Raw genomic sequence first — 227,420 nt, 5'->3', positions numbered from 1 at the left:
GCGCGCGCTCCAGAAGGACGCGGCCGGTGCGGCGAAGGTGCGCTGGCAGATGAACGGCTTCAACCGCTCGCCCGGCGCCACCGCCCGCCCCCTGACGACCCGCAACCTCATGGGGCAGATCGACGGCACCAACAACCCCAAGCCCGCCGAGGCCGACTTCGACCGGCGGATCTTCGTCCCGGCGTCGGGTTCGCCCGCGTGGATGGCGAACGGGTCGTACGTCGTCGTCCGCCGGATCCGGATGCTGCTGGACGACTGGGAGAAGCAGTCGCGTACGGCCCAGGAGGCGGTGATCGGGCGCAAGAAGTCGACCGGAGCCCCGCTGTCCGGCGGGGACGAGACGACCGAGCCCGACCTGGAGAAGACGGACGCGCGCGGCGACCTCGTCGTCCCGATCAACGCGCACGCCCGTATCAGCCGCCCCGACCAGAACGGGGGTGCCGCGATGCTGCGCCGCCCGTTCTCCTTCCACGACGGCTTCGACGCGGACGGCGCCCCGGACGCCGGGCTGCTGTTCGTCTGCTGGCAGGCGGACCCGCTGCGCGGCTTCGTGCCCGTGCAGCGCAAGCTCGACCGCGGGGACGCCCTGTCCTCGTTCATCCGGCACGAGGCGAGCGGCCTGTTCGCCGTCCCCGGCGGGGCACGCGAGGGCGGATATGTGGGCCAGGAGTTGCTGGAGGGCTGACCGGCCGCATGCGTGAGCCGGGCCGCACAGGGCCCATTAGGGTGACCTCATGCCAGCCAGCTACGCGTATCTCGGACCTGAGGGCACCTTCACCGAAGTCGCCCTGCGCACGCTCCCCGAGGCGGCCACCCGGGAACTCGTTCCCATGCTGTCCGTGCCCGCGGCGCTCGACGCCGTCCGCGGCGGCGAGGCCGAGGCGGCGTTCGTACCGATCGAGAACTCCGTCGAGGGCGGCATCACCACGACCCTCGACGAGCTGGTCGCCGGCCGGCCGTTGATGATCTACCGCGAAGTGCTGCTCGACATCACGTTCGCGCTGCTCGTGCGTCCCGGTACCAAGCTCGACGGCATCAAGACGGTCACCGCGCACCCGGCCGCCCAGCCCCAGGTGCGCAACTGGATCAAGGCCCACCTGCCGGACGTGACCTGGGAGTCCTCGGCGTCGAACGCCGACGGGGCGCGCCTGGTGCGGGAGGGCCGCTACGACGCGGCCTTCGCGGGGGAGTTCGCCGCCGCGCGCTACGGCCTGGAGCCGCTGGTCACCGAGATCCACGACGCGGAGAACGCGCAGACCCGGTTCGTGCTGGTCGGCAGGCCCGCCCGGCCCGCGGCCCCGACCGGAGCGGACAAGACCTCGGTGGTCATCTGGCAGCGCGAGGACCACCCGGGCGCGCTGATGGAGCTGCTCCAGCAGTTCGCGATCCGCGGGGTCAACCTGATGCTGTTGCAGTCCCGGCCCACGGGCAAGGGCATCGGTGACTACTGCTTCGCGATCGACGCGGAGGGCCACATCTCGGACCGGCGGGTGGCCGAGGCGCTGATGGGCCTGAAGCGGGCCTGCCCGGAGGTGCGCTACCTCGGTTCGTACCCGCGCGCGGGTGTCGCCGTCGAGGACGTACGGCCGCTGCGGACGGGGACCTCCGACGGCGAGTTCGTGACGGCGTCCGACTGGCTGGCGCGCTGCCAGGACGGCCGGTTCTGACTCTTCCGCGGCGCTGTGCCTCTGGCGGTCCTGCGCGCCCGTGCACCCGGTCCGACCAGCGGATTTTCTTCGTCCACAAGAGTTATCCACAGCACGCCATCTCGACCTGGGGACAAGTCGACAGGAAGGTGTGACATGGTCGACAAATCGCCCTCCAGGCCCCAAGAGTGTCCACAGCCCCGCAGGTCACCCCTCGTCCACCCTTTTCCTTTGATCAACCCTTTGGAGTGAAGCATTTCCACCCGAAAGTGAGCATGGAGGCGGTTTGGAACGGGAATCCTTCGCGATGGATGCGGCTTTCGGAACGCGCCCTTCCGGTGTCCACACCCTTTTCTCACAGCCTGTGGATAACCGATCGGAACCGCGACTTCCTGTGGACAACAGGGAGTCAAGTTCCGCCCGGCGCAAGGGAGTCCGGTCAAGACATCACGCCCCACCTGTCCCTTTCGGGGAAAACGGGCGTTCCTCTTGACGTGCCCCCACAGGCGTCCGTCCTGATCTTTTTCGGCCAGGTTCCGCTTTTAATTCTCATTCCGGCAAATAGGGCATAAAGCTACGCAACGGATATCGGGTCGAGAGCCGGAACGCCGCACCGGTAGCCTGGAGGGGTGATTGACCTTCGCCTGCTCCGTGAGGACCCCGACCGTGTTCGCGCCTCCCAGCGCGCCCGTGGAGAGGACGTCGCGCTCGTCGACTCCGTCCTGTCCGCCGATGAGCGGCGCAGGTCGTCCGGGCTGCGCTTCGACGAACTGCGCTCCGAGCAGAAGTCGCTCGGCAAGCTGATGGGCAAGGCCACGCCCGAGGAGCGCGCCGAACTGCTCCAGAAGGCCGAGGGCCTCAAGCTCCGCGTGAAGGCCGCCGAGTCCGAGCAGCGCGAGGCGGAGGAGGAGACCCAGCGCCTCGCCCTCCAGCTGGGCAACGTCGTGCACCCCGACGTCCCGCGCGGCGGCGAGGAGGACTTCGTCGTCCTGGAGACGCACGGCACCATCCGCGACTTCGGCGCCGAGGGCTTCACGCCCAAGGACCACCTGGAGCTCGGCGAGGCGCTCGGCGCCATCGACGTCGAGCGCGGCGCGAAGGTCTCCGGCTCGCGCTTCTACTACCTGACGGGCATCGGCGCGCTCCTGGAGCTGGCGCTGGTGAACGCGGCGATCGCGCAGGCCACCGAGGCCGGCTTCACGCCGATGCTGACCCCGGCCCTGGTGCGCCCCCGCGCCATGGAGGGCACGGGCTTCCTCGGCCAGGCCGCGGAGAACGTGTACCACCTGGAGAAGGACGACTACTACCTCGTCGGCACCTCCGAGGTCGCCCTCGCCGGGTACCACATGGACGAGATCCTCGACGCGAGCCAGCTGCCGCTGCGCTACGCCGGCTTCTCGCCGTGCTTCCGGCGCGAGGCGGGCACGTACGGCAAGGACACCCGCGGCATCTTCCGCGTGCACCAGTTCGACAAGGTCGAGATGTTCTCCTACGTCGCCCCCGAGGACGCGGAGAACGAGCACCAGCGCCTGCTGGACTGGGAGAAGCAGTGGCTGACCGGCCTCGAACTGCCCTTCCAGGTGATCGACGTCGCCACCGGTGACCTCGGCTCCTCGGCCTCCCGCAAGTTCGACTGCGAGGCGTGGATCCCGACGCAGGGCAAGTACCGCGAGCTGACGTCCGCGTCGAACTGCGACGGCTTCCAGGCGCGCCGCCTGTCGATCCGGATGCGCGACAACCGCGACGGCAAGAAGGTCCTGCAGCCGCTCGCGACCCTGAACGGGACGCTGTGCGCGGTACCCCGCACGATCGTCGCCCTGCTGGAGAACCACCAGCTGCCCGACGGCTCCGTGCGCGTGCCCGAGATGCTGCGGCCGTACCTCGGGGGCCGTACCACGCTTGACCCCAAGTAACCGCAGCCTGGAGCCGAACACCAAGTGAGCCACCCCGCCCCCGCGTTCCCGTACAAGCTCGTCGCGACCGACCTCGACGGGACGCTGCTGCGCCCCGACGACACCGTCTCCGGGCGGACCCGTGACGCGCTCGCCGCGGCCACGGCCGCGGGGGCCGCGCACATCGTCGTGACCGGCCGGGCCGTGCCCTGGACCCGCCACATCCTCGAGGACCTCGGCTACGACGGTCTCGCGGTGTGCGGCCAGGGCGCGCAGGTCTACCACGCGGGGGAGCGGCGGCTGCTGACCTCGGTGACGCTCGACCGGCAGCTCGCCGGTCTGGCGCTCGCCAAGATCGAGGCGGAGATCGGCCCGCTGGCGCTGGCCGCGAGCCGGGACGGGCTGGACGGCGAGGTCATCGTCGGCCCCGGTTACCGCGAGGGCGGTGGTCTGCCCGCGACTCCGTTCACGGATGTCGCGGAGCTGTGGGCGGCCCCGCTCAACAAGGTGTACGTCCAGCATCCCGGCCTGAGCGACGACCAGTTGGCCGAGGTCGCGCAGAGCGTGGCCGGCGGCCTGGTCGGCGTCACGATGGCGGGCGAGGGCATCGTGGAACTGCTCCCGCTCGGCCTCTCCAAGGCCACCGGGCTCTCGCTCGCGGCCCGCCGCCTCGGGGTGAAGCCCGCCGAGACGATCGCCTTCGGCGACATGCCCAACGACATCCCGATGTTCGCCTGGGCCGCGCACGGCGTGGCGATGTCCAACGCCCACGAGAGCCTGAAGGCCGTGGCGGACGAGGTCACGGCGTCGAACGAGGACGACGGCATCGCCGTGGTGCTCGAACGCCTGCTGGGCTGAGCCCCGCCGGTGCCATGGGGACCCGGTCCTGCGGTGGGCGCCGCCATGTATGCGCCCGGGCAGTACGGACGTGCGGGGCTGCGGTGCGGAGGATGCGCGGATCGAACGCGCGCGGGGCGTGCACCCCGACGACGGCTTAGCAAGCCGCTGCCTTACCACTCGGCCAATCCTCCGGGTGGGCGGCCCGCGTGCCACTGAGGACACGCGCTCGAAGCGGCCGCCCCGGGCAAGGCCCCTGGGCGGGGCTCGACGGAGGGTGGTGGCTACTCCGGAGCCTGCCTCGGGCCGCCCTGCAGGGAGCTCGACGGACTACTGACAGACATCGTCGCGCTCCTCTCCCAGTGGACGGACACCGGCGGGTCGGCCGGTGCGGTGTGACAGCAACTACTGTGCCGTGGCGCCCGGTTCGCCGCCACCGAATTACTTCGGAGCCGCGACCGGCGCCACCGTGGGCGGCAGGGCCCGCGCCCCTCGGGGCCGCGTGCGCCCGCCCAGGACCGCTACTCCTCCCCCGCCAGCTTCAGGGACCGCAGCCGCTGCCCCGCGTACCAGGTCGCCACCACGGTCACGCCCACCAGCAGGATCGTCGCCAGCGGCAGCCCCACGTCCGAGGTGATGAGGTCGCCGCCGGCCACCTTGTGGGCGACCGCGAGCGACCACTGCTGCACGCTGAGGGTGCGGGCGCCCGACACCAGGGAGCCGAAGAGCGCCTCCCAGACGAGCGCGTAGACCAGGCCGAAGACGACCGCGTGCCGGGTCACCGTGCCGAGCAGCAGGAAGATCGCGGCGTACGCGATGGAGGCGACCAGCGCGGCGATCGTGTAGGCGACCGCGATCTGCTGCCCGTTCCCGTTCAGGATGAGGCCCGCGATCAGGGTCGGGACCGCCGAGAAGACCATCGTGACGGCGACCGCCACGATGAGCTTGGTGAAGATGATCGTGGGGCGCTTGACCGGCTTGGAGAGCAGATAGACCACGGAGCCGTCGTCGATCTCGGGGCCGATGGCGCCGGTGCCCGCGATGACGCCGATCAGCGGCACCATCGTGGCCAGCGCGAATCCGCCCAGGACGTCCGAGGCGGTCTGGTCGTCGGCTCCGGTGAGGCCGCGCACCAGCGCGGAGATCACCACGAGCAGGACGGGCAGCGCGAAGAGGATGAGGGCCCGGCGTCGGCCGAGCAGGGCCCGGTAGGTAAGCCGGGCGACAGTGGGGTCGTACATCAGGGCCTCCTACGCCGCGACGAGATACGAGAAGACGGACTCGAGGGATTCGTCGGACGGCGAGACCGTGAGCAGGCGGATGCCGTGCTCCCGCGCGACCTTCGGAAGCAGTGCCGTGAACCGGCCGAAGTCGACGGCCTGGATGCGCAGGGCGCCTTCCTTCAGGTCGACCTCGATGCCCGCGGTCGACGGGTCCGCGATCAGCGCGGCGGCCAGGGCCCGGTCGTCGCTGGAGCGGACGAGATAGCGGTGCGGGCGGTCGGTCATCAGCCGGCGGATCTTGCGGAAGTCACCGCTGGCCGCGTGCCGGCCGGCGACGATCACCTCGATGTGCGAGGCGAGTTGCTCGACTTCTTCGAGGATGTGCGAGGAGAAGAGCACGGTGCGCCCCTCGGCCCCCATACGCCGCAACAGGTCCATGAGCTGCATGCGCTGGCGCGGGTCCATGCCATTGAACGGCTCGTCCAGGAGCAGCACGGACGGGTCGTGGACGAGGGCGGACGCCATCTTCACGCGCTGCCGCATGCCCTTGGAGTACGTCGAGATCTTGCGGTCCTGCGCGTACTCCATCTCGACGGTGGCGAGCGCCTGGTCCGCCGCCTTCTTGCCGAGGCCGTGCAGTTCGGCGTTGGCGACGACGAACTCCCTGCCTGTGAGGAAGTCGTACATCGCCTCGCGCTCGGGGACGATCCCGATGTGCCGGTAGATCGTCTCGTTGCGCCAGATCGGCCGGCCGTCGAGGGTGACCGAGCCGTTCGAGGGGGCCAGGAAGCCGCCCATCATGTTGATCAGGGTGGACTTTCCCGCGCCGTTCGGACCGAGCAGGCCCGTCACGCCGGGGCCGATCGTCATCGTGACGTCGTTGACGGCCACGACGTTGCCGAACCAGCGCGAGACGTGGTCGATGTTGATGGCGGTCACATTCCGACCTTCCGGTAGCGGCGCATCAGCAGCCCGTAGGAGCCGGCGATGAGCCCGAGGACGACGAGCAGGTAGACCACGCCCTGGCCGGTGGAGGGGCCGTGGGTCCCCGGGAACGCGGACGTGGCGCCGAGGAAGGCGGACCCCACGCCGTCGATGAGGGTGATCGGCGAGAACAGGCCCAGCCAGGAGACCGCGCTGCCGTTGTCCTGGGTCTCGGCGATCGCCTGGACCGTGGAGACCGCTCCGTAGGAGATGGTCAGGACGGCGATCACGGCGGCGATGCCGAAGCCGCGGCGGGGGGTGACAGCGGAGACGACGAGCCCGATCCCGGCGAAGAGCAGCGACAGCAGCACCACGGAAACCAGTCCTTGGCCGAATCCCTTGGTCTGCTCGGTGAAGTCCAGCTTGGCGAGCAGAGAGCCTACGTACAGGACGAGGAGCGGGGCCGCTGTGAGGATGAACAGGGCCGACGCCATCGCGGCGTACTTCGCGGCCACATAGTCCACCCGCTCGATCGGGCGCGAGAAGTACAGCGGCACCGACTTGAAGCGCAGGTCCCGGGAGACGGCCTGCGGCGCCTGGGACGCCACGTACAGGCCGATCACCGCCTGGAGGATGATCGCGTAGCGCGTGTAGTCGACCGGCAGGTCCTTCGCCTTGGTGGCGACGGCGACCGCGACCATGATCAGCGCGGGGACGCACATCACCACGAAGAGCAGCATCGGCAGCACCTTGGACTTGGCGGAACGCCCGAGTCCGTAGGCGCCGCGCAGGCTCTGCGAGAACAGTGAGCGGCGCGCGTACGCCCGGCCCAGGCGAGGGCCGTCGTAGTGGCGGTAGCCGATGTTGTGGATCTGGGTGGACGCACGGTCCGTGGCCATGGGCTCAGTGGTCATCGCGCGAGCCTCCCGTCTGCTGTGCGGCGGCGGTGGCCGCCCAGGCGACGGCCCGCTCGGAGCTCTGCTCCCGCTGCGGCTCGTCCTGCTGGTCGGCGGGGCGGAAGACCTCCGCGATGTGGTGCCTGCGCTGCTCCATGCGGATCAGGCCCAGGCCTAGGTCCGCGACGACGTCGCGGACGATGTCGTACGTCTCCTCGCCTTGTGCGGTGAGGAGCACGGTGTGGCCGGCACCGGGCAGCTCGCCGCCGGTGGTGGTCTCGATGCCGCGCCGGGCGAAGGCCTCGCGCAGCGCGCTCGTCCCGTCGGGGTGCTCGTCGCTGTCGGTGACCTCGATCGCGAGCGTGGCGGTGCTCTGCGTGAAGTCGGTGGTCGAGCTGGAGCGCAGCAGCTTGCCGCCGTCGATGACGACGACGTGGTCGCAGGTGCGCTCCAACTCGCCGAGCAGGTGCGAGGTGACCAGGACCGAGATGCCGAAGTCCGCGTGGACGCGGCGGATCAGGTCGAGCATGTCGTCGCGGCCGACCGGGTCCAGACCGTTCGTCGGCTCGTCCAGGAAGACCAGCTGCGGGTCGTGGACGAGGGCCTGGGCCAGCTTGACCCGCTGCTTCATACCCGTCGAGTACCCGCCGATGGGGCGGTAGCGCTCCTCGTACAGGCCGACGTGGCGCAGCGTGTCGGCGGTGCGCTCGCGGGCGGCGGTGGGCGGCAGTCCCGACATGCGGGCCATGTGGACGACGAACTCGGTGGCCGAGACGTCGGGCGGCAGGCAGTCGTGCTCCGGCATGTACCCCACGCGCTCGCGGATCTCACCGCCCTTGGTCGCGACGTCGAGGCCGAGCACTTCGGCTCGGCCCTCGGACGCGGGGGACAGACCCAGCAGGATCTTGATCATGGTGGACTTGCCGGCACCATTGGCTCCGACGAGTCCGGTCACCCCGGGCCCGATCTCCATGGTCAGCCGGTCAAGCGCGGTCACCCGGGGGAACCGCTTGCTCAGGCTTTCGGTCGCGATCACAGTCACGGTTCGACCGTAGTGGCGCAGCACACACGAAATCGTCAGACCTCAGGGTCAACCTCTGATGAGACCTGAGTATTACGGGACCCTAAGGGTCCTCCCTGAGTAGCCCTCGACAGCCCGGACTTCGCGCAGGTCACCGCTGCTCACCCGGCACGGTGGTGCCGTTGTGCACATCGCCGGGGTTCTCCACAGTCTGCCGCGGACCCCTTGACGCCGCCGCCAGCCATTGTCACATTCATCAGTGTCAAGTTACGAGCGCGTACGGCGACGGTCCGGTCACGGACGGCCCTGGCACGGACGGACGGTGGCATGTCCCCAGCAGTGGTTCGGGAACTCTCCGCGGAGCTGCGGGGGTTCAGAGCGGTCCAGCGCCTCGCGTACGAGTGCGCGGAGGCGGTGGCCGCGCAGCTGAAGCCCGGTGTCACCGAGCGGGAAGCGGCGCGGATGCAGCGGCAGTGGCTGCGCGAGCGCGGCGTGCGGGACTGGTTCCACCTGCCCTTCGCCTGGTTCGGGGACCGCACGGCGTTCACGGGCTTCCGGATACCGTTGCAGTTCTTCCCCACGAACCGCGCGCTGGAGCCTGGGATGCCGTTCATCCTCGACATGGCCCCGGTCCTGGACGGCTGCACGGCGGACATCGGGTACTCCGGCTGCCTCGGCCTCAACCCGGTGCACGACAAGCTGCTCGCCGATCTGGAGGCACATCGCGCGCTGCTCCTGCGCGAGGTGCGCGAGCGCCGCCCGCTGCGCGAGATCTATGAGGACGTCGACCGGTTGATGGTCCGGCAGGGCTATGCGAACCGGCACCGCGCGTACCCCTTCGGCGTGATCGCTCACAAGGTCGACCGCGTCCGGCAGCGGCGGATCAATCCGACCCTCTTCGGCTTCGGCACCCAGTCGCTCAGGGGCCTCGCGAGCGACGCGCTGCGCGGGCACCGGGACGGCTGGTCGCCGCTGTGGTCGCCGTACCGGTTCTCCGACCATCCCCCGCAGCCCGGTCTGTGGGCGGTCGAGCCGCATCTCGGATTCCGCGGCACGGGCGCCAAGTTCGAGGAGATCCTCGTGGTGACGGACTCCAAGGACCCCGAGGAGCACGCTTTTTGGCTGGACGACGATCTGCCGCACGTGCGGCGCTGGGCGGAGGGCATCTGATGACGGACCTGATGGGCATCCACGGCGCGCGCGAGCGCTGGGTACGCACCGGCGGGATCGAGCTGTGCGTCGTCGAGGCGGGTGACGCGGCGCGGCCGACCGTCGTCCTCGTCCACGGCTACCCGGACTCCAAGGAGGTCTGGTCCGAGGTGGCCACGCGCCTCGCGGACCGCTTCCATGTCGTGCTGTACGACGTGCGCGGGCACGGCCGCTCCACGGCGCCGACCCCGCTGCGCGGCGGCTTCACCCTGGAGAAGCTGACCGACGACTTCATGGCCGTCGTCGACGCCGTGAGCCCGGACCGGCCCGTCCATCTGGTGGGCCACGACTGGGGGTCGGTGCAGTCCTGGGAGTTCGTCACGGTCAGCCGCACCGAGGGCCGCATCGCCTCCTTCACCTCGATGTCGGGGCCCTCGCTCGACCACTTCGGGCACTGGATCAAGCAGCGCGTGAAGCGGCCCACGCCCCGCAAGGTGGGCCAGCTGATCGGGCAGGGCGCCAAGTCCTGGTATGTGTACATGCTGCACACCCCGGTCCTGCCCGAGCTGGCCTGGCGCGGACCGCTCGGCAAGCGCTGGCCTGCGATCCTGGAGCGCACGGAGAAGGTCCCGGCCGGCGACTACCCCACCGCGTCGCTGCCCTCGGACGCCGCGCACGGTGCCTGGCTGTACCGGGACAACGTGCGGGCGAGGTTGCGCCGGCCGCGCGAGGACGCGTACGCGCACGCGCCCGTGCAGCTCATCACGCCGCTGGGAGACGCCTTCCTCTCCCCGCGCCTGTACGACCGGCTCGAACAGTGGGCGCCGCAGCTCACCCGCCGGACGCTGCCGGCCAAGCACTGGGTCCCGCGCACCCGGCCCGACCAGCTCACCGCCTGGATCGGTGAGTTCGTCACGGCCCACGAGGAGCAGGAGGCCGGGGTTCCGGCTCCGCGCAAGGCGGCCGACGGCCCGCACGCGGACCGGTTCGGCGGACAGCTCGTCCTGGTCACGGGCGCGGGCAGCGGCATCGGGCGGGCCACCGCGTTCGCCTTCGCCGAGGCGGGGGCGCGCGTGGTCGCCGTGGACCGGGACGCCGAGAGCGCGGCCCGCACCGCCGAGATGGCCCGGCTCATCGGGGCGCCCGAGGCCTGGGCCGAGACCGTGGACGTCGCGGACGAACAGGCCATGGAGAAGCTCGCGGCGAAGGTCGCCTCGGAGTACGGCGTGGTCGACGTGCTCGTGAACAACGCGGGAGTAGGCCTGTCCGGCTCGTTCCTCGACACGACGCCGGAGGACTGGAGAAAGGTCCTCGACGTCAACCTGTGGGGGGTCATCCATGGCTGCCGCCTGTTCGGCAGGCAGATGGCCGAGCGCGGGCAGGGCGGCCACATCGTCAACACGGCCTCCGCCGCCGCGTACCAGCCGTCGAAGGTCCTGCCGGCCTACTCCACCTCCAAGGCCGCCGTGCTCATGCTCAGCGAGTGCCTCCGCGCCGAGCTGGCCGGACAGGGCATCGGGGTCTCCGCGATCTGTCCCGGCCTGGTCAACACGAACATCACCGCGACGGCCCGGTTCGCCGGGGTGGACGCCGACGAGGAGAAGCGCCGCCAGAAGAAGTCCGCCCGCCTCTACGGTCTGCGCAACTACCCGCCGGAGAAGGTCGCCACGGCGATCCTGGACGCCGTCGCGCACGACAAGGCGGTCGTTCCGGTGACGCCGGAGGCCCGCGGGGCACGCCTCCTCTCCCGTTTCGCTCCCAGAGTCCTGCGGGCGGTCGCACGGGTGGAGCCGCCGCTGTAGCGGAGGGAGCAGCCGAGGTGAGGTCGGGCAGTACGGAGCGCCGCCGCCGCGGGGTGGGTCCCGGGGGGAGCGGGGCCACAGGCGGGGCCGGGCGCCGGCAGCGGCCGTACCATCCCTCGCAGGAGGGTTCGCTCCACCGGGCCGGCGGGTACCTGGTGACCCGGCCCGGGCTCGGTGCGGTCGGCAGCGGGGCCAAAGAGCGTGCGGACCGGGCGGTTCGCGTGGAGGACCACGTACGGCCGAGGGGCGTGAGGTGTGACGGAGCAGCAGTCGGTCGTCGAGTACCGGATCGAGGACCTGGCCCACCACAGCGGCGCCACGGTCCGCACGATCCGTGCCTACCAGGACCGCGGGCTGTTGCCGCGGCCCGAGCGCCGCGGCCGGGCCAATGTGTACACGGCCGCGCACCTGTCCCGGCTGCGCCGGATCGCCGATCTGCTCGACCGCGGGTACACCCTGGCCTCCATCAAGGAGCTTTTGGAGGCCTGGGACGCGGGCCGGGGCCTGGGCGGCGTCCTCGGCCTGGTCGCCGAGGTGGACGGGCCGTGGACGGACGAGCGGGCGGGACGCATCACGCGGGCGGAGCTCGACGAGCGGTTCGGCGGCCGGCCCGACGACGCCGCGGTGCGGGACGCGCTCGACCTCGGCGTACTGGAGCAGGTGCCCGGGAAGGACGACGAGTTCCTGGTCCCGAGCCCGCAAGAGCTGTCCGTAGCAGTGGAGTTGCATGCTGCCGGTGTGCCGCTCACCGCGATTTCGGGCCATCTGCGGGAGTTGAGGGGGCAGGTGGAGCATATTGCCGCCCGATTCCTGGAGTTCACGACCGAGCATGTGTTCGCGCGCTACTTGGGACCGCATCCGCCCACCGACACGGAAGCGGTCGAGGCCGCGTCGCTCGTCCGTCGGCTGCGTCCGCTCGCCCAGCAGTCGGTCGACGCGGAACTGGCGCGTGCCATGCGGTTGTTCGCGACTCAGCACCTGCATCGACACCTGGCGGAGGGACCGGCGGTACGACCCGCCGACGAACACCATCTGGTCGCCCTGCCGGCACGGACAATGCGGGCTGTCCAGGCCCTGGTCGGCTCGGAAGGCGCTGCGGAGTTCGTCGCGGCGGCTGCCGAACGGGAAGTGCAGGCACGGACTTTGGACGCATTGGTGTCAAAAGGTGCAAACACTGCCATAGTTGAATAACAGGGCCTTACCAGGCGCCAGTTGTCCACAGAATCGTCAAGTTGCCTGTGGATAACCACAGTTGGCTGTGGATCAAACCTGGGAGCTTGTTCTCACGGATGAAATCTGCGTGCACGTGAGGCGGCCCGCCGGGCACCCTGGCGCCATGAGCGAGCAGCGCACCGTCAAGGTGTCGAAGTACCTTTCGAAGCATCTGCGCCATCAACCGGAGCGCATCGGGCTGTCGCTCGACGAGGCCGGCTGGGTGGAGATCGACGAACTGCTGGCCGCGGCCGCCGCGCACGGGTTCCCGGTCAGCCGGGCCGAGCTGGACCGCGCGGTCGCGGAGAACGACAAGCGGCGCTTCGCCGTCGACGGCTCCCGCATCCGCGCCAACCAGGGCCACACGGTCCAGGTCGACCTGGGTCTTGCGGCGGAGCAGCCGCCCGCGTACCTGTACCACGGGACCGTGGGCCGCTTCCTCGACGCGATCCGCGCCGAGGGCCTGCGGCCCATGGACCGGCACGACGTGCACCTCTCCGCGGACCGGGAGACCGCGACCCGGGTCGGCGCCCGGCGCGGCCGGCCCGTCCTGCTGTCCGTCGACGCGGGGACGATGCACCGCGACGGCCACACGTTTCGCGTCAGCGCCAACGGAGTCTGGCTCACCGCCGCCGTCCCCGCGCGCTACCTGCGCTTCCCGGGCTGAGACGAGCCCGCGCCCCTGGCGCCCAGCCCCGGCCCCGGCCCCGGCCTCGTCCCCACGCCACCCCACCCCCGGCGGAGCCCTCCGCATACGCTCACTGGCATGAACGACACGGCCCGCACCCCCCAGTCCCCGTTCCGCCTGAGCACCGTGATCCTGCCCCACCGCCGCTGGCGCGAGGGCGCACGGGAGACCTGGCTGCGCGCCGAGGAGCTGGGCTTCCACACCGCGTACACGTACGACCACCTGTCCTGGCGCGTACCGTTCCGCGACGGCCCGTGGTTCGGCGCGCTCCCGACCCTGACCGCCGCGGCCGGTGTCACCGAGCGGATGCGCCTGGGCACCCTCGTCACGTCCCCGAACTTCCGGCACCCGGTCACCCTCGCCAAGGAGCTGATCACGCTCGACGACCTCTCGGACGGCCGGATCACGCTCGGCATCGGCGCGGGCGGCACCGGTTTCGACGCGAGCGCCCTGGCCCGGAGCGACCAGGAGGCATGGACGCCGCGCGAGCGGGCCGACCGGTTCGGCGAGTTCGTGCCCCTGTTGGACCGGCTGCTCACCGAGGACACGGTCTCGTACGACGGCACCTTCTACTCGGCGGGCGGCGCGCAGAACGTTCCCGGCTGCGTGCAGCGCCCCCGGCTGCCCTTCGCGGTGGCCGCAACCGGGCCCCGGGGCCTCAAGCTCGCCGCCCGCCACGGGCAGGCCTGGGTGACCACGGGCGACCCGAAACTGTACGAAAACGGCACCCCCGAGGAGTCGGTTCAAGCCATTCGCGGTCAGGTGCGGAAGCTGGCCGACGCGTGCGACGCCATCGGCCGTGACGTGTCCGAACTCGACAAGATCCTGCTCACCGGGTTCACCCCGGACCGCGGCGGGCCGCTGGAGTCCGTCGACGCCTTCGTGGATTTCGCGGGCACCCACCGTGAGCTGGGCTTCACCGAGCTCGTCGTGCACTGGCCGATCCCCGACACCGCCTTCGCTGCCGACCAGAAGGTCTTCGAGGCCATCGCGACGCAGGCCCTCGCGCAGCTCGGCTGATCGGCGGGTTGCGACAGGGCGGGCCGGGCGGGACGCGCGGACCGGTACCTACTCATCTGCGCGCCCCGCCGCACGCCCGTGCGCGCATATGCGCGACCATGGCCCGGTGACCTCATCGACTTCTGGGCCCCGGCCCCCGGCTCCCACCGCCCCCGCGCCCCGGCTGATCGCCACGGATCTCGACGGCACGCTGCTGCACGACGACAAAACCGTTTCCCCGCGCACGGTCGCCGCGCTGGCCGCCGCCGAGGAGGCCGGCATCGAGGTCTTCTTCGTGACCGGCCGCCCGGCCCGCTGGATGGACGTCGTCAGCGATCACCTGCACGGCCACGGCCTGGCCATCTGCGGCAACGGCGCCGCCGTCGTGGACCTGCACGGCGGCCCGGGCAACCACCGCTTCGTCACCATCCGGGAGCTGGCCGTCCCGGACGCGCTCGACGTCGTCCAGGTGCTGCGCGCCGCGGCCCCCGGCACGTCGTTCGCGGTCGAGCGGACCGGCGGCCTGCACCACGAGCCGACGTACCCGCCCCTCCACCTCGACCAGGGCGAATGCGTCGCCCCCGCCGAGAAGCTGCTGAGCGCGGACTTCGAGGGCGGCGCCGTCGCGGAGCAGCCCGTCCTCAAGCTCCTCGCCTACCACCCGGAGCTCGGCCCTGACGCTTTCCTGGCGCTGGCCCGCACCGCCGCCGGCGACCTGGCCTCCATCACGCGCTCCAGTCCGAGCGCCCTCCTGGAGATCAGCGGCCGGGCCGTCTCCAAGGCGAGCACCCTCGCCCTGTGCTGCGCCGAGCGCGGCATCTCCCCCGCTGAGGTCGTCGCCTTCGGGGACATGCCCAACGACATGGAGATGCTGACCTGGGCGGGCGCTTCCTACGCGATGGGCAACGCGCACCCCGACGTGCTGGCGGCGGCGACCGGCGTCACGGCCAGCAACAACGAGGACGGGGTGGCCCGCGTCATCGAGTCGATCCTGGCGGCCCGCTGACCGCAACCGCGCCCGGCGCCCGCCCGGCCACCCCGCGCCCGGTGCGGCTCTCACCCGGCCGAGCCGCGCCGCAGCGCGGCACCTCCCGGCCGCGCGCCGTGCCTCAGCGCAACACCTTCCGGCCGCCCGCGCCTAGTGCGCGGCCCGCCCCACCCGGACGCCCCGCTCCGCCAGCCACGGCACCGGATCCACCCCCGAGCCCAGATACGGCGTGAGCCGCACCTCGAAGTGGAGGTGCGGCCCCGTCGAGTTGCCGGTGGTGCCGGACTGCCCGACCCACTGCCCCGTCCGCACCTTCTCGCCCTGGTCGACGGTGACGGCCGCGAGATGGGCGTACTGCGTGTAGTAGCCGCTCCGGTGGCGCACGACGACCTCGATGCCGAAGGCGCCGCCGCAGGAGACGTGCACCACGCGTCCGGCGCCCGCGGCCCGCACGGGCGTGCCGATGCCGACGGCGAAGTCCTGCCCGGTGTGCCGGTGCGCCCACCGTTCGCCCTTGCTGTCGAAGCCCGCGGAGAGCGTGTAGGTCTGCACCGGGGCCACCCACGCGCGCGTGGTGCGCGTTCGTGGCTGGGCGAGGCGGACGGCACCGCGGCACTTCCCCGCCGCCACCGAGCGGTCGGCGTCGCCCTGCAACTTCCACTGCGCCTGTACGAGCTTGCTCGCGATGTTCCTCTTCAGCCGGGCGAGCCGCTTGTTGCGCGCCTCCAGGGCGTGCCATTGCGCCGTCGCCCTGCGCTGACCGTCGGCGAGCCTCCGCTCGGCGCGGCGGCTCTTGCCGACGGCGTTGTTGAGCGCCAGGTCGGCCTGCCACACGGCGTGCTGCCCGTGCAGCAGGTCCGCGGGCTCGTCCGCGAGCAGCATCTGCGCGGTCAGGGGGAGGTCCCCGCCGTTGCGGTACTGGGCACGCGCGATGCGGCCGAGGTCGTCGTGGAGCACGGCGATCTCGCGCCGCTCCCGCACGAGCAACCGCTCGGTCCTGCGCGCCGCGGCCCGCTGCGTCCGGGCGGCCCGGCGCCCCTCTTCGTAGCGCTGCGTCGCCACGGACGCCTCCTCGAAGAGGCGGGCCACGTCCTCACTGGTGCGAGGTCCCTCCGCGCCCTGGGAGAGCGTGGGCGGGCCGCACAGTGCCGCGAGAGCGCACAGCAGCGCCAGGACGACAAGGAGGCGGCGAGGTCGTGGGCGCATGTCCCGGATGGTTGCCCGCGGCGCGGCCGCCCTCCCAGGGGACTCGTGCGGCCGGGGGAACGCGTGCCCCGTACGGCGCAGGAACGTACCGCCGAGTCAGCTACCACCCGGCTCCCCGGCGCTCGCTCACCTAGTAGGGCGCCTGCCAGACCACCGTCGTGCCGCCCCCGTCGTCCCCGAGGCCGGGCCCGTACCAGCTGTCGCCGCCGAGCGACTCCGCGCGCCGCTTGAGGTTGCGCAGGCCGCTGCGCCGTCCGCCGTCGGGGATGCCGACCCCGTCGTCCGCGACCGTCAGCCGGACGCCCCGCCGGCCGTCCGGCAGAGTGACGGAGGCGTCCACGACGACGTCGATGCGCGAGGCGCCCGCGTGCCGGAACGCGTTCGACAGGGCTTCCCGCAGGGCCGCGATGAGGTTCTTGCCGGTGAGTTCGCCGACGGTCGCGTCGACGGCGCCGACGAAGCGGTGCGCGGGCTTGAAGCCGAGCGCCACGGCCGCCGTGTTGATCTCCCGCAGCACGCGCGTGCGCAGGCCCGACAGCGCCTCCGCGGGCCCTTGTTGCAGGGCGAAGATGGCCGTGCGGATCTCCTGGATGGTGACGTCCAACTCGTCGACGGCCTTGCCGACACCGTGCTGCACCTCGGGGACCTCGGAGCGGCGCTGCGCCGTCTCCAGCATCATTCCGGTGGCGAACAGGCGCTGGATCACCAGGTCGTGCAGGTCGCGGGCGATCCGGTCGCGGTCCTCGAAGACGGCGAGCCGCTCCCGGTCGCGCTGCGCCTCGGCCATCATCAGCGCGAGCGCGGCCTGCGAGGCGAACTGCGTGGCGAGCGTGCGCTCCGCTTCCGTGAACGGACGCTGCCCACGCGCGCGGGTCATCACCAGCGTCCCCAGCACGCGCCCGTCGCTCTGGAGGGGGAGCAGCATGGCCGGACCGTAGTCCCGCGCGAGACCGGTCATCACGCGCGGGTCACTGGCCGTGTCCTCCATGAAGACGACGTCACCGGCGAGCAGTTCGGCGACGATCGCGCTCTCCGGCGGGACGATCAGGCCGAGCGCCCCCGAGGGCTGGTCCGCGGCGACGGCGACGATCTCCAGGCCGCCCTCCTCGGCGGGCAGCAGCACGATGCCGGCGGCCGACTCCGAGAGCTTGCGGGCCTGTTCTGCGACGACCTGCAGCGCGTCGTCGGCGTCGCCGCCCGAGAGCAGCGCGGTGGTCACGGCCACGGACCCGTCGATCCAGCGCTCGCGCTGCCGGGCGGCCTCGTACAGGCGCGCGTTGCCGATCGCGATGCCCGCCTCCGTGGCCAGGACCCGGACCATGTTCAGGTCGTAGTCGTTGAACTCGCCGCCGCCGTGCTTCTCCGTCAGGTAGAGGTTGCCGAAGATCTCGCCCTGGACGCGGATGGGGACGCCGAGGAAGGTGCGCATCGGCGGATGGTGCGCGGGGAAGCCGCACGCGCGCGGGTCGTCCGCGAGGTTCGCCAGGCGCAGCGGTACGGGGTCGTGGATGAGCGCGCCGAGCAGCCCCCGGTGCCCGTCGGGCAGCCGCCCGATGCGCAGGGCGGTCTCCTCGTCCATGCCGTGCCAGACGAAGTCCGCGAGCCCGGCGCCGTCCTCGGCCACGACGCCGATCGCCGCGTACGCGGCGCCCGCCAGTTCGGCGGCGGTCTCGCAGATCCGGTCCAGTGTGGTGTGCAGTTCCAGGCCCGTCCCCACGGACCGCATCGCGTCCAGGAGCTGGGGGACCCGCGCGGTCAGCTCGGTGGAGAGCCCGTGCAGGCTGCGGGCGGCCTCGCCCGAGGTCGGAGCGGGGTCCGCGGTGGGCTCGGTGGGCTGCGAAGCGGCGGGTCCCCTGGGTGTGGCCATGCCTTTGAGCCTAGTTAGTCCCATTTACGGACGAAAGTCGGTGCTTGCGGCGGGGGCGCGCCGTGGTCACCGGCCCGCCCCCGCGCCGACCAGCAGCTCCGCCGCGCTCTCCCGGTCCCGCAGCTCCCGCAGCGGCCCGTCGACGGCGGTCAGCTCGGCATAGGAGCCGCGCTGGACGACCCGCCCCTGGTCGAGCACGATCACCTCGTCGACGGCGTCCAGACCGGCGAGCCGGTGGGTGATCAGCAGGGTCGTCCGTCCGCGCGTCGCGTCCAGCAGGTCCGCGGTGAGCGCGTCCGCCGTCTCCAGGTCGAGGTGCTCGGCGGGCTCGTCCAGGACCAGCACCGGGAAGTCGGCCAGCAGCGCCCGGGCCAGCGCGAGCCGCTGCCGCTGCCCGCCGGAGAGCCGCGCGGCGTGCTCGCCCACCAGGGTGTCGAGCCCGTCGGGCAGCGCGTTCGCCCACTCCAGGAGATGTACGCGGGCCAGCGCCGCCCGCAGTTCGTCCCCGGTGGCGTCCTTCTTGGCGAGCAGCAGGTTCTCGCGGACGCTGCTGTCGAAGAGGTGGGCGTCCTGCGCGCAGAGTCCGACGAGCTCGCGCACGGCGTCGCTCTCCAAAGCGTCCACGTCGACGCCGCCGAGCGTGTACGTGCCGGCCTCCGCGTCGAGGAAGCGCAGCAGCACCTGGGCCAGCGTCGTCTTGCCCGACCCGGAGGGGCCCACGACGGCGATCCTGCGGCCCCGCTCCAGGGTGAGCGCGGCCCCGTCGAGCGCGGGCCGCGGCTGCCCTGGGTACCGGGCGGTGAGGTCCCGTACGACGAGCGGGAAGGGGTCCTGCGGCGCCGGGGCGGGCCGCTCGGGCTCCCGTACGGGTTCGGGGGCGTCCAGGACCTCGTAGACGCGCTCGGCGCTCTTGTGGACGCGCTGGCGGTACTGGACGGCGAGCGGCAGCCCGAGCACCGCCTCGAAGGCGGCCAGCGGGGTCAGGACGACCACCGCCATCGTCACGCCGTCCAGCTGGCCCGCGCGGACGCCCTGCACGCCGGCGAGGGCGGCCGCGGCCACGGTCAGGCCGGTGATCAGGGCGGTGAGGCCGTTGCCGAGCGCGGTCGCGGTGGCCGCGCGCGAGGCGATCCGGGTGAGGACCGAGTCCGCGGCGCGCGCCTCCCCGGTCCGTCGCACGAGTGCGCCGGAGACGGTCAGTTCGGCCGTGCCGGTGAGCAGTTCGGCCGCCCGGACCGCGAGCAGTCCGCGCGCGGGCGCCAGCCGCCGCTCCGCGCGGCGGGCCACGGCCCCGGACAGCAGCGGCACGCCGACCCCGGCGAGCAGCAGGCCCACGGCGAGGGCGGCGCCGGCCGCGGGCAGCAGCCAGGCGGTGAAGGCCACGGAGGCGGCGCCCACGAGCGCCGCGACCGACGCGGGCAGCAGCCAGCGCAGCCAGTAGTCCTGGAGCGCGTCCACGTCGGCGACGAGCCGGGAGAGCAGGTCGCCGCGGCGCGTCGTGCGCAGCCCGGCGGGCGCGAGGCGCTCCAGGCGCCGGTAGACGGCGACCCGGGTGTCGGCCAGCATCCGCAGCACGGCGTCGTGCGACACGAGCCGCTCCGCGTACCGGAAGCAGGCCCGGCCGAGGCCGAACGCGCGCGTGGCCGTCACCGCGACCATCAGGTACAGCACCGGCGGCTGCTGCGAGGCCCGGGAGATCAGCCAGCCGCTGGTCCCCATCAGGCCCACCGAGCTGCCGAGGGCGAGGGCGCCGAGGAGCAACGCGAGCGCCAGCCGCGACCGGCGGGGGCGGGCCGCGGCGCGCAGCCGGGTGAGGACGTGGCGCCGGTCGGCGGACCGCTCGGGCCGGCTCGGCCGCTCGGCGGGCACGAGGTCGCTCTCGGCCTGCGCGGGGCTGCCCGGCGCGGCGGTGAGGTGCGGGCTCGGCTGTCGGCCGGTGTCCGGTGTCCGGAGCCGGACCACCCGGTCCGCGAGGGCCAGCAGGGCCGGGCGGTGCACGACCAGCAGCACGGTGCGGCCCACGGCCAGCCTGCGGACCGCCTCCACGACGCCCGCCTCGGTCGCGCCGTCCAGCGCGGCCGTCGGCTCGTCGAGAAGCACCACGGGCCGGTCCGCGAGGAACGCGCGGGCCAGCGCGAGGCGCTGCCGCTGCCCGGCCGACAGGCCCGCGCCGTCGTCGCCCAACTCGGTGCGGACACCGTCGGGCAGCGCCGCGACGAACTCCAGCGCCCCGGCCTCGCGCAGCGCGGCCAGGACCGCGGCGTCGTCGGCGTCGGGCCGGGCGAGCCGTACGTTGTCCGCGATGGTCCCGGCGTACAGCTGCGGGCGCTGCGGAACCCACGCCACGCGCGCGTGCCACTGCTCCCGCTCCACGGTGGCGAGGTCGACGCCCCCGACGAGGATGCGCCCGTCGCGGGGGCGGGCGAACCCGAGCAGGGCGTTCAGCAGCGTCGACTTGCCCGCGCCGCTGGGCCCGACCAGGGCCACGGTCTCGCCGGGCGCGACGCTGAAGGAGGCGTGGGAGACGGCGTCGTCGGTGCGCCCCTCGTAGCGGACGGACACGTCGTCGAAGACCACGCTCGTGGTGGCGGGGACCGGCCGCGTGCCGGCCGGCGGCAGGGGCGTCTCCAGGACGGCGAAGATCTCCTCGGCCGCGGCGAGCCCCTCGGCCGCCGCGTGGAACTGCGTCCCGACCTGGCGCAGCGGCAGATACGCCTCGGGCGCGAGGACCAGGATGACCAGTCCCACGTAGAGGTCCATGGAACCGTGCACGAGCCGCATGCCGACCGTGACGGCGACGAGGGCGACCGACAGCGTCGCGAGCAGTTCCAGGGCGAAGGACGACAGGAAGGCGACGCGCAGGGTCCGCATCGTCGCCGTGCGGTACTGCCCGGTGATCGTGCGGATGGATTCGGCCTGCGCCTTGGCGCGGCCGAACACCTTCAGCGTGGGCAGCCCGGCGACCACGTCGAGGAAGTGGCCCGACAGCCGGGACAGCAGCCGCCACTGGCGGTCCATCCGGGACTGCGTGGCCCAGCCGATGAGGATCATGAAGATCGGGATGAGCGGCAGGGTGCCGACGATGATCGCCGCCGACACCCAGTCCTCGGTGACGACGCGGGCGAGCACGGCCACCGGGACCACCACGGCGAGCCCCAACTGCGGCAGATAGCGCGAGAAGTAGTCGTCGAGCACGTCCACGCCGCGCGTGGCGAGCGTCACCAGCGACCCGGTCCGCCGGCCGCTCAGCCACTCCGGGCCGAGCCGGACGGCCCGCCCCAGCAGCCGCCTGCGCAGCTCCGACTTGACCGCCGCGCCGGCCCGGTGCGCCGCCAGTTCGGTCAGCCAGGAGACGAGACCCCGCCCGGCCGCGACGACCACCAGGAGCAGCAGAGGCGTGCGCAGCTGGGCCGCGTCGAAGCCGTGCTGGAATGCTCCCACCACCACTTCGGCGATGAGCATCGCCTGCGCGATGACCAGCCCGGCCCCGGCGGCGCCGAGGACGACCACGGCCAGCAGGAAGAGGCGGGTGGCCCGGGCGTACCGGAGCAGGCGCTGGTCGATCGGTTTCACGTGAAACACACCCTCACGTAGGCACGAAGGTCCGGGGACAGGCCCTCACGTAGGCACGAAGGTCCGGGGACAGGCCCTCACGTAGGCACGAAGGTCCGAGGACGGGGCAGGGTTCAGTGCGCGGCGTCGGCGATGTGCTTGGTGCCGATCCGCTTGCGGAACACCCAGTAGGTCCACGACTGGTAGAGCAGCACGAGCGGGGTCGCGATCGCCGCCAGCCACGTCATGATCTTCAGCGTGTAGGGGCTCGACGAGGCGTTGGTGACCGTCAGGCTCCAGGCCGGGTCGAGCGAGGACGGCATGACGTTCGGGAACATCGTCAGGAAGAGCATCGCGAAGACGGCGGCGATGGTGATGCCGGAGAGCGCGAAGGACCAGCCCTCCCGTCCCGCCTTGATGGCCCCGACCGCGCCGAACAGCGCGACCACCGCAACGATCAGCGCGATGAGCGACGTGCCGTCCCCCTTGCCCGCCTGGGTCCAGAGCAGGAAGACGAGCGCCAGGGCCGCGGTCACCAGGCCGAGCGTCAGGGCCAGCTTCCGTGCCCGCGCCCGGATGTCACCGAGCGTCTTGAGCGAGGCGAACACCGCGCCGTGGAAGGTGAACAGCGTCAGGGTGACCAGGCCGCCCAGGAGCGCGTAGGGGTTGAGCAGGTCCCCGAGGCTGCCGACGTACTCGAAGTCCTTGTCGATCTTCACCCCGCGCACGATGTTGCCGAAGGCCACGCCCCAGAGCACGGCCGGGACGAGCGAGGTCCAGAAGATCGCGTGCTCCCAGTTGGTCTGCCACCGCTCCTCGGGGCGCTTGGCGCGGTACTCGAAGGCGACCCCGCGCACGATCAGGCAGACCAGGATGACCAGCAGCGGCAGGTAGAAGCCGGAGAACATCGTCGCGTACCACTCGGGGAAGGCGGCGAAGGTCGCGCCGCCGGCCGTGAGCAGCCACACCTCGTTGCCGTCCCAGACGGGGCCGATCGTGTTGATCAGGACGCGTCGCTCGGTGCGGTCGCGCGCCAGCAGCTTGGTGAGGACGCCGATCCCGAAGTCGAAGCCCTCCAGGAAGAAGTAGCCGATCCAGAGGACCGCGATGAGGACGAACCAGACATCGTGGAGTTCCATGACTTGTGCGCTCCCTCGGCCTAGTAGGAGAAGGCCATCGGCTTGTCGGCGTCACGGTCGCCGCCGATCCTGGTGGGCGGGTTGAGGTCCTCGTCGGTGAGATCGGGCGGTCCGGCCTTGATGTACTTGACCAGCAGCTTGACCTCGATGACGGCGAGCACCGCGTACAGCAGGGTGAAGACGGTCATCGAAGTGATGACCTCGCCCTGCGAGACGCTGGGGGAGACCGCGTCGCGGGTCTGCAGGACGCCGTAGACGACCCACGGCTGCCGGCCCATCTCGGTGAAGATCCAGCCCCAGGAGTTGGCGATCAGCGGGAAGCCGATGGTCCACAGGGCGGCGATCCAGTAGAGCTTGGTGAACTTCGGGCTCAGCGCCTTGTTCTTGAAGAGCACCAGGTTCGGCACCTCGTCCTCACCGGTCCGCATGGCCTGCGGCAGCATGAACTTCTTGCGGGTGAGCCACAGACCGAGGAGTCCGAGGCCGAACGACGCCATCCCGAAGCCGATCATCCAGCGGAAGGCCCAGAAGGTGACGGGGATGATCGGCCGGTAGTCGCCGGGCCCGTACTTCTCCTGCTCGGCCTTGTTGGTGTCGTTGATGCCGGGGATGTGCGAGGTGAAGTTGTCGTCGGCGAGGAAGGACAGCACGCCGGGGACGGAGAACTCGACGCTGTTGTGGCCCTTGCTCACGTCTCCGTAGGCGAAGATCGAGAACGGTGCCGCGTCCTGGCCGTCCCACAGCGCCTCGGCCGCCGCCATCTTCATCGGCTGCTGCTTGAACATCACCTTGCCGAGCTGGTCGCCGCTGATCGCGGTGAGCATGCCGCCGATGACGAGGGTGACCAGACCGAGCCGGAGCGAGGTCCGCATGGTCGCGACGTTCTTCGGCTTCTTGCGCGCCAGGTGGAAGGCGGCGATGCCGACCATGAACGCGCCACCGGTCAGGAACGAGGCGGACAGCGTGTGGAACGCCTGGGTGAGCGCCGTGTTCTGCGTCAGCACCTGCCAGAAGTCGGTCAGCTCGGCCCGCCCGGACGCCTTGTCGTACCGGTAGCCGACCGGGTGCTGCATCCAGGAGTTGGCCGCCAGGATGAAGTACGCGGACAGGATCGTGCCGATGGACACCATCCAGATGCAGGCCAGGTGGATCTTCTTCGGCAGCTTGTCCCAGCCGAAGATCCACAGACCGATGAAGGTGGACTCGAAGAAGAACGCGATCAGCGCCTCGAAGGCCAGCGGCGCTCCGAAGATGTCGCCGACGAAGCGCGAGTAGTCGGACCAGTTCATGCCGAACTGGAACTCCTGCACGATCCCCGTCACGACGCCCATCGCGATGTTGATCAGGAAGAGCTTCCCCCAGAACTTGGTGGCCCTGAGGTACTTCTCCTTCTCGGTCCGCACCCAGGCGGTCTGCAGCCCGGCGGTCAGTGCCGCCAGGGAGATCGTCAGGGGCACGAAGAGGAAGTGGTAGACGGTGGTGATGCCGAACTGCCATCGCGCCAGGGTCTCCGGCGCCAGAGCCAGGTCCACTGCGTCATCTCCTTACATCACCGCGGCCACACGCCAGCGATTTGTCCCGTGAATCCCTCTCATATCCGGAGGAACCGGGATGCGCTTGTGAACGCGTTCACATTCACAAGCATTATGTCGTACCGGCTGTCGGAAACCGAAGCGGGGCCCCCTTACTGCGAGCAACGCCACAGTGAGCCGCCTGCGAGCCGCGTGCGCGAAGACAGAAGGGACGCAAGGCGGCCACTGCCGCCTCGCGTCCCTTTTCCCGCACGCGCCGCCTGTGGGCGCGGTTCACAGCTCCTTGCGGAACGCCTCCGCCGTCTGCAGGAAGACGTCGTTGGCCTCGGTCTCCCCGATCGTCGCCCGCATCCCCTCGCCGGCGAACGGGCGCACGACGACCCCGGCCCGCTCGCAGGCGGCCGCGAAGTCCGTCGTCCGCTCGCCGAGCCGCAGCCACACGAAGTTGGCCTGCGTCTCCGGCACGGTCCAGCCCTGGGCGCGCAGGGCCGCCAGGACCCGGTCCCGCTCGTTCACCAGGCAGCCGACGCGGCCCAGCAGCTCGTCCTCCGCCCGCAGCGAGGCCACTGCCGCGTCCTGCGCGAGCTGGCTGACGCCGAAGGGGACCGCCGTCTTGCGCAGGGCCGCCGCCACCGGCTCGTGCGCGATGGCGAACCCGACCCGCAGCCCCGCGAGCCCGTAGGCCTTGGAGAAGGTCCGCAGCACCGCCACGTTCGGCCGGTCCCGGTAGATCTCCACGCCGTCCGGCACCTCGGGGTCGCGGATGAACTCCCGGTACGCCTCGTCGAGCACCACCAGTACGTCGGACGGCACCCGGTCGAGGAACCGTTCCAGCTCGGGCCGGCGGATGGCGTTGCCCGTGGGGTTGTTGGGGTTGCACACGAAGATCAGCCGCGTCCGGTCGGTGATCGCGTCGGCCATTGCGTCGAGGTCGTGGTCCTCGTCCGGCGTCAGCGGCACCTTCACCGAGGTCGCGCCGCTGATCTGCGTGATGATCGGGTACGCCTCGAAGGACCGCCACGCGTAGATGACCTCGTCGCCCGGCCCGCTGGTCGCCTGGAGCAGCTGCTGGGCGACGCCGACCGACCCCGTGCCGGTGGCCAGGTGCGTGACCGGCACACCGAAGCGGTCGGCCAGCTCGGCCATCAGCCCGGTGCAGGCCATGTCCGGGTAGCGGTTGAACGTGCCGGCCGCGGCGATCGCCTGCTCCATGACCCCTGGCAGCGGGGGATAGGGGTTCTCGTTGGAGGAGAGCTTGTACGCCGCAGGGCCCCCGGCAGCCGCGGGCTTGCCCGGCTTGTAGGTGGGGATCCCCGCCAGCTCCGCACGCAGCTTGGGGTTGGTCTCGCTCACCGCAGTCCTCCTTGTGGCCACCGTTCCAATACTGCTCACCTTAAGAGGATTGAGCCGCCGTCCCAATGGGTCGGTCCTCCCCGCGCGCGAGCGGCCGCCGACGGCGTACCGGAACGGGGGGAGCGCTCGCGACCCTGGCGCGCGCCGGTGGCTCGCGCCGTGGCGCGCATCACCCGTGAAGGTGAGTTGAGACCTATCCGCAACCTCGCCGACGTGGCAGGCCCGTCCGTACCGATGCATGACGTAAGCCGATGAAAACCACTAACTCCCTTGCATTCACAGGGTGTTGAGGGGGAAACGCCTTGCAGAAACGTGCCTGTCAACGCGTGCATATGCGCCCCCGCCATGCAGCCGCATGAGCCCTACTATCGGCTCGCCATGACAGCAGCAGGGAAGCACCAGGTGAGCCGGGCGGAGACGACCCGCAGGGGCACCCGGCCGGGCCGGGCAGGCATCAGAGACGTTGCCGCCGCCGCCGGGGTCTCGATCACGACTGTCTCCGATGCGCTCAACGGCAAGGGCAGGCTCCCGGACGCCACCCGACGCCATGTCCGCGAGGTCGCCGACCGGTTGGGCTATCGCCCCTCCGCGGCCGCCCGCACCCTCCGTACCGGCAAGTCGGGCCTGATCGGCCTGACCGTGACGACCTACGGGGATGAACCTTTCACCTTCACCGAATTCGCGTACTTCGCGGAGATGGCGAGAGCCGCCACCTCCGCCGCGCTGGCCCGCGGCTACGCGCTCGTCATCCTGCCCGCCACCTCACGCCACGACGTGTGGTCGAACGTCGCGCTCGACGGCACCGTCGTCATCGACCCCTCCGACCACGACCCCGTCGTCAGCGAGCTGGTCCGCCAGGGCCTGCCCGTCGTCTCCGACGGACGCCCCGGGGGCACGCTGCCCGTGACCGCCTGGGTCGACAACGACCACGAGGCCGCCGTCCTCGGCATCCTCGACCACCTCGCCGAGGCCGGCGCCCGCCGCATCGGCCTGCTCACCGGCACCACCACGGACACCTACACCCACCTGTCCACCTCCGCCTACCTGCACTGGTGCGAGCGGATCGGGCAGGAGCCGGTCTACGAGTCCTATCCGGCGCACGACCCGTGCGCGGGCGCCGTCGCCGCCGACCGGCTGCTCGCCCGCCCCGACCGCCCCGACGCGGTCTACGGCCTGTTCGACCCGAACGGCACCGACCTGCTCGCCGCCGCCCGCCGCTACGGACTGCGCGTGCCGGAGGACCTGCTGCTGGTGTGCTGCAGCGAGTCGACGGTGTACGCCACCACGGAACCGCCGATCACGACCCTCTCGCTCAAACCGCGGCGGATCGGCACGGCCGTCGTCCACCTGCTCATCGACGCCATCGAGGGGGTCGACCCGGACCAGCCGGTCGAGCAGGTGATACCGACCGAACTGATCGTCCGTACCTCCTCGCAGCGCCGCCCGCAGCGCACCACGGTCAGCCCTCCCCGCTCCCCGCGGCAGGGCTGACCGCCCCTGCCCACCGCCCGCCGCCCTGCCGCCGCCCGCGCGGACGAGAGGAAAAGTCCACACCAATTCGGGAGAAAAGCGTGGTGAACAGCCACCCGTCACCGATTCACCACCCCTGGTGCATCACACAGCGCGAGCCGCATTCCTATGATGGGCGGACGACACCGCGGGCCGCTGCGACCAGGCAGTCCGATCCGGTGCACAGGCGGCGCAATGGTGGAGGGGTCGATGACTCAGGGGGCCGGTCAGGGACCCGCAGCGCGCACGGAGACGCTGCGCGACTTCCGCGTTCCCGCGTACGTCCATGACGTACCGGCGAACGTGATGGCGACCGAGCCGGGCCCCGACTCCCCCGAGCCGGCGCCGTTCCCCGACGGATACACGCCGACCGAGCGCGATCTGCCGGTCATCAGCCGGGGGGACACCGTGCCGGTCGAGACCGTCCAGCCGGGGCCGCGCCCGGACGAGGGGATGGGCCCGCTCTTCGTCGTCGGCGACGTGCACGGCTACCTGGACGAGCTGCTCGCCGCGCTGCACGCCAAGGGGCTGGTCGACGCGGAGGGCACCTGGGCGGCGGGCAACGCGCGCCTGTGGTTCCTCGGCGACTTCACCGACCGCGGCCCCGACGGGATCGGCGTCATCGACCTGGTGATGCGGCTGAGCGCCGAGGCGGCCGCGGCCGGCGGCTACTGCAAGGCACTCATGGGCAACCACGAGCTGCTGCTGCTCGGCGCGAAGCGGTTCGGCGACACCCCCGTCAACTCCGGCGCGGGTACCGCCACCTTCCAGGCGGCCTGGTTGCTCAACGGCGGCCAGAAAGCGGACATGGACCGCCTCCAGGACGTGCACCTGCAGTGGATGTCCCGGCTCGACGCGATCGAGATCGAGGACGACCACCTGCTCATGCACTCGGACACCACCGCCTACCTCGACTACGGCGACTCGATCGAGGCGGTCAACGACACGGTCCGCGAGACGCTCACGCGCAACGACGCGGACGAGTGCTGGGACCTGTTCCGCAAGTTCACCAAGCGCTTCGCGTTCCGGGACGGGGAGTCGGGCCCGGGCGCCGTACGCGAGCTGCTGGGCGCCTTCGGCGGCTCGCGCGTCGTGCACGGCCACAGCCCGATCCCCTACCTCCTCGGCGAGGTCGGCACCGAGGACGCCGACGGCGAGGACAGCAGGCCCGCCGTCGAGGGGCCGCATGTGTACGCGGGCGGTCTGGCCATCGCCATGGACGGCGGCGTGACCATGGCCGGAAAGCTGCTGGTCCAGCAACTCCCCATGGATATCTGACAGTTCGGCGGGCAGGCGCGAAGGACAAAGGGTCCGGCGGGCCGGGGGGCAATTTTCGGAAACCCCCTGTCACCGCGCGCCGTGACCGCTCTACCATCGGCCTATCCGTAGCAGGCTCCCCTCCGTTTCTGCCCGACGGCTCGTAACCATGCGGGCCACCAAGCCCTACGGAGCATCGGGGGATGCACATGAACAGCGCTCCGCATTTGCTGAACGAGGACCGCCCCGAGTTCGAGCGGATCCTCGATGAGGCGCTGCGTACCGCACCGAACCGGCCTGATCTCGCCGCCGTCGGCCAGCGGCTCAACCCCGAACAACTGCGCACCATGGCACTGAGCGCGGCCGCGGTCATCAGCACGGCGGCCGCCGCCGAGTACGAGCACTACACCACGGTCCGCGACGAGCTGCGCGCCTCGTCGGGCCGGGCCCGTCCGCCGAGCGAAGGAGGCACCTCCGGCACGGCCGAATCAGGCGGCGGCAACCCTCTGGGGTTCGCCGCCACGGTGGGCGAGGTCGCGGAGACCACGGGCCCCGGGGTCGCCGCGGTCGCCGTCGTGCTGGCCCCGGTCCTCGCCGGGACCGCGGCCGCGATCTTCCTGCTGGTCGGCTACATCCTGAAGATGCTCAGCCCGCCGCCGGACTTCGCCGACGCGCTGCTGTCGGCCGGCTGGGTCTTCGGCGCGCTCACGGCCGCGGGGATCCTCGTCGCCGCGGTCTGCCTGCTCCTGACGGCCCTGCGCAACGGATCGACCTCGCTGCCGGCCCATGCCCACAGCGAGGCCGACGAAGAGGTGGAGCGCGCCAGAGAAGCCTGGGGGACCGCCCTGCTCGAACGCGGCATCCTGCCGTTTCTGCGGGACGCCCAGGCGGGCCCGGCACCCGGTGGGGCGCTCGGCGGCCGGGGCGGCGGCAGCGCGTCCCGGATGCCGCAGCTCGGCTACAACCGGCCGGGATTCAGCAGCCCCGACGGGGGCGGCACCGCCACGGGCCAGCGCGCGGGCTTCTCCAGTCCGGACTTCACCAGCCCGGACTACGGCGGCCCGGAACACCGGCCCGACTGAGGTCGGGCCGGGGCAGGGGCCGTGACCGGGCTCGGGGCAGCAGCACCGAGCCCGTGGTCAGGGCTCCGGGCAGGTCAGTTGGCGAGGGGCAGATAGACGCGGTTGCCCGCCTCCGCGAACTCCTTCGACTTCTGTTCCATGCCCGCCTCGACCTCCGCCTTCGTGGTGCCGTGTTCGCGGCGGATGTCCTGCGAGATCTTCATCGAGCAGAACTTCGGACCGCACATCGAGCAGAAGTGCGCGGTCTTCGCCGGTTCGGCGGGCAGCGTCTCGTCGTGGAACTCCCGGGCCGTGTCCGGATCGAGGGCCAGGTTGAACTGGTCCTCCCAGCGGAATTCGAAGCGGGCGTCGGAGAGCGCGTCGTCCCAGTCCTGCGCGCCCGGGTGCCCCTTGGCGAGGTCCGCCGCGTGGGCCGCGATCTTGTACGTGATGACGCCGGTCTTCACGTCGTCGCGGTTGGGCAGCCCCAGGTGCTCCTTGGGCGTGACGTAGCAGAGCATGGCCGTGCCCCACCAGGCGATCATCGCGGCGCCGATCCCGGAGGTGATGTGGTCGTACGCGGGAGCGACGTCCGTGGTCAGCGGGCCCAGCGTGTAGAACGGGGCCTCCTCGCAGATCTCCTGCTGGAGGTCGATGTTCTCCTTGATCTTGTGCATCGGGACGTGGCCCGGGCCCTCGATCATGGTCTGGACGCCGTGCCGCTTGGCGATGCCGTTCAGCTCACCGAGCGTCCTGAGCTCGGCGAACTGCGCCGCGTCGTTGGCGTCCGCGATGGAGCCCGGACGCAGCCCGTCCCCCAGGGAGTACGTGACGTCGTACGCGGCGAGGATGTCGCAGAGCTCCTCGAAGTGCTCGTAGAGGAAGCTCTCCTTGTGGTGGGCGAGACACCAGGCGGCCATGATCGACCCGCCGCGCGAGACGATGCCGGTCTTGCGGTCGGCGGTCAGCGGGACGTACGGCAGCCGGACGCCGGCGTGGACCGTCATGTAGTCCACCCCCTGCTCGGCCTGTTCGATGACCGTGTCCTTGTAGATCTCCCAGGTCAGCTCCTCGGCCTTGCCGTCGACCTTCTCCAGTGCCTGGTAGAGCGGCACGGTGCCGATGGGGACGGGGGAGTTGCGCAGCACCCATTCGCGGGTGGTGTGGATGTTGCGGCCGGTGGAGAGGTCCATGACGGTGTCGGCGCCCCAGCGGGTCGCCCAGGTCATCTTCTCCACCTCCTCCTCGATGGACGAGGTGACCGCGGAGTTGCCGATGTTGGCGTTGACCTTCACCAGGAACCGCTTGCCGATGATCATCGGCTCGATCTCCGGGTGGTTCACATTGGCGGGCAGGACGGCGCGGCCCGCCGCGATCTCCTCCCGCACGACCTCCGGCTCGACGCTCTCCCGGATGGCCACGTACTCCATCTCCGGGGTGATCTCGCCCCGCCGCGCGTAGGCGAGTTGAGTCACGGGTTCGCCGGTCCGGCCGCGGCGCGGCTGGCGCGGGCGACCGGGGAAGACCGCGTCGAGGTTGCGCAGCCCGCCGCGCGGCGAGGTGTGCTTGATGCCGTCGTCCTCGGGGCGGGCGGGGCGCCCCGCGTACTCCTCGGTGTCGCCCCGGGCGATGATCCAGTTCTCCCGGAGGGGGGCGAGCCCCCGGCGGACGTCGGTGTCGACGGTCGGATCGGTGTACGGGCCGGAGGTGTCGTACAGCGTGACGGCCTGGCCGTTGGTGAGGTGCACCTGGCGGACCGGCACGTTGAGGTCGGGGCGCGAGCCCCGGATGTACCCCTTGTGCCAGCCGATGGACTGTCCGGCCTCCGGCTCCGAGCCGTTGGAGGCAGGCGTGCGTGCGTCCGTTGTGGTCATGAGACCTACTCCCTACGCCGGCATTACCCGGTAACAGGTTCGGCGGTCGACGCAGCGATGTTCGTCGGCGGCGCTCCACGCTGTTTCACGTGAAACGCGCTGGGACGAAGGTCAGCGCCCTCTCAGCCCGGTGCTCCGAGCTCCCGCGTGTGCAAAGGTGGCTCCACGCTAGCGCCCCTTCGGACGCGTTGAACAGAGGGCCCCTGCCGTTCTTGCGATGATCGGGCGGTGACCACCACCCAGCAGCCCCCGCCTCCGCCGCCCCGACCGCCGCACGGACCGGGCCCGTCGGGCCACGGCAACGGCGGTCACGGGCACGGTCATTCCCACAGCCACGGCCCTGCCGCGCCCGTCTCCCGGCACCTGCGCAAGGTCATCGCGGCCATCCTCGTGCCGTTCTCCGTCGCGGTCGTCGTCGGCCTCGCCGTCCTGTGGCCCGGGGGCGCCCCGGCGCACGAGCGCACGGGTGTCGGCTTCGACCGGCAGACGCAGCAGGCCACGGTCACCAAGGTCGACAAGGTCGCGTGCGCGTCGGTGAACGCCTCGGGGGAGACGCCCACCGGTGACACCTCCACGGCCGAGGGCTCGTCCGCCCAGCAACAGGCCACCGGTACCTGCGGCAAGGCGTCGATCCGGATCGACACCGGCAAGGACACGGGCCGCACGTTCACGGAGGTCGTCCAGCCGGACTCGCCGCGCCAACTGCACGGCGGCCAGCAGGTGATCGTGGCCTACGCACCGGACGCGCCGGAGAACCTCCAGTACTCGGTCACCGATGTGAACCGCAAGTTCCCGATGGCGCTGCTGGCCGGGATCTTCGCCGTCGTCGTGGTGGTCGTGGGCCGCCTGCGCGGAATCATGGCGTTGGTCGCGCTGGCGGTGAGCTTCCTGGTCCTGACGCTCTTCATCCTCCCGGCGATCCTCCAGGGCTCGAACCCGCTGGTGGTGGCGGTCGTCGGGGCGAGCGCGATCATGCTGATCGCGCTCTACATGTGCCACGGCCTGACGGCCCGGACCTCGGTCGCGGTCCTCGGTACCCTCGTATCGCTGCTGCTCATCGGCCTGTTGGGCTCGCTGTTCATCGGCTGGGCGGCGCTGACCGGCAACACGGACGACAACACCGGCCTGATCCACGGCCTGTATCCGCACATCGACATGAGCGGTCTGCTGCTCGCCGGCGTCATCATCGGCTCGCTCGGCGTCCTGGACGACGTGACGGTGACCCAGACGTCCGCGGTGTGGGAGCTGCACGAGGCCGACCCCACGATGGGCTGGCGCGGACTGTACCGGGCGGGGATCCGGATCGGCCGCGACCACATCGCGTCCGTCGTCAACACGCTGGTCCTCGCCTACGCGGGTGCGGCGCTGCCCCTGTTGCTGCTCTTCTCGATCGCGCAGAGCAGTGTGGTCGACGTGGCCAACAGTGAGCTGGTGGCCGAGGAGATCGTGCGGACGCTGGTCGGCTCGATCGGCCTGGTGGCCGCGGTGCCGGTGACCACCGCGCTGGCCGCCCTGGTGGTCAGCGCCGACCGGCCGGAGTCCCGGAAGCTCGCGCCCCCGGCTTCAGCTCGCGGCGGCCGGGGACGGCGGCGTAAACGCTGAGCGGCGCGGAGCGGCTCGGGTGCACCGCGCTGCTGAAGCGTTACGCCAACGGCCCCTGGTGACGGTGGGTGATCAGCCGGCGTTCTGCTCCTCGGCGAGGATCCGGTCGAGTGCCTCGTCGAGTTCGGCCTCGTAGTCGCTGAGGGCCTGCTCCTGACCGAGCGGGACCAGCTTGTCGGTGCGGTCGAGGAACGCGATGAGGGGCGCGACGCCCGCCCGGAACAGCGCGTGATCGCCGCCCACCTGGAGCCGGATGTGCACCTCGCCCGGCAGCTCGTCGGTGGCGCCGCCGCTCGCGCAGGCGACGGGAGAGATCCGGACATCGCCGTCACCGGTCGCGCCGTTGACCCCGTCGACGAGGAGCTCCCGGCCGAACGCCCAGGTCACGGGCGCGTCTCCGGGGAGATGGAAGGTGAGGCGCACCGCGTAGGGATCCCCGGGCTCGTAGCGAAGCTCGACCGGGATGCGGAACGAGAGTTCCTCGGAGACGAGGAAGCTCATCATGACCTCTGCCTGGACTGCTTGGACCGACTCGCGCATCGCCTACCCCGTCAACTTGCCGTCGATTGGCCAGGAATGACCTTCCTGACATTGCTCCGCATCTTGCTCAACGTACACGAGGGATCACAAGGAGTGAGTTTTCAGATGCTGATAGAGAAGGAGAGTGTCCCTACGAGCTTGCCGAGCTCCTCCTGCAACTGACGGGCAGCAGGTAGCAGTTTCTCGGCTTGATGGATAGGGAGAGAAATGGCCAAAGCGGCTGCGGTCGCCCCGATGGTGACCGGGAACGCGGCGCAGGCCGTGCCGAGCGCGTACTCCTGCCGCTCGACGACGGGTTCCATCCGCCCCACGGTGCGCAGCCTGCGCAGCAGAGCCCGGTCGTCACGCACCGAGTACGGGGTGAGGGACCGGGCCGGGTAGCGGTCGAGGTGATCGCGGCGGGCCTGCTCGTCGAGTTGGGAGAGCAGGCACTGGCCGATCGCGTGGGCGTGGCCCGTCTCGCGGAAGTCGGCCCACTCCGCGACGGCCGGGGCGGCCGGGGAGTCGGCGACGGCGATGATCTCGATCTCGCCGTCCCGGTAGATCGCGAAGTAGACCGGGACGCCGAGGACGTCCCGCCAGTGCCGCAGCGCGTCGGTGATCATGGTGCGCCGGCTCTGCCGCGCTCCGCTGCTGCTCAGCCGCTCGGCCGCGTCACCGAACACGAAGACGCCCCGCTCCTTGCGGAGGTATCCCTCGTGGGCGAGCGTGCGCAGCAGGTGGTACGCCGTCGGGAGGGCCACCCCGGCCTCCCGGGCCAGTTGCTTGGCGGGAGCGCCTTCTCCGTGCGCGGCGACCGCCTCCAACAGGCGCAGGGCCCGCTGGACGGAGCCGATGAGCGTCTGCGGGGCGGCAGGTGGGGGATCAGCCGTGGCCAAGGTGCACTCCCGCTGCGGTGGGGCCCCCGCGTACCCCCGGGCCCACGGGGGTGGAGCCGTCGGAAACCGGACTTTAACCCTTGGCCACCGCTTGGCGCGGGCCTCGAACGGAAACTTCCCCCGGTCGTGCGAACGGTCGCATCGCACAACCATCCGGGTCCGCCCCCGTGTCCGCGCCGCGCACGTCCGCTCCCGTGCCCGCGCCGCCGCTCACCAGTCGCTGCGCGAGGACGACCCCGCCATGAACCTCCGCACGACGTAGATGAGACCGCCCACGAGGGCGGCGAACACCAGCACCTTGAAGAGCAGACCGATCACGAAGCCGACGACGCTGGCGATCAGCCCGCCGAACACGACCAGGGCGATGACCGGCACCGCGACCCACTTCACCCACCACGGCATGCCCGCGAATATCTCTCGCACTGCCCTCGCTCCTTCGCTGTGAGCCCCGCACCGGGACTCTTCTGACGTCCTGCACTCGATGCTGACATGCCGGGAGGCCGTGCGGGGCGTCGCGATCCCTTGCCCTCCCCTGACCCGACCCTTAGGGAACCCCGGGGTCCAGGTCAGCTCTCCGGGGGAGAGAAGACCACCAGAACCCGCAGGTCCTCGCTGATGTGATGGAACTTGTGCGCGACGCCCGCCGGCACGTAGACCACGCTGCCGCGGCCGACCTGGGTGGTCTCCATCCCCACGGTGATCGAGGCGCGCCCGCTGACCACGAGGTAGACCTCGTCCTGCCCGTGCGGCTGCTGCGGGTCGTGCTCCCCCGCGTCCAGCGCGTACAACCCGACCGACATGTTCCGCTCGCGCAGGAACTGCAGGTACGCGCCGTCGTTGGCGACGCGCTCCGTCTCCAGTTCGTCCAGCCGGAATGCCTTCATCGACCTCGTCGCCTCGCCGTCCACACTTGTCGCCGGCCTTCACACCGGCCCCGTCTGCCACGATCAGACACATGATGAATTTCGTAGTCAAGACGCTCGCCAACGCGGGAGCCCTGGCCGTCGCGGTCTGGCTGCTCGACAAGATCACGCTGACCGGGGACAGCACCTGGAAGGAGGCCGGCACCCTCATCCTGGTGGCGCTGGTCTTCGGCCTGGTCAACTTCCTCGTGAAGCCGGTCGTGAAGGTCCTCACCTTCCCGCTCTTCATCCTCACGCTGGGCCTGATCACGCTGGTCGTGAACGCCCTGATGCTGCTGCTCACCTCGTGGCTCGCCGACAAGCTGGACCTGAGCTTCCACGTCGACGGCTTCTGGACGGCCGTCCTCGGCGGCCTCATCATCTCGGTCGTCTCCTGGGCGCTGAACGTCGTCCTGCCCGACAACGACTGAGCCCGCGCCATGACTCTCCGCGTCTGCTTCGTCTGCACCGGCAACATCTGCCGCTCGCCGATGGCCGAGCACGTCTTCCGCACCCGCGTCGAGGAGGCCGGCCTGTCCGGCGCCGTCGAGATCAGCAGCGCGGGCACCGACGGCTGGCACGTGGGTGAGGGCGCCGACCCCCGCACCGTCCACGTACTCCAGGAGGGCGGCTACCCCACCGCGCACACGGCCCGCCAGTTCCATCGCGACTGGTTCCGCCACCTCGATCTGGTCCTCGCCCTCGACGCGGGACACCTGCGCATCCTGCGCCGGCTGGCCCCGACACCGCAGGACGCGGCGAAGGTGCGCCTGCTGCGCTCCTACGATCCCGCGGCCGCCGCCGACGAACAGGACGTCCTGGACCCGTACTACGGCGATCCGGACGGCTTCGAGGAGTGCCTGCGCGTGGTCGAGGCGGCGAGCGACGGCCTGCTGGACGCCGTGCGGGGCAGGCTCGATGAACGGCCGCCCGCGCCGGACAATGCTTAGTACCGCGCTCCGTACGACGGACGGCCCGAGCCTCCCCCCTCGTGGCTCGGACCGTCCCGGTTCTGCGCGCGAAGAACCGCGCGCACAAGGCTAGTTGACTGTGTGTCAGTGTCCAATCACGGTAGCGACAGAGACTCATCGACTTATTTATAGTTGGCGGCGGATCCGGGCCCTGAGGGGAGGCGCGTCACGATGGACCTCGCTCTGCTGCGCACCTTTGTGACGGTCCACCGCGCCGGGTCATTCACCCGCGCCGCCGCCCTGCTCGGCCTCTCGCAGCCCGCCGTGACCTCGCAGATACGGACGCTGGAGCGGCAGTTGGGCCGCCCGCTGTTCCTGCGCCGGGCGCGGGGGGTGACCCCCACCACCATCGGCGACGAACTCGCGCACAAGGCGGCCCCGCACCTCGACGCCCTGGTCGAGATCGCCGAGGTCGGCCTCGACGAGGAGTCCGCCGTCCGTACCCTGCACCTCGCGGGCCCCCCGGAGTTCACCGCGGAGCGCGCCCTGCCCGCGCTCACCGCACTGACCAGGGACGACGGCCACAGCATCGCCCTGCGCGCCTCGTTCGGCACCGCCGAGGAATCCGTCGAGGGCCTGGCCGCCGGACACCATGATCTGGCCATCACCACGGCCCGTCCACGCGGCGGCCTGCTCACGGCGACTCCGCTCTGCGACGAGGAGCACGTGCTGGTCGCCGGGGCCCGCTGGGCCGCACGGATCGGCTCCGGCACTCTGCACCGGGACGCCGCTCCCTCGCTGGAGAAGTTCCCGATGGTCGAGGTCCATGAGTCCCTGCCACTGGTCTCCCGCTACTGGGCCGCGGTCTTCGACTCCCGCCCGGCCGTCTCCGGCACGGTCGTGGTGCCGGATCTGCGCGCGGTCCTGGCGTGCGTGATCAGCGGGGCGGGCCTCGCCGTCCTGCCCCGCTACCTGTGTGCCCCGGCTCTGGAACGCGGCGAGATCGTGGCGTTGCTGGACCCGCCGGTGCCTCCTCTGCGCACGTACTTCCTCGTCGTCCGCACCGGCACACTCGCCCTGCCGCACATCGCGCGGGCGCACGAGTGGCTGTTGCGCGCTGCCGTCGACTGGTCCTGAGAAAGGGACGGACCTGGCGCGGAATGTTTCACGTGGAACCGGCCGGGCCACATTTCTCCCATGACCGTCCGACCCGTGGTCAAGCGCACCGCACGTGCCGTGCTGCTCGATGGCAACGACCTCGTCCTGATCAAGCGGACCAAACCAGGCGTCGATCCGTACTGGCTGACGCCCGGGGGCGGCGTCGAGCCGGAGGACCCGACCGTCGTGGACGCCCTCCACCGCGAGGTGCACGAGGAGCTCGGGGCCAAGGTCACCGACGTGGTGCCCTGCTTCGTCGACACCGTCGAACACATCGGCGAGGACGCGACGACGACCGGCGTGAAGGTCCAGCACTTCTTCGTCTGCCGACTGGAGTCGATGGACCTCACCCAGCGCCACGGCCCCGAGATCGACGAACCGTGCGGCGAGTACGAGATCGTTCGGGTGCCGTTCACGCGCGTCGGCATCGCCTCGGTCCACCTGGTCCCGCTCTCGCTCCGTCACTATCTGGACGGCAACATCGAGGGGGTCCGGGCGATGCACGCGCCGGACCTGGGCTGACCGGCCTACGGCAACCCGCACGGGTGCCGCGGACCCGCCCGGAGGTCAGTCCGCGACGCCGGCCAGCTCCGGTCCGGATTCGGCCGGCTCGGCCGGCATCGTGGTCGCAGCGTCCATGCTGTGCCTCGTCGCGCCCGTCTCTGGTCGGTGACCTGATCCGCAGTCTCCTCGCCGCAGCGTGCCACCCGGCATTCCGCCGGTGAACGCAGAACGGGAAGTGCGGGTTCTCGATCTCCTCGCGCACATGGGCTTCGGGGGCCTACGTGCGTGCCTCCCCGCCCTGTGGTGGCGATGTTCGCCGGTGTCCGTACGCCGAGCCGAGTAGCCCGGGTTACTCCCGCTGTCAGACGCCCGCCGAGGCACTCGTAGGCATCGTGTTTCACGTGAAACTTCACCGCCGCCCGCGCCGGGCTCTCCTCGTCGTCCACGTGACCGCGTCGGCCTGCTGGCTGGGGCTCACGCTCGGGCTGCTCGCCCTGGCCGTCACGGCGACGACCACCGGGTCGGGCCCGGCCGTGGAAGCCTCCGCCCGGGCCATGAAGCTCTTCGCGGACTGGCTGGTGCTCCCCCTCGCCCTGCTGACCCTGCTGAGCGGCCTGCTGCTCTCGCTCGGCACTCCGTGGGGGCTGGCCCGGCACCGGTGGGTCTACGTCAAGTTCTGGCTCACGCTCGCCACCACCGCCGCGTCGGCCTTCGCTCTGCGGCCCGGCGTCGACGACGCGGTGGCGACGCTCTCCGCCGGCGGGACACCGGCCCGTCCGACCGATCTGCTGGCCGGCCCGATCGTCTCCCTGGCCTCGTACGTCTTCATGACGGTGATCTCGGTGCTCAAGCCCTGGGGCCTGACCCGGCGTGGCCGAAAGCATCGGGCCAGTGCACGCAAAGCGGTGGACGCCACCGGGCTCCGTCCGACAGCCTGACCTGCGTGTCGACACCTTCCCTCTCCGATCTGCCCATCCGCCGCCTCACGCGGCGTGACGTCCGCGTCTGCGCCGACCTCTCCGAGAACCGTGGCTGGCCACGCGAGGAGCACAAATGGGGTCTGCTGCTCGCGGCGGGCACCGGCTACGGCATCGACGACCCGGCCGGCGGGCTCGTCGCCGTCAGCGTCCTGACCGAGTACGGCCCCGCGGAGCGGCCCGAACTCGGCGCGATCGGCATGGTCCTGGTCGCCGAGCGGTACGCGCGCAGAGGAATCGGCCGACGCCTGATGCGGTACGTGGTCGAGCAGGCGGGCACCACGCCCCTGACGCTGCACGCGACGCCGTACGGGCAGCCGCTCTACGAGGAGCAGGGTTTCAAGATCGTCGGTCGGGCCGAGATGGTGCGGGGGCGGTTCGTCGCCGGGGGCTCGGCGCCCGCGGGGTCGACCCGTCCGGCCGCCGCCGAGGACCTGTCGGCGATCCTGCGCCTGGACGCCGAGGTGTTCGGCGCCGACCGCACGCACATCATCGCGCGCCTTCCCGCCTTCGCGGACCAGCTGCGCGTCGCCGAGGACGGCGGGCAGCTCGTCGGGTACGCGGCCGCCTGGCCCAACATGGACACCCACGTCATCGGCCCGCTGATCGCCCGTGACACCGAGACCGCGAAGTCCCTGGTCGCCGATCTCGCCGCCGGTACTGACCGGCCGCTGCGGACCGATGTCGACGTCCGCCACACCGCTCTGCTGACCTGGCTGAAGGAACGCGGTCTGGAGGGCATCGCCGAGAACGCGGTGATGAACTACGGCGCCGCGGAACTGCCCGGCGACTGGACGCGCCGCTTCGCACCGCTGACGGTCGCCGCGGGCTGAGAAGCGGCAGGGGCCCGCCCACGAGCGTCGCTGTGAGGCGACGTTCGGGGGCGGGCCCTTCGCTGGGTGCGGCGGACCGATCGGCCACCGTGGTCAGCAGCAGGCCGAGCCCGGTGCCACAGGTGCCGGGTTCGACCAGCGCTCCGCGGGTGCTGGGGCGTGATCAGTGATGGACGGGTTCGGCGTGCCGCTGCGCGGTGCCGGTGTCGATCACGCTCGGCCGGGAACCACGGCGCTCCAGGGCGGCCGAAACGACGGCCAGGACGAGGGCGCCGGCGGCGAGGAGCGCGCCGACCCAGTTCGGGGCGGTGTACCCGAGGCCCGCGGAGATCACCAAGCCGCCGAGCCAGGCGGAGAGGGCGTTGCCGAGGTTGAAGGCGCCGATGTTGACCGCCGAGGCGAGGGTGGGTGCCCCGGAGGCCTGGTCGAGGACGCGCTTCTGCAGCGGCGGCACCGTGGCGAAGCCGAGCGCGCCGATCAGCGCGACGGTGACCGCGGCGAGGATCTTGTGGTGCGCGGTGACGGTGAAGAGGCCGAGCACGAGCGCGAGGGCGCCCAGGGAGACGTACAGCAGGGGCATGAGCGCGCGGTCGGCGAGCCTTCCGCCGACGAGGTTGCCGGCGACCATGCCGAGACCGAAGAGGACCAGCAGCCAGGTCACCGACCCGTCGGCGAACCCGGCGACGTGCGTCATCATCGGCGCGATGTACGTGATGGCCGCGAAGACGCCGCCGAAACCGAGCACGGTCATCGCCATGGCGAGCAGGACCTGCACGTTCTTGAACGCTGCCACCTCGTGGCGGAGCTGGACCCCCTCGGGCTTGGGCAGGTCCGGTACGAGCTTGGCGATGCCGAAGAGTCCGACCACCCCGAGCGCCGCCACGATCGTGAAGGTGAAGCGCCAGCCGGCGGCCTGACCCACGAGCGTGCCCAGCGGTACGCCGACGACATTGGCCACGGTCAGGCCGGTGAACATCATGGCGATCGCCCCGGCCTTCTTCTGCGGGGCGACCAGTTCGGCCGCGACGACCGCGCCGATGCCGAAGAAGGCGCCGTGGGCGAGTGAGGCGATCACCCGGCCGATCAGCATCACGGCGAAGACCGGTGCGACGGCGGAGAGCAGGTTGCCCACGATGAACAGGCCCATGAGCAGCATCAGCATGCGTTTGCGGGAGATGCGGGTGCCCAGGACGGTCATGAGCGGGGCGCCGAACATGACACCGAGGGCGTAGCCGGTCACCAGGAATCCGGCTGTCGGGATGGAGACTCCGAAGTCACCCGCGACCTCGGGGAGCAGCCCCATGATCACGAACTCCGTGGTCCCGATACCGAAGGCCCCGATCGCGAGGGCGAGGAGCGCGAGAGGCATGGGGGGTTCACCTTCCAGGATGTTGCGGGTGCGCTTTACGAGACCTCACAATAATTGCAGACGCCGACTAATTGCAAGCGCGGGCAATCGCGGCCATCGACTACCCTGGTGTACAGCCGCGCCGGGACGGAGGATCCACGAGCCATGACCGCGACAGACCCCGCACTCACCGCCCTCTCCCAGGGCTGGTGCGCGCTCTCCCTGCTCCACGGAAAGATCGAGGCCCACATCGAGCGGGCCCTGCAGGCCGAGCACGACCTCAGCGTGCGCGAGTACTCCCTGCTCGACGTCCTCAGCCGACAGCACGACGGAGAGGGCGGCCACCTGCAGATGAAGCAGGTCGCCGACGCCGTCGTCCTCAGCCAGAGCGCCACCACCCGCCTGGTGACGCGCCTGGAGGACCGCGGGCTGCTGCTGCGCTACCTGTGCCCCACCGACCGGCGCGGCATCTACACGAACGTCTCGGAGGCGGGCCTCGAACTGCTCCGGGCGGCCCGCCCCACGAACGAGAAGGCCCTGCGCGAGGCCCTGGACACCGCGGCCGAGAACCCCGAGCTCACCCCGCTCGTCCGGGCGGTCGAAGCACTGCGCGTCCCCGCCTGAGCTCGCACGCCCCCCGGCCACCCGGGCCGAGCGGGCGGTCGGCCTAGGCTGCCGCCATGGAAGATCTTGAGATAAGGGCAGCCGCGGCCGAGGACGTCCCGGCGATCGTCGCCATGCTGGCCGACGACCCGCTGGGCGCCCGGCGCGAGTCCCTGGAAGACCTCGCGCCCTACCTCGCCGCCCACGCGCGGCTCTCCGCCGACCCGAACCAGCACCTCATGGTCGCGGTACGCGCGGGCCGCGTCATCGGCACTCTCCAGCTCACCGTGGTCCCGGGCCTCTCCCGCAAGGGGGCCACCCGCTCGATCATCGAGGGCGTCCGGGTCCACTCCGACGAGCGGGGCAGCGGGCTGGGCACGCGACTCATCGAGTGGGCTGTCGACGCATCGCGGCGCCAGGGATGCCAGTTGGTGCAGCTGACGTCCGACGCGTCCCGCACCGACGCCCACCGCTTCTACGAGCGGCTCGGCTTCGCGGCCTCGCATGTGGGATTCAAGCTGCAGCTGTGACGCGCCTGCCCCGTGGGGGAAGGGCTCGTTTCACGTGAAACGAGCCCTGCTGGGGGTGCTCTTCACCGCGGCACGTCCCGTCGGCCTTTCAACGCGGCACGCCCCGCCAGCCCTCCGGGTCCACTCCACCCGGTACGGGGGCGCCGGCCCCGTAGGGCTCCCGCGTGAAGACGAACGACCCGAGGTCCAGATGGCTCAGGGAGCCGTCCGGCCGCCGTACGGCCTGGAGCACCTCCCCCGCGTAGTACCCGTCGATGCCGGTCCAGGTGCCGTCGCCGTTCGGCCGGAACCGGGAGCGCCGTCCACCTCCGGCCGCCGGGCCCAGATCCACGCCGCCATCGGCCGACAGGCGCAGCGCCACTACCTGGGTGCCCCAGTACCAGGGGCCTGCCAGCTCCAAGGTGGCCGTGTCGACCTCCGCCAGCGGGCGCCACGGCGCGGGGATGCGCGGCTCGGCCGCCGCGACGATCCGCAGGAGGTCGGCGGCGACCGTGGGCGCCGGCACCCCTGAGGTGCAGTTGACGAGCGTGACCGCCGCCAGCCCGTCTTCCTCGCTCAGCCACAGCCCCGCCACGAACCCGGGCAGCGAACCGGTGTGCCCCACCAGCGTCCGCCCGTCCCTGCGCAGCACCTGCGTCCCCAGCCCGTACGACGCCTCCCAGTCGCCCGGCACGACCGGAGCGGCCGGCGTCCGCATCTCCCGTACGGACTCCGCGCTCAGCACGCGCTCGTCCCCCGTCGTCAGGAAGGCGGCGAAGGAGGCCAGGTCCCGGGCGGTGGACCACAGTTGCCCGGCCGGGGCCATCAGACCGAGATCCTCGCTGGGCTCCGGCAGCAGCACGTCGGCGTACGGGTGCACGGCCCAGCCTCCGGCGTGCGGAGCCTGAGGCGCGCAGCTGGTGCGGGTCAGGCCGAGCGGTTCGAGGACCTCGCGACGCAACGCCTCCTCCCACGGGACCCCGCGCACCGCCGCCACCAGCGAGCCCAGCAGCGTATAGCCGGGGTTGGAGTAGTGGTGGCGGCGCCCGACGGGGTGCCGGAAGGGCTGCTCGCCGAGGACCTCGGCGAGGGTCGGACGGAGTGCGGCGGACGACCGCTCCCACCACTCACCCGGCGTCTCGGCCGCCAGTCCGGAGGTGTGCGCGAGGAGTTCGGCGACCGTGACCTCCCCCGCGCCGGTCCCGGGCAGATGCTTCTCCAGCGGATCACCCAGATCGAGCAGGCCCTCGTCGCGCAGCCGCAGGATGAGCACGGCGGTGAAGGTCTTGGTGATCGAACCGATCCGGTACTGCACGTCCGCGTCCGGCCCGTGTCCCTCGACCGAGGAGCGCGAACCGGTCCACACCAGCTCTCCGTCCCGGGCGACGGCGGCGACGAGGGACGGGGCACGCCCGTCGCGCTGCGCGACGGCGATGCGGTGCAGAAGGGCGCGGCGAGTGGCAGGCAACAGCTCTGCGGGTGAGGTCATGCCCCTAGTCCATCGCGCGCCCCCGGTTCACGTCGAACCGATTCGGGCGAGGCGCCGCGGCGTCGGGGGATCAGGCGCTGAGCAGGTCGGTCGAGACCGCCCAGAGGCGCTCGGCGAGGGCGGGATCGAGTGCCCACTCCTTGACGCCGTGCGGATGGTGGGCGAGGTCGGCGTCGTTCGGCACGGTGTAGGCCTCCCGCGCATCGTCGAGGTAGTGACCTCCGGAGCGGGCGTACTCAGGGGCGACGGCCGCGACCATCGTGGTGGCGGCCCCCTGTTGGACCGTCTTGTACGTGAAGACTCCAGCGGCCTCGGCAGCATCGAGTGACCGCTTCTGCTGCGCGGTGAAGTTCCGCTGGAGGCCCGTGGCGACACCGCCGGGATTCACCGCGTTGGCGACGATGCCGTCGGACGACCACAGACGGGTCGCCTCGACGGCGAACAGGGAGTTCGCCGTCTTCGACTGGGCGTAGGCGATCTGCGGATCGTAGGGGCGTCGCTCGAACTGGAGGTCGTCGAAGTCGATACCGGCACGCATGTGCGCTGTCGAACTGACCGAGACGATCCTTGCACCGTCCCCCTCGGCGGCTCCGCGGGCCAAGGCGTCGTGCAGGCCTAGGGTGAGAGCGAGATGCCCCAGGTGGTTGGTGGCGAACTGCAGCTCCCAGCCCTCACGCGTCCGTTCGAGGCCGCCGGTCACCACGCCCGCGTTGTTGATCAGCAGGTGCAGCGGGCCGCTCCACGCGTCGACGAACGACGCCACGGCGGCCCTGTCGGCGAGGTCAAGCCGGGCGACCCGCGGGCGGATCCGTCCTGTCGAACTCTCGATCGCTGCGGCCACGGCGTCACCCGCGATCGTGTTCCGCACGGCGAGCGTCACCCGCGCTCCGGCCGCGGCCAGCACCCGAGCCGTCTCGATCCCGAGGCCGGAGGAGGCTCCCGTCACGATCGCCCGGACACCGGCGAGGTCGACGTCCCGCGCCACCTCGGCAGCCGTGGTGGCAGCGGTGAAGGACGCGGAAAGGGGCCCGTGCGCAGTCATGGCAGCGAGGCTATACAGGATTTACCAAACTTGTATAGCGCGTCTTCCACCCTCTACGCTCGCCCCATGAGCAGTCCTGAGGCCGGGCCCCTGGCACCGTCGACCACCGAGACCGACCGCCGGACCGCGGTCCTGGACTCCGCCCTGGCCACGTTCGCCCGCTTCGGTTACCGGAAGACCTCCATGGAGGAAGTGGCGCGGGCGGCACACATCTCCCGCCCGGGGCTCTACTTCCTCTTCTCCTCGAAGGAAGCCCTGTTCCGCGCGGCGGCCACGCAAGCCGTGGAACGCGACATCGCGGCGGTCGCACACGTCCTGGCCGAGGCCGACCGCCCGCTCCCGCAACGTCTCCTCGAAGCCTTCGACCGATGGGCAGGCCGCTACGTCGGCCCGCCGGCCCGCGACATCGCCGCGGTCGTCGAGGACAACCCCGACCTCATCGGCCGCATCGCACAGGCCGCTCCACAGCGGTTCGAGGAGCTGATCATGGATGCCATCGCCGTCGACGCAGGCCGGGCGAGGGCCGTCCGCGTCGCGCAGACGATGATCAGCACATCGATCGGCCTCAAGTACCAGGCCGAGACGCGGGAGTTCTACCTCGAACGCCTGAAAGTCGCCATCGACCTGCTGGTGCCCTGAGACCGCGCGCGCGACCGCTCAGGTCTGAGCCATGTCCACGAAGCGCGAGTAGTGGCCCTGGAACGCGACCGTGATGGTGGCGGTCGGGCCGTTACGGTGCTTGCCGACGATGATGTCCGCCTCGCCCGCGCGCGGGGACTCCTTCTCGTACGCGTCCTCGCGGTGGAGCAGGATGACCATGTCCGCGTCCTGCTCGATGGAACCGGACTCACGCAGGTCGGAGACCATCGGTTTCTTGTCCGTGCGCTGCTCGGGCCCACGGTTCAGCTGGGAGAGCGCGATCACCGGGACCTCGAGCTCCTTGGCCAGCAGCTTGAGGTTTCGGGACATGTCCGAGACTTCCTGCTGACGGCTCTCGGACCGCTTCGAACCGCCGGCCTGCATCAGCTGCAGATAGTCGATGATCACGAGCTTGATGTCGTTGCGCTGCTTGAGCCGACGGCACTTCGCGCGGATCTCCATCATCGACAGGTTCGGCGAGTCGTCGATGTAGAGCGGCGCGGCCGAGACCTCCGGCATGCGGCGCGCGAGCCGCGTCCAGTCCTCGTCCGTCATCGTGCCGGACCGCATGTGGTGCAGGGCCACGCGCGCCTCGGCCGAGAGCAGGCGCATCGCGATCTCGTTGCGCCCCATCTCCAGGGAGAAGATGACGCTGGGCAGGTTGTGCTTGATGGACGCCGCCCGCGCGAAGTCGAGCGCGAGCGTCGACTTACCCATGGCCGGGCGGGCCGCGATGACGATCATCTGGCCCGGGTGCAGGCCGTTGGTGAGCGAGTCGAAGTCCGTGAAACCGGTCGGCACACCGGTCATCTCACCGCTGCGCGACCCGATCGCCTCGATCTCGTCGAGGGCGCCCTCCATGATGTCGCCGAGCGGCAGGTAGTCCTCGCTCGTGCGCTGCTCGGTGACCGCGTAGATCTCGGCCTGCGCCTTGTTGACGATCTCGTCGACGTCGTCGTCGGCCGCGTATCCCATCTGCGTGATCCGCGTACCGGCCTCGACGAGGCGGCGCAGGACGGCACGCTCATGGACGATCTCCGCGTAGTACTCGGCGTTGGCCGCCGTCGGGACCGTCTGGACGAGGGTGTGCAGATACGATGCGCCACCGACCTTGTTGATCTCCCCGCGCTTGGTCAGCTCCGCGGCGATGGTGATCGGGTCGGCCGGCTCGCCCTTGGCGTAGACGTCCAGGACGGCCTGGAAGATCATCTCGTGGGCCGGCTTGTAGAAGTCGGCGCCCTTCAGGACCTCGACGACATCCGCGATCGCGTCTTTGGACAGAAGCATGCCGCCGAGGACCGACTGCTCGGCGCCCAGGTCCTGCGGTGGCACCCGCTCGAAGGTGGCCGGCCCGTCGTCCCAGGCTCCGCCCTCGCGCCCGCGCTCATGCTCGTCGCCCTGGCCGCGGCCCCCACCGCGGCTCTGCCGGGAAGAAGGCAGGCGGTCACTGGGACCGCTGTCGGCCCAGGGGTCGTCCAAGGGCTCGGAAATACTCACCGGGCCACCTCCTCCCGTCCGCCGAGCGGACCTCGCCGTGCCTCACATTCCTACGGCACGACACTGACAAAACAAGGAGCCCGATTCCGGTTCTGACGCGACGGTTTTCAGAGGTTTCCGGGGCCGGAGGACACGGTGGGCGCCGCCCCACGGTAGGCCCGTCGGCACCGTCAGCCAATCTGGTTATCCACAGGCACTGTGGACGACGGGCCTCACGCTGTGGAGAACTTGGGAAAACCTGTGCACGACCCGGTGGACAGCCCTGTGAACAAGCCCTCAGGAGTTTCCGCACAGCGCCACTGACCTGCATGTATCCCGTCCACCGGCTGTGCAGAAGAAAAACTTTCCCGGTCGGCCCAAGATCATCGAAAGACCGGTTCCACCCCGCGCGCGAGCCCGGCTCAAGTAAGGGTCTCAATGCCATTGCATCTCTTACCTGTGGAAGATTAGATTGGTGCCCATGACACAGGCTTCCGTGACACCCCGCGCCGCCCGGCGACGGCACGACCGAGAGATCGTCGCCCTCGCCGTTCCCGCCTTCGGCGCACTCGTCGCGGAACCCCTCTTCCTCATGGCCGACAGCGCCATCGTCGGCCACCTCGGCACGGCCCAGCTGGCCGGGCTCGCCATCGCCTCGGCCCTCCTCACGACCGCCGTCAGCGTCTTCGTCTTCCTCGCCTACGCGACCACGGCCGCCGTCGCGCGCCGCGTCGGATCGGGCGACCTGCGCGCCGCGATCCAGCAGGGCATGGACGGGGTCTGGCTCGCCCTCCTCCTGGGCGCCGCCGTCATCGCGGTCGTCCTGCCCACCGCCCCCGGACTGATCGACCTCTTCGGCGCCTCCGACACAGCCGCCCCCTACGCGGTCACCTACCTGCGCATCTCCGCGCTCGGCATCCCCGCCATGCTCGTGGTCCTCGCCGCCACCGGCATCCTGCGCGGCCTGCAGAACACCAAGACCCCGCTCTACGTCGCCATCGCCGGCTTCGTCGCCAACGCCGTGCTCAACGTCGGGCTGGTCTACGGCGCCGACCTCGGCATCGCCGGCTCCGCCTGGGGAACCGTCATCGCCCAGCTCGGCATGGCCGCGGTCTACCTGACCGTGGTCGTCCGGGGAGCCCGCCGCCACGGCGCCTCCCTGCGTCCGGACGCCGCGGGCATCCGCGCCTGCGCCCAGGCCGGAGCGCCCCTGCTGGTCCGGACGCTCTCGCTGCGCGCGATCCTGATGATCGCCACGGCCGTGGCGGCCCGGCTCGGTGACGCCGACGTCGCCGCCCACCAGATCATCCTGTCCCTGTGGAGCCTGCTCGCCTTCGCCCTCGACGCCATCGCCATCGCCGGCCAGGCCATCATCGGCCGGTACCTCGGCGCCGACGACGCCGATGGCGCACGCGACGTCTGCCGACGCATGGTGCAGTGGGGCATCGCCGCCGGGGTGGCCCTCGCGGTGCTGGTCCTCGCCGCCCGCCCGGTGTACGTCCCGCTGTTCACCAGCGACCGGACCGTCCAGGACGCGGCCCTGATCGCGTTGATCGTCGTGGCCGTCGCCCAGCCCGTCTGCGGCATCGTGTACGTGCTCGATGGCGTCCTGATGGGTGCGGGGGACGGGCCGTACCTGGCCTGGGCCATGCTGGCCACCCTGGCGATCTTCACCCCGGTGGCCCTGCTCGTGCCGACACTCGGCGGTGGCCTCGCCGCGCTGTGGGGAGCCATGACGCTCATGATGGCGGTCCGCATGGTCACGCTCTGGACGCGCTACCGGTCCGGCCGCTGGGCCGTCACAGGCGCCACGCGCTGAGCGGCCCCGTCCAGGACAGTTGTCCCGTCCGGAACAGTTGGGCGTGCCGTTTCACGTGAAACGGCGCCCCGAGCCGGCCCGACCACAAGCGTGTGGGGCCGCACCCCGAAGGGTGCGGCCCCACATCTGCTTCAGCTCTGCTCAGGGCAGGGCTCAGGCAGCGACGACCTCGACGTTGACCTTGGCGGCAACCTCGGGGTGCAGACGCACGGACGTCTCGTGGGCGCCCAGCGTCTTGATCGGCGAGCCCAGCTCGACCCGACGCTTGTCGATCTTCGGGCCACCGGCAGCCTCGATCGCCGAAGCGACGTCGGCCGGGGTGACGGAACCGAAGAGACGACCGGCGTCGCCGGAGCGGACGGCCAGACGGACGTTCACACCTTCGAGCTTGGCCTTGATCTCGTTGGCCTGCTCGATCGTGGCGATCTCGTGGATCTTGCGCGCACGACGGATCTGCGCGACGTCCTTCTCGCCACCCTTGGTCCAGCGGATCGCGAAGTTCCGCGGGATCAGGTAGTTACGGGCGTACCCGTCCTTGACGTCGACGACCTCGCCGGCGGCACCGAGGCCGGAGACCTCGTGGGTAAGGATGATCTTCATGTTTCGGTCACCCTTTCCTTATCGCGCGGTGGACGTGTAGGGCAGCAGCGCCATCTCACGGCTGTTCTTCACGGCCGTGGCGACGTCACGCTGGTGCTGCGTGCAGTTGCCGGTCACGCGGCGGGCACGGATCTTGCCGCGGTCGGAAATGAACTTCCGCAGCATGTTCGTGTCCTTGTAGTCCACGTACGTGACCTTGTCCTTGCAGAAAGCGCAGACCTTCTTCTTCGGCTTGCGCACAGGCGGCTTCGCCATGGTGTATCTCCTGTGTGATCAAGAAGTGGGGGTACGGCCCACCTTCGGCCCGAGGGCTAGAAGGGGGGCTCGTCCGAGTAGCCGCCGCCGGAGCCGCCGGAGCTTCCGCCCCAGCCGCCACCGCCGCCGCCCTGCTGCTGGCCGCCGCCGGCAGGAGCACTGGTCGCCCAGGGGTCGTCGGCGGGAGCACCGCCGCCACCCTGCTGCTGGCCGCCGCCGGAGCCACCGCCCCAGCCGCCGCCCTGCTGGCCGCCGCCACCGCCGCCGCCGTAACCGCCCTGGCCACCGCGGCCGCTGGTCTTGGTGACCTTGGCCGTGGCGCTGCGCAGGCTGGCGCCGACTTCCTCGACGTCCAGCTCGTAGACCGTGCGCTTGACGCCCTCACGGTCCTCGTAGGACCGCTGCTTCAGCCGGCCCTGCACGATGACGCGCATGCCTCGCTGGAGCGACTCCGCGACGTTCTCCGCCGCCTGACGCCAGACCGAGCAGGTCAGGAACAGGCTCTCGCCGTCCTTCCACTCATTGGTCTGCCGGTCGAAGGTGCGGGGAGTGGACGCGACACGGAACTTCGCGACCGCCGCACCGGAGGGGGTGAAGCGCAGCTCGGGATCGTCGACAAGATTGCCGACGACCGTGATGACGGTCTCGCCTGCCATGGGGTACCTCTCGGCGGGTTTGCTGCGGACTGCTTGCTGCTACTCGAAATCCCAGGACCGCTGAACTAGGAAGTTCAGTGGGTCTCGGGACGGAGGACCTTGGTCCGGAGGACCGACTCGTTCAGGTTCATCTGCCGGTCGAGCTCCTTGACGACCGCAGGCTCCGCCTGCAGGTCGATGACCGAGTAGATGCCCTCGGGCTTCTTCTTGATCTCGTACGAGAGACGACGACGGCCCCAGGTGTCGACCTTCTCGACCTTTCCGTTGCCCTCACGGACGACGGAGAGGAAGTTCTCGATCAGCGGGGAGACAGCACGCTCCTCGAGATCGGGGTCGAGGATGACCATCACCTCGTAGTGACGCATGTGGAACCCACCTCCTTTGGACTCAGCGGCCACGGTCGTTCCGTGGCAGGAGGGTTGTTATGCGTGAGCGACGGTATCGGCGACCACTGACAATCCGCCCTCTCGGAGGAGAGTCGAGCCGATCAGTGGGTACTGGTCCTTCGTAGGGACAAGTGCAGACACCGTTGCAGACGGTACAGACTACCCGCACCGCGGCTTCCGGTTGAAATCCGGCAGCAGAGGACCGCAACCTGTACACGTCGGGTGTGTATGGCGCTACGATGCGCCGCCTTCCGCAGGAGGTGCCCTCATGGCACAAGCAATGCGACCGAACAGCACCAGCGCAGGCTCTCTCTTCGCCACGGACGGGAAGTCCCATCCGGTCCCGGACACCTTGCTCTGGGTGACCGCGGTGCTCGGCATCCTCGCCCTCGTCACCTCGCTCTGGCACAACCTCCACCTGCTCAGCTCCTGGGCCGGCCTCATCGGCATCTTCACCGGCGCCTACGGCCAGTACGTCTCCGTGACGACCCGGGAGCGCTTCGCCCTGATCATGGGTCTCGGCGCGTCCGCGGTCGGCTTCTTCATCGGTATGGCCCATGGCGGCCTCTTCGGCGGCGTCATCGGCTGAGGTCAGCCCTCTCAAGGGGCTCGACCTCCCATACGGCCAGTCGGGGCGCTCACAGGGCGCAGTAGGCTTCGCGCGAGAGCCGGAGCCCCTGTACCCATGGGGACACACCAGCCCGAGGAGCGCCCCGAATGAGCCTGACCCTGAGGACCATCAGCCGTGAGCAGCATCTGGCATACCTCCAGAGCCTGCCCGCGGCTAGCCACATGCAGGTCCCGGCCTGGGCTGATGTGAAGGCCGAATGGCGCTCGGAGAACATGGGCTGGTTCGACGACCGCACCGGCGAGATGGTCGGCGCGGGCCTGGTCCTCTACCGCCAGCTCCCCAAGATCAAGCGGTATCTCGCGTACCTCCCCGAGGGACCGGTGATCAACTGGTTCGCGCCCAACCTCGACGACTGGCTCCGCCCGATGCTGGCGCACCTCAAGCAGCAGGGCGCCTTCTCCGTGAAGATGGGCCCGCCCGTCATCATCCGGCGCTGGGAAGCCACGTCGATCAAGAAGGGCATCCAGGACCCGGATGTGAAGCGCCTGCGCGACATCGAGGCGGACTTCATCGAGCCCCGCGCCTTCGAGGTCGCCGACAAGCTGCGCCGCATGGGCTGGCAGCAGGGCGAGGACGGCGGCGCCGGCTTCGGCGACGTGCAGCCGCGCTACGTCTTCCAGGTGCCGCTCGCCAACCGCTCGCTCGAAGAGGTCCACAAGAACTTCAACCAGCTGTGGCGCCGCAACATCAAGAAGGCCGAGAAGGCGGGCGTCGAGGTCGTCCAGGGCGGCTACCAGGACCTCGCCGAGTGGCAGCGGCTGTACGAGATCACGGCCGTGCGCGACCACTTCCGGCCCCGCCCGCTCTCCTACTTCCAGCGCATGTGGACGGCTCTCAACTCCGAGGACCCCAACCGCATGCGGCTGTACTTCGCGCGCCACAACGGGGTGAACCTCTCGGCGGCGACGATGCTCGTCGTCGGCGGACACGTCTGGTACTCCTACGGCGCCTCCGACAACATCGGGCGCGAGGTCCGGCCCTCGAACGCGATGCAGTGGCGGATGCTCCGCGACTCCTACGCGCTCGGCGCCACGGTCTACGACCTGCGCGGCATCAGCGACTCCCTCGACGAGACCGACCACCTCTTCGGCCTGATCCAGTTCAAGGTCGGTACGGGTGGCGAGGCCGCCGAGTACCTCGGTGAGTGGGACTTCCCGCTCAACAAGCTGCTGCACAAGGCGCTGGACATGTACATGTCCCGACGCTGACCGCGGGCCGGGCACGACGTCCCGCGCGACCCGTCCCGGCACACCCCGCGCCGCCTTCCCGGCGGACCCGGCACAATTCACGTAGCTCCAAAGACTCTTCATACCTCTGATACACCGCAGCCACGAGAAAGGTTCCGGGACCGGCCATGGCGCTCACGCTCTACGTCGACACCGCGCGCTGGCGGGCACACCACAAGCACGTGCTCGAGCAGTTTCCGGGGCTCGTGCCCGTTTGCAAGGGCAACGGATATGGCTTCGGCCACGAACGGCTCGCGGAGGAGGCCACCCGCCTCGGCTCCGACATCCTCGCCGTCGGAACCACGTACGAAGCCGCCCGGATCAAGGACTGGTTCAGCGGCGACCTGCTGGTCCTGACCCCGTTCCGGCGGGGCGAGGAACCGGTTCCGCTGCCCGACCGCGTCATCCGCTCCGTCTCCTCCGTCGACGGCGTGCACGGCCTCGTCGGCGCCCGCGTCGTCATCGAGGTCATGTCCTCGATGAAGCGGCACGGCGTGACCGAGCAGGACCTGCCGCAGCTCGCCCACGCCATCCAGGACGTGCGCCTGGAGGGCTTCGCGATCCACCTGCCGCTCGACCGCACCGACGGCTCGGACGCCGTCGAGGAGGTCATCGGCTGGATGGACCGGCTGCGCGCGGCCCGGTTGCCGCTGCACACCATGTTCGTCAGCCATCTCAAGGCCGAGGAGCTGGCGCGGCTGCAGCAGCAGTTCCCGCAGACCCGCTTCCGTGCGCGGATCGGCACGCGGCTGTGGCTGGGCGACCACGAGGCGACCGAGTACCGCGGCGCCGTCCTGGACGTCACGCGGGTCGCGAAGGGCGACCGGTTCGGCTACCGCCAGCAGAAGGCGGCCTCCGACGGCTGGCTCGTGGTCGTGGCGGGCGGCACGTCGCACGGCGTGGGCCTGGAGGCCCCGAAGGCGCTGCACGGCGTCATGCCCCGCGCCAAGGGCGTCGCCCGCGCCGGCCTCGCGACGGTGAACCGCAACCTCGCGCCGTACGTCTGGTCCGGCAAGCAGCGCTGGTTCGCCGAGCCGCCGCACATGCAGGTGTCGATCCTGTTCGTGCCGTCGGACGCCGCCGAGCCGAAGGTGGGCGAGGAGCTGGTGGCCCATCTGCGTCACACCACCACGCAGTTCGACCGGCTCGTGGACCGCTGAGCCGCCTTCCACTGAAGACGAACGACATCGGGGCCGGGCACCTAGGAGGTGCCCGGCCCCGATGTCGTTCCCTGCGTGCGGGGTGTTCGCTCAGAGCGAACGACCCGGATCCTTGCCCCAGTTCACCGGCGGCGCCTGGTCCGCGCCATGGTCCGCGTGCCGTGGCGGGTGGGCGGCGTACCCCAGGACGAAGGCGTCCTCCGCGCCGTCCAGGACGCCGCCCGACGGGTCGTCCCCACCCGAGCGGCGCACCACGTCCCGGTCCGGCAGCCAGATGTCGCGGATGACGACGGCACACAGGTAGAGCGTCCCCACCAAGTGGGCGGCGATCGCCAGTTGATAGCCGTCGGTCGGCAGCCCCTGGTGCTTGTCCCCGCTGGTCGTGTAGGCGAGGTACAGCCAGATCCCCAGGAAGTAGGCGACCTCGCAGGCCTGCCAGATCAGGAAGTCCCGCCACTTCGGCCGCGCCAGGGCGGCGAGCGGGATCAGCCACAGGACGTACTGCGGCGAGTACACCTTGTTGGTGAGGATGAACGCGGCCACGACCAGGAAGGCCAGCTGGGCGAAGCGCGGGCGGCGCGGCGCGGTCAGTGTGAGGGCCGCGACGCCGAGGCAGGCGAGCACCATCAGGAGCGTGGCCAGCGTGTTGACCACGTCGGTGTCGAGCGGTGTGTCCCGGTGCTGGGAGATGATCAGCCAGAAGGAGCCGAAGTCCACGCCGCGCTCCTGGCTGAACGTGTAGAACTTCGACCAGCCGTCGCGCGCGAGGAGCATGACCGGCACGTTCACCACGAGCCACGAGAGCGCCGCACCGGCGGTCGCGACGACGAAGGACCGCCACTTGCCGGCCCGCCAGCACAGCACGAACAGCGGCCCGAGCAGCAGGACGGGGTAGAGCTTGGCGGCGGTCGCGAGTCCGAGCAGGACACCGAAGGCGAGCGCGCGGCCCCGCGACCACATCAGCATCGCGGCCGCTGTGAGCGCCACAGCGAAGAGATCCCAGTTGATGGTGGCCGTCAGCGCGAAGGCGGGCGCCAGGGCCACCAGAAGGCCGTCCCAGGGCCTGCGGCGGTGCGTGCGGGCGACGCAGACGGCGATGACCGCGGCGCAGATCATCAGCATCCCGGCGTTGACCATCCAGTACACCTGTTCCTGGTGCTGGATGGTGCCGCTGCCCGGCGTCAGCCAGGAGGCGACCTCCATGAAGACGCCGGTGAGCACCGGGTACTCGAGGTACTCCATGTCGCCGGGGAGCTTGTCGAAGTACGGCACCAGGCCGTCGGCGAACCCACGCCCCTGGTAGAGGTGCGGAATGTCCGAGTAGCACGCGTGCGTGTACTGGGAGCTCGCTCCGTAGAACCACGATCCGTCGTAGCAGGGGAACTTCTGGATCATGCCGAGCGCGAACATGCCGAGCATCACCAGGGCGATGACGCGGACCGGCGTCCACCACGAGCGGCCGATCAGCGCCCGCCGTCCGACGGGGCCGCCGATGAGCTCGCTGCCGGCCGCGGCGACCTCGTCCTCCCGGGTCGGCCGGACCGGCTCCGGCTCCTGTCGGCTCACATACGTCGTCTCAGCACTGGGCATGCCGCACATCCTGCCGTACGCGGCTGAGAAGACGGCGAGGGCCGGGCACTGACGGCGAGGACCGCTCCATCCCGCCTTGGGCCCCACCACCCGCCCCAGCAACGACTGAGGGCCGTGCGCGGGTTCCCGTCCGGGATCCGCGCACAGCCCTCAGGGCCTAGGTTCGAAGGGTCTATCCCGTCCCTCCGAAGAGGCCGCCGCCGTTCTGCTGGCCTCTGGGGTTCCCTGGCCCTTCGGTGGCGCTCTCCGTCGGCGACGAGGTCACCCCACCGTCCGTACCGCCGGCGTCGTTGCCGCCATTGGTCGTGCCGCCGTCGTCCTCGCCGCAGTTCCACGCCCACTTGCTGCACGACTCGCTGGTCGTCGGCGTCGGGCTGGTGGACGGCGTCGTGGAGGGCTCGACCGTCTTCGTCTCGGTCGGGGACGGCTTCACGGTCGGGGTCGGCGTCGGAGTGGGCGTCGGCGTGCCGACGATCTGACCGATCTTCTCGGGATCGGGGAAGTCCTTGTGGTCGACGCCCTTCAGGGCGGCCGCCGTGTAGTCCTTCCAGATCTGCGCCGGGATGTCACCACCGTGGATGGAGGTGACGCCACCCGTGCCGTTCATGGACAGCAGCTTCTTGCCGTTGGACCGGGGGTCGGTACGGAAGAGCGTGACGGCCGTCGAGAGCTCCGGGGTGTACCCCACGAACCAGGCCGACTTGTTCTCGTCCGTCGTACCGGTCTTGCCGGCGACGGGGAAGCCGATGTCGGCCACCTTCTTGCCCGTACCGTTCTTCACCACGTTCTGCAGGACATCGGTGACGTTGTCCGCCACGGACGCCGGCATGGCCTCGCTCGACTTCGGCTTCTCGAAGCCCGGAAGCGCGCTGCCGTTCTTGTCGACGGCCTTGGTGACGGAGTACGGCTCATAGTGCGTGCCTGACGTGGCGAACGACCCGTAGGCGTCCGCCATACGGATGGCGGACGGCGTGGAGGTACCCAGGGAGAAGGAGGCGTTGTTCAGGTTGCCCTGGTCGAAGCTGGACTCCAGGATGCCGGTCTTCGCGGCAAGCTCGCGTGTCTTGTCCAGGCCCACGTCGATGCCGAGCTGGACGAACGGCGAGTTGACCGACTGCTCCATGGCCTTGCGCAGGGTGATGTCGCCCCACGCCCTGGTGCTCTCGTTCTTCTGCCGGAACGGCGTGCCGTCGGCCGCCCGGATGGGCTCGCCGTTGCGGTCCTTGATCACGACGAGGTCGTTGCCGTTGTACAGGCTCATCGGCGAGATCGGCTTCTCGTCCGACTTGTAGGTGCCGTACTGCATCGCGGAGGCCAGTACGAAGGGCTTCCAGGTGGAGCCGACCGGCACACCCGCGGTGTTGGCGTTGTTCGTGTAGTGGTCCTGGTCGTAGCCCGCGCCGCCGTACAGGGCCACGATGGCGCCAGTGTTCGGATCGACCGAGCCGGCACCGAACTGGACGTACTTGTCCTTCTCCCGGTGCTTGGGGTCGAGGAAGGTGTCCTCGGTCGCCTTCACTGCCTTCTGCATATCTTCGACCTTCTTCTTGTTGAAGGTCGTGTAGATCTTGTAGCCGCCCATCTCCAGGGCCTCGGGCGTGATGTGGCTCTTCTTGGTGACGTAGTCCTTGGCGATGTCCACCAGGTAGCCGGTCTGCCCGGAGAGCGCGGACTTCTGCTTCTTGGTCTGCGGGAAGCCCTTGAGGCTGCTGCGCTCGGCCTCGGTCATGTTCCCGACCTCGACCTCACGGTCGGCGATCCACTTCCAGCGCGACTCGGCACGCGCCTTGTTGGCGGCCGGCGTCGCGGCCTCGCCGATGCCCCCGTCGGGGTTGTAGAGGTTCGGGCCCTTGAGCATCGAGGCGAGGAAGATGCTCTGCTCGGGCGTCAGGTCGCGGGAATTGGTGTCGAAGTAGGCGCGCGCAGCCGCCTGGATGCCGTAGGCGTTGCGCCCGAAGTACGCGGTGTTGAGGTACCCCTTGAGGATGTCGTCCTTGTCGACCGTGGCGCCGACCTTCACCGAGATGAAGAGTTCCTTCGCCTTACGGGAGATCGACTGCGACTGGTCGTCCAGCATCGCGTTCTTCACGTACTGCTGGGTGATGGTCGAACCACCCTGCGTCTGGCCGCCGCGCGCCATGTTGAACATCGCGCGCGCGATGCCCATCGGGTCCACGCCGGAGTCGTCGTAGAACGAGGCGTTCTCCGCCGAGATGACCGCGTTGCGCATGGACTTCGGGATCTCGTCCAGCGGCACGATCTGGCGGTTCTGCTTACCGCCCGTCGCGGCCATCTGCGTGCCGTCGTCCCAGTAGAAGACGTTCGACTGGGCCTGCGCCGCCTGCGCCTCGATCGGCACGGAGACGACCAGCAGGCCGATGCCGAACGCGCCGATCCCGAGCAGCATGAAGCCGAAGCACGTACCGACGACCTGCTTCCAGGACGGCACGAACCGGGCGGCGCCGTACTTGCCCGCGCGCGGGTAGTCGATGAACCGCTTCTTCTGCGGGCGCCCCGCGCCCCGGCCCCTGCCGCGGCCCGGGCCCTCGGGACCGCCGCCACCGCGGCGGCCTCCTCCGCCGGCGCCACCGCGCCCAGCCCCGCCCCCCTCGGGGGCGCCCCGGCGACGGCCTCCAGTGCCGCGCTGGGCGGCCCGGCGGGCCTCCGCACGGCCTCCCCAGGGCCGGTCCTCGTCGGGGCTGCCGTACGAGCCCGAGGAACTCGGGGGATCGTAGGAACCGGAGGGCGACGCGGTGCTGCCGCGGGGCGCCGCACGGCGGCCCGGCGGTTCTGCTGACGCTCCGCGTCGGGCCGCGGCGCGCCCGCCGCCCTGCGGCTGCGGCGGTTTGCGACGGTGCTCGCTCATCGAACGACTACTCCTCGGGCAGGCGCGGCCACGCGCGCCTGGAAACGGCGTCTGGTTTCCGGTCCCCCCGGAGTACGGATGCGCCGCTCCCGGCACTCACCCGCACTGCACCTGGGACAACGACGCCCCCAGGCATCACATGGTTCCCGGTGGTCTGCATGGCGGACAGACTACGCACCGTCAAAACCCACCGAGGGTCGAAGTTCACCCCAAAACAGGCAAGTTGCTTCCTTTGAATCCTTGATGTGACGCCGTTCACCGTGATCCCCCTTGTCGCAATCGGAGGGTCGTTCTATCGTCGAGATGTATCGAGCCGATACATCAGCACGACATAAAGAGTCGATACATGGGACCGCGACAGTGAGGAGGCGACGATGAGCCGGCGCTCCGGCATCCTTGAGTTCGCCGTACTCGGCCTGCTCCGCGAGTCCCCGATGCACGGCTATGAGCTGCGCAAACGACTCAATACGTCACTGGGCGTCTTCCGCGCCTTCAGTTACGGGACGCTGTACCCCTGCCTCAAGACGCTGGTCGCGAGCGGCTGGTTGATCGAGGAACCGGGTGCGGGTCCCGCTGACGGGCCCGCGGCACTCACGGGGCGTCGCGCCAAGATCGTCTACCGGTTGACGGCAGAAGGTAAGGAGCACTTCGAGGAACTGCTCTCGCAGACCGGCCCCGACGCCTACGAGGACGAGCACTTCGCCGCGCGTTTCGCCTTTTTCGGGCAGACGTCACGCGACGTACGCATGCGCGTGCTCGAAGGCCGTCGCAGCCGGCTGGAGGAGCGACTCGAAAAGATGCGCCTCTCCTTCGCCCGCACCCGGGAGCGCCTGGACGACTACACGCTCGAGTTGCAGCGCCACGGCATGGAGTCCGTGGAGCGCGAGGTGCGCTGGCTGAACGAGCTGATCGAGAGCGAGCGCGCGGGCCGCGACCAGCGCCGGCCGGGCCCGGGGGACGCAGCTCAGCAAGACACATCTGGAGAGACGGGCGGCCTGCCCCGGCACCGGGACAGCACCCGGCCGGATCCGTCCGACGACACCGCCACGTGAAGTCCGCTCAGGACTTCACCAGTACACACAGGGAGCAACCGGAATGGGTTCGGTTCGCGTAGCCATCGTTGGCGTGGGCAACTGCGCCGCCTCGCTGGTGCAGGGCGTCGAGTTCTACAAGGACGCAGACCCGGAGACCAAGGTCCCCGGCCTCATGCACGTCCAGTTCGGCGAGTACCACGTCGGTGACGTCGAGTTCGTCGCCGCGTTCGACGTCGACGCGAAGAAGGTCGGCCTGGACCTCGCGGACGCCATCGGCGCCTCCGAGAACAACACCATCAAGATCTGCGACGTCCCGAACTCGGGCGTGCAGGTCCAGCGTGGCCACACGCTGGACGGTCTGGGCAAGTACTACCGCGAGACGATCGAGGAGTCCGACGAGGCCCCGGTCGACGTCGTCCAGATCCTCAAGGACAAGCAGGTCGACGTTCTCGTCTGCTACCTGCCCGTCGGTTCCGAGGACGCGGCGAAGTTCTACGCCCAGTGCGCCATCGACGCCAAGGTCGCCTTCGTCAACGCCCTTCCGGTCTTCATCGCCGGCACCAAGGAGTGGGCTGACAAGTTCACCGAGGCGGGCGTCCCGATCGTCGGCGACGACATTAAGTCGCAGGTCGGCGCGACCATCACGCACCGCGTGATGGCGAAGCTGTTCGAGGACCGCGGTGTCCGTCTCGAGCGCACCATGCAGCTCAACGTCGGCGGCAACATGGACTTCAAGAACATGCTCGAGCGGGACCGCCTCGAGTCGAAGAAGATCTCGAAGACGCAGGCCGTCACCTCGCAGATCCGCGACCGTGAGCTGGGCGAGAAGAACGTCCACATCGGCCCGTCCGACTACGTCGCGTGGCTCGACGACCGCAAGTGGGCCTACGTCCGCCTCGAGGGTCGCGCCTTCGGCGAGGTCCCGCTGAACCTGGAGTACAAGCTCGAGGTCTGGGACTCCCCGAACTCCGCGGGTGTCATCATCGACGCCCTGCGCGCCGCGAAGATCGCCAAGGACCGCGGCATCGGCGGCCCGATCCTCTCCGCCTCCTCGTACTTCATGAAGTCCCCGCCGGTGCAGTACTTCGACGACGAGGCCTACGAGAACGTCGAGAAGTTCATCAAGGGCGAGGTCGAGCGCTGACCTTCCTCCGGACGCGGTGTTTCACGTGAAACACCGCGTCACCTGAGGGCTGTCGAGGCCCCCGGACCGCACCCTCCGTGCGACCCGGGGGCCTTCCCCTATGTGAGGCTGTGCCCATGGCTGTCGTTGGTGACCTGCGCGTCCTGTTGCGCCTGCGCGACTTCCGGCGTCTCCTCGCGCTTCGCCTGCTCTCTCAGGGCGCGGACGGCGTCTACCAGGTCGCCCTGGCCACGTACGTCGTCTTCTCCCCCGAGAAGCAGACCTCGCCCGGCGCCATTGCCTCGGCGATGGCCGTCCTGCTGCTGCCCTACTCCCTCGTGGGCCCCTTCGCGGGCGTTCTCCTCGACCGCTGGCGCCGCCGCCAGGTCTTCCTCTACGGCAACCTGCTGCGGGTACTGCTGGCCTCCGCGACAGCCGCCCTCATGCTGAGTCACGCGCCGGACTGGCTGTTCTACGCCTCCGCCCTGTGCGTCACCGCGGTCAACCGCTTCGTCCTCGCCGGGCTCTCGGCCGCGCTGCCCCGCGTCGTCGACGCCGACCGCCTCGTGGTGGCCAATTCGCTCTCACCGACAGCGGGGACCCTCGCCGCGACGCTCGGCGGCGGGCTCGCCTTCGTCGTGCGCCTCGTCGGCCCGGACTCGGACGCGGCAGTCGTGCTGGCTGGCGCCGCCCTCTACCTCTGCGCCGCACTGGCCTCGCTCCGCCTCGGGACAGAGCTCCTCGGGCCGGATCCGGAACTGGTGCGGCCACGGCTCGGGACGGCGCTGTCAGGCACAGCACGGGACCTGCGCGACGGCGTACGCCATCTCGCCTCCCGGCGCCCCGCGGCGCGCGCACTGGCCGCGATCACGGTCATGCGGTTCTGCTACGGCGCCCTGCTCGTGATGGTCCTCATGCTGTGCCGGTACGCCTGGTCGTCCACGGAGTCCGAAGGGCTGGCGCTCCTCGGCCTCGCCCTGGGCATCTCAGGAGCGGGGTTCTTCGTCGCGGCGCTCGTGACCCCCACCGCCACAGGGCGGTTCGGAGCGGGCGGCTGGATCGCGGTCTGCGCCGGGCTGGCCGCCGTCCTGGAGCTCGCCCTGGGGCTTCCCTTCGAACCCGCCCCCACTTTGGTGGCTGCCTTCGTCCTGGGACTCACGACTCAAGGCGCGAAGATCGCCACCGACACGGTCGTGCAGTCCTCGGTCGACGACGGCTTTCGCGGACGGGTCTTCTCCGTCTATGACGTGCTCTTCAACATCTCGTTCGTCGGCGCGGCCGCAGTAGCCGCCCTGATGCTGCCGCCCGACGGGCGCTCGGTGCCCTTGGTGGCGCTCGTCGCGGGGCTCTACGGCGCCGTCGCCCTCATCACGGTCCGCTTCGACTCCCAGGTGAAGAACACCGTCTGACACGGACGCCGACGCACATGTTTCACGTGAAACATCGGCGCGCTCCAGGAAGGTTCATGACACGTCGGGGCTGTTTCACGTGAAACAGCCCCGACGTGTCACCCGGTGCCCGTCCTAGTCCTGCGGACGCTCCGCCCACCACTCCTTGAGCGCCGCAACGGCCGCTTCCTGCTCCATCGGCCCGTTCTCCAGGCGCAGCTCCAGCAGGAACTTGTACGCCTGGCCGATCGCGGGGCCCGGCCCGATACCCAGGATCTCCATGATCTGGTTGCCGTCGAGGTCCGGGCGGATCGAGTCCAGCTCCTCCTGCTCCTGCAGCCGGGCGACGCGCTCTTCGAGTCCGTCGTAGGCGCGGGACAGGGCATTCGCCTTGCGCTTGTTGCGTGTCGTGCAGTCGGACCTGGTCAGCTTGTGCAGCCGCTCCAGCAGGGGACCGGCATCCCGCACGTAGCGACGTACCGCGGAGTCCGTCCACTCACCGGTGCCGTACCCGTGGAAGCGCAGGTGCAGCTCGACGAGGCGCGAGACGTCCTTCACGAGCTCGTTGGAGTACTTGAGCGCTGTCATGCGCTTCTTCGTCATCTTGGCGCCGACCACCTCATGGTGGTGGAAGGAGACGCGCCCGTCCGGCTCGAAGCGGCGCGTCCGCGGCTTGCCGATATCGTGCAGCAGCGCGGCGAGGCGCAGCGTCAGGTCGGGACCGTCGGTCTCCAGGGCCATGGCCTGCTCGAGCACGATCAGCGAGTGGTCGTAGACGTCCTTGTGCCGGTGGTGCTCGTCCCGCTCGAGGCGCAGGGCGGGCAGTTCGGGCAGGACGTGGTCGGCCAGGCCCGTGTCGACCAAGAGGGTCAGGCCCTTGCGGGGGTGCGTGGAGAGGATCAGCTTGTTCAGCTCGTCCCGCACGCGCTCCGCCGAGACGATCTCGATCCGTCCGGCCATGGCCGTCATCGCGGCGACGACGCCGGGATCCACCTCGAAGTCGAGCTGCGCGGCGAAACGCGCGGCCCGCATCATGCGCAGCGGGTCGTCGGAGAAGGAGTCCTCGGGCGTGCCCGGTGTGCGCAGGACGCGCGCCGCCAGATCCTCGAGACCGCCGTGCGGGTCGATGAACTCCTTCTCCGGAAGGGCCACCGCCATCGCGTTCACGGTGAAGTCGCGCCGCACGAGGTCTTCCTCGATGGACTGCCCGTACGACACCTCGGGCTTGCGCGACGTGCCGTCGTACGCCTCGGACCGGTACGTCGTGACCTCGACCTGGAAACTCTGCTCGACGTCGCCGACGCGGGCGTCCTTCTGGCAGCCGACGGTGCCGAAGGCGATCCCGACCTCCCAGACCGCGTCGGCCCACGGTCGGACGATCTTCAGTACGTCCTCGGGCCGGGCGTCCGTCGTGAAGTCCAGGTCGTTGCCGAGCCGGCCGAGCAGTGCGTCCCGGACCGAGCCGCCGACCAGGGCGAGAGAGAACCCGGCCTCCTGGAATCGGCGGGCGAGGTCGTCTGCGACAGGCGAGACCCGCAGCAGCTCGCTGACCGCGAGGCGCTGCACCTGGCTCAGGGCACTGGGGGTGTCTTCATTGGCGTTCGGCACAACAGGACAGGGTACGTGCCGCGGAGCACCCGGACCGAACCGTTTCCCGGGGCCGTGGCACGGCCCACCGCGGCGGCCCCCTACCCTGGCTCCACGATCTTGTGGAGCGGACCGGGGCACTCAGCCACAGTGCGCCTCGTTACCATGCGTGGACACATCTGCGACCACTGACGACGACGAGGGACGGACGAGCGCGTGGCCGAGGCGGCAGACTTCCCAGGGATGAGTCCCTCTCCTGCCCGCCGTCTGCTGCGGCGCACCGGCGTACTGCTCGCCGCGGCGCCGCTCCTGACCGCGCTGCCCCTGCTGTCCGGTGCCGCCCCCGCGGCGGCCTCCGCTCCCACGACCGCCGCCGCGAAGGCGAGCGGCACGAGCACGGTCGACGTGGCCGTGAACCAGCTCTCGCCCACCGCGCCGACCGCGCAGGACACCCTCACGGTTCGCGGCACGGTCAAGAACAACGGCAAGCAGGCCGTCACCGGCGCGCATCTGGGCCTGCGGGTCGGCACCTCCTACGGGGCGCGCTCGTCGCTCGACGCCGCCGCGAAGAGCGGCACGGGCGGCTCCCCCGACGGCACGGAGGTCGCCAGCAAGTACGCCCGGAAGGTCGCGAAGCTGGCGCCCGGCGCCACGCAGGACTTCGCCCTGTCGGTGCCGGTCAAGGAGCTGCACCTCGGCGCCGACGGGGTCTACCAGATCAGCGTCGCCCTCATGGGCCAGACGGCCGCTCTGCCGTTCCAGCAGACGCTCGGCATCCAGCGGACCTTCCTGCCCTGGCAGCCCTCCGGCGGCGGCACCAAGACGCGGACGACGGCCTTGTGGCCGCTGATCTCCGACACCCACCTCACCGCCGAGACCGGCACGAACGAGCAGCAGACGCCCGTCTTCAACGACGACAGCCTCGCCAGGGAGATCGCCCCCGGCGGTCGCCTCCAGCAGATGCTGGCGCTCGGCGACGACCTCGACGTCACCTGGGTGATCGACCCGGACCTGCTCGCCTCCGTCGACGCGATGACGGAGACGTACAAGATCAAGGGCGCCGACGGGGAGTTCACGACCGGCAAGGACCAGGCGATCGCCAAGGAGTGGCTGGCCGACCTGCAGAAGGCCGTCGAGGACCGCAAGGTGGTCACCCTGCCGTTCGCCGATCCGGACCTGGCGTCCCTCGCGCACTCGGGCACCAAGATCACCGGCTCGCTCGGCCACCTCAAGGACGCCACGGACGCCGCCGTCTCCACGGTGGACACGATCCTGCACGTGAAGGCCGACACGTCCTACGCATGGCCCGCCGAAGGCGCGGTCGACCCGGACATCGTCCAGGTCGCCACCTCCGCGGGCGCCGACAAGATCATCGCGCGCAGCGACTCCTTCCGGGAGACCGGCGGCCTCACGTACACCCCGTCGGCCGCGCGGCCCATCGGCGGCGGCGCCACGGCCGTGGTCGCCGACGCCCGGCTGTCCACGGCGTTCCAGGGCGACATGACCCGCGCCGAGAACTCCACACTGGCCGTCCAGGAGTTCCTGGCCCAGAGCCTGATGCTCACCAGGCAGACGGACCGGCAGCGCAGCGTCGTGGTGGCCCCGCAGCGGATGCCCACCACGAGTCAGGCCCACGCGATGGCCAAGGCACTGCACGCGCTCCAGGACAGCACCTGGTCGCAGCCGCAGAGCCTGTCGGCCGCCACCACGGCCAAGCCCGATCCGGGCGCGACCACACGGGTCCCCAGGACCTACCCGAAGTCGCTGACCGGGCAGGAACTGTCGGACGCGGCGTTCCGGCAGATCCAGGGCACCCAGGACGACCTCGAGAACTTCAAGGTCGTCCTGACCGACCAGTCGCGCGTGGTGACGCCCTTCGGACGGGCGATGGACCGCGAGATGTCCACGTCCTGGCGGGGCAGGGCCGGCGCCTCCGCGTCGTTCCGCGACGGTGTCGCGGCGTACCTCTTCGACATCACCAATCAGGTCAAGCTGATCGACAAGTCCGGGATGCGGCTGTCGGGGCGCAGCGCGACCATCCCGGTGTCCGTGCAGAACAACCTGTGGCAGGACGTCGACCACCTCGTCCTGCGCCTCACGTCCGCCAACGGCACCCGCCTCAAGATCGGCGACGGCATCTCCGAGGACCAGGCGGTGAAGATCGCCAGTGGCCACAGCCAGTCAGTGAAGTTCACCACCACCGCCAAGGCCACCGGACCGATCACCGTCCACGCCCAGCTCTTCACCGAGGACGGCCGGCCCTACGGCGAAGAGATCGACTTCAAGGTGGACGCCACCGAGATCACGCCGACCGTGATGCTCGTCATCGGCGGCGGCGTCCTCCTGCTGGTCCTGGCCGGTTTCCGCATGTACACCCAGCGCAAGCGCGCCGCGGCCGCGCAGCAGCCTGCGGACGGCCCGCAGGACGCAGGAACCGCGGCAGCGCCGGACGAGTCACAGGATGCGAAGTCTCCCACCGCGCTCGCGGACGTTCCGGAGCAGCCGAGTGACCCGACGGCGGACACCGCTCCGGAAAGCGCGGCCCCGTCGGGCCCGGGTGAGAGAGTGGACCGTTGAGCGATGTCGTGGCCGGTGGGCCGGGGACGATGAGGTGGGGTATCCATGAACGCGCCGTACGACGGTGACCGTGGGCAGGGCTCGGGTGGCTCCGCCGCGGGCGACGGCCGCCCGTACGCCGACCCCCGCGGGGACGGCGGGCAGGTCCCGCCGCCGCAGCACGCCCCTGACGCCTATCCGCAGGACGCGTACCTCCAGGACGCGTACCAGCAGGACCCGTACCGGGCGCACGACCTCTCCGCCCAGGACCCGGTGACCGAGGCGCTCTACGACCGCGCCGCGCACCCGCCGCCGCCTCCGGGCACCTACCAGGCACCCGGCCCGCTGTACGCCCCGCCGCCGGCCGGCCAGTACCAGCCCGACCCCCGGGTGTGGGCACAGACGCCGGCACCGGAGCCCGAGGGGCCCTCCCAGTACCTGCCGTACGGGGACGACGCGCGGACGACGCAGTTCGTCGGCGTCGACGACCTGGTGACGCAGGCCGGTGAGGAGCGGCACGAGCCGGACGCCTTCGCGCACCTCTTCCGCGACCAGCAGCCGGGGTACGGCGGAGGCCGCGCTCCGGCACCGCAGTCCGGCTACGGCGCGAACGGGGCCCCCGCGCCCCAGTCCGGCTACGGCGGGGCCGGTGCTCCGGCGCCGCAGTCCGGCTACGGCGGGGCCGGTGCTCCGGCGCCGCAGTCCGGCTACGGCCAGGGCCACGCTCCGGCCGAGATGCCGGTCGACGACCCGACCCAGTTCCTCGGCCAGGCCCCGCTCCAGGCGCCCGCGCCCGCTCCCGTACCCGCCGCCGCCCCCAAGAAGAGCGGCCGCGCGTCGAGCCTCATGAAGTCGAGCGCCGTGATGGCGGCAGGCACGCTCGTCTCCCGACTCACCGGCTTCGTCCGCACCATGGTGATCACCGCGGCGCTCGGCGCCGGCCTCCTCGGCGACACCTGGACCGTCGCCTACACGCTGCCGACGATGATCTACATCCTGACCGTCGGCGGCGGCCTGAACTCGGTGTTCGTGCCGCAGCTGGTGCGTTCCATGAAGGAGGACGAGGACGGCGGCGAGGCGTACGCCAATCGCCTGCTCACCCTCGTGATGGTCGCCCTGGCGGTGATCGTCGCCGTCGTCGTGTTCGCCGCGCCGCTGCTGATCCAGCTGATGTCGAACACGGTCTCGGGGAACACGGCCGCCAACAGCGTCGGCGTCACCTTCGCCCGCTACTGCCTGCCCACGATCTTCTTCATGGGTGTGCACGTCGTCATGGGCCAGATCCTCAACGCCCGCGGCAAGTTCGGCGCGATGATGTGGACCCCGGTCCTGAACAACATCGTGATGATCTTCACGTTCGGCATGTTCATCTGGGTCTACGGGACCGCGGCCGAGTCCCACATGGGCGTGACGACGATCCCCGCGGACGGCGTCCGGCTCCTCGGCATCGGCACGCTCCTCGGTCTGACCGTGCAGGCGCTGGCGATGATCCCGTACCTGCGCGAGACCGGCTTCCGCTTCCGGCTCCGCTTCGACTGGAAGGGCCACGGCCTGGGCAAGGCCGTCAAGCTCGCCAAGTGGACGGTCCTGTTCGTGCTCGCGAACCAGGCCGGTGTCATCGTCGTCACCCAGCTCGCCACCGCGGCGGGCGAGGCCTCCCCGGTCAAGGGCACCGGCATCCTGGGCTACTCCAACGCCCAGCTGATCTGGGGGATGCCGCAGGCCATCATCACGGTCTCGGTCATGGCCGCGATGCTGCCGCGCATCTCGCGCTCGGCCCATGACGACGACCCGGGCGCCGTGCGCGACGACATCTCCGCCGGTCTGCGGACCTCGGCCGTGGCGATCGTCCCGGTGGCCTTCATGTTCGTGGCGCTCGGCGTCCCGATGTGCACCCTGCTCTTCGGCTCCAGCGGCATCGAGGCCGCCCAGTCCATGGGCTACATCCTCATGGCCTTCGGGCTCGGCCTCATCCCGTTCTCGGTGCAGTACGTGGTGCTGCGCGGCTTCTACGCGTACGAGGACACCCGGACCCCCTTCTACAACACGGTCATCGTCGCCGCCATAAACGCCGCCGCCTCGGGCCTGTGCTACGTGATCCTGCCCGCTCGCTGGGCGGTCGTCGGCATGGCCTTCTCGTACGGTCTCGCGTACGCCATCGGCGTCGGTGTCGCCTGGCGGCGGCTGCGCATGCGGCTCGGCGGCGACCTGGACGGCGCCAACGTGGTGCGTACGTACGCCCGGCTGTGCCTCGCGTCGGTGCCCGCTGCGATCATCGGCGGTGGAATCGGGTACGCGCTCATGATGGTGCTCGGCCACGGCGTGGTCGGTTCCATCGCGGCGCTGGTCGTCGGCGGTGCGGGGCTGCTGGGCTCCTTCTACGTGGCGGCCCGCAAGATGCGGATCGAGGAACTGAATTCGATGGTCGGTATGGTGCGCGGTCGACTTGGCCGCTGATCGGACCCCCGGCGCGCACAACCATCAGCGACCACCGCGTGTCGTGCATAGCGTCGGACTGTGGGCACAATTGGCTTTGGCGTCGGAGTGAGTGCAACGAATGGGGAGGCAGGAACGACGGTGGCGGAACGGAGCACGGCTGCCATCGACGTGGCCGACAACAGTGGTGACGATCCGCTGACCGCGAAGGCAGACAAAGCGGACAAGGCGGAGCAGGCCACGGGCGACACGGTGGCCGACCCCGGCGAGCGGGCCGCCACGACACGTGGGGAGACCGCGGACACGGCGGAGACGGGGACCCATGTGAGCCCGCGTACGTCCTCACCGCCCGAGTTGCACAGCGGTCACAAGCTCGCCAGGCGCTACCGCCTCGAAGAGTGCGTCACTCGTCTGGACGGTTTCAGCAGCTGGCGTGCGGTCGACGAGAAGCTCCGTCGTGCCGTCGGCGTGCATCTGCTGCCGGCGGACCACCCGCGCGCCCGCTCGGTCCTGGCCGCGGCCCGCTCGTCGGCCCTGCTCGGCGACCCGCGGTTCGTCCAGGTCCTGGACGCGGTCGAGGAGAACGACCTCGTCTACGTCGTGCACGAGTGGCTGCCCGACGCCACCGAGCTGACGGCGCTGCTCGCGCTCGGCTCCCTCGAAGCGCACGACGCGTACCAGATGGTCAGCCAGATCTCCTACGCGATGGCCGCCGCCCACCGCGAGGGCCTCGCGCACCTGCGGCTCACGCCCAGCGCCGTGCTGCGCACCTCCACCGGGCAGTGGCGCATCCGCGGCCTCGCCGTGAACGCGGCGCTGCGCGGCATCAGCTCCGATACCCCACAGCGCACGGACACCGAGGCGATCGGCGCGCTCCTGTACGCCTCGCTCACCCAGCGCTGGCCGTACGAGAGCGACGCTTACGGCCTGTCGGGGCTGCCCAAGGGCGTCGGCCTCATCGCACCCGACCAGGTGCGCGCCGGTGTCCACCGCGGCCTCGGGGAGCTGGCCATGCGCGCGCTCGCCAACGACGGGGCGACGGCGTCCCGCCAGGAGCCCCCGTGCACCACGCCGGAGGACCTGGTCAAGGCCATCGGCGAGATGCCCAGGATCCGCCCGCCGGAGCCCGCCTTCACCGCGCCGCCGGAGTACCAGCGGACCACGTACCAGCAGGGGTCGTACGGGCGGGTCGCCGCGCCCGGCGCCACGCAGCCCGTGCCGACGCCTCCGGCCCCGCTCCAGAGCCGCACCGGCAAGGTCCTCAAGTGGGCCGTCTCCGCCCTGCTGATCGCCGCTCTGGGTCTCGGCAGCTGGCAGCTCGCGGACGCGCTCATGGACCGCAACAAGCCCGACGGCACGGAGGAGACGCACACCACGGACGGTGACGGCGGCGGCAACGAGGACAAGAAGCCCGTCAAGCCGATCACCATCCAGGACGCCAAGGAGTACGTCGCCCAGGGCGACGCGCAGGCGCCGGAGAACGTCGCGCAGACCTACGACGAGGACAGCTCCACTTTCTGGCGGACCAAGTCGTTCCTGGACGGCCCGGAGATGGTCATAAAGCCGGGCGTCGGCATCGTGTACGACCTCGGCTCGGCCAAGGACGTCTCCGCCGCCTCGATAGGGCTCCGGTACGCCGGCGATCACACCACCGTCTCGCTCTACGCGGCGGACTCCCTCACGCCGGCCTCGGTGGACGGCCTGAAGCACATCGGGTCCAAGACGCGGACCACGACCGACGCGGCGAGCATCAAGGCCGACAAGCCGGTCAATACGCGCTATGTCCTCGTCTGGCTGACCGCGTTGCCGCATGCGGACAAGGATGGGTACAGCAACGCCGGTTACAAGCAGGGCGTCACGGATGTGAAGTTCACCGGCTGACGACGCACAGGGGAGGGGGTTCCACAGTGGACGACGCCTACGGCGAAGTGAGCGACCAGGACCTCCTCTCCCGGCACGTCGCGGGCGACAAGGACGCTTTCGGGGAGATCGTGCGGCGCCACCGGGACCGGCTGTGGGCCGTCGCCCTGAGAACGCTCGGAGACCGCGAGGAAGCCGCCGACGCGGTGCAGGACGCCCTGGTGTCCGCCTACCGGGCGGCCCACACCTTCCGCGGCCAGGCCGCCGTGACGACGTGGCTGCACCGCATCACCGTCAACGCCTGCCTGGACCGAGCCCGCAAGGCGGCCTCCCGCAAGACCTCGCCGGTGGACGACACCGAGCGCCTCGACCAGCTCCTGGAACCGCACGAGTCCGCCGCCGCCCCCGCTGAGCGCAACGACCTCCACCGCGAACTCCTCCAGGCCCTGGGGTCCCTGCCGACGGACCAGCAGGCCGCCCTCGTCCTCGTCGACATGCAGGGTTACCCCGTGGCGGAGGCGGCCCGAATACTCGACGTCCCCGTCGGCACCGTCAAGAGCCGCTGCGCACGCGGCAGAACGCGGCTCCTGCCGCTACTGACGCACCTGCGGACCGGGGACGACAGCCGAGGACGTGACGAGAACGGACCTTCCGCAAGGAACCGGAGACCGGGGACATCCGTCCCACCCGCAGCGGGGCCTCAGGACGAGGCAGGACCAAGTGACACGGCTGTCGTGAAGGGCGGAGGTGGACGAGCATGACGTCGACGACCGACACGGCAGAGCACCCGGAGGTCGCCGAGATCTCCGATCTTGCCGAGGGGCTGCTGCCCGCCTCCCGTACGACCGACCTCAGGCGACACCTCGACGGCTGCCCGCTGTGCGCCGATGTCTACGCCTCACTGGAGGAGATCCGCGGTCTGCTCGGCACGCTGCCGGACCCACCCCGCATGCCTGCGGACGTCGCCGGTCGCATCGACGCGGCCCTCGCCGCCGAAGCCCTCTTGGACAGCCTCGCCGTGCACCCGGACCCGACAGCCGCCCCCCGAGTGTCGGCAGATGACACCTCCGACGCCTCGGAAGAAGTCCGGCTAGCGGCCTCGCGGACAGCGCCCACGTCAGGCACGCGTGAAACAACCGACTCTGTTTCACGTGAAACATCGCCCGCTGACCCCACCGCCAATGAACCCGCCGTGCGCTCCGTGGAACGGCCATCGGGCCGTCCTCGCGGTGCCGTCGGCCCGGGCCGCAAGAACCGCAGCCCACGGCGACGCACGGGCGCGGCCTTCGGAGCCGTCCTGACCGCCGCGGCCCTCGGCGTCGGTGTCCTGCTCCTCCAGCAGGACGGAGACGACGCTCCGACCGCGCACCGGAACGGGGCCCGCGACACCTTCGCCGAGGGGTCCTTGGACACGAAGGTCTCCGAGCTGCTCGGTACCGGCCCCAGTGCATTCGCGTCTCCCTCTACGGAGAAGCCGTCCTTCGGCACACAGGACAGCGGCCCCAAGACGCCCCAGTCCGTCCCTCTGCCGAAGCGGGCCACCACCGTCCCGGCCTGCGTCCAGCTCGGGACGCACCGCAACGAGGATCCACTGGCGGCAGAGAAGGGCACCTACGACGGCAAGAGCGTCTACCTCGTCGTGCTGCCCCACAAGACGGACCCGGCACACCGCGTCACAGCGTTCATCGTGGACTCAGCCTGCACCCAGCAGGCCGCCTCCGCCACGGGCGAAGTGTTGTACACCCACGACTACGCCCGCGGCTGACGGGCACCCGAAGGCACTCGCGGCGTGCACCCGGACACGTCGGGAATGCGCGCCCCGTAGGATCCGTTGGGTGGGGTGAGAGTCCTGAGAAGAGGCTCCCCCGGCAGTACGCAGCAGTCCCGCAGAGACGAGGAATCAAGCCGTGAGCGACGTCCGTAACGTGATCATCATCGGCTCCGGGCCCGCCGGCTACACGGCGGCGCTCTACACCGCGCGCGCGTCGCTGAAGCCGCTGGTGTTCGAGGGGGCCGTCACCGCCGGTGGCGCGCTCATGAACACCACCGAGGTGGAGAACTTCCCCGGCTTCCAGGACGGCATCATGGGCCCCGAGCTCATGGACAACATGCGGGGTCAGGCCGAGCGCTTCGGCGCCGAGCTCGTCCCCGACGATGTCGTGGCCGTCGACCTGTCCGGTGAGATCAAGACCGTGACGGACACCGCGGGCATCGTGCACCGCGCGAAGGCCGTCATCGTCACCACCGGCTCGCAGCACCGCAAGCTCGGCCTGCCGAACGAGGACGCGCTGTCCGGCCGGGGCGTCTCCTGGTGTGCGACCTGCGACGGGTTCTTCTTCAAGGACCAGGACATCGCCGTGATCGGCGGCGGCGACACCGCGATGGAGGAGGCCACCTTCCTCTCGCGCTTCGCCAAGTCCGTGACGATCGTGCACCGCCGCGACACCCTCCGCGCCTCCAAGGCGATGCAGGAGCGCGCCTTCGCCGACCCGAAGATCAAGTTCATCTGGGACAGCGAGATCGCCGAGATCAAGGGCGACCCGAAGCTCGCCGGTCTGACGCTGCGCAACCTCAAGACGGGCGAGACGTCCGAGCTGCCGGTGACGGGCCTGTTCATCGCGATCGGCCACGACCCGCGCACGGAACTCTTCAAGGGTCAGCTCGACCTGGACGACGAGGGGTACCTGAAGGTGCAGGCTCCGTCGACGCGGACCAACCTGACCGGTGTCTTCGGTGCCGGCGACGTCGTGGACCACACCTACCGGCAGGCGATCACGGCGGCCGGGACCGGCTGCTCCGCGGCCCTCGACGCGGAGCGCTTCCTCGCCGCGCTGGCCGACGGCGAAGCGGCCGAGCCCGAGAAGACGCCGACCGTCAACGTCTGATCCTGAACCTCCCCCTCCCGCAACCCCCCAAGGAAATGAGGAGCCTGCTGTGGCCGGCAACCTGAAGAACGTGACGGACGCCTCCTTCGACGAGGACGTCCTGAAGAGCGACAAGCCCGTCCTGGTCGACTTCTGGGCTGCCTGGTGCGGCCCGTGCCGTCAGATCGCGCCGTCGCTCGAGGCCATCGCGGCCGAGTACGGCGACAAGATCGAGATCGTCAAGCTGAACATCGACGAGAACCCGGGCATCGCCGCCAAGTACGGCGTCATGTCGATCCCGACCCTGAACGTCTACCAGGGTGGCGAGGTCGCCAAGACCATCGTCGGCGCCAAGCCCAAGGCCGCCATCGTGCGCGACCTCGCGGACTTCATCGCCGAGTAAGGGCGCTATCGCCGTCCTCGGACGGCAGCGTCGTTTCACGTGAAACACGAAGGGCCGACCCCGGCTGGGGGTCGGCCCTTCGGCATGACCAGGCAGCGGCTTCGAAAGACCGGTGCGGAGGGGCCTAGAGCGGCCGCAGCGCCGGTTCCTTCTGCACGGCTCCCAGCAGCCGGTCCAACGCCATCTCCACATCCTCTTTCCAGGAGAGCGTCGTGCGCAGGTCCAGGCGCAGCCGCGGATACGCAGGATGGGGCCGGACCGTCTTGAAGCCGACCGCCAGCAGATGGTCGGCCGGGAGCAGGCAGGCCGGCTCTTTCCACTGGGCATCACCGAAGGCCTCGATCGCCTTGAAGCCGCGGCGCAGCAGATCCTTGGCGACGGTCTGCACGATGACCCGGCCGAGTCCCTGGCCCTGGTAGGCGGGCATGACCCAGGCGGTCATCAGCTGGACGGCGTCGGGGGAGACGGGGCTGGTGGGAAACGCCGTCGCCCGAGGGACGTACGCGGGCGGGGCGTAGAGCACGTAGCCGACCGGAACGTCATCGACGTAGATGACACGGCCGCAGGAACCCCACTCCAGGAGGACGGCGGAGATCCATGCCTCTTTCTCCAGCTCGGGCGTACCCGCTCTTACCGCGGCCTGACCGGTGACCGGGTCGAGCTCCCAGAAGACACACGACCGGCAGCGCTGGGGAAGGTCCGGAAGGTTGTCCAGCGTGAGCGGTACGAGCCGGCGCCCCATGTAGGCAGATCCTCGCTTCCTCCACCCGCGGCGGCGCGGGCGGCTGTCAGAGCGCCCCGTTCCCTGAGCAGGCTGCCGACGAAACCGCCGACCGCGCCGAGTCCGATACCTGCGGTCATCAGTCCGGTGCGACTCACCGATCGCATGGCCCCGCCTCCCCTTGCGGTGCTGTCAGGTGACTGCGCTCTTCCCGGTTCGCATCGTAACCACGATGCGATTGCCCCGATACCGTAGGAAAGCAAAGAGCGGGCCGTGTTCCGGTACACACCGGACACGGCCCGCTCCGCGCTCACGTGCGGCCGGTCAGTCCTGCTCGTCGCTCTCGTCGCTCTCGCCGGTCTCGGAGAGACCGTTCTGCAGAACCGGTCCTTCCCCGGGGGCGAGCGTGCCGAGGATCCGCTCCAGATCGTCCATCGAAGCGAACTCGACGACGATCTTGCCCTTCTTCTGCCCGAGGTCGACCTTGACCCTCGTCTCGAACCGGTCCGAGAGCCTCGTGGCGAGCACGTTCAGCGCCGGGGAGACGCGGCCTCCGGCCCTCGGCCCCTTCCCCCGGGCGGGGCTCGAGGGTCGCGAACCCATGAGGGTCACGATCTCTTCGACGGCCCGCACCGAGAGTCCCTCGGCCACGATGCGGTGGGCCAGCCGGTCCTGCTCCTCCGAGTCGTCGACGGAGAGCAGCGCCCGGGCATGTCCGGCGGAGAGCACCCCGGCCGCGACCCGACGCTGCACCGACGGGGACAGCTTCAGCAGGCGCAGGGTGTTGGAGACCTGCGGACGCGAGCGGCCGATGCGGTCGGCCAGCTGGTCGTGCGTGCAGTTGAAGTCCTTGAGCAGCTGGTCGTAGGCCGCGGCCTCCTCCAGCGGGTTCAGCTGCGCGCGGTGCAGGTTCTCCAGGAGCGCGTCGAGAAGAAGCTTCTCGTCGTCCGTGGCCCGCACGATGGCCGGGATCCGCTCCAGCCCCGCCTCACGACAGGCCCGCCAACGGCGCTCGCCCATGATGAGCTCGTAGCGTCCCGGCGCCACCTGCCGAACGACGACCGGCTGCAGCAGGCCGACTTCCTTGATGGACGTGATGAGCTCCGCGAGCGCGTCCTCGTCGAACACATCACGCGGCTGCCGCGGGTTGGGCGTGATGGAGTCGAGCGGCAGCTCAGCGAAGTACGCCCCGGCGGGAGCGTCGAAGCTCTCCACCGCGCTCTTGGCCGGCGCCTCGGTTTCCCGTGAAACCTGGGCGGGCGGCAGCGAGGCCACCTTGGCCGCCGCCACTCCGCGCTCCGCTGTCAGCGTCGGCATCGCGGAGGGAGAAGCCGAGGCTCCGCCTGCCGCGCTCGCCGGTGCCGACTTCTCCGGTGTGGGGGCAGCCGGGATCAGCGCGCCCAGCCCACGGCCCAGTCCCCTCCGTCGATCGCTCACTGAATACCCTCCGGCGTGCTCTGCTGGTCAAATGGTGTGCCCGCGTGTGCGTGCTGGGCGTCGTAGTGGATCCCGACCCCGCGCAGCGCCATCTCGCGTGCCGCTTCGAGGTAGGAGAGCGCACCGCTCGACCCTGGATCGTAGGTCAGCACCGTCTGCCCGTAGCTCGGCGCCTCCGAGATACGGACCGAGCGGGGGATGCTCGTCCGCAGGACCTCTTCGCCGAAGTGGCTACGGACCTCGTCGGCCACCTGGGAAGCCAGGCGCGTGCGGCCGTCGTACATCGTCAGCAGGATCGTCGAGACGTGCAGGTTCGGGTTGAGGTGCCCCCGCACGAGATCCACGTTGCGCAGCAGCTGACCGAGGCCCTCCAGCGCGTAGTACTCGCACTGGATCGGGATGAGCACCTCGGCCCCGGCGACGAGAGCGTTGACGGTCAGCAGACCGAGCGACGGCGGGCAGTCGATGAGGATGTAGTCCAGCGGCTGCTCGTAGGCCTGGATGGCTCGCTGAAGCCGGCTCTCGCGGGCGACCAGCGAGACCAGCTCGATCTCCGCACCGGCGAGATCGATGGTGGCCGGAGCGCAGAACAGGCCCTCGACATCGGTGACGGGCTGGACCACTTCGGAGAGTGGTCTGCTGTCGACCAGCACGTCGTAGATGGACGGCACGTCCGCGTGGTGGTCGATCCCCAGAGCCGTGGAGGCGTTGCCCTGTGGGTCGAGGTCGACCACCAGGACCCGCGCGCCGTGCAGCGCGAGCGAGGCGGCGAGGTTGACCGTCGTCGTCGTCTTGCCGACGCCGCCCTTCTGATTGGCCACCACCATGACGCGGGTCTGCTCGGGACGTGGCAGGCCTTCGCCTGCACGGCCCAGAGCTTCTACTGCCAGTTGGGCAGCACGACCGATGGGGGTGTCGTCCATCGGGGGCGGTGTTTCACGTGAAACATCCTCCCCCACCGACTCGGTGCGGGGACCGGGGACCGGATCGGTCATCGGTCCCGCGATGTTGGCGTCGGACCGCAAGGATTCACTCTCCTCGACTTCAGGCTCGCAATGAACAGAGCCTCCCATGCCGTCGGGGTCGAGAACCAGCGAGGCCCGGTCTTCTGTGGACGAATCCCCTTCTGTGGACAACTCCGTGCCCGAATCGAGGGATCCAAGGGGTCTACGGTCGCGGGGAGCGGCCGCTTCGCGGCCGCGACTGATGATGCCCTGCAGCAGTGAGCGACGTTTCACGTGAAACACGATGCACGGCCGTCGGGCGCACTCCCGGGCGACACCCCGTGATGCATACGTTTGACAGCTTTTGTGGAGTACTGCCGACCCGCGGAGCCGACCGGCAGTACGCGTCGGGACAACGGCCGATCAACGCCGCCGGCGGGTCCGCCCGGTCCGGGCCGCCTTGGCCCGCTTGGCGGCGAAGCGCACACCGCCCGGGCTCTCGCCCACCTCCACCCGCACCACCGTCGAGAGCGGATCGACCACGCCCTCGCCCACGTGCAGGACCGAGGTCTCCACCGCACCGAGCTTGCTCAGCGCGGCACCCGCGCCCTTGAGCTCTTCCTCGGCGGTGTCGCCCTTGAGGGCCAGCATCTCGCCGTACGGGCGCAGCAGGGGCACGCCCCATGCCGCGAGCCGGTCCAGCGGGGCCACCGCGCGCGCCGTGACGACGTGGACGGGGGTCAGCTTGCCGAGAACCTCCTCGGCGCGACCACGGACCACCGTCACATGGTTCAGCCCGAGCAGCTCGACCACCTCGGTCAGGAAGGTCGTACGGCGCAGCAGCGGCTCAAGGAGTGTGATCTTGAGGTCAGGGCGGACCAGGGCCAGCGGGATGCCCGGCAGCCCCGCACCCGAGCCGACGTCGCAGACGGTGACGCCCTCCGGGACCACTTCGGAGAGCACCGCGCAGTTGAGGATGTGCCGCTCCCACAGCCGCGGCACCTCGCGGGGGCCGATGAGACCGCGCTGCACCCCCGCGTCGGCGAGGAGCTCCGCGTACCGGACGGCGTCCGTGAAGCGCTCGCCGAATACCGTCCGGGCCTCCTCCGGAGCCGGGGGGAGTTCTGCTGCCTCCGTCACGGGGACCGTCCTTCCGTACCGCACTACCGCGCTGGGTGGCTGACTATCAGGCTGACAAAGACCGGCCCCGTCTGCGGACAGACGGGGCCGGGAAGCAACGTACCGATCAGGCAGGAAGCACGACGACGAAGCGCTGCGGCTCCTCGCCCTCGGACTCGCTGCGCAGGCCGGCGCTCTTGACGGCGTCGTGCACGACCTTGCGCTCGAAGGGCGTCATCGGCTTCATCTTGACCGGTTCACCGGTGTTCTTCACCTCGGCCGCGGCCTTGGCGCCCTGCTCGGTGAGCTCGGCACGCTTCTGGGCGCGGTACCCGCCGATGTCGAGCATCAGACGGCTGCGGTCGCCGGTCTCGCGGTGCACCGCGAGACGGGTCAGCTCCTGGAGGGCTTCCAGGACCTCTCCGTCGTGGCCGACCAGCTTCTGCAGGTCGCGGGCGCCGGCGTCACTGACGATGGAGACGGCGGCACGGTCGGCCTCGACGTCCATGTCGATGTCACCGTCGAGGTCGGCGATGTCCAGCAGACCCTCGAGGTAGTCCGCGGCGATCTCACCCTCCTGCTCGAGGCGGGTCAGGGTGTCGCCGGCCTCGGGAGCGGCGGAGGTGGTGCCTTCCGTCACGGGATGGGCTCCTTCTTGCGTCGAGGGTTACTTCTTGGACGAGGACTTGGAGCGCTGCTGGCCCTTGCGCTGGCCGGACTTGGCCTTGCTGCGGCCGTTCGCACCGGTGGCCGTCGAGCCGCCGGCGGGCTTGGCCCCGGTCTGCTTGGCCTGCGGAGCGGCGTCCTGCTTCTCCAGCGAGGGCTTCGCGGGCGAGGCGGGCTCGGCCTTGGTGCCGGGGGCGGCGGTGACACCCGTCTGCCGCTGCGACTTGGACTGCCGCTTGGGCTGCTGGCGCTTGGGCGTACCGGCGGGCGTGCCGTCCTCGTCCAGGACCTCCGTGGCGGCGGAGCTCTTCACCACGGTGCCGTCGGCCTGCGCGGCGAGCCCGGCCTTGCTCAGGCCGTTGATGAACTTGCGCTCCTGCTCGTTGCGGTCGCGGCCCTTGGCGACGATGCCCTTGACGATGTTGCGCTCACGCTTGGTGCGGGTGGCGCTGTGCGTGACGACGTGCTTCTGCAGGCCTTCGAGCATCTTGGCCTGGGCCTTGCTGCCCGGCGTGGGGTTCCTGCTGATGACGTACATCTGCTGGCCCATGGTCCACACGTTGGTGGTGAGCCAGTAGACGAGGACACCGACGGGGAAGTTGATACCCATGAACAGGAAGATCAGGGGGAAGACGTACATCAGCATCTTCTGCTGCTGCATGAACGGCGTCTTCACCGTGAGGTCGACGTTCCGGGTCATCAGCTGGCGCTGCGTGTAGAACTGCGACGCGGACATCAGCACGATCATGATCGCGGTGACGACGCGGACGTCGGTCAGCGAGGCGCCCATCTTGGCCAGCTCGCTGGCGCTGTCCGTGAACTTGGCGGCCAGCGGGGCACCGAAGATGTGCGCCTTCTGGGCGCTGTCCAGCAGCGACTGGTCGATGACGCCGATCTTCTTGTTGTCGGCGATGCCCGAGAGCGTGTGGTACAGCGCGAAGAAGAACGGCGACTGCACGAGGATGGGAAGGCACGAGGAGAGCGGGTTGGTACCCGTCTCCTTGTACAGCTTCATCATCTCTTCGGACTGGCGCTGCTTGTCGTTCTTGTAGCGCTCCTGAATCGCCTTCATCTGCGGCTGGAGCAGCTGCATGTTCCGGGTCGCCTTGATCTGCTTCACGAAGAGCGGGATCAGGCAGATCCGGATCAGCACCACCAGGGACACGATCGACAGACCCCAGGCCCATCCGGTGTCAGGGCCGAAGACGGCTCCGAAGACCTTGTGGAACTGGACGATGACCCAGGACACCGGGGTCGTGAGAAACGCGAAGACACCGGAAATCGCGTTGACGATATCGGAAATCATGTCCCTGATCAGGCTCCTTGGGCATTGGGCGAAGTCGCTGCGGACGGGCCGTCCTGGGCAGAGGGGCTGTCGCCCTCAGCGACGGGGGTCGCTTTCTTGTCCCCGCGCAAGGCGTCGCGGAGCATCTCGTGCCAGCGCGGACGCTTGCGTGGTGGAACGTGGTCGACACCGCCGGGCGACCAGGGGTTGCACCGAAGGATGCGCCAGGCGGTGAGGGCGGTTCCCTTGATCGCACCGTGCCGGTCGATGGCGGTGAAGCCGTAGTGGGAACACGACGGGTAGTACTTGCACACCGGACCGAGCAGCGGACTGAGGGTCCACTGGTAGATCTTGATCAAAGCGAGCAGTGGGTACTTCATCGCGCGCCCCCTCCCAGCAGCCGCTGTAGGGCGGCGTCCAGGTCTCGGGCCAGCTGTGCGTGGGAGGCGTCGCCCGCTCCGGGCAACGCGCGTACGACTACCAGGCTACCTGGGGGCAACAAGGCCATTCGGTCTCGCATGAGGTGGCGAAGTCTGCGCTTGACCGTGTTGCGTACAACGGCTACGCCCACGGCTTTGCTCACGACGAAACCCGCACGCGATGGGGGAACGCTCTCCCCCAGCGCGTGCGGGTCCGTGGAACCGCTGCGTAGATGGACGACGAGGAGCGGGCGGCCGGCCCGGCGTCCTCGGCGTACCGCGGTCGCGAAGTCCTCGCGCCGCCTCAGCCGATGCTCGGTAGGCAGCACGTCATGACCTGATTACGAGATCAGGCGGACAGGCTGGCGCGACCCTTGCCACGGCGGTTGGCGAGAATCGCACGACCGGCGCGGGTCCGCATGCGGAGGCGGAAACCGTGGGTCTTGGCGCGACGACGGTTGTTCGGCTGGAAGGTGCGCTTGCTCACTCGGGGGCTCCAGAAAATCGTGTGGTGGCGGGACATCGCCTGGCTGTCACCGTGCGCCCACGAGTAGCTCGCAATACGCCCGAGTGCACCGCTATACGGCTCTCGGAAGGAGAGACCGTGTTCTTGCCCATCGGAGGCAGGCGGCAGCAGCCATCGACAACTCGACCTGGTCACGGTACGCGCGGCTACGCCATTCGGTCAAACCGGCTTCACGCGCGAGACACTGTCCACAGGCTGGGGACAACAACTTGAACCGCAGCGGTCGCGCTGACTACCGTGGCTGAACTCCGATTCGTTCCCTTCTCACCGGCCCACCCGATTTTCCTCCGGAACCGGCTTCGAGCCTCCCACCCAACCCGTCCCAGGAATCACACGTTCGTGGGACCAGCGAGAGAGCGTGCCCTGTGGCTGACGTACCTGCCGATCTTGCCGCAGTGTGGCCACAAGTTCTGGAGAAACTCCTCGGTGAAGGTCGCGGGCAGGGCGTCGAGACGAAGGACGAGCACTGGATCCGGCGCAGCCAGCCCCTGGCCCTCGTCGCCGACACGGCCCTGCTCGCCGTCCCCAACGAGTTCGCGAAGGGTGTCCTCGAAGGCCGGCTGGCCCCGGTCGTCACCGAGACGCTGAGCCGCGAGTGCGGCCGCCCCATCCGGATCGCGATCGCCGTCGACGACTCCGTCGGCGAGGCGCCCGTCCCCTCCGCATCCCCGGCCGCCCAGCTGCGCTACGAGGACACCGAGCCGCCCCTCGCCCCCGGCCAGAGCCGCGACGGCTACGAGAGCCGGGACGCCTACGACGTTTACGAGCGGCGCGGCCCGGAGGAGCACGGCCAGGGTCCGCGGGGCGAGCAGCAGGTGCCGCGCGGCGACCAGCTCCCGGTCGCCCGGCCCGCCTACCCGGACTACCAGCGCCCCGAGCCCGGCGCCTGGCCCCGGCCGCAGCAGGACGAGTACGGATGGCAGCAGCCGCGCCTCGGTTTCCCCGAGCGGGACCCCTACGCGTCTCCGCCGCAGCAGCACGACTACCGGCAGCAGGAACGCCCCTCCTACGAGCAGCAGCCGTACGAGCCGGATCGCAGCCGCTACAACCAGCCGGAACGCTCCCCTTACGAGCAGAAGCAGGGGGAGCGCTCCTCTTATGAAGACCGCTCCTCCTACGAGGAACGGTCCCCCTACGAAGAGCGCTCCCCGTATGACGAGCGGCCCTCTTATGAAGAGCGCGGTTCGTACGACTCACCGCGGGAGCGCCAGCAGCGGCGGGACACCGGCGACGGACCGCGGGGCGGACGCCACGGCCAGGACGGCGGCCCTGCGGGGCCCGGTCCCGGCGGCCCGGGCGGCCGCGGAGTGCCCACCGGCGCTCCCGGGCCGCTGGCCGCTCAGCCCGCGCCCGCGACGGGCCCCGGCGAGCCCACCGCCCGCCTGAACCCCAAGTACCTCTTCGACACCTTCGTGATCGGCGCCTCGAACCGGTTCGCGCACGCGGCCGCGGTCGCCGTCGCCGAAGCGCCGGCCAAGGCGTACAACCCCCTCTTCATCTACGGGGAGTCGGGGCTCGGCAAGACGCACCTGCTGCACGCGATCGGGCACTACGCCCGCAGCCTCTACCCCGGCACGCGCGTGCGGTACGTGAGCTCCGAGGAGTTCACCAACGAGTTCATCAACTCCATCCGCGACGGCAAGGGCGACAGCTTCCGCAAGCGCTACCGCGAGATGGACATCCTTCTTGTCGACGACATCCAGTTCCTCGCGGACAAGGAGTCGACGCAGGAGGAGTTCTTCCACACCTTCAACACCCTGCACAACGCCAACAAGCAGATCGTGCTCTCCAGTGACCGGCCGCCCAAGCAGCTGGTGACGCTGGAGGACCGGCTCCGCAACCGCTTCGAGTGGGGTCTGATCACAGACGTCCAGCCGCCCGAGCTGGAGACCCGTATCGCGATCCTTCGTAAGAAGGCGGTGCAGGAGCAGCTGAACGCGCCGCCGGAGGTGCTCGAGTTCATCGCGTCCCGCATCTCGCGCAACATCCGCGAGCTGGAAGGGGCGTTGATCCGGGTCACGGCCTTCGCGTCGCTCAATCGGCAGCCGGTGGACCTGGGGCTCACGGAGATCGTCCTCAAGGACCTGATCCCCGGCGGCGAGGACGCGTCCCCGGAGATCACGGCGACGGCCATCATGGCGGCGACGGCCGACTACTTCGGGCTGACCGTGGAGGACCTCTGCGGCTCCTCCCGCAGCCGCGTCCTGGTGACGGCCCGCCAGATCGCCATGTACCTGTGCCGTGAGCTGACCGACCTGTCGCTGCCGAAGATCGGCGCTCAGTTCGGCGGCCGCGACCACACCACGGTGATGCACGCGGACCGCAAGATCCGGGCCCTGATGGCCGAGCGACGCTCGATCTACAACCAGGTAACCGAGCTCACCAACCGCATCAAGAACGGCTGACAGCCGGCCACCTCGTCCCTCCAGGGCGCTTCGGGATCGACTCCCGGGGCGCCCTTCTTCGTCCTCAGGGGCGCCCCGGGACGGCGCCGGTGTTCGATTCCGCGGCACGTTACGGGTGTTCTCCACAGATGTGCCGGGTTTTTTCGCTCCACAGCCTGGGGACCGGAAAGTTGTCCAGACTGCGTCCACAGGGCCACCCGCCCGTACGACAACACACCAGGTCAGACGGGTGTGGATTCGTGGACAGAAGATCTCCACAGGCTGTGGACAGACTTTTCCTCCACAGGCTGTGCGCAGCGTTGTCCACCGTCGACCCACAGGATGGCAGCTGTTGTGCACAGCGATCAGGTGCTTCTCCACACCGCTGTCCACTGTTCGGCAACCCGACGCGTCTCATCACCTCGGCGAGTGAAAGGCGTCACACCAAGGTGGTCGGTTGGCCTGTGGGGAACGGGGGTAAAGCTGGGGACGACGCTGGGGAGAAGTGGCCCCTGCCTGTGCATCGAATGTGCAGAACTTTTCGCCGTCCACAGAAGAGGGCGGTTGTCCACGGGCTCGGCCCACAGGCGCGGTGGACAAAAAACCGGCTCTGACCTGCGGATACGAGGTTATCCACGGTTTCCACAGCCCCTACTACTACTCCCAACTAGAGAGAGCTGGGAATCCGTTTCGAAGTGGGGGCTGTGCACAACTCGCTGTCGGCGCCTCGGCTGCCGCTCGGTGCGACTTGACCCCGACAGGCACCGACTGTCAGTGCGGTGCGTCAGACTGGTCCCCGGTGTTCTCCCCATCGGTGGGCCGAGCGACACCACGTCTGACGACGAGACCGATGACCACGCAGGGCGAGAGCAGCCAGCAACACGCAGGAGGCGGCTTACGGTGAAGATCCGGGTTGAACGCGACGTACTCGCGGAGGCAGTGGCCTGGGCGGCGCGCAGCCTCCCGGCGCGACCGCCAGCGCCTGTCCTCGCGGGCCTTCTCCTGAAGGCCGAGGAGGGCGCACTCAGCCTGTCGAGCTTCGACTACGAGGTCTCGGCACGCGTCTCTGTGGACGCGGAGATCGACGAAGAAGGCACGGTTCTCGTTTCCGGCCGCCTTCTTGCCGACATCTGCCGCGCTCTGCCGAACCGTCCGGTGGAGATCTCCACAGACGGTGTACGAGCCACCGTGGTCTGCGGCTCGTCGCGGTTCACACTCCACACCCTGCCTGTGGAGGAGTACCCGGCCCTGCCGCAGATGCCGACCGCCACGGGCACGGTCCCTGGCGAGGTCTTCGCCTCGGCCGCCCAGCAGGTGGCCATCGCCGCCGGCCGGGACGACACGCTGCCCGTCCTCACCGGTGTGCGCATCGAGATCGAGGGCGACACGGTGACGCTGGCCTCCACCGACCGGTACCGCTTCGCCGTCCGCGAGTTCCTGTGGAAGCCGGAGGACCCGGAGGCCTCCGCGGTCGCCCTGGTGCCCGCCAAGACGCTCCTGGACACCGCCAAGGCGCTCACGAGCGGTGACACGGTCACGCTGGCCCTGTCCGGCTCGGGTGCGGGCGAGGGCCTCATCGGCTTCGAGGGCGCCGGGCGCCGGACGACCACGCGTCTCCTCGAAGGCGACCTGCCGAAGTACCGCACGCTGTTCCCGACGGAGTTCAACTCCGTGGCCGTCATCGAGACCGCCCCCTTCGTGGAGGCCGTCAAGCGTGTGGCCCTGGTCGCCGAGCGCAACACCCCGGTGCGGCTCAGCTTCGAGCAGGGCGTGCTCATCCTGGAGGCCGGCTCCAGCGACGACGCACAGGCTGTGGAAAGGGTTGACGCGAACCTGGAGGGCGACGACATCTCCATCGCCTTCAACCCGACGTTCCTGCTGGACGGCCTGAGCGCGATCGACTCCCCGGTCGCCCAGCTGTCGTTCACGACGTCCACCAAGCCCGCGCTGCTCAGCGGCAGGCCGGCGGTGGACGCGGAGGCGGACGACGCCTACAAGTACCTGATCATGCCGGTGCGGCTGTCGGGCTGAGTCGGCGAGGGACCGGGCCGCCCGCACGTGGGGCGACCCGGGTCCACAGGGTGTGCGTGAGCTGCCCTCCGCCCGAAAGGCGTGGAGGGCGCCCCCCGGTTTAGGGTCGGAAACAGGTACGTACGTATGCACGGCGATGTGTCGTCACGTGCCCCCTCCACGCCCTGTCGCAACGTAAGGAACCACTGATGGAGCTCGGTCTCGTCGGCCTCGGCAAGATGGGCGGCAACATGCGCGAGCGCATCCGCCGCGCCGGCCACACCGTCATCGGCTACGACCGCGATCCGGACCTCGCGGATGTCCACAGCCTCGAAGAGCTTGTGGGCAGCCTCAAGGGCCCGCGCGTGGTGTGGGTGATGGTCCCCGCGGGCGCGGCGACCCAGTCCACCGTCGACGAGCTGAAGGAGCTGCTCTCCGAGGGCGACGTCGTCGTCGACGGCGGCAACTCCCGCTGGACGGACGACGAGAAGCACGCCGCCGAGCTGGGCGTGAAGGGCATCGGCTTCGTCGACTGCGGCGTCTCCGGTGGCGTCTGGGGCCTGGAGAACGGCTACGCGCTGATGTACGGCGGTTCGGCCGAGGACGTGGCGAAGGTCCAGCCGGTCTTCGACGCCCTGAAGCCCGAGGGCGACTTCGGCTCCGTGCACGCGGGCAAGGTCGGCGCCGGGCACTTCGCCAAGATGGTCCACAACGGCATCGAGTACGCCATGATGCAGGCCTACGCCGAGGGCTGGGAGCTGCTGGAGGCCGTGGACTCGGTGACGGACGTGCGCGAGGTCTTCCGGTCCTGGCAGGAGGGCACCGTCATCCGCTCGTGGCTGCTCGACCTCGCGGTCAACGCCCTCGACGAGGACGAGCACCTGCACGAGCTGCGCGGGTACGCCCAGGACTCCGGTGAGGGCCGCTGGACCGTGGAGGCGGCCATCGACAACGCCGTCCCGCTGCCGGCGATCACCGCGTCGCTCTTCGCGCGCTTCGCCTCCCGGCAGGACGACTCGCCGCAGATGAAGATGATCGCGGCGCTGCGCAACCAGTTCGGCGGCCACGCCGTCGAGAAGGCGTGACGCACCCGCGCCACGAGCCCGTACGCACTGATCCACTCGCTGATCCACAGCAGTAGGCGAAATCTGGGGGAGGTCGGCCCACGACCATGCACGTCACGCATCTGTCGCTGGCCGACTTCCGCTCGTACGCCCGCGCCGAGGTCGCTCTCGACCCGGGCGTCACCGCGTTCGTGGGCCCGAACGGCCAGGGCAAGACCAATCTCGTCGAGGCCGTCGGTTACCTCGCCACCCTGGGCAGCCACCGCGTCTCCTCGGACGCCCCGCTCGTGCGGATGGGCGCCGAGCGCGCCGTCGTGCGGGCCCAGGTGCGCCAGGGAGAGCGCCAGCAACTCGTCGAGCTGGAACTGAACCCCGGCAAGGCCAACCGCGCGCGCATCAACCGCTCCTCGCAGGTCAAGCCGCGTGACGTGCTGGGCATCGTACGGACCGTGCTGTTCGCCCCCGAGGACCTCGCGCTGATCAAGGGGGACCCCGGTGAACGCCGCCGCTTCCTCGACGAGCTGATCACCGCCCGGTCGCCGCGGATGGCCGGCGTCCGCTCCGACTACGACCGCGTCCTGAAGCAGCGCAACACCTTGCTGAAGTCGGCGGCGCTCGCCCGGCGGCACGGCGGCCGCTCCATGGACCTGTCCACGCTCGACGTATGGGACCAGCACCTCGCGCGCGCGGGTGCGGAGCTGCTCGCGCAGCGGCTCGACCTGATCGCCGCGCTGCAACCACTGGCCGACAAGGCGTACGAACAGCTGGCGCCCGGCGGCGGGCCGGTGGCGCTCGACTACAAGCCGTCCTCGCCGGAGATCGTCGGGCACGCGCGCGAGGAGCTGTACGAGCAGATCCTGGCCGCCCTGGAAGGCGCGCGGAAGCAGGAGATCGAGCGGGGGGTCACCTTGGTGGGCCCGCACCGCGACGAGATGCTGCTCAAGCTCGGGCAGCTGCCCGCCAAGGGGTACGCGAGCCACGGCGAGTCCTGGTCGTACGCGCTGGCCCTGCGCCTGGCCTCGTACGACCTGCTGAAGGCCGAGGGGAACGAGCCGGTGCTCGTCCTGGACGACGTCTTCGCCGAGCTGGACGTGCGCCGCAGGGAGCGGCTCGCGGAGCTCGTGGCGCCCGGCGAGCAGGTCCTGGTGACGGCGGCGGTCGACGACGACGTGCCGGGTGTGCTGACCGGCACGCGGTACGTCGTCTCCGAGGGGACGGTGGAGCGGCAGTGAGCGAGAACGTGCCGGGCGGCGAGAGCCCGGGGAGCAAAGGCCCCGGCGATCCGCGGGAACCGAAGGCGGCCCCCGAGCCTTCAGGTGTCGATCTCGCACGCGTCGCCCTCCGTGCGGCGAAAGAGGCCGCACGCGCGCGCGGTGCCGCGGCGCAGCAGAAGAAGCACGTCCGGCGCGGCGGTGGACTGCGGTCCGGGGCCCGCGCCGACGGCCGCGACCCGATGGGGCTCGGCCCGGCCATCAACCGGCTGATCACCGAGCGCGGCTGGGAGACGCCCGCCGCGGTCGGCGGTGTCATGGGTCGCTGGCCGGAGATCGTCGGCGAGGAGCTGGCCAGGCACTGTGTGCCGCAGAAGTACGACGAGGACGAGCGCGTCCTGGTCGTGCAGTGCGATTCGACGGCCTGGGCGACCCAGGTGCGGATGCTGGCCGCGCAGCTCGTCAAGCGCCTCAACGAGGACCTCGGGCACGGCACCGTCAGCCGGATCGACATCAGGAATCCCGGTGGTGGCCCCCGCCGCTACGGCCCCTTGCGCGCCCCCGGAAGCACAGGTCACGACGGCACCTTCGGGTGAGACCGCGGCCACGGTTGCGGGGGGTTGACACCTCGAAGCGCTGAGTGCCGCTGTGAGCCTCTTGGAGCCCCGCTCCGCATATGGGGAGTCGGCCGAGACCGGTTGAGGGCGGCACATGCGGACTCAGGTACCGCCAAACCCCCATCACTGTCGGCGCTACCGGTAGACTGGGAGCCAATCCCGCCCCACTTGTGGGACGCACCGAGCAACGCTGACAAGGGCTTACCGAACCAACACGCCGCAGCCGCACCGGCCACCAACCGGGAGCTTGGCTTGTGCTGTGCCAGAAAGGGCGCTTCGTGGCCGATTCCGGCAACCCCAACGAGAACAACCCGTCCACCGACGCAGGCGCGCACGCGCACGTAGGGGCAACAGAGGCCTCCTACGACGCCAGTGCGATCACCGTCCTCGAAGGGCTGGACGCGGTCCGCAAGCGACCCGGCATGTACATCGGCTCGACCGGTGAGCGTGGCCTGCACCACATGGTGCAGGAGGTTGTGGACAACTCCGTCGACGAGGCCCTGGCCGGCCACGCGGACACGATCGACGTCACGATCCTGCCCGACGGCGGCGTCCGCGTCATCGACAACGGCCGCGGCATCCCCGTGGGCATCATCCCGTCCGAGGGCAAGCCGGCCGTCGAGGTCGTGCTGACCGTCCTGCACGCGGGCGGCAAGTTCGGCGGCGGCGGTTACGCCGTCTCCGGCGGTCTGCACGGCGTGGGCGTCTCCGTGGTGAACGCGCTGTCCACCAAGGTCTCCGTGGACATCAGGACCGAGGGCCACCGCTGGACGCAGGAGTACAAGGCGGGTGTGCCGACCGCGCCGCTCGCCAAGCACGAGGCCACCGAGGAGACCGGCACCACGGTCACCTTCTGGGCCGACGGCGACATCTTCGAGACCACCGAGTACTCCTTCGAGACGCTCTCGCGGCGCTTCCAGGAGATGGCCTTCCTCAACAAGGGCCTGACGATCAAGCTCACGGACGAGCGCGACTCGGCCAAGGCCGTCGTCGGCGCCGACACCGCCGACGCCCCTGAAGAGGGCGAGGCGCGTTCGGTGACGTACCACTACGAAGGCGGCATCGTCGACTTCGTGAAGTACCTCAACTCCCGTAAGGGCGAGGTCGTCCACCCCACCGTGATCGACATCGAGGCGGAGGACAAGGAGAGGCTCCTTTCCGTCGAGGTCGCGATGCAGTGGAACACGAGTTACAGCGAGGGCGTCTACTCCTTCGCGAACACGATCCACACGCACGAGGGCGGTACCCACGAGGAAGGCTTCCGCGCGGCGCTCACCGGTCTCATCAACCGGTACGCGCGCGACAAGAAGCTGCTGCGCGAGAAGGACGACAACCTCACGGGTGACGACATCCGCGAGGGGCTGACGGCCATCCTGTCGGTCAAGCTGGGCGAGCCGCAGTTCGAGGGCCAGACCAAGACGAAGCTCGGCAACACCGAGGCGAAGACCTTCGTCCAGAAGGTCGTGCACGAGCACCTGACGGACTGGCTGGACCGGAACCCGGTCGAGGCCTCGGACATCATCCGCAAGTCCATTCAGGCGGCCACCGCGCGCGTGGCGGCCCGCAAGGCGCGCGACCTGACGCGCCGCAAGGGCCTGCTGGAGTCGGCGTCCCTGCCGGGCAAGCTCTCGGACTGCCAGTCGAACGACCCCACCAAATGCGAGATCTTCATCGTCGAGGGTGACTCCGCCGGCGGTTCGGCCAAGTCCGGCCGCAACCCGCAGTACCAGGCGATCCTCCCGATCCGAGGCAAGATCCTCAACGTCGAGAAGGCGCGGATCGACAAGATCCTGCAGAACCAGGAGATCCAGGCGCTGATCTCCGCCTTCGGTACCGGTGTCCACGAGGACTTCGACATCGAGAAGCTCCGCTACCACAAGATCATCTTGATGGCGGACGCCGACGTCGACGGCCAGCACATCAACACCCTGCTGCTGACGTTCCTCTTCCGCTTCATGCGGCCGCTCGTCGAGGCGGGTCACGTGTTCCTCTCCCGCCCGCCCCTGTACAAGATCAAGTGGGGCCGGGAGGACTTCGAGTACGCCTACTCGGACCGCGAGCGTGACGCCCTCATCGAGATGGGCAGGCAGGCCGGCAAGCGCATCCGTGACGACTCGGTCCAGCGCTTCAAGGGTCTGGGCGAGATGAACGCCGAGGAGCTGCGCATCACCACGATGGACCAGGAGCACCGCGTCCTCGGCCAGGTCACCCTGGACGACGCCGCCCAGGCCGACGACCTGTTCTCCGTCCTCATGGGCGAGGACGTCGAGGCACGCCGCTCGTTCATCCAGCGTAATGCCAAGGACGTCCGCTTCCTCGACATCTGAGTCGGTCTCAGCTGACCGCCGCAGAAAGGATCTTCACCAGCAATGGCCGACGAGAACACCCCGAGCGTCCCTGAAGAGGGCAGCGACATCGCGATGCGGATCGAGCCCGTCGGGCTCGAGACGGAGATGCAGCGCTCCTACCTCGACTACGCGATGTCCGTCATCGTCTCCCGCGCGCTGCCGGACGTGCGCGACGGACTCAAGCCCGTCCACCGCCGCGTCCTGTACGCCATGTACGACGGCGGCTACCGGCCCGAGAAGGGCTTCTACAAGTGCGCCCGCGTCGTCGGCGACGTCATGGGCAACTACCACCCCCACGGCGACTCCTCGATCTACGACGCCCTGGTCCGCCTCGCGCAGCCGTGGTCGATGCGGATGCCGCTGGTGGACTCCAACGGCAACTTCGGCTCCCCGGGTAACGACCCGGCGGCCGCCATGCGGTACACCGAGTGCAAGATGGCGCCGCTGTCCATGGAGATGGTCCGCGACATCGACGAGGAGACCGTCGACTTCACGGACAACTACGACGGCCGCTCCCAGGAGCCGACCGTCCTGCCGTCCCGCTTCCCGAACCTGCTGATCAACGGCTCGGCCGGCATCGCGGTCGGCATGGCGACCAACATCCCGCCGCACAACCTCCGCGAGGTCGCCGCCGGCGCCCAGTGGTGCCTGGAGAACCCGGAGGCCTCGCACGAGGAGCTCCTGGAAGCCCTCATCGAGCGCATCAAGGGCCCCGACTTCCCGACCGGCGCCCTTGTAGTGGGCCGCAAGGGCATCGAGGAGGCGTACCGGACCGGTCGCGGCTCCATCACGATGCGCGCGGTCGTCGAGGTCGAGGAGATCCAGAACCGCCAGTGCCTGGTGGTCACCGAGCTGCCCTACCAGGTCAACCCGGACAACCTCGCCCAGAAGATCGCCGACCTGGTGAAGGACGGCAAGGTCGGCGGCATCGCGGACGTCCGCGACGAGACGAGCTCGCGTACCGGGCAGCGCCTGGTCATCGTCCTCAAGCGGGACGCCGTCGCCAAGGTCGTGCTGAACAACCTCTACAAGCACACCGACCTCCAGACGAACTTCGGCGCCAACATGCTGGCCCTGGTCGACGGGGTGCCGCGCACGCTCTCCCTCGACGCGTTCATCCGCCACTGGGTGAGCCACCAGGTCGAGGTCATCGTCCGGCGCACCAAGTTCCGGCTGCGCAAGGCCGAGGAGCGGGCGCACATCCTGCGCGGCCTCCTGAAGGCCCTGGACGCCATCGACGAGGTCATCGCCCTCATCCGGCGCAGCGACACCGTGGAGATCGCGCGAGAGGGCCTCATGGGCCTTCTGGAGATCGACGAGATCCAGGCCAACGCCATCCTCGAGATGCAGCTGCGCCGGCTCGCCGCCCTGGAGCGCCAGAAGATCGTCGCCGAGCACGACGAGCTCCAGCAGAAGATCAACGAGTACAACGCGATTCTGGCCTCGCCCGAGCGGCAGCGCCAGATCATCAGCGAGGAACTGCAGCAGATCGTCGACAAGTTCGGCGAGGACCGGCGCTCCAAGCTGGTGCCGTTCGACGGTGACATGTCCATCGAGGACCTGATCGCCGAAGAGGACATCGTCGTCACCATCACGCGCGGTGGCTACGTGAAGCGCACCAAGACGGTCGACTACCGCTCGCAGAAGCGCGGCGGCAAGGGCGTACGCGGGACGAAGCTCAAGGAAGACGACATCGTCGACCACTTCTTCGTGTCGACCACGCACCACTGGCTGCTCTTCTTCACCAACAAGGGCCGCGTGTACCGCGCCAAGGCCTACGAGCTCCCGGACGCCGGCCGCGACGCCCGTGGCCAGCACGTGGCGAACCTGCTCGCCTTCCAGCCCGACGAGGCGATCGCCGAGATCCTCGCGATCCGCGACTACGATGCGGCGCCTTACCTGGTCCTCGCCACCAAGGCGGGCCTCGTCAAGAAGACGTCCCTGAAGGACTACGACTCCCCGCGGTCCGGTGGCGTCATCGCCATCAACCTCCGTGAGACGGCGGACGGTTCGGACGACGAGCTGATCGGCGCCGAACTGGTCTCGGCCGAGGACGACCTGCTGCTCATCAGTAAGAAGGCGCAGTCGATCCGGTTCACCGCCACGGACGACGCACTGCGTCCGATGGGCCGTGCCACATCCGGTGTCAAGGGCATGAGTTTCCGCGAGAGCGACGAACTGCTCTCGATGAATGTCGTCCGCCCAGGTACGTTCGTCTTCACCGCCACCGACGGTGGGTACGCCAAGCGCACCGCCGTCGACGAGTACCGCGTCCAGGGCCGCGGCGGCCTCGGCATCAAGGCAGCCAAGATCGTGGAGGACCGCGGCTCGCTCGTCGGCGCGCTGGTGGTCGAGGAGACCGACGAGATCCTCGCCATCACGCTGTCGGGCGGTGTGATTCGTACGCGAGTCAACGAGATCAGGGAGACGGGCCGTGACACCATGGGCGTTCAACTGATCAACCTGGGCAAGCGCGATGCCGTCGTCGGCATCGCTCGGAACGCCGAGGCCGGTCGGGAAGCCGAGGAGGTCGAGGGTGACGCCGCGGACGCGGACGACACCGTGACCGACGTAGCGGCCCAGGACGAGACGGCCGTCGGAACGGACGAGGGCGAGCAGTCCTCGGCCGAGTAGCGCGAGGAGAGAGTCATCGTGAGCGGAGCCACGGGCGCAGGCTCTACCGGGACATCCACCGGTACGGAAACCGAGGGCGGCCGTGGCTCCGCTCATGACTCGAAGGACTCGCACGAGTCTCATGGATCCCAGGGGGGAACTGTGACGGACACCCGAGGTCCGCAGACCCAGCCGTACATGGACGGTGGCGGCGCGCTGCCCGGCGAGCGGCAGCAGCCGCAGCAGGCGGCTCAGCCCTACCACCCGCCGCAGGCGTACCAGAGCGCGCCGGCCGGAGCGGTCCGCAGGCCGCGCACGGGGGCACGCACCATGCCGCGCACCCGCAAGGCACGCCTGCGCGTGGCCAAGGCGGACCCGTGGTCGGTGATGAAGGTCAGCTTCCTGCTGTCCATCGCGCTCGGCATCTGCACGATCATCGCGGCCGCGGTGCTGTGGATGGTCATGGACGCCATGGGCGTCTTCTCCACGGTCGGCGGCACGCTCTCCGAGGCCACGGGCTCGAACGAGTCCAACGGCTTCGACCTGCAGTCGTTCCTGTCGCTGCCGCGGGTGCTGATGTTCACGACGGTCATCGCGGTCATCGACGTCGTCCTGGCGACGGCCCTCGCGACGCTCGGCGCGTTCATCTACAACCTCTCCGCGGGCTTCGTCGGCGGCGTCGAGCTCACGCTCGCCGAGGACGAGTGAGCGCTCCTCCGGGCTCGTAAGAGCCGCTGGTGGGCGGGCCAGGACTATCGATTTTGGGACTGGCCCCCTGGTGCGCTAATCTTCAGAGGTCAGCGCGCGGGACACACACCGCAGAGCGCGGCGGGGCTATAGCTCAGTTGGTTAGAGCGCATCCCTGATAAGGATGAGGCCACAGGTTCAAATCCTGTTAGCCCCACAAGTACAAGAACCCTCAACCAGTCATGGTTGGGGGTTTTTGGCGTCTCTGGCTTCTCCGGACGCCTTGCAGTCGGTCGGTGCTGAGCCCCCGCCGTGCGTGGCCGGCATGTGCGGGGTGACACGCACTTTTGGGCGTGCAGTGCGGCCCGTGCGGAAGCAGGCACGCGAGAAGGGCCCTCTCAGCCGGTGTTTGGCTGGGGCCTCGTGTCTGGTGCTGGGGGACTGCCTGCGTGGCGGGCGGTCTGCGTGCTGGGGTGCCCGCACGGCTGTGTGTGCGGGTGCGTCTTTGGTGACAGTGGCTTCATACGGAGCCATGTGGCTTTGGTCTACGTAGGCGGCCCCTGCAGATGCCGCCTTCCTTGCGCGAGGTCTGCGTCCTTGGGCGGGCCCATGGTTGCTCTGGACTCGTATGTGGGGCTCGCGTGCCCCAGGAGTCCTTGTCCTCGTCGTGCTGCCTCTGTTGTGTTGCTTCTGCCTACTAGGTACGGCGTCCTGCTGTGTGGCTTGCAGGCTGGCGCGACTCGCTTACGGTGCCGCTTGCTGCTGGTCGCTCGGTCAAGGGCGTTGCCTACCGCTGGAAGGCGTCCCCTGTACGGAGTACCGCTCGCACTGCGTACTGCTGGTGGTGCTGCTGTTGCGTGTTGCTTCTTGCTCTGTCTGCTGCACTTGCTGAGCTGACTGTTCGGGCTGTGCTGCCCGGTGTCCTGCCGCGTGAGCTGGACGGGTGGTCCGGTCGGGTGTTCCGACCCGACTGCTGCTACGACGTCAGCGCTTCCGACTGCAGGTCCGCATCGCTCTCGGACTGCTCCGTGTCGGCCGGCGGACGGTGGCGGCAGCTGGGGGACGAACCGTGGGCCTCGGCGCGGATCCGCTGCTTCATCGTCGGTGGCAGGGACCGCTTGAAGGTCCAGGCCGGCCGGACCGACGTGGCGGCGGGGGCGCTCACCGCGGTGCTGCGGGCGGCCTCCTCGGTCTGCTGGACGGGAGCGGCCGCTGCGGCCGGGCTGACGAGTCCGAGCGCCGAGAAGAGCGCGATGAAGGCAGAGATGACGACTGTCCACAGCGTCATGACCCGGTTCTTGGTCATGATCCCTCACTTTCGGGTTGGGCGATTTGCGTACTTTCCTCATGATGTGTACGCAGCGCCGAGAGTGAAGGACCGACGCTCGCGGCACGTCGATCTTCAGATCAACACCACTCGGATGGGTGCAAAGGCTGAAAAACTCCCTTAGTAGGGAGGTAGTGGTCTTCTGCGGACCAAGAGGACGGGCGGTCCAGGAGTGTGATCATCCGGTTCTACTGCTCTGTCGCGGCCCGGAGTTGAGGTCGATCCAGGTCACCGATCGGTATCGGTCGGTGTGTATAGTCGGGCGCCAGAAGTCCTCTATGCCAAGGAAAGACGAGGTCGCGCGGTGAAGAAGCTTCTCCTGGTCGCACTGGCCGCCATCGGCGGGCTCCTCGTGTACCGCCAGATCCAGGCGGATCGCGCCGAGCAGGATCTGTGGACGGAGGCGACTGACTCCGTGCCCACGGGTTCGTGAGCTGTCTCCAACAGTCTCTTCGCAAGCCCCGGTCGCACCAGCGGCCGGGGCTTTGTGCTGCCCGGGGGCGACCGCCCCGCGTTGCGGGTGGCGAGCAGTAACGGTATTCACGGATGCGACGGCATCGCTCGAACAGCGAATGAGTGGCGGGATTCCGGCGCACGGCGGACAGTACGCACCCCGGAACGGCAGGATGGCCCCCCATGGGGAGACTCATGAGGCGTTCGGCGGGGGAACGGTGCGGGCGGAGCATGGCGGCGGTCGCCGCCGGTGCGGGCGCGGGCGTGGTGCTCGCGCTGCCCGGGGCGACAGTGGCGGCAGAGCCGGGTGCGGCAGACCCGTATGTCTACGCCAAGGGCGCCCAGCAGGTGGCGGGGGCGCGGAACAGTACGGACGCGCCGCGGCTGGGAACGGGAAGCACGTATCGGAGTTCGCTCGGCGCCGGAGCGAGCGGCGCCGTGTACTACCGCGTGGACCTGGACGGGGCCGCGAACGCCTACGTGTCGGCGGTCGCCGTACCGCCGCTCGGGCCGGACGTGAAGGCGGCTTACTCGGACGGCATCACCGTGACGCTTCAGGATCGCAACGGCAATCGCTGTGACTCCGAACGCGCCACGTTCCGCTCCGGCGCCTACCCGCGGCCCCTCGCTGCCGCGGCCGAGCGCCTGGTGCGACCGGGCGGGCTCCGCTGCCAGACCGCGGGCACGTACTACGTAGTGGTGGAGCGGAAGAGCGATGCCGCGTCCACACAAGAGACGTGGGGGCTCGAACTCAAGGTGGCCACCGAACCGGGCCTCGTCTCCGCGACGCCGACCGAGGGGCCGAAGGCCTGGCCGTCGGCGTCGGTGCCGCCGCCGACAGGCAAGGCGGTGCGGCGCACCGGAGGCACCGGGTTCAACGACGCGGTGGCGATGCGGGCCGGGGTCTGGAAGGACGGCATCCGACCCGGCGAGAGCCACTTCTATCGCATGCCGGTGGACTGGGGGCAGCAGCTGTTCCTCGACGCGGAGTTGGGGAGTTCCGCGGGGGACGGCGCGCGCCGGGGAATCGTGACGGGGGCGCTCGCCATGGAGCTGTACAACCCGGCACGGGCGGCTGTTGCCGCGCAGGACGCGTCGTACGCGGGGAAGCCGACGTCCGCCGTGTTCGACCCGCTGCCGCCCGTGGCGTACGAGAACCGCTACCTGATGCGCGACGACCAGGCCGCGATGCGGCTGGCCGGCTGGTACTACCTCAAGGTCACGCTCAACCCGGCGATGGCGGAGAAGTTCGGCGGCAAGGAATCCGGGGTGACGCTGCGCGTGACCGTCGACGGGGAGCAGGGGCAGCAGCCCGATTACGTACGGGACCCGGGGGAGTTCCAGGTCACCGCCGCGGACCGGGCGGCGGCGGAGCGGGGTGAGGGAGGCGCCGTCTGGGGCGATTCGGACGGGGCTGGTGGTAGGGATGGCGGCGGAGCAGGGGGAGGGAGTGCGGCGGAGAACTCCGGGGGTGCGGGTGATGGGGCCGATGGTTCCGGTGCCGGGGGGAGTTCTTCGGGTTCGTCCTCTTCGTCCTCGTCTGCTTCCGCTTCGGCGTCTACGTCGTCGGTGGACGGGCGGATGGTGCTGCTGGGGGTCGCGGGGATCGGGGTGGGGACGGTGTTGGTGCTGTGGCTGGGGGTGTGGCGAGTGGTGGCGGTGCGGCGGGTTCGGGGGTGAGGGGGGTTGAGGGGTGAGGCGGGTTGAGGGGTGAGGTGGCCCGGCGCGGGGCGGGGCAGGGGGACGGAGGGCCGGATTCACCGCGTTGGCCGCTGGTTCGGTTTGTTCGGGTCTGCCGCTGGGGCCCTCTGATTCCGCGTTCGGCTGGGATCCGCCTGTCTGGGATCCGCCTGTCAGGCCTGGGTCAGTGCCCAGATGCCGAGGGCGAAGCAGAGCATGGCGATGAACAGGACCGGGACCGTCACCTTCGGGGGCGGTCCCGGTCGGCGTGAGCGGGGTGCGCGGGGCGTGCGGGGTGTGTGATGCGCGCGGCGGCCGGAAATTTCTCGGGCCTCGGGCGGAACCTCTCGGGCGCGAGCGGTGTACAGAGAGTGACGGTCAAGGTCGAGCGAGGTCTGCGGGACCACGGTGGTCATCGCGTGCGCGGGGTGAGGGGTCGAGGAATGCGGGGACGAAGGATGAGGGGACGAGAGATGAGGGGACAGCGAGAAGTCATGGGGGACGGGGAAGTGTGGGGCGGGCCGCGTTTCGTCCGCCGGGCTCGGGACGGATTCCTGCGCAGGATCGACGGATGTCCGTGCGGGCGGCGGTTGGTGCCGAGGGGGCTCGGGCAGCGGGACCGCGGGGGTGGGGCGGCTCGGCGGCATCGGGGGAGCCGGGGGCTGCAGGAGGGGCCGGCCCTCGGTCGCGGGCTGGGCCGGGTCCGGTGCCCCGGCCGGGGATGGGTGCGGCGCCGGGGATGGGGCCGGGGGCGGGAGGTGGAAGCTGCCCGTCTCCGACATGGAGGTCAGCAGTGTTTCAGGTGGCGTCTCCGACGGTGGGGCGACGTCTGCGGTGCGGCCGGGGTGTGCCGGGCTGACGCCGAGGCCCGATCCCGAGCCGACGGAGCCACCGCTGCTGTCTCCTGGCCCGGCCCCTGTCCCGGCCTCGGCCCCAATCTCGGTCCCTGTCCCGGCCCCGCTCCCAATGCCGGGCCCGCCGCTGCCCTCGGCCCTGGAGCTGAACGCAGCCTCGGACCCACCCGTCCGCGGCTCACTCGTGGGGAGAGGCGGGGCTCCATGCGGCGCCGGTACGGGAGGAGCCTCGCTCGCGCGTGCAGGCGGCGGCGCGAACGTGGGTATGGGCGGAGTCTCGGCCGGAGGTACGACTGGCGGCTCGGCCGCAGGCAGGAGCGGCGGCTCGAACGCGGCAGGCTGCACCGAAGCGGGGCCGGGCGGGTGACCCGGGCCACCCCGGGCTGCCTCCCCGCTCCAGGCCCGGTCACCGGGGCCGCCCCGAGCATCCTCTCCGGGGCCGTCCCCGGGCCAGGCTTCATGCCCCGGCCCAGGCCTACCCCGACCCCCCACATCGCCCCCCTCGAACCACGCCGGCCGAGTAGGCGTACCCGTACCCGTACCCCCCGTGGCATGCAGGGGCCGGGCCCGGCGGCCCCGGACGGCGGGGCCGTTCGGGCCGAACCCGGGCGGCAGCGGGCCGAGTTGGTCGAAGACCTCGATCAGCTCGTCGTCGGCGCTCGGCTCCGGCAGGAGCTCGGCGGCGTCGAGAAGCGCCCTGCGCGCTCCTGTCGCGGTACGGAAGCGGGCCTCGGGGTCGGGCTGCAGCAGCGCGGCCAGGACGCTCCACAGCGGGCCGGGGACGCCCGCTGGGGCACCAGGAGTGCCATGGTCGGCAAAGTGTTCGATCAGGGCCCGGGCGTCGGGCTTGGCGCCTTCGAGGAGGTAGAGGGCGACCAGGCCGGCGGCGAAGAGGTCGGCGGGGAAGTCGGGCTCGGCGCCCATGGCCTGTTCGGGGGCGAAGTAACCGGGCGTCCCCACCACATAGTTGGTCTCCGTGAGGCGGGGCTCGCCCTTGCGCATGGCGATGCCGAAGTCGGAGACGCGCAGGTGGGGCAGGCCGGTGCCGGTGGCCTCGAGCAGGATGTTGGCCGGTTTGATGTCGCGGTGCACCACCCCCTCGGCATGCACGGCCGACAGTCCGGAGAGGAGCTGGTCGAGCAGGACGCAGACGAACGGCGGTGGCAGCGGCCCGTAGTCGCCGATCAGGTGGGCCAGCGAACCGCCCGCGACCAGGTCCATGGTGAACAGGACCTTGTCGTCGTCCGCGGCCCAGCTCGCCGGGGCGAGAACGTGGGGATGGTCGATGCGCAGGGCCTGTTCGCGCACGAAGCGCAGGAGTGTGTGGGCGTCGCTCTGCTGGAGGACCTTGGCCGCGACATAGCGGCGGCGTCGGTGGTCCCAGGCCCGCCATACCGCGCCCACTCCCCCGCGGCCGATCGGATCGGCCAGTTCGTACCGGCCGGCGAAGACCTCACCCATGGTCGTGCGACGCTCCCCTCCCGGGCCTGCGCTGCAGAAGGCCCTCACGGACATCACGCAAGGAAGTCCGGTCCGCCCCGCGACCGCCGACGACGGCGGGGCGGGTACCAGAACCAGAACCGGTGCCGGTGTGGCGCCCGTCCGGGGTCAGTTCTGGTGCGCCTGGTAGTGGGCGACCGCGTCGGAGGTACGGCCCGCGCCGTACACCCGGAGGAACTCTGCCAGTTCCGGGTGGGTGGGGGCGAGGGTGTCCGCGGCGTCGATGATGTCGCCGGCGGCCGAGACGGAGCGGAGCAGGGACTGGATCTCCCGCACCACGCGCTTCACGGTGGGGGCGCCGGAACCGGACGCGGTCTGGCCGGTGTTGGTGAGGACGGAGCCGCCCTGCGACTTGCGGATCTCGTCCATCCGCTCGGTGGCCTCGGCGGCGCTGACGCTGCCGTCGGCGACCTGGCTCGCGAGGTCCTGCAGGAGCTGCACGCGCTGCACCACGGCGGGGTTGCCGATCTTGGCGCGCTGGCCGCTCATCAGCTGGGAGAGCATGGGGGCGGAGAGCCCGAGGACGCCTGCCAGGCGGGCCTGGTTGAGTCCGAGGTCCTCGATCAGCCGGCGGAAGAGCGCCCCCAGCGGCTCTCCGTACCAGCTGCGCTGGAGCTCCCGGGCTCTTGCGGTAGCTTCCTGCTGTGCGGCGTCCATTGCGTCTCCCCATCGCTTCCCCAATACGGTGCTTCGCTGCCGCGAAGCACGTGGGGCATCTTACGGAGAGTGGTCGCCCGCCGGGACCCCCAATCCTTTTGCGAGATCCGGGGGGAGACCCGGTACTCTGGTCCGCGTGCTCGCCCGAGGAGCCTTCCTCCGGTGAAGTGCACCGTTTTCGGGGCCTTAGCTCAGTTGGTAGAGCGCTGTCTTTGCATGGCAGATGTCAGGGGTTCGACTCCCCTAGGCTCCACAGCCCGAAGCCCCTGCCGCATCCGGTGTCACCGGATGCGGCAGGGGCTTCGTCGTGCGGGGCGCCGACGGGTCAGCGGCTGTCCTTCGGGTCGGTCTCCGCCTCGGCCTGCTTGGCCTGGACCTCCGGGTCGAGGATGTCCTCGCCGGTGCCGTCGACCGAGGCGAGCGGGGCGCCGTCCGGTACTTCGGTGGCGGCCGGCGGCTCGACGAGCCAGTCCGGGTTGGCCTGCTTGTCCCACCACTTCCATGCGGCGTAGGCGCCACCCGCGACGAGGCTCACCACGGCCAGGCCCTTCACGAGGCGGCCCGCGCGAGCACGGCGCTCGTGCTTGCGCACGATCTTCTGGATCTCCTTCGGGGAGACCTGCCCGCGCAGTGCGGCGAGCGCGGCGACGCTGCGGGACGTCGCCTCCTCGCGCACCGGCTGGGCCGAGGCCACGGCCTGTTCGATGCGCGGCTTCGAGTACTCGGCGGCCTGCCGGGCGGCCTGGCGGGTACGGACGGCTGCTTCGTGCGCGGCGTGGTCGACCTTCGGCGGGACATGCGTGCGGGCCTGCTCAAGGCGCGGGGCCAGGTGGGCGCCGTACTGGGCACGCGCCTGCTGGGCGGCCTGCGAGACCTTGGGGCCGAGCACGACGCGCGCTTCGTGCGCGTACTGCGTCGCACGGTCCTTGGCCGTCTCGGCGTAGGGCGCCACCACGTCCGCGGCGTGCAGCACGCTGTCCTTCGCCGAGCCGGTCGCGGCGCGCACGCTGTCAATGCGGGTCACGGGATCCTCCTCCTCGGTGGCGTACAGGTGATTCACCTTTCCACCCTTATGCGGATCATGCCTGCCAGGTACGTCAATGCGGTGGAAAGGCTTGCCAGGACTTGAAAAAGGAGCAACAAAGGGCCTGGCGACGACAATGCCACGGAATGTGGCGGGCCGCGCCTCTTCCGTTACGAGTAGACCGGTTCTGCCCGGCTGAAACCTCCGGGGCCCCACCGGGCCGTGGGAGGATCGGCAGGGCACCGAAGACGACGGAAGGCAGACCGTGGCCGAGCAGCTGTACGCCACCCTCAAGACCAACCTGGGCGACATCGAGGTCAGGCTCCTGCCGAACCACGCGCCGAAGACGGTCAAGAACTTCGTGGAACTCGCCAAGGGCGAGCGTGAGTGGACCGATCCGGAGACGGGTGAGAAGACCACCGCCCCGCTCTACGACGGGACGGTCTTCCACCGGGTGATCGCCGGTTTCATGATCCAGGCCGGTGATCCGCTGGGCAACGGCACGGGCGGTCCCGGGTACCAGTTCGGGGACGAGTTCCACCCCGACCTGGCCTTCACCAAGCCGTATCTGCTGGCCATGGCCAATGCGGGGCCGGGGACGAACGGGTCGCAGTTCTTCATCACCGTCTCGTCGACGAACTGGCTGACGCGCAAGCACACCATTTTCGGTGAGGTCGTCGACCCGGCCGGGCAGAAGGTCGTCGACGCCATCGCGACCACGCCGACGAACCCGCGGACCGACCGCCCCGTCACGGACGTGGTCATCGAGTCCGTCGTGGTGGAGACCCGCTGATACGTTCCGGCGGCGACCAGGGAACCAATTCGCCCCGCCCGTCCGTAAGGATGAGCGGGGCGCGGCGTTGTCCGAAAGCGGCCGCGCCCGTGCACGACACCGCATGACGTGCACGACACCGCATCATCGGAGGGGACGACCGTCATGGACCAGGCGCCCGGCAGCCCGCAGGAACCGCAGGGCGCCCAGGAGCTGCCCGGCTGCTACCGGCATCCGGAGCGGCAGACCGGCATCCGCTGCGTCCGGTGCGAGCGGCCCATCTGCCCCGACTGCATGGTGAGCGCCTCGGTCGGGTTCCAGTGCCCCGACTGTGTACGCGGGGGCTCCGGGACCGGGCACGCGCCCGGTGCGAACCAGCCGCGGACCATGGCCGGCGGCACGGTCGTCGCGGACCGGCGGCTGCTCACGAAGATCCTCATCGGGATCTGCCTGGCCGCGTTCGTGGTGCAGCAGACGGCCGGGGACGCGTTCACCTTCCGGTTCGAGATGCTCGGTCACGCCTTCGTGCCCGGGGAGAGCGAACCGCAGGGGGTGGCCGAAGGCCAGTGGTACCGGCTGCTGACCTCGATGTTCCTGCACGGCAGTGTCATGCACATCGTCTTCAACATGCTGAGCCTGTGGTGGATCGGGGGCCCGCTGGAGGCGGCGCTCGGCCGGGCCCGCTATCTCTCCCTCTACGTCGTCTCCGGGCTCGCGGGCAGCGCGCTGACCTATCTGCTCGCCGATCCCGCGCAGCAGTCGCTCGGCGCCTCCGGCGCGATCTTCGGTCTCTTCGGCGCCACGGCCATCCTGATGCGGCGGCTCAACTACGACCTGCGGCCGCTGATCGTGCTGCTCGTGATCAACCTGATCTTCACCTTCACCCCGTCCTTCAACATCGCCTGGCAGGCCCACATCGGCGGCCTGGCGGGCGGTCTCGTCGTCGGGTACGCGATGGTGCACGCCCCCCGGGAGCGCCGCGCCCTCGTGCAGTACGGGGCCTGTGCGGTGGTCCTCGTCGCGGTGCTGGTCATGGTCGTGGTGCGCACCGGACAGCTCACCTGAGCCAGGTTGCCCACCGATGGTGACCGGCGTTGTCCACAGCGTGTGCCGGTTCCTGTGCATGTAGTGGAGAACAACTGTGCCCCTCGTCCCTGAGCTGGGTTTTCCCAGGAGGGACAAGGGGCGAACAGATGACCTAGCGTGTCCTCACCGGTCACACCGGCGTCAACACCCAGAGGGTTATCCACAGATCGTCTGACCTTTTCCCCATGTGGAAAACCTGTGGATAACTCAGTGGATAGCTCGGGGCAGAGCTGGTGGGGAGCGGTGGCCCGGGGCCCGGGCTACTTCCACTGCGTGGAGACGCCGAAGCCCGCGGCGATGAAGCCGAAGCCCACGACGATGTTCCAGTTGCCGAGGGCGTCGATCGGCAGTGAACCGTCGGTCACATAGAAGACGACGATCCAGGCGAGCCCGATCAGGAACATCGCGAGCATCACCGGGGCCACCCAGCCACGGTTCGTCAGCTTGATATTGGCTGCCTGCTTCGACGCCGGCGGCGGCGTGTAGTCGGCCTTCTTGCGGATACGTGACTTCGGCACGAGGGTTTCTCCTGTCGATGCGCTGCGTGGCCGCGCAGGGGACGTGGGCTGGCTCCGGAGCAGCGTACAAGGGGAAGCTTTGATGAATCCGAACACTCCCCCGGGCGTCCGTTAGCGTAGTGCTTCCGCGGCGTCGAAGGAGATACGGGTACGTTGAGCAATTCTGCCGAACCCGACAACAGGCCCCCGCGCGGCCGCTGGCGGCCCGTGCGCCTGCTCACCGTGGGCGTCTTCGCGCTCGCCGGGCTCATCTTCTTCACCAGTTTCAATACGGCCAAGGGCACCAATATCCGTACGGATACGTCCTTGTTGAAGCTCTCCGACCTCATTCAGGAGCGCAGCCACAAGAACAAGGAGCTCGAAGAGGGCAACAGCGGGGTGCGGGACGACGTCGAGGCGCTGGCCGAGCGCGACGACGGTTCGACCAAGGCCGAGGACGAGAAGCTGGACGGCCTGGAGAAGGCCTCGGGGACGAAGAAGCTCAAGGGCGAGGCCGTCTCCGTCACCCTCGACGACGCCCCGCCGAACGCCACCGCCAAGCTCCCCGGCTACCCCGAGCCGCAACCCAACGACCTGGTCATCCACCAGCAGGACCTCCAGGCCGTGGTCAACGCCCTGTGGCACGGTGGCGCCAAGGGCGTGCGGGTGATGGACCAGCGCCTCATCTCCACCTCCGCCGTGCGCTGCGTGGGCAACACCCTGATCCTCCAGGGCCGCGTCTACTCGCCCCCGTACAAGATCACCGCGGTCGGCGACCCGGAGAAGCTGAAACAGGCCGTCGCGGCCTCCCCCCAGATCCAGAACTACATGCTCTACGTCAACGCGTACGGGCTCGGCTGGAAAGTGGACGACGACGGGACGGTGACTCTTCCCGCGTACTCGGGCACAGTGGATCTCCACTACGCGAAGCCGGTGCAGTAACACCCGGACGGGGGGAGCCGTCGGTGTCGGTGCGAGTCTCGGCGCGGGCCGTCGTCAGGACGGTGAGCGAACTGTGCATCACCGTCGGCGCCGTGATCGTGCTGTTCGTCGTCTACGTGCTCTTCTGGACCGGGGTGAAGGCCGACAGCGCGATGGACCGGCAGATCGACGACCTCCAGGACCAGTGGGCGAAGCGGCCGGTGGCCACCGGCGCCCCCGCGGCCCCGTCCTCGCCGCCGAAGCCGGTCGCGTACAGGAGCGGCAAGCCGTTCGCCGTGATGTACATCCCGCGGCTTGGTTTCACGTGGAACAAGCCCGTGCTGGAGGACACGGAGGTCGCCACCCTGAAGAAGGGGCTCGGGCACTACTCCGGCACGGCGCGGCTGGGGCAGCGCGGGAATTTCGCGGTCGCCGGGCACCGCCGCACGTACGGAGACCCCTTCAAGGACTTCCCCCGGCTCCGGCGCGGGGACGCCGTGGTGCTGACCGACGGGACCACCTGGTTCACGTACCGGATCGACAAGGGGCCGTACAAGACGTTGCCCGCCGATGTCGCGGTCGTCGACCCCGTGCCGCGCGCTTCCGGGTACGTCCAGCCGGGCCGCTATCTGACCCTCACCACCTGTGAGCCGGAGTGGGGCCACAGCCACCGGCTGGTCGTCTGGGCGCATTTGGATGCCACTCAGCCCGTGGAGGCCGGGAAACCGGAGGCGTTGCGCCGTTAGTCTGGTGCCGTACGGCGACGGCTGAGCCGTACGGCGATGGAGTTGGGACTGTCAAAGGGGAGCGACCGGCATGTACGGCTGGATCTGGCGGCATCTGCCGGGGAACGCGTGGCTGAGGGCGGCGATCTCGATCGTGCTGGCCCTGGCCGTGGTCTACGTCCTCTTCCAGTACGTCTTCCCCTGGGCCGAGCCGTTGCTGCCCTTCAACGATGTGACGGTGGACGGCCAGTGAGCACGCGTGAGACCGGAGAATCCCGCAGGACCCGCATTCTCGTCGTCGACAACTACGACAGCTTCGTCTTCAACCTCGTCCAGTACCTGTACCAGCTGGGCGCCGAGTGCGAGGTGCTGCGCAACGACGAGGTGAGCCCGGCACACGCGCAGGACGGCTTCGACGGCGTACTGCTCAGCCCGGGCCCGGGCGCCCCCGAGCAGGCCGGCGTCTGCATCGAGATGGTGCGGCACTGCGCGGCGACCGGCGTCCCCGTCTTCGGCGTCTGCCTCGGCATGCAGTCGATGCAGGTCGCGTACGGCGGAGTGGTCGGCCGGGCGCCGGAGCTGCTGCACGGCAAGACGTCACTGGTGCGGCACGAGGGCGCCGGCGTCTTCGCCGGGCTGCCCGACCCCTTCACCGCGACCCGCTACCACTCGCTCGCCGCCGAGCCCGGCACCGTACCGGATGCGCTGGAGGTGACCGCGCGGACCGAGGACGGCATCGTGATGGGCCTGCGCCACCGTGAACTGCCGGTGGAGGGCGTCCAGTTCCACCCGGAGTCCGTCCTGACCGAGCACGGGCACCTGATGCTGGCGAACTGGCTCGCCGCATGCGGGGACAAGGAAGCGGTGGACCGGTCGGCCGGGCTCGCGCCGGTCGTGGGCCGGGCCTCGGCGTGACCGCGCTGCGCCCCGAGCAGGACGGCGCCGGCGGGTTCGAGGACGCCGTCAGGGGCCTCGACGACCCGCTGAACGACCCGTTGCCGGGGCAGCATCCGTCGCCGTGGTTCCGGGCGGCGGAGGCTGATCAAGAGACGGAACCGGCGGCGCGGCCGGAGCCGGAGCGCGCCGCGGCCGAGCCGGAGTGGTACGACCCCGAGGGGTACGCCCAGGACTGGTACGGCGGGGCCCCGGCCGGGCAGCGGCCGCCCGCGCGGGACGACGAGACCGTGGCGCTGCGGACCGCCGACACGCGGCGAATAGTGGAGTCCGAGCCCGAGCCGCCCGCGACCGGGAGCGGTACGGAGCGGGAGCGGGACTCCGGGACGCCTGCCGTCACCGGAGGCCGTGCCGCACGCCGGAAGGCCGCCAAGAAGGGTGGCGGCGGCAGACGGCGGGCGGGAGCAGGGGCGCCGCAGGCCGCTCCCGCCGAGGACGACGGGAAGCCGCTGACCCGGGTCGAGGCGCGACGGGCCGCGCGGGCCGCCAGACCCACCGCCGGGGTCCTCGTGAGCCGCGCGATCGGCGAGGTCTTCATCAGCATCGGTGTGCTGATGCTGCTGTTCGTCACCTATCAGCTCTGGTGGTCGAACATCCGGGCCCACAACCTCGCCGGCAACGCCCGCCACCACCTCGAGGACGACTGGGCCAACGGCAAGGGGAAGCCGGACTCGTTCGAACCCGGGCAGGGGTTCGCGATCCTCTACATCCCGAAACTGGACGTCGTCGTCCCGATCGCGGAGGGCATCAGCAAGACGAAGGTCCTCGACAAGGGAATGGTCGGGCACTACGACAAGGACAGCATCCCCACCGCGATGCCCGACGCGAAGGCGGGGAACTTCGCGCTGGCGGGTCACCGCAACACCCATGGCGAGCCGTTCCGGTACATCAACCGGTTGCAGCCCGGTGATCCGATCGTGGTCGAGACGCAGGACAAGTACTACGTGTACAAGATGGCGAGCATCCTGCCGCAGACTCCCCCGTCGAACACCGCGGTGATCAATCCGGTCCCCGTGGGCTCCGGGTTCACCCAGGCGGGCCGCTACATCACGCTGACGACCTGCACGCCGGAATTCACCAGTACGTATCGCATGATCGTCTGGGGCAAGATGGTCGAGGAGCGGCCGCGCAGCGAGGGCAAGCCGGACGCGCTCGTCGGGTGAGCGGGCAGCGCCAACAGGCACATCGGCACAGGGACGGGGCAAGAGGCAGTGGCAGCGACGACCGACCACGAGGAAGAGGCCGACACGAAGGCCGCCGTGCCCCCGCCCCGCCGTGGGCGCATCGCGGCGGCCGTCAGCGTCTTCGGTGAACTGCTCATCACCGGCGGCCTGCTGCTCGGCCTGTTCGTCGTCTACTCCCTGTGGTGGACGAACGTGGTGGCCGACCGGGCCGCGCACAAGCAGGGTGACAAGGTCCGCGACCACTGGTCCCAGAACACCGGTCCGGGCTCCCTCGACACCAAGGACGGCATCGGCTTCCTGCATGTGCCGGCGATGGGCAAGGGCGAGGTGCTGGTCGAGAAGGGCACGACGTCCAAGGTCCTCAACGACGGCGTCGCCGGGTACTACACCGACCCGGTCAAGGCCACGCTGCCGACCACGGGCAAGGAGGGGAACTTCTCGCTGGCCGCGCACCGCGACGGGCACGGCGCCAAGTTCCACGACATCGACAAGATCAAGAAGGGCGACGCGATCGTCTACGAGTCCCGGGACAAGTGGTACGTCTACAAGGTGTACGACATCCTCCCGGAGACGACGAAGTACAACGTGGACGTCCTGGGGCAGGTCCCGAAGGAGTCCGGCAAGAAGAAGGCCGGCCACTACATCACGCTGACGACGTGCACGCCGGTCTACACGTCCCGCTACCGGTACGTGGTCTGGGGCGAGCTGGAGCGGGTCGAGAAGGTGGACGGCGACCGGACGCCGCCGAAGGAACTGCGCTGAGCCGTCGCGCCGACCGCGCGCACGGACCGGTGTGACCGAACGACGGAGCCCCGATCCCCTCACCGGGATCGGGGCTCCGTCGTGCGCGGGCGGTGGTGCGGTCAGCCGTCGTTGCCGAAGCCGCCGATGAAGCCGCCGTTACCTCCGTTGCCTCCGTTGCCTCCGTTGCCGCCATTGCCTCCGTTGTCCCCGCCGCCGCCACCGATCGTGGTCAGCGTCACCGTGGTCTTGGCGGGGTCGGACGGGGTGTTGGCGGCCGGGTCCTGCTGGATGACGCGGGCGTCGTCGCCCTGGTCGCTGCCGCCGGCGAACTGGATGTTCGTGAAGCCGGCGTCCTGGAGCATCTTCTTGGCGTCCTTGACCTTCTGGCCGATGACGCCCGGGACCGCTTTCTGCGCGGGCGCCTTCGCGGTCTTCAGCTGGACCGTGGAGCCCGGGTCGGCCTTGGTGCCGGCGGTGAGGTTCTGGAAGAAGACCTTGCCCGCCTCGACGTCGCCGTTCTCCTCCTCGGTGCAGCTCGCCTTGAGGTTGCTCGCCTCCAGCTGCTGCTTCGCCTGGTCGCAGGTGAGGTTCTTGCCGCTGGAGACGTCGGGGACCTGGACGGTCTGCTTCTCCGTGGCCACCGTCAGCGTGATCTTGGTGCCCTTTTCGAGCTTGCCGCTGTCCGGGTCCTGCTTGATGACCGTCCCGGGGTCGCGGTCGGACTCGGCGGTCTTCTTGTCGATGTTGGTGAAGCCCTTGTCGTTCAGCTCCGAGACGGCGTCGTCGTAGTCCAGGCCCCGCACGTTCGGGACCGCGACCTTCGGGGCGCCCGTCGACATGCGGACGGTGATCGTGTCGTTCTTGGCGAGCTTGCCGTCCGCCGGGTCCTGCTCGCAGACGCGCTTGGCGGGCTGGTCCTCGCACGCCATGCTGTCGCCGCGGACGACCTTCAGGTCGACGTTCTCGGCCTTCTGCTGCGCCTCCTCGAACGTCTCGCCGACCAGGGACGGCACGCTGACGTCGCCGTCGTCACCGCCGTCGCCGCTGGAGACGTACTTCCCGATCAGGATCGCGCCGATGAGGACGAGGATGCCGGCGACCACGAGCAGGATCGTCGAGGTGCGGTTCTTGCCCTGCTTGCGCCGGTCGGGGCGGTCGTCGTAGCCGTAGCCGCCGTCGTCCGGGTTGACCGGGGGCAGCATCGACGTGGGCGCCCCGCCGTTCTGCGGGCGCAGCATGGCGGTCTGCTGGTCGGCCCCGTAGGCGTCGCCGGCGCCGTAGCCGACCGCGCCCATGGCGGCGGTGGCGGCGACGGGCCGGCCGTCGAGGCAGGCCTCGATGTCGGCGCGCATCTCGTCGGCCGACTGGTAGCGGTAGTCCGGGTCCTTGGTGAGGGCCTTGAGGACGATCGCGTCCATCTCGGGCGTGATCTCGGAGTCGAAGACGCTCGGCGCCTGCGCCTCCTCGCGCACGTGCTGGTAGGCGACCGCGACCGGGGAGTCGCCGACGAACGGCGGGCGGACGGTGAGCAGCTCGTAGAGCAGGCAGCCCGTCGAGTACAGGTCGGAGCGGGCGTCGACCTGCTCGCCCTTGGCCTGCTCGGGGGAGAGGTACTGCGCGGTGCCGATGACCGCGGCGGTCTGCGTCATCGTCATGCCGGAGTCGCCCATGGCGCGGGCGATGCCGAAGTCCATGACCTTGACCTGGCCGTTGCGGGTCAGCATCACGTTGGCGGGCTTGATGTCGCGGTGGACGATGCCCGCCCGGTGCGAGTACTCGAGCGCCTGGAGGATGCCGACGGTCATCTCCATGGCGCGCTCCGGCAGCAGCTTGCGGCCGCTGTGCAGCAGCTCACGGAGCGTGGAGCCGTCGACGTACTCCATCACGATGTACGGGATGGAGACCTGGTCGACGTAGTCCTCGCCCGTGTCGTACACCGCCACGATCGCGGGATGGTTGAGCGAGGCGGCCGACTGGGCCTCCCGGCGGAACCGGGCCTGGAACGACGGGTCGCGTGCGAGGTCGACCCGCAGCGTCTTCACCGCCACCGTGCGCCCCAGCCGGGAGTCATGCGCGAGGTAGACCTCGGCCATGCCACCACGGCCGAGCACGTGGCCCAGCTCGTACCGGCCGCCGAGGCGACGCGGCTCTTCCATGGTTACCTACCAGCCCTCTCCGTCGGTCCCGACCGTCCCGTGCGGGGTCGGGCGGTGTGCTGTCCGGGCATACCGTACCCGGCCTGCCCGACATGACCTGGCCACCACCGTGACCCGTGACAGGACCGGTATCGCCACGTGCGTCTTAGTGAAGAGCGGGTGACCGGGGTCACAAGGAGGGGGACCTCCGCGCAACCCCCGTCACCTGGGTCACCCCTTCTTGCCGATGACCGCTTCCATCACGCTCTTCGCGATCGGGGCGGCGAGACCGCCACCCGAGATGTCCTGGCGGCTGGCCGCGCTGTCCTCGACCACGACGGCGACGGCGACCGGGGAGCCCGAGCTCGTCTTCGCGTACGAGACGAACCAGGCGTACGGGTTCTCGCTGTTGTCGACACCGTGCTGGGCGGTACCGGTCTTGCCGCCGACGGTGACACCCGGCATGTCGATCTTGGCGTTGCCGCCGGTGCCGCCCGGGTCGTTGACCACGGTCTCCATCATCGACTGGAGCTTCTGCGCGTTCTCCTCGGTGAGCGGGCGGCTCATCTCCTTGGGCTCCGTCTTCTCGATGGTGTCGAGGTTCGGGGCCTTGAGCTCGTCGACCATGTACGGCTCCATGAGCTTGCCGTCGTTCGCGATCGCAGACGCGACCATGGCCATCTGGAGCGGGGTGGCGGCGGTGTTGAACTGGCCGATGGAGGAGAGCGCGGTCTGCGACTGGTTCATGTCGTCGTCGAAGTTCGACGCGTTCGAGCGGACCGGGACGAACTGCTCCTTGTTGAAGCCGAACTTCTCGGCCTCCTTCACCATCTCGTCGTTGCCGAGGTCGGAGCCGATCTTGCCGAACACGGTGTTGCAGGAGACCTTCAGGGCCACCCGCAGCGTCGCGTTCTTGCAGGGGATGTTGCCCTCGTTCGGCAGCGGCGTCGTGGTGCCCGGCATCGTCCACGGCAGCGGGGTGTCCGTCGCCTTGTCCGGGTCGTAGTTCCCGCTCTCCAGCGCCGCGGCGGCCGTGACCAGCTTGAACGTGGAGCCCGGCGGGTACGTCTCGCGCAGCGCCCGGTTCGTGAGCGGCTTGTCCTTGTCCTTGTCGAGCTTGCCGAACGTCTCGCTGTCCTTGGTGGAGTTGCCGGCGAAGACCGAGGGGTCGTAGGACGGCGTGGAGGCGAGCGCGAGGATCTTGCCGGTGGAGGGCTCGATGGCGGCGACGGCACCCTTGCCGCGCGTCTTCAGACCGTCGTAGGCGGCCTGCTGCGCGGCGGCGTTCAGGGTGGTCGTGACGTTGCCGCCCTCCTTCTGCTTGCCCGTGATCATGTCGAGGGTGCGGCGGAAGAAGAGCCGGTCGTCGTTGCCGGTGAGAATGCCGTCCTCGATGGACTCCAGCTGCGTGGCGCCGACGATCTGCGAGGCGTAGCCGGTGACGGGCGACCACATGGGCCCGTTCTTCCAGGTCCGCTTGTACTTCAGGTCGCTGCCCGAGGTCGCCTTGGAGCCGGTGATGGGCTTGCCGTCGACGATGATGTCGCCGCGCGGCTGGGCGTACCGCTCGATGGTGACGCGGCGGTTCTTCTCGTTCGTCTGGAGCGAGTCGGCCTGGACGTACTGGAGCCAGTTGTCCCGGATCAGCAGCGCGAGGACGAGCAGACCACAGAAGATCGCGATGCGGCGCAGGGGCTTGTTCACGGTCGGACCACCTGGGTCATCTCGGCGTCGGGGCTGGGGGCGGGCGAGGGCGCCGGGCGGCGGGCGGTGTCGCTGATGCGGATGAGGATGCCGATGAGCGCCCAGTTCGCGATGACGGAGGAACCGCCGTAGGCGAGGAACGGCATCGTCATACCGGTCAGCGGGATGAGCCCCATGACGCCGCCCGCGACGACGAAGACCTGGATCGCGAAGGCGCCGGAGAGGCCGACCGCGAGGAGCTTGCCGAAGGGGTCACGGGCGGCGAGCGCGGTGCGCACGCCCCGCTCGACGATCAGCCCGTAGATGAGCAGGACGGCCATGACGCCGGCCAGGCCCATCTCCTCGCCGTAGGTGGCCAGGACGAAGTCGGAGTTGGCCGCGAAGCCGATCAGGTCGGAGTTGCCCTGGCCGAGGCCGGTGCCGAGGACGCCGCCGGAGCCGAACGCCATCAGGGACTGGGCGATCTGGTCGGAGCCGGTGGACTGGATGACCGCGTCGGAGAACGGGTTCAGCCAGGCGTCGACGCGCTCCTGGACGTGCGGCTCGAAGGTCGCGACGGTGACCGCTCCGACCGCCGACATCAGCAGACCGAAGACGATCCAGCTGGTGCGCTCGGTGGCGACGTACAGCATGACGACGAACATGCCGAAGAACAGCAGCGAGGTGCCGAGGTCGGTCTCGAAGACCAGGATGAGGATCGACATCGCCCAGACGACGATGATCGGGCCCAGGTCGCGGCCGCGGGGCAGGTAGAGACCGAGGAAGCGGCGGCTGGCCAGGGCCAGCGCGTCCCGCTTCACCATCAGGTACCCCGCGAAGAAGATCGCGATGACGATCTTGGCGAACTCACCGGGCTGGATGGAGAAGCCGCCGATGTGGATCCAGATCTTGGCGCCGAACACGTTCATGCCGAGGCCGGGGACCAGCGGCAGCAGCAGCAGGATGATCGAACCGACCATCGAGATGTACGTGTAGCGCTGCAGGATGCGGTGGTCCTTCAGCAGCATCAGCACGCCGACGAACAGCGCGATGCCGATGGCCGAGTACATCAGCTGCTTGGGCGCCGACGGGCTGAACGCCCCGTAGGCCGCCTTGCCGAGGCGCTGGAGCCGCTCCGACTGGTCGAGCCGCCAGATGACGACCAGACCGAGCCCGTTGAGCAGCGTCGCGAGCGGCAGCAGCAGCGGGTCCGCGTAGGCCGCGAACTTGCGTACGACGATGTGGGCGACGCCGGCGAGCAGGCCGAGGCCGAGCCCGTAGCCGAGCAGGCCCGCGGGGAGCGAGCCGTCGATGGCCAGGCCCACGTTGGCGTACGCGAAGACGGGGATGACCACGGCGAACGCGAGGAGCGCCAGCTCGGTGTTGCGCCGGCTGGGTGCGCCGATCGCGCCGATGGTCGACGTATGGGTCGTGGAACTACTACTCATGGCGTGCTGTGGCCCCCAACGGCTTCTACTGCTGTGCGCACGCCTTGGCCAGCTGCTGCTCTTCCTCGGAGAGAGTGGGGCCAGGGGTGGGCGTGGGTGACGGTGACTTCGCCTTGCCGGACGGCGAGTCCGACGGGTTCGGCGAGTCCGAGGGGTTCGGCGTGGGCGGCGCCTTGCGCAGCGACGCCGTGGACGCGGTGCCCGTGGTGCCGCCTGCTTCGCCCTCGCCGGTCTTCGCGTTGTTCTCGTTCTCGGCCTGCTGCCGCTCGGCCTGCTTCCGGCAGGCGCCGGCCTGCGCGGACAGTTCCACGATCTTGTGCTGCGCGGCGGCCAGGTCGCCCTCGGCGATCGTCTCCTCGACCTGCTTCTTCTGGTACGGCGGCAGGTACTTGAGCTCGATCTCCGGGTGGTCCTTCTCGACCTTGGACAGGCTGACCCAGGCGAGATCCTGGTTGATGCCGCGGTAGAGCGCCACGTGCTCGTCCTTCGAGCCGACGAAGTACTGCGTCTGCGTCCAGCGGTACCCGCCGTACAGGCCGCCGCCGATGACGGCGAGCGCGAGCACGGTGTAGAGCGATCTCTTGACCCACTTGCGGCCGTGGCGCGGCTTCTCGTAGTCCTCGTCCGCGTACGCGCCGAAGTTCCCCTCGGGCGCGTAACCGGCCGCGTCCCCGCTGCCGGGCGGTCCGAACTCGCCGCCGCCACCGCCCTGGCCCGGCACCGGACGCCCCAGGTTCGAGGCCCGGCCCGCCGGGGTCTCCATGGCGCCGCCGTCGTGCAGCTGGTGCTGGTTCTCGGCGACCGCGCCCACGATGACCGGGGCGTCGGAGATCTGGCCGGCGAGGGTGTCCCCGCCGTCGATGTCCAGGACGTCGGCGACGATCACCGTGACGTTGTCGGGGCCGCCGCCGCGCAGGGCGAGCTGGATCAGGTCCTGGACCGTCTCCTGCGGGCCCTGGTAGCTGGCGAGGGTCTCCTCCATCGTCTGGTGCGAGACGACGCCGGACAGGCCGTCGGAGCAGATCAGGTACCGGTCGCCGGCCCGCACCTCGCGGATGGAGAGATCGGGCTCGACGTGGTCGCCGCTGCCCAGCGCACGCATCAGCAGCGAGCGCTGCGGGTGCGTGGTGGCCTCCTCCTCGGTGATGCGGCCCTCGTCGACCAGGCGCTGCACCCAGGTGTGGTCCTGGGTGATCTGCGTGAGCACGCCGTCGCGCAGCAGGTAGGCGCGCGAGTCGCCGACGTGGACGAGGCCCAGGCGCTGACCGGTCCACAGCAGTGCCGTGAGGGTGGTCCCCATGCCTTCGAGCTGGGGGTCCTCCTCGACCATCACGCGCAGCTGGTCGTTGGCCCGCTGCACGGCGGTGCCCAGCGAGGTCAGGATGTCCGAGCCCGGCACGTCGTCGTCGAGCGCGACGATGGTGGAGATCACCTCGGACGAGGCCACCTCGCCCGCGGCCTGGCCCCCCATGCCGTCGGCGATCGCGAGCAGCCGGGGACCGGCGTAACCCGAGTCCTCGTTGCCCTCGCGGATCATGCCCTTGTGCGATCCGGCGGCGAAACGCAGTGACAGACTCATGCGCACCTGCCCCGTGGATTCTGACTCCGGGTACATCCGCACGGTGCCCACCCTCCGGTCGGGAGCGCGCTGGTGTCCTGGTTGGGGACCGCCGCGCCGGCTCGCTCGCTCCGCTCGCGCTCATTCATGATGTAGCACTACTTCCGCAGCTCGATGACGGTCTTGCCGATGCGGATCGGTGCGCCCAGCGGGACCGGCGTAGGAGTCGTGAGACGGGTCCGGTCGAGATACGTGCCGTTGGTGGACCCGAGATCCTCGACGATCCACTGGCCGTCCCGGTCCGGATAGATCCTGGCGTGCCTGCTGGACGCGTAGTCGTCGTCCAGCACGATCGTGCTGTCGTGTGCGCGGCCGAGCGTGATCGTCTGCCCCTGCAGCGCCACCGTCGTACCCGTGAGGGTGCCTTCGGAGACGACCAGCTTGGAGGGGGCGCCGCGGCGCTGCCGCCCGCCGCCCTGCTGCTGGCGCTGGGGCGCGGCCGGCGCGGCCGCCTGTCGTGCGGTCTGCTGCGGACGCGCGCTGTCGCGGCGCGCGCCGCGCTGCGTGACACGCGTACCGAACAGGTCGCTGCGGATGACCTGGACGGCCACGATCACGAACAGCCACAGAACGGCCAGGAAACCCAGCCGCATGACCGTCAGGGTCAGCTCTGACATTGCCCCCGCTTCACCCTTCGGCTTGCCGATAAACGATGGTGGTTTGACCCACGACGATCCGCGAGCCGTCGCGGAGCGTAGCGCGGGTGGTGTGCTGTCCGTCCACCACGATGCCGTTGGTGGACCCGAGATCCTGGATCGTCGAGGGCGTTCCGGTCCGGATCTCGCAGTGCCGGCGCGAGACGCCGGGGTCGTCAATCCGTACGTCCGCCTCGGTGGAACGGCCGAGCACGAGGGTCGGCCGGGAGATCTGGTGGCGGTTGCCGTTGATCTCGATCCAGTGGCGGACGCGGGTGCCGGGCAGCGCTCCCGCGCCGGGACGCTGCGCCGCGGCGGAGCCGGGGCCGGCCGCGGCCGGGCGGCCCGGCGGCGGCGCCGACGGCATCGGCGGGGCGGCGGACTGCTGCTGGTAGCTGTAGCCGCCGGGTGCCTGGTTCGGACGGGCCGCGACGGGCCGCTCCGGCTGACCGGCCTGACCGGGGTGCCCGGACTGACCGGGGTGGTCCTGACTGGTGGACGACGCCAGCGTGCGGCTGCGAACCCGGTACAGACCCGTGTCCAGGTCCTCCGCCTTCTCCAGGTGCACCTTGATGGGGCCCATGAAGGAGTACCGCTGCTGCTTCGCGTAGTCGCGCACCATGCCGGACAGCTCGTCGCCGAGCTGTCCCGAGTACGGGCTCAGGCGCTCGTAGTCCGGCGCGCTCAGCTCCACGATGAAGTCGTTCGGGACGACGGTCCGCTCGCGGTTCCAGATCGTCGCGTTGTTGTCGCACTCGCGCTGCAGTGCGCCCGCGATCTCCACGGGCTGCACCTCGGACTTGAAGACCTTGGCGAAGGTGCCGTTGACCAGACCCTCAAGCCGCTGCTCGAACTTCTTCAGGACTCCCATGGGGCACCTCCTCCTTCGTAGCCGCCCTGCTTGCCGCTGCCGCTTCTCGGTACTGCTTACTGATCGTATCCACGCGCCGGGAAAACGGCTGGTTCCCCCTGCTCGCACAGTGGATGAGTGTCGACGCTCACAGCCCTTCCTATGAAGGATCGTAGAGGTGGCCTCCGGACAGTGTCCCGTACGCGGCTGTGGAGCGGTCGGCGTCTCGCCGAGCCGGGCCGTGGAGGGCCGGGGTGCGGCGCGGTTCGGCGAGGTCCGCCGTGTCAGGTGCCCGCCAGGGGGCCACGGAAACGGATGTGAATCCACCCTCTGCAGCGTGCTAATCTTCTGGATGTCGGAAGGCGCTCACCCCGAAAGGGCGGGAGCCGGAGGACACACCCAATGCGCGGGTGGCGGAATAGGCAGACGCGCTGGATTCAGGTTCCAGTGCCCGAAAGGGCGTGGGGGTTCAACTCCCCCCTCGCGCACAGCTGAAAGCCCCGCAGGTCTTCGGACCTGCGGGGTTTTTGCGTTGCTTGCGGTCTGGGGTCTGGGGCTTGGGGTCTGGGGCCTGGGGAGTGTGGGTGCCCGGGGTTCAGGGTTCAGGAGGTGTGCGCGGGGCGCCGCGGCCGGGAGCCGCGATGCCCTGGGATCTGATCTGTCTCCGGGGTTTCTGATCTGACTCTGTGGTTTATGTCACCTTCGTATGAGCGGGCTCCGGAACAGGGGTCCCGGGACCCGGGTCATGCCGCGAGGCGGGCGGCGAGTTCCTTGCCCTTCGCCCGGGCGGTGTCCAGCGCCGACGTGCGCGAGGCCTCGTAGAGCGGGACCAGCTCGGCCATGGCCGGGTTGCTCGGCGCCATGGTCAGCTCCGGGACGATGAAGTCGAGGTCCAGGCCGAGCCCGCCGCGCAGCGCCGCCTCCAGGAAGTTCTGCACGTGGTCCATGCCCGCGCGCGGGGTGCCCGGCGCGTAGGAGCCGCCACGGCTGGCGACGACGGTGACCGGGGTGCCCTGCGCGGAGGGGGTGTCGGTGCCGGCGGTGCGGCCGATCAGGATCACGTTGTCCAGCCACGCCTTCAGCGTCGACGGGATCGCGAAGTTGTACATCGGGGCGCCGATCAGGACGGCGTCCGCCCGCTCCAGCTCCTCGATGAGCTCGATGCGCCGGGCGAAGGCGGCGGTCTGCTCCGGCGTGTGCGTGGCCGGGTCGGCGAAGCCGGCGAGGTGGGCGTCGGCGGTGATGTGGGGCACCGGGTCCGCGGCCAGATCGCGGTAGATGACCGTGCCGTCCGGGTGCTGCTCCTGCCAGGCCGTGCGGAACGCGTCCGTGACGGCGCGCGAGGCGGAGGCGGAGCCCGGGAAGACGGACGAGTCGATGTGCAGCAGCGTGGCCATGGTGTGTCTCCCGCTGGGGTCGGGGTGAAGTTCAGTACGTGACTAGTAATAGCACAGTGACTTACTTTTATTTAGTCCCCTACGGGAGCGCAGTACCCTGGACGCATGGCGGGCAGCGGGGAAGACCACGAGCACCGGGGGCACCGGGAGAGCGGCGATGGCGATGCGCAGGCGGGAGCGCGGGCGGCTCAGGCATCCGTGCGGGCGCAGGCACCGGTGCGGGCGCAGGCACCGGTGCGGGCGCCGGGGGTGGACGCGTGCGTCGGGCGTGAACCTCAGGGGTGCGCCGGGGTCGATGTCGGTATGACGCGCGTCTTCGGGCTGCTCGGCAAGCGGTGGACCGGGCTGGTGGTGGCGGTCCTGATGCAGGGGCCGGTGCACTTCGCCGATCTGCGCAGGGCGATCCCCGGGATCAGCGAACGCATGCTGTCCGACCGGCTCACCGAACTCGGCACCGCCGGGCTCGTCGTGCGCCAGGTCGACGAGGGGCCCCCGCTGCGCGTCTCCTACCGGCTCACCGCGGCGGGGTCGGCGCTCCAGCCGTCGCTGGCGGAGCTTGGGGCGTGGGCGGAGAAGTACCTGGGGGCTGAGGGCGGGACGTGTCCGGAGGAGTTTCGTCAGTAGGGGCTGTTGCGCTGGGCGCGGGGCCGGGGTGCTGGGCGCTGAGTGGGGGGTGCGGGGCGCGCGGAGGGCCGGGGTTTTCCACAGGGGGTGGGTTTTCCACAGGCTCTGACGAGGTCTTCCGGGCGGCGGTACGGTCGTGGCCGGTTCGGAACGGGGACCGTGGTGGCGGTCCCGTACGGGGTGGGAGGCGGGCGGCATGGGCCGACTCGGAGTCGACGACGCGGTGACGACAGAGGTGCGGGAGGACGAGGCGCCCGCGGCGCGGCGGTTGCCGCAGGTGCCCGGGTTCGCGGGGCGCACCGGCCCCGGGGCACGGCGCGCGGAGCCGTCGCCGAAGGCCGCGGGCAAGGCGCTGCGGAGGCAGGTGCCGAGGTCCTCGCATGCGGGGTTCGAGGTGAGCGCGGACCGGCCGGACGCCGTGCGGGCCGTCGCCGAGGGCAACCGCGGGCGGCTCGCCGAGCTGATCCCGCTGCGCGTCGGGCGGATGGCCGCGAACCCGTTCGCCTTCCTGCGCGGCAGCGCGGCATTGATGGCGCACGACCTCGTGCACACCCCGCTGACCGGGATCGGCGCCCAGATCTGCGGGGACTCCCACGCGGGGAACTTCGGTCTGTACGGGGACGCGCGCGGCGGCCTGGTCATCGACCTGAACGACTTCGACGAGACGGTGCACGGCCCCTGGGAGTGGGACGTCAAGCGGCTCGCCGCCTCGCTCGTGCTGGCCGGGCGGGTGGCCGGGGCGGACGAGGACACCTGCCGCAAGGCGGCCCACGACGCGGCGGGCGCCTACCGGCGCACGATGCGGCTGCTGGCCAAGCTGTCGGTGCTCGACGCGTGGAACGCGATCGCGGACGAGGCGCTCGTCTCCCACACCGACGCCCAGGACCTGGTCGGCACCTTGGAGCGGGTCGCGGAGAAGGCGCGGCACAACACCAGCGGGCGGTTCGCCGCCAAGTCCACCGTGGTGGCCGCGGACGGCGGGCGGCGGTTCGTGGACGCGCGCCCGGTGCTGCGCGGGATACCCGACGCGGAGGCCGAGGCCGTCGCCGCCTCCCTCGCCGGGTACCTGGAGACGCTGTCGCCGGACCGGCTGCCGCTGCTCGGCCGGTACGCGGTCCACGACGTGGCGTTCCGCGTCGTCGGCACCGGAAGCGTGGGCACCCGGTCGTACGTGGTGCTGCTGCTCGACCACCGCGGCGAGCCGCTCGTGCTCCAGGTGAAGGAGGCCCGGCCGTCGGCGCTGCTGCCGTATCTGCCCGCTGTCGGGTTCGAGGTGGGCGCCGTCGAGCACGAGGGGCGGCGCGTGGTGTTCGGGCAGAAGCGGATGCAGGTGGTCAGCGACATGCTGCTGGGCTGGACCACGGTCGACGGACGGCCCTACCAGGTACGGCAGTTCAGGAACCGGAAGGGCAGCGTCGACCCGGCGGCCCTCGCCGTCGACCAGCTCGACGACTATGCCCGGATGACCGGGTCGCTGCTCGCCCGCGCCCATGCGCACAGCGCCGATCCGCGGTGGATCGCCGGGTACTGCGGCAAGGGCGACGTGTTGGACGAGGCCGTCGCGTCGTTCGCGGTGACCTACGCGGACCGGACCGAGGCCGACCACGAGGAACTGGTGCGAGCGGTGAAGGAGGGGCGGGTCGCGGCGGAGACGGGGGTGTGAGGGGCGGGGCTGGGCAGGGCTGAGCGGGATGACGCGGGATCGTGCGGGGCCGGGGTGGTGCGGGGTGGTGCGGGGCGGCCGGGATCGTGGCGGGGGCTTTGACGGCAGGCCCTAGGCTGGACGGGTGACGACCCCGGAGACCGATGTGGCAGAGCAACCGCAGGAGCAGCCAGGGCAGCGGCCCGAGGAGCGCCTCGAACGGGCGGTGCGCGCCGCCGAGCAGGCGCTGATCGAGTTCGAGATCGCGGTGGAGACGTTCCGGGTCGAGGTGGAGAACTTCTCGCGGCTCCACCACCAGAAGCTCGGGCCGATGTACACGCGCCTCGACGAGCTGGAGGCGCTGATCGCGGAGGCCACGGCGGCCCGGACCGGCGATCCCGAGGACCGGCGCACGGCGGACGAGGCGCGGGCGCGGGTGATGCCGATGCCGGGCGTCGAGGAGCTGTTCCACGGGTGGATGGACGGGGACGGGCTGTTCCCGGAGGCCGCCGCGATGCTGACCGAGCAGACGGTCCGGCCGCCGCAGCGGGTACGCCCCAGCGACGAGGCCCGCAAGCTCTACCGGGAACTGGTCCGCAAGTCCCACCCCGACCTGGCGCAGGACGACGCGGAGCGCGGCCGGCGCGACGAGTTCATCGCGCGGGTGAACGCGGCCTACGGGCGTGGTGACGAGGCGCTGCTGCGTGAGCTGGCCGCGGAGTGGGCGGCGGGCCCGGTGGCTCCCGCGCGGCAGTCGACCCCGAGCGAGGAGCTGTACGCGCGCCTGGAGTGGCTGGCGCAGCGCAAGGAACTGCTGGCCTCGGTGGCGCGGGACCTGGAGGAGAGCGCGATCGGCGCCATGCTGCGGATGGCGCCGGAGGACCCGGACGCCCTGCTCGACGAGATCGCCGAGCAGCTGCTCGCCCAGGTCGCCGAGCGCGAGGCCGAGCTGGAGCGGCTGACGGCTTCCTGAGCCGCCGGGTCCGCTGGTGCGGAGGCCGGGGACGCGGCTGGGTCGGGTAGCGTCGGGGCCATGGTTTTCGGTTCTGGTGTGCCCACGGTCGGTGTCGACGAGCTCAAGGCGGACGACTTCCTCCTCGACGTCCGGGAGGATGACGAATGGCAGGCGGGCCACGCGGAGGGCGCCCTGCACATTCCGATGAGCGAGTTCGTCGCCCGCTACGGCGAGCTGACCGAGGCGGCGCCGCAGGACGGCCGGGTGAACGTGGTCTGCCGCGTCGGCGGGCGCTCCGCGCAGGTCACGCAGTACCTCGTCCAGCAGGGCGTCGACGCGGTGAACGTCGACGGTGGCATGCAGGCCTGGGAGGCGGCCGGCCGCGCCGTCGTGAAGGATGACGGGCAGCCGGGCGCGGTGGTCTGAGCGCCGTCCTGGGTTCGCGGAGACTGGGGTTCCGGGGTCTGAACCGCCGTCCGGAGGCTGATGGGTCGCGGCGGCTGGGGTCCCGGGGGCTGATCGCCGTCCTGGGCTGACGGGTTCGCGGCGACCGGGGTCCCGGGGTCTGACCCGCCGTCCTGGGCTGACGGGTTCGCGGCGACCGGGGTCCCGGGGTCTGACCCGCCGTCCTGGGCTGACGGGTTCGCGGCGACCGGGGTCTCGGAGGCTGGCCGCTGCCCTGGGCTGACGGGTGTCGGAGACCCGGGGGCTGTGTGCGGGCCCGGCCGGGTGCTGCGGCGCGGAGACCCCGGGTCGGGTTCCGTGGTGGTGCGGGGGCGTTCAGCCCAGGGGGTGGGCGGCCAAGAGGTCGCCGAGGAGTTCCTCGTGCGCGGCGGCCGGGCCGAGCGAGAGTTCCAGGTGCTTGGCCCAGGCGTGGTACCGGTGCAGCGGATAGTCCGTGTCCGCGCCGAAGCCGCCGTGCAGGTGCTGGGCGGTCTGCGCGACGCGCCGCACGCCGTCGGCCGCCCAGCTCTTGGCCACCGCCACGTCCCCGGCGAGCGGCAGCGGGCCGGTGGCGCCACTGCTCAGCCGCCAGGCGGCCTGCCACAGGGTCGCTTCCATCGCGCGCAGATCGATGTAGCGGTCGGCGGCCTGCACGGCGACCGCCTGGAACGTGGCGATGGGATGCCCGAACTGTTCGCGTTGGCTCGCGTAGTCGCTGGTCATCCTCAGGACGCGTTCGCCCAGGCCCAGAGCGAGCGCGCAGGTGCCGGTGGTGAGCAGGGCGTGCAACTGGGGCCAGGCGTCGGGGGACTCGATCAGGTCGGACGGCGCGAGACGGACGCCGTCGAGGCGGAGTTCGGCGAGCCGCTCACCGGTGGTGGAGAACTGTTCGGCGAAGTGCAGACCCGGCAGGTCGGCGGCGGGTCCGGGCAGAACGGCGAGCACGGGGGCGCCGGCGGTGGTGCGGGCGGGCACGACGATCCGGTCGGCGTTCAGCGCCCAGGAAACCGCCGTCTGCACGCCGTCCAGCACCCAGCCGTCCCCCTCCGCGTCGGTGGCACGGCGCGCGGTGACCGCGAGGTCGGCCGCGTCATGGCCCGTGCGACCGGCCGAGGCGACCGTCAGGACGTGCTCGCCCCGGCCCGCGCCCGGCAGCAGCGACTCCCGCAACTCCTTGCCCCCGTACGCCTGTACGGCCGCCGCGGCCGCGCTGTGTTCGAGCAGCGGGATCCGGGCCAGGACCGCCGCGGCCTCGCGCAGCGCCAGGCACAGGGCGATGGCGTCCAGGCCCGTCCCGCCGTACTCCGGCTCGATCAGCAGGCTCAGCAGATCGGCGGCGGCCGCCTTGGCCCACAGGGCGCGGTCGAGGTCGTCGGCCACGGCACCGGGGACGAGCGCGGGGCTGGGCACCTGGTCGGGGGCGACCGCCGCGAAGACCGCCCGGGCCGCCTCGACGACCGCCTGCTGCTCCTCGGAGAAGGTGAAGTCCACCGGATTGCCTCCCGTTCCTTCTGAGCCTGTACGGGGACGCGTCCCGCCCCCTGTGTCAGACGGGGCCGGGCACGCCGCCATGACCTGACGGGGCGTCAAGAGGCGTCAAGATAGAACAGGTTCTATGAGAAGGGAACAGGTCCGGGTCGGGCGTGGGCGCGCGGGGCGCGGGGGTGCAGTGCCCGGGGATGCAGTGCCCGGGGTGCCCAGGGCGCGGGGCTGGTGACACTAGGGCCCCGTGCAGGGCGCCGCCCCGGGCCCGAGACCTAGAGACCCAGGGCCCGGGGGGCACGGGCCGTGACTCAAGAACCCGGGATCAGCGGTCGAAGTCGACCTCCACCTTCTCCGTCGCCGGATGGGACTGGCAGGCCAGGACATAGCCCGCCTCGGTCTCCTCCGGCTCCAGCGCGAAGTTCCGGTCCATCCGGACGGTGCCTGAGACGAGGAAGGCGCGGCAGGTTCCGCAGACGCCTCCCTTGCAGGCGTAGGGCGCGTCCGGGCGGTTGCGCAGCACCGTCTCCAGGAGGGACTCGCCGTCCCCCACCGGCCAGGTGCCGGAGCGGCCGTCGAGCTGTGCCGTCACCGTGCTGTGCGCGGGCACGGGCACCGTGGTGGCACGGAGGGGCGCGGGGCCGTCCTCGACGTGGAAGATCTCCTCGTGGATGCGTTCGCGCCGCACCCGCAGGCCGCGCAGCGCCCGCTCGGCACCCTGCACCAGCCCATAGGGCCCGCACAGGAACCATCCCGCGACCTCCGCCACCGGCAGCAACGCGGGCAACAGCGCCGCCAGTCGCTCCTCGTCGAGCCGGCCCGAGGCGAGCCCGGCCTGCTGCTCCTCCCGGGAGAGCACGGTGACGAGCTGGAACCGGTCCGGATAGCGGTCCTTCAGGTCGGCGACCTCGTCCAGGAACATCGTCGATGCGGCGGTGCGGTCGCTGCGGATCAGGCAGAACCGGGCCCTGGGCTCGCGCCCGAGCAGTGTCGCCGCGATGGACAGGACCGGGGTGATGCCGCTGCCGCCGACCACCGCGGCGTAGTGCCCGGGGGCCGGTTCGAGAGTGAAGCGCCCGGCGGGCGGCATCGCCTCCAGCTCGTCGCCGACGGCGATCTCCTTGTGCGCGTACGTCGAGAAGGCGCCGCCGTCGACGAGCCGCACGCCGACCCGCAGGGTCCGCGGCGGCCCGTCGGCCGGGACCGGGGAGCAGATCGAGTACGTGCGGCGGATCTCCGCGCCCTCCGCGGTGCCGCGCAGGGTGAGGTGCTGGCCCGGGGCGTGGCGGTAGGCCTCGCGCAGCTCCGTGGGGACGGCGAAGGTGAGGGCGACGGAGTCGTCGGTGAGCCGGTCGACCGCGGTGACGCGGAGCCGGTGGAAGCGGGCTCTGCGCCCTCCTTCGGCCATCACAACTCCTTGAAGTGGTCGAAGGGTTCACGGCAGGACAGGCAGCGGCGCAGCGCCTTGCAGGCCGTGGACGAGAAGCGGCTGAGCAGTTCGGTGTCGGTCGCGCCGCAGTGCGGGCAGGCGACGGGGCCGGCCGTGTCGTCGACAGCCCCGGCCAGGTGCCTGGTCGGGCCGAGCGCGAGGGGGACGGGGCCCGCCGGGCGCGTGGTGCGGGGCGGCGCTATGCCGAACTCCTGCAGCTTGCGGCGGCCCGCGGGGGTGATGTCGTCCGTCGACCAGGCGGGGCTCAGCACGGTGTGGACGATGACCTCGGGGATGCCGTGCTCGTGCAGGACGCGCTCGATGTCGCTCGCCATCGTCTCGAGGGCGGGGCACCCCGTGTACGTGGGGCTCAGCTCGACCTCGACGCGGCCGGGGCCGCGGGCGTGCACGGCGCGCAGGACGCCCAGCTCCTCCAGGGTCAGCACGGGCAGCTCGGGATCGGGCACCGAACCGGCCAGGACCCGCAGCTCGGCTTCGAGGGGAGTCTCCCGGTCGTGGGCGAGGGTCACCATGACGCCCCCGGGTGGCTGCGGTGCAGGTGCTGCATCTCGGCGAGCATGCGCCCAAACGGTTCGGTGTGCAGGCCCTGGCGTCCCGCTCCCGCGCGCCAGCCTCCGGTGGTGGGGCCCTCGGGGACGGAGAGGGTGGCCTGGCGCAGGGCGTCGGTCACGGCCATCGTCCAGGGTGCCCGCAGGGCGGCCACGTCGAGCTCCGGGTCGGGGCCGCCGGCGTCCAGGCCGGGGAAGGGCTGGAACATCTCGCCGGTGAAGCGCCACAGCGCGTCGACCGCGGCTTGCATGCGGGTGTGGCTCTCCTGCGTGCCGTCGCCCAGGCGCAGCGTCCACTGCCGGGCATGGTCCTGGTGGTAGGCGACTTCCTTGACGGCCTTCGCAGCGAGCGGGGCGAACACGCTCTCCCCCTCCGCCAGCCGCGCGTACAGGAGGTGCTGGTACGTGGAGAAGTAGAGCTGGCGGGCGATGGTGTGGGCGAAGTCCCCGTTCGGCTGCTCGACGAGCTGGAGGTTGCGGAAGGCGCGCTCCTCGCGCAGGAACGCCAGCTCGTCCTCGTCGCCGACCGTGCCGAGGAGCAGGCGGGCCTGGCCGAGCAGGTCGAGGGCAATGTTCGCCAGGGCGACCTCCTCCTCCAGGACGGGCGCGTGGCCGGCCCACTCGCCGAGGCGGTGCGAGAGGACCAGGGCGTCGTCGCCGAGGGCGAGCGCCATGGCCGCGGTCGGGCTGAGGGTCTCGGGGGGTTCGGAGACCTCGGGGGTCTCGGGGGTCGTGGTCACAGGTGCTTCACCCCCTCGGGGATCTCGTAGAAGGTCGGGTGGCGGTAGGGCTTGTCGGCGGCCGGCTCGAAGAACGGGTCCCGCTCGTCCGGGGACGAGGCGGTGATCGCCGTGGAGGGCACGACCCACAGGGAGACGCCCTCGCCGCGGCGCGTGTACAGATCCCGCGCGTTGCGCAGGGCCAGCTCCGCGTCCGGGGCGTGCAGGGAGCCGGCGTGCGTGTGGGAGAGGCCGCGCCGGGAGCGGACGAAGACCTCCCACAGGGGCCAGGCCGGAGCGGGCCCGGCGGCCTCGGGGGTGGGGATGGCACTCATGCGGCCCTGCCTTCCGACGTCGTCGCTGCCTTCGCGTGCTTGGCCGCGTGGGCCGCGGCGGCCTCGCGCACCCAGGCGCCCTCGTCGTGTGCGCGCCTGCGCTGGGAGATCCGCTGGTCGTTGCACGGGCCGTTGCCCTGAAGGACCTCGCGGAACTCCGACCAGTCGATGGGCCCGAAGTCGTGCTGCCCGCGCTCCTCGTTCCACCGCAGCTCCGGGTCGGGGAGCGTCAGTCCGAGCGACGCGGCCTGGGGGACGCAGATGTCGACGAAGCGCTGACGCAGTTCATCGTTCGAGTGACGCTTGATCTTCCACTCCATGGACTGTGCGGAGTGCGCCGATTCGTCGTCGGGGGGGCCGAACATCATCAGGGACGGCCACCACCAGCGGTCCACGGCGTCCTGGGCCATCGCGTGCTGGGCCTCCGTGCCGCGGCTGAGGGCCAGCAGCAGCTCGTACCCCTGCCGCTGGTGGAAGGACTCCTCCTTGCAGACCCGAACCATCGCGCGGGCGTAGGGGCCGTAGGAACAGCGGCACAGCGGGACCTGGTTGGTGATCGCCGCGCCGTCCACCAGCCAGCCGATGGCGCCCACGTCGGCCCAGGTCAGCGTCGGGTAGTTGAAGATCGAGGAGTACTTCTGGCGGCCGCTGTGCAGCTTGTCGAGGAGCTCGTCGCGGCTGGTGCCGAGGGTCTCGGCCGCGCCGTACAGGTACAGCCCGTGGCCCGCCTCGTCCTGGACCTTCGCCATCAGGATCGCCTTGCGGCGCAGGGACGGCGCACGCGTGATCCAGTTCGCTTCTGGCTGCATGCCGATGATCTCGGAGTGGGCGTGCTGGGCGATCTGGCGCACCAGCGTCGCGCGGTAGGCGTCCGGCATCCAGTCGCGGGGCTCGATCCGCTCGTCCGCCGCCACGGCGGCGTCGAAGGCGGCCTGGAACGCCGCGGCGCGGTCCGTCTCCGTCCCGGCCACCTGGTGGTGCGGGGCTGCTGTCGCCATTCCCGGTCCCCCTCGACCTCGGCTGCCCGAATCCCGGCCGGGCCTTCGCCCGCTCCCGACCGATCGTTCGGTTCGTGGATTCAATGGTGGGACGTCGCGCCGTAGGGTGTCAACCCTGAGCCGCCCAGCCTGTGGATAACCGCGGGCAGCTGTGCCGAGCGGCCGCTCCCCAGTACCGTGCCGGTGCCGCACCGGCCGTGCCGGTCGACGCGGAATCGGTTCGTCGCCGGGCGGTCAGGTGGCCGGGTGGCCCGGGTGCCCGGGCCGGACGGGCCAGGGGAACTACGGGACCGGGGAAACGGGGAACACCGATGGAGACCGAAGCGGGCGCCGCGGACGAGGCCGCCCGGCGCAGGCAGCAGGAGGCGACTCCGGTACCACCGGACCCGCCGCCCGCCGCGCCGACCGACCCGGGAACCCCGACCGCGCCGGCCGACCCGGGAACCCCGACCGCGCCGGCCGACCCGGGAAGCTCGCCAGCGGTGGCCGTTCCGGGAAGCTCGCCCGCGCCGGCCGACCCGGGAGGCTCGCCCGCGCCGGCCGTCCCGGGTGACACCGTCACGGGGCCCTCCGCACCGGAGATCCCCTCCGCGTCGGAGCCCTCAGCACCCGGCATCCCCTCCGCACCAGGCATCCCCTCCGCACCAGGGGCCCCACCCGGCCCACCCGCCCCACCGCTCCCCGAGCCCCGCGGCATCGTCGCGCTCTCGCCGCCGTACCGGGTCCTCGCCGCGCTCGCCCTCGCGGGGATCGCCGTCTTCGCCGGGGTCCACCTCCTCATGGTGTTCCTGCACGTCGCGCCCGCGAACACGCTGTCCAAGAAGCACGGCGCCCAGGTCGAGGCCTGGATCTACCCCGAGTTCGAACAGAACTGGAAGCTGTTCGCCCCGAACCCGCTCCAGCAGAACGTCGCGGTCCAGGCGCGGGCCGAGGTCCGGTCGGCCGGCGGCGAGGTGCGCACCACCCGCTGGTACGACCTGTCCGGGCAGGACGGCGCCGCCATCGACGGGAACCTGCTGCCCAGCCACACCCAGCAGAACGAACTGCGCCGCGCCTGGGACATCTTCATGTCCACGCACGACAGTCAGAACCGGCCGAACGGCCTGCGCGGGACGCTCTCCGAGCAGTACCTGCGCCGCGTCCTCGTCCTACGCCTCGACCGGCTCGGCGTGGCCGGTGCGGGGGACGTCGTGGAGCGCGTACAGGTCCGCTCGCAGTCGACCGTGGTCGAACCGCCGAAGTGGAGTGACGAGAAGGTGAACCAGAAGCCGTTCTACCGGCAGGTGCCCTGGTGGACGGTGACGTCACAGGACGCGTCGCTCGGCCGCGGCACCCACCTGCGGGCCGGGGCCGGGGCCGCGGCGGGCGGTGTCCGATGAGCCGGATCGACGAGGTGTCGGAACGACTGGAGAAGACGGTGCGCACCGGCCTCCAGCGGACCACCGCGGCGCCGCTCGGCCGCTACCAGACCGCGGTGATCCGCATCGGGTTCGCCGCGACCTGGCTGCTGTTCCTGCTGCGCGAGTTCCCGCACCGGCAGGAGCTGTACGGGCCGGACGGGCCGTGGAACTGGGATCTGGCGCAGCGGCTCATCGCGGACAACCACGCCTTCAGTGCGCTGATGTGGTCCGACAGCCAGGTGTGGTTCGAGTGCGTCTACGTAGGCGCGGTGTCGGCGGCCGTGCTGCTGATGCTGGGCTGGCACACCCGGGCCACGTCGGTGCTGTTCATGATCGGGGTGCTGTCGCTGCAGAACCGCAGCATCTTCGTGGGGGACGGCGGCGACAACGTCATCCACCTCATGTCGATCTACCTGGTCTTCACGCGCTGCGGTCAGGTGTGGTCGCTGGACGCGCGACGCGCCGCACGCGCGCGTGACGCCCATGAGGCCCTCGGCGGGCGGGAGCCCGAGGACCGCGGCGGCATGGTCCTGTGGTGGGTCCTGGGGCTGGCGCTGGCGGTGGTCACGTTCCTGGGCGAGGTGAGCGGGGGCTGGCTGTTGTTCTTCTGGGCCCTGTGGGCCGCCCAGGGGGCGTGGTGGGCGGTCGGCCGCCGGGCCGAGCCGGGCGATCCGCGCCTGTTGTGCGACGTCGTCGGCAACCTCCTGCACAACGCCGCCCTGCTGGTGATCATGGTCGAGGCGTGCCTGATCTACGCGACGGCGGGCTGGTACAAGATCCAGGGCAGCCGCTGGCAGGACGGCACCGCGGTCTACTACCCGCTGCACCTGGACTACTTCTCGCCGTGGCCCGCCCTCGGTGACCTGCTCACCGCGTACGGGCCGATGGTGCTGCTGGTGACCTACGGGACGGTCGCCGTGCAGGTCGCCTTCCCGTTCACGGTCTTCAACCGGCGCATGAAGAACGTCCTGTTGGTGTTCATGATCCTCGAACACGCGGTGATCGCCGTCGTGCTCGGGCTGCCGTTCTTCTCGCTCGCGATGATCGCCGCCGACGCGGTGTTCCTGCCCACGACCTTCCTGCTGCGCATCGGGCGCGGGGCGGCACGCGCGCGTGGCCGCCTGTTCGCCGGTTCGCGCGGCGGGCGGGTGCCCGGGCAGCGGACGGCTCAGGACGTCGAACCGGCGGCGGCCGGGGTGCCCACGGCCCGCACGTAGGCTTTCGGCCATGAGCGGGACGAGCAGGGACAGCGGCGCGCACACACCGCCACAGGACGGGCCTGAGGGCGCCGTGCGGGTCTGGCGGCGCCTGGCCGACGCGGCGGTGCTGCTGGACGGCTTCCACGCCCTCAAGCACGCCGTGCGCTTCGGCGCCGATGTCCCGGTCGCGCTCGCCGTGGACCGGGCCGCCGCGCTCGCTCTCGCCGCCGAGCTGGCCCCCGACGTCGGGCCGGCGCTGGACGCGCTCCTCGTGGAGGTCGGGCAGGAGACGCTGGGCGCTCTCGTGCCGCGGCTGCATCCGACCGGTGTCGCCGCCCTCGCCGGGCGGCCGGACCGTGCCGGGAACGTCGCGTCTCTGGCGCGCGCGGGGCGCACCGCCCCCGTCGTGGTGCTCGACAACCCGCGCAACCTCGGCAACGCGGGCGCCGTCATCCGGCTCGCCGCCGGGTACGGCGCCACCGGCGTCGTCACGACCGGCAGCCTCGACCCCTGGCACCCCACGGTCGTCCGGGGCGGTGCCGGACTGCACTTCGCGACCGCCGTGGAGCGGCTGGCCGTCGACGAGCTGCCCGACGGCCCGCTGTACGCGCTCGACCCCGAAGGCGCGGACATCCGCGGCCTGAAGCTGCCCGACGACGCGCTGCTCGCCTTCGGGTCCGAGCGCACCGGTCTCTCACCGGAACTGCGGGCGCGTGCCGACCAGTTGGTCGCCCTGCCGATGCGGCCCCAGGTCTCCAGCTACAACCTGGCCACCAGCGTCGGCATGACGCTCTTCCACTGGAGCGCGCACAGCACGCACGCCCCCTAGCCGGTTCAGACAGCGGCTTCCCGGCGCACCTCCACCACGCGGAAGCGGTTCGCGACGAAGGCGGCGTCGCACAGGGCCGCGTTCGCCGCAGGGTTGCCGCCCGAACCGTGGAAGTCGGAGAAGGCCGCGGTCTGGTTCACGTACACCCCGCCCGTCAGGTTGAGGGAGAGCTGCGCGCACTCCTCCAGGCAGACGTCCTCGACGGCTCCGGCCACCTCGTCGGACGTGGTGTACGCGCCGACGGTCATCGCACCCTTCTCGCGCACGGTGCGCCGCAGCAGCTCCACCGCGTCCTGGGTGGAGTCGACGGCGACGGCGAAGGAGACCGGGCCGAAACACTCGTCCATGTAGGCGGCCTCCACGTCCACCGCCTCCCAGAACTTCCGCGCCCCGTCCAGCTTCACGATCGCCGGGGTGCGCACGACGGCGTCGGGGAAGTCCGGGTGGGTGACCGGCCGCGACGCCAGTGCCACGTCCCCGAGCCCGGCGGCGGCCTCCAGGCGCGCCTTCACGTCCGGGTTGACCAGAGCGCCCAGCAGCCCGTTCGCCCGGGCGTCGTCGCCCAGCAGGCCGCCGACCGCGCCCGCGAGGTCCGCGACGACCTCGTCGTAGCTCTTGGGGCCCTGGTCGGTGCTGATGCCCTCGCGCGGCACCAGCAGGTTCTGCGGGGTCGTGCACATCTGGCCGCTGTACAGGGACAGCGAGAACGCCAGGTTGGCCAGCATGCCGCGGTAGTCGTCGGTCCCGTCGATCACGACGGTGTTGACGCCGGCCTTCTCCGTGTAGACCTGCGCCTGGCGCGCGTGCGCCTCCAGCCAGTCGCCGAACGCCGTCGAGCCCGTGTAGTCGATGATCTTGATCTCGGGGCGGACCGCCAGGGTCTTGGCGATGCCCTCGCCGTCCCGCTCGGCCGCGAGCGCGACCAGGTCCGGGGCGAAACCGGCCTCGGCCAGGACGTCCCGGGCCACCTGCACGGTGAGCGCGAGGGGCAGCACCGCGCGCGGGTGCGGCTTCACCAGGACCGGGTTGCCGGTCGCCAGGGAGGCGAAGAGGCCCGGATATCCGTTCCACGTCGGGAACGTGTTGCAGCCGATCAGCAGCGAGACACCCCGCCCGACCGGGGTGAACTCCTTGTCCAGGACCAGCGGGTCGCGCTTGCCCTGCGGCTTGGTCCACCGGGCCGCCTCCGGCGTGCGGACCTGCTCCGCGTACGCGTACGCCACCGCCTCCAGGCCGCGGTCCTGTGCGTGCGGGCCGCCCGCCTGGAAGGCCATCATGAAGGCCTGCCCGCTGGTGTGCATGACGGCGTGGGCGAACTCGTGCGTGCGCGCGCTGATCCGCGCCAGGATCTCCACGCAGACCGCCGCGCGAGCCTCCGCGCCCGCCGCCCGCCACGCGCCCATGCCCGCGCGCATCGCCGGCAGCAGCGCGTCGGCATCGGCGTGCGGATAGCTGATCCCCAGCTCGATCCCGTACGGCGAGACCTCCCCGCCCACGAAGTCGTCCGTGCCGCTCTGACCGAGGTCGAGGCGGGTGCCGAGCAGCGCGTCGAAGGCGGCCTTGCCCTCGGCGGCGCTCAGGCTGCCGTCCTCCCCGTAGGCCTTGGGGTGCTCGGGGTGCGGGGACCAGTACGCGCGCGTGCGGATCGCTTCCAGCGCCTTGTCGAGCGTCGGCCGGTGCTTGGCGATCAGGTCGTGCGCGGTGCGTTCGGCGGCGGCCATGGCGGACCAACTCCTCCTGGGCGCCGGCTCCTCGTCGAGCCGGCGAGCTGGGCGGGACGGGGCGGATCTGGGCAGACCTGCCAAACCTGGCAGGACCGGCAGAACCGGGCAGGGCTGGGCAGGGACGAACAGTGAGAGTTAGAGTAACCGAACGATCGGTCGGGACAAGAGGGTGCGTGAAAGCTGTGGACAACCGTCCCTTTCAGCCCTGGTTCGGCCCCGGCGCCTGGAAACGCCGCTGCATGCGGAAGGATCGCGCGCATGACAGCACATGATCGCCTCGTCGGCGTGGTCGGTACCGGCACCATGGGCCAGGGCATCGCCCAGGTCGCCCTGGTCGCGGGGCATCCCGTCCGGCTGTACGACACCGTGCACGGGCGGGCCCGCACGGCCGCCGCGTCGATCGCCGCCCGGCTCGACCGGCTGGTCGACAAGGGGCGGATGAGCGCGGCGGACCGTGAGGCCGCCGTCGCCCGCCTCACACCCGCGCAGACGCTCGACGAACTCGCGGACGCGGCCCTCGTCGTCGAGGCCGTCCTGGAGCGACTGGACGTCAAGCAGCAGCTCTTCCGCGACCTGGAGGAGATCGTCGCGGACGACTGCCTGCTCGCCACCAACACCTCGTCCCTGTCGGTGACGGCGATCGGCGGGGCGTTGCGGGTACCCGGCCGCTTCGTGGGCCTGCACTTCTTCAATCCCGCGCCGCTGCTGCCGCTGGTCGAGGTCGTCTCCGGCTCCGCCACCGATGTCACCGCGGCCACGCGCGCGTACGAGACCGCCCGCGCCTGGGGCAAGACGCCGGTGGCCTGCGCGGACACGCCCGGGTTCCTGGTCAACCGCATCGCGCGGCCCTTCTACGCGGAGGCGTTCGCCGTCCACGAGGACCAGGGCGCGGACCCGGCCACGATCGACGCCGTGCTGCGCGAGAGCGGCGGCTTCCGGATGGGCGCCTTCGAGCTGACCGACCTCATCGGCCAGGACGTGAACGAGGCGGTGACGCGCTCGGTGTGGGAGGGCTTCTTCCAGGACGTGAAGTTCCGCCCCTCGCTGGCCCAGCGCCGCCTGGTCGAGGCAGGACACCTCGGGCGCAAGGCGGGTCAGGGCTGGTACGCGTACGGCGACGGCGAGGAGCGTCCCGAGCCGCATACGGCCGGCCCGGCGGACAGGCCCGCCTACGTGGTCGCGGAAGGCGATCTCGGCCCCGCGCACGAGTTGCTCGCCCTCATCCGGGAGGCAGGCATCGAGGTGCGCGAGGAGGACGAGGACAACGGCGCCCGCCTGGTGCTGCCCAGCGGCGGCCAGCTCGCCCTCGCGGACGGGCAGACGGCCATCGAGTACCAGGATGTCGTCTACTTCGACCTGGCGCTCGACTACCGCCGCGCCACCCGTATCGCGCTCGCCACGGCCCAGGACCCGAACCAGCGCACCCTGGAGGAGGCCATCGGCCTCTTCCAGGCGCTCGGCAAGGACGTCAGCGTCATCGGGGACGTGCCCGGAATGATCGTCGCCCGCACGGTGGCGCGCATCATCGACCTGGCCCACGACGCCGTCGCCAAGGGCGTCGCCACCGAGGAGGACATCGACACCGCGATGCGGCTCGGGGTCAACTACCCGCTCGGCCCCTTCGAGTGGAGCCGCAAGCTCGGCAAGAGCTGGGCGTACGCCCTCCTCGACGATCTGCACCTGCGCGACCCCTCGGGCCGCTACGTGCCGTCCCTGGCGCTCTACCGCCACTCCTACGCCACCGAGAAGCGCGAGGGCACCGTATGACCACGGCACGCCGCGACCCCGGCGCCCGACGCGACACCTACACGCCCGACACCCTGCTCGCGGTCGCGGTCACGGTCTTCAACGAGCGCGGGTACGACGGCACCTCCATGGAGCACCTCTCCAAGGCGGCGGGCATCTCCAAGTCCTCGATCTACCACCATGTGACGGGCAAGGAGGAGCTGCTGCGCCGCGCTGTGAGCCGCGCGCTGGACGGCCTCTTCGGGATCCTCGGTGAGGAACCCGCGCGCGCGGGACGCGCGGTGCGGCGCCTGGAGTACGTCACGCGGCGCATGGTCGAGGTGCTCACCGCCGAACTGCCCTACGTGACGCTGCTGCTGCGGGTGCGCGGCAACACAGACACCGAGCGCTGGGCGATGGAGCGGCGCAGGGAGTTCGACCACGAGGTGGCCGAGCTGCTGAAGGCGGCCGCCGCCGACGGCGACGTACGGGACGACATACCGGTGCGGCTCGCCACACGGCTCGTGTTCGGAATGATCAATTCCGTCGTCGAGTGGTACCGGCCCGACGGCGGCGGCCTGCGCGACCGCGAGGTCGCCGAGGCGGTCGTCACGCTGGTCTTCGAAGGGCTGCGCAAACAGGACTGAGGGCGCTCGCCGGCCCGGCCCGCCGCTACGGGTTGTCCGGGCCGAGGTCCTCTTCCTCGAAGACGAGCAGGGTCCGGGTGCCGAGCACCTCCGGGATCGCCTGGAGCTTGGTGAGGACCAGTTCGCGCAGGGCGCGGTTGTCCTGGGTATGGACCAGGAGCAGCACGTCGAAGGCGCCGCTGACCAGCGCGATGTGCGCCGCCTCCGGCATCCGGCTCAGCTGGTCGCGGACCGTGCGCCAGGAGTTCTGCACGATCTTCAGGGTGATGTACGCGGAGGCGCCCTGGCCGGCCCGCTCGTGGTCGATGCGGGCACCGAACCCGCGGATGACGCCGTCCTCGATGAGGCGGTTGATGCGGGCGTAGGCGTTCGCCCGGGACACATGGACGTGCTCGGCCACGGAGCGTATAGACGCGCGGCCGTCCCTGCGCAGCATCTGGAGGATGTCCCGGTCGATGGCGTCCAGGGGCCGGACCACGGGGTCGTGGCGGCCGGGATCCCGCCCGCCGGAACCGTCGGCCATTTGTTCAGATGCCATCCGCCCCCGCCTCCCTACCATGGACGTACTGCGTTCATCACAGGCTGTGCAGAACCGTTTGTCCACAGCCTGGCGGTGCCTGTAGCCAAAATGTGTCGGCGACCGAACAATCGGTAGGTGAGGCGCATCACGCCCGACGCGCCCTCGAAGCCGCTCCTACGAGGAGGTGCCGTCATGACGGTCACGGAGCAGCGGGGCGCCCACCGCGCAGGCGCGCCCACGCCGCCGCCCGCCTGGCAGCCCCGCACGGACCCCGCGCCGCTGCTGCCCGACGCGGAGCCCTACCGGGTCCTGGGCACGGCGGCCGCGGACAAGGCCGACCCCGCGCTGCTGCGCCGCCTGTACGCGGAGGTGGTGCGCGGCCGCCGGTTCAACGCGCAGGCGACCGCGCTGACCAGGCAGGGCCGCCTCGCCGTCTATCCCTCGACGACCGGGCAGGAGGCCGCCGAGGTCACCGCCGCGTTCGTCCTGGAGGAGCGGGACTGGCTCTTCCCCAGCTACCGCGACACCCTCGCCGCGGTGGCCCGCGGCCTGGACCCCGTGCAGGCCCTGACCCTGCTCCGCGGCGACCAGCACACCGGGTACGACCCGCGCGAGCACCGCATCGCGCCCCTGTGCACCCCCCTCGCGACGCAGCTCCCGCACGCGGTGGGCCTCGCCCACGCCGCGCGGCTCAAGGGCGACGACGTGGTGGCCCTCGCCCTGGTGGGCGACGGCGGCACCAGCGAGGGCGACTTCCACGAGGCGCTGAACTTCGCGGCCGTCTGGCAGGCACCGGTCGTCTTCCTCGTCCAGAACAACGGGTATGCCATCTCCGTGCCGCTCGCCAAGCAGACCGCGGCGCCGTCCCTGGCCCACAAGGCCGTCGGGTACGGGATGCCGGGCCGCCTGGTCGACGGGAACGACGCACCCGCACTGCACGAGGTCCTCACCGAGGCCGTGGCCCGCGCGCGCGGTGGCGCCGGCCCGACCCTGATCGAAGCCGTCACCTACCGGATGGACGCGCACACGAACGCGGACGACGCGACCCGCTACCGCGGCGAGGCCGAGGTCGAGGCGTGGCGCGGGCACGATCCCGTCCTGCTGCTGGAGCACGAGCTGACGCGGCGCGGCCTCATCGACGACGCCGGCATCCAGGCCGTGCGCGACGGCGCCGAGGAGATGGCGGCCGCCCTGCGCGCGCGCATGAACCAGGACCCCGCGCTCGACCCGATGGACCTGTTCACCCACGTGTACGCCGAGCAGACGTCGCAGCTGCGCGAGCAGGCCGCCCAGTTGCGGGCCGAGCTCGACGCCGAGGCGGAGGCGTCCGAAGGGGGCCGGTCATGACAACCGTCGCCGACCAGCCGGTGGCGCGCCCCACCACCATGGCGGCGGCCCTCGGGCGGGCCCTGCGGGACGCCATGGCCGAGGACCCTGCCGTGCACGTCATGGGCGAGGACGTCGGCGCGCTCGGCGGGGTCTTCCGTGTCACCGACGGGCTCGCCGAGGAGTTCGGCGAGGACCGGTGCACCGACACCCCGCTCGCCGAGGCCGGCATCCTCGGCACCGCCGTCGGCATGGCCATGTACGGGCTGCGGCCGGTCGTGGAGATGCAGTTCGACGCGTTCGCGTACCCCGCCTTCGAGCAGCTGGTCTCCCACGTGGCGCGGATGCGCAACCGCACCCGGGGCGCCATGCCGCTGCCCCTCACCGTGCGTGTGCCCTACGGAGGCGGCATCGGCGGCGTGGAGCACCACAGCGACTCCTCCGAGGCGTACTACATGGCGACGCCCGGCCTCACCGTCGTCACGCCCGCCACCGTCGCGGACGCGTACGGGCTGCTGCGGCAGGCGATCGCCTCCGACGACCCGGTGGTGTTCCTGGAGCCCAAGCGGCTGTACTGGGCGAAGGATCCCTGGAACCCCGACGCTCCGGCGGACGTTGAGCCCATAGGCACGGCAGTGGTCCGCCGCCCCGGGACCAGTGCCACGCTGCTCACGTACGGTCCGTCGTTGCCCGTCTGCCTGGAGGCGGCCGAGGCGGCCCGCGCGGAGGGCTGGGATCTCGAAGTGGTCGACCTGCGCTCCCTGGTGCCGTTCGACGACGCGACGGTCACCGCGTCGGTACGCCGCACCGGGCGCGCGGTCGTCGTGCACGAGTCGGCCGGCTTCGGCGGACCCGGCGGCGAGATCGCCGCGCGCGTGACCGAGCGCTGCTTCCACCATCTGGAGGCGCCGGTGCTGCGTGTGGCCGGATTCGACGTTCCGTACCCGCCGCCGATGCTGGAACGGCACCATCTTCCCGGGGTGGACCGGGTGTTGGACGCGGTCGCGCGGCTCCAGTGGGACCAGTGAGGGGATCGGTCTGATGGCGCAGGTTCTGGAGTTCCGGCTGCCCGACCTCGGGGAGGGGCTCACCGAGGCGACGATCGTGCGGTGGCTGGTGGAGGTCGGCGACGTCGTCGCCGTCGACCAGCCCGTCGTCGAGGTGGAGACCGCCAAGGCGATGGTCGAGGTGCCCTGCCCCTACGGCGGTGTGGTCACGGCCCGCTTCGGGGAGGAGGGGACCGAACTCCCGGTGGGGGCGCCGCTGGTGACGGTGGCGGTCGGAGCGAGTGGAGGGGCCTCCGGGGGTGCGGGGGGAGGTGCTTCGGATGATGCCAGCGGCCTGTCCGGGGGTGCCGTGCAGGGTCCGGCCGGGGGTGCCGGGTCGGCCGACGGCGCTGTGGACGGTCCGGCCGGAGGTGCCGGAGGTGCCGGAGGGGGTGCTGCCGGGAGCGTGGCGTCGGGTGGGGGTGAGGGGTCCGGGAACGTGTTGGTGGGGTACGGGACGGCGGCTCCGCCCGCGCGGCGTCGGCGGGTTCGGACGGGGCCCGGCGCGGTCGGATCGGCAGGCGGCGCTGCGGCGGCGAGCGGCCCGGTGCCGGTGGGTCCCGGGGGTGCGGGTACGGGGGCCGGTGGTGCGGGCACGGGTCCCGGGGGTGCGGGGGCCGGGGCCTCCGTGGCCGGTGACCGGGCGGCCTCGGTGTCTCCCAGTGCCGCGTCGGCGCTCGCCGGTCCTGCGTCAGCGGGTGCGAGGCAGCCTGCTGCGGGGGTGGCCACGGTGGCGGGCTCCGGGGCCGGGGTGCGGGGAGGCGGGCCTGTGCCCGTCATCTCGCCGCTCGTGCGCAAGCTTGCCCGGGAGTGCGGGCTCGACCTGCGGGAAGTGGCGGGTTCCGGACCCGACGGGCTCATTCTCAGGTCGGATGTCGAGCGTGCTGTGGCGGCGCAGGCCGCTGGGAGTGGCGGCGGTCAGCTCATCGGCGGCGGCCAACTCATCGCCCGGGCTTCCCAGGATTCCCAGGCCGCCGCGGAGCCCCTGGGCATGCAGCCCGCCGCTGAAGTGACCGACGCGCAGGCCTCCGGGGCGCGGGACCACCGCACCCCCTTGCGGGGCGTACGCGGGGCCGTGGCCGACAAGCTCTCCCGGAGCCGTCGGGAGATACCGGACGCGACCTGCTGGGTCGACGCGGACGCCACGGCGCTCATGCACGCGCGCGGAGCGATGAATTCCGCGACGGGTCCGTCCGCCGGGCCGAAGATCTCCGTACTGGCGCTGCTCGCCCGGATCTGCACGGCGGCGCTCGCCCGCTACCCGGAGCTCAATGCCACGGTGGACACGGAGCGCCGCGAGATCGTGCGGTTCGACGAGGTGCACCTCGGATTCGCCGCGCAGACTCCGCGCGGGCTCGTCGTGCCGGTCGTCCGGGACGCCCATGCGCGCGGGGCGGAGTCGTTGAGCGCGGAGTTCGCGCGGCTCACGGAGGCGGCGCGGGCCGGCACGCTGACCCCGCGGGAACTCACCGGCGGGACCTTCACGTTGAACAACTACGGAGTGTTCGGGGTCGACGGGTCCACGCCGATCATCAACCACCCCGAGGCGGCCATGCTCGGCGTCGGCCGGATCGTGCCGAAACCCTGGGTGCACGAGGGGGAGTTGGCGGTCCGCCAGGTGGTCCAGCTCTCGCTCACGTTCGACCACCGGGTGTGTGACGGCGGCACGGCGGGCGGCTTCCTGCGGTATGTCGCTGACTGTGTGGAACAGCCTGCGGTGTTGTTGCGCACCCTCTGACCGGGCCGCCGGGGGCCGGGCCGCGTGGACGCGCGGCTCGGGTCCCGCGATCCCTCCCGCGATCTCTTCCGCCATCCCGCGCTCCGGCACCGCGCCGCGGGGGTGGCAATGATCGCCCGTGCGCCCATACTCGGGGGATGAGCGCAGCCGCCGGGCCCCTCCGCGACGCCCCCGCCCACGACGCCGTCGTCCTCGCCGGGGGTGCCGCGCGGAGGCTGGGCGGCGCGGACAAGCCCGGGGTGCGGGTCGGCGGCCGGGCGCTGCTGGACCGGGTCCTCGTCGCCTGCGCCGGGGCCCGCGCGACGGTCGTGGTCGCCGAGTCGCGGCCGACTCCGCGTCCGGTGCTCTGGGCGCGCGAGGAGCCGCCCGGGGGCGGGCCGCTCGCCGCGCTGGAGGCGGGGGTCAGGGCCTTGGACCGGGGGGCGCCGGGATCCCGGGTGACGCCTGGCTTCGGGGTGACGCCTGAGTCCTCGGCAGTCCTTGCTGACCCGGCAGCTCATGCGGCCCGAGCGGAGAGCGTGGTCGTGCTCTCCGCCGATCTGCCGTTCCTGAGGGAGCGGACCGTACGGGAGCTGCTCGACACGCTCGACGCGACGGCCGATACGCGGGGCGCCGGCGGGGCGGACGCGGTCGACGGAGTGCTTCTCGCTGACGGCGACGGGCGCGACCAGCCCCTCGTGGCGGTGTACCGGACGGCCGCCCTGCGCCGGGTCCTCGCCGCCCTGCGCGCCGAGCACGGCACCCTCACCGGGCTGCCGCTGCGGCTGCTCGTCCGGAACCTGAAGCTCACCCGTATCACCGACCCCGTCGCGTCGTTCGACTGCGACACCTGGGACGACATCGCCGCCGCCCGGTCACGGATCAGGGAGCATGGTCACGTGTTGGATGAATGGATCTCCGCAGCCAAGGACGAACTGGGCCTCGACCTGGACGTCGACACCGGCGTCCTGCTCGATCTCGCCCGCGATGCCGCGCACGGGGTCGCCCGACCCGCGGCACCCCTGACGACGTTCCTCGTCGGCTACGCGGCGGCGCAAGCGGGTGGCGGCCGTGAGGCGGTCGCAGCCGCCGCGGCCAAGGCCGTCGCGCTCGCCGAGAGGTGGGCCCGGGAAGCCGAGTCCGCGGACGAGGGGCCCCGCGCCGCCGACCAGGCCCCTGGTTCGGCCCCGAACCAGTCCGACCAGCCCGGCCCTGCCGCGCAAGCGCCCGGTGCCCCCGCGCCCGACGCGGGACGAGACGCGCAATGACCGGCCCCGACGGGCGAGCGGCCCGGGCCGGGGCCGCGGGCGAACTGGACGACACCGACAGCCTGGACAGCGACCTCGACGAGGCGCTCGCCCTGGCCAACGACAACCGGGGCAGCCGGGACCGCCACCCCGACCGGGGCCGCCACCCCGACCGGGACGGCCACCCTGATTGGGACCGCCACCCTGACCGGGACGGCTACCTTGACCGGGACAGCCGGGACAGCCGGGACAGCCGGGACAGCCGGGACAGCCGCGCCGGTCAACGCGGCCGCTACGACCAAGGCACCCGCGCCGACCGACGCGGCCGGGACGACCGCACCGGTCAGGGCGGCTGGCGCACCCCCACTGACGAAAACCACCCCGGCCGAGACGCCTCCGCCCCCGCCTCCGCCCGCGGGCAGACCCCCGGCAGCCCCCGCACCACGACCACCACCCTCAACACCCTCACCACCGATCAGCACCGGGCGGCGACCACCTGGCCCGTGGCCCGGCGGCTGGCCCACGAGGCGGGTCTGCGTGCCGCCCAGCACCGTGCCGCCACCGCCGAGAACCGGCCCGGCGGCGGCCCCGAGCCGGAACTCCCCCTCGCGGACGCCCTCCTGGCGGATTTTGCGGAGCCGTCCGCGCTCCCCCGCGGAGCCGTCCGCGTCCCGCTCGACCGGGCGCTCGGCCTAGTCCTGGCCGCGCCGCTGACCGCCCTCACCGACCTGCCCTCCTTCGACACGTCCGCGATGGACGGCTGGGTCGTGGCGGGGCCGGGCCCCTGGTCCGTACGCGACGAGAAGATCCTCGCCGGGCACGCGCTGCCCGGGCCGCTGGCGGACGGGGAGGCCGCGACGATCGCGACCGGCGCGCGCATCCCCGCCGACACCACCGCCGTGATCCGCAGTGAGCACGGGCGTACCGACGACAAGGGACAGCTGCACCCGTTGCGCCGCGTCGTGCACGGTCAGGACATCCGGCCGCGCGGACAGGAGTGCCGCAGCGGCGACCTGTTGCTGCCCGCGGGCGGCCTGGTGACCCCCGCCGTCCTCGGTCTCGCGGCCGCGGCCGGGTACGACGAACTGGCGGTCCGTCCCCGGGCGCGTGCCGAGGTTCTCGTGCTGGGCGACGAGTTGCTGACCTCGGGGCTGCCCCGCGACGGCCTCATCCGGGACGCGCTCGGTCCGATGCTGCCGCACTGGCTGCGCGCGCTGGGGGTCGAGGTGACCGCGGTGCGCAGGATCGGCGACGACGCGAAGGCGCTGCTCAAGGCGGTCCGCGGGGCCAAGGCGGATCTCGTCGTGACCACTGGCGGCACCGCGTCAGGACCGGTCGACCACGTCCACCCGATGCTGCGGGCCCTCGACGCCGAGCTGCTGGTGGACGGCGTCGCGGTGCGTCCCGGCCACCCGATGCTGCTCGCGCGGATCAAGGCGGGCCGGTACCTCGTCGGGCTGCCCGGCAACCCGCTGGCCGCGGTCTCCGGGCTGCTCACGCTCGCCGAGCCGCTGCTGCGGGCGCTCGCGGGCCGTTCCCAGGACGAGACGCCGTACGGGGCTCCCCTGCACGGTTCCGTCCAGGGCCACCCGCACGACACCCGGCTCGTCCCCGTCGTCCTGCGGCACGACAGCGGCAGCGGGCACGACTGGGCGGTGCCGCTGCACTACAACGGTCCGGCCATGCTGCGGGGCATCGCCGCCGCGGACGGGCTGGCGGTCGTGCCGCCCGGCGGCGCGCAGGAGGGCCACGAGGTCGAGATCATCGACCTGCCCTGGTCGTGGGGGCCGGCGACCGGCGACGCCCTCGGGGTGCCCGCCACCCCGCTGAAGACGACGGGCACCATGCCGGGCAGCCCCAAGACCCCCGACGCACCCGAGGCGCAGCCCGAACCCGCTGACGCCCCAACAGAAGACCTCGTCTCATCCGAGATCCGCGGGGAGAGCCCCGAGATCCGCGGGGAGAGCCCCGAGATCCGCCGGGCGAGCCCCGAGATCCCCGGGGAGAACCCCGAGATCCGCCGGGAGAACCCCGAGATCCCCAGGGAGCACGCCGAGTCCCCCGGGGATAACTCCCAGACCCCCGGGGAGAGCCTCGAGCCCCCCGGGGAGAACCCCGAGCCCCCCGGGGAGGACCCCGCGGCCCCCAAAGAGAGCCCAGACGTCCCCGACGCGAACTCCCCGTCCAACCCGGCGGATTCGGCCCCCCAGGCACCCCCACAGGCACCCCCACAGCCACCCCCGCACGTAGCCACTCAAGGGCCGCACGACACCATGGGTCACGCGACCCTGACCACGACGCAGGCCGGGACGCGGGCAGCGGGCAACTCGGCGGGCGACGAAGGGTGTTTCACGTGAAACTGGCCGGCCATGACGCCATGGCGCGCCAAGCGGACGAGAAGACGACGACGTACCGGGTGAAGCTGCCCCGGCGCATCGTCGAGCGTCCGCTGCGCCAGGTCGCGCGCCGGGTCCTGATGGCGCTCGCGGTGCTCGTCCTGACCGCGGTGCTCGTCTGGCTCGACCGCGACGGCTACAACGACAACTCCGACGGCTCGGTCGACCTCCTCGACGCCTTCTACTACGCGACCGTCACCCTCTCCACCACGGGCTACGGCGACATCACGCCGGTCAGCGACGGGGCGCGGCTCACCAACATCTTTCTCGTCACGCCGCTGCGTGTGCTCTTCCTGATCATCTTGGTCGGCACCACGCTCGAAGTCCTCACCGAACGGACCCGGGAGGAATGGCGCCTTAACCGCTGGAGGTCCAACTTGCGTGACCACACTGTCGTCATCGGCTTCGGCACCAAAGGCCGTAGCGCGGTGGAGACCGTCTGCGCGACCGGTCTGAAGCCCGAGCAGGTCGTGGTGGTCGACCCCAGCAGCAAGGTCATCGAGGCGGCCAACAGCCTGGGCTACGCCGGTGTCATGGGGGACGCCACCCGCAGCGACGTCCTGTGGCGGGCCGAGGTGCAGCGCGCCCGGAAGATCATCATCGCCACCCAGCGCGACGACACGGCCGTCCTGGTCACCCTGACCGCACGGCAGCTGAACCGGGGCGCGAAGATCGTCGCCGCCGTGCGCGAGGAGGAGAACGCGCAGCTGCTGCGCCAGTCCGGCGCCGACGCGGTCATCACCAGCGCCAGCGCGGCGGGCCGCCTGCTCGGCCTGTCGGTGCTCAGCCCGCACGCGGGCATGGTCCTGGAGGACCTCATCCAGAAGGGCAGCGGCCTCGATCTGGTCGAGCGGCCGGTGATAAAGGCCGAGGTCGGCCTGAAGCCGCGGGAGACGGACGACCTGGTGGTCAGTGTCGTACGAGGACACCGGGTGCTCGGCTACGACGACAAGGCCATCGGGGCGCTCCAGCTGACCGACCGGCTCATCACCATCGTCCGGGTCACGCCGACGGCCCAGACGGCCCCGGACATCAAGCCGCTGCCGCAGGACTGAGCAGGGCCGGCCAGGGCGGGCCTGGGCTGACCGGGACTGCGGCTGACCAGGACGGGCCCGGGCTGACCGGAAGCGGCCAGGACCGACCGGGAAAGACCAGGACAGTGCGGCGGGCGCCGGGTTCCGCGCGGGGAGCGGAGTAGCCTCGCGGCCATGTATGCGATCACGATCCCGGAACCCGGTGGCCCCGAGGCGCTCGTCTGGACGGAGGTCCCCGATCCCGTACCCGGCGAGGGCGAAGTCCTGGTCGAGGTGGTCTCCAGCGCGGTCAACCGCGCCGATCTGCTGCAGCGCCAGGGCTTCTACAGCCCGCCGCCCGGCAGCTCCCCGTACCCCGGCCTGGAGTGCGCGGGCCGGATCGCCGAGGTCGGCCCGGGGGTGTCGGGGTGGTCCGCCGGTGACGAGGTGTGCGCGCTGCTCGTCGGCGGCGGGTACGCCGAGAAGGTGGTCGTCCCGGCCGGGCAACTGCTGCCGGTGCCGAAGGGGCTCGATCTGGTCAGGGCCGCCGCCCTGCCCGAGGTGACCTGCACGGTGTGGTCGAACGTCTTCATGATCGCCCAGCTGCGTCCGGGCGAGACGTTCCTCGTGCACGGCGGCTCCAGTGGCATCGGCACCATGGCGATCCAGCTCGCGAAGGCGGTCGGCGCCAAGGTCGCCGTGACGGCGGGCAGCCGCAAGAAGCTCGACTTCTGCGCGGAGCTGGGCGCGGACATCCTGATCAACTACCGCGAGCAGGACTTCGTGGCGGAGATCAAGGCGGCCACGGAGGGCGCCGGGGCCGACGTCATCCTCGACAACATGGGCGCCAAGTACCTGAACCGCAACGTCGACGCGCTCGCCACCAACGGGCGGCTCGCCATCATCGGGATGCAGGGCGGCGTCAAGGGCGAGCTGAACATCGCCACGCTGCTCGGCAAGCGCGGCGCCATCACCGCCACCACGCTGCGGGCCCGCCCGCTCGCGGAGAAGGCGGCGGTCGTCGCGGCGGTGCGGGAGCACGTCTGGCCGTTGATCGAGGGCGGCCACGTACGGCCGATCGTGGACCAGGAGCTGCCGCTGAGCGAGGCCGCGCAGGGGCACCGGGTTCTGGAGGAGAGCGGCCACATCGGCAAGGTCCTGCTCACCCGCCAGTAGCCACCGCCGGTGCCGTTCCGGCCCGGACCGCCCCTACCGCTCCTACCGCCGTAGCCGCAGCGCCAGGAATCCGATCCCGAGGCCGGTCAGCAGCAGCCCCGCGCCGAGCGGCACCACGTTCACGACGGGCTCGGTGTCGCGTGCGGCGACGGGCGGGCGGTCGGCGGCGGACTGTTCCGGATGCGAGGCCGGGGGCGCGGTGGCGGAGGGTTCGGCAGGCGCGGACGGGGGCGGAGGCGGGGGCAGGGACGGCGGGATCACCGGCTCGTCGACGTCGGTCCCCGCGAGCGGCCGCCCGGGCGGCGTCCGCCCCACCCCGGCCCGGCTCCCGGCGAGGGACCGGTGCGGCGAGGGCTCGGCGGCGATCACGGGCCGCGCATGCAAGGACTCGACGGCGTACGCGGCGGGCGCCATCGGCACCACCGCCCCCACCACCGGCACTGTCGCCCCCGCCACCGGCACTGTCGCCCCCGCCACCGGTACGACCGTCCCCGCCACCGGCACCACCGCCCCCGCCGCCGATATCAGCGCCCCCGCCGCCACCAGACTCACCGCACTCCCGGCCGCTGCCCGGCGGAGCCGGCGTATGCCCGTCCCCTGCATGGCCGTTCCCCTTCGCTTCCGCCCGACGCGCTGCGACAAGCCTCACATAGGCGAACAGAACGGGCACGCCGGATCTGACCCGGTCCAGCAGGGTGGATCACCGCGCGGCGGGGGCACCACCAGGGTGTGACAGTCGCGTGCGACAGAATGGCCGCATGGAGATGCCGAGGAACGAACGGTCGCCGGAGAACCCCCAGATCCTGGTCGTGGGTCAGGACGGCATGGCTCTGGGCGGCGGCGCCGGAGACGACGAATCCCGCGAGGTCCCGGTGACGGAGATGGTGGAACAGCCCGCCAAGGTGATGCGCATCGGCAGCATGATCAAGCAGCTGCTGGAAGAGGTCCGCGCGGCTCCCCTGGACGAGGCGAGCCGGCAGCGGCTCAAGGAGATCCACGCCAGCTCGGTCAAGGAGCTGGAGGACGGCCTCGCGCCCGAACTGGTCGAGGAGCTGGAGCGGATCTCCCTGCCGTTCACCGACGACACGACGCCGAGCGACGCGGAGCTGCGGATCGCGCAGGCCCAGTTGGTGGGCTGGCTGGAAGGCCTTTTCCACGGCATCCAGACGACGCTCTTCGCCCAGCAGATGGCGGCCCGCGCCCAGCTGGAGCAGATGCGCCGCGCGCTGCCCCCCGGTGTCGGCGGCGGCGACGACGAGGACGGCGAGGACCCCCGCACGATGGGCCGCTCCGGAGGCCCGTACCTCTAGGCGGGCGGACCGTACCCGTACGGAGAAGGGGGCCCGGCCCGCGCGAGACGCGCGGGCCGGGCCCCCTTCTGCCGGCTCAGCCGCGGCGAGGCGCCCCGCTCGGCCGCCGCGAGGGCGCCCCGCTCAGCCGGGCGGATTGCCCGTCGAGACCTGGAGCTGGATCTTCACGTCCTTCGGGTCGATCTCGGTGCCCGCGGCCGGGCTCTGGCTCATGACCGACCCCTCGCCGTAGGTGTTCTCGTCGACCGGCTTCTCCGACGCGATCCACCCGGCGGCGCGGAAGCAGGCCTTCACCGAGTCGATGTTCTTGAGGTAGAAGTCCGGGACCTTGATCTTGTTCTCGTCGTCCGAGCCGTTGTAGGGCTCGGTGCACTCGTCCGTCTCGATCGTCTTGGTCAGGTCAGGGCCACGGTGCCCGGCCACCGCCGACGAGGACGGCTTGTCGGAGCCGCCCGGGTCGTCCTCGCCCCCGCTGTTCATCGTCAGGGCCGTCACCAGGCCGCCGATGGCGACGAGCGCGACGACGATCGAAGCGATGATCACCGTCTTGTTGCGGCCGCCGCCCGGGGAGCCCTGCGTGGTCGTCGCCGGCTTCGGCGCGAGGTGGTAGGGCGGCGGGGTCTGCTGGGCGTACGGGGAGGCGGGCGGCGGGGTCTGGTAGCCGCTCTGCGGATTCTGCTGCGGGTAGCCGTACCCGGGCTGCGGGGTCGGCGTCCCGTACGGGTTCGGCTGGGGCGTCGGCTGGTACGGCATCTGGACCGGGCCCGGCGCCGGCGCCCCGCTCTGGTCGATCGGCGGGAAGACGGCGGAGGAGACGCCCGCGCCGCTCGACGTCCGGGCGCCCGGCACGATGCTGGGCGTGGCCGGGGCGAGCGACTGGGCCACCCGCAGGCACTCGTCCCGCATCGCCTCCGCGCTGGGGAAGCGCTCGTTCGGGTTCTTCTTGAGCGCGCGGGCCACGACGGCGTCGATGGCCGGCGGCAGCGCCCGGTTGATGGAGGACGGGGCGACCGGCTCCTCCTGGACGTGGGCGTAGGCGATGGCGAGCGGCGAGTCCGCCTCGAACGGCAGCCGCCCGGTGACCAGCTGGAAGAGCATGATGCCGACCGAGTACAGGTCGGAGCGGGCGTCCACGCCGCGGCCCAGGGCCTGCTCGGGCGAGAGGTACTGCGGGGTGCCGACGACCATGCCGGTCTGGGTCATCGACGTGACGCCCGACTGCATGGCGCGGGCGATGCCGAAGTCCATGACCTTGACGACGTTCCGCTTCGTCATCATCACGTTGCCCGGCTTGATGTCGCGGTGCACCAGGCCCATCTCGTGGCTGATCTCCAGCGCCGCGAGCACGTCGGCGGTGATCTTCAGGGCCTTGTCGGCGGGCATGGCGCCGTACTGCCGGACGTCCTGGTCGAGCACCGAGCCGAGCGGCAGGCCCTCGACGTACTCCATGACGATGTACGGGGTGATGGTGCCGTCGAGGTCGTCCTCGCCGGAGTCGTAGACCGAGACGATGTTCGTGTGCGTGAGCTTGGCCACGGACATGGCCTCGCGCTGGAAGCGCTGGCGGAAGGCGTCCTCCCGGCCGAGTTCCGTGTGCAAAGTCTTGATGGCGACGGCGCGGTCGAGCCGGGTGTCGTGCGCGAGGTGCACGGAGGCCATGCCGCCCTGGCCGAGCAGGTCCCGCAGCTGGTACCGCCCGCCCGCCACGGAACGCCCCGCGTACCGCCCGCCGGCGCCGCCGTCTTGGCTCATCTTCTACGTCCCCCATCGCGCCCCGCGTCGGCGCGGCCGGTGATCGAATTCAGCTATTCCCGGCCAAGTCTGCCCGAGGGCACCGGCACGTCAAGCTCGGTGCCCGTTCCGTGACCGTACGGGCGGGAAGCGTCGCGCAAGCGTTACAGGACCCGGGTACGAGGGGCTCCTGGGCCGGGTGCGGAAATTGCGCGCACGATTTGCAAGGCCTGCACGGCAACGGGTTTGATGTCCGGTCCATCTCGGAACGGTGGCGCGGCGGAAGCCTGTAGCGTGACCCGACGGAGACCGTAGTTCGGCATCGCGCGTACTCCGACGCAGGGTTCCGGCGGCAATGGCGGCACGGACAGAAACGACGGCGAGGACTGATGTCACAGCAGCAGCGCGCTCAGGGCCCGTCCGACCCCGAGGCGACTGGCGGCGGTATGTCGGATGCGCCGGAGACGTGGGGTAGCGGCGGGCTCGTCGGCGACGGCCGGTACCGGCTGACGCACAGACTCGGCCGGGGCGGCATGGCCGAGGTGTTCGCGGCCGAGGACGTGCGCCTCGGGCGCACCGTCGCCGTCAAGCTGCTCCGCTCCGACCTGGCCGAGGACCCCGTCTCCAAGGCCCGCTTCACCCGCGAGGCACAGTCCGTCGCGGGCCTGAACCACCATGCGGTCGTCGCGGTCTACGACTCCGGCGAGGACTACGTGGGCGGCAGCACCGTGCCGTACATCGTCATGGAGCTCGTCGAGGGCCGCACCATCCGCGACCTGCTGCTGAACGCCGAGGCGCCGGGCCCCGAGCAGGCCCTGATCATCGTCTCCGGCGTCCTGGAGGCGCTCGCCTACTCGCACCAGCACGGCATCGTGCACCGCGACATCAAGCCCGCCAACGTGATCATCACCAACACCGGCGCGGTGAAGGTGATGGACTTCGGCATCGCCCGCGCCCTGCACGGCGCGCAGTCCACGATGACGCAGACCGGCATGGTGATGGGCACGCCCCAGTACCTCTCCCCCGAGCAGGCCCTCGGCAAGGCCGTCGACCACCGCTCCGACCTGTACGCGACCGGCTGCCTGCTCTACGAGCTCCTCGCGCTGCGGCCGCCCTTCACCGGCGAGACGCCGCTGTCGGTCGTCTACCAGCACGTGCAGGACATCCCCGTGCCGCCCTCCCAGGTCTCGGACGCGACGCCGCCGGAGCTGGACGGCCTCGTCATGCGCTCGCTGGCCAAGGACCCCGACGACCGGTTCCAGACCGCCGAGGAGATGCGCGGGCTCGTCCAGTACGGCCTGTCGATGCTGTACGAGCAGGGCGGCCACACCGGCACCTGGAACACCGGCCCGGTGGACGCCGCGCACGAGGGCGGCAGCACCGCGGCGATGGGCCTGGCCGGCACCACCGCGCTGCCCCACCCCGGCGGCGACCACGGCACGGCCGCGCAGCCGCTGCTGCGCCCGCCGGGCGACGACGGCGGCTTCGACGGCCGCGGCAACCGCGGCGGCGGCCGGGGCAAGCTGTGGATCTTCGCGGTGCTCGCGGTGATCGCGATCGCGGCGGGCGTGGCCCTCGCCCTGAACGCGGGCGGCGGAGGCGGCGGCGGAGGCGGCACCACGCAGTCCCCGACCGCCTCGCAGTCCGAGAAGACGGACAAGCCGAGCAAGTCGGCCTCCGACGACGACGCGTCCGCGAGCCAGACGCAGGACACGGGTGACGGGACGGGCGGGCAGGGCGACTACACGCCGTCGTACCAGCCCACCAGGGGCAACCAGACGCCGTCGCAGACGCAGAGCAACCAGCCCACGGAACCGAGCGGCGAGCCGAGCGACCCGGACACCCCGACGGCCTCGCAGCCGCAGACGCCGACCCCGACGGAGACGGCGACCGGTGGCGGCGGCGGCGATGTCGGCGGCGGTGGTGACACCGGGGGCGAGACCGGCGGCGCCGGCGACCCCGCGGGCGCCCTCGGCGGCGGCTGAGACGGGCCCGGGCCCGCGCCCGGGACCCCGAGGTCAGATGCGGTGCCCCCGCGCCGACCCGCCCCGCAGTTCGTGCACCGTCACGAACTGCGGGTGCACGCGCAGATACACCGGGTCGAACAGCTCGTCGTCCGCGAAGTGCGGGGCGGGCCCGAAGAGCTCCAGTTCGGCGGTGGACGGCTCGACCTGCTCGCAGGTGCCCACGCACTGCACCGACCACTGCCCCGCTTCTCCGGCGGGCCGGGCGGACACGGCGGCCCCTGCGGGCACGGCGCGAGCGGCGGCCGTGGCGGGCCCCGGATCGCCCAGGTTGTCGGCGCCGTAGGCGACCACGCTGCCGACGCAGGCCAGGTGGTACCCGTACCCGCGGTGCAGGCGCAGCAGGAGCCGGCCGTCGGCCACGATGTGGCGGGCGACGGCGAGGAAGGGCAGCGCGCGCATGCTGGTGGCCACCCGCCCGTAGTTCACCCGGGCGAGCAGCGCGAAGCCGCGCTCGATGTCCTGCGGCTGCGTCTGGGAGGGCATGTCACCACTCTGCGATCCCGGCGGGGCGCGGGAAAAGAGCATCCCGCCCCCACCACAGAGGACGTAAGTCCCTTGCCGGCGGGGAGCGGAGCGGCCGCTCAGTGCTGCTTCTGGGCCTGCATGCGCGCCACATAGGCCGCCGCCTGCGAGCGTCGCTCCATGCCGAGCTTGGACAGGAGGCTGGAGACATAGTTCTTGATCGTCTTCTCGGCGAGGTGGAGGCGCTCGCCGATCGCGCGGTTGGTCAGGCCCTCCCCGATCAGGTCGAGGATCTTGCGCTCCTGCTCGGTCAGGCCCGCCAGCCGGTCGTCGTCCTTGCTGCGGCCGCCGTCGCGCAGCCGCTCCAGGACCCGGGCGGTGGCGACCGGGTCGAGCAGCGAGCGGCCCGCCGCGACGTCGCGGACGGCCGTCAGCAGTTCGGTGCCCCGGATCGCCTTCAGCACGTAGCCGGAGGCACCGGCCATGATCGCGTCGAAGAGGGCCTCGTCGTCGGAGAACGAGGTCAGCATCAGGCACTGGATCGAGTCGTCCTGCGAGCGGATCTCCCGGCACACCTCGACCCCGCTGCCGTCCGGCAGCCGCACGTCCAGGACGGCGACGTCGGGCCGGGTCGCCGGGATGCGCACCAGGGCGTCGGCCGCCGTACCGGCCTCACCGACCACCTCGATGTCGTCCTCCATGGAGAGCAACTCGTGTACGCCTCGACGCACCACCTCGTGGTCGTCGAGGAGAAATACCGTGATTTTTCCTTCTTCGCGCACATAGGCAGTCTCACACACCGGCTCTTCCCGCGCCCAGGGTGACCGGGATAACGTGCCGGTGTTCCGGCCCCCTGCCAGGCTGTGACCAGGGCTCAGTCCACGGCTGTGACCTGCGGAGCTTCGTCTTCCGTGCGAGTACATGGGAACCCAAGCAGAAAAGTACTTGGATATCCAAGCAAAATCGCAGGTCAGACGGGGTTTCGCAGATGCGTGGCGCACTGGGTAACGTGCTGGGTGAAGGGTGCTTGCCGGAGCACAGGTTGTATTCGTTCTTTCCACTCACGCCTGAACCCGGCTCCACCGCACCCACCCCGTGCGTGGACGGATCAGGCGAGCCGAGCCGACTGGTCATCCGGCAATCCCGGGGGCCGGACCGACGGAGGAGCACACGTGACCGTAGACAGTGCTGACGGCACTGCCGCCGCGCAGAAGGCACAGCCGCCGCGCAAGCGGGCTGCCGCGAAGAAGGCCCCCAGGAAAGCTCCCGGCAGGGCCGCCGCGGCGGCGCAGCCCGAGCTGGTCCAGCTGCTGAGCCCCACGGGCGAGCGGGTCAAGAACGCCGAGTACGACGCGTACGTCGACGCCATCACCGACGACGAGCTGCGCGGCCTGTACCGGGACATGGTCCTCACCCGCCGGTTCGACGCCGAGGCCACCGCCCTCCAGCGCCAGGGCGAGCTGGGCCTGTGGGCGTCGCTGCTCGGCCAGGAGGCGGCGCAGATCGGCTCCGGGCGGGCCACCCGCGAGGACGACTACGTCTTCCCGACCTACCGCGAGCACGGCGTCGCCTGGTGCCGCGGGGTCGACCCGACCAACCTGCTCGGCATGTTCCGCGGCGTGAACCACGGCGGCTGGGACCCGAACAGCAACAACTTCCACCTCTACACGATCGTCATCGGCTCCCAGACGCTGCACGCGACGGGGTACGCGATGGGGGTCGCCAAGGACGGCGCGGACTCGGCGGTCATCGCGTACTTCGGCGACGGCGCCTCCAGCCAGGGCGACGTCCTGGAGTCCTTCAACTTCGGCGCGGTCTACAACGCGCCGGTGGTCTTCTTCTGCCAGAACAACCAGTGGGCCATCTCCGAGCCGACCGAGCGCCAGATGCGCGTGCCGCTGTACCAGCGCGCGCAGGGCTTCGGCTTCCCGGGCGTACGGGTCGACGGCAACGACGTGCTCGCCTGCCTCGCCGTGACCCGGTGGGCGCTGGAGCGGGCGCGCAACGGCGAGGGCCCGACCCTGGTCGAGGCGTTCACGTACCGCATGGGCGCGCACACCACCTCCGACGACCCGTCGAAGTACCGGGCCGACGAGGAGCGCGAGGCCTGGGAGGCGAAGGACCCGATCCTGCGCCTGCGCACCTACCTGGAGTCCCAGACCGGCACGGACGAGGCGTTCTTCGCGGAACTCGACGCCGAGAGCGAGGCGTTGGGCAAGCGGGTGCGCGACGTCGTCCGGGCTATGCCGGACCCGGGGCACCTGGCGATCTTCGAGAACGTGTACGCGGACGGACACGCCCTCGTCGACGAGGAGCGCGCGCAGTTCGTCGCCTATCAGGCGTCGTTCGCCGACGAAGCGGCTGGGGAGGCCTGAGTCATGGCGGTACAGAAACTTCCGATCGCCAAGGCGATCAACGAATCGCTGCGCACGGCGCTGGAGAACGACCCGAAGGTCCTCGTCATGGGTGAGGACGTCGGCGTGCTCGGCGGCGTCTTCCGCGTGACCGACGGACTCCAGAAGGACTTCGGCGAGGAGCGGGTCATCGACACCCCGCTCGCCGAGTCCGGCATCGTCGGCACCGCGATCGGGCTCGCCCTGCGCGGCTACCGCCCGGTCGTGGAGATCCAGTTCGACGGTTTCGTCTTCCCCGCCTACGACCAGATCGTCACGCAGCTGGCGAAGATGCACGCCCGCGCGCTCGGCAAGATCAAGACGCCGGTCGTCATCCGCATCCCGTACGGCGGCGGCATCGGCGCGGTCGAGCACCACAGCGAGTCGCCCGAGGCGCTCTTCGCTCACGTGCCGGGCCTGAAGGTGGTCTCGCCGTCGAACGCGTCGGACGCGTACTGGATGCTCCAGCAGGCCATCCAGAGCGACGACCCGGTGATCTTCTTCGAGCCGAAGCGGCGCTACTGGGACAAGGGCGACGTCGACACCGAGGCCGTCCCCGGCGACCTGCACAAGGCCGTCGTGGCGCGCGAGGGCACCGACCTGACGCTCGTCGCCTACGGGCCGATGGTGAAGGTCTGCCTGGAGGCGGCGGCCGCCGCCGCGGAGGAGGGCACCTCCCTGGAGGTCGTCGACCTGCGCTCGATCTCGCCGATGGACTTCGACACCGTCCAGCGGTCGGTGGAGAAGACCCGGCACCTGGTCGTCGCGCACGAGGCCGCGGTCTTCCTGGGCTCCGGCGCCGAGCTGGCCGCGCGCATCACCGAGCGCTGCTTCTACCACCTGGAGGCGCCCGTGCTGCGGGTCGGCGGGTACCACGCGCCGTATCCGCCGGCGCGCCTGGAGGAGGAGTACCTGCCGGGTCTCGACCGGGTGCTCGACGCCGTCGACCGCTCGCTGGCGTACTGAGAGGAGCTGAGAGTCATGGCGCGTGAATTCAAGATGCCCGACGTGGGCGAGGGCCTGACCGAGGCCGAGATCCTCAAGTGGTACGTGCAGCCCGGCGACACCGTCGAGGACGGGCAGGTCGTGTGCGAGGTGGAGACGGCGAAGGCGGCCGTCGAGCTGCCGATCCCGTTCGACGGCGTGGTCAAGGAGCTGCGGTTCCCCGAGGGCACGACCGTCGACGTCGGCCAGGTGATCATCGCGGTCGAGGTGGCGGGCGACGCGCCCGAGCCCGCCGCGCCGGCGGTCCCCGAGCCCGCCGAGGAGAGCGCCGCGCCCCAGGCGCGCCAGCCCGTGCTGGTGGGCTACGGCGTCGCGGAGTCGTCGACCAAGCGGCGGGCCCGCAAGGGGGCGCCGGCCGCGAACGGGGTGGCTCCTGCCGCCAACGGGAGCGCGGCTCAGGTCGCGGGTGCGCCGGTGGCCCCGGCCGCCCAGGGCACCGCGGCTCCTGCCGCGAACGGGGCAGCCGCTCCGGCCGCGGACGGGGCGGCCGTGCCGGGCGCCCATGGCGTGGCGGCCGCGGTCGGCGCGCAGCGGCCGCTGGCCAAGCCGCCCGTGCGCAAGCTCGCCAAGGACCTCGGTGTCGACCTCGCCGCCGTGATCCCGTCGAGCCCCGACGGGATCATCACCCGCGAGGACGTGCACGCCGCGGTGGCGCCCGCGCCCGAGGTGCCGGCGCAGACCCCCGCCCCGGCGCAGACCTCCGCCCAGGTCATCGCCCCCGTGCCGGCCGCGCCCGCGGAGTCGTACGACGGTGTCCGCGAGACCCGCGTCCCGGTGAAGGGCGTCCGCAAGGCGACGGCCCAGGCGATGATCGGCTCCGCGTTCACCGCGCCGCACGTCACCGAGTTCGTCACGATCGACGTGACGCGCACGATGAAGCTGGTCGAGGAGCTGAGGGCCGACAAGGACATGGCGGGGCTGCGGGTCAACCCGCTGCTGCTCATCGCCAAGGCGCTGCTCGTCGCGATCAAGCGCAACCCCGAGGTCAACGCGGCCTGGGACGAGGGGCAGGACGGCAAGGCCGAGATCGTCCAGAAGCACTACGTGAACCTGGGCATCGCCGCGGCGACCCCGCGCGGGCTCATCGTGCCGAACATCAAGGACGCCCACGCCAAGACGCTGCCCGAACTGGCGTCCGCGCTGGGCGAGTTGGTGGCGACGGCGCGCGAGGGCCGGACGTCTCCCGGGGCGATGCAGGGCGGGACGGTCACCATCACGAACGTCGGTGTCTTCGGCGTCGACACCGGGACGCCCATCCTGAACCCGGGTGAGTCGGCGATCCTCGCCGTCGGGGCGATCAAGCTCCAGCCCTGGGTGCACAAGGGCAAGGTGAAGCCGCGTCAGGTGATGACCCTGGCCCTCTCCTTCGACCACCGGCTGGTCGACGGGGAGCTGGGGTCCAAGGTGCTGGCGGACGTGGCGGCGGTCCTGGAGCGCCCGAAGCGACTGATCACTTGGGCCTAGCCGCGGCTGATCTCAGCCCCTCCGGCGATTGAGGAGCGGGGTCCGGGGCAGAGCCCCGTGGCCTCGCGCCTTCGCCGGTGCCGCGCCCTCGTGGCTGAACGCGCAGTTCCCCGCGCCCCTGGGCGGGCCGCAGTTCCCGCCCCTCGACAAGCGGCCCCCGTGAATGATCACGGGGGCCGCCTGTGTGGGGACTGCGGCTACTTCTTGAAGCCGTAGTCCATGAGCTTCTTCGCGTCGGACGTGCGGGCGCTGACCGACGTCGACTTCAGGACCGTACCGATCACGGTCTTGCCGCTGCGCGTCGCCGCGAAGACCAGGCAGTACCCGGCCTCCGGGCCCGAACCGGTCTTGACCCCGATGGCGCCGGAGTACGAACCGAGCAGCGTGTTCGTGTTCGTCCACGACATGTAGCGGTAGCCGCCGGACTTCGTCGTGACCTTCTGCTTCGTCGACTTCGTCTTCACGACCGAGCGGAACGTGGAGTTCTTCATCGCCGACGAGGCGATCTTCGTGAGGTCGCGCGGCGTCGAGTAGTTCTTGCCCTTGCCGATGCCGTCGAACGAGTCGAAGTGGGTGTTCTTCAGACCCAGGTCGGTCGCGGCCTTGTTCATCTTGCCCAGGAAGGACTTCACGCGGGCGTCCCGCGTCGAGCCCGACCCGAACTTGTCCGCGAGGGCGTACGCCGCGTCGCAGCCCGACGGCAGCATCAGCCCGTACAGCAGCTGGCGGACGGTGACCTTGTCGCCGACGATCAGCCGGGCCGACGAGGCGTTGTTCTTCACTATGTAGTCGCTGTAGGCCTTCTGGACCGTGACCTTCGAGTCCAGGTTCAGGCCGCGCTGGGCCAGTACCACCTTGGCCGTCATGATCTTGGTGGTCGAGCCGGTGGACCTGCGGGTGTCCGCGGCCTTGCTGAACAGGGACTTGCCCGTCCCGTTGTTCATCACGAAGCCGCCGGCCGCGGCGATCTTGGGTACGGCCGGCGCCGTGGCCGCCTGCGCGGTCGTGGTCAGCGCTCCACTGGTGAGCATGGTTCCCGCGGCGAGAACGGCGATGCCCGTTATGCGAGTTTTCAAGTTAGACGCTCCAAGTGCCCCTGATGCACCGCCCCTTGGGCGGGACGCGCACTGGTGAGACAGCCGAGAGGCCCGGGAGGTTGCGCGCGCCGCACAGGATTCCCCCTCACGTGTCACTCAAGTGCCGTCCCGCATGATGGACGGAGCCCGACTTGCGTACGTGTTGTATCTATGATGTGCGCATGCCCTCGATCGCCACCGCGAACCGCGCCCCCGTGAAGCGCCCGCCCGCCGCCGACCGCGTCTACGACCATGTGAAGCGCGGCGTGCTCGAACGCCGCTATGAGGGCGGCACGCTACTCACCGAGGGCGAGCTGGCCGAGGCCGTCGGCGTCTCCCGCACCCCGGTGCGCGAGGCGCTGCTCAAGCTGGAGGTCGAGGGGCTGCTGCGGCTCTACCCGAAAAAGGGCGCCCTGGTGCTGCCCGTCTCGGCGCAGGAGATCGCGGACGTCGTGGAGACCCGGCTGCTCGTCGAGGAGCACGCGGTGCGCAAGGCGGTCCCCGCCCAGCCGTGGCTCCTCGAACGGCTGGCGGAGCTGCTCGACACACAGCGCACGCAGGCCGCCGCCGGACAGTTCGCCGACGCCGCCGCCACCGACCGCTGCTTCCACGCGGAGATCGTCCGCAGCGGGGGCAACGAGATCCTCTCCCGCCTCTACGACCAGCTGCGCGACCGGCAGCTGCGGATGGGCGTCGCCGTCATGCACTCGCACCCCGACCGCATCGCCAAGACCCTCGCCGAGCACGGTGAACTCCTCGGCGCGCTGGGCGCGGGGGACGTGGAGGCGGCCGTCGCCGTGGTGCGCCGGCACGTGGGCTGGTTCCAGAACCTGGCGCGGGGTGACGTGCGATGAGCTCCGCCTCCGCCGCCGGCTCCCCGGGCTCCGGCGCCCCGTCCCTGCCCGGCGACCCGCCCGGCGGCCGCCGCGCGACAGCCGTGTGGTCCATCGGCGTCGCCGTCTACTTCGTCGCCGTCATCTTCCGTACGTCGCTGGGCGTGGCCGGGCTCGACGCCGTCGAGCGCTTCCACATCAACGCCTCCGCGCTCTCCACCTTCTCCATCCTCCAGCTGCTCGTCTACGCGGGCATGCAGATACCCGTCGGCCTGATGGTCGACCGGCTCGGCACGAAGAAGGTGCTCACCCTCGGCGTGGTGCTGTTCACCGTCGGACAGCTCGGCTTCGCCTTCTCCTCCTCGTACGGCACGGCGCTCGCCTCGCGCGCGCTGCTCGGCTGCGGTGACGCCATGACCTTCATCAGCGTCCTGCGCCTGGGCACCCGCTGGTTCCCGGCGCGGCGCGGGCCGATGGTCGCGCAGCTCGCCGGGCTCGTGGGCATGGCGGGCAACCTCGTCTCCACGCTCGTCATCGCGCGGCTGCTGCACGGCATCGGCTGGGAGGGCGCGTTCGCGGGCAGCGCGCTGGCGGGCGTCGTCGTCCTCGTCCTGATGCTGCTCTTCCTCAAGGACCACCCCGAGGGCTTCGAACCGCCGCCGCTGCCGGCGACGCACAAGGGCGCCGCGTACGTGCGCGGGCAGATCGCGGCGGCCTGGCGGGAGCCGGGGACGCGGCTCGGCCTGTGGGTGCACTTCACCACGCAGTTCCCGGCGATGGTCTTCCTGCTGCTGTGGGGGCTGCCGTTCCTCGTCGAGGCACAGGGCCTGACGCGCGGCACCGCGGGCGAGCTGCTGACGCTTGTGGTCCTCGCCAACATGGTGGTCGGCCTGGTGTACGGGCAGATCGTGGCGCGGCACCACACCGCCCGGCTGCCGCTGGCGCTCGGCACGGTGGCGGTGACCGCCCTGCTGTGGGCGGCGCCGATCGTCTGGCCAGGGCGGGCGCCGATGTGGCTGCTCGTGGTGATGTGCGTGGTGCTCGGGGCCTGCGGACCCGCCTCCATGATCGGCTTCGACTTCGCGCGGCCCGCGAACCCGCCGGAGCGGCAGGGCACGGGCTCGGGGATCGTGAACATGGGCGGGTTCGTCGCCTCGATGACGACGCTGCTCCTGGTGGGCGTGCTGCTCGACGCCACCGGCGACAACTACCGCGTGGCGTTCTCCGCGGTGTACGTGCTCCAGGCGCTCGGGGTCACGCAGATCCTGCGCCTGCGCAGGCGGGCGGCGGCCGCCGAGCGGGAGCGGGTCGTGGCCTCCCGGGTCGCCTCGGTGCACGTGCCCGCGTAGGGCCCGGGGCCGGCGGCGGCCGGGGGTGCGGCTACGGCGTGACGCGCAGGGACGCGAGGATCGCCGTGGCCAGGTCCGTGTCGCCCTCGGTCTTGATCCGGTCCGTCACCGCCTCCGGGGTGACGCGGCCGCAGGCGAGCCGCACGTACGTCTCCCAGTCCAGCGCCAGCGTCACCGCCGGGCCCAGCGAGGGGGCGCCGTCGACCGTGCCCCTGCCGTCCGCGTCGACGCGGACCGTGCGCAGGAACTCGACGGGGCCGTGCACGTCGAGGACGACCGCGGAGTTCGGCGGGGCGCCCGCGTCCTTGGCGACCGTCTTCGGCAGGGCCTGGAGCAGCATGTCGCGGGTGACGTAGGCGCCGGGGGAGTCGAGGTTGCCCGGCCTGCCCAGCGCCCAGCGCAGGTCCTGCTCGTGCACCCAGATGTCGAACGCCCGCCGCCGCATGGCGTGTTCGAGGGTCTCCTCCACCCCGCGCGGGCCCCGCACCATGGTCCCCGGCTCCCGGCTCTCGTTGCGCAGCTGCCGCGAGCGCCGGATGATCGTGTACTCCAGCTCGGAGACCATCTCCGGCGCCGTGTGGTGGCGCCGGACGTCGACCTGGACCTCCTGGTAGCGCTGCGACTCGGTCTGCACGTGGTACAGGTCGCGTGGCAGCGTGTGGATCGGGCGGGGGTCGCCCAGCATCTCGCAGTCGTTGCCGATGACGTGGGACACGATGTCGCGGACCGACCAGCCGGGGCACGGCGTCGCCCGGTTCCACTCCCCCTCGACGAGCGGTGTGACCAGCTCGGATATCGCTTCCACGGAGTGGGTCCAGGCATCGGCGTAGGACTGAAGGCTGGGGTGGAGACTCACGGAAGGGGACCCCTCGAGCGGTGTCGTACACGGGCGGTGAAGTAGGCGGCGGCGCGGGCGGTGTGCGGGTCGGGACGCGTCGGTGGGGGTCCGGGGGCACCCCCGGTCTGGCACAGTACGCTGCCCGTAGCACCCCATGCAGTGCTTTCGTGTGACGATCGTAGGCCTGTGTTGACGGCTCGAATGCCAGGACGGTGGTAGTGTGCGCGCCTCCCTCATCCAGATCGCGGTAAACGAGGACGAATCGGTCAACGAGCGCCGGGAGCGGGTCAGTTCGCTCGTACGGGACGAGGCCGGTGCGGCCGACCTCGTGGTGCTGCCGGAGCTGTGGACCACCGGAGCCTTCGCCTACGAGCTCTTCGCGGACGAGGCGGAGCCGCTGGAGGGACCCACCTTCGAGGCGATGGCCAAGGCGGCGCGCGACGCGGGCGTGTGGCTGCACGCCGGGTCCATCCCCGAGCGCGACCCGGAGGGGCCGCTCTACAACACCGCGCTCCTGTTCACCCCCGAGGGCGAGCCCGCCGCCGCGTACCGCAAGATCCACCGCTTCGGCTTCGACAAGGGCGAGGCCGTGCTGATGAGCGCCGGAGACGAACTGGTGACCGCCCGCCTCCCGGAGACCGTGCTCGGCGTCAGCACCTGCTACGACCTGCGCTTCCCCGAGCTGTACCGCGGCCTCGTGGACCGCGGCGCCGAGACCCTGCTCGTCGCCGCCGGCTGGCCCGAGCGGCGCCGCGCGCACTGGACGCTGCTGGCGCAGGCGCGCGCCGTGGAGAACCAGGCCTACGTGCTGGCCTGCGGCAGCGCCGGGACGCACGCGGGCGTCCCCCAGGCCGGGCACAGCATCGCGGTCGACCCGTGGGGCGAGGTGCTCGCCGAGGCGGGGGCCGGGGAAGAGGTGCTGCGGGTGGAGTTCGACCCGGCGCGGGTGGGCGCGACGCGGGAGCAGTTCCCGGCGCTCAAGGACCGCACCCTGGGGCTCGCGCCGCCGCGCTGAGCACGGGGGCGGCCGGGCGGGAGCCGCTCCGGCCGGGTCCGGCCGCCGCCCTCAGTCCTCGTCCCCGCGTTCCTTCTCCGCGAGATGGATCACGCAGACCGCGACCGCGATGATCAGCGCGGGATCGGCGTCCTCCCGCACCACGTTCACGCCGTACGTGTCCCGTACGCGCAGCCAGCGCCGCGAGATCTCGGCGAGGAGTTCACCGTCGTACTCGACGGCGAACTCACGGTCCAGGATCTTGCCGCTGACGTCGAGTTCGGTGCCGTCGACCAGTTCGACCCGGTAGTGGTTGCGCAGCAGCGACAGCCGCTTGTGTCTGATCTTGGCGAGCTGCTCGTCGCCGCGCTCGATGACCATCGTGTCGCGCAGCGCGAACATCTTCTCGTGGATGTCGATGAGGACGCGCCCGTCGGGCCCCTTCAGCTGGAAGGTGTCCCGCAGCCGCATCGCCTTGCCGTCGACGAGGAACGCCTTGCGGCCGTTCTCGTCCTCGATCCAGTAGTCCTCGCCGATGGCGAAGAGCCGTTCCCGTACCTCATAGCGCATACGAGATGAGTGCCCGGAAGCCGCCGCCCGGACCCTCCCCGCGGTCCGTCCGGGTGAGAACGGCGCGAATCCGGCGCCCCGCGGTCCCGGCGCCGGGACCGCGGGGAGTCGGGGACTCGGGGACAGGGCACGCGTCGCCTGCCCGGTGACGGGTGTCAGTCGCCCACCTGGTGTTCCACGCGGTGGCGGATGTACTCGTCCGGATGGGACCTGGCCGTCGCCACCGCCACGTCCACCAGGTCGTGCAGCTCCGGCGGATGGGCGGACTTCCGGAGCGGGAGCCCGGGCAGGATGCAGCGCCGGACGTCCACGTGCTCGTTGCGCACGAATTCGCGCAGAGCAGCCTCGTTCCACTCGGCGACCACGTCCGAGCCGTCATCGGGTTCCGGCGCGTCGGCGGTTCCGGCGTCCGCTGCCCGCACCAGAGGCATCCGCGGTGGAACGGCTGACCAATACCAGGCGCGCGCGGCGCCTGCCCGTTGCGGGTCGGTGCCTGTTCGCAGGTAACCGAGCAGCGTGACCTGGACGCGCCTGCGTCCGAACGCGCTCAGGGCGGGCTCGACGAACCCGCGATTGAAGCTCGGGTCGGGGTCGTGGACAGCCGCCTTGATCAACGCGTCGAACGCCTCCTCGGAGACCGTGAGGCCCTGGAGGCAGGCCTCGCGCACTGCCCTACGGACCTGTGACACCCAGGCGGCCCGGTCCGCGGACTCCGATGCGGGGGCAAGGTCGAGTGCAAGGGCGCGCACGGCGTCCGCGAGGCACTCGGTGAACGCCTCCTGCCGGTGCTCCGTGCGTTCCGGCAACGCCATGAATGACGCTGTCCCGTCGGATATTGCCCCGTTCCCGTTCCGGTCCCCGTCCCCGTCCACGGCCATTCGCCGCCCCCCGTCATAGGCACTGTCGGACACGTGTGCTCCGGTGTTCTCACCAGGATGGCAAGCTTGAAGTATGAACGACGCTGTCCCGGAGCTCAGCTCCGCTCCCGCACCCCGAAGCCGTGCCCGTGTCCGTGCTCCCGAGCTGGTCGGCAAGGGGGGCTGGCTCAATACGGGTGGCACCCAGTACTCCCTCGCTGACCTGCGCGGACGCATTGTCGTGCTCGATTTTTGGACGTTCTGCTGCATCAACTGCCTGCACGTCCTCGACGAGCTGCGGGAGCTGGAGGAGAAGCACCGGGACACCGTGGTGATCATCGGGGTGCACTCGCCGAAGTTTGTGCACGAGGCCGAGCACGCGGCGGTCGTCGACGCCGTCGAGCGGTACGGGGTGGAGCACCCGGTGCTCGACGACCCCGAGCTGGCGACCTGGAAGCAGTACGCGGTGCGGGCCTGGCCGACGCTCGTCGTGATCGACCCCGAGGGGTACGTGGTCGCGCAGCACGCCGGTGAGGGGCACGCGCACGCCATCGCCGCGCTGGTCGAGGAGCTGGAGGCCGAGCACGAGGCGAAGGGGACGCTGCACCGCGGCGCGGGTCCGTACGTGGCGCCCGAGCCGGTCGCCACGGACCTGCGCTTCCCCGGCAAGGCGCTGCTGCTGCCGTCCGGGAACTTCCTGGTCAGCGACACCACCCGGCACCAGCTCGTGGAGCTGGCGGCCGACGGGGAGAGCGTCGTGCGGCGGATCGGGAGCGGGAAGAAGGGGTTCGGGCCCGACGCGTTCAACGAGCCGCAGGGCCTCGCGCTGCTCGACGAGCACACCGTGATCGTCGCCGACACCGTCAACCACGCGCTGCGCGCCGTGGATCTGGCGAGCGGGGCGGTCAGCACGGTCGCCGGGACCGGTCGGCAGTGGTGGCAGGGGTCCCCCGACAGCGGCCCGGCCCTGGAGGTCGACCTGTCCTCGCCGTGGGACGTGGCCGTCTTCGGCGGCAAGGTGTGGATCGCGATGGCCGGCGTGCACCAGCTGTGGACCTACGACCCGCAGGCGGGCACGGTCGCCGTCGCGGCGGGGACGACCAATGAGGGACTGGTCGACGGGCCCGGCGCCGAGGCCTGGTTCGCGCAGCCCTCCGGGCTCGCCGCCACCGAGGAGCGGCTGTGGGTCGCGGACTCCGAGACCAGCGCGCTGCGCTACGTCGACCCGGACGGGCACGTCCACACGGCCGTCGGCACCGGCCTGTTCGACTTCGGGCACCGGGACGGCGAGGCCGGACAGGCCCTGTTCCAGCACCCGTTGGGCGTCACGGCGCTGCCGGACGGCTCGGTCGCGGTGGCGGACACGTACAACCACGCGCTGCGCCGCTACGACCCGGCGACCGGCGAGGTGACCACGCTCGCCACGGATCTGCGGGAGCCGAGCGACGCCGTGCTGGTCGGCGAGGACATCGTGGTCGTGGAGTCGGCGCGGCACCGGCTGACCCGGCTGCGGCTGCCCGAGGAGGCGGTCCGCGTCGAGTCCGTGGCCCACCGCACGCAGCGCGCGGCGACCGAGGTGGCGGGCGGCCGGCTTGCCCTGGACGTCATCTTCCAGGCACCGGCCGGACAGAAGCTCGACACGCGGTACGGGCCCTCGACGCGGCTCCTGGTCTCGGCGACGCCGCCGGAGCTGCTCGCGGCCGGTGCCGGCGCGGGCACCGACCTGGCCCGTGAGCTGGTCCTGAACCCGGAGGTCACCGAGGGCGTCCTGCACGTGTCGGCGATGGCCGCGTCCTGCGACGACCCGGCTGGGGGCACCTCCCGGTCGGAGACTGGGGGAGAGTACCCGGCCTGCCATGTGCACCAGCAGGACTGGGGCGTCCCGGTCCGCGTCGCCGAGGGCGGCACGGACCGGCTCCCGCTGGTCCTCGCCGGGATGGACGCGCCGACGGCCTGAGGGCCCCGACCGGGCCCGGGGCGCGGCTCAGATGCGCCGGGTCCGGTCCTCCTCGACGACGGTCGTCCGGGACGGCGGCACGACCACGCCCCGGCGGCGGCCGACGCTGCGGAACACGAAGACGCCGATCAGCCCGACGATCATCAGGATCCAGCCGACGAGGTCGAGGTTGACCCCCTTCATGTGCCAGTCGGTCGCGAAGCTGAGGATCGCCCCGACGGCGACCAGGATGATGCAACCTCCCAAGCTCATGAGGTCCGCCTCCCAAGTTGTGTGACGCTGTGGGTACTTGAGAACTCCGGGTACCCGGAGCGCCCGGCGTCACACGGCTCGGGGGCGGACCGCTCGAACTCAGCCCTCCAGGAACGCCGTCAGGGCGTTCGCCAGGAGGTAGGGGTCGTCGGCGCCGCAGAGTTCGCGGGCGCTGTGCATCGAGAGGATCGCCGCGCCGATGTCGACGGTCTTGATGCCGTGCCGGGCGGCGGTGATCGGGCCGATCGTGGTGCCGCAGGGCATGGCGTTGTTCGAGACGAACGACTGGAAGGGCACGCCCGCCTTCTCGCAGGCGGCGGCGAAGACGGCCCGGCCGCTGCCGTCGGTGGCGTAACGGTTGTTCACGTTGACCTTGAGGATCGGGCCGCCGTTGGCCCGGGGGTGGTGCGTGGGGTCGTGGCGCTCGGCGTAGTTCGGGTGCACGGCGTGGCCGGTGTCCGAGGAGAGGCAGACGGTGCCGGCGAAGGCCCGCGCCCGGTCCTCGTAGGAGCCGCCGCGCGCGTGGACCGAACGCTCCAGGACGCTGCCGAGCAGCGGTCCGTCGGCGCCGGTGTCGGACTGCGAGCCGTTCTCCTCGTGATCGAAGGCGGCGAAGACCGGGATGCAGGGGAGCGCGTCCGCGTCGTCGCGCCTGCTGACCTCGGCCAGCGCGGCCGTACCGGCGTGCACGGACAGCAGGTTGTCCATGCGCGGGCCCGCCACGAGGTCCTTGTCGCGGCCCAGGTAGGCGGGGGGCTCGACGGAGTACGTCATCAGGTCCCAGCCGGTGACCGAGGAGCGCCGCAGGTCGTACTCGTCCTCGATGAAGGCCAGCAGGTCGCCCTCGTGCACGTCGTTGCCCAGGCCCCAGATGGGCTGCATGTGCCGCTGCTTGTCGAGCTTGAGGCCCTCGGCGGTGACGGACCGGTCCAGGTGGATGGCGAGCTGCGGTACGCGCAGCAGGGGCCGGTCGATGTCGACGAGCCTCTCGGTGCCGTCGCGCAGCGAGATCCGGCCGGCCAGGCCCAGGTCCCGGTCGAGCCAGGAGTTGAGCAGCGGGCCGCCGTAGACCTCGACGGCGACCTGGCGCCAGCCGCTGTTGCCCATGTCGGGGCGGGGCTTCACCCGCAGGTTCGGGGAGTCGGTGTGCGCGCCGACGATCCGGAAGGGGGTGTGCGGGTGCGCTCCGCTCGGTACGTACCAGGCGATGACTGCGCCGCCGCGCGTCACGAACTTTCCTCCGCTGGTGCCGTCCCAGGCGTCGGTCTCGGCGACCTGCTTGAAGCCGGCCTCTTCCAGGCGGGCGGCGGCGGTGGAGACCGCGTGGTACGGGGTGGGGCTTGCCGCGAGGAAGGTCAGCAGGTCGTCGGTGTGCCCACGATCGAAGGGGCCGGGAGGGTTTGCCATACGGGTCAGGGTAGTGCGGGTTCCCTGCGGGGCTTGGGGGGCTTGGTGGCGGGGCGGGTCGGGCTCGGGGGTCGGGCCGCGTCCTGCCGGTCCGCGGGCGCGCCCCCGGTGGGGCTTCTCGCGCCGTTCCCCGCGCCCCTGAAAGACAGGCTTCACTGTCGGCTGACCGCGGGTGGGGGCTGGTCGCGCAGTTCCCCGCGCCCCTGAAGGCGCACTGCGTGCGCCCTCGTTTCGGCTGACCGCGGGTGGGGGCTGGTCGCGCCGTTCCTCGCGCCCCTGAAAGCGCACTGCGTGCGTCCCCCGTTTTCGGCTGACCGCCGGTGGGGCTTCTCGCGCCGTTCCCCGCGCCCCTGAAGCATGCGCTGCGCGCAGCTTCCCTACGAGATGGCGCACGCAGTGCGCATCTCAGGGGCGCGGGGAACTGCGCGACCAGCCACGACGGCGGGTCAGCCGAGTACGGGGGCGCGGGGAACTGCGCAAGGGGCCCCGCCGGGGGGCAACGGCGGCGGCCCGCCGCTCCCCGAGGGGAACGACGGGCCGCGGCCTGGGTCCGGTTCGGCGGAGCCTAGAACGCCGCTTCGTCGAGGTCCATGACCTCGAGACCCGTCTCGCTCGTGGCCTGCGCCAGCTTCCGCGCTCCGACGACCCCGGGCAGGACGTTCGCCGCGAAGAACTTCGCCGCGGCGACCTTGCCCTGGTAGAAGGGCACGTCCTTGCCGGACGCCCCGGCGGAGAGCGCCTCGGCCGCCACCGCCGCGCCCTTCAGGAGCAGGTAGCCGACGACGACGTCACCGGAGGCCATGAGCAGCCGGGTGGTGTTGAGGCCGACCTTGTAGATCGACCTGACGTCCTGCTCCGTCGCGGCCAGGTCCGTGAGCATGACGCCGACGATGGCCTCCAGCTCCACGGCGGCCTTGGCCAGGGACGCGCGCGCCCCGGCCAGCTCCTCCCCGCCCGGCTCCACGGCGAGGAACTTCTTGATCTCCTCGGCGAGGCCGTTCAGCGCGGCGCCCTGGTTGCGGACGATCTTGCGGAAGAAGAAGTCCTGGCCCTGGATGGCGGTCGTGCCCTCGTAGAGCGTGTCGATCTTGGAGTCGCGGATGTACTGCTCGATCGGGTACTCCTGGAGGAACCCGGAGCCGCCGAACGTCTGGAGGGACTGCGCGAGCTGCTCGTAGCCCTTCTCGGAGCCGTAGCCCTTGACGATGGGCAGCAGCAGGTCGTTCAGGGCGTGCTCGGCCGAGGCGTCCTCGCCCGCGGCCTCCTTGACCTGGATGGCGTCCTGGACGGAGGCGGTGTAGAGCACCAGCGAGCGCATGCCCTCCGCGTACGCCTTCTGCGTGAGCAGCGAGCGGCGCACGTCCGGGTGGTGCGTGACGGTGACCTTGGGCGCCGTCTTGTCCATGAACTTGGCGAGGTCGGGGCCCTGGACGCGCTCCTTGGCGTACTCCAGGGCGTTCAGGTAACCGGTCGACAGGGTCGAGATCGCCTTCGTGCCGACCATCATCCGGGCGAACTCGATGATGCGGAACATCTGGCGGATGCCCTCGTGCTTGTCGCCGATCAGCCAGCCCTTGGCGGGGTGCTTGTCGCCGAAGGTCATCTCGCACGTGTTGGAGGCCTTGAGGCCCATCTTGTGCTCGACGTTGGTCGCGTAGACGCCGTTGCGCTCGCCCAGCTCGCCGGTCTCCCAGTCGAACTCGAACTTCGGGACCAGGAAGAGGGAGAGGCCCTTGGTGCCGGGGCCGTGGCCCTCGGGGCGGGCGAGGACGTAGTGGAGGATGTTCTCCGACATGTCGTGCTCGCCGGACGTGATGAACCGCTTCACGCCCTCGATGTGCCAGGAGCCGTCGTCCTGCTGGACGGCCTTGGTGCGGCCCGCGCCGACGTCGGAGCCGGCGTCCGGCTCGGTCAGCACCATCGTCGAGCCCCACTGCTTCTCGACGGCGATCTCGGCGACCTTCTTCTGCGCCTCGTTGCCCTCCTCGAAGAGGATGCCGGCGAACGCGGGGCCGGAGGAGTACATCCAGACGGCCGGGTTGGCGCCCAGGATCAGCTCGGCGTGGGCCCAGATCAGGGAGCGCGGCGCGGTGGTGCCGCCGATCTCCTCGGGCAGGCCCAGGCGCCAGTACTCGGCGTCCATGAAGGCCTGGTAGCTCTTCTTGAAGCTCGCCGGGACCGGCGCCGTGCTGGTCTGCGGGTCGAAGACCGGCGGGTTGCGGTCGGCGTCCGCGAAGGAGTCCGCCAGGTCGTTCTCGGAGAGGCGGGCGACCTCTTCGAGGATGCTCTTGGCGGTGTCGACGTCCATCTCCCCGAACGGGCCGGTGCCGTACAGCTTGTCGCGGTCGAGCACCTCGAAGAGGTTGAACTCGATGTCGCGGAGATTCGACTTGTAGTGCCCCATGGCAACGGCTCCGTAAATTCGGTATCAGTGGCGCAGAGGCCCCGGTGATCGTCCTCGTACGCGTACCAACTGGTAATCAACAGGATGCTACCCGTCGGTAATAAGGCGCAACCCCTGGCACGGCAACTGTGACGAACGAGCCGTAAGTGGCCGGATCCGCCGCCCCGCCCACCGGTCCCCCGGCCCTCGGTAGGCTTTGCCCCATGTACGGATACGAGCAGCACGCCGGGGGAGCCGCTGCCGGGCAGCAGTACGCGCCGCCGCAGCAGGGCGGGTACGGGCAGCAGGCGCCGCCGCTGTACCCGGAGCCGTCGCCGCCCTCGCTCGCCGACGCGGTCCGCGCCTTCACCACCGGCTCGATGTCCGCCGAGGACTTCCAGCAGATCTTCGCCTCCTCGAAGGTCTACTGCCCGCGCGGCGACACCCCGGGCTTCCTCGCGCTGCACAACACCCAGCAGCCGGTGATCCCGATGTTCACCACGCTCAAGGAGCTGCGCCGGTACGCCGGCAAGGAGTCCAAGTACTTCGTCATCACCGGCGCCGAGGTGATCGACCTGCTGCCGACCGGGTACGGCTTCGTCCTCGACATGGAGGGCGAGCACCGGATGGTCTTCGACGCGAAGGCCGTCGAGCAGATGGTCGACTTCGCGATGCGCCGCATGTACGGCTGACCGGCGCCGGCGGGCACGGCAGGCCCGTGCCCGCAGCGGCCCCAGCGAACGCCCGGAGGGAATGCCCTCCGGGCGTTCCGCGTTCCAGGTGGCAGAAAGTTCTACGTTCAACTAAAGTCGAGGCACGAGGACGCCAAGGAGGCCCCCAAAATGCCCGCTGTGACCGTCGAGAACCCGCTGACCCTGCCCCGCGTGGCCGCGCCCGCGGACGCCGTGGCGCGACCCGTGCTCACCGTGACGACCGCGCCCGGCGGCTTCGAGGGCGAGGGCTTCCCGGTGCGCCGCGCCTTCGCCGGGATCAACTACCGCCACCTCGACCCGTTCATCATGATGGATCAGATGGGCGAGGTGGAGTACGCGCCGGGCGAGCCGAAGGGCACGCCCTGGCACCCGCACCGCGGCTTCGAGACCGTGACCTACATCATCGACGGCACCTTCATCCACCAGGACTCGAACGGTGGCGGCGGCACCATCACCAACGGCGACACCCAGTGGATGACGGCGGGCTCCGGCCTGCTGCACATCGAGGCGCCGCCGGAGTCCCTCGTCATGTCCGGCGGCCTCTTCCACGGCCTCCAGCTGTGGGTGAACCTGCCCGCCAAGGACAAGATGAAGGACCCGCGCTACCAGGACATCCGCGGTGGCCAGGTCAAGCTGCTCACCACGGCCGACGGCGGCGCGCTGCTGCGGGTCATCGCCGGTGAGTTCGACGGCCACGAGGGCCCCGGCATCACGCACACGCCGATCACGATGGTGCACGCCACCGTCCGGCCCGGCGCCGAGGCCACGCTGCCCTGGCGCGAGGACTACAACGGCCTGGTGTACGTGCTCGCGGGCCGCGGCTCCGTCGGCGCCGACCGGCGCCCGGTCCACACCGGGCAGACGGCGGTCTTCGGCGCGGGTTCCTCGCTGACCGTGCGGGCGGACGAGACCCAGGACGGCAACACCCCGGACCTGGAGGTCGTGATCCTCGGCGGGCAGCCCATCCGGGAGCCGATGGCGCACTACGGCCCGTTCGTGATGAACACCAAGGCCGAACTGCAGCAGGCCTTCGACGACTTCCAGGCGGGCCGCCTGGGCACCGTCCCGGCCGTGCACGGGATGTCCGCGGGCGGCATGTGACAGCGCCGCCGCGTCGTCCGGACGCCGGCCGGGCCCGGGCCCCTCGCGGAGAGGGACCCGGGCCCGGCGCCCTTCCCGGCCCGTGGGAAACTCGGGGCATGGTTCTCAAACCCGTCACCCGGACCCGCGTGATGATCGCGGCGGCCACCCTCGGCGCCCTCTCCCTGTCGGCCTGCGGCAGCGGCACCTCCGGTGGCGGCGGCGAGACGAACTACGTGACGGGCAAGGACGGCATCTCGACGGTCGCCAAGGACGAGCGCAAGCCGGTCGGGCAGCTCAAGGGAGAGACCCTCCAGGGCACCCACCTCGACGTCGCCGACTACCAGGGCAAGGTCGTCGTCGTGAACCTATGGGGTTCGTGGTGCCCGCCGTGCCGCGCCGAGGCCCCGTACCTCAACAAGGTCGCCAAGAGCACCAAGAGCAAGGGCGTGCAGTTCGTCGGCATCAACGCCCGCGACAACGGCAAGGTGCAGCCCAAGGCCTTCGAGGACGAGTTCGGCATCTCCTACCCCAGCCTCTACGACCCGGCAGGGAAGCTGCTGCTCTCCGGGTTCCCCAAGGGCACGGTCAGCCTCCAGGGCATCCCCGCCACGGTCGTCCTGGACCGGGACGGCAAGATCGCCGCCCGTGAGTTCGGCGCCGTCGACGACAAGAAGCTGCACAAGATGATCGACCCGCTCATCAGCGAGAAGTAACCCGCCGCGGCCCCGGGCCCCCGCGCCCCGGCCCGCGTCGCCGCCTCTCACCCGGCCGGACCCGCCCGGCGGGTGGCCGCCGGTGGAGCATGATCGCCTGGTCGGGTGCCGACCCGACAGCAGCTCCTGCCCGAACCCGCCCGCCGCGTCGCCGCCTGGTGCGCGGTGGCCCTGCTCGTCGCCGGCGTCGCCTGGGTGGGGATCCGGCTCTGCGTCGAGCTGAAGACCGCCGTCGTGCCGGTCCTGCTCGCCCTGCTCGGCACCGCCCTGCTCCGGCCCGTCTACCTCGCCCTGCGCCGGGCCAAGGTGCAGCGCTCCCTCGCCTCCGGCCTGACCTGCGCCCTGATCCTGGTCGTCGTCGGCGGCGCCGGGTACATCGTGGTCGCCGCGCTCATCGACACCGGGGACCAGATCGTCGACTCCGTACGGCAGGCCGCCACCGACCTGTCCGACCGGTTCGGCACCGGGGCGCTCGACCTCGACCACCTCGCCGACAGCGCCCAGGACCTGCTGAAAAAGTACGGCGGTAGCGCGGCGTCCGGGGTGATCAGCGGGCTCAGCGTCGTCGGCGAGGTCGTGGCCATGGCCGTCCTCGCGCTGCTGCTCTGCTTCTTCTTCCTGCGCGACGCCGAGCGCTTCCGGACGGCCCTGCGCCAGGCCGCCCCCGGCAACGGCGAGACCCTGGAGGCCATCGCGCGCCGCTCGTTCCACTCGATCGCCGGGTTCATGCGCGGCACCACCCTCATCGCCCTCATCGACGCGACCTGCATCGGCATCGGGCTGCTCATCCTGGGCGTGCCCGGGGCGGTGGGCCTGGCGGCCCTGGTCTTCGTCGGCGCCTACATCCCCTACCTGGGCGCCTTCATCTCCGGCGCGGTCGCCGTGCTCGTCGCCCTCGCCGACCGGGGGTTCGTCATCGCCCTGTGGGCGCTGGGCGTCGTCCTCGCGGTGCAGGTGCTCGAAGGCCACATCCTCCAGCCGATGATCCAGTCCCGCACGGTCCAGATGCACCCGGCCGTGGTGCTGCTCGCCATCACCGGCGGGGCCTCCGTCGCCGGCATCCTCGGGATGCTGCTTGCGGTGCCGCTGACGGCGGCCGCCTTCGGCATCCTCAGCGAACTGCGGGCCCGCTACGGCAACGGCGGCGCTGTTTCACGTGAAACAGGGCCCGCGGGGTCCTCCTCGGTCGCGGACGGCTCGTAGAGCTCGAACCAGATGCACTTGCCCTCGCCCTGCGGGTCGACGCCCCAGCGCTGGGCGAGCAGTTCCATGAGGACGAGGCCGCGCCCCGAGGACGCCAGCTCGCCGGGCCTGCGCTTGTGCGGCAGGTCGTCCGAGGCGTCCGCGACCTCCACCCGCAGCCGTCGCGGCTCGTCGCCCTTCTGGGTGACCTCGGCGACCATCAGGGCGTCGCCGTCGGTGTGCACCAGCACGTTCGTCGCCATCTCGGAGACGAGCAGCACCGCCGAGTCGACCTGGTCGGCGTCGGCCCAGTCGTGCAGCAGCTCCCGCAGCTGCTGGCGGGCGGCGGCGATCCGCTCCGGCTCGGCCTGCGCGATCGTCATCGCGGTGCGCCGGGCCGTCGCCGGGCGGTTCGGCAGGAGCATGCGGCGCAGCAGGAGCAGCGCCGTGTCGTCCTCGCGGCGGTCGGCGAGCGGGCCGGTCGTGTAGTGGGACGAGGGCCCGTGCACCGCCTGGACGAGGGCGTCCGCCAGCTCCTCCAGCTCCTCGGCCGGGCCCGCCTCCAGCGTCGCCCGCACCCGGGCCCAGCCCGTGTCGAGGTCGTGGCCGCCCGTCTCGATGAGGCCGTCGGTGCACAGCAGCAGCGTCTCACCGGGCTCCAGGACGATCCGGGTGGTCGGATAGTCCGCGTCCGGGTCGATGCCCAGGGGCAGCCCACCGGCCGTGGGCCGCATCATGACCGTGCCGTCCGCCATCCGTATGGCCGGGTCGGGGTGGCCGGCCCGGGCGATCTCCAGGACCCCGGTCGCCGGATCGGCCTCCACGTACAGGCAGGTCGCGAAGCGCGCGTCCGCCGGGTCCCCGCCGTGCGCGGTGTCGCCGATGCCGTGCAGGAAGCGCGAGGCGCGGGAGAGGACCGCGTCGGGGCGGTGCCCCTCGGCGGCGTAGGCGCGCAGGGCGATGCGCAGCTGGCCCATGAGACCGGCCGCGCGCACGTCGTGGCCCTGCACGTCACCGATGACCAGGGCGATGCGGCCGCCGCCCGAGCCGGTCCCGGCGGGGCCGCCCGGCAGCGGGATGATGTCGTACCAGTCGCCGCCGACCTGGAGGCCGCCGCCGGTCGGCACGTACCGGGCGGCGATGCCCATGCCGGGGACGGCCGGGCCGAGCGTGGGCAGCATCGACTTCTGCAGGCCGTCCGTCAGCTCCCGCTCGGACTCCGCGACCCCGGCCCGCGACAGGGCCTGCGCCAGCATCCGTGCCACCGTCGTCAGGACCGAGCGCTCGTCGGGCGTGAACGACACGGGGTAGGCGAAGCCCGCCATCCACGCGCCGATCGTGCGGCCCGCGACGATGAGGGGGAGGAACGCCCAGGACTGCCGGTGGAAGCGGACGGCCAGCGGCCAGGCCGCCGGATAGCGGCGGTGGTACTCCTCCGGCGACGACAGGTACACCGCGCGCCCGGTGCGGCAGACCTCGGCCGCCGGGTAGTCCGTGGCCAGTTCCATGTCGGTGAAGGGACCCTCGGAGCCGGCCTGGTGCCCGTGGTGGCCGATGACGGTGAGCCGGTCGCCCGCGACGCCGAAGACGGCGAGCCCCTCCGGCGAGAAGCCCGGCATCGACAGGCCCGCGGCGACCCGCAGCACCTCCTCGGTCGACCCGGCCTCGGCCAGCGCCCGCCCCGCGTCCAGCAGGAACGCCTCGCGCGAGCGGCGCCAGTCGCCGGTCACCGGGGTGCGGGAGGCGGCGCCCGGCGGCGGCTCGGAGACCTCCTGGAGGGTGCCGATCAGCTCGTAGGAGTCGGGGCTCTCGCCGCGCAGGACGGGCTTGGAGCGGCTGCGCACGGTACGGATGACGCGGCCCCGCTCGTCCATGATGCGCAGCCGGGCCTCGGCGAGGGTGCCCTCGGCGACGGCGAGCTGGACGACGCCGTCCATCTCGTTCCAGTCGACGGGGTGGAAACGGGCCCGCACCCCGGCCTCCGACAGGGTGACCGGCTCCCCGTCCGGCGAGGGCATCCCGATGAGCCGGGCGGCCTCCACATCGAAGGTGACGAGGCCCGCCCGGTTGTCCCACCGCCACAGGCCGGTCGCGAGAGCGGCGAGGACGTCCTCCACCGGAGGAAGGGGCTCACCAGTGCTCATGGCCCCACTCTAAGAAGAGGTGATCGCATACGGCCACCGAGACTGTCCGGCGAGCGGGGCCGGTGCGGCCGGTAGGCTTGGGGGGATCCGGGTTGTCTCCCCGGGAACCCCAAGCGCAAAGGCTGGATGAACGACGATGCATCGGTACAGGTCCCACACCTGCGGCGAGCTCCGCGCCTCTGACGTCGACGCCGACGTCCGGCTGAGCGGCTGGCTGCACAATCGCCGAGACCTGGGCGGCATCCTCTTCATCGATCTGCGCGACCACTACGGCATCACGCAGCTCGTCGCCCGCCCCGGCACCAAGGCCGCCGAGGTCCTCGACAAGCTGACCAAGGAGACGGTCGTCCGCGTGGACGGCAAGGTCGTCTCCCGCGGCGCGGAGAACGTCAACCCGGAGCTGCCCACCGGCGAGATCGAGATCGAGGCCGCCGAGGTCGAGGTGCTGGGCGCCGCCCAGCAGCTGCCGTTCCAGATCAACCAGGACGACGGGGTCGGCGAGGAGCGCCGCCTGGAGTACCGCTTCCTGGACCTGCGCCGCGAGCGCATGCACCGCAACATCATGCTGCGCAGCGCCGTGATCGCCTCGATCCGCTCGAAGATGGTCGCCCTCGGCTTCAACGAGATGGCGACGCCGATCCTCGCCGCGACCTCCCCCGAGGGCGCCCGCGACTTCGTCGTCCCCTCCCGTCTGAACCCGGGCAAGTTCTACGCGCTGCCGCAGGCCCCGCAGCAGTTCAAGCAGTTGCTGATGGTCTCCGGCTTCGACCGGTACTTCCAGATCGCGCCCTGCTTCCGCGACGAGGACGCGCGCGCGGACCGCTCGCCGGGCGAGTTCTACCAGCTCGACATCGAGATGAGCTTCGTCGAGCAGGAAGACGTCTTCCGCCCGATCGAGAAGCTCATGACGGAGATCTTCACCGAGTTCGGCAACGGCCGCGAGGTGACGTCCCCCTTCCCGCGCATCCCGTTCCGCGAGTCGATGCTGAAGTACGGCAACGACAAGCCGGACCTGCGCGCCAAGCTGGAGCTCGTCGACATCACCGACGTGTTCGAGGGCTCGGAGTTCAAGGCGTTCGCGGGCAAGCACGTGCGGGCGCTGCCGGTGCCGGACACCGCGTCGCAGTCCCGCAAGTTCTTCGACGGCCTCGGTGACTACGCGGTCGAGCAGGGCGCCAAGGGCCTGGCCTGGGTGCGCGTCGCCGAGGACGGTTCGCTGACGGGCCCGATCGCCAAGTTCCTGACCGAGGCGAACGTCGCGGAGCTGACCAAGCGTCTCGGCCTCGAGGCCGGGCACGCCGTGTTCTTCGGTGCGGGCGAGTTCGACGAGGTCTCGCGGATCATGAGCGCCGTCCGCGTCGAGGCCGCCAAGCGGGCCGGCCACTTCGAGGAGGGCGTCTTCCGCTTCTGCTGGATCGTGGACTTCCCGATGTACGAGAAGGACGAGGAGACCGGGAAGATCGACTTCTCCCACAACCCGTTCTCCATGCCGCAGGGCGGCATGAAGGACCTGGAGGAGAAGGACCCGCTCGACATCCTGGCCTGGCAGTACGACATCGTCTGCAACGGCATCGAGCTGTCCTCCGGCGCGATCCGCAACCACGAGCCCGAGATCATGATCAAGGCGTTCGAGATCGCCGGGTACGACCGCGACACCGTCGAGGCCGAGTTCGCGGGCATGCTCCGCGCGTTCCGCTTCGGCGCCCCGCCGCACGGCGGGATCGCCCCGGGCGTCGACCGCATCGTCATGCTCCTCGCCGACGAGCCGAACATCCGGGAGACGATCTCGTTCCCGCTGAACGGCAACGCGCAGGACCTGATGATGGGCGCGCCCACCGAGCTGGACGAGTCGCGGCTGCGCGAGCTGAACATTCAGCTGCGCAAGCCGGTCGAGAAGAAGTGACGGTCGCTCCGCGGGGGTGAGCGGTTCGAACGGGCCCGGGGTTCGCCCCCCGGGCCCGTTCGTGTTTTCGCCGGGGGCCTTGGGCGGTCCCGCGGGTGCGGCTCTCGTCGTGGCTGGTCGCGCAGTTCCTCGCGCCCCTGGCGGGGTGCTCGCGCGTCCCGGTCCTGCGGGCGGGGTCACTTTGTGTGGTCGGGCGGTGATTGTCCGGGGCGGCCCGTACGCTGAGTACAGCCGACAGATCCGCGATGACGCGAGGGGGAGGCCGTCATGACGTCCATGGAGGAGCGGTCCGCCGTGGCCCTTGAACAGGATGAGTTCGAACAGCTGGCACGCGATGCCATACGAGCGAACGAGTCGCTGCGTCTGGAGTTCATCGACGGAAAGCTGGGGGTCAAGGCCGTGCCGGACGGCGATCACGACACGATCATCGAGTGGCTGACGCGGCTGTGCATGCAGGCTGATCCCGGGCGTTGGCTGTATCCGGAGCGGGGGCTGCGCGTGGAGACGTACCGGCGCGGGAACGCCCGGCCTGACGGCGCCCTCGCCCCCAGCGGCCTGTTCGCCGGACAGGGCGAGTGGGCCAGCGCGGACGGGGTCGTCATGGTCGTCGAGGTCACCTCGAACGACGCCGACACCAACCAGCGGGACCGGGTGGAGAAGCCGCGCGCCTACGCCCAGACAGGCATCCCCGTGTATCTGCTGATCGACCGCGACTCCGGTGAGGTGAAGGTGCACTCCCAGCCTGATGGAGTCCGCTACGAGCAGGTGGTCACGGTGCCGTTCGGGAAGACGGTCGCGTTGCCCGACCCGGTCGGGTTCGAGCTGGACACGGCGCCCTTGAGGGACTGGGTGGGGTGAGCCGGCGGTTCCTGCGCACACGCGGCCCGACCCCCACCTCAGTGAGGCCGTGCCCTACTCGGGGGCGCCGCCGAAGCGGGTCTTGTAGGACTCCAGGTCCTCGTCGGTGATCTTCGCGAAGAGGACCGGCGGGACGGTGAAGGGGGTGCCCGCGGGGACCGTCGTGAGCGCCTTCGCCTCGTCGGCGCTCACCCACGCACGCGTGTCGTCGGCGAGGTCGAACGCGGAGCGCATCGCGGCGGCGGAGGCGGGGATGAACGGCTCGGAGACCACCGCGTACAGGTGGATCAGGTTCATCGCCGTCCGCAGGGTGAGGGCGGCGCCGTCCTTGTCCGTCTTGATCTCCAGCCAGGGGGCCTTCTCCTCCAGGTAGGAGTTGCCCGCGGACCACAGGGCGCGCAGCGCCGCCGCGGCCTTGCGGAACTGGAGGGCCTCCATCTGGTTCTCGTACTCGGCGAGCAGCTCGGCGATCTGCTCGCCGAGCTTCGCCTCCGCCTCGCCGGGCACCCCGCCGGCCGGGACGTCGTCGCCGAAGCGCTTGCGGGAGAAGGACAGCACGCGGTTGACGAAGTTGCCGAGGGTGTCGGCCAGGTCCTTGTTGACCGTCGCCGTGAAGTGCTCCCAGGTGAAGGACGAGTCGTCCGACTCCGGGGCGTTGGCGATCAGGAAGTAGCGCCAGTAGTCCGCCGGGAGGATCTCCAGGGCCTGGTCGGTGAAGACGCCGCGCTTCTGGGACGTGGAGAACTTGCCGCCGTAGTACGTCAGCCAGTTGAACGCCTTGAGCTGGTCGACCTTCTTCCACGGCTCGCGGACGCCCATCTCCGTGGCGGGGAACATGACGCTGTGGAACGGCACGTTGTCCTTGGCCATGAACTGCGTGTACCGGACGTCGGAGGCGCCGGCCGGCTCGTACCACCAGGACTTCCAGTCGCGGGTCTCCCCGTCGGAGGCTGTGTCTCGCGCGGCGTCCGCCCACTCCTTCGTCGCGCCGATGTACTCGATCGGGGCGTCGAACCACACGTAGAAGACCTTGCCGTCCGCGGCGAGCTGCGGCCACGTGTCGGCCGGGACGGGGACGCCCCAGTCCAGGTCACGGGTGATCGCCCGGTCGTTCAGGCCCTCGGTCAGCCACTTGCGGGCGATGGAGGAGGACAGCTGCGGCCACTCGCCCGCGACCTCGTCGATCCACGCCTCCACCTCGCCCTGGAGCTTCGACTGGAGCAGGAAGAGGTGCTTGGTCTCGCGGACCTCCAGCTCGGTGGAGCCGGAGATGGCGCTGCGCGGCTCGATCAGGTCCGTGGGGTCGAGGACGCGCGTGCAGTTCTCGCACTGGTCGCCGCGGGCCTTGTCGTAGCCGCAGTGCGGGCAGGTGCCCTCGACGTAGCGGTCGGGCAGGAAGCGGCCGTCCGCGGGCGAGTACACCTGGCGGACGGACCGCTCCTCGATGAACCCGTTCTCGTTCAGGCGGCGGGCGAAGTGCTGGGTCAGCTCCGCGTTCTGCGGGGAGGAGCTGCGGCCGAAGTGGTCGAAGGCGAGCGCGAAGCCGTCGTAGATCGCCTTCTGCGCGTCGTGCGCCTGCGCGCAGAACTCGGCGACGGGCAGGCCCCGCTCCTTCGCGGCCAGCTCGGCCGGGGTGCCGTGCTCGTCCGTCGCGCAGATGTACAGCACGTCGTGGCCGCGCCTGCGCAGGTAGCGGGCGTACACGTCGGCCGGGAGCATGGACCCCACCATGTTGCCCAGGTGCTTGATCCCGTTGATGTACGGAAGGGCGCTGGTGATGAGGTGTCGAGCCATCGGGGGCTGCTCCCAGGTCGTGACGGTGTCGTGCGCGCAGTGACGGTTTCGGCTGCGGAATCCAGAAATCGTATCCGACATGGCGTGGCCGCCCGCGCGGAGTTTCGCTGCGCGGACGGCCACGGTGGTGCGGTGCTGCCTATGGAGGTGTGCGGGCCGGGGCTTACGGGCGCCAGGCCGCCAGGACGCCTTCGTAGAGCTCGGCGTCGGTCAGCTCGCGCGGGGTGGGGCCCGCGTGGAAGAAGGCGGCGTTGTCGGCCTTCAGCTTGCGCAGGTAGTCGAATCCCTTCGCGTCGTGCTCGCCGAACGCGACGAACTGGAAGAACAGCGGGTGCTCCGCCGCTTCGGCCAGGGCCTCGGTCGCCGGGCGCTGGGTGTCCGGCGGGCCGTCCGTCTGGAAGACGACCAGCGCCGGGGCGGCGGGGTCCGCGCTCTTCTGGTGGTGCGCGACGATCTCCTCGACGGCGCGGTGGTAGCTGGTGCGGCCCATCCGGCCCGCTCCGGCGTGCCACTCGTCGATCTTGCCCTCGTACGTGTCGTCCAGCGCGAGGTCGCCCGTGGCGTCGATGTCCGTCGAGAAGAACACGGTGTGGACGCTCGGGGTGGCGCGGTCGTCCAGGTGCGCGGCGAGCGCGAGGGTCTGCTCGGCCAGGGCGTTCGCGGAGCCGTCCTTGTAGTACGGGCGCATGGACCCGGACCGGTCGAGCACGAGGTACACCGTGGCCCGGGCCCCGCTCAGCCCTCGCGCGGCGAGTACGTCCCCGGCGGCCCGGTAGGCGGCGACGAGCCCCGGGGTACGCGCCTTGACGACGTCCTCGGGGTGAGCGGGCCCCGCGCTGGAAGCGGGCTTCTCTTGGGCGGGGCCCTGCGACTCGGCGCCGGTCATGGCAGGCGCCTCGGCCTCGGCGGCCTTGGCGTCAGTACCGGCTGCCGCCTTGGGCTGGGTGGCCTTGGTGGCGGGCGCCTTCTTCTGGGCGTCGGCGGCGACGGCCGGGAGCTCGGCCTCGGCGGATGTCTTGGACTCCGCGGCCTTCTTGGCGGGGGCCTTGGTGCGGCTGGTGGTCTTCTTGGCGGGGGCCTTGGCCTTGGCTTCAGCCTTGGCGGCGGGGGTCTCGGCGTCCGCGGTCGGGGCTGCCTTGGCCCGGCTGGTGGTCTTCTTGGCCGGGGTTTTGGCGGGCGCGGCGGTGTCGTCGGCGGTCGTCTCCGCCTTGGCGGCGGGGGCCTTGGTGCGGCTGGTGGTCTTCTTGGCCGCAGTCTTGGGCTGCGCCTTGGCGGGGGACGCGGCGGGCGCGGCCTCGTCGCCGGTGGCGGCTTCCGCCTTGGCAGCGGGGGCCTTGGTGCGGCTGGTGGTCTTCTTGGCCGGGGCCTTGGCGGGCGCGGCGGTGTCGTCGGCGGTCGTCTCCGCTTCGGCGGCGGGGGCCTTGGCCCGGCCGGCGGTCTTCTTGGCTGCGGCCTTGGGCTCCGCGTCGGCCTGTGCGTCTGCCTTCGCCTCGGCGGGCTCGATGGTCTCCGCGCCCGGGGCCTTCGGCTCGTCCGTCCCGGCGCTCGGCGCCTTCGCCTCGATGGCCTCCGCGGCCGGGGCCGTCGTCTCGGTCGGCTCGGCGGCTTCCGTGACCGGCGTCTTCGTCTCGGTCGGTTCGGCGGCTTCCGCGACCGGCGTCTTCTCCTCGGTGGGCTCGTCGACCGCGGGCTTCTTCGTCTCGGCGGCACCAGTAGCCTTCGGCGTGACCGGCGTCTTCTCCTCGGCGGGCTCGTCGACCGCCGGCTTCTTCGTCTCGGCGGCACCAGCAGCCTTCGGCGTGACCGGCGTCTTCTCCTCGGCGGGCTCGTCGACCGCCGGCGTCTTCGTCCCGGCGGCACCAGCAGCCTTCGGCGTGCCCGGTGTCTTCGCCTCGGCCGATGGAGCGGTCTCCGCCCCCGGCGTCTCCGCCCCCGGCGTCTCCGTCCCAGCGGCCTTCGGCTCGGCCTCCTCCTGGGTGGACTCAGCGGAAGGCGCGTCCCCCTGGGCCGGGACCTCCGCCTCGGCGGCGGCCGGGGCGTCGGCCTGGGCCGGGATCTCGGCGACGGCATCCGGCTCACCGGGAGCCTCCGCCTGGGCCGGGATGTCGGCCTCTCTCTCGGCGCCGGCGGCGGACTCGTCCGGAGCCTGCGACGCCTGCGCCGGGATCTCGGCGGCAGCCGCGGATTCGCGCGGCGCGTCCGGCGACGGGGTCGGAACATCGGCCTCGGCGTCAGCCGCACGGCCGTCCGCCGACCGGGCCGGGACATCGGCCGCGCCCTCCGCGTCAGCCGGACGGTCGTCCGCCGAGCGGGCCGGGGTCCCCGTCCCGCCGTCGGCGGCAGCCGACCCCGTGCCCGACGCCTGGGCCGGGATGTCGGCCTCGGCCTCGGTCGCAGCCGGGTCCGTCGGGCGGGTCGGTTTCGGGACGGCCACGTTGTCGAACGCCGCGGCCACCAGATCGTCGGCCTCACCCCGCGAGGGGCCCGGCACCTTCGGCGTCTCCGGCGAGGCGGACGGCGCGGACGGTGCCGTCGGGCCCGGGTCCGCGGACGACGCGGGGGACGTGTTCTCCGGCTCCCCCGCGGCAGCGGCCTCCGCATCCCCCTTCCGGGACCGCCCGAACGCGTTCCGGAGCAGATCCAGAATGCCCATGTGCGCAACCTTCCGCGTGAGTTGGTCCCCGAACGTCCCTGGAACCCCTGGCCAGGGCGGACACGTAAGGTTAGCCGTAGCGGAGCGTGATCTTGGGAAGGGTCCGGCCGTTGCGCCCCGGCGGGTGTCGGCGCCCGGCTCCGCTCACGCGAACGAGCTTCCCCTTACCCCCTCTTGGGGCGGGAGTATGTCCGGGAAGGGGACGGTTGGGCGCTCCGCACCCGCGTCCGGGCCGACCAGGCGGAGCCGTTCGCGGTAGGCGGGCGCCTGCCGCGCGGCCTCCCCGTACGCGGCGCGCAGATCCGGCAGCACCGAATCGAGGAGCGTCTCGGTGCGGGCCGCGAGCAACAGGCGTACGCCCACCGGGTCCCCGTGCAGCGGCCGGATCGCCATGTCGGTGCGGGAGCGGGACGTCGGCTGGCACAGGGCGACGACCTCGCCGGTCGCGACGAGGGACGCGGCGGTGAGGTAATCACCGTGCAGGACCCGCGGCTTGAGCCCCGCGGAGCGCAACGCCCGCAGCAGCCCGTCCCATTCGCCGTCCACGGTCGGATCGACCATCCACCGGTCGCCGGCCAGGTCGGTGAGGCGTACGACGCTGAGCCGGGCGGCCGGATGGTCGGAGGCGAGGGAGACGAACTGCGGTTCGCGCTCGACCAGGACGCGGCAGGCGAGCCCCGGCGGCATCCGCAGCGGGCTGCCCTCCACCTCGTGCACGAAGGCCACGTCGAGCCCGCCCTCGGCGACCAGCCGCAGCAGCGCGTGCGCGGAGACGTCGACCCGCAGGGTCGGCTCCGTGCCCAGGAACGCGGCGTTGGTCCGCAGCCGGCGCAGCCACCCCGGCAGGGCGCGGCTCGCGGTGGACCCGATGCGCAGCCGCCCGGTGGCCTCGGCCGTCGCGGCGGCGGCCGCGCGGGTCTCCTCGACGAGGCTGCGCAGGCCGTCGACGAGCGGACGGGCGCGGGTCAGCAGGACGCGGCCGAGCGGGGTCGGGCGGCAGCCGGTGCGTTCGCGGGTGAAGAGCGGCCCGCCCACGAAGGCCTCCAGGCGGCGCAGCTGGGTGCTGAGCGCGGGCTGGGTCATGCCCAGATGCCGGGCGGCCTTGTGCAGGCTGCCGGTGTCCTCGATCGCGCACAGGGCGCGCAGGTGCCGCACGTCCAGCTCCATGGGCGGGAGCGTAGGGCGCGCACGGAAAAGGCACCAGTACGCCTCTCGAACCACACACACCTCCTACACCTCGTGCACGTCAGATGTCCTCGGGGCGGCCGGAGGCAGGCAGCGATAACGCCGTGTTGTCGCCAGATGCCATCATCCCCAGGCGGCACGCGGACCCCCACACTCACTTGCATGACCATGACACAACCCCCCACAGTCATCCGTCTCCTCGCGTGCGCGTTCGGCGCGGGCCTCACCGTCACGGCGCTCGCGGCCGGTCCTGCCACCGCGCAGGCGGAGCCGCAGGCGCACACACAGTCGGCGTCGCAGTCGGCGGCCCGCGTGCACTACGCCGGGTCCGCCGAGGACGCCGCCGCCAACAAGGCGTTCTTCAAGGCGGTCGTGAAGTCCGTCGCCGAGAAGAGAGCCGCGAACCCGGGCGCCGCCCAGGTCACCGTCACGTACAACCTCTCGGGCGCCCCCTCCTTCCGGCAGCAGATAGCGAACAGCACCTCCATCTGGAACTCCTCGGTGACGAACGTCAAGCTCCAGGCGACCTCCGGTACCGGCAACTTCTCGTACCGCGAGGGCAACGACGCGCGCGGCTCGTACGCGTCGACGGACGGGCACGGCCGCGGCTACGTCTTCCTCGACTACGCGCAGAACCAGCAGTACAACTCCACGCGCGTGACCGCGCACGAGACCGGGCACGTGCTGGGGCTGCCGGACCACTACTCGGGTCCGTGCAGCGAGCTGATGTCGGGTGGCGGGCCGGGCACGTCCTGCACCAACCCGTACCCGAACGCCAACGAGAAGGCCCGGGTCAACTCGCTCTGGGCCAATGGCTTCGCCGAGGCGCTGCGTAAGGCGGAGGCCGCGCTCAAGTAGGTCGGGCCGGGCCGGGATCCGACGCGGCCGTGCGTCTGCCCGGTCCGGAGCGATCCCGGCTGCCGCCCGGTGGGGCTTCTCGCGCAGTTCCCCGCGCCCCTGTGATGCGCACTGCGTGCGCCATCACAGGGGCGCGTAGGGCGTGCCCTCATGAACTGCGCGAGCAACCCCCACCTACGTGGCGGCCGGCGATCCCCCGGAGGGACCCCCACGGACCCCGATCGCCCGGGCCGCGGCCACCTCCTGGCGGAGCTGCTCCAGGACCCCGTCGCGCGTGCGGGCCGCCCCGAAGTCGGCCCGCACCTCCTCCAGCACCACGGAATCCCGCAACCCCTGCGCCAACTCCCGCAATTGCCGGGTCACTTGGGTGACCTCCGTCGCAGAGGGCGGCGGAGAGCCGTGCCGGACCCGGACCCGCGCCGCGGTCGTCGCGTCCACGATGCGTTCGACCGCGACGACCAGGGGCCACCACGCCGCCGCCCGCCTCCCCGTGGGCGGCGGTTCCGTGAGCGCCCGCTGGAACTCGCTGCGGATCACCGACAGGTCCCGGTACAGGCGCCGCCGCATCCGGGCCCGGGCCGCCGGGTCCGCGCCCGCCCCGAAGGCGCACTCCACGTACACCGCGGTGTCGGCCACCGCCACCGCGAGCCGGTCGCCGATACGGGTGTGCCAGCTCTCCGGCCACAGCAGGTACCCGGCGACCAGCGCGATGGCGCAGCCCATCAGGCTGTCCAGGAGCCGGGGGCCGAGCAGGGCGGTGCCCTGGTGGTTGAGGACGTCGGACAGGAGCAGGATCACCGGGGTGATGGCCGCCGTCTGGAAGGCGTAGCCGCGCGGGGTGAGCGCCGGGATGAGCGGCGCGAGCACCAGCATCACCGGCACGTCCCACCAGCCGAGCGGGACCTCGGCGAGCACGGCCGCCGCGACGACGAGCCCGGCGGCGGTGCCCAGGGCGCGCAGCACGGCCCGGGAGAAGACCGAACCGAAGTCGGGCTTCATGACGAAGGTGATGGTCAGCGCCACCCAATAGGAGCGCGGCACGGGCACGAGCGACACGAGGGCCTGCGCGATGCCGATGCACAGGGCGAGCCGCAGCCCGTAGCGCCAGGAGGCGGCGGAGAGCAGGACGTTGCGGGCGCCGCGCCGGGCGCGCACCCGCAGGGTCGCCGGGTGGCCGAGCCGGTCGTCGACGTTGGTGAAGTCGCTGTCCCCGGTGCGCGCGGCGACGTCGGCGGCGTGCCGCACCGCGTGGTCCAGGGCGCGGGCGGCCGGGCTCTCGGCGCCGGACGGGGCCGGGGGCGCGCCGGGTGCGGGCCGGCCGGAGGCGATGGCGTCGGCGAGGGCGCGTACGGCGTCGGGCACCTGCGGCGGCAGCGGCACCCCGCACTCGTGGACGGCGGGCGCGGCCTCCACGACGGGGGTGACGGCGTTCAACTGGCTGACGAGACGCACCAGTTCGGGGTTGCGGCCGTGGGCGCGGGCCCGCCGGGCGAGGACGACGTCGTAGGCCTGGTTCAGCGACTGGGTGACGGCGAAGCGGGCCTCGGCGTAGTCGGGGGCGTCGTGGCCCGCGGCTTCGAGGAGGTGCGCGACCCCGCGGTAGGTGGCGGCGACCGCGGCCCGCTCGGGCACGCCGCCCCGCAGCGGCCAGGCGAGCAGCGCGAGCAGCAGGACGAGGGCGCCGCCGCCGGTCATCAGGAGCGGTGCGAGCCACCAGGCGCCGGGCAGCGGCAGCCCCGCGCCGACCACGCAGTTGAGCAGGAGCAGCAGGCCGGAGACGGAGGCGACCGCGCCGATCGACGAGATCATCCCGGAGACGAGGGCGACGGCGGTGACGGCGAGCACGGCGGGCCAGCCCAGGCCGTGGACGAGGGAGCCGACGGTGACGCCGACGGCGCCGAACAGCTGGGGGACGGCGATGTTGAGGATGCGCATGCGGTACGCGTCCGCCGTGTCGCCGATGACACCGGACAGGGCGCCTATCGCGGCGAGGGCGCCGTACCCGGGCCGGCCGGCGGCGAGCCCGGCGGCGAGCGGGAGCGCCAGCGCGAGGGACGCGCGGGCCACCGCCGCCCAGGGGACGGGGGCGCGCTGCGGCCGGAGCGTACTGACCAGCCAGTCGGGTGGGGCGAGGCGGGGCGGCATGCGGTCATTATGCGAGGGATGGCGTGCCGCCTCCGCGGCCGCGGACGTCCGACCGGCCGGGCGTCCCCCGGCCGGTCGGGCGTGGCGGTCCGGCAGGCGTGGCGGTCCGGCAGGCGGGACGCCGGGTCAGGCGTGCTTGCCCGGGGTCACGCCTGACCCGGGGTCAGGCGTGCTTGCCCGGGGTCGCCTTGGCCGGGCGGTGCGGTTCCGAGGCCAGGGCCCAGATGACGAAGACGCCGATGCCGATGGAGATCAGCGACCACACGGGCGCGTACGGCAGGAACAGGAAGTACTCGACGATGTAGAGCGCGGCCAGGGCGATGCCCGCGCCGCGCGCCCAGTCGGCGCCCTTGAGGATGCCCCAGCCGGTGAGGGCCACGAGGATGCCGAGGATCAGGTGGATCCAGCCCCACGTGGTGAGGTTGAAGGAGTAGACGTAGTCGCCCAGCCGGGCGTACACGTCGTCCTTGGCGATGCCCGCGATGCCGTTGAGGATTCCGATGATGCCGCTAACCAGCATCAGGACACCGGCGAAGACGGAGCCGCCGGTGGCCCAGCCGTCGCCCCGGTCGTCACCGACGGTGGGCGCGGCCGTGCGGTCCCGGTGCTCGCGGGACCCGGCGGCCGGGCCGGGGTCGGGGGCCGGGGGCGGCGTGTTCGGGGGCGTGCTGCGGGGGGTGTTCGGGGGTGTCGGCTCGCTCATGGGGGCGCCTCCTCGTGGTGCCGTTCACGGGAATGCTCGTCGCGGTGCGGCCGCGCGGCACTCCGGCCGCGGCCGAACGGGTGACGCGCCGACTCCGTGGGTGCCCGCAGCCCGAAGCCGTACCGGCCGGTCAGCCAGGCGGCCACCGCCACCGCCGCGCCCACGCCGACGATGACCCAGGAGGCCGTCCGCATCGACTCGGTCAGCGCGTCGTACACCGCCCCGGCCGCCGCCCGGTCCGTGGCGTCGTCGACGTCGCCGAGGGTGAGGGAGCGGGCGATCGGCAGGGCGATGAGCAGCGCGGCGGCGGCGAGCGCCATGCCGAGGGCGGTCGCGATCAGGGCGCGGCGGCGGTGCGGGGCGAGGAGGAGGCCCACGGCGGCCAGGACGAGGGCGGCCAGTGGCGGCCACGGTCCGGCGAGCTGGAGCCGGTGGAACCAGGTGCGCAGCTCGGCCAGGTCACCGGCGGAGAGCACGGTGATCCGGGTGTGGGTGACGGGGATCTGCGCGGCGAACGGCACGCCGTCGTCCTGGAGCCGGTTCTTCACCTGCTCGGTGACGGGCGCCAGGTCGAGGGTGACGGCGCCGGTGCCGCCCTCGTCGAGGGCCTGCTGCACGGCGTCGTGGGCGGCCCGGTTCGCGGTGTCCCAGGCGTTCTGGAAGGCGGCGGTGTCGGTGAAGGAGACGACGGCGTCGTGCAGGTACTGCTCGACGGTGGACTGGAGCGGGCCCACGCTGATGTTCGCCATGATCCCGGTGGTCACCGCGGCCCCGACCGCGTCCTGCACGTCCTGGTCCGTGGCGAGCGGCGCCATCGTGGCGACGTAGCGCCCGCTGTCGCCGATCTCGTACGCGGCCCAGGTGGAGAGCGTGCCCAGCGGGACCAGGAGGCAGGCGAGGGTGAGCAGGACGGGGGCGAGCACGCGGGCGGTGCGGCTCGGGCGGGTGCCTGGACGGGTGCCGGTGCGGGTCACCTCTCAAGGCAAGGCCCCGGCCGCGCGGACCGCGACCGGGGCGCCTGCATACGGATGAGGCGGGAGAGCGGGAGAGCGGGAGAGCAGCGGCGCGGCGCCGTGTCAGGCCCGCACGCGCTCCGCCGGGCGTCCGGCCACGCGACGCCCGGCGGTGGCGGCCGCGGCGCCGTCGAGGCGGTGGTCGGGGGCGTACTCGGTCGCGGAGTAGTAGCGGTAGTACACCGCCAGGAACGTCCCGGCGGCGACGATCACGCCCAGCACGACGGACCACAGGATCGTGTCGTTGGCCAGGCTGCGCAGGAAGCCGACGGCGATCCCGGCGAACGCGGCCCAGAGCAGGGCGCGCAGCCCCTGGTGGCGGCGGCCCTGGCGGGTGGACCACTGGTGGAGGGCGAACCAGATCGCCGCGACGAGGACGCCCGTGACGAACCCGAGCACGATGTTCCCGCCGGTCACCTCGTGGCCAAAGCGCTGGATGTTCGCCGCCCAGAACCCGTAGAGGGCGCCGACGACCACCGGCAGGACCTTCGCCGTGGTGGTCAGCGACGGGGTCTCGGGGCGGCCGGCCCGGGTGGAGCGGGCCGGTGCGGGTGCCGCGTGAGCCATGACGGGCTCCTTTCAGGTGCCCCCCTGTCCCGTCCTTCCATTGACGGCTCCGCGGGTACGTTCCGCAACGCGGCGGCGGCCTCGGCCGGTCTCCTCAGCCGGCCGGGACCGGCACGAAACGCGAGGTCACGTGCAGGTCGGCGGTGATCGCGGCGGCCGTCTCGGCCAGGGCGCCGGACCACGCCCGCGCGGAGCCGCGCCCCTGGTGGGCGGTGACGTCGAGCGCGCAGACGACGCGCCCGGCCCGGTCCCGCACGGGCACGGCCAGGCCCCACAACCCGTCCTCCGGCCCGTCCAGGACGACGACACCGGACACGCCGGGGGCGGACGTGTCGGGGGCGGGCCCGTCCGGCGCGGACTTGCCGGGGGCGGGCCTGTCGGGCTCGGACTCGTCAGGCGCGGACGTCTCGGGCGCGGGCCTGTCAGGCGCGGACACGCCAGGGCCGGACGTCTCGGGCGCGGACTCGCCGGGCGCGGACCCGTCTGGCGTGGGTCCGTCGGGCGCGCCCTCCAGTACGCGGCCGGCGGCCGTGGTGGCCGCGGGCAGTCGTGAGCCGACGCCGATGTCCACGCTCATGACCCGCCGCGGCGTGACCCGGGCCGTGCACCGCACGCGGTCCCCGTCGGCCACGGAGAGCCCCACGGACTCCCCGACCGCCGCCGACAGCGCGGCGAGGTGCGGGGCGGCGATGCGCGGCAGCGTCGTGCGGGAGAGCGGCGCGCAGCCCAGGGCGAGCACGCGGGGCGTGAGCCGGTACGTGCGGCTCTCGCGCACCACGTAGCCCGCGAACTCGTACGTGAGGAGGGCGCGGCGGGCGGTGGCGCGGGCGAGCCCGGCCCGCTCGGCGACCTCGCTCAGCGTCAGGCCGTCCGGCGCGCCGTCGAAGGCGAGGAGCACCTTGAGCCCCCGCGCGAGCGACACCACGATGTCACCTGCACCGGCCCCTCCGGCGCTTCCCTTGTCAGTCCCTCCGGCGTCTGAGGAGCGGGGTCCGGGGCGGAGCCCCGTGGTCTCGGGCGGGGAGGCGCCCCCCATGCGGCTGGGTTCAGCGCCCATGTCAGCCCCTCCGGCGTTTGAGGAGCGGGGTCCGGGGCGGAGCCCCGTGGCCTGGGGCGGAGCGGCCAGGACCTCTTCCATCGCGGCGACACATTCCACCAGCGGCCCGCGCACGGCGTCCCGCAGCGAGGAGACCCCGTGCCGGCTCGTATGACTGACCACGCTCACCGCACAGACCACACCCCCCGCGGGCCCCCGCACGGGGGCGGCCACCGCGATCAGCCCGGGCTCGACCAGCTGATCGTCGACCGCCAGCGGCCCCCCGTCACGGAAGACAAGCCCCGGCGCGGAGCCCTCGCCCGGCAGGCTGTCGCCGACGCGGAAGCTGATGGACAGGGCCCGCCGCCGCAGGACCTGGTGGACGAAGCGGATGTCGGGGCCGTCGGGCACGGCGAGGGAGACGGACTCGTCGAGGTCGTCGGCGAGCCGGTCGGCGAGCGGCGCGAGCAGCGCGGGCACCCGCAGCGCGTCGAGGCAGGCGTTGGCGACGGCCATCAGGGGCGGGGCGAGGGAGGCGTCCCGCCCGTCGAGGCGTACGTATCCGAGGTGGGCCAGGGTCGCGCAGATCCGGTCGGCCGTGGAGCGGGCGAGGCCGGTGGTCCGGGCGAGCTCGGCCAGGGCGAGGGTGCCGTCCGCGTCCGTGAGGCGCCGCAGGACGTCGAGGCCGCGCAGCAGCGGGACGACGGCCTCGGCGGGGGGCGGCTGGGTCACGGACGGGGACGGCACGGGAGGCACGGGGCAACGGTAAGCGACCGGACCCGGCTCAGTGGCGGAGCAGTTCCACGACCCGCTCCAGCGAGGCCGGGGCCAGGTGCCGGCGCAGCGCCTCGGCCACCTCCTCCGGCGTCCCGCGGCTGTCGATCCTGATTACGCCGTAATCGCGCCCCCGCCGCTCGGTGCGGGCCGCGGGCACGGCGGCGGGCAGCTCCCCGTACGGGCCGGGCAGCTGCTGGTCCTCCTGGGGGAGGCGGGCGATGCGGCGGGCGTCCTCGACGGAGACCCGGCCGTCGGCGAGCGCCTCCTGCAGGTCGGGCCGGAGCCTCATCAGGGAGAGCCGCTGCGAGACGAAGCCCTGGGTCTTGCCGATGCGGGCGGCGACCTGGCGCTGCGAGTAGCCGTAGGCGGTGATCAGGCCCTGGATGGCCTGGGCCTGTTCCAGCTCGGTGAGGTCGTCGCGCTGGACGTTCTCGATGAGCGCGTCCTCGTCGCTGTGGCTGGCGTCGGAGCGGACGAGGACGGGCACCTCGTCGAGTCCGGCCATCCGGGCGGCGGCGAGGCGGCGGTGGCCGTGCAGCACGACGTAGGGGGCGGCGCCGACGGCCTTCTTGTGGTGCGGGTGCGCGGTGAGGAAGACGGCGGCGGGGACGACGCCGAGCGCCTGGAGCACGCCGCGTTCGCGCACGGTCTCGGCGAGCCCGTCCAGGTCACGCAGTTCGTGACGGGGGTTGTCCGGGTTCTCGGCGAGGTCGGTGACGGGGACGGTCAGCGGCTCGGTGACGGGCCGCGCGGGCGCGGCGGGCACCCGCTCGGGTTCGCCCGCGGCCAGCAGCGAGGACAGGTCGGTACGGCGTCCCATCAGGCCTGCACCTTCCTCTTGCCGCGGCGCTTGCCTCCGGTGCGGGCCTTGCTGTCCTTGCGGGGCTCGGCGGCCTTACCGGGCTGGGCGGCCTTACCGGGCTGGGCGGCCTTACCGGGCTCGGCGGCCTTGCGGGGTGCGGCGGGTTTGGGGATCGCGGCGAGGCCAACCTCCAGGGCGAGCCGGAAGAAGTCCTCGCGGGCCTGGAGGGCGACGCGGTTGGCGCCGTACTGGGTGACGACCAGGCCGTCGGCGCTGGCCCGCGTGTGCAGCTTGTAGTGGCGTACGACGGCGCGGGCCAGCGGCCAGCCCTGGGCCTCGACGAAGGCGCGGGTCTGCTCCAGGTCCGCCTTGCCGTCACGCGGGTCCCAGTTGTTGATGACGACGCGGAACGGCAGGCCGCGCGGTTTCACCACCCGCTCCACCGTGCGCTGCGTCGGCTGGAAACCGAGCGGCTCGGGCTCGACGGGGACGATGACGTCGGTCGCGCTGGACAGCACCGCGCGCAGGGCGTCGGCGGCGGCGCCCTTGCCGAGCGGATCGGCGCCGTCGTCCTCGGCGAGGTCGAGCCAGCCCGGGGTGTCGACGAAGACGTGCTGCACGGACGGGATGCGGGACAGGGCGGCGAGCCCCGCGAGGTCGTGGTGGGCCTGCACGAAGTCGAACGGCAGGCCCTCGCCGACGCGTTCGGACCACCACACGGCGGAGCCCTGCGGGTCGATGGAGACGGCGACGACGGGCGGGTGCTCGCCGTCCTGCCGCGGGCCCGCGCCGAGGACGTCGGCGGTGACGGCGGCCAGGTTCACGGCGAGCGTGGACTTTCCCACGCCGCCCTTCTGGTTGAGGATCACGTGTACGTGGGCCACGAATGCTCCCTTATTGGGACGGTTTGGGGGGTTGTTCGTGGTCACTGTGGCAGTGCGGAGGGACGCGGAGCCGGTGTACACGCCGCTAGGTGCGCCCCGTGCCCGCCTTCGCGTCGCATTCGAACCAGACCGTCTTGCCCGGCGGGTTCGGCAGTACGCCCCAGCGGTCGGTGACCGCCTGGACGAGCAGCAGCCCCCGGCCGCCCTCCTCCCACTGCTCGGGGGCCCGGACGACCGGCCGGCGCGGGTCCGGATCGCCGACCTCGACGCGCACGCCGCCGTCCTGCCGCAGGATCAGCAGCGTGCAGTGCCGGCCCGGCACGTGTCGCACCACGTTCGCGAGCAGCTCCGTGAGCGCCAGTTCGGCCGCGTCGGTCAGCTCCGCCATGCCCCACTGCCGTAGGTGGATCCGGACGATGCGGCGGATGTGCTGGGCCGAATGGCTGCCCACGGTGAAGTCCATGGCGTGGCGGTGCATGACAACTCCTGTCCAACGCTGCCGAGTTGAGCGTTCACAGGACGAGCCTGACGGGTTGTCGCTACTCTCGGCTACGCACGGAAGCGGACAGTAACTTTCGTTGGGGGAGCCCATGCCCAATATCCGGCAACTCGACCCGAGCGCGTCGCCGCTCGACCACTTCGGCTCGGAGTTGCGGCACTGGCGTGAGGCGGCGGGGCTCAGTCAGCCGCAGCTGGGCGCGAAGCTGTTCTGCACGGGGTCCCTGGTGGGCCAGATCGAGACGGCCCACAAGGTCCCGACCCGCGACTTCGCCGAACGGGTGGACTCCGTTCTGGAGACGGGCGGGGCGTTTGGGCGGCTTGTGGGCTTGGTGTTGCGGAGCCAGTTGCCTACCTGGTTCCAGGAGATGGCCCGGATGGAGGCGCAGGCCGCCTACCTGTCCACGTATCAGGCGCAGGTGGTCTACGGCCTGCTCCAGACCGAGGCGTACGCGCGGGCGGTGATCGGGACCCCGCCGCCTGATAACGCCGACGAGTTGGTGGCCGCTCGGATGGAGCGCCAGCGGGTGCTGACCCGGGAGGACCCGCCACAGGTGTGGGTGGTGCTGGACGAGGCCGTGCTGCTCCGGAAGATCGGTGGCCGTGAGGTCATGTGGAATCAACTGGCTCACCTGTTGAGCTTCCGGGACAGTCGGCATGTGAGTGTGCAGGTGTTGCCGTTCGAGGCCGGTCAGCACACGAGTCTGGCAGGGTCGTTCAGCCTCATGCGGTTCGAGGCGGACCCCGACCTCCTCTACACCGAGGACTTCGCTCAAGGCCATGCGACGGCCAACTCCGAAACCGTCAGGGATGGTTCGTTCCGTTACGCTCACTTGCAGGCCACGGCTCTCTCGGCAGAGGACTCGGCCGCATTCATCAGCCGCGTAATGGAGGAGCGTTATGGAGACCGCACGGAATCTGGTGAACGCGGCTTGGCGTAAGTCGAGTTACAGCGGGAACGCCGGCGGCGACTGTATCGAGTGCGCCTCCCTGAACGGCGCGGCCTGGCGCAAGTCCTCGTACAGCGGCAACGCTGGCGGCGAATGCATCGAGTGCGCCCCCCTCGACGGCGCGGCCTGGCTCAAGTCCTCGTACAGCGGCAACACCGGCGGCGAATGCCTGGAACTCGCCCCCACCCCCGCGGGGCACATCGCCCTCCGCGACTCCAAGAACCCCGAGGGCGCCGTGTTCGCCGTCAGTCGCACCGCGTTCACCGCGTTCACGGACGCTGCCGCGCAGGGGACCCTGCCCGCGTAGCCCCGCGGAGCAGCACCGGCGTACCCAGCAACAGGACCCCGGCGGCGGCCAGCGCCTCCCGCGTGCCGGTCGCCGCCGCGAGGCCGCCCCACGCCAGGGTCAGCACCGCGGTCACCGTCGTACCCGTGATGCTCCACGCCGACAGGACCCGGGCCACCCGGTCCGACGGGGTCCGCTGGAGCCGTTCGCGGGACATCACCGGGTTGAAGACGGCGCAGCACGCGATGAGGCCGAACTCGACGGCCATCACCACGAGCAGCCCGCCCGTCCCCGGCCCGGTGAGCGCCAGGCCCACCGGCCAGCAGGCCCGCGCGGCGCCGCTGACCCGCAGCACCCGCAGGGCCCCGTACCGGCGGACCAGGCGGGGCGCGAGGCGCGAACCGGCGAGCCCGCCGAGGCACGGCACGCTGAACGCGAGGCTGTACTGCCAGACGGCGAAGCCGAGTTCGCGCAGCATCAGCACCGCCATCAGCGGGGCGCCGACCATGATCAGCGCGTTCACCAGCGCCGTGTTCAGGAACAGGCCGCGCAGCTCGGGGTGGTGCCACAGGTACCGCCAGCCCTCGCCGACCTCGGCCCACCGGAAGCCGCGGACGCCCCCGGCGGGAACCGGTTCGGGGGTGCGGATCGCGCGGACGCCGAGCGCCGACAGGACGTAGCTCAGCGCGTCCCCGACGACCGTCGTCAGCGGTCCGAACGCGCTGATCGCGGCGCCGCCGAGCGGCGGGCCGAGCGCGGTCGCCGTCCACGACGTCGTCTCGAACCGGGCGCTCGCCACCAGCAGCCCGTCCGCCGGGACCAGCGCCTTCAGATGGGCGCCGCTCGCCGCCTTGAAGACGATGTCGGCCGCGGCCACCACCACCGAGACCAGCACCAGCTGGGTGAAGCCGAGGACATCGAGGACGTAGGCGAGCGGCAGCGTGAGCAGCGCCGCGCACCGCACCAGGTCCGCGGCGATCATCGCGGGCCGCTTGCGGCGGAACTCGATCCACGGGCCCAGCGGCACCGCGAGCAGCGCGCCGACGGCGAGCCCGGCCGCCGCCAGGAACGACACCTGCGCCGTACCGCTGTCCAGCACGAGGACGGCGATCAGCGAGAACGCGTCCAGCGCCAGCCACGTACCGGCCGTGCTCACCGCGAACGCCGCCCACAGCCACCCGAAATCGCGGCCCAGCCGCATCCCCGTCATGACCGCGATCCAAGCGGCGCGGCCCCGGCCCCGGCAAACAACCGACACGGCCCCGGCGTACAACCCGTGGTTGTATGGAGAGGTGGATCTCGAAGCCGTACGCAGCTTTGTCGCCGTCGCCGAGGAAGGGCAGTTCCAGGTGGCCGCGCAGGAGCTGGGCGTCAGCCAGCAGGCCGTCTCCAAGCGGATCGCGGCGCTGGAGGCGGAGCTCGGCGTGCGGCTGTTCACGCGGGTGCCGCGCGGCGCCCGGCCGACCCTGGACGGACAGGCCTTCCTGCCGCACGCCAAGGCCGTCCTGCGCGCCCTGGACCGGGCCACCGCGTCCGTGCGGCCGGGGCGGCGCCCGCTGCGCGTCGACGTGATGGGCACCCGTGCCATGACCGCCGGGCTGGTCCAGGACTTCCACCGCGACCACCCGCAGCTCCCGCTCGACATCGTGGCCCTCGGCGCCGCCGGGAAGACCGTCCTCGCCGCGGTCCGCGAGGGGAGCGTCGACGCCGCGTTCTGGGCCCGCCGGGTCCCCGAGGACCAGCTGCCGCCCGGCGTGCGCAGCACCCGCGTCGCCGACGAACCCATCCTGCTGGTCACCGGCCCCGGCCACCCGCTCGCGGACGCCCGCACCGTCACCCCGGCCGCGCTCGCCGGGCACCGGATCTGGATGCCGAGCCTGACCCCGGGCACGGAATGGACCGCGTACTACGAGGCGCTGGCGGCGGAGTTCGGCCTGTCCATCGACGCGGCCGGGCCGAACTTCGGCACCGACCACCTGTTGCAGGCGGTGGCGGAATCGGCGGACGTCGCCACGTTCATGGGCCCGCGCACCCCGCTCGCCTACCCGGCCGGACTCGACCTGCGGACCGTCCCCGTCCACCGGCCCACCCCCGTCTACCCGCACTCCCTGCTGTGGCGGGACGACAACCCGCACCCGGGGCTCACGGCCCTGCGCTCGCACCTGCTGCGGGCGTACGGCGGGCCGCGCCGGGCGGCCGGCACGTGGGTGCCGGCCTGGGCCCGCTGAACCGCCGCCCGGCGCGGGGCAACGCGCGCGAGGCGGCCGTCACTCCACCGGGGGCTGCGGCGCCCGCCGCCTGCGGACCCGGCGCATCCGGAACAGCGCGGCCAGCACGATGAGCACGACCCCCGCCGCCACCACGGAGATCGCGCCCGTCGACACCGACGTGACGTCCACCTCGAACGTCATCGGCTCGCCCCACGGCTTGCCGTCGCTGCGGGTGTAGAGGCGGGCGGTGATCCGCGCCTTGCCGTTGGCCTTCGCCGTCACGTCGATGGGCGTGGTGTGGCTCGCCGAGCCCGCCGCCTCCACCGGCAGCTTCGTGTCGTCGACCTTGAGCCGTTCCGTGTCGCTGGAGGAGACGCGCAGTTCCAGGCCCGCGACCGGCTGTTGCAGGCCGTTGTCGACCGTGACCGGCACGGTGGAGTCGCCGGAGGTGAGGGTCAGGGTGGTCTTCTGGACGAGGCGCAGCGACTCCACGGACGTCGTCAGGAAGCCGGACGTGCGCCGCTGGAAGGCCTTCTGCGCCGCGTCGTCCTGCGCGCGCCAGGCCGTGGAGAGCGCCCGCGCCATCGCCGCGTGCACGGACGCGGTGGTCCCCTTCGGGTCGGCGAGCACCTTCACCAGGGTGGCGAGCCGGTCCAGGTCGTCGGCGACGGCGCCGAGCTGCGCCGCGGTGAGGTCGTCGGCGCGCAGGCCGGACGGGTACGCCGCGGGCGCCGCCGCCCGGCCCTCCACCGGGTCGTCGTCGGCGTTGCGGAGCCCTTCGAGGTCGAGCCAGCCGTCGTCGGCGCCGGAGTCGAGGGCGGCCTTGAGGGCGTTCGCCGCCGTCCCGGACAGGTCGCGCGGCGGGACGACGACCGGCCGGGCGTTCTTCTTGAGGAGGCCGGTGAGGCGCTTGACCGCGGCGGGGTCGGGGGTGTCGTCCGCCTCGTCACCGCTCGCGGAGGCGGACGGGCTCGCTGAGGCGGACGGACTTCCGGAGGTGGACGGGCTCGCGCCGGGACTCGTACCCGTACCCGTACCCGTACCGGGTCCGGTGCTGCCGTCGATGCCGGGCGTCGTGCTCGTCGTCGCGGACGGGAAGGGGGAGGGCGACAGGGACGGGGACCGGGAGGCCTCCGGGTCCGGGCCTGGGTCCTGGATACGGGCCAGGGCGGTCGTGATGCCGGGGTCGTAGGGGAGGGCGGTGACCTTTCCGTCGTCGCCGCTGTCGTCGTCATCAGCCTTGTCGGTGGCGTCGGCCTTGTCGGTGGCGTTCGTGGCGTCGGTGTCGGCGTCGTCGGCCCGGGCCTGCTGGTGTGCCGCGGCCGGCGCGCCTGCTCGGGGCGCGTCGGCTCCGTCGGGCACGCGGCCTGCTGGGCCTGCGCCGCCGTGGTCGTGGGCCCGGTCCGCTCCGCCCGGGTCGTCCGCCGGGCCCGCCTTCTCGTCGTCGCCGCTCCCGGTACCGCCGCTCGCGGCGCTCGGGCCGCTGCTCGTGCCGGTGCCGGTGTCGTCGCCCACGCCCGGGCCTGCGTCCGTGCCCGTGTCGAGGGTGACCGGGGCCTTGCCCGCCGGGGTGAGGCCCTCGCCCGAGGTGAGGAGCCGGTCCACCCCCAACTCCGTACCCAGTTGGGTGATCGCCGTGTCGAGCGCCCCGTCCGCCGGCCAGCCCACGCCGGTCCGCGTCCCGGTGCCGAGCGCCCGGTCGACCTGCTCCTTCGCGTCGGCCGCGAGCCCCGCGACGACCTCGGTCAGCGCGGCGCTGTCCGGGCCCGGATGCCGGGCGAGGGAGGCCAGGTCCGTGTCCGCGTACGGCAGCAGCCACACGTCACGGCCCTTGACGGCCTCCCGCAGCGCGGCCAGCCAGGCGCGCGCGGCGCTCTGCCCGGTGCCGCGCGTGCTGTCCTGCGGGTTGCTGGAACCGGTGCTGTCCGCGAGGCGGTACCCGTCCGCCATGGCCTGCGCCGAGAGCACCAGGTCCGGGTCGAGGACCCAGCTGACCTCGCGGCCCTTGCCCGCGTCGACGACCTCGCGCAGCCGCCCGCCCGCCGCGAACAGGCCCGCGAGGGTGTCGTCGTCGAAGACGGCCTGCGCGCTCGCGCCCGAGCCGAGGGCCGCCGCCGTCTCGTGCGGGGTCGTCATGACCGGCCAGACGACGGCCGCGTGGACCTTGTCGGCGTCGGCGTCGGCATCGGAATCGGTATCCGCGGCGGTGCCGGCGGCGGTGTCGGCGTCCGCGCGCGCTTCCGTGCCGGCCTCGGCCTCGGCCTCCGCATCCGCCTCGGTCTCCGTCTCGGTGTCCACGTCCGGCGCCGGGGCCGTGACCGCGTCCTTGGCCGCGAACGCGTCCGGGGCTCCGGCCCGCGCCTGTGCCGTCGGCAGGGCCGCGGCCCCGAGCACCGCGGCGGACACGACCCAGGCCCGCGCCGTCCCGTATCTCGTCATGCCGTCCCGTACCTCCCGCTTGCCGTCACCTCGGACCGGGGTGACACCGTGGTGCCGAGGTAACACCGCGCGCGCGGCAGCTTCGCGGACCGGACGCGGCGGCGGCGCGTCGGCCGGGGCCCGCGCCGGAGCGCCGTCAGCCCTCCGTCGCCTCCAGGACGGCGCCGATCCTGAGCAGGTTCCCGTCCGGGTCGACGAGCGCGAACTCCCGCATCCCGTACACCGTGTCGTCCGGCTCCACGAGGCGCGGCGTCGCGTACGGGTCCTCGCTCAGGCCCGTCGCCAGCCACTCCGCGTGCAGCGCGTCCACGACGTGCGCGCCGCCGTCGAGCCGCAGGTACACGGCGTGCGCGGTGGTCAGCGGGTCGGTGTCGGGGGCGTGGAAGAAGTGCAGTTCGGCCTCGTCCCGGACGAGGATCAGATACCCGTCGTCGGGGTGGTGGTCCCCCGCGGCGAAGCCGAGCCGCGCGTAGAAGGAGACCGTCGCCGCCAGGTCGCGGCCCGGCATGATCGGGGCGAGGCGGCCGGTGAGGGGGGTACGGGACATCGGCGCTCCAGGGGCGTCGGCGGGGGAGCCGATGTCGCCCGATAGAGTGCGGCTCCCTTGACTACACGTAACCCTCCCGAGCATGACGCACCGCGTACGAGGTACCAGGCAGTGACTCCGACGATCCCCGCGCCGCCCCAGGTGACCGTCGTCGGGATCGGCGCCGACGGCTGGCCCGGACTGCCCGAGGGGTCCCGCGCCGCCCTGCGGGCCGCCGGGACCGTCATCGGCGGGCCCCGCCAGCTCGCGCTGCTGCCGGACGAGGAGTGCGCCGCGGAACGGGTGGCGTGGCCCTCACCGCTGCGGCCCGCCGTGCCCGGCCTGCTCGCCCGGTACGCCGGCCGCCGCCTCGCCGTCCTGGCCAGCGGCGACCCGCTCTTCTACGGGATCGGGCGGACCCTGATCGAGACCGCCGGCGCCGGCGCCGTCCGCGTGCTGCCGCACCCGTCCTCCCTCTCCTACGCCTGCGCGCGGCTCGGCTGGCCCGTCGAGGAGACCGAGACCGTCACCCTGGTGGGCCGCCCCGCCGACCGGCTCGCCGCCGCCCTGCACGACGGGCGCCGGGTCCTCGTCCTGTCGGCGGGCGCCGCGACCCCCGCCGAGGTGGCCGCGCTGCTCACCGACCGCGGCTACGGACCCAGCCGGCTGACCGTCCTGGAACAGCTGGGCACCGAGGCCGAAGCGGCGTACGACGGTGCCGCCGCGACGTGGGACCACGGGCCCGCCGACCCCCTGAACGTGATCGCGGTCGACTGCCGCCGCGACCCCGGCGCGCTGCGGCTCGGCGCGGTGCCCGGCCTGCCGGACGCCGCGTACGAGAACGACGGGCAGCTCACCAAGCGGCACGTGCGGGCCGCGACCCTCGCCGCGCTCGCCCCCGCCCCCGGTGAACTCCTGTGGGACGTGGGCGGCGGCTCCGGCTCCATCGGCGTCGAATGGCTGCGCACCCACCCCTCGTGCCGGGCGTACGCCGTCGAACGCGATCCGGAGCGGGCCGCGCGCATCGGGCGCAACGCGGCCCGGCTCGGGGTGCCGCAGCTGACCGTCGTGACCGGCCCGGCGCCGGACGCGCTCGCCGGACTGCCCACGCCCGACGCGGTCTTCGTCGGTGGCGGGCTCACCGCCCCTGGTCTCCTCGACCGGTGCTGGGCGGCGCTGCCCGCGGGCGGGCGGCTCGTCGCCAACACCGTGACGCTGGAGTCCGAGGCGCTGCTCGCCGACTGGTACCGGCGCCACGGCGGCGACCTCGTGAAACTGGCCGTCGCGCACGCCGTGCCGGTCGGCGGCTTCACCGGGTGGCGGCAGGCGATGCCGGTCACGCAGTGGTCGGTGACCAAGACCGCGGCAGCCGTGGCAGCGGCGGCAGCCGCGGAAGACTCCGGACTCTAGAGGCGGGACAGCCATGACCGTGTACTTCATCGGGGCGGGCCCCGGCGCCGCCGACCTCATCACGGTGCGCGGCGCGCGCACCCTCGCCGCGTGCCAGGTGTGCCTGTACGCGGGCTCGCTCGTGCCCCGCGAACTCCTCGCCGAGTGCCCGCCGGACGCGCGGCTCGTCGACACCGCGCAGCTCGATCTCGACGCCATCGAGGCGGAGTTGGTCGCGGCCCATGCCGCCGGGCACGACGTGGCGCGGTTGCACTCGGGCGACCCGTCCGTGTTTAGCGCCGTCGCCGAGCAGATGCGGCGGCTCGACGCGGCGGGCATCCCGTACGAGGTGGTGCCCGGGGTACCGGCGTTCGCGGCGGCCGCGGCGGCGCTGAAGCGGGAGCTGACCGTGCCGACGGTCGGGCAGACGGTCATCCTGACCCGGGTCGCGCAGCAGGCCACGCCCATGCCGGCGGGGGAGGATCTGGCGACGCTCGGGGCGAGCGGGGCGCTGCTCGTGCTGCACCTCGGCGCCCGCTATGTCGACCGGATCGTGGGTGAGTTGCTGCCGCATTACGGGGCCGGGTGCCCGGCGGCGGTCGTGGCGTACGCCAGCCGGCCCGAGGAGGTGGTGTTGCGGGGGACGCTCGGGGACATCGCGGAGCGGGTGGCAGCGGCCGGGGTGCTGCGTACGGCGGTGATTTTGGTGGGGCGGACGCTTGGGGCGGAGCAGTTCCGTGACAGTCACCTCTACTCGTCGGAACGCGACCGGCACGCGTGCTGAGCCCGGGGCGCCGGAGGGGCTGATTTCACTCGTCTGCCCGCCCGGTGGGGGCGGGCCGCGCAGTTCCCCGCGCCCCTGAGTATCTGCCGGGCTGGTCCTCGTGGTGCGTGCGGCTCGCGTCGTGGCTGGTCGCGCAGTTCCCCGCGCCCCCGGAGCATGCGGCTCCGCCGCAGCCCCATGGGCGCCCGACGAGAGGCCGCACGAAGTGCGCCTCTCAGGGGCGCGGGGAACTGCGCGAGAACCCCCACCGGACCGGCAGCCGAAAACGGGGCGCACGCAGTGCGCCTCTCAGGGGCGCGGGGAACGGCGCGAGAACCCCCACCGGACCGGCAGCCGAAAACGGGGCGCACGCAGTGCGCCTCTCAGGGGCGCGGGGAACGGCGCGAGAACCCCCACCGGACCGGCGGCCGAAAACGGGGGCGCGCGGAGTGCGCCTTTCAGGGGCGCGGGGAACTGCGCGACCAGCCCCCGCCGGGCCGCGGCCGAGTAACTGCTCAGCTCCGGCCCACAATCGCCCCGGCCCGGTCAATGCAGAGGACATCCACCGCGACGGGCGCCTCCCGCAGGACGAGCTGGGCCTGGCGACAAGCCTCCGCCGCCACCAGATCACCGAGCGGAACCCCCGCCCCCGCACAGAGCTGCAACGCCGCCAACCCCGTATTCGCGGCGGCGATGGACGCCGCCAACTCCGGCCCCGCCCCACCCCGCACCGCAAGCTCCGCCAGAAACCCCTTGTCCACCTGCGACCGCCCCGAGTGCAGGTCGAGATGGCCCGCCGCCAGCTTCGACAGCTTCGCGAACCCCCCGCACAGCGTGAGCCGCTCCACCGGATGCCGCCGGACGTACTTCAGGACGGCCCCCGCGAAGTCCCCCATGTCCAGCAGGGCGTCCTCCGGCAACCCGTACTCCCGCACCACGGTCCGCTCCGACGTGGACCCCGTGCACCCGGCGACATGGGTCCGGCCCGCCGCCCGCGCCACATCCACCCCGCGCCGGATCGAGTCGATCCACGCCGAGCAGGAGTACGGCACGACGATCCCGGTGGTGCCGAGGACGGAGAGCCCGCCGAGGATGCCGAGCCGCGGGTTCCACGTGGAGCGGGCGATCTCCTCGCCGTGGTCGATGGAGAGGGTGACCTCCACGTCGCCGCCCCCGCCGCACTCCGCCGCGACCCGCGCCACATGCTCCCGGATCATCTGCCGCGGCACCGGGTTGATCGCGGGCTCCCCGACGTCGAGCGGCAGTCCTGGCCGGGTGACGGTGCCGACACCGGGACCCGCCCGGAAGACGACGCCGGACCCGGCGGGCAGCAGCCGCACCGTGGCCCGTACCAGCGCCCCGTGCGTCACGTCCGGGTCGTCGCCCGCGTCCTTCACCACGCCCGCCGTCGCCGACCCCGCGTCATGCGCCTCCACGGCGAGCGCGAACGCGGGCGTCTGCCCCTTCGGCAGCGTGATCGTCACCGGGTCCGGGAAGCGACCGGTCAGCAGCGCCGTGTACGCGGCGGTCGTCGCGGCCGTCGCGCAGGCCCCCGTGGTCCAGCCGGGCCGCAGACCGGTGTGCTTGAGTTGGGCGCCGCGCCCGCCCTTCGCCTCCGGCACGTCACTCATGGAGCCCCCCGATGCATCCCACGCCTCCGCCGCCCGCGCCGCAGCCGCCGCCGGGGCCGCTCCCGGCGCACGTGCTCGTCCTGGGCGGCACCACGGAGGCCCGGCGGCTCGCCGAGACGCTCGGCACCCACCCCGGGCTGCGCCTGACCAGCTCGCTCGCGGGCCGGGTCGCCGCGCCCCGGCTGCCGCCGGGCGAGGTGCGGATCGGCGGGTTCGGCGGCACGGCGGGGCTCACCGCATGGCTGCGCGAACACGCCGTGGACGCGGTCATCGACGCCACGCATCCCTTCGCCGAGACGATCAGTTCCCATGCGGCCGAGGCGGCCGCCACCACCCATGTTCCCCTGCTGGCGCTGCGCCGGCCCTCCTGGGTCCCGGGTGACGGCGACGACTGGCGGGAGGTCACCTCACTGGCGCAGGCGGCACGGGCCCTGCCGGGGGCGGGCCGCCGGGTCTTCCTGACCACCGGGCGGCTCGGTCTCGCCACGTTCGCCCCCGTCGACGACGCGTTCTTCCTGGTCCGCACGGTCGACGCCCCGCAGCCGCCCGTCCCGCGCTCCATGGAGCTGCTGCTCGACCGGGGCCCCTTCACCCTGGAGGGGGAGCGCGCGCTCATCGCCCGGCACCGCATCGACGTCCTGGTCACCAAGGACAGCGGCGGCGCCGCGACCGCCCCGAAGCTGACGGCGGCCCGGGAGGCGGGCATCCCGGTGATCGTCGTACGCCGCCCGCCCGCCCCCGGCGGCGTGCCGGTGGCGACCACCGTCGAGGCGGCCGCCACCTGGGCCCGGGCCTTCGCCGCCCCGGCCGCCGGATAGCCGGGCTCAGTCCTGCCCCGCCCGGCCTTCCGGATAGCGGCGGGGCGTCCACGTCACCGTGCGCCCGTCTCCCCGTACGACCGCCTGCGTCTGCGAGGACCCCACGATCAGCAGCGTGCGCATGTCCACGACGGCCGGGTCGAGATCGGCCAGCCGGACCGTGCGGACGCTCTCCTCGGGGCCGCCGACGTCCCGGGCGAGCACGACCGGGGTGTCGGGCAGGCGCAGCTCCAGCAGGAGCTCGCGGGCCTTGCCGACCTGCCAGGTGCGGCTGCGCGAACCGGGGTTGTAGAGGGCCAGCACCAGATCGGCCGCCGCCGCCGTGCGCAGCCGCTCCGCGATCACCTCCCACGGCTTGAGCCGGTCGGAGAGCGAGATCGTGGCGTAGTCGTGGCCGAGCGGGGCCCCGGCCTTCGCCGCCGCCGCGTTGGCGGCGGTCACCCCCGGCAGCACGCGCACCGGCACATCGGCGTACGTCTCCTGCGCGGCGACCTCCAGGACGGCCGTGGCCATCGCGAAGACGCCCGGGTCGCCGCCGGAGACGACGGCCACGCGCCGCCCGCGCCGGGCCAGGTCGAGCGCGAACTCGGCCCGCTCGGACTCCACCTTGTTGTCCGAACCGTGCCGGCGCTGCCCCGGCCGCTCCGGCACCCGGTCGAGGTAGGTGGTGTAGCCGACGAGGTCGTCGGCGTTGGCGAGGGCGCCGCGCGACTCGGGCGTCAGCCACGGCGCACCCGCGGGCCCGGTCCCGACGACCACGACCTCCCCGCGACCCGCAACGACGACCGATGCGACGGCCTCGGCGGCCCCGGCGGTCCCGGTGGCCCCGGTGGTCCCGGTGGTCCCGGTGGTCCCGGTGGCCTCCGCGGCCTCGGTGTCGGCCGGCTCGGTGTCCGTGCGGTCGATCCGCGAGGGCAGGACCGCGACCGAGAAGTACGGGACGGACTCCGGGGCGATCCCGGCGAGTGGGCCGGTGCGCTCACCGGGCATGAAGGCCCGCTCGACGTAGCGCGCGTCGTCGAGCCGGCCCGCACTCTCCAGCGCCGCCCGGACCTTGGTGAACGTACGGCCCAGCTTCATCACCACCGCGGAGTCCGCCGCGGCGAGCCGCGCGGTCAGCTCGTCCGCGGGCAGCGTCCCCGGGATGACGGTCAGCGTCTCCTTGTCCTCGCACAACGCCTCCCCGAGCCGGGCCGCCGCCGCGCTGACGGAGGTGACACCGGGGATGACCGTGGTGTCGTAGCGGTGCGCGAGCCGCTTGTGCATGTGCTGGTAGGAGCCGTAGAAGAACGGGTCGCCCTCCGCGAGCACCGCGACCGTGCGCCCCGCGTCGAGGTGCGCGGCGAGCGTGGCGGCGGCCTCGGCGTAGAAGTCGTCGAGCGCGCCGCGGTACCCGCCGGGGTGGTCCGTCGTCTCGACGGTGAGCGGATACATCAGCCGCTCCTCGATCTGCCCGTCCCGGATGTGCTCCGCGGCGATCGAGCGGGCGATGGACCGGCCGTGCCGGGCGCAGTGGTACGCGATGACGTCGGCGCCGGCGATGGCGCGCACGGCGGCGACGGTCATCAGCTCCGGGTCGCCGGGCCCGAGCCCGACCCCGTACAGCTTCCCGGTGGTGGTGGGGGAGTCGCTCATGCCTGGATCTCCACCTCGGTCGCTATGGCGTTGAGCGCGGCGGCGGTGATGGCGCTGCCGCCCCGGCGCCCGCGCACGATCAGGTACTCCAGGCCGAACTCGTTCGCGGCGAGCGCGTCCTTGGACTCCGCCGCCCCGACGAACCCGACCGGGATGCCGAGCACCGCGGCGGGCCGCGGCGCGCCCTTGCCGATCATCTCCAGGAGGTGGAAGAGGGCGGTCGGCGCGTTGCCGATGGCGACGACGGCGCCGTCCAGCCGGTCCCGCCACAGCTCCAGGGCCGCGGCGCTGCGCGTCGTGCCCAACTCGGCCGCGAGCGCCGGGACTTCCGGCTCGTTCAGCGTGCAGAGGACCTCGTTGTCGGCGGGCAGCCGCTTGCGGGTGACGCCGCTGGCGACCATCCGCGCGTCGCACAGGATCGGCGCCCCGCCGCGCAGGGCCGCCCGCGCCTTCGCCACGACACCGGCGGAGTGGCCGATGTCCCGGACGAGATCCACCTGACCACAGGCGTGGATCATGCGGACCGCCGCCTGGGCGACGTCGGCGGGCAGCTCCGCGAGGCCGGCTGCCGCCTCGGCGCGGATGGTGGCGAAGGACTCGCGGTAGATCGCGGCGCCGTCCTTCTCGTAGTCATACACGGGGTTCGGCTCTTTCGGTCGTGACGGCGTACGTGCCGTCGGGGCGGGCCACGACGTCGACGTAGGGTCCGGCCGGGTGACCGCAGCGGCGCTCACAGCCGGACCAGTAGGTGGGCAGGTGCGGGTGCTGGGCCGTCGCGTCGGCCCGCACGTCCGCGTGGGCCTTCGCGCAGCCGGGGCGGCCGATGCAGGCGCCGACGCGGGTCCAGGGGGACGCGGGGTCGGTCTCCAGGCCCGTGCGGGTCAGCTCCGCTGCCTGTGCTGTTGTGGCGCCGGGGATGACGATGTCCTTCCAGGGGGTCAGGCGGAGTTCTCCTGGGGGGAGTTGGGCGGCCAGGTCGGTGAGGGCCTGCCACTGTGCGGCGGTGACCGCGCCGAACCGGGGGGTCACGGTGAGGGCCCCCGCACCCTGTCCGGCCGCGCCGGCTTCTGCGGACGGCCCGTCGAATTCAGCGCCCTCTGGGGGCAGCGGCGTTCGAGCGGACGGCCCGTCGAATTCAGCCCCTCCGGCGATTGAGGAGCGGGGTCCGGGGCGGAGCCCCGTGGCCTTCGCACCGTTGCCGGTGGCGTGCTGATCGGCCCGTGCGACGCCGTCGTGGCTGGTCGCGCAGTTCCCCGCGCCCCTGGCAGGGCTGGTCTCGATGCCGCCCTCTGTGAGCGCCGCGTGCAGGCGAGTGGTCAACTCCGGCGCGGGCAGGCCCAGTTCTCGGACCCGCCAGACCCGTCGGGCAGGGACGTCGCGCGCGGCCTCGACGAAGACCTCCGCCGCGAGAACCGCGGCCCGCGCCGCGTCCTCGTACCGCACCCCGAACTCCGCCCCGCCGACCACGAGCACCGCGGAACCGTCCGGGCAGCCGCGCAGCAGCACGTCCGGGCCGAGACCGGCCACGTCCCCGCGGCCGTCGTCGAGCCCGAAGAGGAACCGGCCGGACAGCGCGGGCGTCACGGAACTCGCCAGCACCGCCGCGTCGAGCCCGGTCAGCCAGGCCCGTACGTCCACGGACCCGAGACCGTCGAGCCCGGACATCGGCGAAGCCACCACGTTGCGGACCCGCTCGTGCGCGGGCGACGGCAGCAGCCCGGCCGCGCCGAGCAGCTCCGCGAGCTCCCCGCCGCACCCGTCCCGCACCCCGCGCAGCTGCACGTTCCCCCGCGAGGTGAGGTGCAGCGAGCCGTCGCCGAGCCGGCGGGCCGCGTCACTTAGCGCCCGCGCCCCGGCCGCGTCGAGCACCCCGCCGGGGATGCGGACCCGCGCCAGGAAACCGTCGTCCGCCGCGTGCAGCCGCAGCGCGCCGGGACACGCGTCGCCCCGGAACGTACCGGGCGTTCCGGACGTGTCGGGGCCGACGGGTATGGGGGAGGCGGGCATGCGACGGAGCATACCCACCGGGTGTGACCGGCTTCCCGTACCAGGTCATGCCCCCGACCCGTACGATGACCGCGGCGGTCCTGTCCGGCCCGCCACCATCGCCAGCGACGGCGACAGGGGAGGAAGCCCGGTGCGATTCCGGCGCGGTCCCGCCACTGTGAGCCCTCTCATACGCAGAGGGTGAGCCAGGAACTCCCGCCGTCAGAACCCACCCGGGGCGCGGACACCCCGAGGAAGGCCAGCCGACGCATGCCCCAGCAGCCCTCACGGCCCGCGCAGCTCCTGCTCCTGTCGACGTCCGACACCGACCTGCTCAGCGCCCGCGCGGCGAACACCGCGGCCGGCGCCCCGGTCACGTACCGCTTCGCGAACCCCTCCCGGATCGACGTGGCGAGCGAGCTGGACGCGCTGCTCGACGGGGTCGCCCTCGTCGTCGTCCGCCTGCTCGGCGGGGTCCGCGCCTGGCAGGACGGCATCGACCGGCTGACCGCCGCCGGTCTCCCGCTGGTCGTGCTCAGCGGTGAACAGGCCCCGGACGCCCAGCTGATGGCGGCCTCCACCGTCCCCGTCGGCATCGCCGCCGAGGCCCACGCCTACCTGGCGCACGGCGGTCCCGCCAACCTCGCCCAGCTGGCGGCGTTCCTCTCCGACACGGTCCTGCTGACCGGCCACGGCTTCGAGCCCCCGGCCTCCGCGCCGACCTGGGGCCCCCTGGAGCGCACGCCGTCGCAGACCGCGGGGCCGACCGTCGCCGTGCTCTACTACCGCGCCCACCACATGAGCGGCAACACCGCCTTCGTCGGCGCCCTGTGCGACGCGATCGAGCGCGCCGGAGCCCGCCCGCTGCCGCTCTACGTGGCCTCGCTGCGCGCCCCCGAACCGGAGTTGATCGACGCGCTGCGCCCCGCCGACGCCATCGTCACCACCGTCCTCGCGGCGGGCGGCACCCGCCCCGCCGAGGCGAGCGCGGGCGGCGACGACGAGGCATGGGACGCGGGCGCCCTCACCGGCCTCGACGTGACGATCCTCCAGGCCCTGTGCCTGACCTCGTCCCGCGCGGACTGGGCGGCCAACGACGAGGGCGTCTCGCCGCTGGACGCCGCGAGCCAGATCGCGGTACCGGAGTTCGACGGGCGCCTCATCACCGTCCCGTTCTCCTTCAAGGAGATCGACGAGGACGGCCTGCCCGCCTACGTCGCCGACCCCGAGCGCGCCGCCCGCGTCGCCGGGATCGCCGTCCGCCACGCCCGCCTGCGCCACATCCCCGCCGCGGACAAGAAGCTGGCCCTCGTCCTGTCCGCGTACCCGACCAAGCACTCCCGGATCGGCAACGCGGTCGGCCTGGACACCCCCGCCTCCGCGATCGTCCTGCTCAAGCGGCTCATCGCCGAGGGCTACGACTTCGGGGACACCGCCGAGATCCCCGGTTTCGCCTCCGGTGACGGCGACGAGCTGATCCGCGCGCTCATCGACGCGGGCGGCCACGACCAGGAATGGCTGACCGAGGAGCAGCTCGCCCGCAACCCCGTCCGCATCCCGGCCGCCGACTACCGGCGCTGGTACGTGACGCTGCCGCAGGAACTGCGCGACGCCGTCGAGCGGCACTGGGGCCCGCCGCCCGGCGAGATGTTCCTCGACCGCTCCCGCAACCCCGAGGGCGACATCGTGCTGGCGGCCCTGCGCCGCGGCAACCTGCTCGTCCTCATCCAGCCGCCGCGCGGCTTCGGCGAGAACCCGATCGCGATCTACCACGACCCGGATCTGCCGCCCTCGCACCACTACTTGGCGGCCTACCGCTGGATCGCCGCCTCCGCCGACGACGGAGGTTTCGGCGCCGACGCGATGATCCACCTCGGCAAGCACGGCAACCTGGAGTGGCTGCCCGGCAAGAACGCGGGCCTGTCCGCCGCCTGCGCCCCCGACGCGGCCCTCGGCGACCTGCCGCTGGTCTACCCGTTCCTGGTCAACGACCCAGGCGAGGGCACCCAGGCCAAGCGGCGCGTCCACGCCACCCTCATCGACCACCTGGTGCCGCCGATGGCGCGCGCCGACTCCTACGGCGACATCGCCCGCCTGGAACAACTCCTCGACGAGTACGCCCAGATCAGCTCGATGGACCCGGCGAAGCTGCCCGCGATCCGCGCCCAGATCTGGACCCTGATCCAGGCCGCGAAGCTCGACCACGACCTCGGCCTGGAGGCCCGGCCCGACGACGACGGCTTCGACGACTTCCTGCTCCACGTCGACGGCTGGCTCTGCGAGGTCAAGGACGCGCAGATCCGCGACGGCCTGCACGTCCTCGGCCGGGCGCCGGCCGGCGCCGATCGCGTCAACCTCGTCCTCGCCATCCTGCGCGCCCGCCAGATCTGGGGCGGCACGCAGGCCCTGCCGGGCCTGCGCGAAGCACTGGGCCTGGACGAGTCGAAGGCGACCCGCACCGACGCCGACGAGGCGGAGTCGGTGGCGCGCTCCCTGGTTGAAGCCATGGAGGCGGTGGACTGGGACCCCGCCCAGGTGGGTACCACCTTGGGCAATCTGCCGCCTGGGGCGGCAGGGTGGGCAAGGCGGCAGACCCCGGGCACGGATGAAACAGGCGCCCAGGACAGCCCCGTGCACCAGATCCTCACCTTCGCCGCCAAGGAAGTGGTCCCCCGCCTCGACGCGACCACCGCCGAACTCGACAACTCCGTACGCGCGTTGGAAGGCCGCTTCGTCCCGGCAGGCCCGTCCGGCTCCCCCCTCCGCGGCCTGGTCAACGTCCTCCCGACCGGCCGCAACTTCTACTCCGTCGACCCCAAGGCGGTCCCGTCCCGCCTCGCCTGGGAGACGGGCCAGGCCCTGGCCGACTCCCTCATCGAGCGCTACAGGACGGACAACGACGGCCGGTACCCCACCTCCGTGGGCCTCTCCCTCTGGGGCACGAGCGCGATGCGCACCGCGGGCGACGACATCGCGGAGGCCCTCGCCCTGCTGGGCGTCCGCCCGGTCTGGGACGACGCCTCCCGCCGCGTGACGAGCCTCGAAGCGATCCCGTACGAGCAGCTGAACCGCCCCCGCATCGACGTCACCCTGCGCATCTCCGGCTTCTTCCGCGACGCGTTCCCGCACACCATCGGCCTGCTCGACGACGCGGTCCGCCTCGCCGCCTCCCTCGACGAACCGGCCGAGCACAACCACGTCCGCGCCCACACCCAGGCCGACCTCGCCGAGCACGGCGACGAGCGCCGCGCCACCACCCGCATCTTCGGCTCCCGGCCGGGCACGTACGGCGCGGGCATCCTCCAGCTGATCGACTCCAAGGACTGGCGCACGGACGCGGACCTCGCCGAGGTCTACACGGTGTGGGGCGGCTACGCCTACGGCCGCGGCCTGGACGGCACGTCGGCCCGCGCGGAGATGGAGACGGCGTACAAGCGCATCGCGGTCGCGGCGAAGAACACCGACACCCGCGAGCACGACATCGCCGACTCCGACGACTACTTCCAGTACCACGGCGGCATGGTGGCGACCGTCCGCGCCCTGCGCGGCACCGCCCCCGAGGCGTACATCGGCGACTCGACCCGGCCGGAGACGGTCCGCACCCGCACGCTCGTCGAGGAGACGTCCCGCGTCTTCCGCGCCCGCGTCGTCAACCCCAAGTGGATCGAGGCGATGCGCCGCCACGGCTACAAGGGCGCCTTCGAGCTCGCCGCGACGGTCGACTACCTCTTCGGCTACGACGCCACGACCGGCGTCATCGCCGACTGGATGTACGACAAGCTCACGCAGACGTACGTCCTGGACGAGACGAACCGCCAGTTCCTCTCCGAGGCCAACCCCTGGGCCCTGCACGGCATCGCCGAACGCCTCCTGGAGGCCGAGTCCCGCGGCCTGTGGGAGAAGCCGGACCCCCAGACCCTGGAGGCCCTGCGCCAGGTCTACCTGGAGACGGAAGGCGACCTGGAATCGGACGAGTAGAGCTCTGACAGCCGCAGCGGCTAGCGCAGCGTCACCGTGAAGCTCCGCCCGTACGCGTGCCGCGTGCGCGCCTCGATCCGGGTGCCGCCCGGTACCCGGGTCACCCGCACCGCGTCGTCACCGGCGACCTTCCGCAGCCCCCGCCCGCGCAGCACCACCGCCACCGTGTCCCGGGTGGTGGTCGGGTCGGCGACGGCGAGCGTGACGTCCTTCTTGTCGCCGCGGACCAGGACCGACGCCGGCCCGTCCACCGTGATCCCCGCCGCGTGGTGCGGGCCCGGGGCGAAGGTGTTGGCCGCCGTCAGGCCGAGCCCGCGGTGCCGGACGGCCTGGAGGCGCGGGGTGTTGGCGAGGAGTTCCGCGCCGCGGTGGTGCCGGAGCGCCGTCTCGGAGGCGTTCGGCAGCAGCGCGTAGGCGAAGGCGGCGGGGCGCGCCCCCGCTGCCTGCTCGACCGTCAGCGAGAACACCTGCCGCGTCACCGCCGTGTCCGGGTTCGAGGTCCGCACGGCCCGGCGGCTGCGGGTCACCGTGGTGAGCCGCGCCTTCGGGGCGGGCCCGGACAGGAGCACGTACCCGACGGCCGTCCCCTGGGTCGCGTTGACCCACCGCACCCAGCCGCGGCCCTCCGCCACGCTCACCCGCTCCGCGGCGCCCGCGATCCGCGCGTCCAGCGTCGTCGTCACCGCCCGGCCCGCGCCCGGCGCGTCCCCGACCCCCGCCGCGAGCACCACGATCTCGTCGTCGAGCAGGAACCACGACTTCGTCGCCCGCGCACCGCGGTACGCCACGAAGTCGTCCGGCAGCACGCCCGCCCGCTTGTCCCGCCACGGCACGTCGTCGGAGAGCACCCAGCCCACGGCGCCGTACGCGCCCAGCACCGCGCCGCCCGAGTGGTCCTGGGTGGCGGTCGGGAAGTAGACGTAGGTGTTCTGCGACTCGCTGGAGGCGGTGAAGTTCAGCGGGTGGCCGGGGTTGTCGTAGAACAGCTTGCCGCCGTACGCCTCCGGGACGGTGGCCCGCTGCTCGACCGGCGCGGTCACGCCCGCGAGGCCGTAGGGGGAGACGGCCGTGAAGTAGTCGACCCCGTACGCCTGCGTCTGGTCCTGCCCGGCCAGATACAGGTAGTGCGCGCCGTCGCCCTGGAACCAGGGCAGCAGGTTCTCGCCGCTCATGTACTCGTACTTGCTGATCCGGCGCGAACTGCGGGCCAGCGCGAACGCGTACCCGGGCCTGCGGTGCACCGTGCGGTCCATGGCGTTGAACGCCACCGAACGCGCCGCCGGATTGAGGTCGGCGGCGGGCACGGACGCGTCGGCGAGGAGGTCGGCGTAGCGGACGATGCTGAGCGGTGAGACGAAGGCGGCCGGGTCGAGTGGCGCCCGCGACGTGGCGCGCAGGTGTTTCACGTACGCCTTCAGGGCGCCGGCCGTCTCCCCCGTGGCCAGGGACGCGAGGTCGACGACGGCCTCGACGACGGTGGCGACGTCGGCGTACCCGGTGCCGGGGCGCGACACCGCCCGCCCCTTCACCGCCTCCATCATCCAGCCCTCGAAGATCAGCGGCGCGAACCCGTCCCGCACCCAGCCGGCCACGGTGGGCACCAGCTCCCCGCCGTGCGCGAACCCGGTCCCGTCCAGCAGCTTCAGCGTCTGCACGACCCGGCTGAGCAGTCCCTTGCCGTACGAGCCGGTGTACGCGACGGAGGCGTGCTGGATGAAGGACCCGTCCGCGTAGTACCCGTCGCTGACCCCGTGCTCCAGGGAGTAGGGGTCGATGGTGGCGAAGACGGTCAGCTGGTCGGTGAGCGCCTTGCGGATGCGCGCCTCGCCCGCGGCGCCGCCGGTGAGCGCCCCCTGGAGGATGCGGTTGGTGGTGAGGTCGGCGAGGTTGGCGCCGGTGTGGAACCGCGAGTCGAGGTCGACGTCACCGTCCTTGCCGTTGCGCAGGTACGCGTCCATGGAGGCGAGGTAGGCGGAGACGAGCGCGGCGGGCGCGCGGCCGGCGAGCAGCACCAGCGTCCTGCTGGTGTGCTGCGACAGGCCGATCTCCCAGGTGAACCAGTTGCCGTAGTACCCCGCCGACTGGTCGCCGTAGTAGTGCGCGTGCAGCCACGCGAGGCCGTCCAGGACCCGGTCCTGGACGGCCTCGCTGCCGTACAGGTCGGGGGAGACGCCCGGCATGCGGGTCGCGAGGGCGATCTCGTAGAGGCGCTGGTAGGTGGTGTTCAGGTTCGGGTCGCTGGTGCCGAGCGGCACTCCGGCGAAGAGTTCGCCGTCCCCGGCGGCGTCGAGCGCGGCGAGGTTCGTCCGCGCGGTCCGCTCGACGGCGGCCCGTTTCGCGGCGGTCTCCGGCCGGGCGCCGGCCGCGGCGTCGCCCGCGAAGACCGCCACGGTGTTGGCGAGCAGCCGCGCGACCCCGTCCGCGGCCCCGTCAGCGACCCCGTCCGCGTCCTCGGTGGCGCTCGCCGGCCCGGTCAGCACGGCGGCCGGCACCCCGGCGGCGGAGAGGGCGGCGAGCAGGCGTCTGCGGGTGATCTCCATCGGGTCTCCTCCACGCACGGGGTGACGCCGGGTCGGCTGGGCTCGGCGGCGGGAGTCAAGCAGACGGCCGGGGCGGCGACAAGGGCGGCGGCCGACCGGATCCGATCATTTATTCGGCCCATGGCAGGCCGGTGAGCAAGGGCTTTCCGTGATCAAGGAACTGCTACCTTCCCGCCTCGTGATCATTCCCGATATTTCACTGCAAGGAGAAGCATTCCGGCCCGTCCTCCTGCGGCTCACCGAGGCCGGCGACCGGGCGCGTCTCGACGCCCTCGTCGCCTCCGGCGCCGTACGGGAGAGGCACGACCGCATCGGCGCCCAACTCGCCGAGCTGGCGCGCTGTCTGCGCCCGGCCGACGCGCTGACCGGGGCCCGGCTCGACGCCGCCGCCGAGGAGCTGTGCCCCGGGGGCGACCGCCACCGGTACGGCACCTGGGTCTGGTACCCGTGGTCGGGGCGGCTGGTCCACGTGCTGCCCGAGCCGGAGTTCCGGCGGGTGCGCACCGACCGCAACCGCGACAAGATCAGCACGACCGAGCAGCGGCACCTGCTCGGCCGCCGGATCGGCGTGATCGGCCTGTCCGTCGGCAACAGCGCGGCGCTCACCTGCGCCATGGAAGGCGTAGGAGGATCGTTCCGCCTGGCGGACTTCGACGACCTCGGCCTGAGCAACCTCAACCGCCTGCGGGCCGGCGTCCACGACCTGGGCCTGCCCAAGACCGTCCTGTGCGCCCGCCAGATGTACGAGACCGACCCCTACCTCGACATCGAGCTGTGGCCCGAGGGCATCACCGAGTCCACCCTCGACTCGTTCTTCGGCGACCCCGGACACCCCCTCGACCTGCTGATCGAGGAGTGCGACACGATCTGGGTGAAGGTCGCCGCCCGCGAGGCCGCCCGCGCCCGCCGCGTCCCCGTCCTGATGGACATGAACGACCGCGGCATGCTGGACGTCGAACGCTTCGACGAGGAGCCCGACCGGCCCCTCTTCCACGGCCGGGCCGGCACCGTCACCGCCCGCGACCTGCGCGCCCTCGACCCGGCGGGCCGCCTCGCCTTCCTGCTGCGGGTCTGCGACGCCGACCGGCTGAGCCCCGCCATGACCGACGCGCTCGGCCGCATCGGATCCACCCTCTCCAGCTGGCCCCAGCTCGCCAGCGGCGTCCAGCTCGGCGGCGCACTCGTCACCGACACCGCCCGCCGCGTCCTGCTGGGCCACCCGGTCCGCTCGGGCCGGTACTACGTCGACCTCGAAGCCCTGATCGGCGCCGAGCCCGCCCGCGAACCCGCCGGAGCCGCCCTGTGACCCACCTGCCCGAACTGCACGGCGAACGGCTGTGGCTGCGCGAGATGCGCGCCACCGACCTCGCCCCCTTCGAACGCATCCACACCCACCGCGTCCTCACCCGCTACCTCGGCATCGACCGGATGGACGCCCGCCAGGCCCAGGACGCCTTCGCCCAGTGCCTGGCCCAGCCGTTCTGCCACCCGCGCCGCAAGCACACCCTCGCCGTGTGCGCGCCGGGTGACGAGACGATGGTCGGCACCATGGGCCTGCTCGTCGAGGAGTACGGCCACAACGCCATGCTCACCAGCCTCGTCCTGCTGCCCGACGCCCCGGTCCGCGGCCACGGCCACGAGGCGGGCCGCCTGCTGATGGCGTACGCCTTCGGCCGCCTCGGACTCCACCGCGTCTGGGCCGGCCACCGCGCCGACCACCCCCGGATGCGGCAGGTGATGCTCGCGGCGGGGCTGCGCCCCGAGGCCACGCTGCGCGGGCTCTTCCACACCCAGGGCGCCTGGCACGACGTCACGACGTACGCGGCGCTCGCCCCGGAGTGGATCCCGGCGGCGACCGCCGCGGAGCGGGCCATTCTGGAGGGGGGTGACGCGGTGTTGATGGCCTGAGCGGGGGGTGCCGTCAGTCCTCCGGCGGGAGCCTCGGGTGCTGACCTGGCGGGTACCGGCCCGCGGGCGTCCGGGGCGCTGACCTGGCGGGTACCGGCCCGCGGGCGTCCGGGGCGCTGACCTGGCGGGCACCGGCCCGCGGGCGTCCGGGGCCGCGTCCGCCCTGCGGACCTCAGTCCTGCGGCGGGGGCGGCGGCACCGGGGCGCCCGCGGGGGGCGTGATCTTCGCGTACGTACGGGAGACCGGCGTGCCCCCGGGCGCGGCCTCGTCGTGCTGCTCCGGCCGGTCCTCGGGCGGCAGCAGCGCGGCCCGCCTCGCCCCCGGGTCCCAGCCGGTCTCCACCACCCGCTTCTGCCACACCACGGCCGCGGCCAGCACCACGAGCCCGATGAGCAGCATGAGGACGACCCCGGCCACCGTCCCGGCCTTCGCGGAGTTGCCGATGAGCAGCCCGAACCAGCCGAAGTCGGCGTCCCCGAACGTGGTGTTGGCCGTCCCGAACGACCCGAGCACGCCCAGCAGGAACGCGGGCAGGAAGGTGATGAGCACGCCGTTCAGGAACGCCCCGACCGCGGCGCCGCGCCGCCCCCCGGTCGCGTTGCCGAAGACACCCGCGGCGCCCCCGGTGAAGAAGTGCGGGACCAGGCCGGGCAGGACCAGCGCCGTCCCGAACGCCGGGTTGAAGACCCCGGCGATCAGCCCCAGACTGACCAGCCCGCCCACGAACGAGCAGATGAAGCCGACGAGCACCGCGTTCTGCGCGTACGGGAAGACGATCGGCGCGTCCAGGGCGGGGATCGCGCCCGGCACGACCTTCTGCGCGATGCCCTGGAAGGCGGGGACCAGCTCCCCCAGGATGGTCCGCACGCCGAACAGGATGACGGCGACGGCGATGCCGAACTGCAACCCCTGGCCGAGCGACGCCATCAGGTAGTTGCCCACGCCGGTGGAGCCGGCGCCGCCGTCCGCCGAGAACGCCTTGAACGCCTCGTTCTTCCCCGCCTTCACGAGGAACACGACCGCCATGACCAGGTAGATGAGCACCATCGACAGGGCGGTGGCCACCATCGAGTCCCGCAGGAACCGCAGCCCCTCCGGCAGGTTCATCTCCTCGGTGGACCGGCTCTTCTTGCCGACCACCTGCCCGGCCGCACCGGACACGATGTACCCGGCGGTCCCGAAGTGGCCGACGGCGACGGTGTTGTTGCCGGTCACGCGCTTGGTCCAGGGATGCGCGAAGGCCGGCATCGCGACCAGCATGATGCCGAGCAGCACGGCACCGGCGACGACCACGACCCAGGAGTCCTGGCCCGCGGTGGCCAGCACCATCGTCAGCAGCGTGGCCATGAACAGCATGTGGTGCCCGGTCAGGAAGACGTACGACAACGGCGTGAACCGGGCCAGCAGCAGGCTGATCAGGAACCCGAGGATCATCAGCCAGGCCACGCGCGAGCCGTACTCGGCCTGCGCGATCCCGACGATGGCCTCGTTGGTGGGGATCACCCCGTGCGAACCGGTCGCGCCGGTGATCATCGTGCCCAGCGGGGCGAGCGAGTCGGTCACCAGCGTCGCGCCGGCGCCGATCAGCAGGAAGCCGAGGGTGGCCTTGATGGCGCCGCCGATGACCTGCCCGGTGCTCTTCTTCAGGGCGATGAGGCCGACGGCGGTGATGATGCCGATGAGGTAGGCGGGGACGCTGAGGATCTCGTTGACGACGAACTTCGCGATGTCGACGAGGACGTTCATGGGGACTCCGTGGGGTGGGCCTGCGGGATGCTGCTCGGGGCAGCGGGCCTGCGGGATGCTGCTCGGGGCTCAGACGTCGTAGAGATCGCGCAGGGCGGCGTCGACCTCCTTCGTGCTGGTGAAGTCCTCGACGACGCGGACGGGCACGCCGACGTCACCGAGGGTCCGGGCGATCTCCCGCGAGGTCAGGATGGCGACGGCCTCGGAGGCCTTGCCCTTGGCGGAGATGGTGTCGGTCGCCTCGGTGGAGACGTATCGCCCCCACTTCCACCGGTCGAGCACCTTGTCCAGCGTGGACTTGAGGAAGAGGCTGGTGCCGACGCCGTTGCCACAGACGGTCAGGATCTTGTGCAGTTCGTGCCCGGCCGGGCCGGGTTTCCTCGATGCGGTGCCTGCGTGGGCGGACGGGGACGCGGCCTCGCCTCTTGTTGTGGTGGCCGGGGTCTCCGCTGTGGTGGCCGGGGACTCCGCGTCGCCTCCCTCGGCGCGCACGAGCACGGCGTGGAGCGCCTCGGGGGTCGGGGCCCGGTCGAGCTCGGCGGCGGTGCCGCTGTCGGCGAGCAGCCGGGCGAGGGCGCCCATGGCCCGGGTGTGCGCACCGGAGTCGGTGGCGGCCAGGGCGACGACCAGGTGCACCGGGTCGTTCGTCTCGTGCCCGAAACTCACCGGGGTCGCCAGCCGCACCCAGGACATCCCGGTACGCCGCACGGCGGGCGAGGGCCGCGCGTGCGCGAAGGCGAAGCCCGGCGCGATGACGATGTAGGGCCCGTTCTCGTCGACGTTGCGGGCCATCTCCTCGGTGTACGCGTCCGTACTCACCCCGGTCGCGACCAGCAACTCCCCGGCGGCCCGCACGGCGCCGCGCCAGTCGGGCGCGGCGACGTCGAGCCGGATGGCCTCGACGGGGATCAGATCGCTCAACTCACCGGAACCACTAGCTCCACTCACACCACTCACATCACTCATGCGAGCAGTGGTCCCCCGCGAGCCCTATGCCTGTCCCACCGACACGCGGGGCTTGCCGGATTCGTTACCGGCACCGAAGCCGGCCGCACAGCCGCGTCCCCCTCTGGTACATGGACTAACCTTGGTACATGTCCATGAAGCGCACGAACGTCTACGCCGACCCCGAGGATCTGGCGATCATCAAGGAGGCCGCCAGGCGCCGGGGCATAAGCGAGGCCGAGATCATCCGCCAGGGCATCCATCTCGCGGCCATGGCGAACCGGGTCTGGGACGAGCCCCTCTTCTCGCGCACCTTCGAGGGCCGGGGCCGCACGCCGTCCAAGGCCGAGGTGCGCGACGCGGTCGCCGATGCGGCGCGCGGTGACGCGGCTCCCGGGACCACCGCGTGATCATCGTCGTCGCCGACACCTCCGGCCTGCTGGCAGCCCTCGACGCGACCCACCCCGAGCACGGCGCGGCGAACGAGGCCGTCCTGACCGCGGGCCTCCTCGTCATGTCCCCGCTCCTGCTGGCCGAACTCGACCACGTGGCCACCCGCGAACTGGGCCGCGAGGCCGCGCTCAGCGCCATCGACGACATCCGGCACTGGATGCGCCGGGGCCGCGTCGCCGCGCCCGAGATCACCGAGGAGCACCTGGGCACCGCCCAGTCCGTCCGCGCGCGCTACAAGTCACTGAATCTCGACCTCACGGACGCGGTGAACGTGGCGCTGGCCTCCGACTACGACACGGACGCGATCCTTACGCTCGACCGCCGGGACTTCCGCGCGATCCGCCCCCTCGGCCACCACAAGGCCTTCCGAGTGCTCCCGGACGACCTCCCGCTCTGAGCCCGCTCCGCCGGCGCACGTCAGGCGACGGACCGCCGAACCGCGGCCCGAACGCCGAGCACAAGGCACATGAACAGCAGGACGAACCCGAGCACATCGCAGACGGCGCATGCCGCAAAGGGCGCCGACAACGCCCGAGGAACCACACGCAACCCGGCAAGCACGACGAGCCCGCCCAACAACCAGGCGCCAAAGACTCGATCATGCATACGCTGCTGCTCCACGCCGCAAGTCTTCGGGTAGCGAGCGCCCGTGTCCAGGACTCGAAGCGAGGTTGTCCGGGGATGAGTTGGGCGCCTTGCCGGGGAACCTAGGTGGCCGGATAGAGCCGGCGTTGTCCGCTCGCTTCCACGGACGAACGTGCCACTCGTCCGCGTCCGGGCCTGGCCGTTCTCGAAGGACCGGCGCGACTCGGTGTCCTCGCCATTCTTTGGCTGCCGCACCTGTCACCTGCGTTGGTGATCCGCTGATCTCGACGGTTGTTCGCGGTTATCCGCCGCGGTTGTCACGCAGCGAAGGGCAGCCCTGTCAGTGCTAGCCCGTCAGGTGCGTTGTTCGACGTGTGAGACTGTCGACATGAGGTGGGGTGACTTCTGGCGGGGGAACAGGGCGCCGCTTGCAATTGCGGCGGGATCCCTCCTGGTTGCGGTGGTTGGAGGATGCTCGCTGGCCCGCGAGATCTCGGACGCTCGACGGATCGCTGCCTCTCCCCTGCGGGTTGACGGTGTCGTCGACCGTGTGGTGCCGGCCAAGGGTGGGGCCCGTATCAGGGTGTCCTACGAGGCCAGCGACCGGTCCTTCGTCACGGAGGGCTTGCCGCTGGGCCAGGGGGCCGGGGCGACCGATCCTGCGGTAGGCACCCGGGTGTGCCTCGAAGCCTCGGCGGAGCACCCAGGGACGGTGCGGTTGTGTGGAACGAGGTATCCGGCCGGTGACGACACGATTCCCGCGGAAGGTCTGATCGCGTTCGCGGGTACAGCGGGCGCACTGATGGCCGCTGGTTGGATCGTGACGGTCACCCGACAGGAGAGGCGCGAACGGGAGAGACCATTGCGGGGCACCCTGTAGACACTCGTCGCCTATTTGACCCGTTCAAAATCATCGCGAGATGAGCAGGACATGTGGCATGTCCCCAGGTGTCTGAACTGCAGGGGAGTGGCCTGGCGGCTCCTCGGTGCGGGTGGCCCATTTCTCGCCATCCCCGCGGCCCCTTCCCAACCTGGCACGGATCCGTCCCGGCTTACGTAGAGCGGCAGATGTGCCGCTATTCGATCCTTCCAGAGCTCCGAGTTCGACTAGGCGATAGATCAATCCGGTCGCGGAGATCTACGCGCAGTGCCTCTCCGTAACCGGTGACAACTGTCATGATCCGCTGGCACTATCTCGCTCATGACATTGCTGATGATCGCTGTATCCGGCAAGTTCGTACCGGACACCTGCACCAATGGTCCGGGAGATTGGAATCCCATAGGCTCCGCAGAGGCCTTGAGTGCGTTTTGTGGAATTTTTGCCGGCTTCGTTTTTTCTGGCGTGGTCATGGTCATCGGACAGAAGAATCCGACCGGCGGCGACGCGCACGCATCGCGTGGCCTGCGCCTGCTGCTACCGAGCTTTTTCGGTCTCGCGATCGCCGCATATTTGTACGCGCTAACAACGGGCGAACTAGTCTGCAAACGATCATTAGTCGAGCAACTGTTCGCCGGTGCGATCTTGGCTGCAGACGCGATTGTCGTGATCGCGGCCTTGGCCTGGCTGCTACTGGCGTACGAGCGTAATAGTCATGGCGAGGTGCGGTTCTTTCGCAGGCTCATCCTAGTCGCTGCCGTCTTTGTGCTGTTGATGCTGGCTGTCTCGTCGGTCGGTTTCCACAACGCGTGGACGGATCGTACTGCAGCCCGGGGAGCGGACTGGATGGTGTGGGGAACATTCCTGGCGCTAGTCATGGGGCTGATCTTCCTCTGGCACCAGAAGATACCTTCAGCACCTCCGGGAGCTGCCGCCAACTGGCAGTACGACCAGTACCTCAACAAGCACGTAAACCTCTCCGCATGGCTCGCCCTTATTCTCAGCGGGGCCCTCGCAGCCTTGAGCGCCATCTTTGTGAGCGTCCCCTATGACAAGCTCGATTTGCCAAGGGGGCTGATCTACACCATGAGCGAAGCGGCCCTTGTTGTTCCGGCTCTGATCGTCGCCGGCGCGATTCGAGCGCTACCCAGAATCTGACTGCGCGCCCCCGTATAACCCAGGGGCGGCTCGGCATTCTTGCTCTGCCCAGCTGGCATCGCGGCCATGCCAGGAGAAGGGGGGCGCCATGGCAATCGGCTGCAAGGGGCGGGAGCCCCACTTCTGCCCGCGGATGTCGCCGCTGTCATGGCGGTGGCCCTCCAGAAGGCTGGGCCCCGACTCATCCGAGCTCGCCGGTCCCTCCGAATCTAGCCGACGGTTTTATCCCTGGACCGGTCCTGACGCCATCCACGCCCGAGCCCCGCATTCGTAGTTCGCTATGGACGCAGCTCTACGATCTCGTCAGACCGGCACACCTTGTCGACCTGATCCGGGCGCCCTGAAGGGCGCGATGGCCTGATGATCTACCAGCAGTCCAAGGAGGGGCGGCAGCGGGAGGTCGCGGGCATGCTCCACCGGACCGTTCGGGAGGCCCGGCGCTCCATGGCACGGAAGCCGGGTGATCAAGCGTCTGGCGCGGACGTGGCACGCGACGGCTGAGCGGAAGCGCACAGCAAAAAGGCCCGGGTCGATGACCTGGGCCTCGATGGTGATTGTGGAGCGGGTGACGAGAATCGAACTCGCACTCTCAGCTTGGGAAGCTGATGTTCTACCACTAAACTACACCCGCACAGCACACCCGCCGAAAGGGCGATGTACTGGCCGTCACTCTACCTCATGCCGGGCTCCGGGCGCTCACGCCCCGGGGCCCGGCTGCGTTGTGAGGCGTGGATGTCACTGCGGGTGAAGGGAGTTGGGGCGTACGGTGCGGGGGGCCGCGAGAGGGGTGCTCGGGGTCGGAGTGCCGCGCGCAACGCCGTCCCTTTCATCCCGTAACGTGGCTTTTGTCACCGGCCAGGAAACTGGCCACATGGCTCGTGGGGAAGGGACTCCGGGACTTTGATGGACCAGATGGAGCGCACCGTCGTCCGATGTGCCGAAGGGCACGTGTTCAGCACCGCGTCGTTCCCGATGCAGCAGGCGGACCGGCTCGGTCCCGGCCGGCTGATCCGGTGCCCGCGCTGTGCTCGACTGCGACATGCCGTTCCCGTGGGACCCGGTAAGCAGTAGGGACGCCGGCAGGCGCAGAGCGCGCGGACCCGCCGATTGTGGCGGGTCCGCGCGCTCTGCGTATCCTCGCTACGTGCTTCTCTCAGACAAGGACATCCGGGCCGAGATCGACGCCGGGCGGGTCCGGATCGATCCCTATGACGAATCCATGGTGCAGCCGTCGAGCATCGACGTACGTCTCGACCGCTACTTCCGGGTGTTCGAGAACCACAAGTACCCGCACATCGACCCCAGCGTCGAGCAGGCCGACCTGACGCGGCTCGTGGAGCCGGAGGGCGACGAGCCGTTCATCCTGCACCCGGGTGAGTTCGTGCTCGCCTCAACGTACGAGGTCATCTCGCTTCCCGAGGACCTCGCCTCGCGCCTGGAGGGCAAGAGCTCGCTGGGGCGGCTCGGGCTCGTGACGCACTCCACCGCCGGGTTCATCGACCCGGGGTTCAGCGGTCACGTCACCCTTGAGCTGTCGAACCTCGCGACGCTCCCCATCAAGCTGTGGCCGGGCATGAAGATCGGGCAGCTGTGCATGTTCCGGCTGTCGTCGCCCGCCGAGTTCCCGTACGGCAGCGAGCGCTACGGGTCGCGTTACCAGGGACAGCGCGGTCCGACCGCCTCCCGTTCCTTCCTCAATTTCCATCGGACCCAGGTGTGAGCAGCAGCGACATGAGTGACGTACGCGAGAACCTCAGCTACGAAGCGTTCGGCGGCGCCGTGCGCGAACTCGCCCAGACCATCGCCGACGACGGCTACGAGCCCGACATCGTGCTGAGCATCGCGCGCGGCGGCGTCTTCGTCGCCGGCGGGCTCGCGTACGCGCTCGACTGCAAGAACATCCACCTGGTGAACGTGGAGTTCTACACGGGTGTGGGGACCACGCTGGAGATGCCGGTCATGCTGGCGCCCGTCCCGAACGCGATCGACTTCAGCGACAAGAAGGTGCTCATCACCGACGACGTCGCCGACACGGGCAAGACGCTGAAGCTCGTCCATGACTTCTGCCTCGACACCGTCGCCGAGGTCCGCTCCGCGGTCATCTATGAGAAGTCCCACTCGCTCGTGAAGTGCGAGTACGTGTGGAAGCGGACCGATGACTGGATCAACTTCCCGTGGAGCGTGGACGAGCCCGTCGTGAAGCGGGCCGGGCAGGTGCTCGACGCGTAGGCCCGGCCCGCGAATGCCGTCGCCCCTTGCCCGGACCGGGCAAGGGGCGACGGCGTCTGCCGGGCGGCTCGGTCAGAACGTGCCGAGTTTGATGATCGACAGCAGCGCGATCAGCTGGATCGCGGACGCGGCGAGCGCCTTGGGCCACGGCAGGTCGTGCGACTTGGCCACCATCGTGGTGAGCAGGGCGGCGGCGCCCAGCCAGGTCGCCCAGCCGAGGAGCTGGACGAAGCCCTCGTCGCCGCCGAGGAACATGCCGACGATCAGTCGCGGGGTGTCCGTGAGGGACGCGATCAGCATCGACATGCCGACCGTGGGCTGCCACGCGCCGTCGCCCTGGAGCTGGCGGGCCAGCGTGTGGGTGACCACGCCGAGCACGAAGAAGCTGATGGTGATGGCGATGCCGGTGAACAGGACGTACGGGATCGCCGTGCCGAGCGTGGCCTTGATCACGTCCTCGCGGGCGCCGTCGAATCCGAAGACCGCCAGCAGCCCGTAGAGGAACGTGACGATGAGGGCCGGGGCCCACATCGCGTAGTCGCGCATCTGCAGGTACGTGGGCGCGGGGCGCAGGATCACGCCGCTGAGCAGCTGCTTCCAGTGCAGCCGCGGGCCGACCGGGCCGGGCGCGGAGCCCGCCTGGTACGTGGCGCCCTGGGTGTAGGCGTCCTGGTTCTGGCCGTACGGGGCCTGCTGGCGGCCGTACGCGTCCGCGTTCTGGCCGTACGGGGCGCCCTGGCCCTGGGGGTAGGGGTCCTCGTGCACGGAGAACGCCTGGGTGTGGCCCGGGTTGTTCGCCGCGTACGGGTCGTAGCCGCCCTGCGGGTGCCGGGGCGTGCCGGGGTCGCCGAAGTACTCCGGCTCACCGTGCCCGTCGCCGCTCTGCGGCCACTGCCGGCCTCCGTAGTGCTGCGGTTGCCCCTGCGGCGCTTCGCGGTTGTCCCGGCCGCGTCCGTTCCTGAATCCAGCCACCCGTCGAACGTACCTGGTTTCGCCGGGCGTGTGCCGGGCCCGCGGGGTGCGGGCCCGGCTTTGCGTCTGAGCTGTGACATCCCCTAAGGGACCCGCCCGAGGGGGCGGCCGGGCTCAGTCGGCGAAGTTCATGCCGAGCCCCGGGGTGCCGCTGGCGGAGATGCCGAGCGTGGCCACGTAGTACTCGGACCTGCCGGAGAACGTGCCGTCCGCGTTGGAGTGCAGGGTGTACACGGCGCCGTCGTCGGCGTTCTCGCCCATGGCGCCCACGACGATGTCGCCGCGGCCGTCCGTCTCCAGGTCGTCCACGTGGACGTCGGAGCCGAAGTAGTCGTTCTTCTCACTGTTGTTGGGGACGCGCGGGCTGTTCTGGCTGAAGAACTGGGAGCCCGTGCCGGTGATGCCGGAACCGTCGGCCGCGCCGTACAGGACGGTGATCGAACCGGCGTCGGTGGCTCCGTCGACGTCCTCGCCGGGGGCGCCGACGACGAGGTCGAGGTGGCCGTCGCCGTTCACGTCGCCGAGGTCGATCTCGTCGCCGAAGCCGTCCTCCTTCTCACCCGCGCCGGGCACCCCGGCGGTGTCCTGGTCGATGGTCTGGACGGAGGCGGCGGGGCCGCTCGCCGTGCCCTTGGCGATCAGGACGGCGCCGCCGAGCTGGGCGTGCGGGATGCTGTCGTCCCAGCTCAGGCCGAAGACGATGTCGCCGCGGCCGTCGTTGTTCACGTCGCCCACGTCCGTGATGATGCCGGCGGGCAGCTTCTTGTAGCCGGCCGCCGTCACGCCCGAGGCGGATCCGGGCAGGTAGAAGTTGGCGTCCCAGCCGTCCTCGGTGTCCTTCTCGAAACCGTTGACGAGGAGGTCGTCCTTGCCGTCGCCGTTGATGTCGCCCGAGTGCAGGTTGCGTACGCCGGCGTCACCGGTGTGGATGGGCGCGGTGACGGCGTAGGTGCCGTGCGTCGCCCCGGACCTGCTGATGCCGCCGCGTATGACGTCGACGGTCGCCGAGAACTTCGTGCCGACGGCCAGGTCGTCCTTGCCGTCGCCGTCGAAGTCGCCCGCCTGGAGGGCGAACCCGAACAGGTCGTGCTTGGTGGGGCGCGGGTCGGTGACGGTGGTGCCGCCGGACAGGCCGTTCGCGGAGCCCCACAGGATGGTCACCATGCCGCCGTCCACGTCGCTGCCGACGTCCTCGCCGGAAGCGCCCACGGCGAGGTCGTCGAAGCCGTCGGCGTCGAAGTCGCCGTAGGCGAGGTCGCCGCCGAAGTTGTCCGCCTTCTCGGCGGAGCCGGGGACGCCGGCGCTGTTCTGGCTGATGGTGGTGTGCTTGGCCGTGTTGCCGTAGACGACGCTGATCTGGCCCGCGGCCTGCTGGCCGGAGACGGTGGCGAACGCGACGGACGCGGCCACGTCCGCGTACCCGTCCCCGTTGAAGTCGGCGTCGCCCGCCGCGACCTGCGGCGCCGCGGCCGAGGCCGGGCCCGTCGCGGCGAGGAAGAGGCCGCCGGTGAGCGTGAGCGCGGCGGCGGTCGCCGTGATGAGGCGGAGACGGGCCGGGGCGGAGGTGCGTCTGGGCTGGTCCATGTGCGGTGGGCTCCTGCGGCGTGAAGGGGGATGCCTGGCAGGCATCCGGCGTCTGTGTGGTGCCGTCCGGTGGGTGTTTGACGGGAGTTGTCCCGGCCGCCACCCGTTGTTCGGCGCACAGGAGACTTCTTGCGGGGCACAAGGGTTGTACGGGGCACGCAATTCGTTCCGTACGCGAAGAGGGCACCCCGCACAGGCGGGGTGCCCTCTTGCACGCGGCGGACGCGGCTACTTGACCGGCTCCGGTTCCGGCGCGTCGGCCGGCTCCGGCTCGCCCGCGGGCGGCGGGTCGGAGGGGGTCTTCACCGAGTCGAGCAGCAGCTGGGCCACGTCGACGACCTGGACGGACTCCTTGGCCTTGCCGTCGTTCTTCTTGCCGTTGACCGAGTCGGTCAGCATGACGAGGCAGAACGGGCAGGCGGTGGAGACGATGTCCGGGTTGAGCGAGAGGGCCTCGTCGACGCGCTCGTTGTTGATGCGCTTGCCGATCCGCTCCTCCATCCACATGCGGGCGCCGCCGGCGCCGCAGCAGAAGCCGCGCTCCTTGTGGCGGTGCATCTCCTCGTTGCGCAGACCGGGGACGCTGGAGATGATCTCGCGCGGCGGCGAGTAGATCTTGTTGTGGCGGCCCAGGTAGCACGGGTCGTGGTACGTGATGAGGCCCTCGACCGGGGTGACGGGGACGAGCTTGCCCTCGTCGACGAGGTGCTGGAGCAGCTGCGTGTGGTGGATGACCTCGTAGTCGCCGCCGAGCTGCGGGTACTCGTTGCCGATCGTGTTGAGGCAGTGCGGGCAGGTGGCGACGATCTTCTTGACCGTCTTCGGCTTCTTCGACTCGGCCGTGACCTTGCCGTCGTCGTCGTACTCCTCGCCGAACGCCATGTTCAGGGCCATGACGTTCTCCTGGCCGAGCTGCTGGAAGAGCGGCTCGTTGCCGAGGCGGCGCGCGGAGTCACCGGTGCACTTCTCGTCGCCGCCCATGATCGCGAACTTCACGCCCGCGATGTTCAGCAGCTCGGCGAAGGCCTTGGTGGTCTTCTTGGCGCGGTCCTCCAGGGCGCCGGCGCAGCCGACCCAGTACAGGTACTCGATCTCGGTGAGGTCCTCGATGTCCTTGCCGACGACCGGGACCTCGAAGTCCAGTTCCTTGAGCCACTCCAGGCGCTGCTTCTTCGCCAGGCCCCAGGGGTTGCCCTTCTTCTCCAGGTTCTTGAGCATCGTGCCCGCCTCGGACGGGAACGCGGACTCGATCATCACCTGGTAGCGGCGCATGTCGACGATGTGGTCGATGTGCTCGATGTCGACCGGGCACTGCTCGACGCAGGCGCCGCAGGTGGTGCAGGACCACAGGACGTCCGGGTCGATGACGCCGTTCTCTTCGAGGGTGCCGATCAGCGGGCGCTCGGCCTCCGCGAGGGCGGCGGCGGGCACGTCCTTGAGCTGCTCCTCGGTGGCCTTCTCCTCGCCCTCCATGGACTTGCCGCCGCCGGCGAGCAGGTAGGGCGCCTTGGCGTGCGCGTGGTCGCGCAGCGACATGATGAGGAGCTTGGGGGAGAGCGGCTTGCCGGTGTTCCAGGCGGGGCACTGCGACTGGCAGCGGCCGCACTCGGTGCAGGTGGAGAAGTCGAGCAGGCCCTTCCAGGAGAACTGCTCGACCTGGGAGACACCGAAGACGGCGTCCTCGGCCGGGTCCTCCCAGTCGATCGCCTCGCCCTGCGAGGTCATCGGCAGCAGCGCGCCCAGCGACGTACCGCCGTCGGCCTTGCGCTTGAACCAGATGTTGGGGAAGGCCAGGAAGCGGTGCCAGGCCACACCCATGTCGGTCTTCAGGGCGACCGTGATCATCCAGATGAAGGAGGTCGCGATCTTCACCCCGGCGAAGAAGTAGGTGAGGGTCTGGAGCGTGGAGACGTCCATGCCCTCCAGCCAGTTGACCACCGGGTAGGAGATGAAGAACGAGGACTCGTACGAGCCGACGTGGTGCTGGGCGCCTTCGAGGGCGTGCAGCATGAAGATGCAGACGCCGACGATGAGGATGACGGCCTCGACGAAGTACGCCTGGCCGAAGTTGGAGCCGGCGAAGCGGGACTTGCGGCCCGGCTTGCGCGGCAGGCTCAGCTGGCGGACCACGATCAGCACGAGGATGCCGAGCACCGTCATGGTGCCGATGAACTCGACGAAGACGTTGTAGGGCGCCCAGTCACCGATGACCGGCAGCAGCCAGTCGGCCTGGAAGAGCTGGCCGATGGCGTTGACGATGGTCAGCAGGAGGGTGAAGAAGCCCACCGCCACGAACCAGTGCGCGACACCGATGATGCCCCAGCGGTTCATCCGGGTGTGGCCGAGGAACTCCTTGGCCACGGTGACGGTGCGCTGTACGGGCTCGTCGGTGCGGGTGCCCGCGGGCACGTTCTGGCCGAGCCGCATGAAGTTGTAGATCTGCAGGACGGCGCGGGCGAACAGCGCCGTGCCGACCACGATCAGAACCAGCGACACGATGATCGCGGCGAGTTGCATTGGGGGCTCCTCGGGCCTGCGAGGTGGTCTCGTCGTTGAC

192 protein-coding genes, 5 tRNA genes, 1 pseudogene and 2 riboswitches (1 of these 200 cut by a window edge) are annotated in these 227,420 nt (G+C 71.4%); of the genes and pseudogenes, 104 read left to right on the top strand and 94 right to left on the bottom strand.

Annotated features, from left to right (window positions below; all coding sequences use genetic code 11):
* From efeB to ACIBW6_RS16425, 4 genes are all read left to right on the top strand, one after another.
* On the top strand, positions 1-685 hold the 3' portion of the coding sequence (gene efeB, locus ACIBW6_RS16440; RefSeq protein ID WP_399059998.1) for an iron uptake transporter deferrochelatase/peroxidase subunit. It extends 590 nt beyond the left edge of the window; 685 of the gene's 1,275 nt are visible here — the last part of the coding sequence; its start codon lies off the left edge, out of view; its stop codon occupies positions 683-685.
* Between the two features lie 49 nt (positions 686-734).
* Complete coding sequence (pheA, locus tag ACIBW6_RS16435) at positions 735-1,667, top strand: prephenate dehydratase (protein WP_399059997.1); 933 nt, start codon at positions 735-737, stop codon at positions 1,665-1,667.
* A gap of 608 nt (positions 1,668-2,275) precedes the next feature.
* Entirely contained in the window at positions 2,276-3,559 is a 1,284-nt protein-coding gene (serS, locus tag ACIBW6_RS16430; RefSeq protein WP_399059996.1) for a serine--tRNA ligase, read from the top strand.
* A 24-nt stretch (positions 3,560-3,583) separates the two neighbouring features.
* On the top strand, positions 3,584-4,396 hold the full coding sequence (locus ACIBW6_RS16425; protein ID WP_399059995.1) for an HAD family hydrolase: 813 nt from the start codon (positions 3,584-3,586) through the stop codon (positions 4,394-4,396).
* An 86-nt stretch (positions 4,397-4,482) separates the two neighbouring features.
* Here the strand turns inward: ACIBW6_RS16425 and ACIBW6_RS16420 are convergent.
* The 5 genes from ACIBW6_RS16420 to ACIBW6_RS16400 all read right to left on the bottom strand — a co-directional run bounded on the left by ACIBW6_RS16420 (position 4,483) and on the right by ACIBW6_RS16400 (position 8,454).
* Positions 4,483-4,569, bottom strand: a tRNA-Ser gene (locus ACIBW6_RS16420).
* A 327-nt stretch (positions 4,570-4,896) separates the two neighbouring features.
* Entirely contained in the window at positions 4,897-5,616 is a 720-nt protein-coding gene (locus ACIBW6_RS16415; protein WP_399059994.1) for an ABC transporter permease, read from the bottom strand.
* Positions 5,617-5,625: 9 nt separating this feature from the next.
* The gene (locus ACIBW6_RS16410) at positions 5,626-6,537 is read right to left on the bottom strand and encodes an ABC transporter ATP-binding protein (protein ID WP_399059993.1); all 912 of its coding nucleotides are present in this window, start codon (positions 6,535-6,537) and stop codon (positions 5,626-5,628) included.
* Positions 6,534-7,436, bottom strand: a complete 903-nt coding sequence (locus tag ACIBW6_RS16405; RefSeq protein WP_399059992.1) for an ABC transporter permease subunit — start codon at positions 7,434-7,436, stop codon at positions 6,534-6,536. The genes ACIBW6_RS16410 and ACIBW6_RS16405 overlap by 4 nt, the downstream gene beginning before the upstream one ends.
* Entirely contained in the window at positions 7,426-8,454 is a 1,029-nt protein-coding gene (locus tag ACIBW6_RS16400) for an ABC transporter ATP-binding protein (protein ID WP_399060037.1), read from the bottom strand. The genes ACIBW6_RS16405 and ACIBW6_RS16400 overlap by 11 nt, the downstream gene beginning before the upstream one ends.
* A 312-nt stretch (positions 8,455-8,766) precedes the next feature.
* Between ACIBW6_RS16400 and ACIBW6_RS16395 the strand changes: the two genes are divergently transcribed.
* The 6 genes from ACIBW6_RS16395 (at position 8,767) to ACIBW6_RS16370 (ending at position 15,295) form a co-directional block, all read left to right on the top strand.
* The gene (locus tag ACIBW6_RS16395; RefSeq protein WP_399059991.1) at positions 8,767-9,609 is read left to right on the top strand and encodes a M24 family metallopeptidase; all 843 of its coding nucleotides are present in this window, start codon (positions 8,767-8,769) and stop codon (positions 9,607-9,609) included.
* A gap of 11 nt (positions 9,610-9,620) precedes the next feature.
* Positions 9,621-11,390 carry an SDR family oxidoreductase gene (locus ACIBW6_RS16390; protein WP_399060036.1) on the top strand — a complete coding sequence of 590 codons (1,770 nt, stop codon included), beginning with the start codon at positions 9,621-9,623 and terminating at the stop codon, positions 11,388-11,390.
* 255 nt (positions 11,391-11,645) lie between these two features.
* Positions 11,646-12,581, top strand: a complete 936-nt coding sequence (locus ACIBW6_RS16385) for a MerR family transcriptional regulator (protein ID WP_399059990.1) — start codon at positions 11,646-11,648, stop codon at positions 12,579-12,581.
* A 145-nt stretch (positions 12,582-12,726) separates the two neighbouring features.
* Complete coding sequence (locus tag ACIBW6_RS16380; RefSeq protein WP_399059989.1) at positions 12,727-13,269, top strand: RNA 2'-phosphotransferase; 543 nt, start codon at positions 12,727-12,729, stop codon at positions 13,267-13,269.
* Positions 13,270-13,368: 99 nt separating this feature from the next.
* Positions 13,369-14,310, top strand: a complete 942-nt coding sequence (locus ACIBW6_RS16375) for an LLM class flavin-dependent oxidoreductase (RefSeq protein ID WP_399059988.1) — start codon at positions 13,369-13,371, stop codon at positions 14,308-14,310.
* A gap of 88 nt (positions 14,311-14,398) precedes the next feature.
* The gene (locus tag ACIBW6_RS16370; RefSeq protein ID WP_399059987.1) at positions 14,399-15,295 is read left to right on the top strand and encodes an HAD-IIB family hydrolase; all 897 of its coding nucleotides are present in this window, start codon (positions 14,399-14,401) and stop codon (positions 15,293-15,295) included.
* Positions 15,296-15,427: 132 nt separating this feature from the next.
* Here the strand turns inward: ACIBW6_RS16370 and ACIBW6_RS16365 are convergent, their stop codons facing one another.
* The 6 genes from ACIBW6_RS16365 to hisC all read right to left on the bottom strand — a co-directional run bounded on the left by ACIBW6_RS16365 (position 15,428) and on the right by hisC (position 25,926).
* Positions 15,428-16,483, bottom strand: a complete 1,056-nt coding sequence (locus ACIBW6_RS16365) for a M23 family metallopeptidase (protein ID WP_399059986.1) — start codon at positions 16,481-16,483, stop codon at positions 15,428-15,430.
* 130 nt (positions 16,484-16,613) lie between these two features.
* Positions 16,614-18,350: a GAF domain-containing sensor histidine kinase gene (locus ACIBW6_RS16360; RefSeq protein ID WP_399059985.1), complete on the bottom strand. Its 1,737-nt coding sequence runs from the start codon at positions 18,348-18,350 to the stop codon at positions 16,614-16,616.
* 66 nt (positions 18,351-18,416) lie between these two features.
* Complete coding sequence (gene cydD, locus ACIBW6_RS16355) at positions 18,417-21,923, bottom strand: thiol reductant ABC exporter subunit CydD (protein WP_399059984.1); 3,507 nt, start codon at positions 21,921-21,923, stop codon at positions 18,417-18,419.
* Between the two features lie 113 nt (positions 21,924-22,036).
* A complete protein-coding gene (gene cydB / locus ACIBW6_RS16350) occupies positions 22,037-23,041 on the bottom strand; it encodes a cytochrome d ubiquinol oxidase subunit II (RefSeq protein WP_399059983.1) in 1,005 nt (334 codons plus the stop codon).
* 20 nt (positions 23,042-23,061) lie between these two features.
* A complete protein-coding gene (locus tag ACIBW6_RS16345; protein WP_399059982.1) occupies positions 23,062-24,573 on the bottom strand; it encodes a cytochrome ubiquinol oxidase subunit I in 1,512 nt (503 codons plus the stop codon).
* A 273-nt stretch (positions 24,574-24,846) separates the two neighbouring features.
* The gene (hisC, locus tag ACIBW6_RS16340) at positions 24,847-25,926 is read right to left on the bottom strand and encodes a histidinol-phosphate transaminase (RefSeq protein ID WP_399059981.1); all 1,080 of its coding nucleotides are present in this window, start codon (positions 25,924-25,926) and stop codon (positions 24,847-24,849) included.
* Between the two features lie 378 nt (positions 25,927-26,304).
* Between hisC and ACIBW6_RS16335 the strand changes: the two genes are divergently transcribed.
* From ACIBW6_RS16335 to ACIBW6_RS16325, 3 genes are all read left to right on the top strand, one after another.
* Positions 26,305-27,417: a LacI family DNA-binding transcriptional regulator gene (locus ACIBW6_RS16335; RefSeq protein WP_399059980.1), complete on the top strand. Its 1,113-nt coding sequence runs from the start codon at positions 26,305-26,307 to the stop codon at positions 27,415-27,417.
* A gap of 228 nt (positions 27,418-27,645) precedes the next feature.
* Positions 27,646-28,713, top strand: a complete 1,068-nt coding sequence (locus tag ACIBW6_RS16330; RefSeq protein WP_399059979.1) for a metallophosphoesterase — start codon at positions 27,646-27,648, stop codon at positions 28,711-28,713.
* A gap of 182 nt (positions 28,714-28,895) precedes the next feature.
* Positions 28,896-29,774 carry a hypothetical protein gene (locus tag ACIBW6_RS16325; protein WP_399059978.1) on the top strand — a complete coding sequence of 293 codons (879 nt, stop codon included), beginning with the start codon at positions 28,896-28,898 and terminating at the stop codon, positions 29,772-29,774.
* 74 nt (positions 29,775-29,848) lie between these two features.
* Here the strand turns inward: ACIBW6_RS16325 and thiC are convergent, their stop codons facing one another.
* On the bottom strand, positions 29,849-31,627 hold the full coding sequence (gene thiC, locus ACIBW6_RS16320; protein ID WP_399059977.1) for a phosphomethylpyrimidine synthase ThiC: 1,779 nt from the start codon (positions 31,625-31,627) through the stop codon (positions 29,849-29,851).
* Positions 31,620-31,784: riboswitch (TPP riboswitch) on the bottom strand. It overlaps the preceding gene by 8 nt.
* Before the next feature lie 71 nt (positions 31,785-31,855).
* On the opposite strand from thiC, the gene ACIBW6_RS16315 reads away from it, so the two are divergent.
* Positions 31,856-33,229 carry a YibE/F family protein gene (locus ACIBW6_RS16315; protein WP_399059976.1) on the top strand — a complete coding sequence of 458 codons (1,374 nt, stop codon included), beginning with the start codon at positions 31,856-31,858 and terminating at the stop codon, positions 33,227-33,229.
* Positions 33,230-33,301: 72 nt separating this feature from the next.
* Here the strand turns inward: ACIBW6_RS16315 and ACIBW6_RS16310 are convergent, their stop codons facing one another.
* The 4 genes from ACIBW6_RS16310 to ACIBW6_RS16295 all read right to left on the bottom strand — a co-directional run bounded on the left by ACIBW6_RS16310 (position 33,302) and on the right by ACIBW6_RS16295 (position 35,531).
* Entirely contained in the window at positions 33,302-33,769 is a 468-nt protein-coding gene (locus ACIBW6_RS16310) for an SsgA family sporulation/cell division regulator (protein WP_399059975.1), read from the bottom strand.
* Positions 33,770-33,870: 101 nt separating this feature from the next.
* Entirely contained in the window at positions 33,871-34,647 is a 777-nt protein-coding gene (locus tag ACIBW6_RS16305; RefSeq protein ID WP_399059974.1) for an IclR family transcriptional regulator, read from the bottom strand.
* 210 nt (positions 34,648-34,857) lie between these two features.
* Positions 34,858-35,070: a DUF5326 family protein gene (locus ACIBW6_RS16300; RefSeq protein WP_399059973.1), complete on the bottom strand. Its 213-nt coding sequence runs from the start codon at positions 35,068-35,070 to the stop codon at positions 34,858-34,860.
* Positions 35,071-35,213: 143 nt separating this feature from the next.
* Positions 35,214-35,531 (bottom strand): cupin domain-containing protein, encoded by a 318-nt coding sequence (locus ACIBW6_RS16295; RefSeq protein WP_399059972.1) that lies wholly within the window; start codon positions 35,529-35,531, stop codon positions 35,214-35,216.
* A gap of 71 nt (positions 35,532-35,602) precedes the next feature.
* Between ACIBW6_RS16295 and ACIBW6_RS16290 the strand changes: the two genes are divergently transcribed.
* From ACIBW6_RS16290 to ACIBW6_RS16265, 6 genes are all read left to right on the top strand, one after another.
* The gene (locus tag ACIBW6_RS16290) at positions 35,603-35,980 is read left to right on the top strand and encodes a phage holin family protein (protein ID WP_399059971.1); all 378 of its coding nucleotides are present in this window, start codon (positions 35,603-35,605) and stop codon (positions 35,978-35,980) included.
* A 9-nt stretch (positions 35,981-35,989) separates the two neighbouring features.
* Positions 35,990-36,499 carry a low molecular weight protein-tyrosine-phosphatase gene (locus ACIBW6_RS16285; RefSeq protein WP_399059970.1) on the top strand — a complete coding sequence of 170 codons (510 nt, stop codon included), beginning with the start codon at positions 35,990-35,992 and terminating at the stop codon, positions 36,497-36,499.
* Positions 36,500-36,691: 192 nt separating this feature from the next.
* A complete protein-coding gene (locus ACIBW6_RS16280) occupies positions 36,692-37,597 on the top strand; it encodes a LysR family transcriptional regulator (RefSeq protein WP_399059969.1) in 906 nt (301 codons plus the stop codon).
* A gap of 60 nt (positions 37,598-37,657) precedes the next feature.
* Positions 37,658-38,140, top strand: a complete 483-nt coding sequence (locus ACIBW6_RS16275; RefSeq protein WP_399059968.1) for an NUDIX domain-containing protein — start codon at positions 37,658-37,660, stop codon at positions 38,138-38,140.
* A 383-nt stretch (positions 38,141-38,523) separates the two neighbouring features.
* Complete coding sequence (locus ACIBW6_RS16270) at positions 38,524-39,060, top strand: DUF2269 domain-containing protein (RefSeq protein ID WP_399059967.1); 537 nt, start codon at positions 38,524-38,526, stop codon at positions 39,058-39,060.
* A 5-nt stretch (positions 39,061-39,065) separates the two neighbouring features.
* Entirely contained in the window at positions 39,066-39,932 is an 867-nt protein-coding gene (locus tag ACIBW6_RS16265) for a GNAT family N-acetyltransferase (RefSeq protein WP_399059966.1), read from the top strand.
* A 163-nt stretch (positions 39,933-40,095) separates the two neighbouring features.
* Here the strand turns inward: ACIBW6_RS16265 and ACIBW6_RS16260 are convergent, their stop codons facing one another.
* Positions 40,096-41,301: an MFS transporter gene (locus tag ACIBW6_RS16260; protein WP_399059965.1), complete on the bottom strand. Its 1,206-nt coding sequence runs from the start codon at positions 41,299-41,301 to the stop codon at positions 40,096-40,098.
* A gap of 144 nt (positions 41,302-41,445) precedes the next feature.
* On the opposite strand from ACIBW6_RS16260, the gene ACIBW6_RS16255 reads away from it, so the two are divergent.
* Together ACIBW6_RS16255 and ACIBW6_RS16250 are read left to right on the top strand one after the other, a co-directional pair.
* Positions 41,446-41,904 (top strand): MarR family winged helix-turn-helix transcriptional regulator, encoded by a 459-nt coding sequence (locus ACIBW6_RS16255; protein ID WP_399059964.1) that lies wholly within the window; start codon positions 41,446-41,448, stop codon positions 41,902-41,904.
* Positions 41,905-41,960: 56 nt separating this feature from the next.
* The gene (locus ACIBW6_RS16250; RefSeq protein ID WP_399059963.1) at positions 41,961-42,413 is read left to right on the top strand and encodes a GNAT family N-acetyltransferase; all 453 of its coding nucleotides are present in this window, start codon (positions 41,961-41,963) and stop codon (positions 42,411-42,413) included.
* An 88-nt stretch (positions 42,414-42,501) separates the two neighbouring features.
* Here ACIBW6_RS16250 and ACIBW6_RS16245 read toward each other — a convergent pair whose 3' ends face one another.
* Positions 42,502-43,881, bottom strand: coding sequence for a serine hydrolase domain-containing protein (locus ACIBW6_RS16245; RefSeq protein ID WP_399059961.1), 1,380 nt, complete (start codon positions 43,879-43,881; stop codon positions 42,502-42,504).
* A 70-nt stretch (positions 43,882-43,951) separates the two neighbouring features.
* Entirely contained in the window at positions 43,952-44,923 is a 972-nt protein-coding gene (locus tag ACIBW6_RS16240; RefSeq protein WP_399059960.1) for an SDR family NAD(P)-dependent oxidoreductase, read from the bottom strand.
* A gap of 66 nt (positions 44,924-44,989) precedes the next feature.
* Here ACIBW6_RS16240 and ACIBW6_RS16235 point away from each other — a divergent pair, with 66 nt between their 5' ends.
* Positions 44,990-45,562, top strand: coding sequence for a TetR/AcrR family transcriptional regulator (locus tag ACIBW6_RS16235; RefSeq protein WP_399059959.1), 573 nt, complete (start codon positions 44,990-44,992; stop codon positions 45,560-45,562).
* Between the two features lie 18 nt (positions 45,563-45,580).
* On the opposite strand, the gene dnaB is transcribed toward ACIBW6_RS16235, so the two are convergent.
* Positions 45,581-47,059, bottom strand: coding sequence for a replicative DNA helicase (dnaB, locus tag ACIBW6_RS16230; RefSeq protein ID WP_399059958.1), 1,479 nt, complete (start codon positions 47,057-47,059; stop codon positions 45,581-45,583).
* Between the two features lie 460 nt (positions 47,060-47,519).
* Here dnaB and ACIBW6_RS16225 point away from each other — a divergent pair, with 460 nt between their 5' ends.
* Positions 47,520-48,857, top strand: coding sequence for an MATE family efflux transporter (locus ACIBW6_RS16225; RefSeq protein WP_399059957.1), 1,338 nt, complete (start codon positions 47,520-47,522; stop codon positions 48,855-48,857).
* A gap of 153 nt (positions 48,858-49,010) precedes the next feature.
* On the opposite strand, the gene rplI is transcribed toward ACIBW6_RS16225, so the two are convergent.
* From rplI to rpsF, 4 genes are all read right to left on the bottom strand, one after another.
* Entirely contained in the window at positions 49,011-49,457 is a 447-nt protein-coding gene (gene rplI / locus ACIBW6_RS16220; RefSeq protein ID WP_324774709.1) for a 50S ribosomal protein L9, read from the bottom strand.
* Positions 49,458-49,475: 18 nt separating this feature from the next.
* A complete protein-coding gene (gene rpsR, locus ACIBW6_RS16215; RefSeq protein ID WP_003949403.1) occupies positions 49,476-49,712 on the bottom strand; it encodes a 30S ribosomal protein S18 in 237 nt (78 codons plus the stop codon).
* Positions 49,713-49,768: 56 nt separating this feature from the next.
* Entirely contained in the window at positions 49,769-50,368 is a 600-nt protein-coding gene (locus ACIBW6_RS16210; protein ID WP_399059956.1) for a single-stranded DNA-binding protein, read from the bottom strand.
* A gap of 74 nt (positions 50,369-50,442) precedes the next feature.
* The gene (gene rpsF, locus ACIBW6_RS16205) at positions 50,443-50,733 is read right to left on the bottom strand and encodes a 30S ribosomal protein S6 (RefSeq protein ID WP_006604399.1); all 291 of its coding nucleotides are present in this window, start codon (positions 50,731-50,733) and stop codon (positions 50,443-50,445) included.
* 289 nt (positions 50,734-51,022) lie between these two features.
* On the opposite strand from rpsF, the gene ACIBW6_RS16200 reads away from it, so the two are divergent.
* From ACIBW6_RS16200 to ACIBW6_RS16190, 3 genes are all read left to right on the top strand, one after another.
* The gene (locus tag ACIBW6_RS16200; RefSeq protein WP_399059955.1) at positions 51,023-51,343 is read left to right on the top strand and encodes a hypothetical protein; all 321 of its coding nucleotides are present in this window, start codon (positions 51,023-51,025) and stop codon (positions 51,341-51,343) included.
* Between the two features lie 128 nt (positions 51,344-51,471).
* The gene (femX, locus tag ACIBW6_RS16195) at positions 51,472-52,593 is read left to right on the top strand and encodes a peptidoglycan bridge formation glycyltransferase FemX (RefSeq protein ID WP_399059954.1); all 1,122 of its coding nucleotides are present in this window, start codon (positions 51,472-51,474) and stop codon (positions 52,591-52,593) included.
* A 146-nt stretch (positions 52,594-52,739) separates the two neighbouring features.
* Positions 52,740-53,771, top strand: coding sequence for an alanine racemase (locus ACIBW6_RS16190; protein ID WP_324774694.1), 1,032 nt, complete (start codon positions 52,740-52,742; stop codon positions 53,769-53,771).
* Between the two features lie 90 nt (positions 53,772-53,861).
* Here ACIBW6_RS16190 and ACIBW6_RS16185 read toward each other — a convergent pair whose 3' ends face one another.
* Together ACIBW6_RS16185 and ACIBW6_RS16180 are read right to left on the bottom strand one after the other, a co-directional pair.
* Positions 53,862-55,370: a glycosyltransferase family 87 protein gene (locus ACIBW6_RS16185; RefSeq protein WP_399059953.1), complete on the bottom strand. Its 1,509-nt coding sequence runs from the start codon at positions 55,368-55,370 to the stop codon at positions 53,862-53,864.
* 163 nt (positions 55,371-55,533) lie between these two features.
* A complete protein-coding gene (locus tag ACIBW6_RS16180) occupies positions 55,534-58,227 on the bottom strand; it encodes a transglycosylase domain-containing protein (RefSeq protein WP_399059952.1) in 2,694 nt (897 codons plus the stop codon).
* Between the two features lie 374 nt (positions 58,228-58,601).
* Here ACIBW6_RS16180 and ACIBW6_RS16175 point away from each other — a divergent pair, with 374 nt between their 5' ends.
* The 3 genes from ACIBW6_RS16175 to ACIBW6_RS16165 all read left to right on the top strand — a co-directional run bounded on the left by ACIBW6_RS16175 (position 58,602) and on the right by ACIBW6_RS16165 (position 61,793).
* Positions 58,602-59,279 carry a helix-turn-helix transcriptional regulator gene (locus ACIBW6_RS16175; protein ID WP_399059951.1) on the top strand — a complete coding sequence of 226 codons (678 nt, stop codon included), beginning with the start codon at positions 58,602-58,604 and terminating at the stop codon, positions 59,277-59,279.
* A gap of 43 nt (positions 59,280-59,322) precedes the next feature.
* Positions 59,323-60,405: an inositol-3-phosphate synthase gene (locus tag ACIBW6_RS16170; RefSeq protein ID WP_399059950.1), complete on the top strand. Its 1,083-nt coding sequence runs from the start codon at positions 59,323-59,325 to the stop codon at positions 60,403-60,405.
* 116 nt (positions 60,406-60,521) lie between these two features.
* Entirely contained in the window at positions 60,522-61,793 is a 1,272-nt protein-coding gene (locus ACIBW6_RS16165; protein WP_399059949.1) for an MFS transporter, read from the top strand.
* Between the two features lie 114 nt (positions 61,794-61,907).
* Here the strand turns inward: ACIBW6_RS16165 and ACIBW6_RS16160 are convergent, their stop codons facing one another.
* Positions 61,908-63,380 (bottom strand): CCA tRNA nucleotidyltransferase, encoded by a 1,473-nt coding sequence (locus ACIBW6_RS16160; RefSeq protein ID WP_399059948.1) that lies wholly within the window; start codon positions 63,378-63,380, stop codon positions 61,908-61,910.
* Positions 63,381-63,575: 195 nt separating this feature from the next.
* Between ACIBW6_RS16160 and ACIBW6_RS16155 the strand changes: the two genes are divergently transcribed.
* From ACIBW6_RS16155 to trxA, 7 genes are all read left to right on the top strand, one after another.
* Positions 63,576-65,936, top strand: a complete 2,361-nt coding sequence (locus ACIBW6_RS16155; protein WP_399059947.1) for a DUF6049 family protein — start codon at positions 63,576-63,578, stop codon at positions 65,934-65,936.
* Between the two features lie 45 nt (positions 65,937-65,981).
* The gene (gene murJ / locus ACIBW6_RS16150) at positions 65,982-68,372 is read left to right on the top strand and encodes a murein biosynthesis integral membrane protein MurJ (RefSeq protein ID WP_399059946.1); all 2,391 of its coding nucleotides are present in this window, start codon (positions 65,982-65,984) and stop codon (positions 68,370-68,372) included.
* Positions 68,373-68,492: 120 nt separating this feature from the next.
* Positions 68,493-70,232 carry a protein kinase family protein gene (locus tag ACIBW6_RS16145; RefSeq protein WP_399059945.1) on the top strand — a complete coding sequence of 580 codons (1,740 nt, stop codon included), beginning with the start codon at positions 68,493-68,495 and terminating at the stop codon, positions 70,230-70,232.
* Between the two features lie 26 nt (positions 70,233-70,258).
* Complete coding sequence (gene sigM / locus ACIBW6_RS16140; RefSeq protein ID WP_399059944.1) at positions 70,259-70,972, top strand: RNA polymerase sigma factor SigM; 714 nt, start codon at positions 70,259-70,261, stop codon at positions 70,970-70,972.
* Positions 70,969-71,976 (top strand): anti-sigma factor family protein, encoded by a 1,008-nt coding sequence (locus ACIBW6_RS16135; protein WP_399059943.1) that lies wholly within the window; start codon positions 70,969-70,971, stop codon positions 71,974-71,976. Before sigM ends, ACIBW6_RS16135 begins: the two co-directional genes overlap by 4 nt.
* Before the next feature lie 142 nt (positions 71,977-72,118).
* The gene (gene trxB, locus ACIBW6_RS16130) at positions 72,119-73,096 is read left to right on the top strand and encodes a thioredoxin-disulfide reductase (RefSeq protein ID WP_399059942.1); all 978 of its coding nucleotides are present in this window, start codon (positions 72,119-72,121) and stop codon (positions 73,094-73,096) included.
* 49 nt (positions 73,097-73,145) lie between these two features.
* A complete protein-coding gene (gene trxA / locus ACIBW6_RS16125) occupies positions 73,146-73,478 on the top strand; it encodes a thioredoxin (RefSeq protein ID WP_399059941.1) in 333 nt (110 codons plus the stop codon).
* A 124-nt stretch (positions 73,479-73,602) separates the two neighbouring features.
* On the opposite strand, the gene ACIBW6_RS16120 is transcribed toward trxA, so the two are convergent.
* The 9 genes from ACIBW6_RS16120 to rpmH form a co-directional block, all read right to left on the bottom strand.
* Complete coding sequence (locus tag ACIBW6_RS16120; protein WP_399059940.1) at positions 73,603-74,220, bottom strand: GNAT family N-acetyltransferase; 618 nt, start codon at positions 74,218-74,220, stop codon at positions 73,603-73,605.
* A 303-nt stretch (positions 74,221-74,523) separates the two neighbouring features.
* Positions 74,524-75,636: a ParB/RepB/Spo0J family partition protein gene (locus ACIBW6_RS16115; protein WP_399059939.1), complete on the bottom strand. Its 1,113-nt coding sequence runs from the start codon at positions 75,634-75,636 to the stop codon at positions 74,524-74,526.
* Entirely contained in the window at positions 75,633-76,709 is a 1,077-nt protein-coding gene (locus ACIBW6_RS16110) for an AAA family ATPase (protein WP_399060035.1), read from the bottom strand. Before ACIBW6_RS16110 ends, ACIBW6_RS16115 begins: the two co-directional genes overlap by 4 nt.
* A gap of 294 nt (positions 76,710-77,003) precedes the next feature.
* Complete coding sequence (rsmG, locus tag ACIBW6_RS16105; RefSeq protein ID WP_399059938.1) at positions 77,004-77,720, bottom strand: 16S rRNA (guanine(527)-N(7))-methyltransferase RsmG; 717 nt, start codon at positions 77,718-77,720, stop codon at positions 77,004-77,006.
* Positions 77,721-77,826: 106 nt separating this feature from the next.
* Positions 77,827-78,339 carry a protein jag gene (locus ACIBW6_RS16100; RefSeq protein ID WP_399059936.1) on the bottom strand — a complete coding sequence of 171 codons (513 nt, stop codon included), beginning with the start codon at positions 78,337-78,339 and terminating at the stop codon, positions 77,827-77,829.
* Positions 78,340-78,366: 27 nt separating this feature from the next.
* Complete coding sequence (gene yidC / locus ACIBW6_RS16095) at positions 78,367-79,671, bottom strand: membrane protein insertase YidC (RefSeq protein ID WP_399059935.1); 1,305 nt, start codon at positions 79,669-79,671, stop codon at positions 78,367-78,369.
* A gap of 8 nt (positions 79,672-79,679) precedes the next feature.
* Positions 79,680-80,030, bottom strand: coding sequence for a membrane protein insertion efficiency factor YidD (gene yidD / locus ACIBW6_RS16090; protein WP_399059934.1), 351 nt, complete (start codon positions 80,028-80,030; stop codon positions 79,680-79,682).
* On the bottom strand, positions 80,027-80,398 hold the full coding sequence (gene rnpA, locus ACIBW6_RS16085) for a ribonuclease P protein component (RefSeq protein WP_399059933.1): 372 nt from the start codon (positions 80,396-80,398) through the stop codon (positions 80,027-80,029). The genes yidD and rnpA overlap by 4 nt, the downstream gene beginning before the upstream one ends.
* A 20-nt stretch (positions 80,399-80,418) precedes the next feature.
* The gene (gene rpmH, locus ACIBW6_RS16080; RefSeq protein WP_006381191.1) at positions 80,419-80,556 is read right to left on the bottom strand and encodes a 50S ribosomal protein L34; all 138 of its coding nucleotides are present in this window, start codon (positions 80,554-80,556) and stop codon (positions 80,419-80,421) included.
* A 404-nt stretch (positions 80,557-80,960) separates the two neighbouring features.
* Here rpmH and dnaA point away from each other — a divergent pair, with 404 nt between their 5' ends.
* The 9 genes from dnaA (at position 80,961) to ACIBW6_RS16035 (ending at position 93,746) form a co-directional block, all read left to right on the top strand.
* On the top strand, positions 80,961-83,000 hold the full coding sequence (dnaA, locus tag ACIBW6_RS16075) for a chromosomal replication initiator protein DnaA (protein ID WP_399059932.1): 2,040 nt from the start codon (positions 80,961-80,963) through the stop codon (positions 82,998-83,000).
* Positions 83,001-83,879: 879 nt separating this feature from the next.
* Positions 83,880-85,010, top strand: a complete 1,131-nt coding sequence (gene dnaN / locus ACIBW6_RS16070; protein WP_356489927.1) for a DNA polymerase III subunit beta — start codon at positions 83,880-83,882, stop codon at positions 85,008-85,010.
* A 188-nt stretch (positions 85,011-85,198) separates the two neighbouring features.
* Positions 85,199-86,074 carry a phosphogluconate dehydrogenase (NAD(+)-dependent, decarboxylating) gene (gene gnd / locus ACIBW6_RS16065; protein ID WP_399059931.1) on the top strand — a complete coding sequence of 292 codons (876 nt, stop codon included), beginning with the start codon at positions 85,199-85,201 and terminating at the stop codon, positions 86,072-86,074.
* 86 nt (positions 86,075-86,160) lie between these two features.
* Complete coding sequence (gene recF, locus ACIBW6_RS16060; protein ID WP_399059930.1) at positions 86,161-87,285, top strand: DNA replication/repair protein RecF; 1,125 nt, start codon at positions 86,161-86,163, stop codon at positions 87,283-87,285.
* 8 nt (positions 87,286-87,293) lie between these two features.
* The gene (locus ACIBW6_RS16055; protein ID WP_399060034.1) at positions 87,294-87,860 is read left to right on the top strand and encodes a DUF721 domain-containing protein; all 567 of its coding nucleotides are present in this window, start codon (positions 87,294-87,296) and stop codon (positions 87,858-87,860) included.
* A gap of 275 nt (positions 87,861-88,135) precedes the next feature.
* Complete coding sequence (gyrB, locus tag ACIBW6_RS16050) at positions 88,136-90,208, top strand: DNA topoisomerase (ATP-hydrolyzing) subunit B (RefSeq protein ID WP_399059929.1); 2,073 nt, start codon at positions 88,136-88,138, stop codon at positions 90,206-90,208.
* A gap of 42 nt (positions 90,209-90,250) precedes the next feature.
* Complete coding sequence (gene gyrA / locus ACIBW6_RS16045) at positions 90,251-92,863, top strand: DNA gyrase subunit A (RefSeq protein WP_399059928.1); 2,613 nt, start codon at positions 90,251-90,253, stop codon at positions 92,861-92,863.
* Positions 92,864-92,881: 18 nt separating this feature from the next.
* Positions 92,882-93,550 carry a DUF3566 domain-containing protein gene (locus ACIBW6_RS16040; protein WP_399059927.1) on the top strand — a complete coding sequence of 223 codons (669 nt, stop codon included), beginning with the start codon at positions 92,882-92,884 and terminating at the stop codon, positions 93,548-93,550.
* 122 nt (positions 93,551-93,672) lie between these two features.
* A tRNA-Ile gene (locus tag ACIBW6_RS16035) sits at positions 93,673-93,746 on the top strand.
* Positions 93,747-94,505: 759 nt separating this feature from the next.
* Here ACIBW6_RS16035 and ACIBW6_RS16030 read toward each other — a convergent pair.
* Positions 94,506-94,835 (bottom strand): DUF6344 domain-containing protein, encoded by a 330-nt coding sequence (locus tag ACIBW6_RS16030; RefSeq protein ID WP_399059926.1) that lies wholly within the window; start codon positions 94,833-94,835, stop codon positions 94,506-94,508.
* 325 nt (positions 94,836-95,160) lie between these two features.
* Here ACIBW6_RS16030 and ACIBW6_RS16025 point away from each other — a divergent pair, with 325 nt between their 5' ends.
* Together ACIBW6_RS16025 and ACIBW6_RS16020 are read left to right on the top strand one after the other, a co-directional pair.
* Positions 95,161-95,289, top strand: a complete 129-nt coding sequence (locus ACIBW6_RS16025) for a DLW-39 family protein (protein WP_003999697.1) — start codon at positions 95,161-95,163, stop codon at positions 95,287-95,289.
* A 251-nt stretch (positions 95,290-95,540) separates the two neighbouring features.
* Positions 95,541-96,989, top strand: a complete 1,449-nt coding sequence (locus ACIBW6_RS16020; RefSeq protein ID WP_399059925.1) for a hypothetical protein — start codon at positions 95,541-95,543, stop codon at positions 96,987-96,989.
* 173 nt (positions 96,990-97,162) lie between these two features.
* On the opposite strand, the gene ACIBW6_RS16015 is transcribed toward ACIBW6_RS16020, so the two are convergent.
* Together ACIBW6_RS16015 and ACIBW6_RS16010 are read right to left on the bottom strand one after the other, a co-directional pair.
* On the bottom strand, positions 97,163-99,304 hold the full coding sequence (locus ACIBW6_RS16015) for a serine/threonine-protein kinase (RefSeq protein WP_399059924.1): 2,142 nt from the start codon (positions 99,302-99,304) through the stop codon (positions 97,163-97,165).
* A 147-nt stretch (positions 99,305-99,451) separates the two neighbouring features.
* Complete coding sequence (locus ACIBW6_RS16010) at positions 99,452-100,000, bottom strand: helix-turn-helix domain-containing protein (protein ID WP_399059923.1); 549 nt, start codon at positions 99,998-100,000, stop codon at positions 99,452-99,454.
* A 180-nt stretch (positions 100,001-100,180) separates the two neighbouring features.
* On the opposite strand from ACIBW6_RS16010, the gene ACIBW6_RS16005 reads away from it, so the two are divergent.
* Positions 100,181-100,253, top strand: a tRNA-Ala gene (locus ACIBW6_RS16005).
* A 72-nt stretch (positions 100,254-100,325) separates the two neighbouring features.
* Here ACIBW6_RS16005 and ACIBW6_RS16000 read toward each other — a convergent pair.
* Positions 100,326-101,024 (bottom strand): DUF5324 family protein, encoded by a 699-nt coding sequence (locus ACIBW6_RS16000; RefSeq protein ID WP_399059922.1) that lies wholly within the window; start codon positions 101,022-101,024, stop codon positions 100,326-100,328.
* Between the two features lie 265 nt (positions 101,025-101,289).
* On the opposite strand from ACIBW6_RS16000, the gene ACIBW6_RS15995 reads away from it, so the two are divergent.
* Together ACIBW6_RS15995 and ACIBW6_RS15990 are read left to right on the top strand one after the other, a co-directional pair.
* Entirely contained in the window at positions 101,290-101,817 is a 528-nt protein-coding gene (locus ACIBW6_RS15995; protein ID WP_399059921.1) for a peptidylprolyl isomerase, read from the top strand.
* Positions 101,818-101,961: 144 nt separating this feature from the next.
* Entirely contained in the window at positions 101,962-102,861 is a 900-nt protein-coding gene (locus ACIBW6_RS15990) for a rhomboid family intramembrane serine protease (protein ID WP_399059920.1), read from the top strand.
* A 281-nt stretch (positions 102,862-103,142) separates the two neighbouring features.
* Here ACIBW6_RS15990 and crgA read toward each other — a convergent pair whose 3' ends face one another.
* Positions 103,143-103,400: a cell division protein CrgA gene (gene crgA, locus ACIBW6_RS15985; RefSeq protein WP_356489939.1), complete on the bottom strand. Its 258-nt coding sequence runs from the start codon at positions 103,398-103,400 to the stop codon at positions 103,143-103,145.
* A 153-nt stretch (positions 103,401-103,553) separates the two neighbouring features.
* Between crgA and ACIBW6_RS15980 the strand changes: the two genes are divergently transcribed.
* The 6 genes from ACIBW6_RS15980 to ACIBW6_RS15955 all read left to right on the top strand — a co-directional run bounded on the left by ACIBW6_RS15980 (position 103,554) and on the right by ACIBW6_RS15955 (position 107,925).
* A complete protein-coding gene (locus tag ACIBW6_RS15980; protein ID WP_399059919.1) occupies positions 103,554-104,321 on the top strand; it encodes a DUF881 domain-containing protein in 768 nt (255 codons plus the stop codon).
* A 23-nt stretch (positions 104,322-104,344) separates the two neighbouring features.
* Positions 104,345-105,046, top strand: a complete 702-nt coding sequence (locus tag ACIBW6_RS15975; protein WP_399059918.1) for a class E sortase — start codon at positions 104,345-104,347, stop codon at positions 105,044-105,046.
* 70 nt (positions 105,047-105,116) lie between these two features.
* Positions 105,117-105,278, top strand: a complete 162-nt coding sequence (locus ACIBW6_RS15970) for a hypothetical protein (RefSeq protein ID WP_324774593.1) — start codon at positions 105,117-105,119, stop codon at positions 105,276-105,278.
* The gene (locus tag ACIBW6_RS15965; RefSeq protein ID WP_399059917.1) at positions 105,275-105,940 is read left to right on the top strand and encodes an aminodeoxychorismate/anthranilate synthase component II; all 666 of its coding nucleotides are present in this window, start codon (positions 105,275-105,277) and stop codon (positions 105,938-105,940) included. The genes ACIBW6_RS15970 and ACIBW6_RS15965 overlap by 4 nt, the downstream gene beginning before the upstream one ends.
* Positions 105,937-107,142, top strand: coding sequence for a class E sortase (locus ACIBW6_RS15960; RefSeq protein ID WP_399059916.1), 1,206 nt, complete (start codon positions 105,937-105,939; stop codon positions 107,140-107,142). The genes ACIBW6_RS15965 and ACIBW6_RS15960 overlap by 4 nt, the downstream gene beginning before the upstream one ends.
* A gap of 48 nt (positions 107,143-107,190) precedes the next feature.
* Complete coding sequence (locus ACIBW6_RS15955) at positions 107,191-107,925, top strand: class E sortase (protein WP_399059915.1); 735 nt, start codon at positions 107,191-107,193, stop codon at positions 107,923-107,925.
* 101 nt (positions 107,926-108,026) lie between these two features.
* Here the strand turns inward: ACIBW6_RS15955 and pknB are convergent, their stop codons facing one another.
* The 6 genes from pknB to ACIBW6_RS15925 all read right to left on the bottom strand — a co-directional run bounded on the left by pknB (position 108,027) and on the right by ACIBW6_RS15925 (position 116,297).
* Positions 108,027-110,063: a Stk1 family PASTA domain-containing Ser/Thr kinase gene (gene pknB, locus ACIBW6_RS15950; protein WP_399059914.1), complete on the bottom strand. Its 2,037-nt coding sequence runs from the start codon at positions 110,061-110,063 to the stop codon at positions 108,027-108,029.
* A 210-nt stretch (positions 110,064-110,273) separates the two neighbouring features.
* Entirely contained in the window at positions 110,274-111,746 is a 1,473-nt protein-coding gene (locus tag ACIBW6_RS15945; protein WP_399059913.1) for a peptidoglycan D,D-transpeptidase FtsI family protein, read from the bottom strand.
* Positions 111,743-113,173, bottom strand: a complete 1,431-nt coding sequence (locus ACIBW6_RS15940; RefSeq protein WP_399059912.1) for an FtsW/RodA/SpoVE family cell cycle protein — start codon at positions 113,171-113,173, stop codon at positions 111,743-111,745. The genes ACIBW6_RS15945 and ACIBW6_RS15940 overlap by 4 nt, the downstream gene beginning before the upstream one ends.
* 25 nt (positions 113,174-113,198) lie before the next feature.
* Positions 113,199-114,752, bottom strand: coding sequence for a Stp1/IreP family PP2C-type Ser/Thr phosphatase (locus ACIBW6_RS15935; protein WP_399059911.1), 1,554 nt, complete (start codon positions 114,750-114,752; stop codon positions 113,199-113,201).
* 137 nt (positions 114,753-114,889) lie between these two features.
* Positions 114,890-115,408 (bottom strand): FHA domain-containing protein, encoded by a 519-nt coding sequence (locus ACIBW6_RS15930; RefSeq protein WP_399059910.1) that lies wholly within the window; start codon positions 115,406-115,408, stop codon positions 114,890-114,892.
* Positions 115,409-115,418: 10 nt separating this feature from the next.
* The gene (locus tag ACIBW6_RS15925) at positions 115,419-116,297 is read right to left on the bottom strand and encodes an FhaA domain-containing protein (RefSeq protein WP_399059909.1); all 879 of its coding nucleotides are present in this window, start codon (positions 116,295-116,297) and stop codon (positions 115,419-115,421) included.
* A gap of 383 nt (positions 116,298-116,680) precedes the next feature.
* On the opposite strand from ACIBW6_RS15925, the gene ACIBW6_RS15920 reads away from it, so the two are divergent.
* A tRNA-Leu gene (locus tag ACIBW6_RS15920) sits at positions 116,681-116,764 on the top strand.
* Between the two features lie 255 nt (positions 116,765-117,019).
* On the opposite strand, the gene ACIBW6_RS15915 is transcribed toward ACIBW6_RS15920, so the two are convergent.
* A complete protein-coding gene (locus ACIBW6_RS15915; RefSeq protein ID WP_399059908.1) occupies positions 117,020-117,673 on the bottom strand; it encodes an FMN-dependent NADH-azoreductase in 654 nt (217 codons plus the stop codon).
* Positions 117,674-117,976: 303 nt separating this feature from the next.
* Here ACIBW6_RS15915 and ACIBW6_RS15910 point away from each other — a divergent pair, with 303 nt between their 5' ends.
* The 4 genes from ACIBW6_RS15910 to ACIBW6_RS15895 all read left to right on the top strand — a co-directional run bounded on the left by ACIBW6_RS15910 (position 117,977) and on the right by ACIBW6_RS15895 (position 121,320).
* Complete coding sequence (locus tag ACIBW6_RS15910) at positions 117,977-118,297, top strand: winged helix-turn-helix transcriptional regulator (protein ID WP_399059907.1); 321 nt, start codon at positions 117,977-117,979, stop codon at positions 118,295-118,297.
* A 196-nt stretch (positions 118,298-118,493) separates the two neighbouring features.
* Entirely contained in the window at positions 118,494-119,960 is a 1,467-nt protein-coding gene (locus ACIBW6_RS15905) for a DUF2252 domain-containing protein (protein WP_399059906.1), read from the top strand.
* A 124-nt stretch (positions 119,961-120,084) separates the two neighbouring features.
* Entirely contained in the window at positions 120,085-120,912 is an 828-nt protein-coding gene (locus ACIBW6_RS15900; RefSeq protein WP_399059905.1) for a J domain-containing protein, read from the top strand.
* A gap of 60 nt (positions 120,913-120,972) precedes the next feature.
* Positions 120,973-121,320: a rhodanese-like domain-containing protein gene (locus ACIBW6_RS15895; protein WP_399059904.1), complete on the top strand. Its 348-nt coding sequence runs from the start codon at positions 120,973-120,975 to the stop codon at positions 121,318-121,320.
* A gap of 354 nt (positions 121,321-121,674) precedes the next feature.
* On the opposite strand, the gene ACIBW6_RS15890 is transcribed toward ACIBW6_RS15895, so the two are convergent.
* The 6 genes from ACIBW6_RS15890 to paaA form a co-directional block, all read right to left on the bottom strand.
* Entirely contained in the window at positions 121,675-122,829 is a 1,155-nt protein-coding gene (locus ACIBW6_RS15890; protein WP_399059903.1) for an acyl-CoA dehydrogenase family protein, read from the bottom strand.
* Between the two features lie 316 nt (positions 122,830-123,145).
* Positions 123,146-124,228 carry a 2Fe-2S iron-sulfur cluster-binding protein gene (locus ACIBW6_RS15885; protein WP_399059902.1) on the bottom strand — a complete coding sequence of 361 codons (1,083 nt, stop codon included), beginning with the start codon at positions 124,226-124,228 and terminating at the stop codon, positions 123,146-123,148.
* Positions 124,228-124,782, bottom strand: a complete 555-nt coding sequence (paaD, locus tag ACIBW6_RS15880) for a 1,2-phenylacetyl-CoA epoxidase subunit PaaD (protein WP_399059901.1) — start codon at positions 124,780-124,782, stop codon at positions 124,228-124,230. Before paaD ends, ACIBW6_RS15885 begins: the two co-directional genes overlap by 1 nt.
* Entirely contained in the window at positions 124,776-125,492 is a 717-nt protein-coding gene (gene paaC, locus ACIBW6_RS15875; protein WP_399060033.1) for a 1,2-phenylacetyl-CoA epoxidase subunit PaaC, read from the bottom strand. Before paaC ends, paaD begins: the two co-directional genes overlap by 7 nt.
* A 62-nt stretch (positions 125,493-125,554) precedes the next feature.
* The gene (gene paaB / locus ACIBW6_RS15870; protein ID WP_399059900.1) at positions 125,555-125,872 is read right to left on the bottom strand and encodes a 1,2-phenylacetyl-CoA epoxidase subunit PaaB; all 318 of its coding nucleotides are present in this window, start codon (positions 125,870-125,872) and stop codon (positions 125,555-125,557) included.
* The gene (gene paaA, locus ACIBW6_RS15865; protein ID WP_399059898.1) at positions 125,869-126,870 is read right to left on the bottom strand and encodes a 1,2-phenylacetyl-CoA epoxidase subunit PaaA; all 1,002 of its coding nucleotides are present in this window, start codon (positions 126,868-126,870) and stop codon (positions 125,869-125,871) included. Before paaA ends, paaB begins: the two co-directional genes overlap by 4 nt.
* A gap of 311 nt (positions 126,871-127,181) precedes the next feature.
* On the opposite strand from paaA, the gene ACIBW6_RS15860 reads away from it, so the two are divergent.
* The 3 genes from ACIBW6_RS15860 to ACIBW6_RS15850 are packed head-to-tail and all read left to right on the top strand — an operon-like array spanning position 127,182 to position 130,298.
* Positions 127,182-128,249 (top strand): DUF5819 family protein, encoded by a 1,068-nt coding sequence (locus ACIBW6_RS15860; protein WP_399059897.1) that lies wholly within the window; start codon positions 127,182-127,184, stop codon positions 128,247-128,249.
* Positions 128,246-129,487 carry an HTTM domain-containing protein gene (locus tag ACIBW6_RS15855; protein WP_399059896.1) on the top strand — a complete coding sequence of 414 codons (1,242 nt, stop codon included), beginning with the start codon at positions 128,246-128,248 and terminating at the stop codon, positions 129,485-129,487. The genes ACIBW6_RS15860 and ACIBW6_RS15855 overlap by 4 nt, the downstream gene beginning before the upstream one ends.
* A 10-nt stretch (positions 129,488-129,497) precedes the next feature.
* Positions 129,498-130,298, top strand: coding sequence for a TrmH family RNA methyltransferase (locus ACIBW6_RS15850; protein ID WP_399059895.1), 801 nt, complete (start codon positions 129,498-129,500; stop codon positions 130,296-130,298).
* A 5-nt stretch (positions 130,299-130,303) separates the two neighbouring features.
* Here the strand turns inward: ACIBW6_RS15850 and paaN are convergent, their stop codons facing one another.
* Positions 130,304-132,019, bottom strand: a complete 1,716-nt coding sequence (gene paaN, locus ACIBW6_RS15845; RefSeq protein ID WP_399059894.1) for a phenylacetic acid degradation protein PaaN — start codon at positions 132,017-132,019, stop codon at positions 130,304-130,306.
* 261 nt (positions 132,020-132,280) lie between these two features.
* On the opposite strand from paaN, the gene ACIBW6_RS15840 reads away from it, so the two are divergent.
* Together ACIBW6_RS15840 and ACIBW6_RS15835 are read left to right on the top strand one after the other, a co-directional pair.
* Positions 132,281-133,789 carry a 3-hydroxyacyl-CoA dehydrogenase gene (locus ACIBW6_RS15840; RefSeq protein ID WP_399059893.1) on the top strand — a complete coding sequence of 503 codons (1,509 nt, stop codon included), beginning with the start codon at positions 132,281-132,283 and terminating at the stop codon, positions 133,787-133,789.
* The gene (locus tag ACIBW6_RS15835; protein WP_399059892.1) at positions 133,786-134,394 is read left to right on the top strand and encodes a TetR/AcrR family transcriptional regulator; all 609 of its coding nucleotides are present in this window, start codon (positions 133,786-133,788) and stop codon (positions 134,392-134,394) included. Before ACIBW6_RS15840 ends, ACIBW6_RS15835 begins: the two co-directional genes overlap by 4 nt.
* A 25-nt stretch (positions 134,395-134,419) precedes the next feature.
* Here the strand turns inward: ACIBW6_RS15835 and ACIBW6_RS15830 are convergent, their stop codons facing one another.
* Positions 134,420-134,932: an Lrp/AsnC family transcriptional regulator gene (locus ACIBW6_RS15830; RefSeq protein ID WP_399059891.1), complete on the bottom strand. Its 513-nt coding sequence runs from the start codon at positions 134,930-134,932 to the stop codon at positions 134,420-134,422.
* 174 nt (positions 134,933-135,106) lie between these two features.
* On the opposite strand from ACIBW6_RS15830, the gene pdhA (ACIBW6_RS15825) reads away from it, so the two are divergent.
* From pdhA (ACIBW6_RS15825) to ACIBW6_RS15795, 7 genes and pseudogenes are all read left to right on the top strand, one after another.
* Entirely contained in the window at positions 135,107-136,261 is a 1,155-nt protein-coding gene (gene pdhA / locus ACIBW6_RS15825) for a pyruvate dehydrogenase (acetyl-transferring) E1 component subunit alpha (protein ID WP_399059890.1), read from the top strand.
* On the top strand, positions 136,258-137,268 hold the full coding sequence (locus ACIBW6_RS15820; protein ID WP_399059889.1) for an alpha-ketoacid dehydrogenase subunit beta: 1,011 nt from the start codon (positions 136,258-136,260) through the stop codon (positions 137,266-137,268). The genes pdhA (ACIBW6_RS15825) and ACIBW6_RS15820 overlap by 4 nt, the downstream gene beginning before the upstream one ends.
* A gap of 13 nt (positions 137,269-137,281) precedes the next feature.
* Positions 137,282-139,024, top strand: coding sequence for a dihydrolipoamide acetyltransferase family protein (locus ACIBW6_RS15815; RefSeq protein WP_399059888.1), 1,743 nt, complete (start codon positions 137,282-137,284; stop codon positions 139,022-139,024).
* A 137-nt stretch (positions 139,025-139,161) separates the two neighbouring features.
* A complete protein-coding gene (locus ACIBW6_RS15810; protein ID WP_399059887.1) occupies positions 139,162-140,271 on the top strand; it encodes a DUF6457 domain-containing protein in 1,110 nt (369 codons plus the stop codon).
* 638 nt (positions 140,272-140,909) lie between these two features.
* A pseudogene (locus ACIBW6_RS15805) lies at positions 140,910-142,031 on the top strand (molybdopterin molybdotransferase MoeA); the annotation flags it as partial.
* Between the two features lie 572 nt (positions 142,032-142,603).
* Positions 142,604-143,701 (top strand): potassium channel family protein, encoded by a 1,098-nt coding sequence (locus tag ACIBW6_RS15800; RefSeq protein ID WP_399059886.1) that lies wholly within the window; start codon positions 142,604-142,606, stop codon positions 143,699-143,701.
* A 153-nt stretch (positions 143,702-143,854) separates the two neighbouring features.
* Positions 143,855-144,835, top strand: coding sequence for an NAD(P)H-quinone oxidoreductase (locus ACIBW6_RS15795; RefSeq protein WP_399059885.1), 981 nt, complete (start codon positions 143,855-143,857; stop codon positions 144,833-144,835).
* Positions 144,836-144,877: 42 nt separating this feature from the next.
* Here ACIBW6_RS15795 and ACIBW6_RS15790 read toward each other — a convergent pair whose 3' ends face one another.
* Positions 144,878-145,387, bottom strand: coding sequence for a hypothetical protein (locus ACIBW6_RS15790; RefSeq protein ID WP_399059884.1), 510 nt, complete (start codon positions 145,385-145,387; stop codon positions 144,878-144,880).
* Between the two features lie 206 nt (positions 145,388-145,593).
* On the opposite strand from ACIBW6_RS15790, the gene ACIBW6_RS15785 reads away from it, so the two are divergent.
* Positions 145,594-146,145, top strand: a complete 552-nt coding sequence (locus ACIBW6_RS15785) for a bacterial proteasome activator family protein (protein WP_399059883.1) — start codon at positions 145,594-145,596, stop codon at positions 146,143-146,145.
* Between the two features lie 123 nt (positions 146,146-146,268).
* Here the strand turns inward: ACIBW6_RS15785 and ACIBW6_RS15780 are convergent, their stop codons facing one another.
* Positions 146,269-147,897 (bottom strand): protein kinase, encoded by a 1,629-nt coding sequence (locus tag ACIBW6_RS15780; RefSeq protein WP_399059882.1) that lies wholly within the window; start codon positions 147,895-147,897, stop codon positions 146,269-146,271.
* A gap of 368 nt (positions 147,898-148,265) precedes the next feature.
* Here ACIBW6_RS15780 and ACIBW6_RS15775 point away from each other — a divergent pair, with 368 nt between their 5' ends.
* Entirely contained in the window at positions 148,266-149,861 is a 1,596-nt protein-coding gene (locus ACIBW6_RS15775; RefSeq protein ID WP_399059880.1) for a protein kinase, read from the top strand.
* 33 nt (positions 149,862-149,894) lie between these two features.
* On the opposite strand, the gene ACIBW6_RS15770 is transcribed toward ACIBW6_RS15775, so the two are convergent.
* Entirely contained in the window at positions 149,895-150,386 is a 492-nt protein-coding gene (locus tag ACIBW6_RS15770) for a pyridoxamine 5'-phosphate oxidase family protein (protein ID WP_399059879.1), read from the bottom strand.
* A 98-nt stretch (positions 150,387-150,484) separates the two neighbouring features.
* Positions 150,485-151,147 carry a response regulator gene (locus tag ACIBW6_RS15765; RefSeq protein WP_399060032.1) on the bottom strand — a complete coding sequence of 221 codons (663 nt, stop codon included), beginning with the start codon at positions 151,145-151,147 and terminating at the stop codon, positions 150,485-150,487.
* Between the two features lie 390 nt (positions 151,148-151,537).
* Between ACIBW6_RS15765 and pdhA (ACIBW6_RS15760) the strand changes: the two genes are divergently transcribed.
* From pdhA (ACIBW6_RS15760) to ACIBW6_RS15750, 3 genes are read left to right on the top strand one after another with little or no spacing between them, the layout of a single operon-like run.
* Complete coding sequence (gene pdhA / locus ACIBW6_RS15760; RefSeq protein WP_399059878.1) at positions 151,538-152,740, top strand: pyruvate dehydrogenase (acetyl-transferring) E1 component subunit alpha; 1,203 nt, start codon at positions 151,538-151,540, stop codon at positions 152,738-152,740.
* Between the two features lie 3 nt (positions 152,741-152,743).
* Positions 152,744-153,724 (top strand): alpha-ketoacid dehydrogenase subunit beta, encoded by a 981-nt coding sequence (locus ACIBW6_RS15755; RefSeq protein ID WP_399059877.1) that lies wholly within the window; start codon positions 152,744-152,746, stop codon positions 153,722-153,724.
* A 15-nt stretch (positions 153,725-153,739) separates the two neighbouring features.
* Positions 153,740-155,227 (top strand): dihydrolipoamide acetyltransferase family protein, encoded by a 1,488-nt coding sequence (locus ACIBW6_RS15750; protein ID WP_399059876.1) that lies wholly within the window; start codon positions 153,740-153,742, stop codon positions 155,225-155,227.
* 197 nt (positions 155,228-155,424) lie between these two features.
* Here ACIBW6_RS15750 and ACIBW6_RS15745 read toward each other — a convergent pair whose 3' ends face one another.
* On the bottom strand, positions 155,425-156,258 hold the full coding sequence (locus ACIBW6_RS15745; RefSeq protein ID WP_399060031.1) for a D-alanyl-D-alanine carboxypeptidase family protein: 834 nt from the start codon (positions 156,256-156,258) through the stop codon (positions 155,425-155,427).
* Between the two features lie 227 nt (positions 156,259-156,485).
* Between ACIBW6_RS15745 and ACIBW6_RS15740 the strand changes: the two genes are divergently transcribed.
* On the top strand, positions 156,486-157,157 hold the full coding sequence (locus tag ACIBW6_RS15740; protein WP_399059875.1) for a GntR family transcriptional regulator: 672 nt from the start codon (positions 156,486-156,488) through the stop codon (positions 157,155-157,157).
* Entirely contained in the window at positions 157,154-158,485 is a 1,332-nt protein-coding gene (locus ACIBW6_RS15735; protein WP_399059874.1) for a nitrate/nitrite transporter, read from the top strand. The genes ACIBW6_RS15740 and ACIBW6_RS15735 overlap by 4 nt, the downstream gene beginning before the upstream one ends.
* Before the next feature lie 31 nt (positions 158,486-158,516).
* On the opposite strand, the gene ACIBW6_RS15730 is transcribed toward ACIBW6_RS15735, so the two are convergent.
* Positions 158,517-159,341 carry a maleylpyruvate isomerase family mycothiol-dependent enzyme gene (locus tag ACIBW6_RS15730; protein ID WP_399059873.1) on the bottom strand — a complete coding sequence of 275 codons (825 nt, stop codon included), beginning with the start codon at positions 159,339-159,341 and terminating at the stop codon, positions 158,517-158,519.
* Positions 159,342-159,543: 202 nt separating this feature from the next.
* Here ACIBW6_RS15730 and ACIBW6_RS15725 point away from each other — a divergent pair, with 202 nt between their 5' ends.
* Positions 159,544-160,338, top strand: coding sequence for a carbon-nitrogen family hydrolase (locus ACIBW6_RS15725; RefSeq protein ID WP_399059872.1), 795 nt, complete (start codon positions 159,544-159,546; stop codon positions 160,336-160,338).
* A gap of 51 nt (positions 160,339-160,389) precedes the next feature.
* On the opposite strand, the gene ACIBW6_RS15720 is transcribed toward ACIBW6_RS15725, so the two are convergent.
* On the bottom strand, positions 160,390-160,887 hold the full coding sequence (locus tag ACIBW6_RS15720) for an LURP-one-related/scramblase family protein (protein ID WP_399059871.1): 498 nt from the start codon (positions 160,885-160,887) through the stop codon (positions 160,390-160,392).
* 155 nt (positions 160,888-161,042) lie between these two features.
* Entirely contained in the window at positions 161,043-161,699 is a 657-nt protein-coding gene (locus ACIBW6_RS15715; RefSeq protein ID WP_399059870.1) for a hypothetical protein, read from the bottom strand.
* 139 nt (positions 161,700-161,838) lie between these two features.
* Between ACIBW6_RS15715 and ACIBW6_RS15710 the strand changes: the two genes are divergently transcribed.
* Positions 161,839-163,701, top strand: a complete 1,863-nt coding sequence (locus ACIBW6_RS15710) for an NHL domain-containing thioredoxin family protein (RefSeq protein WP_399059869.1) — start codon at positions 161,839-161,841, stop codon at positions 163,699-163,701.
* Positions 163,702-163,728: 27 nt separating this feature from the next.
* Here ACIBW6_RS15710 and ACIBW6_RS15705 read toward each other — a convergent pair whose 3' ends face one another.
* From ACIBW6_RS15705 to ACIBW6_RS15695, 3 genes are all read right to left on the bottom strand, one after another.
* Entirely contained in the window at positions 163,729-163,953 is a 225-nt protein-coding gene (locus ACIBW6_RS15705; RefSeq protein ID WP_399059868.1) for a DUF6458 family protein, read from the bottom strand.
* A gap of 99 nt (positions 163,954-164,052) precedes the next feature.
* Positions 164,053-165,360: a M18 family aminopeptidase gene (locus tag ACIBW6_RS15700; protein ID WP_399059867.1), complete on the bottom strand. Its 1,308-nt coding sequence runs from the start codon at positions 165,358-165,360 to the stop codon at positions 164,053-164,055.
* A gap of 565 nt (positions 165,361-165,925) precedes the next feature.
* Positions 165,926-167,764: an acyl-CoA dehydrogenase gene (locus tag ACIBW6_RS15695; protein WP_399059866.1), complete on the bottom strand. Its 1,839-nt coding sequence runs from the start codon at positions 167,762-167,764 to the stop codon at positions 165,926-165,928.
* Between the two features lie 203 nt (positions 167,765-167,967).
* Between ACIBW6_RS15695 and ACIBW6_RS15690 the strand changes: the two genes are divergently transcribed.
* The 4 genes from ACIBW6_RS15690 (at position 167,968) to ACIBW6_RS15675 (ending at position 171,455) form a co-directional block, all read left to right on the top strand.
* A complete protein-coding gene (locus tag ACIBW6_RS15690; protein WP_399059865.1) occupies positions 167,968-168,435 on the top strand; it encodes an SseB family protein in 468 nt (155 codons plus the stop codon).
* A 150-nt stretch (positions 168,436-168,585) separates the two neighbouring features.
* Entirely contained in the window at positions 168,586-169,557 is a 972-nt protein-coding gene (locus ACIBW6_RS15685) for a pirin family protein (RefSeq protein ID WP_399059864.1), read from the top strand.
* 98 nt (positions 169,558-169,655) lie between these two features.
* Complete coding sequence (locus ACIBW6_RS15680; RefSeq protein ID WP_399059863.1) at positions 169,656-170,252, top strand: TlpA family protein disulfide reductase; 597 nt, start codon at positions 169,656-169,658, stop codon at positions 170,250-170,252.
* A gap of 105 nt (positions 170,253-170,357) precedes the next feature.
* Entirely contained in the window at positions 170,358-171,455 is a 1,098-nt protein-coding gene (locus tag ACIBW6_RS15675; protein WP_399059862.1) for an AI-2E family transporter, read from the top strand.
* On the opposite strand, the gene ACIBW6_RS15670 is transcribed toward ACIBW6_RS15675, so the two are convergent.
* Complete coding sequence (locus ACIBW6_RS15670; protein ID WP_399059861.1) at positions 171,383-173,578, bottom strand: SpoIIE family protein phosphatase; 2,196 nt, start codon at positions 173,576-173,578, stop codon at positions 171,383-171,385. The genes ACIBW6_RS15675 and ACIBW6_RS15670 overlap by 73 nt on opposite strands.
* Before the next feature lie 136 nt (positions 173,579-173,714).
* Between ACIBW6_RS15670 and aspS the strand changes: the two genes are divergently transcribed.
* Both aspS and ACIBW6_RS15660 read left to right on the top strand, forming a co-directional pair.
* On the top strand, positions 173,715-175,481 hold the full coding sequence (gene aspS, locus ACIBW6_RS15665; RefSeq protein WP_399059860.1) for an aspartate--tRNA ligase: 1,767 nt from the start codon (positions 173,715-173,717) through the stop codon (positions 175,479-175,481).
* A gap of 267 nt (positions 175,482-175,748) precedes the next feature.
* Positions 175,749-176,339, top strand: coding sequence for a Uma2 family endonuclease (locus ACIBW6_RS15660; RefSeq protein WP_399059859.1), 591 nt, complete (start codon positions 175,749-175,751; stop codon positions 176,337-176,339).
* A gap of 54 nt (positions 176,340-176,393) precedes the next feature.
* Here ACIBW6_RS15660 and metG read toward each other — a convergent pair whose 3' ends face one another.
* The 3 genes from metG to ACIBW6_RS15645 form a co-directional block, all read right to left on the bottom strand.
* A complete protein-coding gene (metG, locus tag ACIBW6_RS15655; protein WP_399059858.1) occupies positions 176,394-178,133 on the bottom strand; it encodes a methionine--tRNA ligase in 1,740 nt (579 codons plus the stop codon).
* A gap of 163 nt (positions 178,134-178,296) precedes the next feature.
* The gene (locus tag ACIBW6_RS15650) at positions 178,297-180,786 is read right to left on the bottom strand and encodes a VWA domain-containing protein (protein ID WP_399059857.1); all 2,490 of its coding nucleotides are present in this window, start codon (positions 180,784-180,786) and stop codon (positions 178,297-178,299) included.
* Between the two features lie 144 nt (positions 180,787-180,930).
* The gene (locus ACIBW6_RS15645; RefSeq protein WP_399059856.1) at positions 180,931-181,953 is read right to left on the bottom strand and encodes a LysR family transcriptional regulator; all 1,023 of its coding nucleotides are present in this window, start codon (positions 181,951-181,953) and stop codon (positions 180,931-180,933) included.
* A 180-nt stretch (positions 181,954-182,133) separates the two neighbouring features.
* Here ACIBW6_RS15645 and snpA point away from each other — a divergent pair, with 180 nt between their 5' ends.
* Complete coding sequence (gene snpA, locus ACIBW6_RS15640; protein WP_399059855.1) at positions 182,134-182,829, top strand: snapalysin; 696 nt, start codon at positions 182,134-182,136, stop codon at positions 182,827-182,829.
* A 174-nt stretch (positions 182,830-183,003) separates the two neighbouring features.
* Here snpA and ACIBW6_RS15635 read toward each other — a convergent pair whose 3' ends face one another.
* From ACIBW6_RS15635 to ACIBW6_RS15600, 8 genes are all read right to left on the bottom strand, one after another.
* Positions 183,004-184,974, bottom strand: a complete 1,971-nt coding sequence (locus ACIBW6_RS15635) for an FUSC family protein (protein ID WP_399059854.1) — start codon at positions 184,972-184,974, stop codon at positions 183,004-183,006.
* Between the two features lie 163 nt (positions 184,975-185,137).
* Positions 185,138-185,677 carry a hypothetical protein gene (locus ACIBW6_RS15630; RefSeq protein WP_399059853.1) on the bottom strand — a complete coding sequence of 180 codons (540 nt, stop codon included), beginning with the start codon at positions 185,675-185,677 and terminating at the stop codon, positions 185,138-185,140.
* The gene (locus ACIBW6_RS15625) at positions 185,674-186,651 is read right to left on the bottom strand and encodes a hypothetical protein (protein ID WP_399059852.1); all 978 of its coding nucleotides are present in this window, start codon (positions 186,649-186,651) and stop codon (positions 185,674-185,676) included. The genes ACIBW6_RS15630 and ACIBW6_RS15625 overlap by 4 nt, the downstream gene beginning before the upstream one ends.
* A gap of 102 nt (positions 186,652-186,753) precedes the next feature.
* Positions 186,754-187,257: a hypothetical protein gene (locus tag ACIBW6_RS15620; protein ID WP_399059851.1), complete on the bottom strand. Its 504-nt coding sequence runs from the start codon at positions 187,255-187,257 to the stop codon at positions 186,754-186,756.
* Positions 187,258-187,351: 94 nt separating this feature from the next.
* Positions 187,352-189,025, bottom strand: coding sequence for a helix-turn-helix domain-containing protein (locus tag ACIBW6_RS15615; RefSeq protein ID WP_399059850.1), 1,674 nt, complete (start codon positions 189,023-189,025; stop codon positions 187,352-187,354).
* Positions 189,026-189,077: 52 nt separating this feature from the next.
* Complete coding sequence (locus tag ACIBW6_RS15610; protein WP_399059849.1) at positions 189,078-189,890, bottom strand: ParB/RepB/Spo0J family partition protein; 813 nt, start codon at positions 189,888-189,890, stop codon at positions 189,078-189,080.
* Entirely contained in the window at positions 189,890-190,756 is an 867-nt protein-coding gene (locus ACIBW6_RS15605) for a ParA family protein (protein WP_399059848.1), read from the bottom strand. The genes ACIBW6_RS15610 and ACIBW6_RS15605 overlap by 1 nt, the downstream gene beginning before the upstream one ends.
* Before the next feature lie 85 nt (positions 190,757-190,841).
* The gene (locus ACIBW6_RS15600) at positions 190,842-191,234 is read right to left on the bottom strand and encodes an ATP-binding protein (protein WP_399059847.1); all 393 of its coding nucleotides are present in this window, start codon (positions 191,232-191,234) and stop codon (positions 190,842-190,844) included.
* A 112-nt stretch (positions 191,235-191,346) separates the two neighbouring features.
* Between ACIBW6_RS15600 and ACIBW6_RS15595 the strand changes: the two genes are divergently transcribed.
* Together ACIBW6_RS15595 and ACIBW6_RS15590 are read left to right on the top strand one after the other, a co-directional pair.
* A complete protein-coding gene (locus ACIBW6_RS15595) occupies positions 191,347-192,195 on the top strand; it encodes a Scr1 family TA system antitoxin-like transcriptional regulator (protein ID WP_399059846.1) in 849 nt (282 codons plus the stop codon).
* Complete coding sequence (locus ACIBW6_RS15590) at positions 192,155-192,511, top strand: DUF397 domain-containing protein (protein WP_399059845.1); 357 nt, start codon at positions 192,155-192,157, stop codon at positions 192,509-192,511. The genes ACIBW6_RS15595 and ACIBW6_RS15590 overlap by 41 nt, the downstream gene beginning before the upstream one ends.
* Here ACIBW6_RS15590 and ACIBW6_RS15585 read toward each other — a convergent pair.
* Entirely contained in the window at positions 192,474-193,700 is a 1,227-nt protein-coding gene (locus ACIBW6_RS15585) for an MFS transporter (protein WP_399059844.1), read from the bottom strand. The genes ACIBW6_RS15590 and ACIBW6_RS15585 overlap by 38 nt on opposite strands.
* Before the next feature lie 82 nt (positions 193,701-193,782).
* Between ACIBW6_RS15585 and ACIBW6_RS15580 the strand changes: the two genes are divergently transcribed.
* A complete protein-coding gene (locus ACIBW6_RS15580; RefSeq protein ID WP_399059843.1) occupies positions 193,783-194,718 on the top strand; it encodes a LysR family transcriptional regulator in 936 nt (311 codons plus the stop codon).
* A 39-nt stretch (positions 194,719-194,757) separates the two neighbouring features.
* Here the strand turns inward: ACIBW6_RS15580 and ACIBW6_RS15575 are convergent, their stop codons facing one another.
* Together ACIBW6_RS15575 and ACIBW6_RS15570 are read right to left on the bottom strand one after the other, a co-directional pair.
* Positions 194,758-197,139, bottom strand: a complete 2,382-nt coding sequence (locus ACIBW6_RS15575) for a hypothetical protein (RefSeq protein ID WP_399059842.1) — start codon at positions 197,137-197,139, stop codon at positions 194,758-194,760.
* 136 nt (positions 197,140-197,275) lie between these two features.
* Complete coding sequence (locus ACIBW6_RS15570) at positions 197,276-197,686, bottom strand: bleomycin resistance protein (RefSeq protein ID WP_399059841.1); 411 nt, start codon at positions 197,684-197,686, stop codon at positions 197,276-197,278.
* Positions 197,687-197,797: 111 nt separating this feature from the next.
* On the opposite strand from ACIBW6_RS15570, the gene cbiE reads away from it, so the two are divergent.
* Both cbiE and cobM read left to right on the top strand, forming a co-directional pair.
* Positions 197,798-199,075, top strand: a complete 1,278-nt coding sequence (gene cbiE / locus ACIBW6_RS15565) for a precorrin-6y C5,15-methyltransferase (decarboxylating) subunit CbiE (protein ID WP_399059840.1) — start codon at positions 197,798-197,800, stop codon at positions 199,073-199,075.
* Positions 199,076-199,088: 13 nt separating this feature from the next.
* A complete protein-coding gene (gene cobM / locus ACIBW6_RS15560; protein ID WP_399059839.1) occupies positions 199,089-199,838 on the top strand; it encodes a precorrin-4 C(11)-methyltransferase in 750 nt (249 codons plus the stop codon).
* Positions 199,839-200,332: 494 nt separating this feature from the next.
* Here the strand turns inward: cobM and ACIBW6_RS15555 are convergent, their stop codons facing one another.
* Positions 200,333-201,448, bottom strand: coding sequence for a cobalt-precorrin-5B (C(1))-methyltransferase (locus ACIBW6_RS15555; protein WP_399059838.1), 1,116 nt, complete (start codon positions 201,446-201,448; stop codon positions 200,333-200,335).
* Between the two features lie 11 nt (positions 201,449-201,459).
* Here ACIBW6_RS15555 and ACIBW6_RS15550 point away from each other — a divergent pair, with 11 nt between their 5' ends.
* A complete protein-coding gene (locus ACIBW6_RS15550; protein ID WP_399059837.1) occupies positions 201,460-202,266 on the top strand; it encodes a cobalt-precorrin-6A reductase in 807 nt (268 codons plus the stop codon).
* Between the two features lie 6 nt (positions 202,267-202,272).
* Here ACIBW6_RS15550 and ACIBW6_RS15545 read toward each other — a convergent pair whose 3' ends face one another.
* From ACIBW6_RS15545 to ACIBW6_RS15535, 3 genes are read right to left on the bottom strand one after another with little or no spacing between them, the layout of a single operon-like run.
* Positions 202,273-203,901, bottom strand: a complete 1,629-nt coding sequence (locus ACIBW6_RS15545) for a precorrin-2 C(20)-methyltransferase (protein ID WP_399059835.1) — start codon at positions 203,899-203,901, stop codon at positions 202,273-202,275.
* On the bottom strand, positions 203,898-204,539 hold the full coding sequence (locus ACIBW6_RS15540) for a precorrin-8X methylmutase (protein WP_399059834.1): 642 nt from the start codon (positions 204,537-204,539) through the stop codon (positions 203,898-203,900). Before ACIBW6_RS15540 ends, ACIBW6_RS15545 begins: the two co-directional genes overlap by 4 nt.
* The gene (locus tag ACIBW6_RS15535; RefSeq protein WP_399059833.1) at positions 204,532-205,908 is read right to left on the bottom strand and encodes a cobalamin biosynthesis protein CobG; all 1,377 of its coding nucleotides are present in this window, start codon (positions 205,906-205,908) and stop codon (positions 204,532-204,534) included. Before ACIBW6_RS15535 ends, ACIBW6_RS15540 begins: the two co-directional genes overlap by 8 nt.
* 91 nt (positions 205,909-205,999) lie before the next feature.
* Positions 206,000-206,126: riboswitch (cobalamin riboswitch) on the top strand.
* Between the two features lie 31 nt (positions 206,127-206,157).
* Here ACIBW6_RS15535 and cobN point away from each other — a divergent pair.
* Entirely contained in the window at positions 206,158-209,865 is a 3,708-nt protein-coding gene (cobN, locus tag ACIBW6_RS15530) for a cobaltochelatase subunit CobN (RefSeq protein ID WP_399059832.1), read from the top strand.
* A gap of 20 nt (positions 209,866-209,885) precedes the next feature.
* Here cobN and ACIBW6_RS15525 read toward each other — a convergent pair whose 3' ends face one another.
* Positions 209,886-212,405: a polysaccharide lyase family 8 super-sandwich domain-containing protein gene (locus ACIBW6_RS15525; protein WP_399059831.1), complete on the bottom strand. Its 2,520-nt coding sequence runs from the start codon at positions 212,403-212,405 to the stop codon at positions 209,886-209,888.
* Between the two features lie 178 nt (positions 212,406-212,583).
* Between ACIBW6_RS15525 and ACIBW6_RS15520 the strand changes: the two genes are divergently transcribed.
* Positions 212,584-213,711, top strand: a complete 1,128-nt coding sequence (locus ACIBW6_RS15520; RefSeq protein ID WP_399059830.1) for a ThiF family adenylyltransferase — start codon at positions 212,584-212,586, stop codon at positions 213,709-213,711.
* The gene (locus ACIBW6_RS15515) at positions 213,708-214,313 is read left to right on the top strand and encodes a GNAT family N-acetyltransferase (protein ID WP_399059829.1); all 606 of its coding nucleotides are present in this window, start codon (positions 213,708-213,710) and stop codon (positions 214,311-214,313) included. The genes ACIBW6_RS15520 and ACIBW6_RS15515 overlap by 4 nt, the downstream gene beginning before the upstream one ends.
* A 172-nt stretch (positions 214,314-214,485) precedes the next feature.
* Here the strand turns inward: ACIBW6_RS15515 and ACIBW6_RS15510 are convergent, their stop codons facing one another.
* Both ACIBW6_RS15510 and ACIBW6_RS15505 read right to left on the bottom strand, forming a co-directional pair.
* A complete protein-coding gene (locus ACIBW6_RS15510) occupies positions 214,486-216,060 on the bottom strand; it encodes a PTS ascorbate transporter subunit IIC (protein WP_399059827.1) in 1,575 nt (524 codons plus the stop codon).
* Positions 216,061-216,129: 69 nt separating this feature from the next.
* On the bottom strand, positions 216,130-217,026 hold the full coding sequence (locus ACIBW6_RS15505; protein WP_399059826.1) for a PTS sugar transporter subunit IIA: 897 nt from the start codon (positions 217,024-217,026) through the stop codon (positions 216,130-216,132).
* 128 nt (positions 217,027-217,154) lie between these two features.
* On the opposite strand from ACIBW6_RS15505, the gene ACIBW6_RS15500 reads away from it, so the two are divergent.
* Positions 217,155-217,415, top strand: coding sequence for a CopG family transcriptional regulator (locus ACIBW6_RS15500; RefSeq protein ID WP_399059825.1), 261 nt, complete (start codon positions 217,155-217,157; stop codon positions 217,413-217,415).
* Positions 217,412-217,855 carry a PIN domain-containing protein gene (locus tag ACIBW6_RS15495; protein ID WP_399059824.1) on the top strand — a complete coding sequence of 148 codons (444 nt, stop codon included), beginning with the start codon at positions 217,412-217,414 and terminating at the stop codon, positions 217,853-217,855. The genes ACIBW6_RS15500 and ACIBW6_RS15495 overlap by 4 nt, the downstream gene beginning before the upstream one ends.
* Before the next feature lie 20 nt (positions 217,856-217,875).
* On the opposite strand, the gene ACIBW6_RS15490 is transcribed toward ACIBW6_RS15495, so the two are convergent.
* Positions 217,876-218,079 (bottom strand): hypothetical protein, encoded by a 204-nt coding sequence (locus ACIBW6_RS15490; protein WP_399059823.1) that lies wholly within the window; start codon positions 218,077-218,079, stop codon positions 217,876-217,878.
* Between the two features lie 1,165 nt (positions 218,080-219,244).
* On the opposite strand from ACIBW6_RS15490, the gene ACIBW6_RS15485 reads away from it, so the two are divergent.
* The gene (locus tag ACIBW6_RS15485; protein WP_399059822.1) at positions 219,245-220,078 is read left to right on the top strand and encodes a hypothetical protein; all 834 of its coding nucleotides are present in this window, start codon (positions 219,245-219,247) and stop codon (positions 220,076-220,078) included.
* A gap of 557 nt (positions 220,079-220,635) precedes the next feature.
* On the opposite strand, the gene ACIBW6_RS15480 is transcribed toward ACIBW6_RS15485, so the two are convergent.
* Positions 220,636-220,709: transfer RNA gene (locus ACIBW6_RS15480), tRNA-Gly, on the bottom strand.
* Between the two features lie 513 nt (positions 220,710-221,222).
* Here ACIBW6_RS15480 and dcd point away from each other — a divergent pair.
* Positions 221,223-221,798, top strand: coding sequence for a dCTP deaminase (dcd, locus tag ACIBW6_RS15475; protein WP_399059821.1), 576 nt, complete (start codon positions 221,223-221,225; stop codon positions 221,796-221,798).
* Positions 221,799-221,809: 11 nt separating this feature from the next.
* A complete protein-coding gene (locus ACIBW6_RS15470; protein WP_399059820.1) occupies positions 221,810-222,307 on the top strand; it encodes a phosphoribosyltransferase in 498 nt (165 codons plus the stop codon).
* A 72-nt stretch (positions 222,308-222,379) separates the two neighbouring features.
* On the opposite strand, the gene ACIBW6_RS15465 is transcribed toward ACIBW6_RS15470, so the two are convergent.
* The 3 genes from ACIBW6_RS15465 to ACIBW6_RS15455 form a co-directional block, all read right to left on the bottom strand.
* Positions 222,380-223,279, bottom strand: a complete 900-nt coding sequence (locus ACIBW6_RS15465) for a YIP1 family protein (protein ID WP_399059819.1) — start codon at positions 223,277-223,279, stop codon at positions 222,380-222,382.
* 114 nt (positions 223,280-223,393) lie between these two features.
* The gene (locus ACIBW6_RS15460) at positions 223,394-224,863 is read right to left on the bottom strand and encodes an FG-GAP repeat protein (protein ID WP_399059818.1); all 1,470 of its coding nucleotides are present in this window, start codon (positions 224,861-224,863) and stop codon (positions 223,394-223,396) included.
* 228 nt (positions 224,864-225,091) lie between these two features.
* Complete coding sequence (locus ACIBW6_RS15455; RefSeq protein WP_399059817.1) at positions 225,092-227,380, bottom strand: (Fe-S)-binding protein; 2,289 nt, start codon at positions 227,378-227,380, stop codon at positions 225,092-225,094.
* Positions 227,381-227,420: the final 40 nt, after the last annotated feature.

The sequence above is a fragment of the Streptomyces sp. NPDC049813 genome (assembly GCF_044465085.1).
GTDB lineage: Bacteria > Actinomycetota > Actinomycetes > Streptomycetales > Streptomycetaceae > Streptomyces.
Note: the sequence above shows the minus strand (reverse complement) of the source record. Positions and strands in the feature narration are given on the sequence as shown.

Excerpts from the sequence above, each read along its gene's own strand:
- ACIBW6_RS15745 (WP_399060031.1), bottom strand. The coding sequence starts at position 156,258 with ATGCTCACCAGTGGAGCGCTGACCACGACCGCGCAGGCGGCCACGGCG.
- ACIBW6_RS16280 (WP_399059969.1), top strand. The coding sequence starts at position 36,692 with ATGGACCTCGCTCTGCTGCGCACCTTTGTGACGGTCCACCGCGCCGGG.
- ACIBW6_RS15535 (WP_399059833.1), bottom strand. The coding sequence starts at position 205,908 with ATGCCCGCCTCCCCCATACCCGTCGGCCCCGACACGTCCGGAACGCCC.
- ACIBW6_RS16210 (WP_399059956.1), bottom strand. The coding sequence starts at position 50,368 with ATGGCAGGCGAGACCGTCATCACGGTCGTCGGCAATCTTGTCGACGAT.
- ACIBW6_RS15930 (WP_399059910.1), bottom strand. The coding sequence starts at position 115,408 with ATGTCAGAGCTGACCCTGACGGTCATGCGGCTGGGTTTCCTGGCCGTT.
- ACIBW6_RS16250 (WP_399059963.1), top strand. The coding sequence starts at position 41,961 with ATGGAAGATCTTGAGATAAGGGCAGCCGCGGCCGAGGACGTCCCGGCG.
- yidC (WP_399059935.1), bottom strand. The coding sequence starts at position 79,671 with ATGATTTCCGATATCGTCAACGCGATTTCCGGTGTCTTCGCGTTTCTC.
- gnd (WP_399059931.1), top strand. The coding sequence starts at position 85,199 with ATGGAGCTCGGTCTCGTCGGCCTCGGCAAGATGGGCGGCAACATGCGC.
- femX (WP_399059954.1), top strand. The coding sequence starts at position 51,472 with ATGAGCCTGACCCTGAGGACCATCAGCCGTGAGCAGCATCTGGCATAC.
- ACIBW6_RS16180 (WP_399059952.1), bottom strand. The coding sequence starts at position 58,227 with ATGAGCGAGCACCGTCGCAAACCGCCGCAGCCGCAGGGCGGCGGGCGC.
- ACIBW6_RS15895 (WP_399059904.1), top strand. The coding sequence starts at position 120,973 with ATGGTTTTCGGTTCTGGTGTGCCCACGGTCGGTGTCGACGAGCTCAAG.
- ACIBW6_RS15700 (WP_399059867.1), bottom strand. The coding sequence starts at position 165,360 with ATGGCAAACCCTCCCGGCCCCTTCGATCGTGGGCACACCGACGACCTG.
- ACIBW6_RS15775 (WP_399059880.1), top strand. The coding sequence starts at position 148,266 with ATGTCACAGCAGCAGCGCGCTCAGGGCCCGTCCGACCCCGAGGCGACT.
- ACIBW6_RS15555 (WP_399059838.1), bottom strand. The coding sequence starts at position 201,448 with ATGAGTGACGTGCCGGAGGCGAAGGGCGGGCGCGGCGCCCAACTCAAG.
- cydB (WP_399059983.1), bottom strand. The coding sequence starts at position 23,041 with ATGGAACTCCACGATGTCTGGTTCGTCCTCATCGCGGTCCTCTGGATC.
- ACIBW6_RS16190 (WP_324774694.1), top strand. The coding sequence starts at position 52,740 with ATGGCGCTCACGCTCTACGTCGACACCGCGCGCTGGCGGGCACACCAC.
- ACIBW6_RS15850 (WP_399059895.1), top strand. The coding sequence starts at position 129,498 with ATGAGCGGGACGAGCAGGGACAGCGGCGCGCACACACCGCCACAGGAC.
- gyrA (WP_399059928.1), top strand. The coding sequence starts at position 90,251 with ATGGCCGACGAGAACACCCCGAGCGTCCCTGAAGAGGGCAGCGACATC.
- ACIBW6_RS15940 (WP_399059912.1), bottom strand. The coding sequence starts at position 113,173 with ATGAGTAGTAGTTCCACGACCCATACGTCGACCATCGGCGCGATCGGC.
- ACIBW6_RS15485 (WP_399059822.1), top strand. The coding sequence starts at position 219,245 with ATGACATTGCTGATGATCGCTGTATCCGGCAAGTTCGTACCGGACACC.
- ACIBW6_RS15815 (WP_399059888.1), top strand. The coding sequence starts at position 137,282 with ATGGCGCAGGTTCTGGAGTTCCGGCTGCCCGACCTCGGGGAGGGGCTC.
- ACIBW6_RS15785 (WP_399059883.1), top strand. The coding sequence starts at position 145,594 with ATGGAGATGCCGAGGAACGAACGGTCGCCGGAGAACCCCCAGATCCTG.
- ACIBW6_RS15840 (WP_399059893.1), top strand. The coding sequence starts at position 132,281 with ATGACAGCACATGATCGCCTCGTCGGCGTGGTCGGTACCGGCACCATG.
- paaA (WP_399059898.1), bottom strand. The coding sequence starts at position 126,870 with ATGGCGACAGCAGCCCCGCACCACCAGGTGGCCGGGACGGAGACGGAC.
- recF (WP_399059930.1), top strand. The coding sequence starts at position 86,161 with ATGCACGTCACGCATCTGTCGCTGGCCGACTTCCGCTCGTACGCCCGC.
- ACIBW6_RS15620 (WP_399059851.1), bottom strand. The coding sequence starts at position 187,257 with ATGGCTCACGCGGCACCCGCACCGGCCCGCTCCACCCGGGCCGGCCGC.
- ACIBW6_RS16330 (WP_399059979.1), top strand. The coding sequence starts at position 27,646 with ATGACTCAGGGGGCCGGTCAGGGACCCGCAGCGCGCACGGAGACGCTG.
- ACIBW6_RS16240 (WP_399059960.1), bottom strand. The coding sequence starts at position 44,923 with ATGACTGCGCACGGGCCCCTTTCCGCGTCCTTCACCGCTGCCACCACG.
- ACIBW6_RS16295 (WP_399059972.1), bottom strand. The coding sequence starts at position 35,531 with ATGAAGGCATTCCGGCTGGACGAACTGGAGACGGAGCGCGTCGCCAAC.
- ACIBW6_RS16415 (WP_399059994.1), bottom strand. The coding sequence starts at position 5,616 with ATGTACGACCCCACTGTCGCCCGGCTTACCTACCGGGCCCTGCTCGGC.
- ACIBW6_RS15860 (WP_399059897.1), top strand. The coding sequence starts at position 127,182 with ATGGAGACCGAAGCGGGCGCCGCGGACGAGGCCGCCCGGCGCAGGCAG.
- ACIBW6_RS16170 (WP_399059950.1), top strand. The coding sequence starts at position 59,323 with ATGGGTTCGGTTCGCGTAGCCATCGTTGGCGTGGGCAACTGCGCCGCC.
- murJ (WP_399059946.1), top strand. The coding sequence starts at position 65,982 with ATGAACGCGCCGTACGACGGTGACCGTGGGCAGGGCTCGGGTGGCTCC.
- ACIBW6_RS15710 (WP_399059869.1), top strand. The coding sequence starts at position 161,839 with ATGAACGACGCTGTCCCGGAGCTCAGCTCCGCTCCCGCACCCCGAAGC.
- rplI (WP_324774709.1), bottom strand. The coding sequence starts at position 49,457 with ATGAAGATCATCCTTACCCACGAGGTCTCCGGCCTCGGTGCCGCCGGC.
- ACIBW6_RS16325 (WP_399059978.1), top strand. The coding sequence starts at position 28,896 with ATGCACATGAACAGCGCTCCGCATTTGCTGAACGAGGACCGCCCCGAG.
- ACIBW6_RS15720 (WP_399059871.1), bottom strand. The coding sequence starts at position 160,887 with ATGCGCTATGAGGTACGGGAACGGCTCTTCGCCATCGGCGAGGACTAC.
- ACIBW6_RS16030 (WP_399059926.1), bottom strand. The coding sequence starts at position 94,835 with ATGACCAAGAACCGGGTCATGACGCTGTGGACAGTCGTCATCTCTGCC.
- ACIBW6_RS16365 (WP_399059986.1), bottom strand. The coding sequence starts at position 16,483 with ATGCGCCCACGACCTCGCCGCCTCCTTGTCGTCCTGGCGCTGCTGTGC.
- ACIBW6_RS15795 (WP_399059885.1), top strand. The coding sequence starts at position 143,855 with ATGTATGCGATCACGATCCCGGAACCCGGTGGCCCCGAGGCGCTCGTC.
- ACIBW6_RS16310 (WP_399059975.1), bottom strand. The coding sequence starts at position 33,769 with ATGCGCGAGTCGGTCCAAGCAGTCCAGGCAGAGGTCATGATGAGCTTC.
- ACIBW6_RS15545 (WP_399059835.1), bottom strand. The coding sequence starts at position 203,901 with ATGAGCGACTCCCCCACCACCACCGGGAAGCTGTACGGGGTCGGGCTC.
- ACIBW6_RS15505 (WP_399059826.1), bottom strand. The coding sequence starts at position 217,026 with ATGAGTGATGTGAGTGGTGTGAGTGGAGCTAGTGGTTCCGGTGAGTTG.
- ACIBW6_RS16120 (WP_399059940.1), bottom strand. The coding sequence starts at position 74,220 with ATGGGGCGCCGGCTCGTACCGCTCACGCTGGACAACCTTCCGGACCTT.
- ACIBW6_RS15695 (WP_399059866.1), bottom strand. The coding sequence starts at position 167,764 with ATGGGGCACTACAAGTCGAATCTCCGCGACATCGAGTTCAACCTCTTC.
- ACIBW6_RS16370 (WP_399059987.1), top strand. The coding sequence starts at position 14,399 with ATGCGCGACCATGGCCCGGTGACCTCATCGACTTCTGGGCCCCGGCCC.
- ACIBW6_RS15470 (WP_399059820.1), top strand. The coding sequence starts at position 221,810 with ATGAGTGACGTACGCGAGAACCTCAGCTACGAAGCGTTCGGCGGCGCC.
- pdhA (WP_399059890.1), top strand. The coding sequence starts at position 135,107 with ATGACGGTCACGGAGCAGCGGGGCGCCCACCGCGCAGGCGCGCCCACG.
- ACIBW6_RS15715 (WP_399059870.1), bottom strand. The coding sequence starts at position 161,699 with ATGGCGTTGCCGGAACGCACGGAGCACCGGCAGGAGGCGTTCACCGAG.
- paaC (WP_399060033.1), bottom strand. The coding sequence starts at position 125,492 with ATGGCGCTCGCCCTCGGCGACGACGCCCTGGTCCTCTCGCACCGCCTC.
- ACIBW6_RS15905 (WP_399059906.1), top strand. The coding sequence starts at position 118,494 with ATGGGCCGACTCGGAGTCGACGACGCGGTGACGACAGAGGTGCGGGAG.
- metG (WP_399059858.1), bottom strand. The coding sequence starts at position 178,133 with ATGGCTCGACACCTCATCACCAGCGCCCTTCCGTACATCAACGGGATC.
- aspS (WP_399059860.1), top strand. The coding sequence starts at position 173,715 with ATGCATCGGTACAGGTCCCACACCTGCGGCGAGCTCCGCGCCTCTGAC.
- ACIBW6_RS16375 (WP_399059988.1), top strand. The coding sequence starts at position 13,369 with ATGAACGACACGGCCCGCACCCCCCAGTCCCCGTTCCGCCTGAGCACC.
- paaB (WP_399059900.1), bottom strand. The coding sequence starts at position 125,872 with ATGAGTGCCATCCCCACCCCCGAGGCCGCCGGGCCCGCTCCGGCCTGG.
- ACIBW6_RS15595 (WP_399059846.1), top strand. The coding sequence starts at position 191,347 with ATGCCCAATATCCGGCAACTCGACCCGAGCGCGTCGCCGCTCGACCAC.
- ACIBW6_RS16360 (WP_399059985.1), bottom strand. The coding sequence starts at position 18,350 with ATGGCCACACCCAGGGGACCCGCCGCTTCGCAGCCCACCGAGCCCACC.
- ACIBW6_RS15915 (WP_399059908.1), bottom strand. The coding sequence starts at position 117,673 with ATGGCCACGCTGCTGCACATCGACTCGTCCGTCTTCCCGGGCTCCGCC.
- ACIBW6_RS16185 (WP_399059953.1), bottom strand. The coding sequence starts at position 55,370 with ATGTGCGGCATGCCCAGTGCTGAGACGACGTATGTGAGCCGACAGGAG.
- ACIBW6_RS15990 (WP_399059920.1), top strand. The coding sequence starts at position 101,962 with ATGGACCAGGCGCCCGGCAGCCCGCAGGAACCGCAGGGCGCCCAGGAG.
- ACIBW6_RS16395 (WP_399059991.1), top strand. The coding sequence starts at position 8,767 with ATGTCCCCAGCAGTGGTTCGGGAACTCTCCGCGGAGCTGCGGGGGTTC.
- ACIBW6_RS15635 (WP_399059854.1), bottom strand. The coding sequence starts at position 184,974 with ATGCCGCCCCGCCTCGCCCCACCCGACTGGCTGGTCAGTACGCTCCGG.
- thiC (WP_399059977.1), bottom strand. The coding sequence starts at position 31,627 with ATGACCACAACGGACGCACGCACGCCTGCCTCCAACGGCTCGGAGCCG.
- ACIBW6_RS15680 (WP_399059863.1), top strand. The coding sequence starts at position 169,656 with ATGGTTCTCAAACCCGTCACCCGGACCCGCGTGATGATCGCGGCGGCC.
- ACIBW6_RS15780 (WP_399059882.1), bottom strand. The coding sequence starts at position 147,897 with ATGAGCCAAGACGGCGGCGCCGGCGGGCGGTACGCGGGGCGTTCCGTG.
- ACIBW6_RS16165 (WP_399059949.1), top strand. The coding sequence starts at position 60,522 with ATGGCTGTCGTTGGTGACCTGCGCGTCCTGTTGCGCCTGCGCGACTTC.
- ACIBW6_RS15935 (WP_399059911.1), bottom strand. The coding sequence starts at position 114,752 with ATGAGTCTGTCACTGCGTTTCGCCGCCGGATCGCACAAGGGCATGATC.
- ACIBW6_RS15705 (WP_399059868.1), bottom strand. The coding sequence starts at position 163,953 with ATGAGCTTGGGAGGTTGCATCATCCTGGTCGCCGTCGGGGCGATCCTC.
- ACIBW6_RS15820 (WP_399059889.1), top strand. The coding sequence starts at position 136,258 with ATGACAACCGTCGCCGACCAGCCGGTGGCGCGCCCCACCACCATGGCG.
- ACIBW6_RS16010 (WP_399059923.1), bottom strand. The coding sequence starts at position 100,000 with ATGGACGCCGCACAGCAGGAAGCTACCGCAAGAGCCCGGGAGCTCCAG.
- rpsF (WP_006604399.1), bottom strand. The coding sequence starts at position 50,733 with ATGCGTCACTACGAGGTGATGGTCATCCTCGACCCCGATCTCGAGGAG.
- ACIBW6_RS15525 (WP_399059831.1), bottom strand. The coding sequence starts at position 212,405 with ATGGAGATCACCCGCAGACGCCTGCTCGCCGCCCTCTCCGCCGCCGGG.
- yidD (WP_399059934.1), bottom strand. The coding sequence starts at position 80,030 with ATGAAGTACCCACTGCTCGCTTTGATCAAGATCTACCAGTGGACCCTC.
- ACIBW6_RS15610 (WP_399059849.1), bottom strand. The coding sequence starts at position 189,890 with ATGGGACGCCGTACCGACCTGTCCTCGCTGCTGGCCGCGGGCGAACCC.
- ACIBW6_RS15645 (WP_399059856.1), bottom strand. The coding sequence starts at position 181,953 with ATGGAGCTGGACGTGCGGCACCTGCGCGCCCTGTGCGCGATCGAGGAC.
- ACIBW6_RS15885 (WP_399059902.1), bottom strand. The coding sequence starts at position 124,228 with ATGGCCGAAGGAGGGCGCAGAGCCCGCTTCCACCGGCTCCGCGTCACC.
- ACIBW6_RS15585 (WP_399059844.1), bottom strand. The coding sequence starts at position 193,700 with ATGACGGGGATGCGGCTGGGCCGCGATTTCGGGTGGCTGTGGGCGGCG.
- ACIBW6_RS16380 (WP_399059989.1), top strand. The coding sequence starts at position 12,727 with ATGAGCGAGCAGCGCACCGTCAAGGTGTCGAAGTACCTTTCGAAGCAT.
- ACIBW6_RS15600 (WP_399059847.1), bottom strand. The coding sequence starts at position 191,234 with ATGCACCGCCACGCCATGGACTTCACCGTGGGCAGCCATTCGGCCCAG.
- ACIBW6_RS15830 (WP_399059891.1), bottom strand. The coding sequence starts at position 134,932 with ATGGCATCTGAACAAATGGCCGACGGTTCCGGCGGGCGGGATCCCGGC.
- ACIBW6_RS16285 (WP_399059970.1), top strand. The coding sequence starts at position 35,990 with ATGACTCTCCGCGTCTGCTTCGTCTGCACCGGCAACATCTGCCGCTCG.
- ACIBW6_RS15735 (WP_399059874.1), top strand. The coding sequence starts at position 157,154 with ATGAGCTCCGCCTCCGCCGCCGGCTCCCCGGGCTCCGGCGCCCCGTCC.
- cobM (WP_399059839.1), top strand. The coding sequence starts at position 199,089 with ATGACCGTGTACTTCATCGGGGCGGGCCCCGGCGCCGCCGACCTCATC.
- ACIBW6_RS15660 (WP_399059859.1), top strand. The coding sequence starts at position 175,749 with ATGACGTCCATGGAGGAGCGGTCCGCCGTGGCCCTTGAACAGGATGAG.
- rpsR (WP_003949403.1), bottom strand. The coding sequence starts at position 49,712 with ATGGCGAAGCCGCCTGTGCGCAAGCCGAAGAAGAAGGTCTGCGCTTTC.
- ACIBW6_RS15770 (WP_399059879.1), bottom strand. The coding sequence starts at position 150,386 with ATGCCCTCCCAGACGCAGCCGCAGGACATCGAGCGCGGCTTCGCGCTG.
- ACIBW6_RS15740 (WP_399059875.1), top strand. The coding sequence starts at position 156,486 with ATGCCCTCGATCGCCACCGCGAACCGCGCCCCCGTGAAGCGCCCGCCC.
- ACIBW6_RS16405 (WP_399059992.1), bottom strand. The coding sequence starts at position 7,436 with ATGACCACTGAGCCCATGGCCACGGACCGTGCGTCCACCCAGATCCAC.
- paaN (WP_399059894.1), bottom strand. The coding sequence starts at position 132,019 with ATGGCCGCCGCCGAACGCACCGCGCACGACCTGATCGCCAAGCACCGG.
- ACIBW6_RS15510 (WP_399059827.1), bottom strand. The coding sequence starts at position 216,060 with ATGAACGTCCTCGTCGACATCGCGAAGTTCGTCGTCAACGAGATCCTC.
- ACIBW6_RS15575 (WP_399059842.1), bottom strand. The coding sequence starts at position 197,139 with ATGACGAGATACGGGACGGCGCGGGCCTGGGTCGTGTCCGCCGCGGTG.
- ACIBW6_RS15835 (WP_399059892.1), top strand. The coding sequence starts at position 133,786 with ATGACCACGGCACGCCGCGACCCCGGCGCCCGACGCGACACCTACACG.
- ACIBW6_RS15590 (WP_399059845.1), top strand. The coding sequence starts at position 192,155 with ATGGAGACCGCACGGAATCTGGTGAACGCGGCTTGGCGTAAGTCGAGT.
- ACIBW6_RS16335 (WP_399059980.1), top strand. The coding sequence starts at position 26,305 with ATGACAGCAGCAGGGAAGCACCAGGTGAGCCGGGCGGAGACGACCCGC.
- ACIBW6_RS15810 (WP_399059887.1), top strand. The coding sequence starts at position 139,162 with ATGAGCGCAGCCGCCGGGCCCCTCCGCGACGCCCCCGCCCACGACGCC.
- ACIBW6_RS15970 (WP_324774593.1), top strand. The coding sequence starts at position 105,117 with ATGTACGGCTGGATCTGGCGGCATCTGCCGGGGAACGCGTGGCTGAGG.
- ACIBW6_RS15455 (WP_399059817.1), bottom strand. The coding sequence starts at position 227,380 with ATGCAACTCGCCGCGATCATCGTGTCGCTGGTTCTGATCGTGGTCGGC.
- ACIBW6_RS16015 (WP_399059924.1), bottom strand. The coding sequence starts at position 99,304 with ATGGGTGAGGTCTTCGCCGGCCGGTACGAACTGGCCGATCCGATCGGC.
- ACIBW6_RS15550 (WP_399059837.1), top strand. The coding sequence starts at position 201,460 with ATGCATCCCACGCCTCCGCCGCCCGCGCCGCAGCCGCCGCCGGGGCCG.
- ACIBW6_RS16135 (WP_399059943.1), top strand. The coding sequence starts at position 70,969 with ATGACGTCGACGACCGACACGGCAGAGCACCCGGAGGTCGCCGAGATC.
- ACIBW6_RS15685 (WP_399059864.1), top strand. The coding sequence starts at position 168,586 with ATGCCCGCTGTGACCGTCGAGAACCCGCTGACCCTGCCCCGCGTGGCC.
- ACIBW6_RS16260 (WP_399059965.1), bottom strand. The coding sequence starts at position 41,301 with ATGCCTCTCGCGCTCCTCGCCCTCGCGATCGGGGCCTTCGGTATCGGG.
- snpA (WP_399059855.1), top strand. The coding sequence starts at position 182,134 with ATGACCATGACACAACCCCCCACAGTCATCCGTCTCCTCGCGTGCGCG.
- ACIBW6_RS16245 (WP_399059961.1), bottom strand. The coding sequence starts at position 43,881 with ATGACCTCACCCGCAGAGCTGTTGCCTGCCACTCGCCGCGCCCTTCTG.
- ACIBW6_RS15650 (WP_399059857.1), bottom strand. The coding sequence starts at position 180,786 with ATGGGCATTCTGGATCTGCTCCGGAACGCGTTCGGGCGGTCCCGGAAG.
- ACIBW6_RS15855 (WP_399059896.1), top strand. The coding sequence starts at position 128,246 with ATGAGCCGGATCGACGAGGTGTCGGAACGACTGGAGAAGACGGTGCGC.
- paaD (WP_399059901.1), bottom strand. The coding sequence starts at position 124,782 with ATGGTGACCCTCGCCCACGACCGGGAGACTCCCCTCGAAGCCGAGCTG.
- cobN (WP_399059832.1), top strand. The coding sequence starts at position 206,158 with ATGCCCCAGCAGCCCTCACGGCCCGCGCAGCTCCTGCTCCTGTCGACG.
- ACIBW6_RS16255 (WP_399059964.1), top strand. The coding sequence starts at position 41,446 with ATGACCGCGACAGACCCCGCACTCACCGCCCTCTCCCAGGGCTGGTGC.
- ACIBW6_RS16200 (WP_399059955.1), top strand. The coding sequence starts at position 51,023 with ATGGCACAAGCAATGCGACCGAACAGCACCAGCGCAGGCTCTCTCTTC.
- ACIBW6_RS15910 (WP_399059907.1), top strand. The coding sequence starts at position 117,977 with ATGACGCGCGTCTTCGGGCTGCTCGGCAAGCGGTGGACCGGGCTGGTG.
- ACIBW6_RS16235 (WP_399059959.1), top strand. The coding sequence starts at position 44,990 with ATGAGCAGTCCTGAGGCCGGGCCCCTGGCACCGTCGACCACCGAGACC.
- ACIBW6_RS15750 (WP_399059876.1), top strand. The coding sequence starts at position 153,740 with ATGGCGCGTGAATTCAAGATGCCCGACGTGGGCGAGGGCCTGACCGAG.
- ACIBW6_RS16290 (WP_399059971.1), top strand. The coding sequence starts at position 35,603 with ATGATGAATTTCGTAGTCAAGACGCTCGCCAACGCGGGAGCCCTGGCC.
- pheA (WP_399059997.1), top strand. The coding sequence starts at position 735 with ATGCCAGCCAGCTACGCGTATCTCGGACCTGAGGGCACCTTCACCGAA.
- ACIBW6_RS16225 (WP_399059957.1), top strand. The coding sequence starts at position 47,520 with ATGACACAGGCTTCCGTGACACCCCGCGCCGCCCGGCGACGGCACGAC.
- ACIBW6_RS16020 (WP_399059925.1), top strand. The coding sequence starts at position 95,541 with ATGGCGGCGGTCGCCGCCGGTGCGGGCGCGGGCGTGGTGCTCGCGCTG.
- ACIBW6_RS15630 (WP_399059853.1), bottom strand. The coding sequence starts at position 185,677 with ATGAGCGAGCCGACACCCCCGAACACCCCCCGCAGCACGCCCCCGAAC.
- pknB (WP_399059914.1), bottom strand. The coding sequence starts at position 110,063 with ATGGAAGAGCCGCGTCGCCTCGGCGGCCGGTACGAGCTGGGCCACGTG.
- ACIBW6_RS15670 (WP_399059861.1), bottom strand. The coding sequence starts at position 173,578 with ATGAGCACTGGTGAGCCCCTTCCTCCGGTGGAGGACGTCCTCGCCGCT.
- ACIBW6_RS15500 (WP_399059825.1), top strand. The coding sequence starts at position 217,155 with ATGTCCATGAAGCGCACGAACGTCTACGCCGACCCCGAGGATCTGGCG.
- ACIBW6_RS15925 (WP_399059909.1), bottom strand. The coding sequence starts at position 116,297 with ATGGGAGTCCTGAAGAAGTTCGAGCAGCGGCTTGAGGGTCTGGTCAAC.
- ACIBW6_RS15460 (WP_399059818.1), bottom strand. The coding sequence starts at position 224,863 with ATGGACCAGCCCAGACGCACCTCCGCCCCGGCCCGTCTCCGCCTCATC.
- ACIBW6_RS16175 (WP_399059951.1), top strand. The coding sequence starts at position 58,602 with ATGAGCCGGCGCTCCGGCATCCTTGAGTTCGCCGTACTCGGCCTGCTC.
- ACIBW6_RS16110 (WP_399060035.1), bottom strand. The coding sequence starts at position 76,709 with ATGGGAGGCTCTGTTCATTGCGAGCCTGAAGTCGAGGAGAGTGAATCC.
- ACIBW6_RS16275 (WP_399059968.1), top strand. The coding sequence starts at position 37,658 with ATGACCGTCCGACCCGTGGTCAAGCGCACCGCACGTGCCGTGCTGCTC.
- ACIBW6_RS15690 (WP_399059865.1), top strand. The coding sequence starts at position 167,968 with ATGTACGGATACGAGCAGCACGCCGGGGGAGCCGCTGCCGGGCAGCAG.
- ACIBW6_RS16390 (WP_399060036.1), top strand. The coding sequence starts at position 9,621 with ATGGGCATCCACGGCGCGCGCGAGCGCTGGGTACGCACCGGCGGGATC.
- ACIBW6_RS15570 (WP_399059841.1), bottom strand. The coding sequence starts at position 197,686 with ATGTCCCGTACCCCCCTCACCGGCCGCCTCGCCCCGATCATGCCGGGC.
- ACIBW6_RS15755 (WP_399059877.1), top strand. The coding sequence starts at position 152,744 with ATGGCGGTACAGAAACTTCCGATCGCCAAGGCGATCAACGAATCGCTG.